General features: G+C 63.9%; 191 protein-coding genes, 5 tRNA genes and 1 pseudogene (2 of these 197 only partly in view). 74 read left to right on the top strand and 123 right to left on the bottom strand.

All coding sequences use genetic code 11. The features are described 5' to 3' along the window. The 3 genes in view from glyS to recO are tightly spaced (each overlapping or abutting the next) and all read right to left on the bottom strand, a layout consistent with a single transcriptional unit that may run on beyond the window. Positions 1–524, bottom strand: the 5' portion of a protein-coding gene (gene glyS / locus LAN61_09000; protein MBZ5540640.1) for a glycine--tRNA ligase subunit beta. The gene continues 1,615 nt to the left of window position 1, outside the view; the window shows 524 of its 2,139 coding nt (coding positions 1–524); its start codon is at positions 522–524; the stop codon falls past the left edge of the window. After that, positions 521–1,471, bottom strand: coding sequence for a glycine--tRNA ligase subunit alpha (locus LAN61_08995; protein ID MBZ5540639.1), 951 nt, complete (start codon positions 1,469–1,471; stop codon positions 521–523). Before LAN61_08995 ends, glyS begins: the two co-directional genes overlap by 4 nt. Further along, positions 1,468–2,208, bottom strand: a complete 741-nt coding sequence (recO, locus tag LAN61_08990; GenBank protein MBZ5540638.1) for a DNA repair protein RecO — start codon at positions 2,206–2,208, stop codon at positions 1,468–1,470. Before recO ends, LAN61_08995 begins: the two co-directional genes overlap by 4 nt. Positions 2,209–2,523: 315 nt before the next feature. Here recO and LAN61_08985 point away from each other — a divergent pair, with 315 nt between their 5' ends. Then, complete coding sequence (locus tag LAN61_08985) at positions 2,524–3,180, top strand: rhomboid family intramembrane serine protease (protein MBZ5540637.1); 657 nt, start codon at positions 2,524–2,526, stop codon at positions 3,178–3,180. Positions 3,181–3,282: 102 nt separating this feature from the next. Here LAN61_08985 and LAN61_08980 read toward each other — a convergent pair whose 3' ends face one another. From LAN61_08980 to LAN61_08970, 3 genes are all read right to left on the bottom strand, one after another. Beyond that, positions 3,283–4,551, bottom strand: a complete 1,269-nt coding sequence (locus tag LAN61_08980; GenBank protein MBZ5540636.1) for an isocitrate/isopropylmalate dehydrogenase family protein — start codon at positions 4,549–4,551, stop codon at positions 3,283–3,285. A gap of 362 nt (positions 4,552–4,913) precedes the next feature. Continuing rightward, positions 4,914–5,522 (bottom strand): ankyrin repeat domain-containing protein, encoded by a 609-nt coding sequence (locus LAN61_08975; GenBank protein MBZ5540635.1) that lies wholly within the window; start codon positions 5,520–5,522, stop codon positions 4,914–4,916. A gap of 656 nt (positions 5,523–6,178) precedes the next feature. Continuing rightward, positions 6,179–8,161 carry a PAS domain S-box protein gene (locus LAN61_08970; GenBank protein ID MBZ5540634.1) on the bottom strand — a complete coding sequence of 661 codons (1,983 nt, stop codon included), beginning with the start codon at positions 8,159–8,161 and terminating at the stop codon, positions 6,179–6,181. A 328-nt stretch (positions 8,162–8,489) separates the two neighbouring features. Here LAN61_08970 and bfr point away from each other — a divergent pair, with 328 nt between their 5' ends. Then, positions 8,490–8,966: a bacterioferritin gene (gene bfr, locus LAN61_08965; protein ID MBZ5540633.1), complete on the top strand. Its 477-nt coding sequence runs from the start codon at positions 8,490–8,492 to the stop codon at positions 8,964–8,966. A 115-nt stretch (positions 8,967–9,081) separates the two neighbouring features. On the opposite strand, the pseudogene LAN61_08960 reads toward bfr, so the two are convergent. The 6 genes and pseudogenes from LAN61_08960 to mazG all read right to left on the bottom strand — a co-directional run bounded on the left by LAN61_08960 (position 9,082) and on the right by mazG (position 14,070). After that, positions 9,082–9,369 (bottom strand): annotated as a pseudogene (locus LAN61_08960) (deiodinase). A 123-nt stretch (positions 9,370–9,492) separates the two neighbouring features. Continuing rightward, on the bottom strand, positions 9,493–9,798 hold the full coding sequence (locus tag LAN61_08955) for a hypothetical protein (GenBank protein MBZ5540632.1): 306 nt from the start codon (positions 9,796–9,798) through the stop codon (positions 9,493–9,495). A gap of 406 nt (positions 9,799–10,204) precedes the next feature. Beyond that, positions 10,205–11,185 (bottom strand): DMT family transporter, encoded by a 981-nt coding sequence (locus tag LAN61_08950; protein MBZ5540631.1) that lies wholly within the window; start codon positions 11,183–11,185, stop codon positions 10,205–10,207. Positions 11,186–11,189: 4 nt separating this feature from the next. Beyond that, the gene (gene menC, locus LAN61_08945; GenBank protein MBZ5540630.1) at positions 11,190–12,296 is read right to left on the bottom strand and encodes an o-succinylbenzoate synthase; all 1,107 of its coding nucleotides are present in this window, start codon (positions 12,294–12,296) and stop codon (positions 11,190–11,192) included. 41 nt (positions 12,297–12,337) lie between these two features. Then, complete coding sequence (locus LAN61_08940; protein MBZ5540629.1) at positions 12,338–13,078, bottom strand: acetyltransferase; 741 nt, start codon at positions 13,076–13,078, stop codon at positions 12,338–12,340. Further along, on the bottom strand, positions 13,075–14,070 hold the full coding sequence (gene mazG / locus LAN61_08935) for a nucleoside triphosphate pyrophosphohydrolase (GenBank protein MBZ5540628.1): 996 nt from the start codon (positions 14,068–14,070) through the stop codon (positions 13,075–13,077). The genes LAN61_08940 and mazG overlap by 4 nt, the downstream gene beginning before the upstream one ends. 153 nt (positions 14,071–14,223) lie before the next feature. Here mazG and LAN61_08930 point away from each other — a divergent pair, with 153 nt between their 5' ends. The 3 genes from LAN61_08930 (at position 14,224) to LAN61_08920 (ending at position 16,557) form a co-directional block, all read left to right on the top strand. Next, on the top strand, positions 14,224–14,700 hold the full coding sequence (locus LAN61_08930; GenBank protein MBZ5540627.1) for a DUF1844 domain-containing protein: 477 nt from the start codon (positions 14,224–14,226) through the stop codon (positions 14,698–14,700). Positions 14,701–14,767: 67 nt separating this feature from the next. Continuing rightward, on the top strand, positions 14,768–15,562 hold the full coding sequence (locus LAN61_08925; protein ID MBZ5540626.1) for an MBL fold metallo-hydrolase: 795 nt from the start codon (positions 14,768–14,770) through the stop codon (positions 15,560–15,562). Beyond that, positions 15,559–16,557, top strand: coding sequence for a bifunctional riboflavin kinase/FAD synthetase (locus LAN61_08920; GenBank protein ID MBZ5540625.1), 999 nt, complete (start codon positions 15,559–15,561; stop codon positions 16,555–16,557). The genes LAN61_08925 and LAN61_08920 overlap by 4 nt, the downstream gene beginning before the upstream one ends. Before the next feature lie 78 nt (positions 16,558–16,635). Here the strand turns inward: LAN61_08920 and LAN61_08915 are convergent, their stop codons facing one another. The 8 genes from LAN61_08915 to LAN61_08880 form a co-directional block, all read right to left on the bottom strand. Next, positions 16,636–17,127, bottom strand: a complete 492-nt coding sequence (locus tag LAN61_08915; GenBank protein ID MBZ5540624.1) for a transcriptional repressor — start codon at positions 17,125–17,127, stop codon at positions 16,636–16,638. An 85-nt stretch (positions 17,128–17,212) separates the two neighbouring features. Then, positions 17,213–18,547, bottom strand: coding sequence for an RIP metalloprotease RseP (rseP, locus tag LAN61_08910; protein MBZ5540623.1), 1,335 nt, complete (start codon positions 18,545–18,547; stop codon positions 17,213–17,215). 60 nt (positions 18,548–18,607) lie between these two features. Beyond that, positions 18,608–19,792 carry a 1-deoxy-D-xylulose-5-phosphate reductoisomerase gene (locus tag LAN61_08905; protein ID MBZ5540622.1) on the bottom strand — a complete coding sequence of 395 codons (1,185 nt, stop codon included), beginning with the start codon at positions 19,790–19,792 and terminating at the stop codon, positions 18,608–18,610. 134 nt (positions 19,793–19,926) lie between these two features. Next, complete coding sequence (locus tag LAN61_08900) at positions 19,927–20,802, bottom strand: phosphatidate cytidylyltransferase (GenBank protein MBZ5540621.1); 876 nt, start codon at positions 20,800–20,802, stop codon at positions 19,927–19,929. Between the two features lie 104 nt (positions 20,803–20,906). Beyond that, positions 20,907–21,869, bottom strand: coding sequence for an isoprenyl transferase (locus LAN61_08895; GenBank protein ID MBZ5540620.1), 963 nt, complete (start codon positions 21,867–21,869; stop codon positions 20,907–20,909). A 39-nt stretch (positions 21,870–21,908) separates the two neighbouring features. Then, positions 21,909–23,228 (bottom strand): divalent metal cation transporter, encoded by a 1,320-nt coding sequence (locus tag LAN61_08890; GenBank protein ID MBZ5540619.1) that lies wholly within the window; start codon positions 23,226–23,228, stop codon positions 21,909–21,911. 58 nt (positions 23,229–23,286) lie between these two features. Continuing rightward, on the bottom strand, positions 23,287–24,525 hold the full coding sequence (locus LAN61_08885) for a CBS domain-containing protein (GenBank protein ID MBZ5540618.1): 1,239 nt from the start codon (positions 24,523–24,525) through the stop codon (positions 23,287–23,289). Positions 24,526–24,983: 458 nt separating this feature from the next. Next, complete coding sequence (locus LAN61_08880) at positions 24,984–25,625, bottom strand: class IV adenylate cyclase (protein ID MBZ5540617.1); 642 nt, start codon at positions 25,623–25,625, stop codon at positions 24,984–24,986. Between the two features lie 156 nt (positions 25,626–25,781). On the opposite strand from LAN61_08880, the gene LAN61_08875 reads away from it, so the two are divergent. From LAN61_08875 to LAN61_08860, 4 genes are all read left to right on the top strand, one after another. After that, positions 25,782–27,899, top strand: coding sequence for a S9 family peptidase (locus LAN61_08875; protein MBZ5540616.1), 2,118 nt, complete (start codon positions 25,782–25,784; stop codon positions 27,897–27,899). Positions 27,900–27,938: 39 nt separating this feature from the next. Next, the gene (mutS, locus tag LAN61_08870; protein MBZ5540615.1) at positions 27,939–30,611 is read left to right on the top strand and encodes a DNA mismatch repair protein MutS; all 2,673 of its coding nucleotides are present in this window, start codon (positions 27,939–27,941) and stop codon (positions 30,609–30,611) included. Further along, a complete protein-coding gene (locus LAN61_08865; protein MBZ5540614.1) occupies positions 30,608–31,789 on the top strand; it encodes an anhydro-N-acetylmuramic acid kinase in 1,182 nt (393 codons plus the stop codon). The genes mutS and LAN61_08865 overlap by 4 nt, the downstream gene beginning before the upstream one ends. A gap of 67 nt (positions 31,790–31,856) precedes the next feature. Continuing rightward, positions 31,857–33,416 carry an ABC transporter substrate-binding protein gene (locus LAN61_08860; GenBank protein ID MBZ5540613.1) on the top strand — a complete coding sequence of 520 codons (1,560 nt, stop codon included), beginning with the start codon at positions 31,857–31,859 and terminating at the stop codon, positions 33,414–33,416. Positions 33,417–33,493: 77 nt separating this feature from the next. Here LAN61_08860 and LAN61_08855 read toward each other — a convergent pair whose 3' ends face one another. Beyond that, complete coding sequence (locus LAN61_08855) at positions 33,494–34,129, bottom strand: threonylcarbamoyl-AMP synthase (protein ID MBZ5540612.1); 636 nt, start codon at positions 34,127–34,129, stop codon at positions 33,494–33,496. A 202-nt stretch (positions 34,130–34,331) separates the two neighbouring features. On the opposite strand from LAN61_08855, the gene LAN61_08850 reads away from it, so the two are divergent. The 5 genes from LAN61_08850 to mdh all read left to right on the top strand — a co-directional run bounded on the left by LAN61_08850 (position 34,332) and on the right by mdh (position 40,404). Then, entirely contained in the window at positions 34,332–35,258 is a 927-nt protein-coding gene (locus LAN61_08850; GenBank protein MBZ5540611.1) for an RNA methyltransferase, read from the top strand. Positions 35,259–35,342: 84 nt separating this feature from the next. Beyond that, positions 35,343–36,620, top strand: coding sequence for a replication-associated recombination protein A (locus LAN61_08845; GenBank protein ID MBZ5540610.1), 1,278 nt, complete (start codon positions 35,343–35,345; stop codon positions 36,618–36,620). Next, positions 36,617–37,777 (top strand): hypothetical protein, encoded by a 1,161-nt coding sequence (locus tag LAN61_08840; GenBank protein ID MBZ5540609.1) that lies wholly within the window; start codon positions 36,617–36,619, stop codon positions 37,775–37,777. The genes LAN61_08845 and LAN61_08840 overlap by 4 nt, the downstream gene beginning before the upstream one ends. 197 nt (positions 37,778–37,974) lie before the next feature. Then, positions 37,975–39,375, top strand: coding sequence for an NADP-dependent isocitrate dehydrogenase (locus LAN61_08835; GenBank protein ID MBZ5540608.1), 1,401 nt, complete (start codon positions 37,975–37,977; stop codon positions 39,373–39,375). A gap of 90 nt (positions 39,376–39,465) precedes the next feature. Next, positions 39,466–40,404, top strand: coding sequence for a malate dehydrogenase (mdh, locus tag LAN61_08830; GenBank protein MBZ5540607.1), 939 nt, complete (start codon positions 39,466–39,468; stop codon positions 40,402–40,404). Positions 40,405–40,474: 70 nt separating this feature from the next. Here mdh and LAN61_08825 read toward each other — a convergent pair whose 3' ends face one another. From LAN61_08825 to LAN61_08795, 7 genes are all read right to left on the bottom strand, one after another. Then, on the bottom strand, positions 40,475–42,052 hold the full coding sequence (locus LAN61_08825; protein ID MBZ5540606.1) for a glycosyltransferase family 39 protein: 1,578 nt from the start codon (positions 42,050–42,052) through the stop codon (positions 40,475–40,477). An 86-nt stretch (positions 42,053–42,138) separates the two neighbouring features. Beyond that, positions 42,139–42,921: a peptidylprolyl isomerase gene (locus LAN61_08820; GenBank protein MBZ5540605.1), complete on the bottom strand. Its 783-nt coding sequence runs from the start codon at positions 42,919–42,921 to the stop codon at positions 42,139–42,141. Positions 42,922–43,036: 115 nt separating this feature from the next. Further along, complete coding sequence (locus tag LAN61_08815) at positions 43,037–44,260, bottom strand: dipeptidase (protein ID MBZ5540604.1); 1,224 nt, start codon at positions 44,258–44,260, stop codon at positions 43,037–43,039. A gap of 26 nt (positions 44,261–44,286) precedes the next feature. After that, the gene (locus LAN61_08810) at positions 44,287–45,513 is read right to left on the bottom strand and encodes a dipeptidase (GenBank protein ID MBZ5540603.1); all 1,227 of its coding nucleotides are present in this window, start codon (positions 45,511–45,513) and stop codon (positions 44,287–44,289) included. A 39-nt stretch (positions 45,514–45,552) separates the two neighbouring features. Beyond that, positions 45,553–46,305 carry a succinate dehydrogenase iron-sulfur subunit gene (gene sdhB / locus LAN61_08805; GenBank protein MBZ5540602.1) on the bottom strand — a complete coding sequence of 251 codons (753 nt, stop codon included), beginning with the start codon at positions 46,303–46,305 and terminating at the stop codon, positions 45,553–45,555. Between the two features lie 57 nt (positions 46,306–46,362). After that, positions 46,363–48,147 carry a succinate dehydrogenase flavoprotein subunit gene (gene sdhA, locus LAN61_08800; protein ID MBZ5540601.1) on the bottom strand — a complete coding sequence of 595 codons (1,785 nt, stop codon included), beginning with the start codon at positions 48,145–48,147 and terminating at the stop codon, positions 46,363–46,365. Then, on the bottom strand, positions 48,144–48,794 hold the full coding sequence (locus tag LAN61_08795; GenBank protein ID MBZ5540600.1) for a succinate dehydrogenase: 651 nt from the start codon (positions 48,792–48,794) through the stop codon (positions 48,144–48,146). The genes sdhA and LAN61_08795 overlap by 4 nt, the downstream gene beginning before the upstream one ends. A 224-nt stretch (positions 48,795–49,018) precedes the next feature. On the opposite strand from LAN61_08795, the gene LAN61_08790 reads away from it, so the two are divergent. After that, positions 49,019–49,555: a GAF domain-containing protein gene (locus LAN61_08790; protein MBZ5540599.1), complete on the top strand. Its 537-nt coding sequence runs from the start codon at positions 49,019–49,021 to the stop codon at positions 49,553–49,555. 184 nt (positions 49,556–49,739) lie between these two features. After that, on the top strand, positions 49,740–50,297 hold the full coding sequence (locus LAN61_08785) for an arginine decarboxylase, pyruvoyl-dependent (protein MBZ5540598.1): 558 nt from the start codon (positions 49,740–49,742) through the stop codon (positions 50,295–50,297). Between the two features lie 84 nt (positions 50,298–50,381). Here the strand turns inward: LAN61_08785 and LAN61_08780 are convergent, their stop codons facing one another. Next, positions 50,382–51,452, bottom strand: a complete 1,071-nt coding sequence (locus LAN61_08780) for a deoxyhypusine synthase family protein (GenBank protein ID MBZ5540597.1) — start codon at positions 51,450–51,452, stop codon at positions 50,382–50,384. 202 nt (positions 51,453–51,654) lie between these two features. Between LAN61_08780 and LAN61_08775 the strand changes: the two genes are divergently transcribed. The 9 genes from LAN61_08775 (at position 51,655) to LAN61_08735 (ending at position 61,967) form a co-directional block, all read left to right on the top strand. Next, positions 51,655–52,536, top strand: a complete 882-nt coding sequence (locus LAN61_08775) for a carbon-nitrogen hydrolase (GenBank protein ID MBZ5540596.1) — start codon at positions 51,655–51,657, stop codon at positions 52,534–52,536. Then, positions 52,533–53,618, top strand: a complete 1,086-nt coding sequence (locus LAN61_08770; protein MBZ5540595.1) for an agmatine deiminase family protein — start codon at positions 52,533–52,535, stop codon at positions 53,616–53,618. The genes LAN61_08775 and LAN61_08770 overlap by 4 nt, the downstream gene beginning before the upstream one ends. A gap of 114 nt (positions 53,619–53,732) precedes the next feature. Continuing rightward, on the top strand, positions 53,733–54,002 hold the full coding sequence (locus LAN61_08765) for a GlsB/YeaQ/YmgE family stress response membrane protein (protein ID MBZ5540594.1): 270 nt from the start codon (positions 53,733–53,735) through the stop codon (positions 54,000–54,002). A gap of 67 nt (positions 54,003–54,069) precedes the next feature. After that, the gene (locus LAN61_08760) at positions 54,070–55,740 is read left to right on the top strand and encodes a ribonuclease J (GenBank protein MBZ5540593.1); all 1,671 of its coding nucleotides are present in this window, start codon (positions 54,070–54,072) and stop codon (positions 55,738–55,740) included. 235 nt (positions 55,741–55,975) lie between these two features. Further along, positions 55,976–57,448: an aldehyde dehydrogenase family protein gene (locus tag LAN61_08755; GenBank protein ID MBZ5540592.1), complete on the top strand. Its 1,473-nt coding sequence runs from the start codon at positions 55,976–55,978 to the stop codon at positions 57,446–57,448. A 139-nt stretch (positions 57,449–57,587) separates the two neighbouring features. Further along, the gene (locus LAN61_08750) at positions 57,588–58,091 is read left to right on the top strand and encodes a GNAT family N-acetyltransferase (GenBank protein MBZ5540591.1); all 504 of its coding nucleotides are present in this window, start codon (positions 57,588–57,590) and stop codon (positions 58,089–58,091) included. A gap of 203 nt (positions 58,092–58,294) precedes the next feature. Then, positions 58,295–59,188: an undecaprenyl-diphosphate phosphatase gene (locus LAN61_08745; GenBank protein ID MBZ5540590.1), complete on the top strand. Its 894-nt coding sequence runs from the start codon at positions 58,295–58,297 to the stop codon at positions 59,186–59,188. A gap of 187 nt (positions 59,189–59,375) precedes the next feature. Further along, positions 59,376–61,766, top strand: a complete 2,391-nt coding sequence (locus LAN61_08740) for a DNA translocase FtsK (GenBank protein MBZ5540589.1) — start codon at positions 59,376–59,378, stop codon at positions 61,764–61,766. Between the two features lie 126 nt (positions 61,767–61,892). Then, positions 61,893–61,967: transfer RNA gene (locus LAN61_08735), tRNA-Phe, on the top strand. Positions 61,968–62,143: 176 nt separating this feature from the next. Here the strand turns inward: LAN61_08735 and LAN61_08730 are convergent. The 6 genes from LAN61_08730 to LAN61_08705 form a co-directional block, all read right to left on the bottom strand. Then, positions 62,144–64,981: a hypothetical protein gene (locus LAN61_08730; protein ID MBZ5540588.1), complete on the bottom strand. Its 2,838-nt coding sequence runs from the start codon at positions 64,979–64,981 to the stop codon at positions 62,144–62,146. Positions 64,982–64,998: 17 nt separating this feature from the next. Beyond that, positions 64,999–65,625 carry a hypothetical protein gene (locus LAN61_08725; GenBank protein ID MBZ5540587.1) on the bottom strand — a complete coding sequence of 209 codons (627 nt, stop codon included), beginning with the start codon at positions 65,623–65,625 and terminating at the stop codon, positions 64,999–65,001. 170 nt (positions 65,626–65,795) lie between these two features. Beyond that, a complete protein-coding gene (locus tag LAN61_08720; protein MBZ5540586.1) occupies positions 65,796–67,268 on the bottom strand; it encodes a hypothetical protein in 1,473 nt (490 codons plus the stop codon). A gap of 32 nt (positions 67,269–67,300) precedes the next feature. Then, complete coding sequence (locus LAN61_08715) at positions 67,301–68,383, bottom strand: hypothetical protein (GenBank protein MBZ5540585.1); 1,083 nt, start codon at positions 68,381–68,383, stop codon at positions 67,301–67,303. Positions 68,384–68,443: 60 nt separating this feature from the next. Then, positions 68,444–70,432, bottom strand: coding sequence for a hypothetical protein (locus tag LAN61_08710; protein MBZ5540584.1), 1,989 nt, complete (start codon positions 70,430–70,432; stop codon positions 68,444–68,446). A gap of 68 nt (positions 70,433–70,500) precedes the next feature. Continuing rightward, positions 70,501–70,962 (bottom strand): hypothetical protein, encoded by a 462-nt coding sequence (locus LAN61_08705; GenBank protein ID MBZ5540583.1) that lies wholly within the window; start codon positions 70,960–70,962, stop codon positions 70,501–70,503. Positions 70,963–71,141: 179 nt separating this feature from the next. Here LAN61_08705 and LAN61_08700 point away from each other — a divergent pair, with 179 nt between their 5' ends. Together LAN61_08700 and LAN61_08695 are read left to right on the top strand one after the other, a co-directional pair. Then, on the top strand, positions 71,142–73,040 hold the full coding sequence (locus LAN61_08700) for a winged helix-turn-helix domain-containing protein (GenBank protein MBZ5540582.1): 1,899 nt from the start codon (positions 71,142–71,144) through the stop codon (positions 73,038–73,040). A gap of 424 nt (positions 73,041–73,464) precedes the next feature. Then, positions 73,465–77,775, top strand: coding sequence for an Ig-like domain repeat protein (locus tag LAN61_08695; GenBank protein MBZ5540581.1), 4,311 nt, complete (start codon positions 73,465–73,467; stop codon positions 77,773–77,775). Positions 77,776–77,909: 134 nt separating this feature from the next. Here the strand turns inward: LAN61_08695 and LAN61_08690 are convergent, their stop codons facing one another. The 5 genes from LAN61_08690 to LAN61_08670 form a co-directional block, all read right to left on the bottom strand. Next, positions 77,910–80,873: a protein kinase gene (locus LAN61_08690; protein ID MBZ5540580.1), complete on the bottom strand. Its 2,964-nt coding sequence runs from the start codon at positions 80,871–80,873 to the stop codon at positions 77,910–77,912. A 165-nt stretch (positions 80,874–81,038) separates the two neighbouring features. Continuing rightward, positions 81,039–82,178: a DegT/DnrJ/EryC1/StrS family aminotransferase gene (locus LAN61_08685; protein MBZ5540579.1), complete on the bottom strand. Its 1,140-nt coding sequence runs from the start codon at positions 82,176–82,178 to the stop codon at positions 81,039–81,041. Beyond that, positions 82,175–83,365: a UDP-N-acetylglucosamine 2-epimerase gene (neuC, locus tag LAN61_08680; protein MBZ5540578.1), complete on the bottom strand. Its 1,191-nt coding sequence runs from the start codon at positions 83,363–83,365 to the stop codon at positions 82,175–82,177. Before neuC ends, LAN61_08685 begins: the two co-directional genes overlap by 4 nt. 7 nt (positions 83,366–83,372) lie before the next feature. Further along, the gene (locus tag LAN61_08675) at positions 83,373–84,518 is read right to left on the bottom strand and encodes a polysaccharide biosynthesis protein (GenBank protein ID MBZ5540577.1); all 1,146 of its coding nucleotides are present in this window, start codon (positions 84,516–84,518) and stop codon (positions 83,373–83,375) included. A gap of 77 nt (positions 84,519–84,595) precedes the next feature. Then, positions 84,596–85,975 carry an amidase gene (locus tag LAN61_08670; protein ID MBZ5540576.1) on the bottom strand — a complete coding sequence of 460 codons (1,380 nt, stop codon included), beginning with the start codon at positions 85,973–85,975 and terminating at the stop codon, positions 84,596–84,598. A 223-nt stretch (positions 85,976–86,198) separates the two neighbouring features. Between LAN61_08670 and LAN61_08665 the strand changes: the two genes are divergently transcribed. From LAN61_08665 to LAN61_08645, 5 genes are all read left to right on the top strand, one after another. Next, positions 86,199–88,889 carry a beta galactosidase jelly roll domain-containing protein gene (locus LAN61_08665; GenBank protein ID MBZ5540575.1) on the top strand — a complete coding sequence of 897 codons (2,691 nt, stop codon included), beginning with the start codon at positions 86,199–86,201 and terminating at the stop codon, positions 88,887–88,889. Positions 88,890–88,937: 48 nt separating this feature from the next. Next, positions 88,938–90,785: a Na+:solute symporter gene (locus LAN61_08660; GenBank protein MBZ5540574.1), complete on the top strand. Its 1,848-nt coding sequence runs from the start codon at positions 88,938–88,940 to the stop codon at positions 90,783–90,785. 157 nt (positions 90,786–90,942) lie between these two features. Next, a complete protein-coding gene (locus LAN61_08655; GenBank protein ID MBZ5540573.1) occupies positions 90,943–93,006 on the top strand; it encodes a dipeptidyl peptidase 3 in 2,064 nt (687 codons plus the stop codon). Positions 93,007–93,137: 131 nt separating this feature from the next. Then, entirely contained in the window at positions 93,138–93,794 is a 657-nt protein-coding gene (locus LAN61_08650; protein MBZ5540572.1) for a YceH family protein, read from the top strand. 32 nt (positions 93,795–93,826) lie between these two features. Continuing rightward, a complete protein-coding gene (locus LAN61_08645) occupies positions 93,827–94,723 on the top strand; it encodes a homocysteine S-methyltransferase family protein (GenBank protein ID MBZ5540571.1) in 897 nt (298 codons plus the stop codon). Between the two features lie 43 nt (positions 94,724–94,766). Here the strand turns inward: LAN61_08645 and LAN61_08640 are convergent, their stop codons facing one another. From LAN61_08640 to LAN61_08515, 26 genes are all read right to left on the bottom strand, one after another. After that, positions 94,767–95,534: a hypothetical protein gene (locus LAN61_08640; GenBank protein ID MBZ5540570.1), complete on the bottom strand. Its 768-nt coding sequence runs from the start codon at positions 95,532–95,534 to the stop codon at positions 94,767–94,769. 5 nt (positions 95,535–95,539) lie between these two features. Further along, positions 95,540–96,994 carry a trimethylamine methyltransferase family protein gene (locus LAN61_08635; protein ID MBZ5540569.1) on the bottom strand — a complete coding sequence of 485 codons (1,455 nt, stop codon included), beginning with the start codon at positions 96,992–96,994 and terminating at the stop codon, positions 95,540–95,542. A 39-nt stretch (positions 96,995–97,033) separates the two neighbouring features. Next, entirely contained in the window at positions 97,034–97,681 is a 648-nt protein-coding gene (locus tag LAN61_08630) for a corrinoid protein (GenBank protein ID MBZ5540568.1), read from the bottom strand. A gap of 121 nt (positions 97,682–97,802) precedes the next feature. Continuing rightward, a complete protein-coding gene (locus tag LAN61_08625; GenBank protein MBZ5540567.1) occupies positions 97,803–99,317 on the bottom strand; it encodes an NAD(P)-binding domain-containing protein in 1,515 nt (504 codons plus the stop codon). 39 nt (positions 99,318–99,356) lie between these two features. After that, positions 99,357–100,304 (bottom strand): hypothetical protein, encoded by a 948-nt coding sequence (locus LAN61_08620; protein MBZ5540566.1) that lies wholly within the window; start codon positions 100,302–100,304, stop codon positions 99,357–99,359. Beyond that, on the bottom strand, positions 100,301–101,131 hold the full coding sequence (locus tag LAN61_08615) for a hypothetical protein (GenBank protein MBZ5540565.1): 831 nt from the start codon (positions 101,129–101,131) through the stop codon (positions 100,301–100,303). The genes LAN61_08620 and LAN61_08615 overlap by 4 nt, the downstream gene beginning before the upstream one ends. Beyond that, positions 101,132–102,835: a hypothetical protein gene (locus LAN61_08610; protein ID MBZ5540564.1), complete on the bottom strand. Its 1,704-nt coding sequence runs from the start codon at positions 102,833–102,835 to the stop codon at positions 101,132–101,134. It abuts the gene before it with no gap. Positions 102,836–102,845: 10 nt separating this feature from the next. Next, positions 102,846–104,999, bottom strand: a complete 2,154-nt coding sequence (locus LAN61_08605) for a hypothetical protein (GenBank protein MBZ5540563.1) — start codon at positions 104,997–104,999, stop codon at positions 102,846–102,848. 393 nt (positions 105,000–105,392) lie between these two features. Further along, positions 105,393–107,315, bottom strand: a complete 1,923-nt coding sequence (locus LAN61_08600; protein ID MBZ5540562.1) for a cytochrome C — start codon at positions 107,313–107,315, stop codon at positions 105,393–105,395. Positions 107,316–107,455: 140 nt separating this feature from the next. Further along, the gene (locus tag LAN61_08595; GenBank protein ID MBZ5540561.1) at positions 107,456–109,411 is read right to left on the bottom strand and encodes an NAD(P)-binding protein; all 1,956 of its coding nucleotides are present in this window, start codon (positions 109,409–109,411) and stop codon (positions 107,456–107,458) included. A gap of 96 nt (positions 109,412–109,507) precedes the next feature. Beyond that, entirely contained in the window at positions 109,508–110,857 is a 1,350-nt protein-coding gene (locus LAN61_08590) for an NAD(P)/FAD-dependent oxidoreductase (protein MBZ5540560.1), read from the bottom strand. 59 nt (positions 110,858–110,916) lie between these two features. Next, positions 110,917–112,038: an AmmeMemoRadiSam system radical SAM enzyme gene (gene amrS / locus LAN61_08585; protein ID MBZ5540559.1), complete on the bottom strand. Its 1,122-nt coding sequence runs from the start codon at positions 112,036–112,038 to the stop codon at positions 110,917–110,919. Between the two features lie 326 nt (positions 112,039–112,364). Next, on the bottom strand, positions 112,365–112,643 hold the full coding sequence (locus LAN61_08580) for a type II toxin-antitoxin system RelE/ParE family toxin (GenBank protein MBZ5540558.1): 279 nt from the start codon (positions 112,641–112,643) through the stop codon (positions 112,365–112,367). Continuing rightward, a complete protein-coding gene (locus LAN61_08575; GenBank protein ID MBZ5540557.1) occupies positions 112,633–112,881 on the bottom strand; it encodes a CopG family transcriptional regulator in 249 nt (82 codons plus the stop codon). The genes LAN61_08580 and LAN61_08575 overlap by 11 nt, the downstream gene beginning before the upstream one ends. A 566-nt stretch (positions 112,882–113,447) precedes the next feature. After that, complete coding sequence (locus LAN61_08570) at positions 113,448–115,076, bottom strand: lactate permease LctP family transporter (GenBank protein ID MBZ5540556.1); 1,629 nt, start codon at positions 115,074–115,076, stop codon at positions 113,448–113,450. A gap of 103 nt (positions 115,077–115,179) precedes the next feature. Next, the gene (locus tag LAN61_08565) at positions 115,180–115,410 is read right to left on the bottom strand and encodes a hypothetical protein (GenBank protein ID MBZ5540555.1); all 231 of its coding nucleotides are present in this window, start codon (positions 115,408–115,410) and stop codon (positions 115,180–115,182) included. Between the two features lie 24 nt (positions 115,411–115,434). Beyond that, entirely contained in the window at positions 115,435–115,947 is a 513-nt protein-coding gene (locus LAN61_08560; protein MBZ5540554.1) for a nuclear transport factor 2 family protein, read from the bottom strand. A 124-nt stretch (positions 115,948–116,071) separates the two neighbouring features. Beyond that, positions 116,072–116,740 carry a metal-dependent transcriptional regulator gene (locus tag LAN61_08555; protein ID MBZ5540553.1) on the bottom strand — a complete coding sequence of 223 codons (669 nt, stop codon included), beginning with the start codon at positions 116,738–116,740 and terminating at the stop codon, positions 116,072–116,074. A gap of 24 nt (positions 116,741–116,764) precedes the next feature. Continuing rightward, a complete protein-coding gene (locus LAN61_08550) occupies positions 116,765–117,202 on the bottom strand; it encodes a low molecular weight phosphatase family protein (GenBank protein MBZ5540552.1) in 438 nt (145 codons plus the stop codon). A gap of 110 nt (positions 117,203–117,312) precedes the next feature. Next, positions 117,313–117,912 carry a pyridoxal 5'-phosphate synthase glutaminase subunit PdxT gene (pdxT, locus tag LAN61_08545; protein ID MBZ5540551.1) on the bottom strand — a complete coding sequence of 200 codons (600 nt, stop codon included), beginning with the start codon at positions 117,910–117,912 and terminating at the stop codon, positions 117,313–117,315. Between the two features lie 133 nt (positions 117,913–118,045). Next, positions 118,046–118,948: a pyridoxal 5'-phosphate synthase lyase subunit PdxS gene (gene pdxS, locus LAN61_08540; GenBank protein ID MBZ5540550.1), complete on the bottom strand. Its 903-nt coding sequence runs from the start codon at positions 118,946–118,948 to the stop codon at positions 118,046–118,048. Further along, positions 118,945–119,451, bottom strand: a complete 507-nt coding sequence (locus LAN61_08535; GenBank protein MBZ5540549.1) for a PaaI family thioesterase — start codon at positions 119,449–119,451, stop codon at positions 118,945–118,947. The genes pdxS and LAN61_08535 overlap by 4 nt, the downstream gene beginning before the upstream one ends. A 55-nt stretch (positions 119,452–119,506) precedes the next feature. Next, on the bottom strand, positions 119,507–121,051 hold the full coding sequence (locus LAN61_08530) for a PLP-dependent aminotransferase family protein (protein MBZ5540548.1): 1,545 nt from the start codon (positions 121,049–121,051) through the stop codon (positions 119,507–119,509). A gap of 75 nt (positions 121,052–121,126) precedes the next feature. Further along, the gene (locus tag LAN61_08525; GenBank protein ID MBZ5540547.1) at positions 121,127–122,743 is read right to left on the bottom strand and encodes a benzoate-CoA ligase family protein; all 1,617 of its coding nucleotides are present in this window, start codon (positions 122,741–122,743) and stop codon (positions 121,127–121,129) included. A 150-nt stretch (positions 122,744–122,893) separates the two neighbouring features. Further along, positions 122,894–123,460: a hypothetical protein gene (locus LAN61_08520; GenBank protein MBZ5540546.1), complete on the bottom strand. Its 567-nt coding sequence runs from the start codon at positions 123,458–123,460 to the stop codon at positions 122,894–122,896. A 261-nt stretch (positions 123,461–123,721) separates the two neighbouring features. Next, positions 123,722–124,390 carry an MBL fold metallo-hydrolase gene (locus LAN61_08515; GenBank protein ID MBZ5540545.1) on the bottom strand — a complete coding sequence of 223 codons (669 nt, stop codon included), beginning with the start codon at positions 124,388–124,390 and terminating at the stop codon, positions 123,722–123,724. Between the two features lie 141 nt (positions 124,391–124,531). Between LAN61_08515 and LAN61_08510 the strand changes: the two genes are divergently transcribed. The 3 genes from LAN61_08510 to LAN61_08500 all read left to right on the top strand — a co-directional run bounded on the left by LAN61_08510 (position 124,532) and on the right by LAN61_08500 (position 126,537). Further along, positions 124,532–125,644, top strand: a complete 1,113-nt coding sequence (locus LAN61_08510; GenBank protein MBZ5540544.1) for a hypothetical protein — start codon at positions 124,532–124,534, stop codon at positions 125,642–125,644. Positions 125,645–125,863: 219 nt separating this feature from the next. Continuing rightward, positions 125,864–126,244 carry an RNA-binding protein gene (locus LAN61_08505; protein ID MBZ5540543.1) on the top strand — a complete coding sequence of 127 codons (381 nt, stop codon included), beginning with the start codon at positions 125,864–125,866 and terminating at the stop codon, positions 126,242–126,244. A gap of 65 nt (positions 126,245–126,309) precedes the next feature. Further along, positions 126,310–126,537 (top strand): hypothetical protein, encoded by a 228-nt coding sequence (locus LAN61_08500; protein ID MBZ5540542.1) that lies wholly within the window; start codon positions 126,310–126,312, stop codon positions 126,535–126,537. Between the two features lie 115 nt (positions 126,538–126,652). Here the strand turns inward: LAN61_08500 and LAN61_08495 are convergent, their stop codons facing one another. The 3 genes from LAN61_08495 to LAN61_08485 form a co-directional block, all read right to left on the bottom strand. After that, the gene (locus LAN61_08495) at positions 126,653–127,141 is read right to left on the bottom strand and encodes a hypothetical protein (protein ID MBZ5540541.1); all 489 of its coding nucleotides are present in this window, start codon (positions 127,139–127,141) and stop codon (positions 126,653–126,655) included. An 88-nt stretch (positions 127,142–127,229) separates the two neighbouring features. Then, the gene (locus LAN61_08490; protein MBZ5540540.1) at positions 127,230–127,769 is read right to left on the bottom strand and encodes an NADH-quinone oxidoreductase subunit B; all 540 of its coding nucleotides are present in this window, start codon (positions 127,767–127,769) and stop codon (positions 127,230–127,232) included. A gap of 118 nt (positions 127,770–127,887) precedes the next feature. Beyond that, positions 127,888–128,916, bottom strand: coding sequence for a zinc-binding dehydrogenase (locus LAN61_08485; protein ID MBZ5540539.1), 1,029 nt, complete (start codon positions 128,914–128,916; stop codon positions 127,888–127,890). Between the two features lie 113 nt (positions 128,917–129,029). On the opposite strand from LAN61_08485, the gene LAN61_08480 reads away from it, so the two are divergent. Both LAN61_08480 and LAN61_08475 read left to right on the top strand, forming a co-directional pair. Then, entirely contained in the window at positions 129,030–129,854 is an 825-nt protein-coding gene (locus LAN61_08480; protein ID MBZ5540538.1) for an XdhC/CoxI family protein, read from the top strand. A gap of 9 nt (positions 129,855–129,863) precedes the next feature. Beyond that, positions 129,864–130,451, top strand: a complete 588-nt coding sequence (locus LAN61_08475) for a nucleotidyltransferase family protein (GenBank protein ID MBZ5540537.1) — start codon at positions 129,864–129,866, stop codon at positions 130,449–130,451. Positions 130,452–130,500: 49 nt separating this feature from the next. Here LAN61_08475 and LAN61_08470 read toward each other — a convergent pair whose 3' ends face one another. Together LAN61_08470 and LAN61_08465 are read right to left on the bottom strand one after the other, a co-directional pair. After that, the gene (locus LAN61_08470; protein MBZ5540536.1) at positions 130,501–130,857 is read right to left on the bottom strand and encodes an iron-sulfur cluster assembly scaffold protein; all 357 of its coding nucleotides are present in this window, start codon (positions 130,855–130,857) and stop codon (positions 130,501–130,503) included. A 63-nt stretch (positions 130,858–130,920) separates the two neighbouring features. Further along, positions 130,921–131,961 carry an acetamidase/formamidase family protein gene (locus LAN61_08465; protein MBZ5540535.1) on the bottom strand — a complete coding sequence of 347 codons (1,041 nt, stop codon included), beginning with the start codon at positions 131,959–131,961 and terminating at the stop codon, positions 130,921–130,923. A gap of 76 nt (positions 131,962–132,037) precedes the next feature. On the opposite strand from LAN61_08465, the gene LAN61_08460 reads away from it, so the two are divergent. Together LAN61_08460 and LAN61_08455 are read left to right on the top strand one after the other, a co-directional pair. Further along, positions 132,038–132,826: an ABC transporter substrate-binding protein gene (locus LAN61_08460; protein MBZ5540534.1), complete on the top strand. Its 789-nt coding sequence runs from the start codon at positions 132,038–132,040 to the stop codon at positions 132,824–132,826. Further along, a complete protein-coding gene (locus LAN61_08455; GenBank protein ID MBZ5540533.1) occupies positions 132,823–133,248 on the top strand; it encodes a (deoxy)nucleoside triphosphate pyrophosphohydrolase in 426 nt (141 codons plus the stop codon). Before LAN61_08460 ends, LAN61_08455 begins: the two co-directional genes overlap by 4 nt. A gap of 42 nt (positions 133,249–133,290) precedes the next feature. On the opposite strand, the gene aceE is transcribed toward LAN61_08455, so the two are convergent. Continuing rightward, a complete protein-coding gene (gene aceE, locus LAN61_08450; protein ID MBZ5540532.1) occupies positions 133,291–135,969 on the bottom strand; it encodes a pyruvate dehydrogenase (acetyl-transferring), homodimeric type in 2,679 nt (892 codons plus the stop codon). A 350-nt stretch (positions 135,970–136,319) separates the two neighbouring features. Continuing rightward, the gene (locus tag LAN61_08445) at positions 136,320–137,069 is read right to left on the bottom strand and encodes an SDR family oxidoreductase (GenBank protein ID MBZ5540531.1); all 750 of its coding nucleotides are present in this window, start codon (positions 137,067–137,069) and stop codon (positions 136,320–136,322) included. 163 nt (positions 137,070–137,232) lie between these two features. Between LAN61_08445 and bshB1 the strand changes: the two genes are divergently transcribed. Beyond that, positions 137,233–137,949, top strand: coding sequence for a bacillithiol biosynthesis deacetylase BshB1 (bshB1, locus tag LAN61_08440; protein ID MBZ5540530.1), 717 nt, complete (start codon positions 137,233–137,235; stop codon positions 137,947–137,949). A gap of 11 nt (positions 137,950–137,960) precedes the next feature. On the opposite strand, the gene LAN61_08435 is transcribed toward bshB1, so the two are convergent. Further along, positions 137,961–138,182: a hypothetical protein gene (locus LAN61_08435; protein ID MBZ5540529.1), complete on the bottom strand. Its 222-nt coding sequence runs from the start codon at positions 138,180–138,182 to the stop codon at positions 137,961–137,963. Positions 138,183–138,360: 178 nt separating this feature from the next. Between LAN61_08435 and LAN61_08430 the strand changes: the two genes are divergently transcribed. Next, positions 138,361–139,485: a M48 family metalloprotease gene (locus tag LAN61_08430; protein ID MBZ5540528.1), complete on the top strand. Its 1,125-nt coding sequence runs from the start codon at positions 138,361–138,363 to the stop codon at positions 139,483–139,485. Between the two features lie 132 nt (positions 139,486–139,617). On the opposite strand, the gene LAN61_08425 is transcribed toward LAN61_08430, so the two are convergent. The 3 genes from LAN61_08425 to LAN61_08415 all read right to left on the bottom strand — a co-directional run bounded on the left by LAN61_08425 (position 139,618) and on the right by LAN61_08415 (position 140,857). Next, positions 139,618–140,004 (bottom strand): hypothetical protein, encoded by a 387-nt coding sequence (locus tag LAN61_08425; protein MBZ5540527.1) that lies wholly within the window; start codon positions 140,002–140,004, stop codon positions 139,618–139,620. 193 nt (positions 140,005–140,197) lie between these two features. After that, entirely contained in the window at positions 140,198–140,500 is a 303-nt protein-coding gene (locus tag LAN61_08420; GenBank protein ID MBZ5540526.1) for a DUF507 family protein, read from the bottom strand. 75 nt (positions 140,501–140,575) lie between these two features. Further along, a complete protein-coding gene (locus tag LAN61_08415; GenBank protein MBZ5540525.1) occupies positions 140,576–140,857 on the bottom strand; it encodes a DUF507 family protein in 282 nt (93 codons plus the stop codon). A 143-nt stretch (positions 140,858–141,000) separates the two neighbouring features. Between LAN61_08415 and LAN61_08410 the strand changes: the two genes are divergently transcribed. From LAN61_08410 to LAN61_08400, 3 genes are all read left to right on the top strand, one after another. After that, positions 141,001–141,076: transfer RNA gene (locus tag LAN61_08410), tRNA-Val, on the top strand. Positions 141,077–141,097: 21 nt separating this feature from the next. Beyond that, positions 141,098–141,174 (top strand) — tRNA-Asp (locus LAN61_08405). Between the two features lie 485 nt (positions 141,175–141,659). After that, a complete protein-coding gene (locus tag LAN61_08400) occupies positions 141,660–143,354 on the top strand; it encodes a glycosyltransferase family 39 protein (GenBank protein ID MBZ5540524.1) in 1,695 nt (564 codons plus the stop codon). 243 nt (positions 143,355–143,597) lie between these two features. On the opposite strand, the gene LAN61_08395 is transcribed toward LAN61_08400, so the two are convergent. Beyond that, positions 143,598–144,731, bottom strand: a complete 1,134-nt coding sequence (locus tag LAN61_08395) for a carbon-nitrogen hydrolase family protein (GenBank protein MBZ5540523.1) — start codon at positions 144,729–144,731, stop codon at positions 143,598–143,600. 254 nt (positions 144,732–144,985) lie between these two features. Between LAN61_08395 and LAN61_08390 the strand changes: the two genes are divergently transcribed. Further along, the gene (locus tag LAN61_08390) at positions 144,986–145,435 is read left to right on the top strand and encodes a RidA family protein (GenBank protein MBZ5540522.1); all 450 of its coding nucleotides are present in this window, start codon (positions 144,986–144,988) and stop codon (positions 145,433–145,435) included. 75 nt (positions 145,436–145,510) lie between these two features. Here LAN61_08390 and LAN61_08385 read toward each other — a convergent pair whose 3' ends face one another. Continuing rightward, on the bottom strand, positions 145,511–145,999 hold the full coding sequence (locus LAN61_08385; protein ID MBZ5540521.1) for a pyridoxamine 5'-phosphate oxidase family protein: 489 nt from the start codon (positions 145,997–145,999) through the stop codon (positions 145,511–145,513). A 235-nt stretch (positions 146,000–146,234) separates the two neighbouring features. After that, on the bottom strand, positions 146,235–146,594 hold the full coding sequence (locus LAN61_08380; GenBank protein MBZ5540520.1) for a PilZ domain-containing protein: 360 nt from the start codon (positions 146,592–146,594) through the stop codon (positions 146,235–146,237). 160 nt (positions 146,595–146,754) lie between these two features. On the opposite strand from LAN61_08380, the gene LAN61_08375 reads away from it, so the two are divergent. Then, positions 146,755–147,585 (top strand): PilZ domain-containing protein, encoded by an 831-nt coding sequence (locus LAN61_08375; GenBank protein MBZ5540519.1) that lies wholly within the window; start codon positions 146,755–146,757, stop codon positions 147,583–147,585. Positions 147,586–147,606: 21 nt separating this feature from the next. Here LAN61_08375 and LAN61_08370 read toward each other — a convergent pair whose 3' ends face one another. The 8 genes from LAN61_08370 to LAN61_08335 form a co-directional block, all read right to left on the bottom strand. Next, positions 147,607–148,110, bottom strand: coding sequence for a chemotaxis protein CheX (locus LAN61_08370; protein ID MBZ5540518.1), 504 nt, complete (start codon positions 148,108–148,110; stop codon positions 147,607–147,609). Further along, complete coding sequence (locus LAN61_08365; GenBank protein ID MBZ5540517.1) at positions 148,107–148,562, bottom strand: response regulator; 456 nt, start codon at positions 148,560–148,562, stop codon at positions 148,107–148,109. Before LAN61_08365 ends, LAN61_08370 begins: the two co-directional genes overlap by 4 nt. Positions 148,563–148,591: 29 nt before the next feature. After that, entirely contained in the window at positions 148,592–149,734 is a 1,143-nt protein-coding gene (locus LAN61_08360; GenBank protein ID MBZ5540516.1) for a chemotaxis response regulator protein-glutamate methylesterase, read from the bottom strand. After that, on the bottom strand, positions 149,731–151,815 hold the full coding sequence (locus tag LAN61_08355; GenBank protein ID MBZ5540515.1) for a chemotaxis protein CheA: 2,085 nt from the start codon (positions 151,813–151,815) through the stop codon (positions 149,731–149,733). Before LAN61_08355 ends, LAN61_08360 begins: the two co-directional genes overlap by 4 nt. Then, positions 151,812–152,717 carry a hypothetical protein gene (locus tag LAN61_08350; protein MBZ5540514.1) on the bottom strand — a complete coding sequence of 302 codons (906 nt, stop codon included), beginning with the start codon at positions 152,715–152,717 and terminating at the stop codon, positions 151,812–151,814. The genes LAN61_08355 and LAN61_08350 overlap by 4 nt, the downstream gene beginning before the upstream one ends. Before the next feature lie 57 nt (positions 152,718–152,774). Then, positions 152,775–153,251 (bottom strand): chemotaxis protein CheW, encoded by a 477-nt coding sequence (locus LAN61_08345; protein MBZ5540513.1) that lies wholly within the window; start codon positions 153,249–153,251, stop codon positions 152,775–152,777. Between the two features lie 19 nt (positions 153,252–153,270). Then, entirely contained in the window at positions 153,271–155,277 is a 2,007-nt protein-coding gene (locus LAN61_08340) for a HAMP domain-containing protein (protein MBZ5540512.1), read from the bottom strand. A gap of 77 nt (positions 155,278–155,354) precedes the next feature. Next, positions 155,355–155,699, bottom strand: coding sequence for an energy transducer TonB (locus LAN61_08335; protein ID MBZ5540511.1), 345 nt, complete (start codon positions 155,697–155,699; stop codon positions 155,355–155,357). A gap of 458 nt (positions 155,700–156,157) precedes the next feature. Here LAN61_08335 and LAN61_08330 point away from each other — a divergent pair, with 458 nt between their 5' ends. The 16 genes from LAN61_08330 (at position 156,158) to LAN61_08255 (ending at position 173,458) form a co-directional block, all read left to right on the top strand. Then, complete coding sequence (locus LAN61_08330) at positions 156,158–158,428, top strand: PAS domain S-box protein (GenBank protein MBZ5540510.1); 2,271 nt, start codon at positions 156,158–156,160, stop codon at positions 158,426–158,428. After that, the gene (locus LAN61_08325) at positions 158,425–158,823 is read left to right on the top strand and encodes a response regulator (protein MBZ5540509.1); all 399 of its coding nucleotides are present in this window, start codon (positions 158,425–158,427) and stop codon (positions 158,821–158,823) included. Before LAN61_08330 ends, LAN61_08325 begins: the two co-directional genes overlap by 4 nt. Continuing rightward, positions 158,820–160,235 (top strand): sigma-54 dependent transcriptional regulator, encoded by a 1,416-nt coding sequence (locus LAN61_08320; GenBank protein ID MBZ5540508.1) that lies wholly within the window; start codon positions 158,820–158,822, stop codon positions 160,233–160,235. Before LAN61_08325 ends, LAN61_08320 begins: the two co-directional genes overlap by 4 nt. Positions 160,236–160,512: 277 nt before the next feature. Beyond that, positions 160,513–160,863, top strand: coding sequence for a hypothetical protein (locus LAN61_08315; GenBank protein ID MBZ5540507.1), 351 nt, complete (start codon positions 160,513–160,515; stop codon positions 160,861–160,863). Beyond that, on the top strand, positions 160,860–162,380 hold the full coding sequence (locus tag LAN61_08310) for a hypothetical protein (protein ID MBZ5540506.1): 1,521 nt from the start codon (positions 160,860–160,862) through the stop codon (positions 162,378–162,380). The genes LAN61_08315 and LAN61_08310 overlap by 4 nt, the downstream gene beginning before the upstream one ends. A gap of 53 nt (positions 162,381–162,433) precedes the next feature. Further along, positions 162,434–163,117 carry a hypothetical protein gene (locus tag LAN61_08305; GenBank protein ID MBZ5540505.1) on the top strand — a complete coding sequence of 228 codons (684 nt, stop codon included), beginning with the start codon at positions 162,434–162,436 and terminating at the stop codon, positions 163,115–163,117. 132 nt (positions 163,118–163,249) lie between these two features. Beyond that, complete coding sequence (locus tag LAN61_08300) at positions 163,250–163,612, top strand: response regulator (protein ID MBZ5540504.1); 363 nt, start codon at positions 163,250–163,252, stop codon at positions 163,610–163,612. After that, a complete protein-coding gene (locus LAN61_08295) occupies positions 163,609–164,166 on the top strand; it encodes a chemotaxis protein CheW (protein MBZ5540503.1) in 558 nt (185 codons plus the stop codon). The genes LAN61_08300 and LAN61_08295 overlap by 4 nt, the downstream gene beginning before the upstream one ends. Before the next feature lie 68 nt (positions 164,167–164,234). Then, a complete protein-coding gene (locus tag LAN61_08290; GenBank protein MBZ5540502.1) occupies positions 164,235–165,674 on the top strand; it encodes a methyl-accepting chemotaxis protein in 1,440 nt (479 codons plus the stop codon). 51 nt (positions 165,675–165,725) lie between these two features. After that, positions 165,726–166,610, top strand: coding sequence for a protein-glutamate O-methyltransferase CheR (locus tag LAN61_08285; GenBank protein ID MBZ5540501.1), 885 nt, complete (start codon positions 165,726–165,728; stop codon positions 166,608–166,610). Next, entirely contained in the window at positions 166,607–169,600 is a 2,994-nt protein-coding gene (locus LAN61_08280; protein ID MBZ5540500.1) for a response regulator, read from the top strand. The genes LAN61_08285 and LAN61_08280 overlap by 4 nt, the downstream gene beginning before the upstream one ends. Before the next feature lie 7 nt (positions 169,601–169,607). Next, positions 169,608–170,735 (top strand): chemotaxis response regulator protein-glutamate methylesterase, encoded by a 1,128-nt coding sequence (locus LAN61_08275; protein ID MBZ5540499.1) that lies wholly within the window; start codon positions 169,608–169,610, stop codon positions 170,733–170,735. Beyond that, positions 170,735–171,415: a chemotaxis protein CheW gene (locus LAN61_08270; protein ID MBZ5540498.1), complete on the top strand. Its 681-nt coding sequence runs from the start codon at positions 170,735–170,737 to the stop codon at positions 171,413–171,415. The genes LAN61_08275 and LAN61_08270 overlap by 1 nt, the downstream gene beginning before the upstream one ends. After that, positions 171,412–171,891 carry a chemotaxis protein CheW gene (locus LAN61_08265; GenBank protein MBZ5540497.1) on the top strand — a complete coding sequence of 160 codons (480 nt, stop codon included), beginning with the start codon at positions 171,412–171,414 and terminating at the stop codon, positions 171,889–171,891. The genes LAN61_08270 and LAN61_08265 overlap by 4 nt, the downstream gene beginning before the upstream one ends. Continuing rightward, entirely contained in the window at positions 171,888–172,661 is a 774-nt protein-coding gene (locus LAN61_08260; protein MBZ5540496.1) for a DUF4388 domain-containing protein, read from the top strand. Before LAN61_08265 ends, LAN61_08260 begins: the two co-directional genes overlap by 4 nt. After that, the gene (locus tag LAN61_08255) at positions 172,658–173,458 is read left to right on the top strand and encodes a response regulator (GenBank protein ID MBZ5540495.1); all 801 of its coding nucleotides are present in this window, start codon (positions 172,658–172,660) and stop codon (positions 173,456–173,458) included. Before LAN61_08260 ends, LAN61_08255 begins: the two co-directional genes overlap by 4 nt. A gap of 558 nt (positions 173,459–174,016) precedes the next feature. On the opposite strand, the gene LAN61_08250 is transcribed toward LAN61_08255, so the two are convergent. Together LAN61_08250 and LAN61_08245 are read right to left on the bottom strand one after the other, a co-directional pair. After that, entirely contained in the window at positions 174,017–176,824 is a 2,808-nt protein-coding gene (locus tag LAN61_08250; protein MBZ5540494.1) for a DEAD/DEAH box helicase family protein, read from the bottom strand. 175 nt (positions 176,825–176,999) lie between these two features. Then, positions 177,000–179,645, bottom strand: coding sequence for a site-specific DNA-methyltransferase (locus LAN61_08245; GenBank protein ID MBZ5540493.1), 2,646 nt, complete (start codon positions 179,643–179,645; stop codon positions 177,000–177,002). Positions 179,646–179,965: 320 nt separating this feature from the next. On the opposite strand from LAN61_08245, the gene LAN61_08240 reads away from it, so the two are divergent. Together LAN61_08240 and LAN61_08235 are read left to right on the top strand one after the other, a co-directional pair. Next, positions 179,966–180,418 (top strand): hypothetical protein, encoded by a 453-nt coding sequence (locus LAN61_08240; GenBank protein ID MBZ5540492.1) that lies wholly within the window; start codon positions 179,966–179,968, stop codon positions 180,416–180,418. A 1-nt stretch (position 180,419) separates the two neighbouring features. Next, on the top strand, positions 180,420–181,829 hold the full coding sequence (locus tag LAN61_08235) for an amidase (GenBank protein MBZ5540491.1): 1,410 nt from the start codon (positions 180,420–180,422) through the stop codon (positions 181,827–181,829). Between the two features lie 70 nt (positions 181,830–181,899). On the opposite strand, the gene LAN61_08230 is transcribed toward LAN61_08235, so the two are convergent. Beyond that, on the bottom strand, positions 181,900–184,317 hold the full coding sequence (locus tag LAN61_08230; protein ID MBZ5540490.1) for a PAS domain S-box protein: 2,418 nt from the start codon (positions 184,315–184,317) through the stop codon (positions 181,900–181,902). A gap of 374 nt (positions 184,318–184,691) precedes the next feature. Here LAN61_08230 and LAN61_08225 point away from each other — a divergent pair, with 374 nt between their 5' ends. Beyond that, a complete protein-coding gene (locus tag LAN61_08225; GenBank protein ID MBZ5540489.1) occupies positions 184,692–185,270 on the top strand; it encodes a DUF421 domain-containing protein in 579 nt (192 codons plus the stop codon). Positions 185,271–185,306: 36 nt separating this feature from the next. On the opposite strand, the gene hemL is transcribed toward LAN61_08225, so the two are convergent. Genes hemL through LAN61_08195 form a run of 6 tightly spaced genes read right to left on the bottom strand, consistent with a single transcriptional unit; the run spans position 185,307 to position 191,442 of the window. Continuing rightward, on the bottom strand, positions 185,307–186,623 hold the full coding sequence (gene hemL, locus LAN61_08220; protein MBZ5540488.1) for a glutamate-1-semialdehyde 2,1-aminomutase: 1,317 nt from the start codon (positions 186,621–186,623) through the stop codon (positions 185,307–185,309). Positions 186,624–186,636: 13 nt separating this feature from the next. Beyond that, entirely contained in the window at positions 186,637–187,614 is a 978-nt protein-coding gene (hemB, locus tag LAN61_08215) for a porphobilinogen synthase (protein MBZ5540487.1), read from the bottom strand. Next, on the bottom strand, positions 187,611–188,420 hold the full coding sequence (locus LAN61_08210; GenBank protein ID MBZ5540486.1) for a uroporphyrinogen-III synthase: 810 nt from the start codon (positions 188,418–188,420) through the stop codon (positions 187,611–187,613). The genes hemB and LAN61_08210 overlap by 4 nt, the downstream gene beginning before the upstream one ends. Next, positions 188,413–189,339, bottom strand: coding sequence for a hydroxymethylbilane synthase (gene hemC, locus LAN61_08205; GenBank protein MBZ5540485.1), 927 nt, complete (start codon positions 189,337–189,339; stop codon positions 188,413–188,415). Before hemC ends, LAN61_08210 begins: the two co-directional genes overlap by 8 nt. Beyond that, the gene (gene hemA / locus LAN61_08200) at positions 189,336–190,610 is read right to left on the bottom strand and encodes a glutamyl-tRNA reductase (protein MBZ5540484.1); all 1,275 of its coding nucleotides are present in this window, start codon (positions 190,608–190,610) and stop codon (positions 189,336–189,338) included. Before hemA ends, hemC begins: the two co-directional genes overlap by 4 nt. A gap of 16 nt (positions 190,611–190,626) precedes the next feature. Further along, entirely contained in the window at positions 190,627–191,442 is an 816-nt protein-coding gene (locus LAN61_08195; GenBank protein ID MBZ5540483.1) for a cytochrome c biogenesis protein, read from the bottom strand. Between the two features lie 170 nt (positions 191,443–191,612). Here LAN61_08195 and hemE point away from each other — a divergent pair, with 170 nt between their 5' ends. Genes hemE through LAN61_08175 form a run of 4 tightly spaced genes read left to right on the top strand, consistent with a single transcriptional unit; the run spans position 191,613 to position 196,120 of the window. Next, complete coding sequence (gene hemE, locus LAN61_08190) at positions 191,613–192,704, top strand: uroporphyrinogen decarboxylase (GenBank protein MBZ5540482.1); 1,092 nt, start codon at positions 191,613–191,615, stop codon at positions 192,702–192,704. Between the two features lie 5 nt (positions 192,705–192,709). After that, on the top strand, positions 192,710–194,122 hold the full coding sequence (gene hemN / locus LAN61_08185; protein ID MBZ5540481.1) for an oxygen-independent coproporphyrinogen III oxidase: 1,413 nt from the start codon (positions 192,710–192,712) through the stop codon (positions 194,120–194,122). Between the two features lie 25 nt (positions 194,123–194,147). Further along, the gene (gene hemG / locus LAN61_08180; GenBank protein MBZ5540480.1) at positions 194,148–195,545 is read left to right on the top strand and encodes a protoporphyrinogen oxidase; all 1,398 of its coding nucleotides are present in this window, start codon (positions 194,148–194,150) and stop codon (positions 195,543–195,545) included. Further along, positions 195,545–196,120, top strand: a complete 576-nt coding sequence (locus tag LAN61_08175; protein ID MBZ5540479.1) for an anti-sigma factor — start codon at positions 195,545–195,547, stop codon at positions 196,118–196,120. Before hemG ends, LAN61_08175 begins: the two co-directional genes overlap by 1 nt. Before the next feature lie 18 nt (positions 196,121–196,138). Here the strand turns inward: LAN61_08175 and LAN61_08170 are convergent, their stop codons facing one another. Beyond that, positions 196,139–196,675 carry an acyl-CoA thioesterase gene (locus tag LAN61_08170; protein ID MBZ5540478.1) on the bottom strand — a complete coding sequence of 179 codons (537 nt, stop codon included), beginning with the start codon at positions 196,673–196,675 and terminating at the stop codon, positions 196,139–196,141. 63 nt (positions 196,676–196,738) lie between these two features. Here LAN61_08170 and LAN61_08165 point away from each other — a divergent pair, with 63 nt between their 5' ends. The 4 genes from LAN61_08165 (at position 196,739) to LAN61_08150 (ending at position 200,579) form a co-directional block, all read left to right on the top strand. Continuing rightward, complete coding sequence (locus tag LAN61_08165) at positions 196,739–197,068, top strand: tetratricopeptide repeat protein (protein MBZ5540477.1); 330 nt, start codon at positions 196,739–196,741, stop codon at positions 197,066–197,068. Between the two features lie 107 nt (positions 197,069–197,175). Continuing rightward, complete coding sequence (locus LAN61_08160; GenBank protein MBZ5540476.1) at positions 197,176–198,684, top strand: magnesium chelatase; 1,509 nt, start codon at positions 197,176–197,178, stop codon at positions 198,682–198,684. Between the two features lie 24 nt (positions 198,685–198,708). Beyond that, positions 198,709–199,986, top strand: coding sequence for a VWA domain-containing protein (locus LAN61_08155; protein MBZ5540475.1), 1,278 nt, complete (start codon positions 198,709–198,711; stop codon positions 199,984–199,986). Between the two features lie 98 nt (positions 199,987–200,084). Next, a complete protein-coding gene (locus tag LAN61_08150) occupies positions 200,085–200,579 on the top strand; it encodes a TlpA family protein disulfide reductase (GenBank protein MBZ5540474.1) in 495 nt (164 codons plus the stop codon). A gap of 69 nt (positions 200,580–200,648) precedes the next feature. On the opposite strand, the gene LAN61_08145 is transcribed toward LAN61_08150, so the two are convergent. From LAN61_08145 to LAN61_08110, 8 genes are all read right to left on the bottom strand, one after another. Further along, positions 200,649–200,807 carry a hypothetical protein gene (locus LAN61_08145; GenBank protein MBZ5540473.1) on the bottom strand — a complete coding sequence of 53 codons (159 nt, stop codon included), beginning with the start codon at positions 200,805–200,807 and terminating at the stop codon, positions 200,649–200,651. A gap of 58 nt (positions 200,808–200,865) precedes the next feature. Further along, positions 200,866–201,663 (bottom strand): SDR family oxidoreductase, encoded by a 798-nt coding sequence (locus LAN61_08140; GenBank protein MBZ5540472.1) that lies wholly within the window; start codon positions 201,661–201,663, stop codon positions 200,866–200,868. A 23-nt stretch (positions 201,664–201,686) separates the two neighbouring features. Then, positions 201,687–202,895 (bottom strand): acyl-CoA dehydrogenase family protein, encoded by a 1,209-nt coding sequence (locus LAN61_08135; protein MBZ5540471.1) that lies wholly within the window; start codon positions 202,893–202,895, stop codon positions 201,687–201,689. Next, positions 202,895–203,713, bottom strand: a complete 819-nt coding sequence (locus tag LAN61_08130; GenBank protein MBZ5540470.1) for an enoyl-CoA hydratase family protein — start codon at positions 203,711–203,713, stop codon at positions 202,895–202,897. The genes LAN61_08135 and LAN61_08130 overlap by 1 nt, the downstream gene beginning before the upstream one ends. A gap of 31 nt (positions 203,714–203,744) precedes the next feature. After that, complete coding sequence (locus tag LAN61_08125; GenBank protein MBZ5540469.1) at positions 203,745–204,491, bottom strand: SDR family oxidoreductase; 747 nt, start codon at positions 204,489–204,491, stop codon at positions 203,745–203,747. A gap of 55 nt (positions 204,492–204,546) precedes the next feature. Next, entirely contained in the window at positions 204,547–205,308 is a 762-nt protein-coding gene (locus LAN61_08120; GenBank protein ID MBZ5540468.1) for an enoyl-CoA hydratase/isomerase family protein, read from the bottom strand. Between the two features lie 17 nt (positions 205,309–205,325). Further along, positions 205,326–206,912, bottom strand: coding sequence for a benzoate-CoA ligase family protein (locus LAN61_08115; protein ID MBZ5540467.1), 1,587 nt, complete (start codon positions 206,910–206,912; stop codon positions 205,326–205,328). 340 nt (positions 206,913–207,252) lie between these two features. Further along, positions 207,253–207,351 (bottom strand) — tRNA-Sec (locus tag LAN61_08110). 526 nt (positions 207,352–207,877) lie between these two features. Between LAN61_08110 and LAN61_08105 the strand changes: the two genes are divergently transcribed. Next, positions 207,878–210,565 (top strand): hypothetical protein, encoded by a 2,688-nt coding sequence (locus LAN61_08105; GenBank protein MBZ5540466.1) that lies wholly within the window; start codon positions 207,878–207,880, stop codon positions 210,563–210,565. A gap of 336 nt (positions 210,566–210,901) precedes the next feature. Here the strand turns inward: LAN61_08105 and LAN61_08100 are convergent. The 17 genes from LAN61_08100 to LAN61_08020 form a co-directional block, all read right to left on the bottom strand. Beyond that, positions 210,902–211,000, bottom strand: a tRNA-Sec gene (locus LAN61_08100). Positions 211,001–211,017: 17 nt separating this feature from the next. Beyond that, positions 211,018–213,501, bottom strand: coding sequence for a hypothetical protein (locus LAN61_08095; GenBank protein MBZ5540465.1), 2,484 nt, complete (start codon positions 213,499–213,501; stop codon positions 211,018–211,020). Between the two features lie 107 nt (positions 213,502–213,608). Next, positions 213,609–214,124, bottom strand: coding sequence for a tRNA (adenosine(37)-N6)-threonylcarbamoyltransferase complex ATPase subunit type 1 TsaE (gene tsaE / locus LAN61_08090; protein MBZ5540464.1), 516 nt, complete (start codon positions 214,122–214,124; stop codon positions 213,609–213,611). Next, positions 214,036–215,646 (bottom strand): NAD(P)H-hydrate dehydratase, encoded by a 1,611-nt coding sequence (locus LAN61_08085; protein ID MBZ5540463.1) that lies wholly within the window; start codon positions 215,644–215,646, stop codon positions 214,036–214,038. The genes tsaE and LAN61_08085 overlap by 89 nt, the downstream gene beginning before the upstream one ends. Before the next feature lie 62 nt (positions 215,647–215,708). Continuing rightward, the gene (locus LAN61_08080; GenBank protein ID MBZ5540462.1) at positions 215,709–216,452 is read right to left on the bottom strand and encodes an SDR family oxidoreductase; all 744 of its coding nucleotides are present in this window, start codon (positions 216,450–216,452) and stop codon (positions 215,709–215,711) included. A gap of 100 nt (positions 216,453–216,552) precedes the next feature. Further along, positions 216,553–218,544 (bottom strand): SpoIIE family protein phosphatase, encoded by a 1,992-nt coding sequence (locus LAN61_08075; protein ID MBZ5540461.1) that lies wholly within the window; start codon positions 218,542–218,544, stop codon positions 216,553–216,555. Positions 218,545–218,942: 398 nt separating this feature from the next. Then, positions 218,943–220,511, bottom strand: a complete 1,569-nt coding sequence (locus LAN61_08070; GenBank protein MBZ5540460.1) for an amino acid permease — start codon at positions 220,509–220,511, stop codon at positions 218,943–218,945. Between the two features lie 82 nt (positions 220,512–220,593). Then, positions 220,594–222,141: an amino acid permease gene (locus LAN61_08065; GenBank protein ID MBZ5540459.1), complete on the bottom strand. Its 1,548-nt coding sequence runs from the start codon at positions 222,139–222,141 to the stop codon at positions 220,594–220,596. A gap of 26 nt (positions 222,142–222,167) precedes the next feature. Continuing rightward, positions 222,168–222,794, bottom strand: a complete 627-nt coding sequence (thiE, locus tag LAN61_08060; protein MBZ5540458.1) for a thiamine phosphate synthase — start codon at positions 222,792–222,794, stop codon at positions 222,168–222,170. A 6-nt stretch (positions 222,795–222,800) separates the two neighbouring features. Next, positions 222,801–224,150, bottom strand: coding sequence for an acetyl-CoA carboxylase biotin carboxylase subunit (gene accC, locus LAN61_08055; protein MBZ5540457.1), 1,350 nt, complete (start codon positions 224,148–224,150; stop codon positions 222,801–222,803). Positions 224,151–224,163: 13 nt separating this feature from the next. Beyond that, complete coding sequence (accB, locus tag LAN61_08050; GenBank protein MBZ5540456.1) at positions 224,164–224,643, bottom strand: acetyl-CoA carboxylase biotin carboxyl carrier protein; 480 nt, start codon at positions 224,641–224,643, stop codon at positions 224,164–224,166. Positions 224,644–224,650: 7 nt separating this feature from the next. Further along, complete coding sequence (locus tag LAN61_08045) at positions 224,651–225,733, bottom strand: Xaa-Pro peptidase family protein (protein MBZ5540455.1); 1,083 nt, start codon at positions 225,731–225,733, stop codon at positions 224,651–224,653. 60 nt (positions 225,734–225,793) lie between these two features. Further along, positions 225,794–227,734 (bottom strand): type IV pilus secretin PilQ, encoded by a 1,941-nt coding sequence (gene pilQ, locus LAN61_08040; protein MBZ5540454.1) that lies wholly within the window; start codon positions 227,732–227,734, stop codon positions 225,794–225,796. Continuing rightward, the gene (locus LAN61_08035) at positions 227,731–228,159 is read right to left on the bottom strand and encodes a hypothetical protein (protein MBZ5540453.1); all 429 of its coding nucleotides are present in this window, start codon (positions 228,157–228,159) and stop codon (positions 227,731–227,733) included. Before LAN61_08035 ends, pilQ begins: the two co-directional genes overlap by 4 nt. A gap of 377 nt (positions 228,160–228,536) precedes the next feature. Next, positions 228,537–229,184: a type 4a pilus biogenesis protein PilO gene (locus tag LAN61_08030; GenBank protein MBZ5540452.1), complete on the bottom strand. Its 648-nt coding sequence runs from the start codon at positions 229,182–229,184 to the stop codon at positions 228,537–228,539. Between the two features lie 11 nt (positions 229,185–229,195). Further along, complete coding sequence (locus LAN61_08025; protein MBZ5540451.1) at positions 229,196–229,840, bottom strand: PilN domain-containing protein; 645 nt, start codon at positions 229,838–229,840, stop codon at positions 229,196–229,198. A 2-nt stretch (positions 229,841–229,842) separates the two neighbouring features. Continuing rightward, a protein-coding gene (locus LAN61_08020) for a pilus assembly protein PilM (GenBank protein MBZ5540450.1) crosses the window boundary here: on the bottom strand, positions 229,843–230,686 show its 3' portion. The gene runs 209 nt beyond the window's last position; the window shows 844 of its 1,053 coding nt (coding positions 210–1,053); its start codon lies beyond the right edge, outside the window; it ends in the stop codon at positions 229,843–229,845.

The following is a 230,686-nucleotide window of genomic DNA, read 5'->3' as shown; positions in this document are numbered from 1 at the left end:
AAGACGGCCACGATCCAGCGGATGGGCCGGATGAAGCGCACCCCGGAAAGCCCCGTCCAGGTCATGGAGCGCGGCCAGGAGAGATCGTGAATCACGCGCGGCAGGAACTCGGCGAGGATCTTCTCCGCCGAGCGTCCGGGGATGACCTGCCTTGCGGCAAGATATTCGCCCTTGGGCGTGGAGACGAACTGAATCTTGTGCAGGGGGATGCCCTGCTTTTCGGCGAAGCTGACCGCGGCGCGTGTCGGCGCGCCGACAGAGTCGTAGGCCACCGATTTCGGCGGGCCGGTCACCTCTTTCACGGCATCGGCTTGCTTTACGCGCAAGCCATACACCAAGCCCGTCAGGCGCCGCGGCGCCGCATACGCCGCGACGCTCGCTCCCTCCAGGAGGTTTTCCGCCTCCAGTGTCTTCTCCAGGAGGGCGCGCAACTCCACTTCCGCCCGCGGCAGCATTCCCGCGGGAATCTCTTCGCACCCGATTTCAAACAGCAACTCCGCGCGCCGGTCCAGGGCCTTTTTCATGCGCGCACCTCGGCCGCGGGGATGCTTTCTTCCCCGTTCCTCTGCTGTACGAAATACTCTGCGGTGCGGCAGGCCAGCGTGCGCACCCGGGCCATCAGTGCGGCCCGCTCGGTCGTGGAAATTACCCCGCGCGCATCGAGCTGGTTGAACAGGTGCGAACACTTCAGGCAGAGATCGTAGGCGGCCACCAGCGGATAGCGCTCCCGCGCCGGCCCCTTGGTCCGCTCAAACCCATCCAGGAGTCCCTTGGCCTCCTTCTCGTGGATCTCGAATTCGGAGCGAATGGCCTGCGCGTCGCTGCGTTCGAAGCTATACACGGAAAGCTGCTGCTCTTCCCGCAATCGAATCTCCCCGTAGCTGCGGTCCTCGGACCAGCGCAGATCGTAGACGCTCTCCACCCCTTGCAGGAAGGATGCGATGCGCTCGAGCCCATAGGTCAGTTCCACGGAGATGGGATCCAGATCCACTCCCCCGCACTGCTGGAAATAAGTGAACTGCGTGATCTCCAGGCCATCGAGCAGCACCTGCCAGCCGATGCCCCAGGCCCCCAGCGTGGGCGACTCCCAGTTGTCTTCTTCAAAGCGAATGTCGTGCTCGGCCAGGCGAATGCCGATGGCCTCCAGACTCTTTAGATACACGTCCTGTACGTCCGCCGGCGAAGGCTTCAGGACAATTTGAAACTGCAGATGCTTGTAGAGGCGGTTGGGATTTTCGCCGTAGCGACCGTCGGCGGGCCGACGGCTCGGCTGCACGTAGGCCACGCGATAAGGGGCCGCTCCGAGAACGCGCAGAAAAGTTTCCGGATGCATGGTGCCGGCGCCCACTTCCACGTCGTACGGCTGCTGCAGCACGCAGCCGCGCTTCACCCAGAATTGGGAGAGCGTGAGAATCAGATCCTGAACGGTGAGTCCCTGTTTTTTCTTCTCAAGTTTTACTTTAGTTTTCACGCCGTCTCCAAGAGTCCCCGGGTAATCAATTTTCGTTCCGTGTGATGCTCGATCCAATCGAGAGCGGCTTCGCGCAATTCCTCCGCCAGCGCAACCGGGACCGTGGTGTCTTCGATCTTGTCTAAACGCTCACTCTTCAAAATCTCGGCAATCTTGCGCGCCGCGGGCGAGAGCGAACGCATCCCGGGCCGCCGGCAATCCTCGCACAACAGCCCTGGGCTCCAGGAAGCATGATACCCCTGGCGCGAGCCGAGTACGCCGCCGCACTTCCCGCAGCGATCGAGAGGCGGAAGCCAGCCGCCCAGCTTCACCGTCCAGAAAGCGAAATAGCAGACGGGAAGCCGCCAATCCTTGCGCCGTTCAATTTCTCCCGCCGCCAGGAGAATCAGCCGGAACATGGCCTCCGCCGGCTCGCGCTCCGGCAAGACCATCTCGGTGATCTCGCTGATCATCGCCAGCCCGGTCGCCAGCGAGTACTCGCTCTGCGCCGCGTGAAACGACTCCAGCAGGTCGCATTGCTGGATGCGCACCAGATCGCGCGTCTCGCGCTCGATGTAATCCATCTGCACGTGCGCCAGCAGCTCCAGCGTCGAGCCATAGCGGTTCTTGAGCCGCCGCGCACCGGAAGCCACGCCGCGCATCCGGCCACTGGACCGGGAGAGAAAACTCACCAAGCGGTCGGCCTCGCCCAGAGGAAATGTCTTGAGGATGATCGCTTCCGTTTCCAGAGCAGGCATATCGCTGTCGGCGCGCCGACTCGCGCTTGCACGGAGCAGAAGAGCCGGCAAAGCATCGTCGAAGCGGGCTCTTGTTTACTTACCATACCCGCCACGCAGGCGCAATGTTTGCTTCAACCGGAAACACAAAAAAATCGGCCACTTGCGCGTTTCCCTTCGCCGCAACCACTTCCCGCGCAGCGCCATCGAGCGGCTCCGGCGTTCTGTTAACCGCCAAGTTTCCGCAAAATAATTATCGGACACGGCCGTCCCTTCCCGGAGGGCTTCCCAAACAGAGCCGCTTCCGCTACATTCCTCGAGTCCCGGACATACGGCATGTTCATCCCACTCAAAGACCTGAATCCACGCCGCGGCGTGCCGTTCGTGACGGTGCTGCTGATCCTTTGCAATGTGGCGGTATTTGCCTACCAAGCCTCACTCACGGAGCATGCTCAGAAAGTCCTGGCTTTTGCCTACGGCACGGTTCCGAACCGCTTCCCTGCTTTGCTGGCCGGGCACGGAGAGTGGACAACGGCGCTGCTGCCGCTGGTGACCAGCATGTTTCTGCACGGAAGTGTGCTGCACCTCGCGGGGAATATGCTTTTTTTGTGGGTCTTCGGCGATAACGTCGAGGACTACTTCGGGCACTTCGCGTATCTGCTGTTTTATTTTGTCTGCGGAATCGCGGCGGGTCTCCTGCATGTGGTCACGAACCTGCATTCCGTGCTTCCCGCGCTGGGGGCCAGCGGGGCGATCTCCGGGGTGATGGGGGCATACCTGGTGCTGTACCCGAGGTCGCGGATACTGACGCTGGTGTTCATTTTCCTGGTGCCGATTCCGGCGGTGATCATTCTGGGATGGTGGTTCGTGCTGCAGTTTCTGAGCGGGATGAGCACGCTGGGGATGCGCACGGCGGGAGGAGTGGCCTGGTGGGCGCACGTGGGCGGCTTCCTGATGGGCATGGCGCTGACGATCGGTGCGCGGCGGAGATAAGCGGAAGAAGAAAAAGAATTAACGCAGAGACGCAGAGGGCGCAGAGAAGAAAGCCGAAGATTTCGCACGCTGGAATTCAGCTTAAACAAACACTTTAACTCTCTACGACGCATTTTTTGCCACATATTCCGCCAGCCAGTCGCCAACGGCGGCGGTCTGAAGCTCGCCGCCAAGATCCGGAGTCACCCGGTTCACCTGCAGGGCGGCGCGGACGGCATCCTTCAGAAGCGCAGCTTCCTTTTCCCAGCCGAGGAAATCGAGCATCATGCCGGAGGTGAGGACGGAGCCGAGGGGGTTGGCGATGCCCTTCCCGGCGATGTTGGGGGCAGAGCCGTGGACGGGTTCGAAGAGTGAAGTGGCGCCGGGGTGGATATTGCCGGAGGGGGCCAGGCCCAGGCCGCCGGCGAGCTGCGCGCCGAGGTCGCTGACAATGTCGCCGAAAAGGTTGCAGGTGACGATGACATCGAACTGGCTGGGGTCGCGGACAATCTCCATGGCCAGGGTATCTATGTACAGGTGGCGGGATTCGATCTCCGGGTACTCCTGGCGGATGAGCTTGAAGACGCGCTGCCAGAGGCCGTGGGCGAAGGTCATGGCGTTGGATTTGTCGCTCATGCACAGACGCTTGAGGTGGTGCTGGCGGGCGTACTCGAAGGCGTAGCGGATGATGCGTTCGACGCCCTTGCGGGTGTTCATGTCCTCCTGGACGGCGACCTCGTCGGGGGTGCCCTTCTTGAAGATGCCGCCGACGCCGACGTAGAGGCCCTCGGTGTTTTCGCGGAAGACGATGAGGCGGATGTCGCGCGCGGTGCGGTTGCGGAGCGGGGTGAGGCGGTCGTGGAGGAGTTCGACGGGGCGGGCGTTGACGTAGAGATCGAGCTGGAAGCGCAGGCCGAGGAGGATGTCGGCGGCGTGCTGATTGGAGGGCACGCGGGGATCGCCGAGGGCGCCGAAGAGGATGGCATCGAATTCGTCGCGGAGCATCTCGATGGCGCCTGGGGGCAGGGTGACGCCTTCGCGGAGAAACTTCTCGGCGCCCCAGTCGAGGTCCACGAACTCCATGGGGCGCTTGACGGCGGCGTGCAGGACCTTGACCGATTCGGGGGTCACTTCCCTGCCGATGCCGTCGCCGGGGAGGACCGCGATGCGGGCTGCCGGACCGCCTTTGCGCAGAGGGATGTTGGCCAAGGGGAGAGCCTCCTGAGGTGCGGGAAGTAAACCAGGGCGCACGCTAACATGCGCTCCGGCGGGCGTCAATCGGGGGAAGGAGGGACAGACACCCTCGTTGGGTTGGAGGAAAAAGAGAGGTCCCTCGACTCCCGATGGTCGCTCTCCGACAAGGTGGGAGCAGGCGGGACAGATATCCTTCATCGGATATCTGGCTCCGACAGGGCCGGAGCAAGTAAACAGAATGACCCCCACCCCCTGGTGTTTTTTGTAACTGCAGATTCCAAAGGGTTTTAAGTTCTGTGTTTTGGAACTGCAGATTCTACAAGGGATAGGGGCAGATTTTTTGGAACTGCAGATTACAAAGGAGTTGCTGAGATTCGAGGTTAGGGTGAAGGGTGGAGCGGAACTTGGCGGTGAGTTTCGAACAGTGGATTGGCGTAACACGCACAAAGATAGCAGATGGGTTACGTTATTTCAAGTGATTACTGAGTGGTATTCGAATGGGCTGTGGAAAAGCGCGCGAATGTCGGCTCCACTCTTATCGAGAGCCACCCAAATCCGTCTTAGGGCTTTACGTCTGCGCTACCCGCCTGCTTGAGTGTTTGAGCGATTTGAAAGCGGTTTATTCGCATGGCGAGCGACAACGCTGTTTCTCCTTGCGAGTCCTTAGCTCCCAGATCCGCTCCAGCCGCGATTAAGAGCTCGACAGCTTCCCCGGCGGCGACTTCATCTGCGCCACTCGAAACCGCATCTAATAGAACTGGATTTCCCAGATTGTCTCTTACGTTGACGTCCGCTCCGGCGGATACCAGTTCCTTCACAATTCCGATTTGGATTCCGTTCCACATCGCCCATGCCAAAGCGCTCTGCCCAGACTTATCTCTGGCATTCAGATCTGCCCCGGCAGAGAGGAGTATTCTAACCACATCGGCACGGTCGTGAAGGCCCATGCTAGCGTGCATGAGTGCGGTGTAACCGCGCTGATCGCGGGCATTGACGTCGGCCCCACCAGCAAGAAGTTGCTTCACGCGCGCAATATCACCGCTTTTCGCGGCATCCATCAAGGGAGTTACTTTGGGATCGACGATACGCCAATCAGTGGCTCGATTAAGGCCGGTAACAACCGGCAGAAAAGGGATCTTGTTCTCGAAGAGGTAGCCTTTAGCCTCCACCCATCCAGCCTTCCGGAATTCCCTCTCGACGAGGGGCCTGGCCTGTACCTCGATGAGAAGACAGTAAGGAGCCGTAATAACTCTTAGCAGACCGGATGCGTACGGACACGCGTCAATGCTACGAAATCCAACTGTGGCGTCCCAATCGAAAACGATACCCCCCTGCGACGCGAACTGCCCCAAGAACAACCAGACCAATAACAAAGGCGAGAGAGCGGCTGCAATCCATTTTCTTCTTCGCCCTGGCTTCCCGGCTGTTCTTTGCATGACTCCGTGGTTATTCCTTTCGCGTGGCCCGGACTGCCCGACCGCTGTCCGGGGCGTGGCCACAGCGAGAGGATAGCACTTCTGCACTTCATCGCGGAGTAGTGAGACGGGGTGGGCGTCGATAAGGGCGCAGGGGGATCAAGACGGGCACGGCCCCGGCTGCTGCCCGGGGCGTGCGTGCCGTGCCCCTACGGGATCGGAAGAGAATCCCGCCCTCTGAAGAAGGCGGCTACACAACACGCGCCGGGGCTAGTAGCCCGGAGCGTAGCGACGCACGGCGCACGGATGCCACTTCCGCAAATCATGGGGGAGCACGGGAACGGCGCGGCACGTGGTCCGGATTGGCCTTCACTATCAGAATGATTTTGCTTTCCCTACTTCCCTGGCGGTCAGTCCGCGCCTAGAGTGAAATAGAACGTGGCGCCTTGTTCCACTACTCCTTCGGCCCACACTTTTCCACCGTGCCGCTGAATGATCCGCTGCACGGTGGCCAGGCCCACGCCGGTCCCCGGAAACTCGGTCATCGCATGCAGGCGCTGGAAAGCGCCAAACAACTGGCCCGCGTGCGCGGCATCGAAGCCGGCGCCATCATCGCGCACAAAGTAAGCGGTACTGCCGTTGTGCGCGGCGGTTCCGAACTCGATGCGGGCACGCGGATGCCGGGAGGTGAACTTCCAGGCATTGGCGAGCAAGTTTTCCAACACCAGGCGCAAGAGGCGAGGGTCTCCCTGCGCCAGCAGCTGCGGGGCAATGGTAAACTCCACCGGGCGTTCCGGCTGGAGATTTTGCAGGTCCGCGGCGATGACGTGCGCCAAAGCGCTCAAATCAACAGCTTCGCGGCGAATCTCGCTGCGCGTCACCCGGGAGAGATTCAGGAGGTCGTCGATCAGCGTACCCATGCGCTGGGTTGCCGCCCGGACGCGCCGCAGATAGTCCTTCCCCTGGCTGTCGAGCCGGTCCGCGTACTCCTCCAGCAAAGCCTGGCTGAAACCGTCGATGCCGCGGAGCGGCGTGCGGAGATCGTGGGACACGGAATAGCAAAACGCTTCCAGCTCCCGGTTGGAGGCTTCGAGTTGCACGCTGCGCTGGATAATTTCCTGCTCCGCCTGCTTGCGGGCGGAAACGTCGCGCAACATGACGGTAAAGGTGGTCTGCCCGTCCTGGACGAGCTTGGAGATGGAGGCTTCCGCGGGAAATTCGCCGCCGTCTTTGCGACGCCCGAAAACCTCCGTGCGCTCGGCCATGCGCCGGGCTCTTTCGGGCGTGCCCGCAAAGTTGCGGACATGCCGGCGATGCCCCGGAACAAAGCGCTCCGGGAGGAGCAGGTCCAGCGGCTGGCCCAGCACTTCCGGGGCGGCATATCCGAAGACCTTTTCCGCTCCTTTATTGAACAAGCGAATGCGCTGGGAGTCATCCGCGGAAATAACGGCGTCTTCGGCAATGTCCAAAATCCCCGCGAAGCGGCGTTCCGATGCTTGCAGGGCTCCCTCCGCCTGCGCCCGGCCGAGGTCGGTCTGATGGAGCAAGCGAGCGTTGCGGTAGACGACAGTGCCGAAGACGACGATGTAAGTCACAACCGAGAGCGCAGTCCCGAACTCGGTACCGTAGAGGCCGGAGCGCTGCCCGATCAGCCGCAACCATCCCAGCAGGATCGGAAGCGCAATGGCAATGGGCAACAAGCGGCGGGCCACGATTCCGCCAGCCGTGCGGCTCGAAAACAGCGGCGCCAGGCCGGCGTCCGGGCGGGCAAAAAGAATTCCGACGCATAAGGCGAGGAAGGCCATCGCCGCGTTGAGGGGCAGCGGCATGAACGAGGCGAGGCCGTAGAACGACCGGACACCATAGGCATAGCCAACCACGGCCAGGAGCGTAATCATGCCCGCCACCAGCGCCAGAATCTGGGCTGGGCGGCGGCGGCGGAACTTCACATCCAGGAGCAGCAGCGCGCTTCCGATGAAGAAAAAACTTGCGGCGGCATTGGGCGGAATCCGATTGGGATAACCGGCGCCGGTGGAATCCAGTGTTTCGCGAAAAAGGATGCGGTCAAGGCCCAGGTGCCAGCCGAAAAGAATTTCCGCCAGCTTGAGCAAACCCACCAGGGCAACTGCCGACGCCAGAACCTGACCAACGCGCCGCGCCTTCCAACCGGGCTCTTCCGGCGCCTGGAGCCATAAAGACACACCGGCGAGGAGAAAGGCCAAGGCCCCCAAGGGATTCATCGCCACCAGGCCTGGTCTGAGGCTCCTGAATGCCGCGATGCCGAACACCCAGCCAACAAGGGCGAGAAAGCTGGCGAAAACGGCAGCGGCGGCCGCCAGGCGTGCTACGGTCCTGCCGGCGGGGGTGGTCTCCAGGTTCAGCGGAACGTTCATGCCGGACATCCTATGCCGCTGGCTGGCGCATCCTTTGCGCGCTGCATCGCGTTTCTTCCTGGCGGCGTGGCTCGGACAGCGTCCGGGGGGGAGGCCACGGCGAGAGGATACCACTTCTTCACTTCATTGCGGAGTAGGAAGATGGGGCGGCTCCGACTCCTGTCCGGGGCGAGCAAAGCGCGCCCTTACCAGAGGGCTGCAGCGAGGCTGGCGCGGAGCGAACTGCAGTGGTGCTATCCTGTGCTTGCGGCCCGCATCAAGGCACTCGCGATAAGCCGCGGGAAAGTCTTGTGAGTTGGGCCATCCGTGCGAAGGGAGGCAACTCAAGATGAAAGGAAAACCCGAAGTGCTGGCGGAGCTCTCCGCGAGACTCAAGGAGGAGCTCGGAGCCATCAACCAGTACATCCTGCACGCGGAAATGTGCGAGAACTGGGGCTACGAGCGGATCTCCAAGCAGACCAAACAGCAGGCCATCGGCGAAATGAAGCACGCCGAAAAACTCGTCGAGCGCATCCTGTTCCTCGAGGGGCTGCCGAAGATGGATGAATTGGCCAAAATCAGCATCGGCAAGAGCGTGAAGCAGCAACTGGAAAACGACCTGGCGCTGGAGAAGGGCGCAGTCTCCGCGTACAACAAATCCATCGAGATATGCCGCACGGCCGGCGACAACGCCAGCGCGGATTTCCTGAAAGAAATCCTGAAGGACGAAGAAGGGCACATCGACCACCTGGAGACCGAGCTGGGCTTGATCGAGCAGCTGGGCCTGGAGAACTACCTGGCCCAGCAACTCAAGGAAGAGGGATAGCCCGGCGGCGCAGGACGACACCCGAGTTTACAGGGTGGGTGGCGGATCGTTTGTGCGCTTGCTAGGCGAGTAGCGCGACGGGGTGGCGTTCGTTAAGAGCGAACGCCACCCCGTTCTAGCCTGGGCCGGGTGCGGCAGCGAGCGTCAATCTCTGCAAGGTTTCCGCGACGCCTTTGGAATGGAAACCGAATGGACCGGGCTTTGACTTGAAAGCAACCCGGCCATCGCGGTCAATCACATAGAGCCTGTCGGGCCAGCCTGTGTAGGCACGCTCGGTGGCGTTATCGAACGTGTCGACCACAGCGGGAAACTTAATTCCGAGTTTCACCACACAGATTTGACCGACCTGACTGCGCTCTTCGAAGCTCTTCGGCTTCACGAAGAGAACCTTGTCGTCCAGATTATCCGGGTCCTGCCAGACATCGCTCGTGTGCGCCTCCCGGATGTACACGACGTAAAAGGCTACCTGATCCTTGTACTGTTCGTAGAGCTTGTCTAAGGCGGGAACCTCCCGCCGGAAGGGTGGTCAAGTGTAGCTGCCAAAGACGAGCACGACGGGTTTCTGCCCGCGCAGAGAGGACAACTGGAAATGGCTCCTGTGGTCAGCACTCTCGAGGGAAAAATCCGGGGCCACATCGCCCACGCGCACATGGCCGTTTCGCGCTACGTTCCAGAGTGGGCTGAAAGGAAGAACTACAAAAGCCGGCCATGGCACATACTTCATCGTCTGGGCAAAATCATCCGGCGATTGCAGCATCGCCGCAAACAACAGGCCGGATAGGAGCGCATACAACGCAACTACCACGCCCAATATTTTCAGTAGTTTGCTCACGATCCACCGCTTCCCAGACCAAGAAATCCCGCAGTCCCCGGGAATGCCCGCCGCTCAGAAGGAACAGTTCAGTGCCAACTGCACGAGTTGTCCTGACCAGCCCGAGTTTTTGAACTCGTTGCAAAGAGAGAGTCTACATCACAGCGGCGGGCCATGACATTGGATTTGGAGGCACCAACGGGTCACAGGCCGCCGGCGGCCTGAAACCGGCAAGCATTCATCCCTAAACTTTCCGGCCCGCCTCCAGGCATATGCGCGCCTCGCCCGATCAGAACTCGAAACTGCCACCTTCCCGATTTGGCAATTCCAACACTTTTTGGGGTGTGAACGGGGTCCCTGGGTGGGGGTAACGACTGAAATTGAGAAAGAGAATCCCACTCACTGAAGAGGGTGGCTACAGCGCTACCTATTGGGGCGAGCTTTCCGGGACGCGGGCGGATTCGACGGTGTAGACGCCGAGAAGGACGACGGCGGCGCCGAGAAATTCGCCGAGAGTGCCCTGCTCGCCGAGCCAGAGGATGCCGAGGATGGTGGCGGAGACGGGGAGGAGATAGGTGAAGGCGCTGACCTGGGAGGCGGGCATGAAGCGCAGGAGCCAGTAGTAGAAGAGATAGGCCATGGCGGAAGCGAAGAGGGCCATATAGAGGGTGGCGGCCCAGGTCTGCCAGGGGATGGCCCGCCAAGCGGAGGCGGGGCCGATGCGGCGGGCTTCGTAGAGAGCCAGAGGGAGAACGCAGAGGGCGCCGGCGAAGTGGTTGTAGGCGGTCATGGTGAGAGCGTCGTAGCGGCGGGCGACGCGCTTGCCGAGGACCACGTAGATGGCGAAGCCGACGGAACCGCAGAGGGTGATGAAGTCGCCGTGGAGGGTCGGCGAGTGGGCGGACATGCCGCTCTTCCCGGCCATGAGGGTGACGCCGGCGAAGGCCAGGGCCATGCCGCCGGCTTTGCGCCAAGTCCAGCGCTCGAGGCGGAGGAGGACGGCGAGAACGAGGATGTAGAGGGGGCCCATGCCGACGATAACCGCAGAGTGGGTGACGGAGGTGTAGTGCAGGCCGGCCGTGAAGCACATCTGGTTGATGACCACGCCGAAGAAACCGAGGTAGGCGAAGATCGCGTAATCACGGGCGGAAAAGCCGCGGCGCTGGGCGGCGGCGGCTTCGGCGAAGACAGGCAGGCGGAGGCAGACGAAGTACGTCGGGAGCATGGCCAGACCGGCGAGGACGACGCGGAAAGAGCCCATGGTCAGCGGGGAGAGATGCCGCAGGCCGATCTTGGCAGCGATGAAGTTGACGGCCCAGATGGCGACGATCAGGGCGACGGAAGAGACGATGAAGAGGCGTCCCGGAGCGGGAGGCGCAGAGAACGAAGGGGCCGAGGAGGCGTTCACGGGACTAGGTCAGCCTCTCCATGCGCACGGTGAGTTTTTCGATGAGGTCGCGACGCGGCGCGAAGCCGATGCCCGGGGCGGTGGGCACGCGGATGGTGCCCTGCGGCGAGACGATGACTTCGGGCTCGATGATGTCCTCGTGCCAGTAGCGGCGGCTGGCGGTGACGTCGCCGGGGAGGGAGAAATTGGGAAGCGTGGAGAGGGCGATATTGTGAGCACGGCCGATGCCGGATTCGAGCATGCCGCCGCACCAGACGGGAATGCCGTGCTGCTGGCAGAGGTCGTGGATGCGCTTGGCGGGGGTGAAGCCGCCGACGCGGCCGAGCTTGATGTTGATGATTTTGCAGGCGCCAAGGGCGAGCGCAGCGCGGGCCTGCTCTTCGGTGTGAATGCACTCGTCGAGGCAGATGGGGGTCTGCAGTTTTTTCTGGAGCTCGACGTGGCTGTAGAGGTCGTCCCAGCCGAGGGGCTGCTCGATCATCATGAGGTAGAAGCCTTCGAGCTGCTGGAGGAGGGGTAAGTCGGAAAGGCGATAGGCGGAGTTGGCGTCGACCATGAGGCGGATCTTGGGAAACTCCTGGCGGAGGCGCTGGACGGGGGCGAGGTCCCAGCCGGGCTGGATCTTGATTTTAATGCGCTGGTAGCCGGCGGCGAGCTCTTTGCGAACGGCGGCGACGAGCTCGTCGCCGGTGGGCTTGATGCCGATGGAGACGCCGCAGGCGATTTCGCCGCGGGTGCCGCCGAGGAGTTTGGCCAGAGGCAGGCCCTTGCTTTTGGCTTCGGCGTCCCAGATGGCGGCTTCGACTGCGCCTTTGGCCATGTTGTTGCCGCGGGCCCGGGCGAGCAGATCCCAGACCTCAGAGGCGGAGGCGAACTCCCGGCCCTTGAGGAGCGGCCAGAGATGATCGCGGAGGATGTGCCAGGCGGTCTCCACGGTTTCCGGGCTGTAGAAGGGGTTTTCGCCGGCAACGCATTCGCCCCAGCCGGTGACGCCGTCGACGTCGGCTTCGAGAAGCATGATGCGGCGGACGTCGTTGACGCCCATGCTGGTTTGGAATGGGGCGACCAGCTTCATGGGGAGTTCGCGGAGAGTGATCGCGCGGAGTTTCATTGTTTCGTCTGTGTCCTTTCGTTATGGGCAGCAGCCATCGGTTAAAAATCGCTCCACGGCGCGAGCAGATAGGCGGAACCGGCAGGGGTAGTGCGCGTGGCGATGGCGGCATAGCCGCGCGCGAACCAGTCCTGGAACTCCCGGCGGGTGCGGGCCTGCACGCGCGCAACTTCCTCGGGATTGCTGCGTTTCCATTCGTCCAATTCGGAGGGAAAAGAGATCACTGCCGGGGCGTCCAGCGGCTCGGGAACTTTTCCCGAGAGGATGGCGATGACCCGCGGGGAATCGAGATGCCATTCGGCGAGCAGGCGGTCGGTGGGCAGGCCGCGGTGCAGGGGGCTGGAGGTGACGCCGTAGAGATTGGGGAGATAGGTGCGGGCGATGGCGCCGAGGCGGTTGAGATTGAAGTGCGCGTTGCGCAGCTCGAGGGGATCGAAGGTCCATTCGATGAGGCGGATACCGCGAGCGAGGGCTTCGTCACGCTGAAAAAGCTTGAGCTGGCGGCCGACACCGCGGTCGCGATAAGCGCCGAGGACGCCGGTCATGTGCGAGTGCAGGAAGGGCTGGCGCTCGCGGACGCCGGGCAGAGCCAGGGTGAAGCCAATCATGCGCGGGCCGTCGAAAGCGCCGAGGACCTGGCCGCCGACGTGAGCGGCGACGACGAAGACGGAACTGGGTGTGATTTCCAGGTCCGCCTCGCCCCAGATCTCGCGCTGCAACTCGACACAGCGATCGATCTCCGCGAGGGCGTCGCAGCCCCGGATGAGGATTTCTGCGCTCATGGTTTGCCCGGCCCGCCTTTCTGCGCGTGAGCGGGTTCGCCCTCGGAGTGCTTGGCGGTATCCCAAAGGCGCTCGAGCTCCGCGCGGGGAACGCCGGCCAGAGCCCTTCCCTGCTCCGCAGCGAGCTTTTCCATGGCGCGGAAGCGGGTGGAAAATTTGCGGTTGGCCTTTTTCAAGGCGATCTCCGGGTCCACGTGGAGGAAGCGGGCCAGGTTGACGGCGACGAAGAGCATGTCGCCGACCTCTTCCTCGATATGGGCGGTGTCTTTGGCCTGCAGGGCGTGCAGGAGCTCGGCGGATTCCTCGCGCCACTTGTCGAGGATGCCGGCGGGGTCGTCCCAGTCGAAGCCGATGCGGGCGGCGCGGCGGGTGAGTTGAAAGGCTTCGAGCGTGGCCGGGGCGGTCCTGGGGACGCCGTCGAGTAAGGAGGGCGACCCGGCGCCGTGCTCTTCCTCGGGGCCGCTGAAGCCGGCTGCGGCGCGCTTGGCTTTGCGCTCTTCGGCTTTGAGGCGTTCCCAGTTCCGGAGGACTTCGCCGGCGTTGCGGGCCTGCGCTTCCCCGAAGACGTGGGGGTGGCGGCGGACCATCTTGTCGTGAACCTCGCGGATGACGTCGGCAACGGTGAAGCGGCCTTCCTCGCTGGCGATTTGCGAATGAAAGACGATCTGGAGGAGAAGGTCGCCCATCTCCTCGGCAAACTTGGCGTCGTCGCCGCTCTCCAGGGCATCGAGGACTTCGTAGGCCTCCTCGAGGAGGTAGGTACGCAGGGTGGCGTGGGTCTGCTCGATGTCCCAGGGGCAGCCGCCGGGGGCGCGCAGGCGAGCTTGCAGGGCGACCAGCTTTTCGAACCAGGCGCCAGGGCTGAGCGACGGGACCCGCCTGGCAGCCTTTACTGGCTTGGCCAGCTTGGCGGAGCGTCCTGCGGCACGGGCAGTCTTGCCGGGGCGCCGGGGGCGTTTCCGCTTGGCAGATTTGGAGTGACGGGGGCGCATGCGCGATCCGGAAATGTGAAACAAGTGTTCCACTTTACGGTGCCGGCGCGAGTTTGACAAGCGGGTGGCAAGGCTGCAGGGGACCGGCGTGGCTACCCAAACAGGAGACCCGATGCTAAACTTAGTACGGTTATCAACAGTGAGGGATATTTCTTGCCTGACCAAAAACCTGAAGAGACATTTCGTGTCATAGACCGGCGGCCGTTCACGGCGGAAGGCGAGATCCGCAAGGAGATCGTGGAGCAGGAGGAGCGCGAAGCGGCCAAGGCGGCGCAGGCTCCGCCGCCAGCGCCCGCGGCGAGCGATGCGGGTAAACCCGCAGCGCCGCCGAAAGAAGCGCCGCGGCGCTCGGCGGCATTCGAAAACCTGGTGCGCATGCTGGGGAGCAACGCGGCCATGGTGCTGGGGGCGTATGCCGACCCGCGCACCGGGCAGCCGATGATCGATCCGGACGCGGCGCGGGAACTGATCGATATGCTGGACGCGCTGCACGAGAAGACACAGGGCAACCTGGCGCCAGACGAGGAAAACCTGCTGGCGGACCTGCTGGGCAAACTGAAGATGACCTATCTGGAGATCTCGCAGGCCACGGCGCAAGCCACCCAGCCACGGGCGAAAACGCGCGGTTGATGCCCGCGCGCGGTGCGGCGTTGGCGTAAGGCGCGACGTGCCCTCCATGCACAAGCGTAAATCCGCAATGAAGGCGACTCCTCTACGGCTCACGGTACTCGGCTCGGGCACCTCGATGGGGGTGCCATCGCTGGGGTGCGCGTGCCGGGTGTGCCGGTCCGCGGACCCGCGAGACAACCGGCTGCGGCCGTCGGTGCTGCTCTCGCGCGGGGAACAGAACGTGGTGGTGGACACCACGCCGGACTTCCGGCAGCAGGCGCTGCGCGTGAACCTGCAACGGCTGGACGCCATCCTGCTGACCCACGGGCACGCCGACCACATCCTGGGGTTCGACGACATCCGGCCGTTCAACATCCGGCAGAAGGAAGCGATGCCGGTGTACGGGTCAGAAGAGACGTTCACGGTGATCCGGCGGACGTTTGCCTATGTTTTCGATGACGGGCCGACGCTGAGCACGGTGCCGCAGGTGTCGCTGCGCGTGGTGGAGGGGCCGTTCAAACTGCTGGGGATGGCGATCACGCCGGTGCCGGTGCGGCACGGAGGGATGGAGGTGCTGGGCTACCGCTTCGGCGGGGCCGCGTACCTCACCGATTTCAGCGAGCTGCCGGCGGAGTCCATGCGGCTGCTGAGCGGGCTGGACGATCTGATCCTGGACGCGCTGCGCGACGTTCCGCATCCCATGCACCAGACGGTGGAGCAGGCGCTAGCGCTGGTGCGGGCCCTCGAGCCGCGGCGGGCGTGGTTTACGCATATCGCGCACGACCTGGCGCATGATGAAACCAACGAGCGCCTGCGCAAGATGGGTTTCCCGCACGTACAACTGGCCTACGACGGGCTGAGCTTCGAGGTGCAGACGGCATGAACCTGACGGTATTTTCCTCGGCGGCGGAGTGGGCCGCGCGCTACGGGGCCGTGGGGCGTGGCAGCATTCTGGCCATCGGGAATTTCGACGGTATCCACCTGGGGCACCAGGCGATCCTGCGCGGGGTGGTGGCGCGCGCGCGGGAGACCGGCGACGTGGCCACGGTGCTGACGTTCGAACCGCCGCCGCTGAAGATTCTGCGGCCGGAGAAAGCGCCCTTGCGACTTTCGACCAACGAGCAGCGGCTGACGTGGTTCGCCGCCGGGGGGCTGGAAGCGGTGGTGGTCCTGCCGTTTACGATGGAGCTGGCGCAGGTGGGGCCGGAAACGTTTGTGGAAGAAATTCTGTTGCGAGGGTTGAGCTTGCGCGCGGTGCTGGTGGGGGACAATTTCTGCTTTGGGCACCGGCAGGCGGGTAACGTGCGGCTGCTGCGCGAGCTGGGGATGCGGCTGGGCTTCGAAGTGACGATTGTGCCGCCGGTGGAGTTCCGGGGAGAGATCGTCTCGAGCACGGTGATCCGGCGGGAGATTGCGGCCGGAAACGTGAGCCATGCGGCGCGGCTGCTGGGGCGGCCGTTTGTGCTGACCGGGCCGGTGGTGCCGGGGACGGGGACGGGAAGAAAGTTTACCTTCCCGACGCTGAATCTTGTGGCGGAACAGGAATTGTTGCCGCGCGACGGCGTGTACATTACGCAGACGAAGATTGGGGATGTGAGCTACGACTCGGTGACCAACATCGGCAACCGGCCGACGTTTAACGGTGCGGCGCTGAGCGTGGAGACGCACCTGCTGGGAGTGTCCGGAGATGTGCATCCGGAGCGGCTGAAAATCCGCTTCTGGAAGCGGCTACGCGGGGAAAAGAAATTCAGCGGGGCGGACGAGCTGCGGGCGCAGATTGCGCGGGACATCGCGCATGCGGGGCGGTTTTTTGCGCGGCTGCGGCGATTCCGGGCGCTGCGGCGGCCGGCGGGATCGCGGCCAGCGAACCGATCGTAAGGCGGCCTTCCAACATTTCTACCCGGTGGGCATTGGCCGGGAAAATCAAAACCAAAAGAGCAAGAGGAGGCCTGGGCGTTATAGGCCGACGTGCTTGAGGCATTCGGCGCAGTAGCCACCGACTTCGGTGCGGGAGACGGTGACCTTCATGTGGAAGTCGCGCTCGATCTGCTGCTTGAGCTGCTCATAGAGGCGGGATTCGAACTCGCGAACCTTGCCGCAGCGGAGGCAGGCGACGTGGATGTGATCGCGGGGGCCGTGGGATTCGTAGTAGTGCTGGTCGCCGCGGAGGTGCAGGAGGTCCAGTTCGTCGATCAGGCCGTGCTTCTTGAGCAGGTCGAGGGTGCGGTAAACGGTGACGCGATGGACGCCGGGATCAATCTTCTGGGCGCGGTCGAGGATGCTGCCGGCGTCGAGGTGGCGCTCGGCGTTGTCCATGACCTGAAGGATGACGCGGCGCTGGCGGGTCAGGCGGATGCCGCGGGACTCCAGGGCCTTCTCGAGTTTTCCGCTGGCGTCCGGAGCGTTGATGCGCTCCCCGGTGGAAGCCCTGTGCGGGGACGTGGCCATGAGGCTCTACTCCAAGTACAGAGCACAGGCGCCCGACCGAGTCGGGCCAAGTTCCGCCTGTGCTCCGGGTGCTGCAAATCCTAATTCAGCGGACGGGCAGAATCCGCATGACATCGTTATACATCACGATGACGAAGAGCAGCAAAAGGAAGACGAAACCCACCTGAACAAAACGCTCCTTGAAAGCCAGGCTGAGGTCGCGGCGGCGCAGACCCTCGACGGCCAACAGGAGAATGTGCCCGCCATCGAGAATGGGGATGGGGAGCAGATTCAGGACGCCGAGATTGAGGCTGATGAAGGCCATGAGCTGCAGGACCGAGGAAGGCCCCTTGCGGACAGCCTGCCCGGACTCGCGGGCGATGCCGACAACGCCCTGCAACTGCTTGACGGAGACGCGGCCGGAGAAGAGCTTGCCGACGACGCCGAGAAGCTGATCAATGCCGGCGGCGGTGGTCATGACGGCGTATTTGCTGCCGCCGATGAAACCGACGCGGCGGTAGGCGATTTCTTCGCGCGGCTGGATGCCCACCTGCCAGACGGGTTCGCCGCGCTCGCTGGTGCCTTGATAGGGAGTCACGTCGAGGCGCACTTCCTGGCCGTTGCGGGCGATGCGCAGCGCCAGCTTCTGACCGTCGGAATGGCGGACGCTGTCCACGAACTGCGCCCAGGTCTCCACGGGGCGGCCGTTGATGGCCAGAACCTGATCCCCGGGCCGCATGCCGGCGCGGTAGGCCGGGCTGCCGGAGAGGACTTCGTCCACGACGGGAATGACCGGGGGGTAGCCAAAAAGGCGCTGGAGCTGGCCCGCGTCTTTCACGGGAACGGAGACGGAGCGGCGCGCGCCGCTGTTTTCGACTTCGATCTGCAGGGTGCTGCCGGGCGCGGCCTGGGCGACAAGATCCAGAGCCTTCTCCCAAGTGGGATTCTGCGTGCCATCGAGGGAGAGGACGCGATCACCGACCTGGAAGGGACCGGCAGCGGCACCCGCAGCGGCGGGAGGCAGAGCGGTCACCTGCACGGGGCGATCCAGAAAAGCCGGATAGGGCACACCCACGCCGATGAAAAAAACGCCCAACAAAATGACCGGGAGAACGAGATTGACCAGCGGGCCGCCGAAGGAGATGAGGGCGCGCTGCCAGCGCGGCTTGCTCATGAGCTCGTCGGAAGCGCCGGTGGGAGCTTGCTCGCCGGCGTCCACTTCGCTGAGATCCTGGCCGGCCATGCGCACATAGCCGCCCAGGGGCAGAGCGCTGATGCGGTAATCGGTGTCGCCGCGCTTCCAGCCCCAGATGCGCGGGCCGAAGCCAATGGAGAAGACGTCGACGCGCACGCCGAAGAGGCGAGCCATCACGAAATGTCCCCACTCGTGCACCAGGATCATGATGCCGAGAACCAGAACTACGCCAAGCAGAACTTGCATCGGGTCTTGCTTCCCTTCTCCGTTAGTCTTCGCCCGTTTCCGTCCACCGGCAACGGGGGTCTATGGCGCCGCGGAGGCCGCCGTCAAACGCTCCACTTCTTCGCGGGCCATGCGGCGCGCTTCCGCGTCCGCGGCCAGCACATCAGCCATCGTAGCAAATCGTGTGCGCGGGGTGCGGCTGAGTACCCGCTCGATCAACTCGGGAATGCCCAGGAACGGCAGCCGCCTTTCCAAAAACGCCGCCACGGCGATCTCATCCGCGGCGTTCAAAGCGCAGGGTAAAGCGCCGCCCTTGCGCATCGCTTCCCGGGCCAGACGCAGGCAGGGAAAGCGCCGAGTGGAAGCCGGCTCGAAATCCAGGCGCCGCAGACGCGCCCAGTCCAACTCCACTTGATTGGATGCCACACGCTCTGGATAGGTTAGCGCATATTGGATGGGCATGCGCATGTCCGTTGGGCCGAGCTGTGCGAGAACTGAACCATCAACGAATTCGACAAGGGAGTGCACGGTGGACTGGGGATGAATGACGACGTCGATCTGATCGGGGCGCATGCCGAAAAGCCAGCGCGCCTCGATGATTTCGAAACCCTTGTTGACCATGGTGGCGGAATCGATGGTGATGCGGTCGCCCATCTTCCAGTTGGGATGGGCGAGGGCCTGTTCGGGAGTGACGGAGGCGAGATTTTTCAGGGGCGTTTTGCGGAAGGGGCCGCCGGAGGCGGTGAGGACGAGGCGGCGGACCTCCTTGGGCGTGCCGCCGCGGAGGCACTGGTGAATGGCGTTGTGCTCGCTATCCACGGGCAGGAGTTCGCGGCCGGCTTTGTGGGCCGCGGCCATGACCAGTTCGCCGGCGGCGACGAGGACTTCCTTGTTGGAAAGGGCGACCTGCTTGCCAAGGCGCACAGCTTCGTAGGTGGCCTCGAGGCCGACGACGCCAACGGCGGCGGAAACGACGATATCGGCCTGGGGATGAGTGCCTACAGCGCGCATGCCTTCACGGCCGTAGTGAATTTCCGGCGCGCGGAGGCCCTTCTCGCGGAGGAGGCCAGTGAGCTGGGCGGCGCGGGCGGCATCGCCGACGGAAACGAGATCGGGGGCGTGGCGCTGGATCTGAGCAAGGAGTTCTTCAAGGTTGGAGCCCGCAGCCAGCGCGGCAACGCGGAAGCGCTCGGGCAGGGCCTCGACGACGGCGAGGCATTGCCGGCCGATGGAGCCTGTGGAGCCGAGAATGGCGAGCTGTTTCACAGGGTGGTCTTCTTTGCCAAGAACAGCGGTCTAGTCATGGACCAAATCGAAAAGAAAATCCTTTCCGGCTCGGCCGGAATCTGCGATCCGGTCAGGCTGGCACCGTTCTCGGAAAACTCCAAAGCTTCCGGGCCTTACTTTCCGGGGGAAATGAACAATCTCCAATAATACCAGACAACGGGGATGGCCAGGATGAGCGCGTCGATGCGGTCGAGGATGCCGCCGTGGCCGGGGAGGAGCGAGCCGGAGTCCTTCACCCCGGCGCTGCGCTTATAGGCGGATTCCAGGAGATCCCCGGTTTGTCCGGCGACATTGCCAACCGCGGCCATGGCGTAAAGGTGCACGGGTGCGATGTTGATCCAGCGGGTGAAGACCAGGGCTACGAGGAGCGAACCGGCGATGCTGGCCACGGCGCCTTCCCAGGTTTTCTTGGGGCTGAGGTGCGGAGCCAGGGCATGGCGGCCGATGGCGCGGCCGACGAAATAGGCGGCGGTATCGCCCACCCAGGTGATAACCAGGGCGAAGAGCAGCAGCCAGGGGCCGACGGAGGGAAGGGTCTGCAAGCGCACGGTGAAGCTGAGGGGAAAGGCGACGAGAAGCAGGGCGCTGGCGCTGATGCCGGCGGCGGGCAGGCCTTCGACGAGGGGACGGCGGGTGAAAAGAGTGATAACGGCGACGCCGGCGACGAAGAGGAAAAAGCCATCGTGGACGGCGAGCAAGCCGAAGAAGAAGCGGCCGAGGGTGCGCTGCAGGGTGAGGCCGCCGGCAAGTTCGTAGGACGGGGTGACGGCGGCGAGCCACTGCAGGTAGAGGAGGACGAGGGCACAGGTGGCGGTCCAGAAGCGGTAGGCGCGGTGGCCGATGGCCTCGCCGAGGGCGAAATATTCGAAGAGGGCCAGGAGGATGACCAGGGCGATGGCCAGAGTGACGGCGGCGGTGGAGCCGCGCAGGACGAGGGCCACGACCAGGGGGATGAGGACGGCGGCAGTGAGGAAGCGTTTCCAGGTCATGTGGCAAAAATCCCCTGCGCGGGTTTGCGCGTTAGTGAATCGAAGGAAGAAAGCACGGGAGGAGTTTACGCCGGAGGAGGCGGAACAATCCAGAGGAGCGGCGGTCAGCGGGCGGAGGCGCGGACGGGAGCGGCGGAGGGCGGCTGTTCGCTCTCGCGAAGGGCGCCGTAGCGGCGCTCGCGCTTTTGAAACTCGAGGAGGGCTTCGATGAGGCAGGGGCGACTGAAATCGGGCCACAGGGTTTCCGTGAAGTAGATTTCGGCATAGGCGATCTGCCAGAGGAGGAAGTTGCTGACGCGCATTTCGCCGCTGGTGCGGATGAGGAGATCGGGCTCGGGCATGCCGGCGGTGTAGAGATGGCGGGCGAGTTGAGATTCCTGCACCTGCTCGGGGGCCCGGGCGGCGCGCTGTTCGGCGAGGAGCGAATTGACGGCGTCGACGATTTCGCCGCGGCCGCCGTAGTTGAGGGCCAGGGCCAGAATCATGCCGGTGTTGCGCGCGGTGACCTCGACGGCTTCGCGGACCTCGCTCTGAACGCTGGCGGGCAGCTCGTCAATGCGGCCGAGGACGCGGAAGCGGATATTGTTCTTGTGAATGAGGGGCAGCTCGGTGCGGAGATATTCGCGGAGGAGCTGCATGAGGAAATCGATTTCGGATTTGGGGCGGCGCCAGTTTTCGACGGAGAAAGCGTAGAGGGTGAGGGCCTCGAGTTTGAGGCGGGCGCAGGTTTCGATGGCCATGCGCGCGGATTGCACGCCGGCGCGGTGACCGGCGATGCGGGGGAAATGGCGGCGCTGGGCCCAGCGGCCGTTGCCATCCATGATAATGGCGACGTGGCGGGGCAGGCGCTGGAGATCGAGCGCGGCGAGCAGGCGCGCTTCCTCGGCGGAAACGGTGCCGAGAAGCTCGGAGGCAGCGACCTGCAAGGTGCGATGGCGTTTGGTGTGTGGCACGGGTCGACGGGACCGGTCTTCCTCAGCAATCCTCTCTAGCGGGACCGCGAAGCGGTCAGCATAAGTGTGACCGGACAGCAGCCGCACTGCAACTTTATGCGGCAAAGTTAACATACCGCTCCGCGCGGGCGCAATCCTGCTGTGCGCGCGGAGTTACGTAGGTGCGACTCCGAGGGTTGTGTGATGAAAGATCGTGGCGTAGAGGAGGACGAAGGTAAGGATGATCATGGCGATGGCCGTGGTCCAGGCCACCAGATTATCGCCGAATTTGTTCGTATGTTCGCCCAGCAGGTCCTTGCGGTTGATGAGCAGGAGCATGAAGACCAGGACAATGGGCAGCCAGATGCCATTGCCGACTTGCGAAAAGATGAGGATCTTAAAGAGCGGGGCCCGCGGGAGGAGGATGAAGCCCGCGCCCACGACGATGAGCACGGTGTAGAGCCAGTAGAAGATGGGGGCATCCTTAAACTTGTGATCAATGCCGGCTTCGAAGCCCAGGCCTTCGCAGACCACGTGGGCGGTGGAGAGGGGGAGGATGGAAGCGGCGAAGAGCGAGGCGTTGAGCAGGCCAAAGGCAAAGAGATAGCTGGCCCAGCGTCCGGCGAGGGGCACAAGGGCCTTCGCGGCGTCCGCGGCGTCGGTAATGTTGCGGTTGCCGGAAGCGTACAGGGTGGCGGCGGTGCACACGATGATGAAGAAAACGATGACCATGCAGGTGATACTGCCGGCGATGACGTCAGCGCGGGCCTGCTTGTACTGGCGGGGGCCGATGCGCTTTTCGACGAAGCCGGCCTGGAGATAAAAGAACTGCCAGGGGGCGATGGTGGTGCCGACCAGCGCGGTGAGCGTGAGCAAGTAGCCGGAATCGAACTGGATGCTGGGAACGGCCACGTACTTGGCGGCCACCAGCCACTGGGGCTTGGCGAGAACGGCGGAAAAGAAATAGGTCAAGTAGAAGGTACAGGCGATGAGAAAGATTTTTTCCACCTGCTTGTAAGTGCCGCGGACAACGAGAACCCAGACGAGCAGGGCGGCGATGGGCACGGAAACATATTTGCTGACACCGAAGATCTGCATGGCCGCGGCCACGCCGGCAAATTCGGCGACAACGTTGAAAAGATCGACGAAAAAGCCGCCAGCCATCATGAAGAAGGTGGAGCGGAAGCCGAACTCCTCGCGGATCAGGTCGGAAAGGCCCTTGCCGGTGACCACCGCCATGCGCGCGCACATCTCCTCGGTGACGTAGAGGGCGATGGCCATAGGAATGAGCGACCAGAGCAGAGCGTAGCCGTAGTGGGCGCCGGCGAGGGAGTAGGTGGAGATGCCGCCGGCATCGTTGTCCACGTTGGAGGTGATCAGACCGGGTCCCAGGACGGCCAGGTAGAGGGCCAGGCGGCGGCGCCAGCTGCGGCCGCGCTTGCGCAGCTCTCCGCCGCGGTCGCGCCAGGCCTGCACCCGAGAAGTAAGCTGCATCCAATCCATCATCCGGCCCCGGCCTTCCTAAAAAAGTCGCCTATCCATGAAACTGCCGCTACGCACGGACGAGCCGCGAGACCACGTCGTCCACGGTGATGGTGCCGATGGGCAGATTGTTTTCATCGACCACCGTGAGCATGCGCAGGTTGTACTTGTCGAACAGCTCGAAAACTTCTTTTTCCTCGGCGTCGGGCTTCACACTGACAAGCGGCTCCGGCCGGAGATCTTTCATGGACTGGCCAGATGCGGCGAGGAGCAGGCGCGCCACGGGTACGATGCCGGAAAACTGCGCGGTGCCGTCAATGAGCACGACGGTATCCAATTGGTCCAGGTTGAGGTCCTGGCCGCGCATCCAGGCGAGGACTTCGTCGCGCGTGGCGCTTTCGCCGACGAAGGCAAATTCCGGGTTCATCATGCCGCCGGCGGTGGCAGGGTCGAACTGCAAAAGCTCGCGCACTTCCGCGGCTTCCTGGCCGGGCATCTCTTCCAGGAGCTCGTCGGAGGTTTCCTGGGACAGGTCGGCGAGAACGTCGGCAGCAGCGTCGGGAGCCATCTCTTCAAGAATGTCGGCGGCTTTCTCGGGGTCGAGCTTTTCGACGATTTGAGTGGTGAGGCGGGCATCGAGCTCGGCGAGGACGCCGGCGGCAGTCTCCTCATCGAGGGAGGAAATGATGGACTGGCGCTCGGAGGCGGACAGGTCTTCCATGATGTCGGCGAGGTCGGCGGGATGGATATCCTCGAGTTTTTCGTGAGTGATGCGCAGCTTGACGCGGCGCAGGGGGTCGGGCTCGATGAGATTGACAAATTCCCAGAGAATGACGCGGGTGGGCAGCTTGTTCTGGAGCTTGCGAATGAGAGCGGGCGAGGCGATGCCCTGGAGCAGGCGGCGGACAGCGCCCGGCAGGCCCACGTCCACCTGCAGGAGGCGGAGCTCGACGTTGCCGTTGACGCGCTGCTCAGCCAGGTCCACATCGTTAACGCGGACGACTTTGCGGCCGCTGGTGTCGATGATCTGCTGGTCGAGCAGGTCCTTGCGAACGGCGAGCCAGGCCTCGTTGGGTTCGTAGAGCTCCAGGGCGCGCTCGCTGCAGTTGAGACGCAGGTTGCCAGGAGAGATGGAGGCCACCTGATTGTGGCGGGCGACGAGGGGCTGAAAGCGGCCCCGCGAAAGAAGAAAATAGGCAACGCGGTTGGGAGCCTCGGCGGGCTCAATAAACAGCTCGCGCACGCGGCCAACGAAGTTGCCATGCGTGTCGTAGGTTTCCGCGCCCATGAGTTCGGTAGCGTGCAGCATGAAACGAGTCCTCAATCAAAGTGACCGCAAAGCGGTCAACAATCTCTGCGACGGCAGAGCGGTCAACATATTCTGCGACCGCGAAGCCGAGGCGGTCTCTGGCGCGGCGCCCGGTGGCGCGAAAAACAAAAAGCCCGCGAACCGCAGCAGGGCGGCGCGGGCAAGTCCTTATGCTGCTGGAACTTACCTCTGGCCGCGGGCGACCCCTCCTCGAACGACCAGCTGGCAGGCCTTGCGCCGTCCTTCCACAATCACCATCGGCCTGAGCATGCGAACCCTTACTATGCAGCGCTCCGCAAGGAAGCTACTAGGGGCAGGGTCGTATTCGCTGGGTGCGCTCATTGTGCAATATCCACCTCTGTATGAGTGACCGCGAAGCGGTCAACACTTCTAGAAATAAGCTGCGTGCGCAACAAAGTCAAGACTAGAGTGACTGGAAAGTGCACTTTTTTAGGGGGTTATGGCGTTTTAGCAAAGAGCATGTCGCGCGGAGGCTGGCCCCGGCGGCGGCAATCGGCGAGGTAGAGCTGCAGATAGTTGGTGAGGACGTAGTCGCGGCGGGAATAGCCCAGGAGCGCGGCGGCGCGGTCGATGGCCGCGGCAGGCCCCTCGAGTTCGACAAAGGTGCCGATGGGGGTCTCGTCCAGCTCGATCAGGAGGCCGCGGGCCCAGCGCTGGGCTGCCGGCAGGAGATAGGTGGTGCGGTATTTCTCGTAGCGGAACCAGCCGCGCAGGCCGAGGCCCTCCAGAATCCTGGTGAGCAGCTCCGCGCTAACCACTTCGACTTCCGTCTCTTCGCGGACCTTATGCGAGCCCGCGGCGTCCATCACGGCGGCGACGGGGCTCTTGAAGGTGAAGATGACGCGGGCAGCCGGCGCGCCGCGCCTTTTACGGCTTCCCTGCTGCGGAGTTTCGGTGCGAATGCGCAGGAGTTGGCCGTGTTTGGCGAGGCCGCCGTCGGGAGTGTCGAAGATGACGTTGAATTCGTGGACGCGGACGGGGGCGCTGCCTCGTGCGGCACGAGCGCCGAGTTTGCGCAGGGCACGCAGGAAGATCTTGCGGTCAGGAATGCGCAGCTTGATTTCGGTTTCGCGAGCCATGGTTCGCTTGTGCGCGGCGGGCAATGTCTGGCTACCGCCGCGGACTTTCGTTAGTATAACGGGCGCTAGTATAACGGGTGCGCGACGCTTTTGCTGGTGCGGAGGGGGAGTTCCCTGCCGCGCGCAGCCAGCCGATCCTTACCCCAAATGAGGCCAATGAGCAGCCAGACGAATCCTACGAGACCCGAAGCGGTACAACACGCGGCCGGCGCGGGGGCGCCGCAGCCGCCGGTGGCCAAGCGCCACCCGGTGGAGCACGTGATCCACGGCGAGAGGCGGACGGACGACTACGCGTGGCTGCGCGAGAAAAAGAATCCGGAGGTGATCGCCTACCTGGAAGCGGAGAACTCCTACACCGACGCGGTGATGAAGGGGACAGAGGCGTTTCAGGAAACGCTGTACCAGGAGATGCTGGGGCGGATCCAGCAGACGGACCTGTCGGTGCCCTACCGGCTGCGGGGGTATCTGTACTTCACGCGCACGGAGGAGGGCAAGCAGTACCCGATCTATTGCCGGCGGCGGGACGCGGAAGGCAGCGCAGAAGAGATTCTGCTGGACCTGAATGATCTGGCGCGGGGACATACCTTCATGGCGCTGGGAACGCTAGAGGTGAGCGACGACAACCGCTGGCTGGCTTATACCACGGATACGACGGGGTTTCGGCAGTACACGCTGCAGGTGAAGGATCTAGTGAGAGGCACGCTGCTGAGCGAGCGGATGGAGCGGGTGACTTCTGCGGCGTGGGCGGCGGACAATCGGACGTTGTACTACACGATGGAAGATGAGGAGACGAAGCGCTCCTACCGGTTGTACCGGCACACGCTGGGGGCGCGCGGCGGGGATGAACTGATTTTCGAGGAAAAGGACGAGCGCTTCCGCGTGGGGATCGAGCGGACGCGCAGCCGGGCGTTTCTGCTGCTGACGACGCAGAGCCACACGGCGAGCGAGGTGCGGTATCTGGCTGCCGATCAGCCAGGCGGGGCGTTCCGGCGGATCGCGGAACGCGAGGAAGAGCACGAATACTACGTGGAGCACCGCGAAAATTTCTTTTACATCCGGACGAATTCCGGGGGCCGGAATTTCCGGCTGGCAACGGCGCCGGTGGCGGATCCGCGGCGGGAGAACTGGCGGGAGGTGCTGGCGCACCGTGGCGAGGTGATGCTGGCGGGGGTGGATGCGTTCGCGACGCACCTGCTGCTGTTCGAGCGCGAGGACGGACTGCCGTACCTGCGCGTGGCGGACTTGCAGGGCGGCGCGGGGGATTTGCTGGGGGCTTCGAAGCGGATTGCGTTCGACGAGCCGGCGTACAACGCGGCACCGGGAGCGAATCCGGAGTTTGCGGCGGAGTTCGTGAGGTTTCAGTACGAATCGTTCGTGACCCCGCGGTCGGTCTACGACTACCACGTGGGAACGGGCGAGCGGGTGCTGCGGAAGCGGCAGCCGGTGCTGGGGGGCTACGACAGTGCGCGCTATGCCAGCGAGCGCATGCATGCTATGGCGGCGGACGGAACGAAGATCCCGGTATCGCTGGTCTACCGGCGGGACACGCCGCGGGACGGCTCGGCGCCATTGCTGCTGTATGGCTACGGCTCGTACGAAATTTCCGTGCCGGTGACGTTCAGCTCGAACCGGTTGAGCCTGCTGAACCGCGGGATGATCTATGCGGTGGCGCACGTGCGGGGCGGCGGCGAACTGGGCAAGCCGTGGCACGACGGCGGGCGGATGAGGAAGAAGCGGAACACGTTCACGGACTTCATCGCCGCGGCGGAGGATTTGATTGCGCGGCGGTACACGGCGGCGAAGCGGCTGGTCATCGAAGGGGGCAGCGCGGGCGGGCTGCTGATGGGCGCGGTAACGAACCTGCGGCCGGAGCTCTTTCGCATCGTGATCAGCCACGTGCCGTTCGTGGACGTGCTGAACACGATGCTGGACGCTTCCCTGCCGCTGACCATAGGGGAATACGAGGAGTGGGGCAACCCCCACATTCCGGAAGAATACGAGTACATGAAAAGCTACTGCCCGTACACGAACCTGGAGCGCAAGGCGTATCCGACAATGCTGGTGAAAACGTCGCTGCAGGACAGCCAGGTGATGTACTGGGAGCCGGCGAAGTACGTGGCCAAGCTGCGCACGCTCAAGACGGACACGAACCCGTTGCTGCTGAAGACGAACATGAAAGCGGGGCACGGGGGGGCGTCCGGGCGGTACGACTATCTGCGGGAGATTGCGTTCGACTATGCGTTTCTACTGACGCAGCTGGGGATTCGCGGGTGACCGACCGGGACATGCGATGACACGAGCGATGGCGAAGCGATGAGCGAAGCGACGACACCCCTGATGCGGCAGTATCACGCGATCAAGGCGCGGTATCCCCACGCCCTGCTGCTGTTCCGGCTGGGGGATTTCTATGAGTTGTTCTTCGAGGACGCCATTTCCGCGGCGCGGGAACTGCAGATCACGCTGACGTCGCGCAACCGGGAGAGCGGCCAGGCCGTGCCGATGTGCGGGGTGCCCTATCACGCCGCGGACAACTACATCGCGCGGCTGATCCGCGCGGGGTACAAAGTGGCCATCTGCGAGCAGATGGAGCAACCCGGGCCGGGCAAGAAACTGGTGCGGCGGGAAGTGGTGCGGGTGATTACGCCGGGAACGGCGACGGACGCGGCGATTCTGGACGCGCGGGAGAACAGCTTTCTCGCGGCCGTGGCGCGGCATGCCTCGGGGTCGCCGGTGGGCGTAGCCTACGTGGATATTTCCACGGGGGAGTTTCAGGCCACGGAATTTGCCGGGGAGCGCGCGGAAGAGGCGGCGCGCGAGGAGCTGATGATTTTGCGGCCGCGGGAGACGCTGCTGGCGCGCCCGAGCGGACTTTTCGACACAACGCGGACGTCGTTCCTGGAAGGCACGGGCGGGGTGGAGACGCGGCTGGATGACTGGATCTTTCAGCGCGACTACGCGGAGCGGCTTTTGCGGGAACAGTTCGGGGTCGCGGAACTGACCGGGTTCGGGCTGGACCCGCACGGACAGGCGGCCGCGGCGGCCGGGGCAATCGTGCATTACCTGCGGGAAAACGCGGCGCACGGGGAGGACGGCGCGGGGCGGGAGACGCTGGGGCACCTCGACCGGGTGCGCTACTACGAGCAGCAGGACGCGCTGGTGCTGGATCCGGTATCGGTGCGCAATCTGGAGCTGGTGACGCCGATTTTTTCGGAGGATGGGGCGCGCGGCGGGCCGGCAACGCTGCTGGCGGCGCTGGACGAAACGGTGACGGGGATGGGGGCGCGGCTGCTGCGCGCGTGGATCCTGCGGCCGCGGCTAGGGCGCGAGGAGATCGAACCACGGCTGAACGCGGTGGCGCGGCTGAAGCAGCAGACGGTGGTGCGCGACGAGGTACGCCGCGAATTGCAGGGGATCCTGGACCTGGAACGGCTGACCAGCCGCATCTCCATGGGCCTCGCGTCGCCGCGGGAGCTGGTGGCGCTGCGCAAGTCGCTGACGCATCTGCCGATGCTGCGGAAATTCCTGGAGCCGCACGTGACGGGCGGGACGGGGCGCCTGGGAGATCTGCAGCGGGAGATCGATGATCTGGCGGACGTGCGCGAGCGGCTGGAACGGGCGATTGCCGACGAGCCTCCGGCGCAGGCGGCCGATCCGGGGATTATCCGCGCGGGCTACCACGCGGAGCTGGACGAATTCCGCAGCCTCAGCCAGCACAGCAAGCAGATCATCGCGGCGATGGAAGAGCGCGAGAGGAAGCGCACGGGAATCGGCTCGCTGAAGATCCGCTTCAACCAGGTGTTCGGGTATTACATCGAGATCTCCAAGCCGAACCTGCATCTGGCGCCGGCGGATTTCGAGCGCAAGCAGACGCTGGTGAACGCGGAGCGGTTTACTTCGCCGGAGCTGAAGGAGTACGAACGGAAGATTCTGGCGGCGGACGAGCGGATTTTGGAGATCGAGCGGCAGCTGTTTGGCGAAGTGCGCGCGGCGGTGGCGGCGGAGGCGGGGCGGCTGCGGCGCACGGCGCTGGCGGTGGCGGAGCTGGACGTGCTGGCGGCGTTCGCGAAGCTGGCGGCGGAGCGGGGGTACACGCGGCCGGAGTTCAACGAGCGGGGCGAGCTGCTGATCGCGGGCGGGCGGCATCCGGTGATCGAGGAGCTGCTGCGGCAGCGCGGCGAACGGTTTGTGCCTAACGATCTGTGCTTCGAGCCGGGGCAGCAGCAGATCCTGCTGATCACCGGGCCGAATATGGGCGGGAAGTCCACGTATCTGCGGCAGGCGGCGCTGATCGTGCTGATGGCGCAGATGGGCTCGTTTGTCCCCGCGCGGGAGGCCAAGCTGCCGCTGACGGACCGCATTTTTACGCGCATCGGGGCGTCGGATAATTTGGCGCGCGGGCGCTCCACGTTTCTGGTGGAGATGAGCGAGGTGGCGGCGATTCTGAACGATGCCACGCCGGCGAGCCTGGTGCTGCTGGACGAAGTGGGCCGCGGGACGGCGACGTTCGACGGGCTGTCGATCGCCTGGGCAGTGGTGGAGCACCTGCACAAGAAGACCAAGGCGCGGACGCTCTTTGCCACGCACTACCACGAGCTGACGGAGCTGGCCGAGCTCTTGCCGGGCGTGCAGAACGTGCACGTGTCGGTGAAGGAGACGCCGAACGAGATTATTTTCCTGCGGCGCGTGGAACCGGGGAGCGCGGACAAGAGTTACGGGATCGAAGTGGCGCGTCTGGCGGGATTGCCGCGCAGCGTGATCGAACGGGCGCGCGAGGTGCTGACGAAGCACGAGCAGAGCGAGCACCAGCTTACGGAGACGCTGTCGCCGGGCGGGGCGGAGGCGGCAGGGGCCAACGGGCACCAGGAGGTGCTGTTCACGGCGCTGGACCGCGCGGTGCTGGAGGCCCTGCGCACGGCGGACCTCGATCAGCTGAAGCCGCTCGAAGCGCTGAATCTTCTGGCGGAGCTGAAGAAGCAGATCTTATGAGCGAGCGGCCCATGCTGGTACTGGGGATCATGTCCGGCACTTCGGCGGACGGCGTGGACGTGGCCCTGGCGCGGATCGCCGGGACTCCGCCGCGGCTAAAGGCGAAACTGCTGCGGCACACGAACGTGGGATTTCCGGTGGCGCTGCGCGGAGAGATTTTGCGCGTGGCGGAAGGCGGGCGGGTGACGGCGGGCGAACTCAGCCAGTTGCATTTCCGGCTGGGGGAATGCTTTGCGGAAGCGGCGCGGACGGCTTGCCGGAGATTTCGGGTGGCGGCCTCGCGGGTGGCGCTGATCGGCAGCCACGGGCAGACGGTGTATCACCAGGGGCGGCGCACGGCGTGTTTCGGGCGGGCGACGGCTTCCACGCTGCAGATCGGCGATGCGTCGGTGATTGCGGCGCGGACGGGGATTACGACGGTGGGGGATTTTCGTCCGGCGGACATGGCGCTGGGCGGGCAGGGGGCGCCACTAGTGCCCTACGCGGACTTTCTGCTGTACCGGGATGCGAAGCGCGGACGAGTGTCGCTGAATCTGGGCGGGATCGGCAATGTGACGGTGCTGCCACGCGCGGCGCGGGCGGAGCAGGTGCTGGCGTTCGACACCGGGCCGGGCAACATGTTGATTGACGCCCTGGTGCAGCGCTTCACGCGGGGGCGGCAGCGTTACGACAAGGATGCGCGCATGGCGAGGAGCGGGCGAAGCATTCCGGCGCTGGTGGATGAGCTGCTGCGCGACCCGTATCTGCGGCTGGCGCCACCGAAGAGCACCGGGCGGGAGTACTACGGGCGGGCGTACGTGGAGAAGGTGCTGGCGGCGGGGCGCAGGCATGGCGCGAGACCCGCGGACCTGGTGCGCGCGGCGACGATCTTCACGGCGCTGTCGGTGGGGGATGCCCTGCACCGGTTTGTTCTGCCGAAGACGAAGATTGACGAGTTGATCGTTTCGGGCGGCGGCGCGTGCAATCCGCTGGTGCTGGGGCAGATTGCGGCGGCGCTGCCGGGGATCGCGGTGTTCCCTTCCTCGCGCCTGGGAATTCCGGTGGACGCGAAGGAGGCGTACGCGTTTGCGCTGCTGGCCTATGAGACCTGGCACCGGCGTCCGGGGAACCTGCCGTCGGCGACTGGTGCGCGGGGGCCGGCGATTCTCGGGAAAGTCTGCTATGCGCCCGGGCGATGAGATGGGACTGGCCCGCGGCGCACATCGAAGAGAAATTCCTCGCTGCGCTCGGAATGACGCGGTTTTTTTGTTTGGACAGCAAATTGACAGCTTTCGGCCATTCCTGACATCCCTCCTTTCTTGCGTCCTTACTTCCCTACTGCTGATAGGCTGCGCGCGGCCGGCTGCGTTCGACCCGACTTCGCTGACGTTTCTGATTGAGGCCAACCCGGCGAACCTGGATCCGCGGTTCGCAACGGATGCGCAATCGCAACGGATCGACGGGCTGCTGTTTTCGAGCCTGGTGGAGCGGGACGGGCAGATGAATCTGCGCGGCGACCTGGCGGCGAACTGGGAGACTCCGGATGCACTGACGTACGTGTTTCATCTGCGGCGCGACGCGGAGTTTCACGACGGGCAGCGGGTGACGGCAGCGGACGTGAAGGCCACGTTCGACTTTCTGCTGGATGCGGCAAACCGGTCGCCGAAGCGCGGGGCGTTCCGCATGGTGGAATCGGTGGAGGCGCGGGACGCGGCGACCGTGGTGTTTCACTTGAAGGAGCCGTACGCCTCGTTTTTGTGGAACGTGTCGCGGCCCGCGGTGGGGATTGTACCGGCGGGCGCGGGAGCGGATTTTGCGCGGCATCCGGTGGGATCGGGGCCGTTCCAGTTCGTGAGCCAGGCGCAGGACGACGAGGTGGTGCTGCAGCGGAACCCTGGCTATTTCCGCGGGGCGCCGGCGATTGCGCGGGTGCGCTTCCGGGTGGTGCCGGATGCGGTGGTGCGCGCGTTGGAGTTGCGCAAGGGTACGGCAGATATCGAGATCAGCTCGCTCTCGCCGGACAGCATACCGGTGCTGGCGCGGCAGGCGCACCTGGAGGTGACGGAGCGGCCGGGAACGAACTTCACCTACCTGGGATTCAACCTGGAGGACGGGGTGCTGGCGCGCCGCGAGGTGCGGCAGGCGCTGGCGCTGGCCACGGATCGCGAAGCGCTGATCCGCTATTTGCTGCACGGGCAGGCGCGCATCGCCACGGGAATTCTGCCGCCGAATCACTGGGCGTACACGGGAGACGTGGCGACGTATCCGACGGATGTGGCGCGCGCGGAGAGGCTGCTGGATGGCGCAGGTTTCCCGCGCCAGGCGAATGGCGTGCGGCTGCACCTGACGCTGAAGACGTCCACGGACGAGCAGGCGCGGCTGATCGGCGCGGCGCTGCAGGAGCAATGGCGGCGCGCGGGAATTGAGCTGGAGCTGCGGCCGCTGGAGTTTGCGACGCTGCTTTCGGACGCGACGCGGGGGAATTTTCAGATCACGCTGCTGCGCTGGGTGGGAGCGAACAACGACCCGGATGTGTTGGAATTTGTGTTTTCCTCGAAGCGATTTCCGCCGGAGGGGGCCAACCGCGGGCATTACCGCAATGCGCAGTTCGACGCGCTGGCAGAGCGGATCCGCGTGGAGATGAACCGGGAGAAGCGGAAGGCCCTGTGCGCGGAGGCCCAGAAGATCCTGGCGGAGGATCTGCCGTATCTGCCGCTGTGGTTCACGGACGTGGTGAGCGTGCACCGGCGGGAGCTGGGGAAGATCGAGCTGTCGCCGACGGGCGATTACGATTTTCTGGCAACGCTGCGCCCGGTGGGGCGGTAGAAAAATGAAATTCGAAACACGAAATTCGAAATTGGCCGGCGGTAAAGATCAATGTAAGAAACTTCCGGAATCGCAGACTAGCTGAGGGCGCGCTGGATGTCGGCGACGGGGATGGCGCCTTCGCGCAGGATTTTCCAGGTGTCACCGCGAAGCTCGACGATGGTGGAGGGGAGAGCCGCGCCGGTATCGCCGGCGTCGAGGATGAGGGGCAGGCGCTCGCCGAGCTGCTTCATGACCTGGGCGGCGCTGGAGCACGGGGGAAAGCCGGAGATGTTGGCGCTGGTGCCGGTGATGGGGCCGTCGAACTCCTCGATGAGGCGGACGACGACTTCGCTGCGCGGCCAGCGCAGGGCAATGCGCCCGGTGTTGGCAGTGACTTTGAGGGGGAGACGGTGCGAGGCGTCCACGATAAGGGTGAGGGCGCCGGGCCAGAACTCCTCGGCGAGGCGGACGAAGCTGGGCGGGGTTGCACGGGCGAGGATCATAGCTTGCTCGACGGAATTAATGAGGATGGGGAGGGCGCGGGTTTCCGGGCGGCCTTTCACACGGTAGATTTCGTCGACGGCGGCCAGGTTGAAGGGATCGGCGGCGAGGCCGTAGAGGGTGTCCGTGGGAATGCCGACGACACAGCCGCGGGTGAGGAAATCCGCGGCATAGCGCAGGAGCTCCACTTCAGGAGACTGCGCATTTATGCGCAAGAGTTCGGCAGGCAACTGTTTGGCCTTTGGGGCTGACGTATGTGCATTCCTGCAGCGCAGTTGGCGCTGGCCGTATCCCGCGCGCGACGCTATCACAGGCTCTGGCGTGGACGCAACGGGCAGCTGGGATTAGGCGGCCAAGGTAGCCGAAGATCGCAGGCGGAAGGCAGTGCTACTAGGCTTTGCCGTGCGGAGCGGGCTTTGCTACGCTCGCTGCATGGCGCCGCCGAACCCACCACCCAATCCCGCGCGGCCACGCGGACGTACGCGCGGCGAAGAGGCCCTGCTGACCAGCCGGGACAATCGCTGGCTCAAGGAGTTCCGGCTGGCGCTGCGCGGGGGCGTGCCCACGGCGTCGGGCTGCGCCGGGGTGGAAGGCGCGCGGCTGGTGGAGGAGGCGCTGCGTTCGGGCTGCCGGATCGAGGCGGTGCTGTTCAGCGAATCGGGGGAGCGCCACCGCCCGCGCCTGGCGCCGTACGTGGACCGGCCGGAGATGGCTTTCCCGGTGCTGCGCACGACAGACCGACTTTTCGAAGGCATCGCCGACACCGAGCATCCGCAAGGCGTGGCGGCTCTGGTAGAGCCGCGCGCGGCCACGCTGGAGGATCTGCTGCGTCCCTCAGCTGAAGGGGCCGCGGGCGCGCCGCTGCTGGCGGTGCTGGTGGGCGTGCAGGACCCGGGCAACGTGGGAACGATCTTGCGCACGGCGGCGGCGTTCGGAGCGACGGGCGCGGTCACCTGCGCATCGGGACAGAGCGGGACGGCGAATCCGTATTCGCCGAAGGCGCTGCGGGCTTCGGCGGGAGCGGCGCTGCACTTGCCGCTGCTCGCAGGGATGTCGCTGGCGATCCTGCTGACACAATTGCGGCTGGCAGGAGTGCACACCCTGGCGTCGAGCGTGCGCGAGGAGCGCGAAGGCGAGGGCAGCAAGCTGCTGCGGCCCTGGGAAGTGGACTGGCGCGAGCCGGTGGCGCTGCTGGTGGGCAACGAAGGCGCGGGGCTGCCGGAAGAGGTGGAACGCAGCGCCGATGCGCGGGTGGGCATCCCAATAGCCAGCGCCGTGGAATCGCTGAATGCAGCGGCGGCGGCGGCAGTGCTGTTCTACGAAGCCGCGCGGCAGAGGAAACTTCTTCCCCGGGAGTGAGACGACCCAGTGAGCCTGTTTTCGAAATTGCCGGATGATGGCGGAGCGCAGACACCCGCGGCGTTGCAGCCGCTGGCGGAGCGCATGCGCCCGCGCACGCTGGACGAATTCCTGGGCCAGGAGAAGCTGCTGGGGCCGGGCAAGGCGCTGCGCGTGCAGATCGAGAACGACGACCTGGGATCGATGATTCTGTGGGGGCCGCCGGGGTGCGGGAAGACGACGCTGGCGCGGCTGATCGCGCGGCTGACGCGGGCGGAGTTTATTTCGTTCAGCGCGGTGCTGGCGGGGATCAAGGAGATCAAGGAAGTGATGGCCGCGGCGGAGCGCCAGGCGCGCTCCGGACACCGCACGATCGTCTTCGTGGACGAGGTGCACCGCTTCAACAAGGCGCAGCAGGACGCGTTTCTGCCGCACGTGGAAGCGGGGCACATTCTGTTTATCGGGGCGACGACGGAGAACCCGTCGTTCGAGGTGATCGCGCCGCTGCTTTCGCGGACCAAGGTGTACGTGCTGGAGCCGCTGACGACGCCGCAGATCGCGGAGCTGCTGCGGCGGGCGCTGGCGGACACGGAGCGCGGGCTGGGCAAGGAAAATGTGCAGGCCAGCGACGAGGTGCTCTTCCGCATGGCGTCGTTCGCCAACGGGGATGCGCGCGCCGGCTACAACACGCTGGAGCTGGCGGTGCGCAGCGCTCGAGCGGACGCCGCGGGGCGGCGGGTGCTGACGAAGGAGCTGCTGGAGGACGTGCTGCAGCGCAAGCTGCTGCGTTACGACAAGACCGGCGAGGAACACTACAACCTGATCTCGGCGCTGCATAAGTCCGTGCGCAACTCGGACCCGGACGCGGCGCTGTACTGGCTGGCGCGCATGATCGAATCCGGGGAGGATGCCCTGTTCCTGGCGCGGCGCATGGTGCGCATGGCCAGCGAGGATATCGGGCTGGCGGAGCCGGGGGCGCTGGCGGTGACGCTGGCGGCGAAGGAAGCGTTCGATTTTCTCGGGGCGCCGGAGGGCCATCTGGCCCTGGCGCAGGCGGCGGTGTATCTCTCGCTGGCGCCGAAGTCCAACGCGCTGTACACGGGCTACGGAGCGGTGATGGAGGATGTGCGCCAGACGGAAGCCGACCCCGTGCCGCTGCAGCTGCGCAATGCCCCGACGGGGCTGATGAAGAACCTGGGTTACGGCGAGGGCTACAAGTACGCGCACAATTTCGAGGAGAAGGTCACGGACATGACCTGTTTGCCAGACAATCTGCGGGGCAAGAGCTATTACAAACCTACCGATCAAGGCTTCGAGCAGCGGCTGCGGGCGCGGCTGGAAGAGATCCGCAAGATCCGGGCACGGGGGAAGGCGAGCTCGTGAGCGGACCGTTTGGGGAAGGGCGTTTGCGGTGGCTGCTGCGGCTCGCAGCGCTCGTGCTGCTGGCGGCGGGGGCCGCTTCCCTGCCGCGGGCGCGAGCGCAGGAAGCACCGGTTCGGACGATCGACGAGGAGATCACGGCGTTCGCCTACGCGCCGGACGGGCGGATCGCCTATGCGGTGCGGCGGCTGTTCAAGACCAAGCAGTACGACCTGCAGCGCGACGACATCTGGATCGAGGGGGCGGACGGCAAGCGGCGGCGGGTGGTGCAGGGCGAAAAATTCATGCGCGGGAGCGCGCCCGTCAGCTATACGGTGAACAGATTCCGGTGGTCAGCGGATGGGCGGCGCATCGTGGCCGAGCTGTTCACGACGGCTGTGGTGGACGCCGAAGGCAACACGCGGGACCTAAAACAGGCGCTGCTGCTCGATGATGCGGGAAAAGAGATTCGCATCAACGACAGGGAGAGCATGATCCCCGACGCCAACAACGCCGCGTGGCTCGCCGACGGGGCTACGGTCGTCTATCTCACGGAGGCGGTAAAACCGCACCTGCTTTACTCCATCCAGACGATGCGCCCGGCGGCCGGGCGCGGCGGGCCGCTGTTTGCCGGGCGGACTTTTCTGGACGCGGATTGGATTGCGAAGACGGACATGGGAATCGTCATCGAGCGCGACCGCGCACTTAGCGGGCCGCCGCGCATCCAGCGCCTGGATCTGGGGAAGGAAGTGGACACGGAACTGGCCACGCTGGATGGTTACGCCGGGGGCCTGGAGGTTTCTCCGAGCGGGACGAAGGTGGCGTACTACATCGACCACGAAGTGCTGGAGATCCGCGACCTCACGGCGCCCAACCGCATCGCGCGGCTGCGCGTGGGCTTCGGCGTGTTCCAGTGGGCGCCAGACGAAAAGCGCATCCTGCTGAAGCGCGCGCCAGAGCGGAAAGCGGGCGAACTGGTGTGGATTGCTGTGCCGCCGCTCCTGGGAGAGAGCGTGAAGAAGAAGGAGCCGGATGGAGGTGTGGTGCAGCCGGCGCTGGAGCCAATCTTCCACGGTCTGTCGATTCACGATTTTCAGATCTCGCCGGACGGGCGCTATCTGGCGGTGGTGGCGCCGGGCAAGGGCAGCCTGGTGATCTATCCGCTGGCGGCCGCGCGGTGAGAGGTTTGCGCCGGATGCGCGCATTGCCGCCGTTTTCCCCGCCGACATGCTCTTTGGAACGAGTTTCGTGCGCTTCGAATTTCTCTTCTCCTCACCCGATATGGTAACTTAGCTGTTTCGCGCGGGGCTGCTACAAACGTCCGTTTGGCGCTGCGCGGGCAGCACTTCATCTTCTAAATCTCCAAGAGGGGCCATCCATGAAATCGTCTTACAACGGCCAGGCGGTTCCCGCCGACGGCAAAGCAATCGGATACAGCGGGGACCAGCTGCAAGTGCCCGACACGCCGATCATTCCCTACATCGAGGGGGACGGGACGGGGCGGGACATCTGGAAAGCGTCGCGGCGGGTGTTCGACGCGGCGGTGGCCAAGGCTTACGGGGGGAAGCGGCGGGTGGCGTGGTTCGAAGTGTTCGCCGGGGAGAAGGCCTTCAACCAGTTCCAGCAATGGCTGCCGGACGAGACGGTGGAAGCGATCCGCGATTTCCGGATCGCCCTGAAGGGCCCGCTGACGACACCGGTGGGCGGGGGCATCCGCTCGCTAAACGTGGCGCTGCGGCAGCTCCTGGACCTGTACTCCTGCGAGCGGCCCGTGCGCTATTTCGAGGGGGTGCCGTCGCCGGTGAAGCATCCCGAAAAGATGGACGTGTTCATCTTCCGGGAGAACACCGAGGACGTGTATATCGGGATCGAGTGGAAGTCCGGGACGCCGGAAGCGAAGAAAGTGCTGGAATTCCTGAACAACGAAATGCTGAAGGACGCCAAGAAGCAGATCCGCTGGGATTCCGGCGTGGGCATCAAGCCGATTTCGCCGACGGGAACAAAGCGGCTGGTGCGGCGGGCGATCAAGTACGCGCTGGCCAACAACCGCAAGAGCGTGACGCTGGTGCACAAGGGCAACATCCAGAAGTTCACCGAGGGGGCGTTCCGCGACTGGGGCTACGACCTGGCGCGGGAAGAGTTCCGGGCGCAGACGGTGACGGAGCGCGAGAGCTGGATCCTGGACAATCTGGACAAGAACCCGCAGCTGACCGTGGAGCAGAATGCGGCGATGGTGGAGCCGGGTCTGGAACGGGCCACGGAGACGTTCAAGAAGGCCATCTACGACGAAGTGAAAAGGACGCTGGACGCGATCGGGGCGACGCACGGCAAGGGACAGTGGAAGAAAAAACTGATGATCAACGACCGGATCGCGGATTCGGTGTTCCAGCAGGTGCTGCTGCGCGCGGATGAGTATAGCGTGCTGGCGACGTCGAACCTGAACGGGGACTATTTGTCGGACGCCTGCGCGGCGCAGGTGGGCGGGCTGGGGATGGCGCCGGGAGCGAACATCGGTGACGGCTACGGGGTATTCGAAGCGACGCACGGGACCGCGCCGAAATACGCGGACAAGGACGTCATCAACCCGAGCTCGGTGATGCTCAGCGGGGGGATGATGTTCGAGTTCCTGGGCTGGAAGGAAGCGGCGAAGCTGATCGAAAACGGAATCGCCAAGACCATTCGGCAGAAACGTGTGACATACGACCTGGAGCGGCTGATGAGCGGGGCGACCAAGCTGGGAACGTCGGCGTTCGCCTCGGCCATCATCGAGAATATGTAAATGGGAGCGATGACGCGCCGCATTGTCCAACATTAGAAAGTCAAAAATCGGAAGGCGGAATTCGATTTTCCATCTGACAGGAGAACTTTCATGCGGAAGAAAGTAACGGTAGTGGGTTCGGGGTTTGTGGGTTCGACGACGGCGCAGCGGATCGTGGACATGGAACTGGCCGACGTGGTGATTACGGACATTCTGGAGGGCGTGCCGGCCGGGAAGGCGCTGGACATGTGCGAGTCCGGGCCCATCACGCGGACCGATTCGCGGGCCACGGGCCTCTCCACGAACACCGGAGACTACAGCGGGACGGCCGGCAGCGATATCGTAGTGATCACCGCGGGCTTCCCGCGCAAGCCGGGGATGAGCCGGGACGACCTGCTGAAGGCCAACTACAACGTGGTGAAGGCCGTAGTGGAGCAGATTGTGCGGCATTCGCCGGAGTGCATCATCATCATCGTAACCAACCCGCTGGACGCCATGGCCCAGGCGGCGTTCAAGGTGAGCGGCTTCCCGAAGCAGCGGGTGATCGGAATGGCCGGGGTGCTGGACTCGGCGCGCATGAGCACGTTTGTGGCGACGGAGTGCAACGTGAGCGTGGAGAACGTGCATTCGTTCGTGCTGGGCGGACACGGCGACGACATGGTGCCGCTGCCGCGCTATTCGACCGTGGCGGGCATTCCCCTGCCCGATCTGCTCCCCAAGGAGCGCATTGACGCGATCGTGGACCGCACGCGCAAAGGCGGGGCGGAGATCGTGAACCTGCTGAAGACCGGCTCCGCGTACTACGCGCCGTCGGCCGCGGCGGTGGAGATGGTCGAAGCGATTCTGAAGGACAAGAAGAAGATTCTGCCCTGTGCGGCGTATCTGACCGGGGAGTACGGGATCAACGGGCTGTTCGTGGGCGTGCCGGTGAAGCTGGGCGCCAAGGGCGTGGAAGAGATCATCCAGATCAAGCTGACGGCGGAGGAAAATGCGGCGCTGCAGAAGTCCTCGGCGTCGGTGCGGGAACTGGTGACTGTCCTGGGAATATAGGCACCGAACAATCCGCGCGGTTTTCCCTTCAACCGTCGAACTGATCAACAGTTCGACGGTTGACCTGTTTTCAGCCGAGCCAGCGCAGACTGGGCCACATCGCGGCGAGGGGTTTCCGGGGCTGGCGGCAGAGGTAGATGGGCAGGTTGCTCTCTTCGGGGATGGCGTAGCGGGGTGAGATGCGCGCGGCAAGGTGGATATCGCCGAAGTAGGGCTGCAACTGTTCCGCGGTATAGCCGATGGCGACGACGACCTCGCCGCTGTAGGCGCGCGGGCCCCACAGGCCGTACTGGTTCTGGGCGCAGATGGACTTGGGCAGGCCGTAGCGCGGGCCGAAGTAATCGATGGCGCCAGCTTCCCCGTAGTTGTAAGCCAGCAGAGCGGCCTTGGCGCGCTCGCCGGGCGGGAGGGCGGTGTAGACGCGGGCTACGGCCTGGACCTGCTCCGGCCAGCCAAACATGTCCCCGAAAAGCTGCGGCAGGTCGCTCAAGGGCACGTTTTCCACGCGTACCGCATCGACGTCCCAGAAGCGGCAGTATTTGACGGCGGCGGTGACCGGCAGAATGGGCATAGCCAGCGGTGCGGCGATGAGGCCGCCGAGGAGCAGCGGGGCGACGATGGCCGGCTTGAGCCAGGCGCCGGTGCGCGGCAGGACCCGCAATTCCGTCCAGACGGCTCCGGCGGCGAGGAGCATGGGATAGGCCGGAGCGAGATAGTAGATCTTGCCGTGCAGGACCAGCATCTCCGCCAGGACCACGAGATAGGCCCAGGCGAGGGCCGCGTAGTTGCGGCCAGCAGAATCGCGGAAGAGAAACCACAGGCCGGCAAGCCAGAGGGGCGCGGCGAGCGGGTGCGTAAGGAGCGCCTGCTCGGCGACGAAGGTCCAGGGTGAGACGAGGGTGTACTTCGTCCCGATCACGGCATGGAGAAGCGCAATGGTCGGGAAACCGTTGTGAATTTCCCAGAGAAGATTGGGAAGGAAGAGCAAGAGCACGAGCGCGGCGCCGAGCCAAATCCATTTGGCGGCGAAGGCGCGGCGCGCGGAGGTGAGCAGGAAGCCCGCGAACAGCCCGGAGCCGAAGAAGAGCATGGAATGCTTGTTGAGCAGGCCGAGGCCGGCGACAGCGCCGAAGAGGAGCCACAACTGCGGCCGGCCGCCATTGCGGATGCGCAGGAAGAGGGCGGCGCAGGCCATCCAGAAAACCGGCTCGAAAGAGTTCATGGAAAGGAAATTGTCAAAGGTGAGATAGATGGGGGCGAGGAACACGGCGAGCGCAGCGAGAAACTGGGCGAAGCGGCCGCCGCCCATCTCGCGGGCCATCCAGCCGGCGAGGTAGACCTTGGCCGCGGCGGCCAACGCGGGAAAAAAGCGCAGGGCGAAGAGCGAATTGCCGAGAAGGCGGCGGCTGAACCAGGCCACGGCGGGGGCCAGCGGGGCATGGTCGAGGTAGCCCCAGGCGAGATGTTCGCCACAGGCGGCGTAGTAAAGCTCATCGCGGAAGTAGCCGTAGCGGCCGTTAAAAGCGAAATGCAGGAGGGTGGCAAAGACGGCCAGCGCGGGAACCCAGAGCGTCAGCGGAAACGCAGATGGCAGCGGGCCGGGAGGGAGTCCTGGCGCGCGGCCGGGAGAAGACAGAACAGGCGGCACCTGAACGCCTACAGACAAATTACCCTCTCACAACTCCGAGGATGCCAACGGAAGAGGCCAGCGTCTATCGGGAAATGGAAAGCCGCCTATTGCGGCTTCTTCGTGGCCGGCGCCGCAGCGTGACCGGCCCCTGCGTCCGGGGTCACGATGGCCGCCGTCTTGATGCTGTCTAGCTTGGGCCAGCCTTTGTCCAAATAGGGCTTGCCGAGCTTTTCGACCTTCTCCTGGTCGGGGCCGTTGCCGTCGGGAGCGCCCTCGCCGTAACCGCCGTAAAGCTTTACGACGGTGAGCATGCCCTCGGTGACCTGGCCGAAGGGAGAAAAGCCGTTACGGTCGAGACGAGAGTTGTCACCGAGATTGATGAAGACCTGCGTGGTGCGGGTGTTGGGCCCGCCGGTGGCAAAGGTGATGGTGCCGCGCTTGTTGCTCTGCTTGACGGGATCATCCTTGAAGGCTGTGTTCCTCCAGGCCGCGCTGACCTGGGGATAGGGGCTGACGCCGAACTGCGCGACGAAATCGTCAAGGACGCGGAAGAAACTGGCGCCATCATAGAAGTGATGCTTGACGAGGTTGTAGAAACGGTCGGCGCCGAGGGGAGCCCAGGCACGGGTGACGTGCAGGGTGAAGTCGCCCTTGGTGGTGGTGAACTTCACGTCATACGCGTCGGGCGCCTTGGCCTTGAGCAGCGCGGGCCTCAGCAAGGTGCGGTCGAAGGCCGGGCGCGCGGCCAGGGGGCGCTTCGCGCGCGTTCCAGGCTTCGCTGCCGTCTTTGGGGCCGCGGGCTTTTGCGCTGCGGCCGGCGTCTGCGCGGCCACCGCCGCCGACAAGAAGAGCGCCCCCGCCACGAACAACAAGCTTCTCAGTTTCATCGGATTATCCTCTGCCATGCGATCGTTGAATCGTTGAACAGCTCGCCTTCAGTGTAACCGCAAAACGGTCAATTCCAGTGTGACCGCGAAGCGGTCAACGCGATCCTCTTCCCGGCTACGGCTTTGGCGCGTTCAGCTCGCGGCTGACGCGCTCGGCCTCGGCCAGAACGCGCAGGGTATTTTCGCCGAGAATCTTGCGAATGTCAGCCTCGGAATAGCCCCTGCGCAGAAGGGCCTCGGTGATCTGCGGGAGGTGCGTGGCATCCTCCATGCCGTAGGGCATGTTGGCGCCGTCAAAATCGGAGCCCAGGCCGACATGCTCCACGCCGGCAACTTTCACGGCGTGATCGATGTGTTCGATGATCTTCTCCCAGCCGACGCGCGGGAGCTTGCCCTGCGCGACCATCTCCCGGGTGAGGCGGTCACCTTCGAGGAGCTGGCAGGCTTCGTTTTCGCCGCAACGCTTGTCGAGCTCCGCAGCGATCTGCTTGTTGATTTCCGGATGAGCGCGCTCGGCGTCGCGGAACTCCTGGCTGAGAAAGCCGACATGATAGTTGATGTGCACGACGCCGCCATTGGCGGCCAGGGCCTTCATCATCTCGTCGGTCATGTTGCGCGGATGGTCGCACAGGGCGCGGCAGGAGGAGTGGGAGGCGAAGACCGGGGCCTTGCTGGTGGCGAGAACATCATAGAAGGTCTTGTCGGAAACGTGGGAGATATCCACGACAACGCCGAGGCGGTTCATTTCGCGCACGACGTCCTTGCCGAAATCGCTGAGGCCGTTGTGGACGGGCTTGTCGGTGGAGGAATCGGCCCACTCGTTGTTGCCGCTGTGGGTGAGGGTCATGTAGCGGGCGCCGAGCGCGGCGAAGGTGCGCAGAACGCCGAGGTCGCCGGCGATCATGTGGCCGCCTTCGATGCCGAGGAGAGCGGCGATTTTGCCCTGCTGGTGCGCTTCGCGAACTTGGGCGGCGGTGGTGGCGAGGACGAGGTCCTTGGGGTGCCGGCGCACCTGCCGGCGAACGGCGTCGATCTGGTCGAGGGCGCGCTTCACGGCCTCCGGGCCGGTCACCTTGCTGGGGATCCAGATGGAAAAGAAGATACCGCCCAGGCCGCCTTCGCGCATGCGCGGAATATCGATGCTGCCGGAGGGATCGCGCTGGCCGAGATCAAAGGAGGGGTCGAGCAGGCGCTGGGTGGTGTCGTCGTGGGTGTCGACGATGAGCGAGGAGAAGTGCAGCTTCCTGGCCCGGACAGCGAAGTCGTCGGCGGTCACTGTGCCCGCCAGAGAAAAACCGGCAAGAAGACAAACGCAGGCGGTAAACAGCGGTCGTGACATGGCACCTCGGCTCTCCCTCAGGCCGTTTACGGCTGGGCCTGCAGTTCCCTGCTGACACGCTCGGCCTGCTCCATCACGCGGAGCATATTGCCGCCGAGAATTTTGCGGATGTCGGCCTCCGAGTAGCCCTTGCGCAGGAGCGCCTCGGTAATCCTGGGCAGCTTGGAAGCGTCTTCCATGCCGTCGGGCATGCTCGCGCCGTCGAAGTCGGAGCCCAGGCCGACATGGTCGGGCCCGACGAGCTTTACGACGTGGTCGATGTGCTCGACGATCTTTTCCCAGCTCACGTGAGGGAGCTTGCCCTCGTCCGTCAACTGCTTGGTAAAGCGGGCTTCTGCTCGGATCTGGCACTCCCCGTCGTCGCCGCATTCCTTCTGGAACTGCGCTTCCATGCGGCTGAGGTCGCCTGCCACGGCCTTGTAGGCGTCGTTGTACTCCTGGCTCAGGAAGCTGCGCTCGTAGTTGATCTGGATGACGCCGCCCTTGACGGCGAGGGCTTTGATCATGTCGTCGGACATGTTGCGCGGATGATTGGAGATGGCACGGACGGAGGAGTGCGAAGCCATCAGCGGGGCCTTGCTGACTTCCAGGGCGTCGTAAAAGGTCTTGTCGGAGACGTGGGAAACGTCAATGAGGATGCCCTGGCGGTTCATCTCGCGGACGACGTCCTTACCGAAAGGGGTAAGGCCGTTGTGCGCGGGCTTGTCGGTAGAAGAGTCGGCCCACTCGTCATTGTAGAAGTGGGTCAGGGTGATGTAGCGAACGCCCAGGGCGGCGTAAATGCGCAGCACGCCGAGGTCGTCGCCGAGCATGTGGCCGCCCTCCAGCCCCATGAGGACGGCGATCTTGCCCTGTGCGCGGGCGCGGCGGACGTCTCCGGCGGTGGTAGCCAGGAGCATGTCCGTGCTGTGCTGGCGGACCATGGTGCGGATGGCGTCGATCTGATCGAGCGCTTTCTGCACGGCGGCGGGGCCGAGGATCTTTCCGGAAATCCAGATGGAGAAAAACTGGGCATTGAGGCCGCCCTCGCGCATGCGGGGGATGTCGATGTGGCCTTCGGCGTCGCGTTTGCCGATGTCAAATTTGCCGGAGAGGAGGCGCTGGGTCGTGTCGGCGTGGGTGTCGAGGACAATGGAGGAAAAGTGGATCTGGCGGGCACGGGCAGCGACGTCGTCGGCAGACGCAGCGCCGGCCAAGAGAAACCCGGCAGCGAGGCAGACACCGAAAACGATAAGCAATGCGAAACGGCGCATACCTGCCTCCGGGCGGAAGATTCTGGCGCGCGGCCTGCGCTAACCCATCAGCCAGCCAAAAAGCGCCTGCTTCCAGACCTGGCGGTTCACCTCGGCGATGGATTCGGTGAGGGGGATGCCCTTTGGGCAGGTCTTCACGCAGTTCTGCGCGTTGGCGCAGTCGGCGATGCCGCCCGGGTCCATCAGGGCTTCCAGGCGTTCGCGGGCGTGCATGGCGCCCGTGGGATGCATGTTGAAGAGGCGCACCTGGCTGATGATGGCGGCACCAATGAAAGGGTTCTTGGCATTGACCTGGGGGCAGACTTCCAGGCAGTTCCCGCAGGTGATGCAGTGCGAGAGTGGATAGCCCTTCTCCTGAGTCTCGGAGGACATCCGGGGGCCCGCGCCGAGGTCGTAGGTGCCGTCGATGGGAACCCAGGCATGGACCCGCTTGAGGCTTTCGAACATGAACTGGCGGTCCACGGCGAGGTCGCGGACGACGGGAAACTTGGTGAGCGGCTCAATGCGGATGGGCTGCTCGAGACTGTCGATGAGCGCGGAGCAGGCCATGCGGGCTTTGCCGTTGATGAGCATGGCGCAGGAGCCGCAGATTTCCTCGAGGCAGTTGGAGTCGTAGCTGACCGGGGTGGTTTTCTTGCCGTCGCGGGTGACCGGATTTTCGGCGATATCGCGCAGGGCGATGATGACATTCATGGAGGGGCGCCAGTCCAGAGCGAACTCCTCCCAGCGCGTCTCTTGCTTAGGCCCGGCCTGACGCTTGATGCGAACGATGACTTTCTTTTTGTCTGCCATGGCGCCCTCTCTGGCGCAAATCATGCCCGTGAAGTGCGGCCGCGAAGCGGCCAAGCGCTACTGTGCCACGTCGTACCGCCGCGGCCGCGGCGGGAGGTGCGACGTATCCACCGCTTCGTAGGTCAGCTTGATTTCACCGTGGACCCATTTCGCGCGAGTGGTCTTGAGGAAATTGGCGTCGTCGCGGTCCGGGAAGTCCGGCTTGTAATGCGCGCCGCGCGATTCATTGCGGGCCAGCGCCCCCAGGGTGATGACGCGCGCCAGAACGAGCATATTGCCGAGCTCGCGCGTGAAATTGAGCGTCTGATTCGACCACTGCGTGCGGTCGGACAGGTTAACCTTCTTGAAACGGGCCAGGAGCGCCTGCAGCTTGCCGTCGGCGAGTTCCAGGTTCTTGTTGTAACGCGTGACGGTGACGTGTTCGGACATGACGTCGCCCATCTCTTTCCAGATGGTGATGGGGTTTTCCGAGCCGTCCTGCTTGATGAGCGCGTCGTTCATGGCCGCCTGGCGCTTTCTTTCGCGCTCGAAGATGGCGGGATCGGCGCTCTCGGCGCCCTTTTCCAGGCTCTGGGCATATTTGGCGGCAGCGGGCCCGGCGATGCCTCCGCCGAAGATGCAGGAAACGAGGGAATTCGCGCCCAAACGGTTGGCCCCGTGATACTGATACTCGCATTCGCCGGCGGCGAAGACGCCGGCAACGTTGGTGGCCTGATCTTCGTTGTTCACCCAGATGCCGCCCATGGTGTAGTGCACGGCCGGGAAGACTTTCATGGGCTCCTCGCGAGGATCCACGCCGAGGAACTTCTCGTAGATTTCGAGAATGCCCTCGAGCTTGCGGTCGAGGGTCTCGCGCGGGATGTGCGTGAGGTCCAGATAGACGGCCTGCTGTCCGGCGAGGCCGAGCTTTTCCTGGAAGACGACGCGGTGAATGGCGCGGGTGGCGATATCGCGCGGCACGAGGTTGCCGTACTTGGGATACCACTCCTCGAGAAAGTAAAAGCGCTCGGCATCGGGAATGCTCTTGGCCGGGCGGGTCTCTCCGGGGTTGCGGGGCACCCAGACGCGGCCGCCCTCGCCGCGCGCCGATTCGCTCATCAGGCGCAGCTTATCCTCGCCGGGGATGGCCGTGGGGTGCACCTGGATGAATTCGCCGTTGGCGTAGTCCACGCCCTGCTGGAAGAGCGCGGCCTGAGCGGAGCCGGTACAGACCACGGAGTTGGTAGAACGGCCGAAAATCGCGCCGACGCCGCCGGTGCAGAAGATCACCGCATCGGCGGGGAAAACTTTCACTTCCATGGACTTGAGGTCCATGCCGCAGATGCCGCGACAGACGCCGGCGTCATCGAGGACCGCGGAGAGAAAGGTCCAGCCCTCGTACTTGCGGACCTTGCCTTCGGCTTCGTGGCGGCGCACCTGCTCGTCGAGAGCGTAGAGCAGCTGCTGGCCCGTGGTGGCGCCGGCAAAAGCGGTGCGGTTATAGAGGGTGCCGCCGAAGCGGCGATAGTCGAGCAGGCCCTCGGGCGTGCGGTTAAACATGACGCCCATGCGGTCGAGCAGGTCGATGATGCCCGGCGCGGCCTCGCACATGCGCTTGACGAGCGTCTGGTTGGCGAGGAAGTCGCCGCCGTAGATGGAGTCGTCGAAGTGCTTCCAGGTAGAGTCGCCTTCGCCCTTGGTGTTCTTGGCGGCGTTGATGCCGCCCTGCGCGCAGACGGAGTGCGAGCGCTTGACGGGAACGATCGAAAACAGGTCCACGGGGACGCCGGCTTCGGCCACACGAATCGTAGCCATCAGGCCTGCCAGTCCACCGCCCACGATGATGATCTTTGGCTGTCTCATTTTATATAGAACTCGAAGGGGTGCCAGTTGAGGCGGAAGCTCACCAGAATCAGAATACCCACGAGGCTGAACGTAAGGCCGACCAGCACGCCCAACCGCCCTGCGGCGCGCTGAGCCTGCACGGTCGCTGCCAGCCCCCATTTGCAGAGAAAGTTCCAGATGCCGATGCCGAAGTGAAAGGACGAGGCCACGATCCCCACGGCCATGAAGGCCAGCGCATACGGGTTGTGCAGTGTACGCTCCATGTCCACATAGGTGGATTTCCCCTGCGTCAGAAAGCGTTCGGCGTAGACGTGCCAGCCGATATAGACGAAGGCGATGAGTCCGGTCACGCGTTGCAGGGTGTAGAGCCAGTTGCCCACCCAGGGATAATCGGAAACGTTGGACTTGCCGCGCAGCCAAATGTGGATGCCGTAGCAGCCGTGGTACAGGAGGGGCAGCCAGATCAGCAGGGCTTCGGCAAAAATACGGAAGGGAATGGTCTGCAGCTCGCGCGAGGTTTCGTTGTATTTAGTAATGCTGACGAGGACCGTGCTGTTGGACCAGAAATGCTCGGCGAGGAATGCGCCGACAGGCACGATGCCGGACAAAGAATGAAGTTTTCGCAGGAGATAACTGCGGTCAGGCCGGGATACCTTTGCGGACATGCCCTCTCCGCCGCGCAGCGCACCGAAACAGCGCAAACTTTCACGGCGCCGACAGTATAGGCACTTGTGCGATTTCTTGCAAGCCGCCGGCGTTATCATTCCTTGCACATGCCCGGGAAAATCCACGCCGAGGAAAATCTCCGGCCGAGTAAACTATTTGGGATGCGCCAGCCTTCGAGGATCTGTATCCCCGGGCAAACCGCTGGTGCAGGCGAGCGGAACCGATGAGCGCGACACTGGTCACCGAGCTGGAACGCCTCGCAGAGGCCTTAGGAGGGGAGGCGGGGGCCGAGTGCCCCATTTCCCTGGCTACGGTCGCGGAGCGCGTGGCCAACGCCATGGGCGTACGGCCGGATGAAGTAGCCATCCTGTCGATTTCGGGACGGTCGCGGCAACTGCAGTTTCTGAGTCCGGAAAAGCTGCGGAATGTGGGGTCCATTCCGGTAAGCAGCACCAGTTCGCTTGCGGCGCGCACGGCGCGCGAAAACCGCCCGGAGATCGTGAATAATTTCCCGAACACGCGGCACGCCAGCGTTTTCGAAGGCGTGCTGCTGGAAGGCCGCGATACGGCATACGCCATCCAGAAAATCATCAGCGCCCCGATTCTGGCCGAAGGCAAAGTCATCGGCGTACTGCAGATCAGCCGCAAGGGAACGAGTCTGCGGGCGGCCGGACCGGACTTCACGCCGGAAGAACTGGGCAGAGCGCTCGCGTTGTGCCGCCCGCTCGGCAAACTGCTGCCACATTTCGCCGCGGCGTAGAATTCTGCGGGGCGTTCCGCGTTTCGTGGACGGCGCAGGGCCCAGATCCAGCGCGGCCCGGCGCACTCTTCCCGCCTCCAAGCCGCGAATTGCATTGACACTCCCGGTCCTTCTTGTTATTTTTTCACGGCCGTAAATATTTTGTGCACTTCACGCAGGGAGGAACCGCAACCCGGAATTATCCATGGCGTTCGTCGCAAAAAAGATCTTCCTCACCAAAGGCGTTGGCAAACATCGCGAAAGACTTTCGAGCTTCGAGCTCGCACTTCGCAACGCGGGGATTGCGGCATGCAACATCGTGCGCGTCTCCTCCATCTTTCCTCCCAACTGCAAGCTGATCTCGCGCAGCGAGGGGCTGAAGCACATCAAGCCGGGCCAGGTCGCCTTCACGGTCATCAGCGAGAATTCGACCAAGGAGCCGCACCGGCTGATCGCCGCCAGCATCGGCCTGGCGCTGCCCGCCGACAAGTCCATGTACGGCTATCTTTCCGAGCACCATTCCTTCGGGGAGACCGAAGAAGTCGCCGGGGAGTACGCCGAGGAGCTCGCGGCGGAAATGCTGGCGACCACGCTGAACGTGGAGTTCGATCCGGATCTGTCGTGGGACGAGAAAAAAGAGGTCTACCGGATTTCCAACAAGATCGTGCGCACGCTGAACGTCACGCAGTCGGCGGTGGGCGACAAGCGCGGGCTGTGGACCACCGTGCTCGGCGCGGCCATCCTCATCGGCGAAGACGACTGAGCGCAGGCCCGTAAAAAGTCGAGGCCGCCCTCCTGCGAGGGCGGCCTTTTTGTTTGCTGCGGCTTCCCTGCTCCCGCGAACGGGTCACTTCTTCTTTTTGAAGTAGCCGATGCGCTCCAAGACCGCGCCGACGACCAGCGGGAGGGCCACTGTAGCGTCGTCAAAGACCTCGGCGAAGCGGCCTCCCTCTTCCGGCGGGACAAACTTGCCCCAGGAGACGGCTTCCGTGTAGGTGCTGCCACTGAGACCGCCCCAGAAGTCCGGCTCGGGGCAGATGCGCAGACCGTAGTTGTAGCGCTTGAGCGGCATCTTCTTGTAGCCGCGGCGGGCGAGCAGCTCCGCGTAAACGCCGAACTGTTGCGTCCAATTGCGCGGGACGCCGCCGCCGATGGTGAAAATGCCCATGCGCTTGGTGGCCAGCATGGTGTCGGCAAACATCTCAAAATCCGCGAAGGGATCGAAACGCAGCAGCGGCCGCTTCTGCTTCTGCCGGACAAACTTGTGCAGGGCGAAATCGATGCCCAGCTCGGAATCGGTGAATGCCGGAACGAAGACCGGGACGTTGTGCTGGCAGGCGGACTTGAGGATGCCGCGGCCCTTGGAATGCATCACGAGGAACTCGCCGATCTTACGGTGGAGCTTATGACTGCTCACCACCTCATTCGCATCCCAGCGGTCGAGGATGTGGTCCATGACCTCTTCCACGTGGTCGAGGTTGACTTCCGGCTCGAGGGAGTCATAGACGCGGTTGTAGCCGGCGTGGAAGAGCGCCTTGTCGTCCATGTTCTTGTTGTAGCGGAAGTGCGAGTGGCCGGTGGCCTCGACGAGGCCATGGGCCATGAGCGCGCCGGTGGAGACGATGGCGTTGACGACCCCGGATTCGATCAGGTCGCAGAAGATCAGGCCCATCTTGCCGACGGTGAGCGCGCCGGAAAGGGTCAGGACGACGAAACAGTCCTTGTCGCGAGCCATGGCCTCGAGAACGTCGGCGGCGTCGCCGACCTGGCGCCCGGTAAAGGCCGTGTCACCCATGGCGCGGACCAGCGCGTCGATGGTGCGGCACTTGGACAGGTCGAGCGGAAAGATGGGCCGCAGCTTGTCTTTCACCGGGTCATGCAGGACCCGCCCCGTCACTGTCTTTTTGGATTTCGCCATTCCGTCTCCTCAGGTATCCAGGGTGATTGCCGCTTGCGGATTCCCTGCCGGACAGGCGGAAATCCGCAGAACACCAAGAGCGTGTAACGATTGATAGTACAAACGCGCCCGCAAAGGAAGAGGGAAAGTCATTCCCAGCCAATTTCGGCGAACTTTCCGAAGAAAGCTTTTCCCGCGGAAAAGATGTTGTATGATTCCCCGCATGCCGGAAAAATTCAATATCGGGCTGATCCAAATGACCTGCGGCCACGACCCGGCCGCCAATCTCGTGAAGGCCCTCGGTAAGATCCGGGAAGCCGCGCAGAAGGGCGCGCAGATCGTGTGTCTACAGGAGCTGTTCCGCTCGCAGTATTTCTGCCAGGAGGAGAACGCGGAGATGTTTGCGCTGGCGGAGCCGATTCCCGGCCCTTCGAGCGCCGCCCTGGGAAAAATCGCGAAGGAGCTGGGCGTAGTGGTGATCGGGTCGCTGTTCGAGCGGCGCGCCGCCGGCGTCTACCACAACACCGCGGTGGTGATGAACAGCGACGGGACGCTGCTTGGCAAATACCGCAAGATGCACATCCCGGACGATCCGCTGTACCACGAGAAGTTTTATTTTACGCCGGGCGACCTGGGCTTCGTGAATTTCGACACGGCGCGCGGGCGCCTCGGCGTGCTGATCTGCTGGGACCAGTGGTATCCGGAAGCGGCGCGCCTGGCGAGCCTCGCCGGCGCAAGTGTCCTCTTCTATCCCACCGCCATCGGCTGGCACCCGGCGGAGAAGGCGCAGCACGGCGCGGCGCAAGTGGACGCCTGGCGCACCATCCAGCGCGCGCACGCCATCGCCAACGGGGTGTACGTCGCCGCGGTGAACCGCACGGGCTACGAGGGCACGCCGGAAAGCGGGCTGGAGTTCTGGGGTAATTCGTTCGTGGCCGATCCCTTCGGACAGGTGCTGGCGCAGGCTTCCAGCGACAAGGAAGAGATTCTCGTGGTGGAATGCGATCCGCAGCGCTGTGAGGAGACCCGGCGCCACTGGCCGTTTCTGCGCGACCGGCGCATCGACGCCTACCAGCCGATCCTGCAGCGGTGGCTGGGCGAATGAGCGCCCGGAGCGCGCCGGGCCCTGCGCCCGGAACTCCGTTTTTCCTGGGCTTCCGCATGCCTGCGGAATGGGAGCGGCACGAGGCCACCTGGCTGGCCTGGCCGCATGAGCTGAGCGACTGGCCGGGAAAATTTGCGCCGGTGCCGTGGGTGTATGCCGATATCGTGCGGCATCTTTCGCGAGTCGAGCGCGTCTATCTGCTGGTGGAGAACCGCGCGGCGGAAGCGCGGGTGCGTTCGATCCTGAAGAAGTCCGGGGCCAATCTCGACGCCGTGGATTTCTTCCGCGTTCCGACCGACCGCGGCTGGATGCGCGATTCCGGACCCATCTGCGTGAAAAACGCCGCGGGACAGGTGGCCGGCACGCACTGGGCCTTCAACGCCTGGGCCAAGTACGACAATTACAAGAAGGATGCCGTGTCCGCGGCGCGCGTCAACGTGCGGCTGAAGCACCGCGTCTGGCAGCCGGTGCACCAGGGCCGCCGCGTGGTGCTGGAGGGCGGGAGCATCGACGTGAACGGGCGCGGCACGCTGCTGACGACGGAAGAGTGCCTGCTGAGCCCGGTGCAGGCGAGGAATCCCGGAGTGACGCGCGGGGAACTGGAGGAGATCCTGCGCGAGTACCTGGGCGCGACGAACGTGCTGTGGCTGAAGAACGGCATCGCCGGGGACGACACGCACGGCCACGTGGACGACCTGACGCGCTTCGTCAATCCCACGATGGTAGTCACCGTCGTGGAAGAGGACCCCTCGGACGTCAACTATGCGGCACTGCAGGAGAATCTGGCTCTGCTCAAGACCATGAAGGATCAGGACGGGCGTGCGCTGCGCGTGGAGACGCTGCCCATGCCCGCGCCGGTGTTCTTCAACGGGCAGCGGCTGCCGGCGAGCTATGCGAATTTCTACATCGCAAACAAGCTGGTGATCGTGCCGACGTTCAGTGACGCCAACGACCGCGTGGCACTGAACACGCTGACGGCGCTCTTTCCCGGGCGCGAAGTAGTGGGAATTCCCTGCCGCGACCTGGTATTGGGGCTGGGCACGCTGCACTGCATGACGCAGCAGCAGCCGGCGGCGGGATAGATGCATCTACGGCACGGGAGCACGCTACAATCGGCGAAGAGCGCAGGCTGAGGCCTGCACTGCTTTTGCCGCTCAGGAGGTCCGATGTTTTCCGCACTGCTGCTTGAAGAACGCATGTTTCTCGTGGAATTTCACCACGGACTTCTCGGCTGGCTGCTGATCGGGTTGCTGGCGGGGTGGCTGGCCGGCAAACTTTCGCACGGGCGCGGCTACGGGTGCCTCACCAACGTGGCGCTGGGGCTGATCGGCGCGGTGCTGGGCGGCTGGATCTTCTGGAAGCTGGGCATCTTCGGCGGCGGATTCATCTATTCGCTGGCCTCGGCGACGGTGGGCGCGGTGCTGCTGGTGGCCATCGCGCGCTTGTTCTCGGGATCCAGCACCTAGGCGCCGACCCCTCACGTGTCCCTCTCTGTGATACGATGAACTGTCATACCATGGAGATGACTTTCCCTTGAGCAATAGTAAAGCCTCCCTCACTGCTATCCCCCTCGGCGGCCTAGGCGAATTCGGCATGAACATGATGGCGCTCCGCTACGGAGACGACATCATCGTAATCGATTCCGGAATGATGTTTCCGGAGTCCGAACTGCTGGGCGTAGACCTGGTCATACCGGACATCACCTACCTGAAGCAGAACCGCGCGCACGTCCGCGCCATCCTGCTGACGCACGGGCACGAAGACCACATCGGCGGGCTGTCCTACATCCTCCGCGACCTGAACGTGCCGGTGTATGGCACGCGGTTCACGCTGGCGCTGGCCAAAAAGCGGCTGGAAGAAGCGGGGCTGCTGCAATCCACCAAGATGCGCGAAGTGCTGCCCGGGCGCAAGGTGGAGATCGGACCCTTCGAAATCGAGTTCATCGCCGTGACGCACAGCACGATCGACTGCGTGGCGCTGGCGGTGCGCACGCCGGTCGGGGTGATCATCCACACCGGAGATTTCAAGATCGACCAGACGCCGGTGGACGGAGCGCCGTTCGACCTGCACGCGTTTGCCCGCTACGGAAACGAAGGCGTGCTGGCGCTGTTCAGCGACAGCACCAATGTGGAGCGCCCGGGGTTCACGCCGTCGGAGCGGGTGGTAGTGCCGCGGCTGGAAGAGCTGTGCCGGATGGCGCCGCGCAAGGTGGTGCTTTCCTGCTTCGCCTCGTCGATTCACCGCATCCAGCAGGTGATCGAGATCGCGCAGCGGGTGGGGCGCAAGATCGCGTTCGTCGGCCGCAGCATGGTGGACAACGTGGAAATCGCACACTCTATGGACTGCCTGCGCATCCCCGACGGGATCGTGGTGCGTCCGCAGGACATCCGCGCATTCGACCAGAAGCGGCTGCTGGTGCTCGCGAGCGGGAGCCAGGCCGAACCGATGTCTTCGCTCTCGCGCATTGCGGTGGACAATCACCGCTTCGTGACCGTGGATGAGAACGACACGGTCATCCTTTCGGCGCGCATCATTCCCGGCAACGACAAGGCCATCTTCCGCATGCTGGACCACATGTTCCGGCGGCGCGCGCTGGTCTATTACGACAACAGCGGAGGCACGATCCACGTCTCCGGCCATGGCAGCCAGGAAGAGCAGAAGCTCGTCCTGCAGCTCGTGCGGCCGCGCTACTTCATTCCCATCCACGGCGAGTACCGGCAGCTCTTCCGGCACGCGGCACTGGCGCACCAGCTGGGCGTGGTCTCCGGAGAGATTCTGCTGATTGAAGACGGGCAGCCCATCGAGTTCACCGCGGACGGGGCGCGGCGCATCGAGCCGGTAACGGCCGGGCGGGTTTGCGTGGATTCCGGGTCGCTCGAAGAGATCGAAGAGGTGGTGATCCGCGACCGCAAGCACCTTTCCGAGGACGGTGTCGTCGTACCGATCATCGCCATCGACAAGCACACCGGCAAGCTGGAATCGCAGCCGGAAATCGTGACCCGCGGCTTCCTGCCGAGCGACAACGGGCAGGAGATAGTCTCCGGAGCGCGCGAAGTGATCCTGCGCACGGTGGAACAGTCCAACGCCGAGGAAAAAAGCGATTGGGGCGTCATCAAGGAAAAGATCCGCGTGGATCTGAAGAAATACATCAGCAAGCAGACCTCCAAGCGGCCGCTGATTCTGCCGGTGATTCTGGAGATTTAGGCCCCCTTCCACAGCGAGGCCCGGCGCGTTCGCGGGCCGGCCGGCATGAAAATTCGGTACTTTGCATCCAGCCAACTAAGTTGGAAATGCCAGCCGGACGGCGGACTGCTTGCGGACACAAGAGTCTTGCCTGTCCCCCCTGCGGGGTATAGTATGGCCCCGTTTCCCACAGCATGCCGCGCCCGTCGGCCTGTTCCCCCAGCACCCGGGCGCGAACCCCACGAAGGAGGCATTTATGGCGACAGCAGCTACGTTGAAACCCGGCGTCGAAGTCCGGGCCAGAAAGCTATTAATCAATAACGAATGGACCGACAGCGTCTCCGGGAAGACCTTTCCTACGATCAACCCGGCGACCGGCGAAGAGATCTGCCGGGTGGCGGAAGCGGACGCGGCGGACGTGGACAAGGCGGTGCGCGCGGCGCGGGCCGCGTTTGAAAAAGGGGCGTGGCGGAAGATGAGCGCCTCACAGCGCGGCCTGCTGATCTACCGGCTTGCGGACCTCCTCGAAAAGCACGCCGACGAACTGGCCCGTCTGGAAGCCCTGGACAATGGAAAGCCGTACTTCATCGCTTCGGTCGCCGATCTGCCGCTGACCATCGCCTGCTACCGGTACTACGCCGGCTGGGCGGATAAGACCGAGGGCAAGACGATCCCGGTCAATGGGAATTACTTCAGTTACACCAAGCACGAGCCGGTGGGAGTTTGCGCGCAGATTATCCCGTGGAACTTTCCGCTGCTGATGCAGGCGTGGAAGCTGGCTCCGGCGCTGGCCGCCGGGTGCACGGTGATACTGAAGCCCGCGGAGCAGACGCCGCTGACGGCCCTGCGGGTGGGCGAGCTGATTCTGGAGGCGGGATTCCCGCCGGGGGTCGTCAACCTGCTGCCGGGGTACGGGCCGACGGCGGGCGGGGCCCTCGCGCGGCACATGGACGTGGATAAGGTGGCGTTCACGGGCTCGACCGAAGTGGGGCACCTGATCATGAAGGCTTCCGCGGAATCCAACCTGAAGCGGGTGACGCTGGAGCTGGGAGGAAAGAGCCCGAACATCGTCTTCGCGGATGCGGACATGGATGAAGCTATCGAAGGATCGCACCAGGCGCTGTTCTTCAACCAGGGGCAGTGCTGCTGCGCGGGATCGCGGCTCTTCGTGGAGGAGAAGTGCTACGACGAGTTCGTGGAGAAGAGCGTGGCCCGAGCCAAGAAGCGGACCGTGGGCGATCCGTTCGACCAGACCACCGAACAGGGCCCGCAGGTGGACAGCGATCAGTTCAACAAGGTCATGGGTTACATCGAGGCCGGGAAGCAGGAGAAAGCCACGCTGCGGACCGGCGGAAAACGCGTCGGCGACAAGGGGTACTTCATCGAGCCCACGATCTTCGCCGACGTGAAGGACGACATGAAGATCGCCCGGGAAGAGATCTTCGGGCCGGTCATGTCCATTCTGAAGTTCAAGGACATGGACGAAGTGGTCGAGCGCGCGAATAAGACGATGTACGGGCTAGCGGCAGCCGTGTGGACCAGGGACATCACCAAGGCTCACGCCATTGCCGACAGCGTCCGCGCGGGAACGGTGTGGGTGAATTGCTTCGACGTGTTCGACGCGGGAGCTCCCTTCGGCGGGTTCAAGCAGTCGGGGCTGGGCCGCGAACTCGGCGAATACGGCCTGGCCAACTACACGGAAGTCAAGACCGTGACCGTAAAACTCTAAACTGCGTCGCGCGGGCTTCGGCCCCGGTTGACGCAAGAACAGGCCCGGCTCCTCACGCGCCGGGCCTGTTGCGTTTCCGGGGTGCCCGCCCCGGCCGCCGCGCTTGCTTCGGACCCTTGGCTCTGCCATACAATCCTGCATGCCCTGGCATATCCGGCCCTACCAGCCCGGCGACTTCGCGGCTCTCTACCGCCTCGACCAGACCTGCTTCCCGCCGGGGATCGCTTACACGAAGACCGGACTGCGCTATTTCCTGAAGCTGGACGGGGCACAGTGCCTGGTGGCGGAAGAGGGCAAGAAAATCGCGGGCTTCCTGCTGGCGGAAGAGAACCATCCCCTGGCGCACATCATCACCCTGGACGTTGAGGAATCGCACCGGCGGCGCGGGGTGGGCTCGGCGCTCGTGAAAGAGATGGAAACAAATCTGGCGGCCCGCGACGTGCGCGCCATCCTGCTGGAGACCGCGGTGAACAACGCAGCGGCGGTGGCCTTCTGGCAGCGGCACGGTTATCGCATCGAGGCCGTCTTGAAACGCTACTATCTCGGCCGCCTGGACGCTTACGAAATGCGCAAACTCTTGCCTGCTCCACCAAAGGCGAGCCCGGCGCAAGTGCATTCGAAGCCGCCGCAGGAGGAGACGTAGATTCCCTGCGCGTGAGCTTTCCGCAAGAGTTCCCGTAACGCCGGCCCCCGACCTGCGGTGCTTGCTGGACCAAGGAGCAAGAAGAATTTACCGGCGGGACGGCCACGCTGCCAAATCCGTCTTCTTCTTTGGGATTTCACCGGAGTCTGGTAGGTTCTACAATCACCTTCCCGCCTGCAATCGGGATGCGTCCTGGAGGAAGATTGAACGATTATCTGCTGTCCCTGCTCTTGGGAATTATCGAAGGACTGACCGAATTCCTACCCGTCAGCTCGACCGCACACCTGCGCATTACCGAGGCTCTGCTGAAGATCAGCCTGCAGAGCGGTTATTGGAAGATGTACACGATTGTGATTCAACTGGGCGCCATTCTTTGCCTTCCGGTCTATTTCCGGGAGCGCATAGCGAAGTTTCTCTCTACTTTTCCGAAGGGCGAGCGTGGCGACCGCACGCTTTTGACGCATCCTCTGGGCCTCACCATCGTGGCATTTGTGGTTACCGCGATCCCGGCGTTTTTGTTGACCAAGGTGATCGGCAAGCATCTGGAAAGTTTGCACATCATGGGGAGTTCCCTGCTGCTCGGCGGGATCGTCATGTGGATCATTGACGCGATCAACGCCAGGTCCGAAGCGGCCGGGCCGCACGGTTCGGGAAGCCGCATTCACACCTGGCACATGGAAGACATGAGCTTGCGCCAGAGCATCTGGATCGGCGCATGCCAGATTTTGTCGGCGGTGTTTCCAGGGACATCGCGATCGATGTCGACCATCGGGGCCGGACAATTGGCCGGAATGTCACGCGCCTCCGCGCTGGAATTCTCGTTTTTCTTGTCGATGCCTACCATGGCTGCGGCAACCTGCTACGACCTGCTGAAATCGCTCGCCGGGAAAGCGGAGAATCCCATCGGCGTAGCGCAGATTGACGCGCATGGGTGGATTGTCCTGGCGATCGGGTTCGTGGTTTCGTTTGTCGTGGCCTACGGCAGCGTCGCCTGGTTCATGGCCTGGGTGAGAAAGCACGGATTTGCGCCCTTCGCGGTGTACCGCATCATCGTGGGCGCCGCCGTTTTGGTTTGGGCATCGAGATTGGCGGGGTAAGGCGCGGGCATTTCGTTCGTGCATCTGTGCACTATTTGCAAGCACGCACCCTGAAAGTATTTGTTGTCTGCCGCCTGCTGTTTGGTATAGTCGTGTTGGTTTGGTGGTTCCGCCAGACTGGCTTCGCGCGATAGCGCCCGCGCAGGCTGCTCGTGACTCGGCCTTCCCCAAAGCTGAGGAGAGACCAGTGCGCTTTCTGACACCCACGGAAAATAAGCGGCTCAATGAGTTGATCGGCTTTTTGTGCATAACGCTGGGCGTGTTGCTGGCCCTGGCGTTAATTTCCTATTCCCCGCGCGACGCTTCATTCAACGTGTCTGCGTCCGCGCCGGGAGAAAGCCCGGCGCGCAATTGGATCGGGTTGGCGGGCTCCTATAGCGCGGACCTACTCTTCCAGTTATTGGGGTTCGCGGCGTTTCTGCTGCCGGTGGCGCTGGGCACGCTGGGCTGGCGGTGGTTCCGCAGCCACGAGGTGAATTCGCAGACGGCCAAGCTGCTGGGCTACGGCCTGCTGCTGCTTTCCCTGCCCTCGCTGCTGGCGCTCTGGCATCTGCCGGGAGTGCGCGGTGCGGTGCCCGCAGGGGGGCTGACGGGCACGCTGGTGGCCAACGGTCTGCGCGCCGGGTTCAACGCCGTAGGCGCCCATCTGGTGGCGCTGGCGCTGTTCCTCACGGCGCTGTTCATGACTACGCGCTTTTCTTTTTCCGGAGCCCACGCCTGGGTGAACGGCCCCACGGGCCCCGTGGGCGCCGTCGAGCGGCTCGGCGTGATTCAGAAGGCCCAGGCGAAGTGGCGGAGCTGGCGCGAGGCGCGCCAACAGGAATTCATGCGCCGGCGCGTGGAGGCGATGCGGTCCGCGGGGCGGCCGCCGGTTACGCAGCCTGGCGGGAGCGTGGCCGCACTGCTCAAGGACGCGCACAAAACGATCCATTTGGCCGACGAAGAGGAAGAGACCGAAGAAGCCGACGAGGAATCGGCGGCCGCGGAGAAAGAAGAGCGGCTCGCGCCGATCCTGTTCCTGCATGACGAGAAGCCCAAACCAGCGGCGGCGCGCAAGGGCGGCGCCGAACCCAAGATCGCCCGCGGCAGTGCCACCTACAAGCTGCCCTCGCCCACGCTGCTGCAGCCGGGCGAGCGCAACGAGTTGCTGGACGAAGCCGAGCTGAAGGAACGTGCACGGGCCATCGAACTGAAGTGCGAAGAGTTCGACATCAAGGGCCACGTGACGCAGATCAACCCCGGGCCCGTCGTCACCACGTTCGAATTCAAGCCCGAGGCGGGCATCAAGGTGAGCCGCATCACCGGCCTCGCGGATGACCTGTGCCTGGCGCTGCAGGCGGAATCGATCCTGATCGAGCGCATTCCCGGCAAGTCCACGATCGGTATCGAAGTGCCCAACGTCAACCGCCAGACGATCGCCCTGCGCGAGGTTATCGAGTCGCCGGAGTTCGTCAATTCGCCGAGCCGGCTGACGCTGGCCATGGGCCGCGACCTGCACGGGCGCATTCGCGTGAGCGACCTGGCGCAGATGCCGCATCTGCTGATCGCGGGGTCGACCGGCACGGGCAAGAGCGTGTTCATCAACTCGCTGTTGATGTCCATTCTCTACAAGTCCACCCCGGACGAGGTAAAGCTGGTCCTGGTAGATCCCAAGCGGCTGGAACTGAGTCTCTACGAGAAGATCCCGCACCTGCTGGCGCCGGTGGTGACCGACCCGAAGGTCGCTTCGAATGTGCTGCGCAACGCCACGAAAGAGATGGAAAAGCGGCTGACACTTTTGGCCGAGCGCGGCGTGCGCAACATCGACCAGTACAACCGCCAGTTCCAGAAGGGGCAGTCGCTCTCCCTCTTCGACACCAACGAGGAGAGCCAGCACAAGCCGCTGCCCTACATCCTGATCGTGATCGACGAGCTGGCCGACCTGATGATGGTGGACACCAACAACGTGGAAGAGTCCATCACGCGCCTGGCGCAGATGGCCCGCGCCGTGGGCATCCACCTGTTGCTGGCGACGCAGCGGCCATCGGTGGACGTTATCACCGGCCTGATCAAAGCCAACTTCCCTGCCCGCATCTCCTTCCGGGTGGCCAGCAAGGTGGACTCGCGGACGATCCTGGATGCCAACGGCTCGGAATCGCTGCTGGGCCGCGGCGATATGCTCTACCTGCCGGCGGGCTCCTCGCGGCTGCACCGCATCCACGGACCCTACGTCCGGGAGGAAGAGATCGCGGCGGTGTGCGATTTCTGGCGCACCCAGGCGGAAGCCAAATACAACGAACAGCTCCTCGAAGCGCCGAAGGAAGAGGGCGAGGCCTCCGGCGAAGCGGGAGAGGACGGCGATGGCGGCGAGGCCGTGGACGACGCGCTGTACCAGGATGCCGTGCGGGTGGTCTGCGAGATGGGCCGCGCCTCGACCTCCACGCTGCAGCGGCGGCTGCGCATCGGCTACGGCCGCGCGGCGCGCCTGATCGACCTGATGGAGAAGGATGGCATCGTGGGCCCGCCGGACGGCACGCGGCCGCGGGAAGTGCTCAAGAGCCGCGGCTGGATGAAAGAGTTCGACGATTCCATGCAGTAGCCGGCCGGCAAATCCTATCGCCAGGGTTCAGAGGGTTGCGCTCCTGAGCCCGGCCGTATTGTTTTCTGGCGTGCTGGCCCGATTTGACACACCCCACACTCACCCCTACAATTTATAGACCCCAGTGCCGGGGTAGCTCACCGGTAGAGCGCCGCCCTGAAAAGGCGGGCGTAGCCAGTTCGATTCTGGCCCCCGGCACCATCCCTTCGCCCCATTCTTCTTCCTTATGGTGTAAGAGTCGTTGAGTTTTTCCAAGCCGTGCAGCAAGGGACTTGCGCTTGCAACGGCTGCCCCATTCCTAGAGACAGAGTTATGCACCCGATCACCGGCAGGAACAAGCGCTTCCTGCCCTTGTCTCCCTGTGCAACTTTTCAGTGCTACGGCTGCACGGTGATGTCCAGTTTCGTGCCCGTCTCCTCCGTAAATTGCCGGCCATGCTTGTCGCGCACCGGGACGACGCTCAGGGTGTACGGGCCGGCCTGGGGCCAGACCAGGTCCAAGGAAACGTCCTTCAGCGGATCGCTCCAGCAATCCCCCTGTCCGGCTTGCAACGTGCATGCCGAGGGCGCGCTGCTCGAAGCCGGTTGCGCTTTACTCCCCGAAAGCATCGTGAGTGCGTCACTCCGAACTTTGCTATTGGTGGCGGCAGTGCTGGTGGAAGCGCTGGTGGCAGTAGCGCCACCAGTCCAGTTGACCTGGTACTCCACAGGGTCGGAGTAAGGATAACAGGCCGGCATCTTTGTCTTGTAGGACGCGGAGCGACCGGCCGAAGGCTGCAAGTTGCCATCCAGAAGCGGAAGCAGGGCGGTGGAGGCAGCGAGATCCTTGAAGTAAAGGTGTTTCTTATTGGCCGGCACAAGCTGAATCCTCGGCGCCTCGGCCACAATCTTGTTGGCCACCAAAGCCTCGGACCGCAGCTCAATGCCCCAATCCAGATCGGCGGTGAATGCATAGAACTCCTGCGCGGTGGACGGGCCGCCCTGCGTTTGCGTCCCCGAGGCAGCGCCGCACCCATAGAGTTCGCCCAGCAGGTAGGGTTGCGGTCCCGCGCGGGCGCTCAGGAGATCCACGTCGAAATCAAGCTGGAGCGCCGCATAAACCGCGGGCTTTACGTGGACTCGCCCTTGGACTTTGACGGCCTCCGATGCTGTCTTGGGCAGGGGGGCCGTATGGGAACGCAAGCCACAGCCTTTGCCGCTGCAGTTAAAATCGAAATTGGTTTTCTGACTGGCCTCGAGCGTGAAATTGCTGTCCAACCTCCCGTCTCCGTCAATGTCCAGCGTGCCGTCCACATAGACGCTGACGTCCAGTTCCGCCACGGGCACGCCCGCAATCACGATGGGGATGACCTCGATCGGAAAATGCGGGCCGCCGCTGGGGGGAATCATGAAATGCTGTTTGAAGTTACCGGTTGCGGTGAGGGTTGCGCCGAGCCTGCTGCCTGAAACCAGGGACCCATTCGCACCCAGGCTTCTCGGGCGGACGGCGAAGGGCAGGCAGGGAATATAGAAAAGATCCAGCTGCGCCTGGAAATCGGCGTCGAGGGGAATACCGAAGCTCACGGTTCCTTTCACGTTCCCGGAAGCCGAGCCGTATTTGTTGCTGGTCGAGCCGCTCTTCTCCGCGTCCAGGCTGATTTGCGGAGTAATGGAAAACTGCACGGGGATGTTCGGCACCGTAAGGGTGTGGTCGGCAAAGCATCCTTCCGTCATATGCCAGTCGTGCGTGGCTTCATCGGTCACGTGCTTCCATTCCTCGCGAGCCTGTTTCAGGTACTTTTCGCTTTGCCGGGAGGCTTCGTCCACCGCGTGCTGGCCGGCCTCCTCCGCGCAATGGATGGAGATGGCCTTGCATCCGGTGTGTTTATCGCCGCTGGTCGCGGCTTTTGCCGAAGCCGGAGCGGGATGCGTCTTCATCCACTCTTCGGCGAGTTGCGTGTTCACGATGTAATCATCCAACTCACCCGCTCCCAGGGTTCGCGCATGCATCAGCAGAAGTTCGCGCGCTCCTTCCGGCAGACTGGTAGCCTGCTGGATACCGGCCAGCCCGCGAACCCGCAGAACATGGCTGTTCACCCCGCTACTCCGCGCCAGGAGGTTGCCGGGCGTGCCCTTCTGCGGCCCCATGCTATCCACGCGCTGGGGCGCCCCGGCGGTGACCACGGGCAAGGTAAATCCTTGCAGCGCTTGCGTGCCATGAATTCCTCCGGCGAGAGGCTTGGAGGGTTGAGCGCCTGTCGCACCGTTCGGCGGCGCCAATCCGGTGCCCTCCTGTCGCGCGGCGCCTGCTGTTGGCGCAGCGGGCGCTGCTCCTGTCGCTCCCTTCAGCGCTTCCAAGGGCGTCCCGTTTGGCCGCATCCCTTGCTGAACTGCCGCAGGATTTGTCGCCGCTCCCGCCGCGTCAATGACCCCCCGGCCGGCCCCTGGCGAGGATTCCACCAAGATTTTGCAGCACGCCGTCTTTCCGTCGAGCGAGGCCTGGTTTGTCTTGAAATTCGCATAGACGCCCTGGCCGGGGTGGATCTGGGCCATCAGGCCCTGATCGTCGGGCTTCACTTCGAATGTTCTCCCTCTCGATTCTTCTCGAGCGGTCACGATTCCTGCCCGCACATCCACGGAGATTACTGTGCAGCAAGGTGCCGGCCCGCCGGCCGGCGGCGCAGCGGTAGCCCCGCGGATCGCCATGGCCGTGTCATTAGGCTCCGATGCGGTGATTTGCGAGGCGTCGGTAATGGGCTTGTCCGTGTTGCTGCCCGAGGAGGACTGTTGGGTCGTGGGCTTCTGCTGGCCCGCCTTGGCGCCCTGCGCCGAGCCGCTCGATGGATTTGCGGATGCTGGCGGGGGCGCAGCCGTGCCCGGAGCAGGCGCTGGTCCTGCAGTGGGAGCCGCCGGTGCGGCCGGCGAAGCCGGCCCGGCGCCCACGCCGCCCCGCGGAGGAGCTGCGTTGATCTTCGTGATCGCACAGCAGGCGGTCTTGCCGTCCAGAGAAACCTGCTTGGCGCTGAAATTAGCGTAAACAGGCATGCCCGGCCGAAGTTTGGCCAGCAGCGCTGCATTTGTGACGCGGAACTCAAACGTGCGGCCGGTCGCGTTCTCCTGAGCGGTAACCATTCCCGTGCGCACATTCACCGCAGTCACTTTGCAGCACGGAGCCCCCGCGCGCAGCGGCTGGCTAAGTCCGATCAACACGACAATGAGAAAGAGCAAGCGTTTCATGTTTGTTTTCTCCTGCTTCAACGGATAGTTTCGCGAGCCGCACCGGGCTCGAATTTTTCAAGCGTCACCGTGATGTAGGTCACCAGGCGCGTTCCGATCCGCGTGCGGGTCTCCTGCTTCACCCAGCCGATGCCGGGAACGAACCAGCGAGTCTGTTCGGCGCGGGCCATGCCCCCCGGAGTGGGCATGGTCAGCACATAGGCGATCTCCGTGGTCGTGTACGTTCCCGCGGGAACCGTGACTGCGGATGTGCCCTTGACATTCACGCGGATTTTGACGGGCGCATCGCTCGCTTGCCAGGTCCAGGCTTCCCCCGCCCGGAGCGTCCTGGTCAGAACTTTTTGCGGCGGAATCATCCGCGTTACGTTGCCAGTTTCCGATTCAATTGTTTTGCCGAGGAAGAGACTTTCCTCTGCCGCGCGATACCACTCGGTGAGCCAGAGCCCCCGGGAACGGCGGTTCTCGACACGTACATAAGACAGGTTCCCGATGCGATCTTTCCCGGCGACTTCGGAAACTACCGTGTCTTCAAGCACATTGCCCTTCGCAAGCCCTGCGTATTCGTCATCAAAGTGCACGCCCGGGCCGACCTCATGCCGCAAGTGATAGGTCCAGCGCGTGTGCAGCGCCAGCGGATAGTTCACCACAGCAGCCGGGCGCGGGCTTGCCGCGCGCGGAGCGCCTGCGGGATACGCGGCAATACCGGATGCAGCGGACAGTGCAAGGAGAACCATCGCCAGGAATTCGGCCCATTTCGCCCTCTGGGTGCTTCGCATCCGCCGGCTTGCAGCGGCACGACTTCCTGCGTTTGTGTTCATCGCATATCTCCCGGTTTTCCTGCATGGATTGGTTGCAACGCGCCGGACAGAATCCGCGCCACCTTTTCCTGCAGCGGGCGATCCCAAAGCACTTCTGCGTGGTTGAGCTGGTCGGTTTCGTGGATGGAGTACGGCAACCGCGCACTGGCATCCGTGACTAAGGTGTCTCCCTGCCCCGCTTTGATTTCCGGCACGACCGCATTGACACCGTCGAGCAGCGGCGACACCAGTCCCACCTCCGCCGGCTTGGCCTTCCAGTGAAAATATTGCTCCAGACCCTTGTACTGCGGCACCGCACTCTCCGGCGTGAACAGCCAGGTATAGAGGCGCACAATCATGGGGTTCGTCCCGCCGAAGGTGTAGTACTGCACGCCCGGCACCGGGGCGTCTCCGTTGAGCAGGCCGGTAATCACGGGGCTGTCCGGGGCCAATTCCTTCGATCCGTCGTCGATCAGTTGGTGCATCGGGCTGACGATCTTAATGGCGGCTTCGCGCAGCGGGCCTTTTACCGCCGAAGGTAGATTGGCTCCGTCGAAAACTTTTTCGGCATCGTTGACGAGCACCTCGGGAGTCTTGGCCACGAGGCTGCCGTGATGTGGCGAGTGGATGGTAATCATCCAGCGGATGCGCCCGCCAAGGCTGCCCTGTTCGCGCAGGAGTTTGTGGATCAGCAGGCCGCCGCGGCTGTGGCCAACCAGCGCAATCGGCGGCGGCGCTGCGGGGTACATAACCCCGACGTCGCCGGCAAATTGCGCCAGAGCACGCTTGGCGGAATCGTAGGCCTTCTCGAAGTTGCAGCAGGGCTGGCTCCAGGTGGCCACGGTGAAACCTTGCGCCACCAGGTAGCCCAGCCAGTTCAGCGGGTCCACATTGAGAAGCTCGGAAGGACCTGCCTTGTAGAGACCGGCGTTCGGCGCGGAATGCTCTCCCAAGTCCTTTTCCGGCGGCGGATGGCGAAAATCGTACGTATAGCCCGTGCTGGAGGGCTTCGTCCAGGTCTCGGCGCTCTGGTGCAGTCCGTGGACCAGCAGAATGGCCGGGCGCGAGGCATCCTTGCCCCGGCAGAGAACCCCGCCGTCCGCCGGCAACCACGCGTGCGTGCACTTGCCGGGCTGGAGGCTTTGCACGCTCGTGCCAGCGACGGTTCCCTTGCCTGCCAGGAGACCCGGGGAAGAAATCTGCTCCTCCGGCGAAAGATTGATGATCTCGCAGCACGCGGTTCGCCCGTCGAGCGACACCTGTTTCGCTTTGAAATTTGCGTAAATGCCCTGGCCGGGGTGCAGCCCGGCCAAGAGTTTTGCGTTGGGCACGCGAAACTCGAACGATTGCCCGGTGGAGTTGACCTTTGCGGAAACCGTCGCGGCGCGGGAGTTGATGGCCGTGATCGTGCAGCACGGCGCCGGCTGGGCGTGCGCCGCAGGTCCGCTGAAGAACATCGCCAGCAACAACATAAGGAGCGCTTTCTTCACGCTATTTCTCCCGAAACAGTGTTCCCCTGTGGTCAATGCGGACCGAGCGTCTTGTGCGCGATGTTGTTCTCTTCGTTCGCTTCCATGAGCTGCTTGAAAAAGTCCACGAAAATGTCGATCTCCGTGGTGCTTGTCGCCAGATGCTTTCCTTGAGGGTGGAAGATGAACGATTGCCCCGGAGCCAGCGGGGGAATTTCCTGATTTTCCTGCTGCGGGATGGAGACACCGCTCGCAAAAACCACCACCCGCGCGTAGACCGGAACCTGCGACGGCCCGTTCCCCGTGTTTCCGACCTTGATCTGCACGAGATAGCGGGTATTTGCGTCTTCCCAGTCCTGCTTGATCTCCTGCACCACCAGGTCGGGACACGGCGGCACGATGTCGAGGGTGCGCTCGTTGTTGTTCTCATTCGCTTCCGAGACAATGTGCTGAGGGTCGGCCACGGCCCGCAGTTGGACCCGGTCGCAGCCCCGGTATTGCGCCAGTTGCGAGGTCACCGTTTGCTGTGACCTTGCCGGCAAGGGCTGGTGCTCTACCGTATCGCCACGGTCCGCCTTGAGATACAAATCCACGATGAATGGCTGCTGCGTAGTCGCCTGTCCGCAGTTGGCCACCGTGTACGTCACATGTCTCGCCGGATCGAAGCCCAGCGCGGTAATCATCAGGTCAGGAGCCGCTGGCCCCGCCGGGCATCCCAGCGCGGGAACGATGGGTCCCATTTGGGCGGGCGCAGACGGCAGTTTTCCCGGCCGCCCCCCGGCAAGTGAATTGGGACCTCCCCAGCCGGCTACGGGTGCGGTGCCGGCTACCGGCCCAGCCGTTGGTCCCGCGGTAATAGCGCAGCAGGCCGTCTTGCCGTCGAGCGACACCTGCTTCGCTTTGAAGTTGGCGTAGACACTCTGGCCGGGACGCAGCCCGCGAAGAAGGAGCGGATTGGTCACCCGGAATTCGAAGGTCGCCCCGCTGGGGTTGATCTTTGCGGTCACCGTCGCGGTACGGGCGTCTATGGCCGTGATCATGCAGCACGGCCCCAGCTGGGCGTGTGCCGCCGGAGCCAGAGCCGTGAACAAAATCGCCAGCGCCGCAAACGTGAAAGCCTTGTTCCGCAGTGCCATTCTCCGCCTCCGATGGAATGCAAGGTCCCGTCCCGAATGCACGAACTATGTTCGGCGTCGCTAAAAGGGAAATTTTCGCTTCAGCTTCTTTAACTTCTCCATCGTGTCGCTCTTCTTCTTCTCCTCCTTCTTTTGCTGCTCTGCGTCCTGGCTTGCGGTTTGTGCCCCCGGCCCGGCATTTGGATCTCCCGCGGGCTCACCGGAGACCGCGTTGCCGATCATGTTGCTCACTGCGCCGCCGGCCCCCTGCGAGAAACCGCCTGCATTGAGATCCTGGAAACCCGTCGAGATTGATTGGGAGGTGTTGTCCAGCTTGCCGGCCAAATCCTGAAGAGCGGCGGCGGCCACCGGGAGGTTGGGGGCTTTCTTTAGCGCGAGAAAAGCGTCGCGCATGCCACGGGCCTTCCCGATCAGATCGTTAATCATGTTCAGGCCCACGAACAGAAGGTTCAGGTTGCGGTACTTTCCGGTGAAGGCTGGCACCTGTTGCGAAAACGAGTTCAAGTCCGTCTGCAGACCCTGTATCTGCTCTCCGCAACAGTCCTGGAGGGGTTGGCTCGGTGGAGCGCTCAAGGCATCTTGCGAAAAGCCGCTATCCTGCGAAAATGCAGCGTCCCCCCCGGCACTCTGGCTATCGGCTCCCGCCGGGGCGTTTGCAGCGTCTTGGGAGAATCCGGTCTCCGCCGCGCCGGGGTCCTGCCCGGCGGATGCAGCATCGGCTGCGGGAGCGGTTTGATCTTGCGAGGTATTGGTCTGATTTTGTGGCTGACCAGCCGGCCCCCTCGCAGACTGTGACGTAATTCCTGTTCGTGAAGCCGGGCTTGCGGACCCGCCGGCAGCGCCGATTTTGGTCTGGAGTTGCTGAACCTCGGCTCTTAAGCGGCCGAGTTGCGCAGGGACGGCACCTCCGTAAGGGGACAGCAGCGGGGCATCGAGAATTCCCTGCGCCAGGTAGTCGGCCGGAACGATGCGATACCGGTACACCATGCCGTGTTCCCCGACGACGTAGATCCGGTCGCGCCGCGGGATGCTGAAGGATTCGACGGATGCTGGGAACCGGAGATCCCGGGAAATCCAGTGCTGGCCGCCATCCGTGGTGAAGCTGCAGCTCCGTTCGCGGCATGAGCCGCCCGCTTCCGGATCCCCGAATTTAATCAAGCCGTTTGCAGAAGCCGGTACCCCGCGCCACGATTGGCCGCCATCCGCGGTGAGGAAAATCTTCCGGTCTTTAAGCCGAATGACGCCGTTCTTCTCGTCGGTGAAGAAGACCGCCTCGGCCGTCTCCATGTCGGTGCTGGCGAAAATCACTTTCCAGGATGCCCCGCCGTCCTCCGTTTTCGCGATCACGGCATACCCGCCATTGAAGCCTCCACCCACGCCGTAGCCCACGCGCAGAGACGGAAAATGCAAATCCTCCACGTAACAACCTACGTGCTTCGTCAGACCTTCCACTCGCAGGGTAGTGGCGCATTGAAATACCGGCTTCCAACTGCGTCCGCCATCTGCGGTGACATTGATTCGGGAATCGTTGAAAAATCCGCCCGTCTCGACGCCATTCCGCGGAGTAAGGAACTGATAATCCTTCATTTGGCCGGGAAGCGAGCCCGCTTCCTCCCAGTTCTTGCCGTCCGCGGTGCGCACCAGCTTGCCGCCTCTTTGCACCGCCCAGCCGTGCGTCTGGTCCAGGAAACGGAGATCATCGAAACTTTCTTCGTTGGAATTCGGATCACCGAGTTGGATGTCCCAGTGCTCGCCGCCGTCCGCAGTGTGCAGGATGATTCCTCCCTGACCTTTCCCGGCGACCCATCCCACCTTGTCGTTGACGAAGTAAACATCCTTCAACTGGACGTCGTCCGGATAGTTCACGGGCTCCCAGATGCCCTTGTACTTCGGCTCCGGCGCGGAAGAAGCGGCCGTGGCGGCCGCACGCGGAGGTAATTTCTTCACAGTTCTCTGCTGTGCCTGGCCCGTGGCCACCGCAAGCAGCATCCACGCGGTCGCAATTACGGCGCTGATCCACATAGCGCTGAATGTTTTTTTCGGATTCATGTGCTTCACCCTTTCCATTGCCTAAGTCCTCTGCGACTGCAGAAACCTTTGCGTGCGCCTCCGGAACCTCACGATTTCACTGGCACGCATATGTAGCGGCAGACTCCCCTGGGTCCGGCGAAGAGATAGCACCTGTAACCGGGAACATCGTCCCGCACCGCACAAGCGGGAGGGGCTGAAGGATTGCCTGGAACTGCGGCCTTGGCCCGCCGCATGTGCTCCTCGAGGTGCTGGTCATATTTCTTTGCGAAGCCGCGCAGATCGTTCTCGAGGGCCGTCCATCTCGCTTTATCGTCGCTCTGGCGATTTGAGAGGAGGGCATTCCAGCGCTTCTCGAACAGCCTGAGATCCTGCTGCCAGCCCTCTGAGTAGGTGGCTGCCGACACTGCCTTTTTTTGCGGATAAGGCTGGGCAGGAACCCGCTGGCCAGCCGAAAATAAGAGAAGCAGTGCCGTACCGGCAATCAACCCCGGCATCCCCGCGCCTGTCTTGCGCTCGATGGGATAAATTTTCCCGGTTTGCATGGACAATTTGACTCCCGCAGAAGTCTTCGTTTGCCCGGACGCCCAGCAAAACTTAGAAAGGCGATCCCGGCGCTCTTTATCCGGCGGCGAGTTTTAGCGTGTGGCTTCCGAGAAGTCTTGAAAGGGGGCTCAAATTCTGTTCAAATCGGCGTGAAATTTACAGGATTTGGCCGGTAGAAAGGCCTGTGACCTCAGAAACTCCAACGCGCGTCGCCTACACTTTCGGCCCTTATCATCTGGATGCAAAAGACCGCGTATTAAAGAAAGCCGGAGACAGAATTCCGTTAACGCCCAAAGCTGCGGAAACTCTCCTCGTCCTCGTGGAGAACGCCGGCCATGTCGTGGTTAAAGAAACTCTGCTCCAGCGCGTGTGGCCGGATACTTTTGTCGAGGAGTCCACGCTGGCGCAGAATATCCTGACGCTGCGCAAAGCGCTGGGCAAACAGGCCACGGGGCAGGACTACATCGGAACGGTTCCAAAGCGCGGCTACCGGTTTGATGCCCCGGTCGTGCACGAGCCACTGGCTCCCTCTCCCCACATTCCGGTGCAGGCCACGCCGGCCATGCCACGCTCCGTCCCGAGACGATTCTCCTGGGTGGCTGCTGCCGCCGTCGTGGTGCTTCTTGCGGGATCGCTGGCCGTAAGCCTGCGCCGCAGGAGCCCACCCCCTGCGCCAGTGACAGCCATGCCCTCCGCAGAGAAGCGCGCCCGGCTGGCCGTACTTCCCTTCGTGAACCTCAGCGGAGATCCCGCGCAGGACTATCTCAGCGACGGTTTCAGCGAGGAGATGATCACGCAGATCGGACAGCTCAACCCGGAGCGGCTCACAGTTATTGCCCGCACCTCCGCAATGCTCTATCGCGGCACGAAGAAGGACAGTCACCAGATCGGGGAAGAGCTCGGCGTGGATTACCTGCTGGACGGAAGTGTGCGCCGCGAGGGCAAGCGCATCCGCGTATCGGCGCAGCTGATCCGTGTGAGCGATCAGAGCACTCTTTGGGCCGCGAATTACGACCGGGATTTGCGCAACATCTTGGAGTTGCAGAGTCAGGTGGCGCGGTCCATTGCCGGAGAAATCGCGGTGAAGATTGCGCCGGAAAAAGCAGTTCGGCTGGAAAGCGTTGGCTCCGTGGATCCGGAGGCCTATGAACTCTATCTCGAAGGGCGACACTTCTGGAGCCGGAGGACGCCCGAAGGGATAGAGAAGGCAATCCATCTCCTGCGGCAGGCCATTGCGCGCGACCCTGGCTGGGCGCGGGCCCATGCGGCCTTGGCGGACTGCTTCGCCGTGCAATTCATTTATAGTTCCGTTTCCGCGCGGGAGCTGCTCGGCCAGGCGCGCGCGGAGGCGCAGCACGCGCTGGACCTGGACCCGACGCTGGCCGAAGCCCATGCCACGCTGGCTTATACGTATTTCTATGGTTGGGACTTCCCCGCCGCGGAAAAGGAGTTCCAGAAGAGTTTCGAGGACAATCCCAGATATGCGACGGCGCATCAATGGTACGGGGAATTCCTCCGGCAAATGGGACGCCAGGACGAAGCAATTCAGGAGTCGAAGCGTGCACTCGAGCTGGACCCGCTCTCCCCAATTATCAATGTAGAGGCGGCACTCCCCTATTATTACCGCGGAGAGTACGAAAAAGCCGCCGAACAGCTCCGGCACACTGTGGAGCTGGATCCCTACTTTGCGTCAGCGCATGGCCATCTGGCCATGGTCTACGAACAGCAGGGCCGCTTCGCGGAGGCCCTTCAGGAAGTGCAAGCCGCCCAAACTCTGGGAGACGCGCCGTGGATTGACGTCGAGCAGGGCATCATCCTTGCCCGCATGGGCCGGAAGGCGGAAGCGCAGAACATTCTGAAAAAGATGCTCCAATCGCCGCGGCAATTCGCTTTTGACAGCGCCAGCATCGCCGTGCTCCAAATTGCGCTCGGCCAGCGCGAGAAGGCTGTGGTGACCCTGGAGCGCGCCTACCGGGAACACATGTGGCAACTGACCGGACTGAAGGTGGACCCGCGACTCCGGGCAGTGCTAGGCGACCCCCGGATTCAGCAGATTCTGCGCGGGATCGGCTTTCCTTCCTGAAGCCAGGTCTGCCCCATGATTCATTGGCGAACTACCCGTACCGCCCGTGCGATGCAGAACTGCCTCCCAGGCGCCGTGCGCTCCACCCCCGGCATCATCCATTGACTTCCGTCTGCTTCTTTTCGCTTAGGAAAGTTACTTATTACCAGACAAAAGACTCTTCTTTCCGTGTTTTGGCGCGATTCTCGGTACCATAAGTACTGATTTCCAATTCTAATGGTTCTGTGCTTGACTGCATTCTTCATTCCACATAGGCTCTTCCGGCTATCAGGGAAAGCAAGCTCTGTCACACGCACGCCTTCGTCGCTTTCCCCGCAGAATGGCGCGTGTGCCTGGAATTCAGTTCCGCGCCATTCGTCTGCGGTAAACTGACTCACTTGCCCCCTTCGCAAGACTTCTGAAGTGTCCTCTTGGAGGATTCGCCATGCGCACTACCCAACGAGCCTCGAAAATGGGCATCCTTCCCCTCTTGCTGCTCGCCGCAGCATCCACGCTGTGGAGCCAAACGCCCGGGCAGAACGTGAACATGGTTTCCGGAACGAAGTGGCCCGGGGGTGATCCTTTCCTGCAGCGGCAGAATGAGCCCTCACTGGCAGTTTCCACGCGCAATCCGATCCATCTCCTGGCCGGCGCAAATGATTATCGCTCGGTGGACATTCCCAACCCCAACTCATCGGATGAGCGGGGCGATGCCTGGCTGGGTGTATTTAAATCATTGGATGGCGGAGCGACATGGGGGAGCACCCTTCTTCCCGGCTATCCGCAAGACCAGTCGGCCATTGGGCTCGCTTCGCCTCTGCATGGCTATTCGACCGCCGCGGATCCCGTTGTCCGCGCCGGAACCAACGGGCTCTTCTATTACAGCGGAATCGCTTTCAATCGCGGCACCAACCTGGGACAAATCTTTGTCGCTCGCTTCATGGACCTCAACAACCTGGAAGGTGGAGACGCAAGCCAGAGCTTGGATCCTATCCGCTATATCGGTGTGGTGCCCATTGATACAGGCACGTCGGGACAGTTCCTGGATAAGCCGTGGATCGCCGTGGACGTCCCGCGCGGAACTGCCACTTGCACCGTTCAGGTCCCACAGGGCGGCACGACCGTAACGCAGAAGATTCCGGCTGGAAATATCTACGTCGTCTGGAGCCGTTTCACCGGCAGCACCAGCACAAAGATCATGTTTTCGAAGTCCGTGGATTGCGGAGCGACATGGAGCACGCCATCTAAATTGAGCGAGAGCAATTCTGTTAATCAGGGAACCACGATGGCCATTGACCCTGGCACAGGGAACATCTATGTCGCCTGGCGCCGGTTCTTAACCAGCAGCCAGCCCGACGCCATCGTCGGGGTCGTCTCCACGAATTTCGGAAAGTCCTTCTCCAAATCTCTGGATATCGCCAGCCTTCCTGCCTTTGACCCCAACAATCTCACCGCTCCCTCCTTTTTCGATCAGGAATCTTCGGGCGCCTCCTTTCGCACCCATTCCTTTCCCACCATCGGGGTGGATGGTTTCGGCACGGTTTATCTGGCCTGGTCGCAACGCGGATTCGGTCTTTCCGCGAATCTGACCCCCACCGCAGACGCGCGCATCGTCATGACCACCTCTCCGAACGGCTCGAATTGGTCCAAGCCATTCCCCATAGATAATGGCCCGTTAATGGAAGGCGGCCTGCCCCTCCTCAGCGACTCCGGACAAACGCTCAACCGCGGGCACCAGGTGATGCCCCAAATCACGCTCGCAGGCGGAAAACTGTTCGTTCTTTACTACGACCTTCGCGAGGATCACACCATCAGCCGCTATTCCCCTAATTCTCCCTTCTCTCCCGCCCCCGGCACAGGCAATTTCTATCAGGAGGACCGGGTCGCCAAGGGTGAACTGCCCTCCAGCCCGGATCAGGTCTTCACTCCATTCCTCTCCGACCAGGGATTGACCGCCCGAAGGCATACCATCGATCTGGTGATCGCCCAGGCCGTGACTGGCGCATCTCCCCTCGTTTTCTCCACCGCCCGGGTCTCCCGCTACGATTTCGGGCTGCGCAATGATTCCAACGATATCCCCGGGTATTTGCAGCAATTGCAGGTGGATCCTCCCAACTTCAAATTGTTCGCGCAGGGCACGCTCGCCTTCCTGGGTGACTATATTGACCTCGCGGGACTGCCTTTCCTCCCTTCCAGCACGGCGCCGGGCGGCTGGAGGTTCAACACCCTGCCCTCGGATCCGAATGTCGTCTATGCAAGTTGGACCAGCAACCAGGATGTCCGTCCCCCGGCCGATGGGGACTGGACACACTACACTCCCGTGGGCGGAGGAGGTCCCAGTGTCACTGGCTCCGGGACGACACCTTCCTGCATCTCCGGTCAGGAGGGCATGCGCAATCAGAATATCTATAGCAGCCGCATCACCCAGGGCCTGCTCGTGAGCGTTCCGCAAAACTCCAAGCCTCTCAGCACTACGCTGCAACGCTCCTTCATCCTTCTCGCGCAAAACTCCACGAATCTCGACAAGACGTTCCGCCTCACAATCACCAATCAGCCCCCGGGAGGACGCGCCTCGTTCAACCCTGTCCCCAATCAGCCGATTCCTTCTCCGCTGCCTGCGCTGACCTCGAGCGATACTGGCTTCGACGTCAAAATCGCTGCGCATGCGGGAATCGCCCGTCCCATTTTTGCGCTCTCAAGCAGCCCCACCGCCTCCATCACCGTCACTGTGGCGGAAATCACCGGCCTCGGTGGCACCCTGGTGAGCAATGGACTCACCGGCTATGCGGTCCTGAATGCGGACCCTCTTGCGCCCGCGCTCATCAATCCCGACGGAAACACGGCGGGCGATATCTCAAAGATTGAAATCTATAATCCCAACATCTCCAATCCCAATATCTCGAACCCGAATATCTCGAACCCGAACATTTCCAATCCCAACATTTCTAATCCCAACATTTCCAATCCGAACATCTCCAATCCCAATATCTCCAATCCGGACATCGCGAACCTCAACGTCTCCGATCCCAACATCTCCAATCCCAACATCTCCAATCCCAACATTTCCAACCCCAATATCTCCAATCCCAACATCTCCAACAGTCCGATTTCCGACGCCACCTATACCGTGAGCAATTCCGGAAATACGACCGCCTCCTACGGCGTGAAACTGGTCGGCAATAGCCCGGCTGGCACCAATTTGCAGTTGGTGGTCACGAAGGGCTACCAGACCCCCGTCGGTCTCGGCTGCCAGTTGATGCAGCAGACTCAAATCATTCCGGTGGCCAATGTGGACACTGCCGTCACCAACGATCTCGCCACAACCAATCTGGCTGACCCAACGCTCACTAATCCGGAAATTGGCAATGCAACCCTCACCCTGGCCCCCGGCGAATCCGCCTTGGTCACGGTGCGCAGCCCGGTGGACACCACCACCATGCAGACCATCCCCACGATTCTCGCCCCCGTGGTTACCGCCCAAGCGGCCAACACCGATTCCAACACGCCGAAATTTGCCATGCCGCCCCTCATCACACTGGGAACGCTTCCCAACGGTATCGTAGGGGTTCCCTACCAGGCGACCCTGCAGGCTACAGGAGGAACCGCACCCTATACTTGGTCGATTCAATTGGGCTCCCTGCCGCTGGGACTGGCGCTCGACTCCACGACCGGAGCCGTCAGCGGCACGCCTACCTCCGCCGGCGTAGCGACGTTCACTGTGCAAGCGGTTGACGCCAGCTCTCCACCCCGCTCTGCCACCCGCGCGGTGACCCTGACTGTAAACAAGGGCGGCACAGTGACGACGATCACCTCCGTCACGCCCAACCCATCCCTGATCGGCCAGGCTGTTACTGTCTCCTTCAGCGTCACTGTGCTGCCGCCCGGCAGCGGCACGCCAACCCCGGGCGGTACCGTAACCATCAGCGATGGCGCAGGCGCCTCCTGCACCGCTACCCTGCCTCTGACGAGCTGCTCGCTGAACCCCACCGTCATCGGCGCGGGAAACATGACGGCAACCTACTCCGGTGACGGAAACTATACCGGCAGTTCGGGACTCGCTGCCTTTAAAGTGAAGGCCAACACGACAACCATGATTGTCTCGATTTCGCCCAATCCCGTAGTGGTCGGCCAGCCCACCACGGTCACGTTCAGCGTCACCGTGGTCGCACCTGGCACGGGCACCCCCACCGGGACCGTTACGGCCAGCGATGGCGCGGGTGCCTCCTGTACCGCCACTCTGCCGGCAACCAGCTGCTCCCTGACCTCAACAGCGATCGGCTCGCATACGCTCACGGCCACCTATTCCGGCGATTCCAATTTCGCCGGGAGTTCTGGAACTTCGACGGTCCAGCTGACCGTGACCTATGCTTTCACCGGATTCCTCAGTCCGCTCTCCGTGGCTGGGACTTTCTCTTCACCAACCTATTCCGGCACGGCCAACCTCGGCAGTGCCGTCCCCATCAAATGGCAACTGCGCGACGGCAACGGAAACTATGTCAGCAGCCTCAGCTCGCTGAATTCCATGCAGGCGATCTTCAACACCGCGTGCGCGGGCGTGCCCACTGGGCAGATCTATGTGCTCTATGCGCCCACATTGGGCGCCACCGGCAACAGCACGTTCCGCTACGATACGACCAACAACCAGTTTATTTTTAACTGGGATACGTCGAACGTCACACCGGCTGGCTGTTACACCATCGTGGTGCAACTCAGCGATCAGAGTCCGCTGAAGGCCACCACCATCCAGCTTCACTGAGGACCGCAAGAGGAGGCCGCTGCACGGGCGCGGCCTCCAAAAACCTCGCCGCCAGGGCGCGCAACCGCCGGACAACCCGCTCTTCTTTCAGTTGTGGATTTCCCGGTGGCCGCCGTTTTTCCGGCGCCCTCAGCTCACTGGCCAGCCAGGCGCCGCCGGGCATCGGTCAGCAGCGAATCTGCGGCGCCGTTCCCGCGAATCGCCACAAACGTCCTGTACGATTCACTGGCGGCGGGACTCTTCAATCCTTCCTGCGCCCGCCCAAAGTAGTACAACAGCGGCGGATAGATTCGATAGGTGGGCTCCTCATCCAGGAAAGCCGCGGCCGCCTCGCCCTTTCTCTTCTTGCACAATTCAAACTCCGAATACGCCTCGGTGAACGCTCCCGCCGCAAGGTAGGCCAAGCCCAGGTCATAATGTCCCACCCAGGTGTCGGCAAGTTTTCCGGCCTGCTGGAAAAGGTCCAGCGCTTCGCGTGACTTTTGGCGCTTCAGCAACGCCTCGCCCTCGATCAACTTTGCATAAGCCTGCGGATCCGCCTGAAGCTGCGCTCCCAGCTGCTTGGCCAGCGCGAGCGCCCGGGCCTCCTGCCCCAGAGCCAGGTCGACGCGCGCCGCCCAGAACATCACCGCCATATCCTGAGGACTTGTCGTCACCGCTTTCTCCGCTGCGGCCCCGGCGGCAGGCGCCTGTCCGGCCAGGAGATGCGCTTCCGCCAGCATGGCCAGCTTCTTGCCTGCGGCCTCCTGGTTTTTCTCCTTCCGGTCCGCCTCAATCCCTTGCTCTAGAATTTTTATCGCATCCGCCGCGCGCCCCTCGTAGAGGGCCAGATCAGCCAGGCCGCTCGCCGCCATCGAAGCGCCCTGTGCGTCCAGCTTGGCCATCTTTTCGTAGGTCGCCTTCGCTTCGGTCACTTGTCCGTTTCCCAGCTGCGACATGGCCATCCCCACATGCGCAAGAACAAATCTGGGATTCGTCTGCAGCACGGCCTGCTGCTCGCGGAGGCCCGCCGCAAAATTGCCGTTGTAGGTTTCCAGAAGCCCCAGATTGTTTCTCTGCGGCACATTCTGCGGAGAGATTTCCACCGCCCGGCGCGCCTGCTCGACTGCATGCGGCATGTCGTGGCTCAAGACGTATGCATAGGCCAGGTTCGCCACCCCCGCCGAATCCGCCGGAAACTGCTTCACCAGCGCGCTGAACTCCTCGGTCGCCTTGCGCGCATCCCGCATCAGCAGATAGTATCCGCCGCGAGTTCGGTATTTTTCGCGCTCACTCATCCTGTCGAGATGCGCCATCGCCAGCGTGTAGTATTTCACTGCTTCCCGCACCTGTCCCATGTTGCTGTCGACCGCCGCAATCCCCGAATAGGCCCGGCCGAAATTGGGATCGAGCTGCACCGCCTGCAGGTAATGCCGGATGGCCTCTTCCCATTTTCCCTGCCATTGCAGATTTTGCGCCTCGGCGTATTCGTGCGCGGCCTCCAGCGAATCGGCGGTAAAGGTTTCCGCGGCCGCGATCTGCACCGATTCGGGGATTGTGTCGCCGAGCGCCTTGCGGATTTGCGCTGCCAGTTTATTCACCGCATTGAGCACTCCTTGTTTGTCGCTGGCCTTCACCCTCGCGTCCACCAGAACTTTGCCCGTCGAGGGATCCAGGGTCGTCGCGGTAATCAGATACTCCGCGCCTTGCTTGGCAATCGTGCCGGAAACCAGCGCCCCGATGCCTTCGCGAACCGCCACCATGCGCGCCACCGAAGCGTCCAGCGAACTCACTCCGGGCTGCACCTGCTCGGCGATCTTGCGCGCCTGCGCTCGGTTGAAGGAGCTGATGAAGGAGGCGCCCTCGATCGCCACGTTCAGTGTGGGCTCGATAGTTCCGTCAAAAACGCTGTCGCCCGTGGCATTTGTGAAGTCGGCAACGAGTACACTGACCGGAGCATGTGCCGCGGGCGGTTTCGAAGGACCCTTCAGGCGAAACGTGACAAGCGCCGCTACCAGCAGGACGGAGAGCCCCATGGCCGCCCATTTCCAGTAGCCGGGCGCCGCCCCCGCAGCCGCCGCAATCTTCCCCGTGGATTGCCAGGCTTCCAGATCCCGCGCTATCTCCTGGGCGCTCGCGTACCGGTTCTGCGGGTCGATCTGCAAACACTTCTGAACCACGTCGTTGAGCGCCTTGGGGATCGCCGGCTCGAGTTCCATGGGCGGGCGCGCCGGCTCCTGCGTGCGCTTCAAGAGCGTGGCCATCGCCGTGTCCGCTTGGTAGGGAGAGATGCCGGTCAGCAGCTCGTAGAAAATGATGCCCACGGAAAACAGGTCCGAGCGCGCATCCACCTTCATGCCCTTGGCTTGTTCCGGCGACATGTACTCCGGCGTGCCCAGGAGCACACCGGTTTGCGTCATCCCGGGGGTTTCCAGCGAATGGGCGATGCCGAAGTCCATCACGTAGACGCGGTCCTTCGGGTCCAGCAGGATGTTTTGCGGCTTCAAATCGCGGTGCACGACGCCCGCTTCATGCGCGGCTTCGAGCGCGCGGCAGATCTGGGTCATGACTGGCACCGCTTCGGCGGGCGCGAACTTCCCCTTTTCCTTCAGAAGAACGCGCAGATCGCGCCCTTCGACATACTCCATGGTGATGAACTTGATGCCCTCGGTCTGGCCTAGATCGAAGATCCGCACCACGTTGCGGTGGGTCACATCGCGGGCCAGGATCAATTCCTGCTTGAAGCGCCGCAGAATTTCCGGGTGACTGGCGAGGTCCGGGCGAATCAGTTTGACGGCCACCAGGCGCTCCAACTCCAGATCGCGCGCCTTGTACACGGCCCCCATTCCACCCTCGCCGAGCAGTTGCAGAATTTCGTAGCGCCCCGCCAGGAGGGTGCCCGGCGGGATGGGCCCGCGCTCGATGATACGATTGACGGTTGTCGCGCCAACGGGCGCCGTCCACGCTTCCGTCACGCCGGCGTTGGTGCCCGCCAGGGTGGCTTCTGAAACGGGAAATGGCGTGTTGCAGCTCCCGCAGCGAACGGCGCTCGGTGGATTATCCGTCTGGCAAAGCGGGCATTGCATCTGCTGGAGGGCCCCCTCTGTAATGCGGCCCAATTATGTGTCTTCTCCCCGCGGAATCCAAGAACCACTTCGCCGGATAACACTGGCCACCGCCAGCAATTACAAGGTCTTTTCCTCTGCTATACGGTGCGGCCCCGATGCCCTTTGGCATCCTGCACTTCCGTCCGATGCCTTTTTGGCGCTATCCCACCCCAGCGCCTACTTTCCGGCTCTCTCGCCAGCGGCGCGGCGCACCAGGTCTTTCAGCGTCTCGCAGACCTCCTCGATCTGCTCCTCCTCAATCCGGTTGAAGAACGGCAACGCCAAGGTGCGCTCTGCATGCCACTCCGTGACCGGAAGGCCGGCCCTCGCGCAGGGCGCAGACCGGTAGGCGGGCTGCAGATGAATCGGGGCAAAATACCTGCCGCAGCCGATTCCCCTCGCATTCATCTCGCGCGCAATCCAATCCCGCTGCATCCGCCCGAACTCCGCACTCAGCCGCACCACATATACAAACCAGCTGATCCTCCGCCGCGGCACGCGCAATCCCGGCAGTTTCAGGTCCCCCTGACTGCCCAGACTCTGCTCATACGCTCGCGCAATCGCCTCTCGCCGCTCCAGGATGCTCTCGATCCGTTTCAGCTGTTCCACCCCCAGCGCGCAATGCATCTCCGAAAGCCGGTAGTTGTATCCCAGCTCCGTGTGCATATACCCATCCTCGGAATCGCTTCGCCCCTGATTGCGCAGTTTTCGCGCCAGCTCCGCAATCTCCGGGTTTTGCGTGACGATCACTCCCCCCTCGCCGGTGGTGATCTGCTTGTTCGGGTAAAACGCGAAAACTCCCGCGTCTCCCAGCGGCCCCACCTTCCGTCCGTCGTACTCCGCCCCAATGGCCTCGCAGGCGTCTTCGATCACAAACAGACCGCGGCGCCGCGCGATTTCCAGAATCTCGGAAAGCTCCACCGGACATCCAAAGGTGTGCACGGCAACAATTCCCCGCGTCCGGTCCGTGATGGCGGCCTCGATTCGTCCGGGATCCAGATTCAGCGTTTCCGGTTCCACGTCCACGAAAACCGGAATGCCTTTCTCGTAGCGGATCGCGTTGGCCGCGGCGATGAACGCAAACGACGGAACGATCACTTCATCGCCCGCGCCGATCCCCAGCCCCCGCATGCACAAATGCAGCCCGCTGGTCCCGGAGTTCACCGCCACGGCATGGGTAGCCCCCGCGTACTGCGCCATCGCGCTTTCAAACTCTTCCAGCTTCGGTCCCAGGCTCAGCCGCGATGTGCGCAGCACCCCGCTTACCGCCAGGATGTCCGCTTCGCAAATGTCGGGCGCCGCGAGAGGGATTCTCATTCCCGCCGCGCACCTGCATAGCCTTCGGCGAACCGGGAAGCCGGCGATTGCCGCTTGCGCAACAGCTCTTCCGAAAGCGGCACCGTCGTCAGGACCTGCACGATGCGTTCCGCCGCATCTCCCTCCCCATACGGATTGCTCATGCCCTGCAGCGACGCGCGAAACTCCGCACTCTGCGCCTTTTCCACGGCTTCGATGATCGAACCCGCATCTGCGGCGGCCTCGATTACGTTCCGCGCGCGCTCCCGGCCTTGCTGCCGCATCCCCACGTTGACCGTCGGCAGTCCAAACGAAGCGGTTTCCATGATCCCGCTGCTCGAATTGCCCAGCAACAGGCTCACTTGCCGCAACAGGCTCCAGTACATCAGCGCATCCAGATTAACGAACACCTGCCCGCTTTTCCGCGCCGCCAGAAACGCCTTCGTGCGCCCCATCAGGTCCCGGCTTCCCGCGTCTGCATTCGGATAGCAGAATAAGATCTGCTCTGGAAGTTTTTCCAGCGCCGCAAACAGCGCATCGGCTTCCCCGACCGTGTCCCGCGCAATCGTCACCGGATGGTACGCCACCAGGATCGTCCCCTGCTGCAGGCTGATTCCCAGCCGCGACTCCACTTCTTCCCGGCTGTACAGCTTTTGCCGCCGCAGATGGTCCAAGGAGGGCGCCCCTGCCCGGTGCACCCGCCACTCTTCTTCCCCCATGGCGATCACCCGCCGCCGCGCTTCATGCGTGGACGTAAAATGAATATGGCTCATCTTCGTTAGGGCGTTCCGCACGGCATCGTCAATCGCCCCTTCGCTGATCTCCCCTCCTTCGATGTGCGCGATCGGAATCCGCAACGCCAGCGCCACCGCGGCGGGCGCCAGCATCTCGTAGCGGTCCGCAATCAATAGCAGCAGGTCCGGCCGCATCTCTCCAAACAGGTCCGCCAGGCTCAGCATGGCCACCCCGATCGTCTTGGCCATTCCCACGTCGCTGTCGGAACTCAGCAAACACTCGATCCGCGCGGCGATCCGGAAGCCATCCTTCTCTATCTCCTGCACGGTGCTTCCAAACTCGGGGGATAGATGCGCCCCCAGCACCACAATGCTCAGGTCCACTTGCGCTTGCTGCGAGAGATCGCGCAGCGGCCAATAGAGATGTCCGTAGTCGGCGCGCGAAGTCGTGATCACGGCAATTTTGCGATTCATGGCTCTTTCACACCGCCGAACGATGCACGGCTCCCAGCAGCGTTTCACTGGGCCGGTATTCTGGCACGATCCGGCAAAGCGCTTCCAGAAGCAGGACCGTGTCGCGCCGCTCCACGCTCTCGCCAAGTTCCGCAATCGCGCCGTCGAACCGCTCGGCCGAAATCCCCGCGCTGCTCACCCGCCGGAGTCGGCGATCCGTGCTCGGCTCGGAGCTCTCTCCGGCCGAAACGAGCTCTTCCGTCATCTTGTCCCCCGGACGCAGCCCCGTAAACACGATGGGCAGCTCCGTTTCCGGCTCGAAGCCCGCCGTCCGGATCATGTGCCTTGCCAGGTCCAGAATCTTGACGGGCGCCCCCAATTCCGGAACAAAGATGCTCCCCTCCGCTTCCAGCGACGCCGCTGCCAGAATCAACTCCACTGCCTCCCGCAGCGTCAGTAGATAGCGCTCCACGTCAGGGTGCGTTACCGTCACCGGTCCGCCCCGCGCGATCTGTCGCCGGAATAGCGGCACCACGCTCCCCTGCGAGCCCAGAACATTCCCCAGCCGCACAATTTTCATCTGCGTTCGCGCTCCGCTCCACCGCAGCAATCCCAGCTCGGCAACCCGTTTGGATGCTCCCATCACGCTTTGCGGATTCACCGCTTTGTCCGTGGAAATCAACACCAGCCGGGCGGCCTGGTGTTCCACGCAAGCCTCGGCCAGCCGGCACGTCCCCAGGGCGTTGTTGCGCACCGCCGCCAGTGGACTCGCTTCCAGCAGCGGCACCTGCTTGAAGGCCGCCGCATGGTACACGATCTCCGGACGATGCCTTTCGAAGATTTCCCTCACCAGCGCGCCATCGCTGATGCTTCCAAGAACGGCGATCTGCGGCGACACAACCTCCCGGACAGCCAATTCCATCTGCAGCTGGTGCAGGTTTTGTTCGGAGTGATCCACAAGGATCAGGAGCCGCGGGGCGCAGGTGACCAGGGCTTTTGCCAGGGCCGAGCCGATCCAGCCCCCCGCCCCGGTCAGCAGAATGGTTCTGCCGGAATTCGCTTCCGCTCGCGCGAACTCGCTGGTCGCCAAGGGCGGTCGGCGAAGCAGGCTCTCCCACTGGTCCCCACGCAATTCCCGGTGCATCGCTTTCCTCCCGCAGATGAGGGCTGTCATTCCAGCATCCCCTGTTCCGGGGGAGGGCCGGTCGCAGCAAGCCGGACAGCCATGAAAAGTTTCTCTGCCAGCCGCCGTCAGAATTCGGGCGGGCGGCGCGGGCCGCCCACGGCACGTTCGATGCACTCGGCGACGCCCAGAATCCGCTCTTCTTCGAACGGGCGGCCGATCACCTGCACGCCGATGGGCAAACCTTCCGCAGATGCCCCGGCGGGCACGGCCACTCCCGGCAGCCCCGCCAGATTCAGCCATTGCGAATGGCGCATGGTCTCGCGATAAGGGGCGCCCGCCCCGGTGCGCCAGGTGCCTTCGCCGTGGCGAAACGCCGGCCCCGAGGAGACCGGCGCGAGCAGCACCGGAAAGTCCTCCATCTGCCGAAGGATCTCCGCGCGCACGTTGTCGCGCTCGGTGCATGCCGCGAGGAAGGCGTCGATCGTAACGGCTGGCTCCCCGGCAGCGACTTCCAGGTATTCGCGCAACATCGGACTCAACTCCGCTTCCTGCCCCGCAACGCTCCCGCGCACCAGATGCCCAATCACCGACCCAAAAAAATACCACCACAGGGCAATCGCCCGGTCGAGCCCGGCGAGCCGCACCGGTTCCACGGCCATGCCCTGGTCTTCCAGCGCCCGCGCCGCGTGCTCCACGGCGGCGCTGGTCTCCGCACTCACCGCGCCGAGGGCGTCACTCTCCAGGATTCCGACGCGCCCACCGCGCCGCGTGGCATCTTCGGCGCGTTGCAGGGGCGCGGCCACGGAGCAGGAATCCCCCGCATCCGGTCCGGCGATCGCTTCCAGCAGCAGGCGCAGATCGCCGACCGTGCGCGCCATCGGCCCCACCACCCCCAGCCATGGAAACGCTCCGGCTCCATCGGGAAAATGGCCTGTCGCGGCGATCCGCCCCGGAGTCGGCTTCAGCCCGCAGATGCCGCAAAAATGCGCCGGCACGCGCACCGAACCGCCGCCGTCGCTGCCTATGCCGCCTGCCGAACACCCGGAAGCGATGGCCGCCGCTTCCCCGCCGCTCGAGCCGCCAGCGCTGCGGGAGAGATCCCACGGGTTGCTGGTTTTGCCCTGCACGGAGTTATTCGTCTCATAGGCCAGGAGAAATTCCGGCGTGTTCGTGTTGCCGATGAGGATTGCTCCACCCGCTTTGAGACGCGCGACGCCCACGGCGTCCTGAACGGGAACGTAGTCCTTCCGCAGCGCCGACCCCGCGGGACACCGCCAGCCCCCCACGTCGATGCAGCTCTTCACCGTTATCGGAACCCCGTGCAGCGGCCCCAGCGGCTCTCCACAAAGCACTGCGGCTTCCGCCCGGCGCGCCTGCGCCCGCGCCTCCTCTTGCGCGAGATGCACAAAAGCGTTCAGCTTCGGCTGCAGCGCTGTCGCGCGCTGCAGATGCGCGTCCACGAGTTCGACGGGGGAAATTTCCCGCCGCCGAATCCTCTCTGCCATCTCCCTCGCGGATAGAAAGTGCAAGATGCCCCACCTCAAAGATTTCTGCTGCTGCTGGACCGCTCACAAACGGCTGAGTTTACCACGCGGTTCCCTCCCGCAGAGACGCGCGTATTTACCCCTCCAAATCCGATTGCGGAACCCCTGGCTGTATCGTAGACTCCCGATGCGTTTGCCGGAAATCATCGCTCAGACCAGGCCAATCTTTCCCTAGGAACTTTTCTTGCACATACCCATGGCCCTAAGCGTGCCCCGAAAAGAGACCATCTGGCGGGGGATCCTGCTTCCCATTGCGCTCCTCATCTCCCTGACGCTCCTGCCTCCGTCCGCGCGGGCTAACGATGAAATCGTTTTGCGGGGCGCCTGGGCAATTCAATCTTCGGCCAAGGTCGAGGCCAGCGCCGAACAGATCTCCCGCGCCGGATTCGATGCCTCCGGCTGGTACAAGACTTCCCTGCCGAAGACGGTGTTCGCCGCGCTGGTCGAGAATGGCGTCTATCCCGATCCCTACTTCGCCAGGAATCTGCGCTCCCTGCCCGGCGTTACGTATGAGACCGGGTCGCAATTCTCCAAGCAGGAGATGCCTGAGGACAGCCCTTACGCCAGGCCGTGGTGGTATCGGACGGAATTCGACCTGCCCGCGAGCTACGCTGGCAAGATCGTGCGGATCGCTTTCCGCGGAATCAACTACCGCGCGGAAATCTGGATCAACGGGCAGAAGGTGGCGGGCGCGGACCAGATCGTCGGCGCATTCCGCCGCTATGACCTGAACGTGACGCCTTACGTGCGCGCGGGCCAAAAGAACGCGCTCGCCGTGAAAGTCTCCGCGCCACAAGCCGCCGAGCTTGGCATCACCTGGGTGGACTGGAACCCCGCCCCTCCGGACAAGGACATGGGGCTGTGGCAGGAGGTGGTGCTTTCGGCGAGCGGGCCGGTTTCCGTGCGCCATCCGTTTGTGGAGACTACGCTCGATCTGCCCGCCGCGGACACCGCGCGGCTCACCGTGCGCGCCGAAGTGCGCAACGACAGCGCGGCCGCGGTCCGCGGCACGCTGCGCGGAAAAATCCTCGGCGAAAAGAAACCCATCGAGTTCAGCCAGGCCGTGTCCCTCGCAGCGGGGGAAACCCGCACGATCACCCTTTCGCCGGAGACGCTTGCGGCGCTCGTCGTGGCCCACCCCATGCTGTGGTGGCCCTACACCATGGGCCAGCCGTATCTGCATACCCTGGCGCTGGATTTTGTCGCCGCGGACGGCGCCCTCTCCGACACCCAGCGCATCGCGTTCGGCATCGTGCAGCACGATTCGCAGCTGACTCCCGAGGGCCACCGCCTTTTCCGCGTGAATGGCAAGCCCGTGCTGATCCGCGGCGCAGGCTGGGCCCCGGACATGATGCTGCGCGTGAACGCCAGGCGCCGCGAGGCGCAATTTCGTTATGTCAAGGAGATGCGCCTTAACACCATCCGCCTGGAAGGCAAGCTCGAGGACGAAGATTTCTTCGCCCTCGCCGACCGCGAAGGCATCCTGATCATGGCCGGATGGTGTTGCTGCGACGCCTGGGAAAAATGGGGCCAGTGGAACGAGGAGACCCGCCGCGTCTCCCTCGAGTCGCTGCGCGACCAGGCGCTCCGCCTGCGCCGCCATTCCAGCGTCTTCGTCTGGCTGAACGGCAGCGACAACCCGCCGCCGCCGGACCGCGAGCGCGCCTATCTCGACGTGCTGCAGCAGACGAACTGGCCCTACTCGGTGGTCTCCTCCGCTACGGCCAAACCTTCTGACGTCACCGGCCCGTCCGGAATGAACATGCCCGGGCCGTACGACTACGTTCCGCCCAACTACTGGCTGCTGGACACCAAGAGCGGCGGTGCGCACGGTTTCAACACGGAGACCAGTCCCGGGCCGGCCGTGCCCCCGCTCGAATCGCTGCAGCAGATGATGCCCGCGGACCAACTGTGGCCCATCAACGACACCTGGAACTTCCATGCCGGCGGCGGCGCCTTCAAGAACATCCTGAAATACACGAACGCGCTGGAACAGCGCTACGGCAAGACCCGCGACGCCTCCGACTTCGCCTGGAAGTCGCAGGCCGCGGCCTACGAGGGCCAGCGCGCCATGTTCGAGGCCTTTGCCCGCAACAAGTACCGCTCCACCGGCGTCATTCAGTGGATGCTCAACAACGCCTGGCCCGGCCTCATCTGGCATCTCTATGACTATTACCTGCGTCCGGGCGGCGGCTACTTTGGCGCGAAGAAGGCGCTGGAGCCCGTGCACGTGCAGTTCTCCTACGACGACCGCTCAGTAACCATCGTCAGCGATCGCCAGGCGCCGCTTACCGGCCTGCGCGTGGAAGCCAAGCTCTACGACCTGGAGATGAAGGAGCGCTTTGCCTCCCAAGCCGTGGTGGACGTTCCGGCGGATGGCGTGATCCGCGCCTTTGCCCTCCCCGAGCCGGCGGGAATCTCCACCACGTATTTCCTCTCTCTGCGGCTGCTCACCCCGGCTGGCAAGCTCCTCAGCCGCAACTTCTATTGGCTCTCGACCAAACCGGACATTCTCGATTGGCCCAAGCGTGAATGGTATTACACGCCGCAGACCGCCTACGCGGATTTCACGGCTCTGCAAAACCTGCCCAAGGTGCCCGTGAAGGCTTCGCTCGCGATGCACGCATCCGCAACGGAGAGCCTGGCGGAGGTCACCCTGCAAAACACCGGCAAGTCGCTGGCTTATCTGGTGCGCTTGCGGCTGCTGCAGGGGCCTGCCGGAGAAGAAGTGCTCCCCGTATTCTGGGAGGACAACTACTTTTCACTGTTGCCTGGCGAGAAGCGCATCATTGCGGTGCGCTACCGCGCCAGCGATGCGCGTGGCGTACGGCCCGTTCTGGCTATGGACGGCTGGAACGTTATCGCTGCGCACTGACCCGCGCTCCGCACTTCTTTCTCGGAGGGGGGTTCAAAGGGGAAAATTGTGAAGCTCGCACTAATCGACTGGGCGGTCATCGCCGGTTATCTGCTGATCACGCTCCTGCTGGGCCTCTATTTCCGCCGGCGCTCCGGGCGCAGCACGACAGACTACTTCGTCTCCGGCCGCGACGTCTCCTGGTGGCTGGCGGGAACCTCCATGGTAGCCACGACCTTTGCCGCGGACACCCCGCTGGCCGTTTCCGGCCTGGTCTACACGCAGGGCATCGCCGGCAACTGGCTGTGGTGGAGCTTTCTGCCCTCCGGCATGATGACTGTCTTCCTCTTCGCGCGGCTGTGGCGCCGCTCGGGACTCCTCACCGACGTGCAGTTCGCCGAAATGCGCTACGCGGGAAAGCCCGCGGCGTTTCTGCGCGGCTTCCGCGCCGTCTATCTCGGCCTGCTGATGAACTGCCTGATCCTCGGCTGGGTGACCAAGGCCATGGTCAGCATCGTCAGCACCGTCCTCGGCCTCCCCGATTCCACCAGCCTGGCCATCTGCATCTTCTTCCTGATGCCCTTCACCGGATTTTACGTTTCGCTCGGCGGCCTGTGGGGCGTGCTGTGGACCGACCTGTTCCAGTTCATCCTGAAGATGGGCATCGTCATCGGCGTGGCCTGGTACGGCGTTCGCGCCGCGGGCGGCATGTCGGCGCTGCTCGCCAAGCTCGCCGCCATGCGCACCGCAGCCGGCCCGGGCGCCAGCGACGTCACTTCCCTGCTCCCGGATTTCTCGCGCGGCTGGACCTCGGAAGCGCTCTGGACGCTGCCCGTGCTCACCTTCCTCGTGCACCTGTGCGTGCAGTGGTGGGCCTTCTGGTATCCCGGCGCAGAGCCGGGCGGCGGCGGATACATCGCGCAGCGTATTTTCAGCGCCCGCGACGAGCGCCACGGCCTGCTCTCCGTGCTGTGGTTCAACGTCGCTCACTACGCCCTGCGTCCCTGGCCGTGGATCCTCACCGCGCTCGCCGCCGTGGTCCTCTATCCCGGACTGAAGCAGCCCGAACGCGGCTACATGCTGGTGGCCACCAACCATGTGCCCCACGCCCTGCTGGGAATCCTCCTCGCGGGCTTCATGGCCGCCTTCATGTCCACCATCGCGACGCAGCTCAACTGGGGCAGCTCCTATCTGGTGGAAGATTTCTACCGCCGTTTCCTGCGGCGCAAAAAGAGCGAAGCGCACTACGTCATGACCTCGCGCGTCGTGACGCTGCTGCTGGTCGTCGCCACGGCCTGGGTTTCCGCGCAACTGGTCACCATCACCGAAGGCTGGAAGATCGTTCTCGAAGTGGGCGCCGGAACCGGCGGCGTCTATCTGCTCCGCTGGTACTGGTGGCGCATCAACGCCTGGAGCGAGATCTCCGCCATGTCCGCGGCGCTGGCCACCACCCTGCTCCTGCACATGCAGACCATCTGGCTGGCGTTGCTCGGCCGGACCCAGGTCTTCACCGGCTCGGATCCGGTAGTCTTCGCCAAGATGACTCTTACCACCACGGGGGTTACCACGCTGGTGTGGGTGCTCGTAACGCTGCTCACGCGACCCGAGCCGGACGACGTTCTGCTGGCCTTCTATCGCAAAGTGCGTCCTCACGCCGCGGGATGGCAGCGCGTGGCGGCCCTGGCGCCGGACGTGCCCGCGACGCGCGATCTCGGGCGCAACCTCCTGTCCTGGGTGCTCGGCTGCACGATGGTCTATGCCGCGCTATTCGGAATCGGCGAGTTGTGCTTCAAACGCTGGGCTCTCGGAATCGCGCTTCTTGCTGCTTCAGCAGCCGCCGCCTTCCTGGTCCACGCCGCCATTCAGCGCACCGCGCGGGAACTGGGTCCACAGCCCAGCGCGGGCCCCGCGCGGTAACCTGCTTCCCGCGGCCTGCGGGCGCTTGGCCGGGTTTCCCGCTTGGTCCGCATTGCACCTTTCGCGGCAACGTGCATGCCGGGTTCCAGCGCCACCCGGCCTGTCACCTGCTTGCGGTCATCCCCGTAGTTTCAGTAACGTATAAGCGGAGGACACCTTGAAACTCAAATTCGCGATTCTCCTCTCTCTCGCCCTGCTTCCGGTTGCGTCCTTTTGCCAGAGTGCGCAACCCGCTCCCTCCAGCACCCTGGTCGCCCGTGTTGGCGACACTGGCTTCGTGCAGCTCGATGCCGACAGCTTCCACGCGCTCTCCCCCCGCCAGCAGACATTGGCTTACTGGCTCACGCAGGCCTCCATCGCCATCGATCCCATCATCTACGACCAGCTATCGCGCTACGGCCTGCGCCAGAAGCGCCTTCTCGAGGAAATCGTTGCGCATCCCGCGGGAATCGATCCCCAGCTCATGGTGCGCATCGTCGATTTCACCGAACTGTTCTGGGCCAACCGTGGCAACCACAACGAGATGACCGCGCAAAAGTTCCTGCCGGCGTTCCGCTTCGAGGAACTGCAGCAGGCGGCTCTCACCGCCCAGCGCCACGGCGCTATGAAGACGCCGTGCGCCGGCCTGCCCCCGCTCACCACCCCGGCGCAGCTCAAAAAGGAATTGCAGGGCCTGAGGGCCTCACTCTTCGACCCGGACTTCGAGCCTATGATCACCGCCAAGAGCCCCAAAGGCGGCAAAGATATCCTGCAGGCCAGCTCCAACACCTTCTATGAAGGCGTTTCCTTGGCCGACCTCAAGGATTTTCACGAGCAGCACCCGCTGAACTCCCGCCTCGTCAAAGGCCGCGACGGCAAGCTGCGGGAAGAGGTCTACCGCGCCGGCACCCCCGACGGCACAATTCCCCCGGGCCTCTACGCCGCTTTCCTGCACAAGGCCATCACCTGCCTGGAAAAAGCGCGCGGCTTCGCCGGCCCGCAGCAGGCGCAGGTAATCGGCGATCTGATCCGCTACTACCAGACCGGCGATTTTGCGGATTGGCTGAAGTTCGGCGCCGCTTGGGTGCAGGACAACGCCACCGTGGACTTCGCCAACGGATTCATCGAGGTCTACCGCGACGCCCGCGGCGCCAAGGGCAGTTCGCAGAGCTTCGTCTCCATCACCGACAAGCCCGTTTCCGATTTGATGGCCAAGCTGGCGGACAACGCCGAGTATTTCGAGCAGAAGGCCCCCTGGGAACCCCAATACAAGAAGCAGTCATTCACCCCGCCGGTGGTCAAGGCCGTGGAGACCCTGATTGAGGCCGGCGACTTCTCGGTCAGCACGATCGGCGACAACCTGCCCAATGAAAACGAGATCCACGAGAAATACGGCACCAAGAACTTCCTCTTCACCGGCAGCAGCCGCGCGTTCGATCAGGCCGTGGGCACCTCGGCGCTCGAGGAATTCGCTGCTTCGCCGGAAGAGCTCGCCCGCGGCAAAAAGTACGGCGTCGAAGCGGAGAACCTCCTGACCGCCCTGCACGAAGTCATCGGTCACGGCTCCGGCAAGCTCAGCGAGCGGCTCTCCGGCGGCTCCGCGTCCTACCTGAAAGAGTATTTTTCCACGCTGGAAGAAGCCCGGGCGGACCTGATGGCCCTGTGGAATGTCTGGGACCCCAAGCTGAAGGAGCTCGGACTCCTGACGGATCAGGACGATGTCGCAAAAACCATGTACGACGCTTCGGCCCGTGTGGCCCTCACGCAATTGCGCCGCATTCCCAGGGGCGACACGATCGAGGAAGACCATCAGCGCAATCGCCAGCTGATCGTCTTTTTCATCATGGACAAGGAGCCCGGCGCCATCGAACAGTTCGAACGCGGCGGCAAAACCTACATCCGCGTGCAGGATTACCAGAAGATGCGCGAGGGCGTGGGCCTGCTGCTGGCCGAACTGATGCGCATCAAGGCCGAGGGTGACTACCCCGCCATCAAGGCCCTCGTGGACCGCTACGCCGTTCATTTCGACACCGCCTTGCGCGACCAGATCGTAGCCCGCTACCGCAAGCTCAACCTCCCTACCTATTGGGCCGGCCTTAACGCCGAGCTGACCGCCCGGTGGGGCAAGAATGCGCGGATCGAAAAGGTGGAGATCCGCTACCCGCGCGACCCCGTCCGCCAATACTTGCATTACGCCGCAATGTACAACCCGGGCCTGCGCTCCACCACGCCGGCGCACTAGCGCCCTCCGTTTTCCCCGGAACGCGGTCCCCCCGGCCGATTCCGGGAAACGGGATATTCGCGGACTCCGGAGCCGCCTGGCCTCTGCCCGCGCCTGGCAAACCGCTCCATCTTTCGGTATTCTTTGCTCCCGTGAACATTCTCCTGACTGACGTGGAAACCAGGGTGCTCGGCTCGCTCGTCGAAAAAGAGATCACCACCCCGGAGTACTACCCCCTCTCCCTGAACGCCCTCCTCCATGCCTGCAACCAGAAATCCAACCGCGATCCCCTCCTGAATCTGGATGAACCGGCCGTGCGCCAGGCATTGAGCAGCCTGAAGGAGAAAGGCCTGGCCGGACTCGGCACCACCGCCGACAGCCGCGTGGCCAAATACGAGCACCGCCTTCAGGAAGTCTTCAACTTCAACCGCCAGGAGACCGCCATTTTCTGCGAACTCCTCTTGCGCGGCCCGCAGACGCCCGGCGAATTGCGCAGCCGCGCCGAGCGCATGCAGCACTTCGACGACCTGAGCGTCGTGCACACCACCCTGCAGCGCCTGATGCAGCGCGAGCCTCCCTTGGTCAAGGTTCTGCCCAAGCAGCCCGGCACCAAGGAGGCGCGCTACGCTCATCTTCTCGCGGGCGATGTCGCGGCCTGGGAGCCACCCGCGGAATCGGGAGCGGCCGTCGCCGGAGCCTCGACCGATGCCGATCGGATTGCCCAGTTGGAAGAGAGTGTCACAGGTCTGCAGCGCGACGTCGCCGGCCTGCAACAGCAGTTCGCCGACTTTCGAAAGCAGTTTGAGTAGCGGCATTCCCGCAGATGCAGGCCACTACCTCCATGCCCTTTGCCCAATGGATTTGCGGCGCTCCCATCCTGGCCGACGGTGCCTGGGGCACCGAACTGCAGAAGCGCGGCCTGCCTCCGGGCGCCGATCCCGACGAGTGGAACCTCACGCAGCCGGCGCTGGTGCGCGAAGTCGCCGAAGCCTACGTGCAGGCCGGCAGCCGCGTGATCCTCACCAACACCTTCCGCGCCAATCCCGTCAGCCTCGCTCTGCATGGTCTGGAAGCACAGGTGGAAGCCATCAATCGCGCCGGGGTACGCATCTCCCGGGAGGCCGCGCAGGACGCGGCGCTGGTCTTCGCCTCGCTCGGCCCCACTGGAAAAATGCTGGTCACCAAGGAGATCACCGCGCCGCAGATGAAGGACGCCTTCACGGCGCAGGCCCGCGCCCTGGCCGCGGAAGGTCCGGATGCCCTGCTGCTCGAGACCCTAAGCGACCTCACCGAGGCGCGCATCGCGGCAGAAGCCGCTCTGGAGACGGGTTTCCCGGTGATCGTCTCCTTCGTCTTCGATTCCGGCAAGAATCGCGACCGCACCATCATGGGCGTTACGCCGGAGCAGGCGGCTACCGCGCTGGCCGCGGCCGGCGTTCAGGCCATCGGCGCGAACTGTGGAAACGGCATCCGCGAATACATCCCCATCTGCCGCCGCCTCGTGGCGGCTTCCCCGCTGCCCGTGTGGATGAAACCGAATGCGGGCCTTCCCGAAGTCGTGAACGGCAAACTGGCCTATCGCACGACGCCTGCGGAGTTCGCCGCGGCGGCGCGAGAGCTCGTCTCGGCCGGAGCGGCCTTCGTCGGCGGCTGCTGCGGCACCAGCCCCGACTTCATCCGCGCCATGGCTGCGGCGCGCTCCTGGGGCCATCCCCTTGCCCCGCGCGGCGAATCCTAGAACAGCAAGGCGAATCGGTCATGCGCGGGAAGGCATCCGCGCTTCAACTTGACGAACTATTTTCCGGCGCGGCCTGGGCCAGCGCTTCGAACTGCTTCCTGTGACGGCAGGTCTCGCGCAGATTGCAGAAGTCGCAGACCTGCCCGCCCAGGCGGACCTCTTTGCCGAGCCCCACAACCATGGACAGCGATTTTCGCGGCGTCATCAAGCAGTACGGGCTGAGCTGCACGCCGGCGGCGCCGGCACCGAGCAGGCCGAAGATCTCTTTTTGCCCCGCCTCGATCTTCCAGCCGCTCATGCCCGGACTGAGAGGAGTCGTACTGCGCAGTTCCTCGTGCAAGGCTACCTCATCGATATGCCCGCAGACGGCGGCCGCCAGCGCTTCCACCGCCGCCGTCCCGAAGCCATCCAGCGCCAGGCCCAGCGCCACGCCCAGCGGTCGATCGTCCCTCATCGCTTCGGAGATCCGCGCCTCTAGCCTTTCTCCGATGGTGGCCACTGCGACCAGCACCTGCTGCGCACCGGCCAGGTGCTGCGCCACCAACGGTCCGCTCAGCGCCCCGCCGCCTTCCAGAAGCACGCGCTCATGCCGCAGCGCATGCACCGCCAGCCGGCGATAAGCCACGCGCGGATCGAGATAAGCCATCCCTTCGCGCAAAGCCTTTTCCGCAACGGCCACCGCCCGCGCATTTCGCGCGCGCAACTTTCCGGCGTCGGCGCCCTGCCCGCGCAACACCATGTCCACGTCGATTTGCAGCCGCCAGTCCTGCAAGAGCTGCACCGAACCCGCCGCGATCTTTTCCCGCTGCATTCCGCTCACACTCCCAGCCCGGGCAGTTGCTCCATCCCCGCCCGCCTGCCCTGCTCCCCAACAATGGCTTTCAATTCCCTCTCGACCTCCGCCGCAAGCGCCGGCCGCCGGTACGCCGCCAGCAGTTCCGTCACCCGTTCCCGCGCCCGCGCGAACATATCTTTCGCTCCGTTCTGCTCCCACGCGTGCAGCGACCCGCGGTCGATCACGCTGGAAGGCAAATGCTGCTCGCTGCGAAAAAGCCTGCGCGTCTCCGGAAGCTTCAGAAATTCCCCGCGCAAGCCGGCCTGCGCGAACATGGCCAGCGCCAGCGACTCCCCGCGCGGCTGGATCCCGGCGCGCACACGCTGCGCCATGGCGATGGTTTCCGCGTCCAGCACCAGTTTTTCCGGGCTGTGGCACGCCAGCGAGTCCAGCATCCCCGCCCCCGATATCATGTTGATCCCGCCCAGCGCGCCCATCAGCGCCGCCACTCCGCTTTCCAGGCCCGCCTGCGCATCCATCACCTTGGCGTCACTGCCGGTGAGATACCCGTGCGTCGGCAGCCCCAGATGTTTGCCCACCTGTGCGCAGGCCACATTCAGCATCGCCGTTTCCACCGCCCCCATCGCCGTAATCCCGCTGCGCATGTCAAAAATAGCCGGCGCCCCGCCCCACACCACCGGCGCTCCGGGCTGCGCCAGTTGGTGGATCACGATTCCGCTAATGCACTCCGCCGCGTGCTGCACCACCGTGCCCGCCAGCGTCACCGGAGCCGCCGCGCCCGCCAGCGGCACGGACACCACCTCCGCCGGCACACCCGCGCGCGCCAGGTCCGCTAGATTCTGCCCCGCGAAATCCGACCAGTTCAGCGGCGGCGAGGGGCATACGTCGAACACCGCGCGTGGCCTGCCCCGCAGCGCTTCGCGCCCCCCGCTGTCCGCCGCCAGCAGGTCGATCATCAGCGGCACCGTGTGCGCCGCAAATGCCCCGGTGACGATCGGCTTGTTCGAATGCAGCAGCACCAGGAAAAGCCGGTACAGATCGCCGATCTCCTTGGGCACGTCATTGCATACGACCGCGGTGGACTGCGCCGCATACTGCGGCAGCATCTCCGCCACTTGCACCAGCCGCACCAAGTCGGCCGCCTGCGTCATGCGGTGCTGGAGCGTCGCGGGATCCAGGATGTGCACGCACGACGACCCCGGATCGAACTGCACCGCGTCGCCCCCGTAGCGCACCACCGGCTCCCCGCCGCGGTTGTGCAGGAAGAACTCGCGCGGCGCTGAAGCCAGCGCCTGCCGCGCCAGCGCTTCCGGAATGTGTGCAATGCCCTCCTCGACGCGCGCCCCCGCCCCGGCCAGTAACTCCACCGCGGCCTGCGCCTGCACTTTGACGCCGGGCTCGGCAATGAGCGCTAAAGCTTCGCCCAGTATTCGTTCGATCAGCTCGCGTTCCAGAATTTCCAGTTTTGGCTGCATCGCTCGTCCACCGTTACACCTTCACACACGCCCGCCGGATCACTTCCCGGCCAGCGCCTTCGCCAGCGCCACCGCCGCCAGCGCATCTTCCCCGTAGCCGTCCGCGCCGATCTCCTCCGCCCAGCCCCGCGTGACCGGCGCGCCGCCCACGATGATCTTCACCCGCGGGCGCAGCCCGTTCCGCTCCAGCGCCTCCGCCACGTTCTTCTGCCCGGTCATCGTGGTGGTGAGCAGTGCGGAAACTCCCACGATGTCGGCGTTCAGTTCCCTTGCCTTCACGGCGAACGTATCGAAGGGCACGTCCACGCCGAGGTCGTGCACCTCGAAACCGCTGGCGGAGAGCATCGTGCCTACCAGCGTCTTCCCGATTTCATGGATGTCGCCCTGGACCGTGCCCAGCACGACTTTCCCCAGCGTTTCGCGGCGCGCGCCCGCCTTCTGCATGGCCGGTTCCAGAATCGCCGTCGCCGCCTTCATCGCTTCCCCGGCCATCACCAGGTCCGGCAGAAACATCTCCCCCTGCGCGAACTGCTCGCCCACGTGGTTCAGTCCCGGCACCAGCCCTTCGTTGATGGCGTCCAGCGGGGCCATGCCCGCGGCCAGCGCACGCTGGCAGATCTCTTTTGCCTGCTCGGGATCTCCGTCGATGATGCACTGCCGCAGCGCGGGGTAGAGGTCGTCGTGCATGGGGCCTCCGGTGGTCGGAGCCAAAAGAAACAGATGCTTCGATCAAAGAGTGTATATCAGAGCGCAAGGCAAGGAGAGAGATACCGCGCGGCGGAAAAGCGCTCGGGCGCCGTTCTTCCCGTCAGCTGAACGACCGGTCGGCGGCCACGGCCAGCGACTTTTCCACGATTTCAATCCCCGTTTTCTTGAGAAACTCCTCGGGGGAAACTCCGCCGATCAGGATGAAGACGTAGTCGTTGGCAATCTCCACGGTCTTCCCGGCCACTTCGAGCACCACGGACTTTTCGCGGATTTCGCGCAACTGGGAACTGCGCTGCACGTTCAGCTGCCCCTGCGCCTCGGCTTCGGCGATGAATTTCTGATTGCGCTCGCGGGCGCGCTGAAAGTTTTCGCCGCGATAGGAGAGCGTCACGCGATTCCGCTTGTGCTTGCTGAGACCCACCGCCGACTCCACCGCCGAATCGCCGCCCCCCACGATCAGGATGTCCTTGTTCTCGTAGCTCTCGGCCTCGATCAGCGCATAGGCCACCTTGGCCAGATCCTCCCCCGGCACACCCAGGCTGCGCGGCGTCCCGCGGCGGCCCAGGGCCAGGATCACGTTCTTCGCATGATACTGGCCCTTAGAGGTCTCCACGACGAAGCCGCCCGTGTTGCGCGCCACGCGCTCCACGCGCTCGTTGGTCTGCACGCGCACCCCGGTATTCGCCACAATCGTCTCCCATACCGAGAGCAGCGCCTCCTTCGTGCCGTCGCTTACATACAGCGGCCCGTAGAGCGGAATCTCCAGCGGCTCCGCCATCAGGAATTTCTGCCGGGGATAGTGGCGAATCGTGGAAGCGATCTCCCCCTGCTCGATGGCCAGGTAATTCAATCCGTACTGGTGCGCGGTCAGGGCCGCGCTCAGACCCGCGGGGCCCGCGCCGACGATCAAAACGTCGCGGACTTCGTCCGGCCTCGCGGCTTCGGCGGGCGCCTCTTCGTGCCCATGCGCAGCCGGCTTGGCGGTTTTTCCCACGCGCTTATGCACGTGATCCATCACCAGCTTGCCTTCGTTCACCGCCGTCTTGATGAGCCCCATGCCTCCCAGCTCGCCCACGATGAAGACTCCCGGCACGTTGGTCTCGAAGTTTTCCTTCACCAGCGGCACGCGCACGGTCTGCAGCGCGCCGTCGTAGGAGTAGAGGATGCCCTGCGTGGGGCAGACTTCCGCGCACTTGGCGTGGCCGGTGCAGCGGTCCGGGTGAGCAAGGATGGCTTTGCCACCGACGAGTTCCAGGGCCCCCGTCTCCGGGCAGGCTTCAATACACGAACCGCAGCCGATGCACAGCGAAGCGTTGATCACCGGCTTCGGCTTGCCCTTGGCTCCTCCGCTGGGGGCGTTCACCGCGGCGCGGTGCACGCTCCACATGGCCAGCGCCGCCCCGCAGTGCGAGCAAAACGCGGAAGATTCCCCGATGGCCTTGCCGCAGCGCGGGCAGGCAATCGTTTTCGCGGCAACCGCGCCTGGCGCGCCCGCCGCCGCATGGGCCGTGCCCGCCGGACGCGCCGGTTTCTTCGCCGTCAGCTTCTTCAGATAGCCGCGGACGAAAAACAGCGTCACCAGCGAGGCGACCAGCACCGTGAGGAACGTATCCATTGTATGCGTGACCGCAGAGCGGTCAACACTAACGCCCGCTCAAAAATAACCCAGGAGCAGGACCACGGCAATGTGAATAGACGCGAGGACGACGAAGGAATAACTAAACGGCCGGTGCACGACGTGCCACAGCTGGAACAGCTCCTGGGCCTTGGACAGGAACAGCGCTTTCTTGTTCAAATAGGCCTCTTCGTTCAGGCAGTCGATTACGCTCTCCACCTGGGGATGGTGCGAACGGATCATGCCCCACAGGACCGCGTTCCCGCCGAACGAACGCAGCGCTTTTCGGCGCAGTTCGGCGATGCCCCAGCGCCGCGCCACGTCGAAGCGCAGCATCAGCCACAGCACCTCCTGCGAGGACATGGACTGCACCTCGGCCGGCGACGGCAGCCGCAGCAGCGCAGCGAAATCCTCGGGTGCCAGCACTTCCTGCGCCTTGAGCCTCTCCGCCAGGCGCGCACTCTCCTCGCGCAGCTCCTTCATGGACACCTCGGCCGCACCCAGGCTGCGCGGGATCTGCGCATAAATGTAGCGTCCGATAAATCCGCTGATCGCTACCGCGATCATGATCCAGTAGGCGATCCCCGCCAGTCCCCGGAACTTGAACGAGGAATGAAACGTGATGACCACCGGCGCCAGAACGCCCAGAACCACGTGGAAGTTCAGCCAGTGCCGCGAATTCCCCACCTTCGAAAGCCATTTCCAGCTTTTGCGGATGGCGTAGAGGAAAAGACACAAGAAGAGACCCACCCCCAGAAGCCCCAGACGGATACCGATCATTCCGCTCGGCTTCAGATACGCATGCTTGGGAGACAACGCGCGATGCGCCTGGTCCAGCGTGTAGTAGTTCGCTCCGTAGATCATCAGCCCCAGCGTCAGCGCGGCGCCGGCGATCACCAACACGTACAGTAGAAAATTGTGCAGCGCCACACCTGGGCGCCGCATCTGGGCGGCGCTGGCGGCTGGGCTTGTGGCAATCGAGCTCATGGCGTTCCTCCTGGTCCCACGTGCACGTCCACGGAATATCGCCGGTAGCCGGAAAAAACGTGCACATTGCGCCAGTGTTGGCGCGGTGTTTCCAGGTCCACCGTGGCCGAAACCGGCAGCCACAGTTTCTCCGGCGTTTTCTGCAGCTCGACGGAGGCATACCGCACGTCGCAGCTCAGGCTGTGCAGCCCGATATCGTCCAGCGGCTCCGCCAGCTCCCCGGTGATGCGCGCCACCGCCCCGCTCTGGGCGTCGAGCCACACCGTCCCGGAAAGCCCGATGGGATAATCGCGATTGCGCAGGCGCAGAACCGTGGGGGAGTCCGCGCCCTTCACGTGCTCGAAATGCAGGCGCAGGAAGCGCTGCCCTTCCACCACTTCCTCCGCCAGCGGAGTAAAGCGGAAGCTCGGCTCGTAGTAGGGATGCAGGATCAGAGCCAGTGTTGAAAAGCCGCTGGTGGTAAGCAGCGGGCGCTGCTCAAAACGCACCGCTGGCTTCTCTGCCTGCAGCGATTCCTCGGCGCTCATGCGCCCGTCTTTCACGTGTACCAGCATCAGCGAATCGAAGAAAGCCTCCTGCTGATACTCCGGCTTCCCGTTGCTGCGCAGCTTGTACTGCGATACGTGCTCGATGTACCGGACCATACTCAGGTTCGTGATGAGCTCTTCCGCGGCGGACCCGGCGCGCCGCAGAAGAGCGCCGTCGGCCGCGCTTGCCGGCGGCTCCTGCGCGCTCAGACGCAGCGGAAGCGACCAGAGCCCGGCCAAAAGAGCCGCGACAGCCAGCGCCTGCCATCCCCGCGCTTCGCGCTTCCACGCTCCGCCCATCTAAAACCTCTCTCCCACCACGAATAAGAGCTGGTCGTAGTTCACCAGCCCGCCGCGCTGCCAGGTGAATCCTCCCTGCAGGAAGAGATGCCGCCCGGGCGACCAGTCCATCTGCGTAGTGGCGAAATGCGAAGTGGCGCTCGTGGCATTCAGCGAATTCAGCCGCTGAAAGCCGGCCTGCGCTTCCCAGCGCAGATCTTCCCGCAATTGCCGGGAGAGCGAGAGCGACTCGTAACTTCCCTGCCCGATCACGCTGTCGAAGCGCGAATAGCGCAGATCGGCGCGCCACGCCGTGTTCAGGACCCTGCCGAGGGTGATCCCGTACATCTGATTCCAGGAAGGCTTGGTATCCCCCGTCCGGTTGCTGCGCCCGATGCTGGTGTACAGCGTGACGTGCCGCACCACTTCCGCGCGCACCCCCCCGCTCAAACCCTGGAACAGATATTTGTCCAGCAGCCCGGTGCCGATCAGCACCGGGTCGAACGTCGGCATGCCCCGGAAATAGCTGTGATTCAAATCGAAGGCCAGGCGCGGGTGCGGCTGAAAGCGCAGCGTCAGGTAGCTGCGGTTGATTCCCCCATACGTGGTGGCGATCGGGGTCGCCGGGTTGGCGGGATTGGCGGCCGTGTAGGTATGCGGCAGATCCACCTGCATCGAGTGGTACAGCGTTACCCAGCGTTTATAGCTCAGCGTGTTTTCCGCAAACCCGAACTGCCTTTCCGCGCGCCAGCCGATCGTCGAAATGGCCACGCCCCCCGTGCTGATCAGGTGCAGGCCCTCAAACCGCCCGCGCTCGAGGTTCACGAAAAGTCCCCCGATCCGCCGGTCCGGCTGGTAGTCCCAGGAGGCGGGGTCGGGCGTGGAGCCCGCGAACACTCCCGCGATCATCCCATTGAAGGTGCGCAGTCCGGCGTAGCCCCCGTCTATCGCGTCCAGGCTGCTGGCCCACGGCAAGTACAGGCGGCCCGCTCCCGCCACCAGCGAGGAATACGGGTTGTTGTAAACAAAGTTGAGCTGGTACGTGCGATTGATGAGATCGTTGATCGTCTGCGGCTGCGAGCCGGAATGGTGATTCAGCCGCCCGCGCCAGTAGCCGCTGAAATTCCAGTAACTGCCCCCGAGCCGCGTCATGTCCGCGCGCAGCACCAGCCCCAGTTCGGAGTTGCTCGAAGCGGTGCTTCCGCGCCCGTACACCGAGCTGTATTCCACCCCAATTCGTCCGCGCGCGCGGTTGATCTCCGGCAGCGGCCGTTGCCGCGGCAACGCTTCGCGCACCTCTTCGTCCAGAGGATCCCCGGTTGTGAAGGAAAGCACCTGCAGGTACGGTCGCGCTACTCCCGCCGAAGCCGGTGCCGCCGCGGCCTCCGTCCCCGGGGGAAGGATGGCCACGTCGCCGGCGCGCAGCGGGCGCGTGGACGTCACAATCTCGCAAACCGCCGAGGCATCCGCCAGCGCGCTGACCTCGATCGTCGCGATTTCCTCGGCTTGCAGTTGCTCGCCGCGGCTGGCCCCTGCGCCCGCCGCCGGCGGCACAATCTTTAGCACCTGATGCTCGGCCAGCCCCGCGTTGCGCCCGGCGTCGAGATAAACGATGCCCTCGGCCACGTATTTCACATGGAACACCGGAGAGGTCTCGCTCTTTTGCTGCGCGGCGCCCGCCCCCGCCAGGAAAAGCAGCGCCACCATAACCGCGCCGGATCTCATGCGCTGCTCATCAATTCCCCGCGACTCCCTGCGGGTGGCAGGAGTAACAGCTTGTCGCGCTGTACGCGTACCCGCTCACGCCGGAATGCTGCGGATCCACATTCGACTGGGCATGGGTGTGGCAGGTGATGCAGGAAAACGCCGCGTAGTTCGCGGAATTGACGTGGCAGTCGGCGCACGTCGTCCACTTCCCCTGGTGCGTCCCCGAATAGATCGGGAACCAGGTGTGATTGAACGTCGCCCCCAGCCAGCTCGACGTCGTGTGGCAGGTCTGGCAGGTCGTCGGAAACGCCGCGGCCACGTGGTTGGGGTCGGTGGTGCTCTGATATTCCTTCTTGTGGCAGGAATAGCAGTCCGTCGGCGTCCCGGCATAGACCCCGGCGATGTGACAGCTCGCGCACGGCACGCTCACGTGCGCCCCGGTCAGCGGAAACGCCGTCTTGCTGTGATCGAACGTCGCCGGTTGCCACGCCGTGGTGTTGTGGCAAATGTTGCACTGCTGCGGGTAACCTGCCGCCACGTGGTTGGGATTCGTGGTGCTGTTGTAGTTCTGCAGGTGGCACGAGACGCAGTCCGTGCTCAGCCCCTTGTACACTCCGCTGCTGTGGCACTGCGAACAGGCCGCGTTGACGTGCGCCCCCGTCAGCGGAAACTGCGTCTGGTTGTGATTGAACGTCGCCCCCGCCCACGACGCCGTGGAATGGCACAGCGAACAATCTGTCGGGAACCCGGCCGCCGCGTGATTCGGGTTGGTCGTCTTCTGGTAGTCGGTCAGATGGCATGCGGCGCAGTTCGTCGGCGTGCCCGCGTACTTCCCATTGATATGGCACTGCGTGCAGGCCACATTGACGTGCGCCCCCGTCAGCGGAAACACCGTCTTGCTGTGGTCGAAGATCGCCGGCTGCCACGCCGCGGTGTTGTGGCAGACGGCGCACGTCTGCGGGAATCCCGCCGCCGCGTGATTGGGGTTCGTCGTCTTCTGGTAATCAGGCAAGTGGCACGCCGCGCAGTCCGTCGGTGTTCCCGCATACTTGCCGTTGATATGGCACTGCGCGCACGGCACGTTGACGTGCGCCCCCGTCAGCGGAAACGCGGTCTTGTTGTGATCGTAACTCGCCGGCTGCCACGCCGTCGTGTTATGGCAGACGTCGCACGTCTGCGGAAATCCGCCCTGCACGTGATTCGGGTTCGTCGTTTTCTGGTAATCCGGCAGGTGGCACGCCGCGCAGTCCGTTGGCGTCCCCGCGTATTTCCCGTTGACGTGGCATTGCGAGCATGGCACGTTGACGTGCGCACCCGTCAGCGGAAATTTCGTGAACGTGTTGTGGTCAAATTTGGCCCCGGCCCAGCTCGCCGTGGTGTGGCAGGTGCCGCAATCCGTCGGAAACCCGGCCTGCGCGTGATTGGGGTCTTGCGTCGCGTTATAGTCCTTGGCGTGGCACGCGTAACAATTCGCCGGCGTGCCCTTGAACTGGCCCCCGACGTGGCAGGCCAGGCAATCCAGCCTGGCATGGGCCCCCGTGAGCGCGTATCCCGTGAAGCCCAAATGGTCAAACGACGCCCCGAACCAGCTGCTCATGGAATGGCAAACCTGACAGGTGGTGGGAAAACCCAGCACCTGATGGTCCGGCCCCTTGGCGCCCTGGTAGTCCTTGCTGTGGCAGGACACGCAGTCGGTGGGCAGTCCGCTAAACTGCCCGGTCGCTCCTCCGCGGTGGCAGCTTTCGCAATCGACCACCGCATGGGCCCCGACCAGCGGGAAGCGGTTCTGATGGTTCTGCACCGCTTTGACCGCCACGCTCCAGCCCTTCACCGTGTGGCACTGCTCGCAGCGCGCCCCGAACTGCCCGCGATGCAGGTCCGCATGGCAATCCGAGCAGCGCGACCCGATATTGCTGAATACTTCGAGGACGTGGCACTGCCGGCAGCGCACCCCTTCGTGCATGCCGCGCAGCGGAAAGCGCGTGTGGCTATGATCGAACTCTGGAACGCTGCGGATGGGCTTCCAGCTCGTGAACGTGTGGCAGTTCTCGCAAGGAATCGTCAGCGGCCCGTGCGGATTGCGCGCGGAGACTTGCGGCACTTCCGGGCGCGCCTGTGCCATACCGGGCTGACCCAGCAGAAACAACAACAGCTGCAGCAGGAGTGGCAGACCTGTCGCCAAAGAGACGCACCTCGCACACAGACCGGAAGTGGCTTCCACCGAACTTCAAATTATGTTACGAGGCTTGGGCGCGCCGCGTAACTGACCGCAGGGACAGTATCCGTCCAACGTCCTCAAGCTATTCCGGAGCCGGCCTGTCCGAGCCCTTACCGACCTGTTATCTAGAGACTTCTGTTGCATTCCATCGGCCATTGGTTGTTCTCGGTTTATGAATTTGCTGTAACAGGCAAAATTGCCCCCAGACAGGCTCTCAGCAAGCTCGGAAATTCCGGACAAGCGAGGCGCTTTTCCCTGCAAACCTGTTGTACGGAAACAAGTTGCGGGAAGGTTTTCCACACTCTGTGTAGATTTTTCGCGAAGGCTCTTTAGGGATCCGCGGGTACTCGCCCTCGTCTAATTGGGGAACTCTCGGTCCCCGTGGCATTCCACGCAAGCCTTCGGGGTCGGCTTGTACAGGAGCACGTTTTTCCCGTCTCTCTCTTCCACAAGTTTGTGACAGGAACCGCAGGAAACGCGCTCGTGCGCCCCCTTCAGCGGGAATACCGTATTCCGCTCGTGATCGAAACGCGAGGGAACCCATTTCGCCGTGCTGTGGCAGCCGGTGCAATCCGTAGCCTTGCCACCGCGCGCAAATTGCCCGCCGTGCGGATCCGCGTGACACTCGCTGCACACCGTCGGCGCCGTGCGGAAGGCCAGTTCGCGCGCCGCGGCTTCCGCCCCGCTGGGCTTGTGGCACCCGGAGCAGGCCACTCCGCGGTGCGCTCCGGTCAGCGCAAACTTCGTCGTCGAGTGGTCAAATCCCGCGGCGTCCCTCCAGGACTGCAGCGAATGGCAGGCCCGGCATCCCGCGCGCGTGCCGTCGCTGCGCACGCGCTCCATCCAGGAGCGGAATTTCCCTTCGTGCGGATCTTTGTGGCAGGCCGTGCAGGTGCGGTCCTCGAAGCGATAGCGCGCCGTGCGTTCCCCGTTGATCGACTCTTCGCGATGGCAATCCTTGCAGACCACCGCCGGGTGCGCGCCTTCCAGCGGAAAGCGCGTCTTCGCATGCTGCGCCAGGGTGAACTTCGCCGGGTGGAATCCCTCGACGGTATGGCAGCTTTCGCACTTCCCCAGATACGGCGCCGCCGCGAACTGCCCGCGATGCACATCACTGTGGCAATCCAGGCAGCGCTCGAACTTGATCTTGTAGAGCGTCGCCGCGCCCGCCGGCAGATGGCATTTCGCGCAGGCCACCTCGGCGTGCTTGCCCGCCAGCGGATACTGCGAGGTGCCGTGTTCCTTCACGCCGAACGTGGAAGGCTTGAAGCCATTGACCGTGTGGCACCCCGCGCAGTCGCCGCCTCCCGCGCGCTCCCGGAACTGCCCCTGGTGTGGATCGGGCTTGTGGCAATCGGCGCACAGGGTATGCGCGAGCGGCTTGTGAAAATCCGCTCCCCCGTGGCACTTTACGCAGCCCACTTCCTGATGCTTGCCGAGCAGCGGATACGCCGTCTTGGCGTGATCGAAGGTCTGTCCCAGGCGCACCTGCCGCCAGCCCTCCGTGCTGTGGCATGCCTCGCAGGCCTGCCGAAAGGCCCCGCGATGCGGATCTTTGTGGCAGTCCGCGCAAGCCGCAAACGCCAGCCCGCTGTACTGCGCCTTTCCCTCCGGCCCCCCGGAAACGTGGCATTTGGCGCAGGCCACCCGCACGTGCAGCCCGGTCAGCGGAAAACGCGTCTTGGAATGATCGAATTGCGCTCCCGCTTTCCAGTCCGTGAAGTTGTGGCACTGCGTGCAGTTGTTGCCCAGATGCCCGCTGTGCGGGTCCTTGTGGCAGCTTACGCAATCGCGCGTCAGCCCCAGCCAGCTGCGCCCCAGGTCCTTCATGCGGATCTGGCTGCGCTCTTCCGCCGTGATGTGTTCCGCGGTGTGGCAGCGCTTGCAATCCAGCGCGGCGTGCTTCCCTTCCAGCGCGTACCCGGTCTTGCGATGGTCAAACGACGCCAGCGGGGTCTCCCAGTGAATGAGCTGGAAATCCTCTCCGTTATGCTCGGAATGGCAACGCGCGCACTCCTTGCCCGGCGCCGCATCCTGGACCACCGCGGCGTGCAGCCCGCGATGCTCGCGCAGCCGCCGCGCAATCTCCGTATGGCAGTCCAGGCACTTTAGCTCCGCCGAGCCCATGCGCAGCACATGGCAACTGGTGCACTGCGTCGCCCCGCTCAGTGACTGGTGCGCTTTCGAAAGCGGCCCGGGAGAGATCTGCGCCGGCGCCGCCGGAGCGCCCAGCAGCTGCCCCGCCGCAATCACCGGCAGGCACGCGAGCAGGAAACGCATTCGCGGAAGTTTTGATCGGCGCAAAAGCTCACCTGGCATTTGTCGTACAAGAGGGTGGGTACGCTGAGGCTAGCATGGGAGTCCGCCGGTTGGATGACAATCCCCGCGGAATTGTTGCCAAGAATGCACGCCCGGAAAAATTACGCGCGGGCGCGCAGCTCCTCTACTGCGCGGTACGCCTGGTCTATCGCGCAGTCGGTGTAGGCGTAGGCATCGGCGTCGGCATTGGCGATGGTGATGCGCCCGTAGGGTTTCCGGGCCGCTTCGCAGGGCAGCTCCCCGCCCTCCAGCCAGAAGCGGTCGTAGATCGAGTTGTACTGGTAGGCGTAGCCGTGCGGCCAGCGATTGACGGTAATGGCCGCGATGTCCCGCGCCGGGTCGAAGCCCCCGCCGCTCAGCGTGCGCCCAAGCTGTTCGCGGATGTTGCGCTCAAACGTTTCAAACGTCGTGCGGAACAGCTCCGCGCGCCCCGCCAGGTGCTGTTCCCGCCCCGAGCGCCCCGGCCGGCACGGCGTGCGCATCATGTGCACCACGATGGGCTCCTCCGGTGACTTCGCGCACTCGTAACCTCCCATGCTCACCGGCATGTCCAGCTGGAAGCTGCTGAAGTAACTCCCCGGCGCGTTCACCGCGGAGAGGCCGAGTTTCTCGAACGCTTTCCAGTCCCGCAGCAGCACGTTGGTGTAGACGATGGGCACCTTGGCCGAATCGGCCAGCGCTGCTTTTTGCGCCGCCGGCAGCTCCTCGCAGATGTACGGGATCACCACGTGCCAGCAGGCCAGTACGCAGTTGGCCCCGCGCACGGTGTGCGCCTTGCCTTCGCGCGCGTAAACCACCTCCACTTCCTTCGCCGATTTCGCCTCTCCCACATGCTTCACCCGCACCGCCGTGCTGTTCAGCCGGATGCGCGCCGCCGAGGAAGCTTCGTCCAGCCGCGCGTAATTCGCGCGCGCCAGAATTACGTCGTCCACCGTCTTTCCCGGAATCGCCGCGGGGATCAGGCCGCGCACCAGCAGCCGCGCGATCGTCGCGTTGCCGTCCGGAAAGTGAAAGAAATACTTCTCCGCCTCTTCATTGGGAATGGAATCGCGGTTCATGCCTTTGCCCGGCGCCGGGTCCAGATTCATCCCCGCAAACCCGGGGAAGCTGAAGCCCCAGGCGTCTTGCGCCGGCACCGCGTCCATGCCGTAGCCGTACAGCCCGTGCAGCATGGTCTGAAACACTTTCACCACGCTCGGGTCCACGCCCGCGATCTTCGTCAGGAAATCCGCGTAGCTGATCCGCGCCAGCTTGGCCTTCTTCTCCGCGGAACTAAGCCCGGGCAGATAGTCCTTATTTTCGCTGATCAGCCGCGCCAGGTCCTTTTTCGCCGCAGCGGAAAGCGGCGCCTGCGCCAGAAACTCTTCCGACGCCATCGCCCCGAACTTCGCCTGGGAATCCATCCCTCCGGCCGTGGGCAGAGACGCCAGACGGTCCGCGCCAAAGGTTTCCTTGTCGAAGAACATCCCCTGGCTCATCCCCCGGGTGGAATAGATCTTCGGATCATAAACTTTTGAAAAGCCCGGAACATCGATGCCCAACTCGGCGATCAACCCCTTGGCCACCGCGCTGTACGGCGCCGGGCTTTCAATCGAAAAGGTGCCGCCAAAACCGAGGCGGAATGCTTTTCCCGCCTGGAATTCGTTGCGCTTGGCATGCCCGCCAAAATCGTCGTGATTCTCGATGATCAGGATCTTGGCATCGGCGCCGGCGGCTTTGCGATAGTAATGCGCCGCGGCCAGCCCGCTCAGGCCCCCGCCAACGATCACCAGGTCGTAGTGCTCGCCCGTATCCTCGGGCTTTCCGGCCTTCTCCCAAAACGTGCCGTCGCGCATGCTGTGCGCGACCTCGAACGAACCGGGATGGCTGCCGCGCATTCCGGTCAGCGCCGGCGGGTAATACGATGCACCGCCCTCCGCCGCGCCCACGGGATCGAACGCCCCGAAAATGGCCCCCGGCACAAGCGCCGCGCCCGCGGCCAGCGCAAATCCATTCAGAAGATCACGCCGCGTGATATTGCGGTCCATCCCCAGCATGCGGTCTTTGTCCGTGGTCATGGCAGCCCTCGGCGCGGATTTTAACACACGGCCACCTTCATCCTCCGCCCGCCGGGGATTCCGCATGTCCTTCCTTCACTACCTTCCGAGTCCGGCTTAACCGTCTGTTTGCTTCCTTTCAACGCAGTCGCCGCTGCCCGCCGCGGCGGTCTCCTGCTCCACGCTATCGGCGGCAGTGCCGCCGGTGATCAGGCGCGCCCCGCGGTTGAACGTCAAATATTCGAAGCCCCACTGAATAAAGACCAGCACGCGATTCTGGAATTCGACGATGTACATCAGATGGATAAAGAGCCAGACCAGCCAGGCCGGCCATCCGGAGAGATGAATCCCCAAAATATTCGCCACCGCCGCGGCCCGCCCGATGACCGCCAGATGTCCCTTGTCGGCATAGCGGAAGGCGGGCAGAGGCGGGGCGGCGGCCAGCCGCCTCTGAATGGCGCGCGCGACGTAACTGCCCTCCTGCATGGCCACCGGCGCCACGCCGGGCAGCGCCTGGCCGTCCTCGCGGTGCACCAGAGCTAGATCACCGATGACGAAGATCTGGGGAAAATTGCGCAGCGACAAGTCGGGAAGCACTTTCATGCGGCCGCTGCGGTCGGTTTCCGCGCCGGTGCGCGCGGCGAGCCTCTTGCCGAACTCCGTCGCCTGAATTCCCCCGGCCCACAGGACGGTCCTCGCCTGGATGCGCCCCGTTTCCTGCCCGCTCCGGTAAACCACGCCATCACGCTCGATCGCCGTGACCTGCACGTTCTTCAGTACCCGCACGCCCAACCGCGTGAGCAGACTCTCCGCCTTCGCGGCAAGATCTTCAGGGAAAGCGGCCAGCACGCGCGGCCCGCCTTCCAGCAGAATAATCTGCGCTTCCTGCGGGCGGATGCGCCGGAAATCATTCTTAAGCGTCTGCCGGGCAATTTCCGCCAGCGCCCCGGCCAGCTCCAGACCCGTCGCCCCGGCTCCGACAATCACGAACGTAAGACACGCGCGAACCTCTTCCTCGCTCGCGGCGCGTTCGGCCCGCTCGAAGGCGTACAGGATCTTGTGCCGGATCGCCGTGGCGTCTTCGACCGTCTTGAGGCTGGGCGCCCATTCGCTCCAGGCCTCGTTGCCATAGAAAGAGGCTTCCGAGCCGGTCGCGACAATCAGCGTGTCGTATTCGAGGGCCGCTCCGTCGCGCAGCAGGACGCGGCGCGCCTGCGGATCCACATCCTGCGCCTCGCCCAGCAGCACGCGCGCGTTCTTCTGCCGGCTCAAGACGCTGCGCAACGGCGCGGCGATCTCCCCCGGCGAGAGCGAGCCGGTGGCCACCTGATAGAGCAGCGGCTGGAAAAGATGAAAATTGCGGCGGTCCAGCAGGGTCACGTCCACCGGCGCGCGCTTCAGCGCCTGCGCCGCATGGAGCCCGCCGAACCCGCCTCCCAGAATCACCACGCGATGCCGGTCGGCCATCCCGCGCCCCCCTGCCGTGCACTGGAAGCATACCTGCCGGCGAACTACGGATTCCGCCCTTACAGGTTCAAGTGGCCGTACTTCTCCGCGATCTCTGCGTCTCTGGGCCGGCCTTTTCTTTCCGTCTTCCCGTGCGGATTTTCCCAGCGGCCGGCGATGGCCAACCCGCACTTCCCGCACGCGCCGTCGCGCAGATTGTTTTCCAGGACGTCGTGCCAGGAGCGCCGGATCAGCAGCGCCGCGCATTTCGGGCAGTAGGTGTGCGCGCCCTCGCTGTAGATGTTTCCTTCGTAAACGTAGTGCACCCCCGCCTCGCGCGCGATCTTCCGCGCGCGGTGCAGCGTCTCCGGCGGCGTCGGCGGCTTATCCTGCAGCTTGAAAGCAGGGTGGAAGGCGGTGAAATGCAGCGGCACGTCCGGCCCCAGATGCTCCACCACCCACTCCGCCAGCTGGCGCGTCTCCGCCGGATCGTCGTTGAGCGTGGGAATGATCAGGTTGGTGATCTCGAACCAGAGGTTGGTCTCGTTCTTCAGAAACTGCAGCGTCTCCAGCACCGGCTTGAGGTGCGTGAGCGTGACCTTGCCGTAGAACTTCTCGGTGAAAGCTTTCAGGTCCACGTTGGCGGCGTCCACGTGATCGAAAATATCGTGGAAGGCTTCGTAGGTTACATACCCGTTGGTAACCATCACCGTGTTCACCCCGTGCTCCTTCGCCGCAGCGCAGATGTCCACCACGTACTCGCCCCAGATGGTCGGCTCGTTGTAGGTGAAGGCGATCGAGGGGCAGCCATGGCGCAGCGCCAGCAGTACCACGTCCTCCGGCGGCAGCAGTTGCGCGCGCGACTGGTCGCTGCGCGACTTCGAGATGCTCCAGTTCTGGCAGAAGAAGCAGCCCATGTTGCAGCCCGCCGTGCCCATCGAGAAGATCCGCGTCCCGGGCAGAAAATGATTCAACGGCTTCTTTTCGATGGGATCGATTTGCAGCGCCGCGGGCGCGCCGTAGCCCAGGCTGTAGAGCTTGCCGCCTTCGTTGACGCGGATGAAGCAGAAGCCCGCCTGCCCGGGATGAATGTGGCAGTGCCGCGGGCAGAGGTAGCAGTGGACGCGCCCTTCGGGCTCGGGTTCCCACCAGCGCGCTTCGTGGAGTGCGGGGGACTTCTGGAGGACCTTGAGTTCTTCCATAGACCCTCCTCTTTTTGAAGTATACATCCGCTGGAGGACGGGGGTATGGGGGCGTTGCGGAATGACTGGCGGTTGCGTTGGTCATGACGGGATGCTCGGGGTGGAAAAGTACTTGGGATGGTCCAAGAGGAGCATCCGGCAGCTCCATGTAAGGGCCGGGCGGAATTTATCCCGACCTTGTCGGGAGTCCGGCGTTTTCGCGTTTCAGGTTCCTGGCAATTGATTCAAATTCCTACTGCGATTCAATCGAGAGAAAGTCAAAGTCAAAATCCCCACATGCAAAATCGAGGGGGCACCCGACCTATTACGCCATGACTCTTCCCTCTTCAAACTTTCCCAGGCCACTTCCGGGCCGCGTGAAAGACCCGCAGGATTTCCACCGCGTCCCCGCGAACCCGGTACGGAATAATGTACGGCGTATCGGCGACCACCAACTCTCGCGTCCCCGCAACTCGCCCCGCCCGGCCCATCGCTGGATTCTCCTTGAGAAGATCCACGGCGCGCAAAATCCTCTGCACCACACGCCCCGCTGCGGCAGGATTATCTTCCGCAATGTATTCCGCTTCCAGATTGGCCAGTGCTGTCCGCAGCCATCTAACGCGCACGCCGAGCCCACTTCTTCGCTACGCGCTTTACTTCGCTCTCGCTTGCAAACTCCCCGCGCTCCGCTTCCGCCAACCCCTTGTGAATCTCCTCAATCTGCCAGCTGTTGAGGGCCACATAGTCGCGGATCGCTTCCGCCGCCAGAAACGACCGCGATCGCCGCATCGCCACCGCGAGCTTGTCCAGCTTGCCCCGCAACCCCCCGTCCAGCCGCAGCGTAAGGATTTTCTCTCCCGCCATCGAACCCTCCTGACTACATCTGCATACATTGTATTCATTTTGGCGGCGCTTGGGAATCCCTCCCCTATCTTTTTCCGGGAGGTCCCTCCTTCGACGAAGTACGCCCCCGCGCCTCGGTCGCTCATTTTCCACAGGCCATTCGAATTCTAACTCATTATGCAATTGACATCCAAGTTATGCATCTGTTAACATGCGTCGTGAGTCTCACCCCCTGCTCCCGCCCTGCCCCTACAGGCGTCGCGCGACATCTCGCTCTGCTATCCTCGCCACAGCCTCTCCGCCCCCTTTCCCTTCAAGCTTCTAACTCGAAGCAGATCTATCTCCTTTCTTTTCATGCTATTCCGCACTCTTTGCAACAACGGCGCACACCTATACCTTTTCTTTTCAATACTTTCCGCACTCTTTTCATCACAACGGGGGGTGTAGGGGTAGGAGGGGATCAAAATTCCTCTTCCGTACTAAAACCATTAGCGCCCCAAGTCTGTCCCGGCGCACTAGGCGTATGCCATCGGCCACACACTTGTTTACCGCCTACTGCCTGCTGTTTACTGTCCCCTGCTTACTGCCTAGCGCGTCCAGGCGCCGCCCCAATGGGCGTAGGCGGCCACGATCGCGCCGATCACCGCGGCCAGGAAGATGCTGTGGCGCAGGACGAAGCGGAAGAGGCGCGCTTCGTCCTCATGCCGCAAGCGCGTCGCGGCCGCGGCCACCGCGATGCTCTGCAGGCTGATCATCTTGCCCATCACCCCGCCGCTGGAATTCGAGGCGGCCATCAGCACCGGCCCGAGCCCCAGTTGATGCGCGGTCACCACCTGCAGGTTCCCGAAGAGCGCGTTTGCGGAAGTGTCCGAACCGGTGAGAAACACGCCCAGCCAGCCGAGCAGCGCGCTGAAAAACGGAAAGAGCCGCCCGGTGGCCACGAACGCCAGCCCCAGCGTAGCCGTGGCGCCCGCATAATTCATCACGAAGGCCAGCGCCAGCACCGCCGCGATGGTCAGCTCCGCGAAGAACAGGCTCCTGGCCGTCCCGGTGAAGACTTCCGCAATCTGCCCGGGCCGCAGCCGCAGAAAGAGCAGCGCGGCCAGCACCGCCGCCAGAAGACACGCGGTCCCCGGCGCCGCGAGCCACTGCCAGGCATAGATGGCCGCGTACGGCGAAGGATGGGCCGCGACCGGGGGCATGCGCAGCACGCGATTGTGCAGCCCCGGCCAGGCGAAGACGATGCTCCAGGCGTTGAGCTTCGTTTTCACCGCATCCAGCCCCCACAGCAGGACGAAGACGACCAGCAGCGCATAGGGCGCCCAGGCCCGCGCGACCTCCCGCGCCGCGCGGCGCGGCGGAGCGGCCTCCGCCGCCGCATCGCCCTCCAGGCGGAACGTGTCCGCCGGATGCCAGACGCGCAGCAGCACCACCAGCGCCGCCATCGCCGCCAGCGAGCTGAGAATGTCGGTCAGTTGCGCGCCCACGTAATTGGAAACCGCAAACTGCGTCGCGGCAAAGGTCACCCCGCAGACCGCCGCCGCCGGCCACACCCCGCGCAGCGCCTTCCGCCCGCCCATCACCAGAATCAGGTAGGCCGGGAGAATCAGCGAAACCGGCGCGCATATGCGGCCCACGGCCGCGCTCAGGCGGTCCAGCGGCAAACCCGTGGTGGCCGCCAGCGTCAGCACCGGCGTGCCGATCGAGCCGAAAGCCACCGGCGCGGTATTGGCCAACAGGCACAGCGCCGCCGCGTAAAACGGCGAGAAACCCAGGCCCACCAGCATGGCCCCCGCCACCGCCACCGGGGTCCCGAACCCCGCCGCGCCCTCGATAAAGGCCCCGAAGGCAAAGGCGATCAGCAGCGCCTGCAAGCGGCGGTCGCGCGCCAGCCCGCCCACGGAATCTTTCAGGAATTCGAACTGTCCCGCGGCATCCGTCAGGCGGAAAAGCAGAATCGCGGTGAACACCACCCAGCCAATCGGGAAAAGGCCGAAGGCCGCGCCATACGCCGTGGCGCTGAGCATCGCGCCCGGCGGCATGTGATAGACGCCCACCGCAAGCGCCGCGGCGCTCGCCAGGCCCGCCAGCGCGGCGATCCACGCCGGCTTGCGCCGCAGCCCGAGGAGATAGAGCACAACGAAGATGGGAATGGCCGCAACCAGCGCGGAAAGCCAAAGACTGTGCGCAACGGGGGTGTAGTTCTGCTCCCACATAGGCGACGCGACCTCCCCACTCCGGTCTTCCGGCCCAACTGCCACGCCGGCGCGCTGTTCGATCGCGCGGCCTTTGTATGCGCGACCGCGAAGCGGTCAACTATTATGCCGGGCGCTGGCGCCGCTGCGCGCGCTGCCGCTCCGCCGCCCAGTCCAGGAAACTCCCCAGCTGCACCCGGTAGCGCCACAGGATGCGGAAGAATTTCCGCGCATCCAGGTCCGCTGCTTCCGGCCCCAGAAACGTTTCCAGCCGCCAGCGCAGGTACGGGCTCCGCCACGGCCGCAGCCGGTAGCCGCGCGCCGCCGTCCAGTAGAATCGCAGCCCTTTCAGCATGCTCCGCTCAGCTCCACCGCCGCTTCAGGAGGCCGCCGCCGAGATGTGCTCATGTACAATCAGCCATTTCCCGCCGTGCAGTTCCCAGATCAGCGTGTCGCGGAAATCCGATTCCGTTTTCTTGCCGTCTTTCGCGATTTCGGTGTAGTGCATCGAGACGGTGGTCCAGGCCACGCCGCCGCGCCGCGTCACCCGCAAGTCCCTCCCGGCCGTCAGGGTGCCGCTCGCGAGCTTGTCGAAGAATTCCTTCTTCACGCCGTCGTGATATTCCTGCCAGCCGCGATACTGGAACGGGGTGACGTCGTAAAAGACCAGTTTCGGATCCTTGGCGTAGAAGACGCCCGGCTTGTCGGCGTCGCCCGTGCTCCACGCCGCGCACAGATCGTCCACCAGCTTGCGGAAGGTGGCTTGGTTCGTGGCCTTCTGCTGTGCCTGCGCCAGAGCAATCGTCAGCGAGCCCGCGAGAACGGCGCCGAGAATGATCAGAATCCAGTGATAGCGCGGCGGACGTGCGGTCAAAGTCGTGTTTGCCTGCATGGGTCTTCTCCCGGCGATTTGCAACCGCCGCTTGTGGCTGCCGCGCGGCAAAACGCGACTTCCGGTGCCGCTACCCTAGTGGCATTCGCACCGATTTGCAAGGCGCCGGGCGGCGCAGGCCTTCTCACGCCGCGGAGCGCCGCACCCAGATGCGCGTGGTGGCGGGTTTGCCCAGGTGGATGGTGTGGCCGGCGGCGCGCAGGGTCATGGTTTCGTCATATTCGCGCTTGCGCACCACGACGCGCGTCGCGGGCCGCAACTGCAGCCCTTCGAGAAACTCCAGAAACCTGGCGTCCTTCTCATACACGCAGAGAATCTCCGCCTGCTCCCCGGCCTGCAGATCGGCCAGCAGCACGGCGCCCTGTTTCCGCAGTTTGGCCACGCCGCCCCGCAGCGGGACCCCGTGCGGGCAGGCGCTGCGCTTGCCGTAGCGCTTCAGCAGCAGCGCTTCCACTTCCGGCGAGATGGCGTGCTCGAGGCGCTCGGCTTCGTCATGCGCGCGCGCCCAGGAAAGTCCGATCACGTCGGTCAGCAGCATCTCCGCAAGCTGGTGACGCAGCGCCAGCCGCCCGGCCACTTGCCGCCCCTTGCGCGTCAGATCGATGCGCCCGCTGCGCTCGACGCGCAGGTAACCGTCGCGGGTCATGCGCTTGAGCGCCGCGGTCACCGCCGGCGGCGTCACGCGCAGCTCTTCCGCCAGCCGCGCGCTGATCGGCGTCTGGTCTTCCTCGAGCATCTCCCAGATCGCCTTCAGATAATCTTCCTGCGATACGCTGGTTTTTTCGCGGCGCAATCCGTGCCTCTGCCGTGCAGGGTGTCAGCCCTGCGGCGTTTCCCGCTCGCGTCTCAATTTTTCCGCGAGCTCCGCAATTCGGCGCTCGATCTCGCCGAAGATTCTCTGATACTGGGCAGCATCCGCGCCATAGGGATCTTCCACCCGCCAGTCCTCAACCTTTTCCCAGGAAAGAAACGCCTTCTCCCGCGCTCGCCCGCTCATGTTGATCACCAGGTCGGCGGCGTCCCACAGCGCCGGAGCGATCACCTTGGAGTCCAGCCCCTGCGTGGAGTAGCCATTCGCCTCCAGCGTGCTCTTGGTCATCCAGCCCACGGCCCCGAACGGCGAGAGCCCCGCGCTCGTGGCCTCGATAATGTCGGCGGCGTCCTGCCGGGCGATGGCCTCAGCCATCGGACTGCGGCAGGAGTTGCCGATGCAGATGAACAGCACTTTCACCCGGGAGTTTGCGCCAGCGGCCATGGAAAGTCCCTGCGCATCCGACTATAGCGAATTTGACGTTTCTTGGGTATGCGCGGCAAGAGGACTGTTGAGCGCTGCGCATGCCGCGGGTACGGCAAGCGGGCCCTTGCTTACTGGTTTGCGGCGGTGGTTTCGGCCGGTTCGCGCGACGCGGCCAGCTGCAGGAAAAGTTCGTGCACGGCGGTGTCGGCGGTGAGTTCGGGATGGAAGGTAGCGGCCAGGATGCGCCCCTGCCGCACGAGCACGGGTTTCCCCGCATATTCGGCGAGTACCTCGACCCGCGGGCCGGCGCGCTCGATGACCGGGCCGCGGATGAAGACCATTTCCAGCGGCCCGCTCTTGCCCTTGCACGTGCCGCGGACTACGGCGCTGGCGATCTGCCGCCCGTAAGCATTGCGCAACACCGTGGCGTCCAGCAGGCCCAGCGAACCCTGCGCAGGATTCTTCACCTCGCGCGCCAGCAGGATGGTCCCCGCGCAAGTGCCGAACAGCGCGCCGCCCTCCGCCGCAAAGCGCCGAATGCGTTCCGCGAGCCCCTCTTCTTCCAGGAACTGCAGCTGCGTGGTGCTCTCCCCGCCCGGCAGGATCAGGCCGTCGCAGCCAGAGAGATCCGTCGGCGTGCGCACCAGCACGGTGGCCACGCCCAGGCGCCGGAGCACCGCTGCGTGCGCCTCGAAGTCTCCCTGCACCGCCAGAATCCCAATCTTCATGGTCGGAAAACTCTCCCGGTTCTCTCTTTCGTACGGAAGGTGTAAAAGTCCAAGAGTGCAAAAGTCAGAAAAAGGCCAGCAACTCTGGACGACCCTGCCCACACTTGCACTCTTGCACTTTTTAACTTCTTTACTACCAACCCCGCGTCTGCAGCAGGTCTTTCTCGTCGATCTGCCGGATGTCCAGCCCCGGCATGGCCTCGCCCAGCTCCTCGTGCGCTTCCAGGATGGCCTTCGCATCCTCGAAGTGCGTCGTGGCCTTGACTACAGCCTTGGCGCGCACTTCCGGATCGCTGGACTTGAAAATGCCCGAGCCGACGAAGACGGCCTCCGCGCCGAGCCGCCGCACCAGCGCCGCATCCGCGGGCGTGGCAATGCCGCCGGCCGAGAAATTGGGCACCGGCAGCTTGCCGGTTTTGGCCACCTGGCGGATCAGATCGAGCGGCGCGCCGAGTTCCTTCGCTTCCTTCATCAGTTCGTCGTCGCGCAGCGTCGTGAGCTTGCGCATCTGGCTGACGATGGTGCGCATGTGCCGCACCGCCTCGACCACGTTGCCCGAGCCCGCTTCGCCCTTGGTGCGGATCATGGCCGCGCCTTCCGCGATGCGCCGCAGCGCCTCGCCCAGGTTGCGCGCCCCGCACACGAACGGAATCCGGAAATCGTGCTTCCAGATGTGGTTCTCTTCGTCCGCGGGCGTCAGCACTTCGCTCTCGTCGATGAAATCCACTTCCAGCGCCTGCAGCACTTCCGCTTCGGCCAGATGCCCGATGCGCACCTTGGCCATCACCGGAATCGTCACCGTGGCCATGATCTCACGGATCACCTTCACCGAGGCCATGCGCGCCACGCCGCCTTCCTTGCGGATATCCGAAGGCACGCGTTCCAGCGCCATCACCGCGCAGGCCCCGGCCTTTTCCGCGATCTCCGCCTGTTTGGCGTTGGTGACGTCCATGATCACCCCGCCCTTGAGCATCTCGGCCAGGCCCACCTTCACCCGCCAGTCGTTTCCATTTCCGCTTGCACCCTGTGCCGTCATGACTGCGCTCCTCTCTTCTTGTCAAATCCAAATTCGCCCATCTTCACTTCGCTGCTGCATCCCAGCTCCGCCAGCGCGGCATCCCGCGGCGCGATGGCCACGAAGCGCCCCCGCCCCCGCGCCAGCACCCCGCCGGCGGCGTTGCGGATCTCCCCGCGGTGATGCAGGTTTCTTCCCTTGGTTTCGTCCTGCCAGCCTTCCACCACAATCTCCTCGTTCACCGGCACCGGCTTCAGAAACTCGATCTGCAGCTCCGCCGTCACCGCCCGCGCGTTGCTGAACTTGCAGACCTTGCCCATGACCTCGTCCAGCAGCAGCGCGATAATTCCGCCGTGGGCCATCCCTCCCCCGCCCTGGTAGCGCGGGCCCAGCGTGAACCGCCCCTGAATTCTGCGCCGCTCGCCATCCTCTTCGAACGTCAGCTGCATGCCGGCTTCGTTTCCCCCGCCGCAGCCAAAGCAGTGATTCGTCGCTTTCGGTTCCAGCCGCACCAAATCGCCCACGTGTTCCTCGCTTCCCGTTGCTTCTCTTGCCGGCGCCCGCGCGCGCCTCAACGCCTCACACCAGCGCTACGCGGCTGCGCTCCGCCCGGCGCACCCCGCGCTGCCGCTTGCGCATTTCGATGCGCAGCATCTCCGCCAGCGTCTGCACGCCGCGCACGATGCGCTTTTCGTCCAGCCCGGCAAAGCCCAGGCGCAGCGTATTCGGCTGCGGCGCCTGCACATAGAAATAGCGCCCCGGCGCGAAGAGCACTCCGCGCTCCTTCACGTGGATGAGCAGTTCGCTGGCGTCGAACCCCGGCGGCAGCTCCAGCCAGAAGCACATCCCGCCTTCCGGACGCGCCCAGCGCACCCCCTCCGGCATCTGCTTGCGCAGCGCCTCATCCAGCGCCGCCAGCCGCGAGGCGTACACTTTGCGCATGCGCGAAAGGTGTTTGGCAAACAGCCCGCGCCGCAGAAACTCCGCCAGGGTGGCCTGCGCCAGCTGGTCGGTGTGCAGGTCGGTAGTCTGCTTCACCAGCCGCAGCCGCTCGATGGCCGCCGCCGGCGCCACCATCCACCCCACCCGCAACCCCGGAAAAGCCACCTTGGCAAAGCTGTCAATGTGCAGCACCAGGTTGCCGCGGTCCAGCTGCTTCAGCGAGGGAATGCGCTCTTCGTGGGCATGCAGCCGGGCATAGACGTGATCTTCGACGATGGGCACCTGATGCCGCGCCGCCAGCTCCAGCACCTTGCGCCGCGAAGCCAGCGGCATGGACGTCCCCGTGGGGTTCTGGAAGTCCGGCGTCAGCACCATGAGCTTCACGCGGTTGGCCGCCAGCGTGGCCTCCAGCGCTTCCACGTCCAGGCCCAGCGCGCTGCCCGGCTCCGCCTGCGTGCGCACCGGCACGCTCAGGCAGCGCGTCCGCGCCCCATTGAAAATTGCCAGCGCCCCAGGATACGTCGGATTTTCGAGAATCACCGTATCGCCCGGGCGCACGAAGGCTTTGCAGATCAGATCCAGCGACTGCTGGCAGCCGTCGGTGATCAGCAGGTTTTCATCCTTGGCCGCCAGTCCTTCTTCCCGCAGCAGCTCCAACAGCTGCTCTTTGAGCGGCGGGTAGCCGTCCGACGGGCCCAGGTTCAAAATGTCGGTGGCCTCGCGGCGCAGCACCGTGTTGACGCAGGTCTGCAGCTCCTCGACCGGGAAATACTCCTCCGCAGGACGCGCCATCACAAACGAAATTGAATTTTCCGGAGCGGCCGCCGTCAGCCGCGCCAGGGCCTCTTCCCCGCGCTCGTCCGCGAAGAGCAGTTCCCAGCGAATGCCCCCCGCGCCATTGAGCACCGGAGGCGCCGGGGGAGTGATCTTCAGCCCCGTTCCCTTGCCGCGGATGAACGTGCCGCGGCCGACGTGCCCCTGGATCAGCCCTTCGGCCTCCAGTTCGGCATAGGCGTTGGCGACCGTGGTGCGGTGCACGCCGAGTTGGATAGCCAGTTCGCGGCTGGCCGGGATGCGATCGCCGGGGCGCAGGTCCCCGGCATGCACCAGCGCGCGCAGCTGGTCGCGCAGTTGCACATAGAGGGGGACGTGACTTTCGGGTTGCAGTTGTAGCGGCAGCATTGTCTCTCCCTTGCTGCCAATTCTACACGATATTGGCGGGCGGCAAGAGCCAATTTGTCTCTGCCCCGGCAGCCCTCAGCGCCCGCCGTTATTTCGCAGTTTGAAGCGCTGGATCTTGCCCGTGGGCGTTTTCGGAAGCTCGCGGACGAAGCGCACCTCGCGCGGCACCTTGTACGGCACCAGGCGGGCCTTCACGTGCTCGCGGATCTCCGCGGCCAGATCGCCCCGCTCCGGCGCTCCCCCGCGCAACACCACGTAAGCCAGCGCATAGGTCAGCCCCTGCGCGCTCGCCGCGGCCACCACCGCGGCCTCGGCGACCTGCGGGTGCCCCAGCAGCGCGTTCTCCACCTCCATCGGCGAAACCCACATCCCCGCGACCTTCAGCATGTCGTCGGCGCGCCCGCAGTAGTGGTAGTACCCATCGCTGTCGCGCAGGAACTTGTCTCCCGTAACCACCCACTTCTCTTGCGCCGCTCCGCTCTGGAGCCGCGCATGCCCCGCGGGAACAAACGCCGCGTCGCGCTTGGTCCGCGCCGTCAGCTCGGGAATCCGCCAGTACTCCGCGAACGCGCTGTCTCCGCGGACCCACAGGTTCCCAAGCTCCCCGTCGGGCACCGCCTCGCCCGCATCGTCCACGATGCGCGCTTCGCAGCCCGGCACCGGAACCCCGCAGCTCCCGGCCCTGGCCTGCCCCGGCCGGCTGGAGAGGAACACGTGCAGCATCTCCGTCGAGCCGATGCCGTCGAGGATTTCCAGCTGGAAGCGCCGCCGAAAACGCTCGAAGATTTCCGCCGGGAGGGTCTCCCCCGCGGAAACCGCCAGGCGCACGGAAGAAAAATCAATCTTGCTGCGCCCACCCTCGGCCTCCCGCAGGATGGCCGCGTACAACGTGGGCACGGCAAAAAACACCGTGGGGCGGCGCCGCCGCACCAGTTCCAGCACCGTCCCCACCTGCGTGCGTTCCGGATTCAGCAGCGTTTGCGCCCCCGCGGATAGGGGGAAATACATGCCATTGCCCAGGCCGTAAGCGAAAAACAGCTTGGAGACCGAGAACAGGATGTCCTCCTCGCGCAGCCCGAGCACGCCCTGACCGTAGTTGCGGCTGGTGGCCAGCATGTCCTTATGTTGATGGACGGCAGCCTTGGGGGTACCGCCGCTCCCCGAGGTGTACAGGAAAAACGCGGTATCGAATGGCGTGGTCTCCGCCGGCGCCAGGCGCTCGCTCGCTCCGTGCAGCCACTCCCGCCACTGCAGGCAGCGTACCCCGCCCGTCTCTGCGCGCTCGGCCCCCACAAGTACGATGGGCATCTGCGGGCGCTCGGCGGAAGCCGGCAGGAACTCCGCCACCGCGCATCCGTGCACCAGGGCCACGCGCGGCTCGGCATCACAGACGTAATGTGCATAATCGGCCGGCCGCGCGAAAGAATTCACCGGCACCGGCACCGCCCCGATCTTGGCCGCGCCGAAAAAGGCGGCGATGAATTCCGCGGAATCGGGAAGAACCAGCAGGACGCGGTCCCCGCGCTGCACCCCCAGCTCCAGCAGCGCATTGCCCACGCGGTTGGCCAGCGCCGCCAGCTCGCCGTAGGTCACCTGGCGCGGCTCGCCCACAATCGCGACGCGATGCGCATGCCGCGCCGCCGGCACATCCAGAAAATGCTCGGCCACATTAAACCGCTCGGGAAAGTCCATGAACTGCGCGCCTCTGACGAGCCCCTCGCGGGGGGCCTCACCAGGGGGCATTGTACTCTTCTCCCCGAAAGTCGCGCGCGGAGCAAAACTTCGACTTTTGCCGGCGCGAAGCGGGCAAACTCTTCGCGTGTCCCGAGAACTTGCGGAGCGTTATCTGGAAGGGTGCGATTCGCCGAGGCGCTTCAGACGGTCGCGCAACCGCCGCTGCAATTGCAGCGGCGTATTGGGATTGAAGGCCACCAGGTACCACAGCGGCTGGCTGGGATCCTTGCTCAGCCGGGTCAGCGTCTGGCCGTCGGCGTTGGGGTGCCGCGCCACGTTTTCGCGGATGGCTCCGTAGGGATGCCGCGCCAGCTTGCCCAGCGTCTTGGCATTGGCCCGCGGGTGCTCGCTGATCAGGCGCAGCAGGTAGTAATCGGTCTTCGGCGCCTGCTTGACCAGCTTCTCGAGCATCTCCGGCTTGGCCTCCGCGCTGAGCACCAGCGCGATCTTTTCATCCCAGGCGGTGTTGATGGCGTTCAGCTCGCGCGTCCGCGCATGAATCAATTCTTCCAGATTGCGGCGCTCGGCCTGCTGCCGCGCGATGGGCACGTCGCTGGCTTCGATGGAATCGAGAACGCGCAACAGATGCTGGCGCTCGCCGAATACGATCTGCGAGGTGCGCGGAATCGGCCCCCGCTCTTTTTCCGTGTGTTGGACCAAGTCGGAACGTCTCATGATTTGGCTGCTCCCGCAGCCAGCTGTGCGGCCGAGCTGGCGAATGCCTGCGTTTGAATTTCCATGCTGACCGGTGAACATTCTGCCCGCCCCCGGGGTGTCACACGTGGGCTCCGCGATGTATGTGACACTGCGAATTATGTTCCGCGCGCGCGGGGCGGTAAAGTTGCCTGCGGTTGCGGTGTGCTCAGAGGGGTACTTCCCTAGGGCGCGTCGCGAGAGGCGCTTCGGCCCCCTGCGGGCCCGGGAGTGCAGCGCGTTTCAGTCCCGCGGCGCTCGCTCCTGCAGGAAGGGATTCGATTCGCGCTCCGCACCGATGCTCGTCGCCATGCCGTGGCCGGGATACACCAGCGTCTCTTCGGGCAGAGCCAGCAGCTTGCCGCGCAGCGAGCGCATGATCGCTTCGAACGAGCCGCCCCACAGGTCCGTGCGCCCGATGCTCCCGGCAAACAGCGTGTCCCCGGCGAAAAGATGCGGCACGCGCAGCGGGGCCTTCCCCGCTCCGCGCGGCACATACAGGCACACGCTGCCCTGCGTGTGCCCCGGCGTATGCAGCACCTGCGCTTCGAACGGCCCCCAGCGCAGCGCGTCGCCTTCCTTCAGCAACTGGTGCACTTCGCTCAGCTCCGGCGGGCGCACCCCGATCCACGCGGCCTGCATGTCCATCGCGTGGTACAGCTCCAGGTCATCGCGGTGCATCATCACCGGCGCCCCGGTTACCTCGTGCAGCTTCTTCAGCCCGCCGACATGGTCGATGTGCGCGTGGGTGCTGACGATGGCTTTCACCCGCAGCTTGTGGCACTGGAGGATCTCCAGCACCTTCTCGACCTCGTCCCCGGGGTCCAGCACCAGGGCCTCGCGCGTCACCGGATCCCCGATGATCGAGCAGTTGCACTGCAGCCAGCCCACGGGCAGAACCTCGTGGATCAGCGCCCCGCCCGCTGCGTGTACCGTCGAAGGAGTTTCGCTCATCGCAAAAAGTATAACATCGGCCCCGCCGCGGCCACGCCCGCCGGGCCCCGGCGCGCAGAAGCCGTGCCCCTCTGCTAAGATGCCCCTGCGCGTTGCACCATGGATTCGCCCGCCACCAACCCGTTGATCGAGACCCCGCTCACCGCTTTGCACCGCGCTGCCGGCGCGGCCCTGGGCGTCTGGTTCGGCTGCGCTTTGCCCGACCACTTCGGCGACTGGCAGGCGGAATACCGCTTCGCCCGCGGCAGCGTCGCGCTGCTCGACAAGAACTACCGCGCGTATCTCTCCTTCACCGGCGCCGACCGCGTGCGCTTCCTGAACGCCGTGCTCACCAACAACATCCGCGACTTGCAGACCGGCCAGGGCAACGTCTCCCTGCTCCTCAATCCCCAGGGCCACATCCTCGCGGAGATCGAAATCTACGCCCTGCCCGAGCGCCTCCTGGCTCTCTCCTACGCCATGATCCGCGAACGCCTCCTGGCCACTTTCGAAAAATTCATCATCATGGACGACGTCACCCTCACCGATGACACCCAGGCCTACGGCACGCTGGCTCTGGAAGGACCCCTGGCCGCAGCCGTGGTAAAGGAATTGACGGCCGTGGACATCACCACGCTCCCCGAATTGGGACACCTGGAAATCCCATCCGGCAAGCCCGGCTTGCCCGGCCGCCTGCTGCGCCGCTCCCCGGGCGGGGTACCCGGCGCGGAATTTCTGGTGCCGCGCGCGCAGCTCCCCGAGTGGTGGCGCGTTCTGCAGCAGGCCGCCCGGGCGGCGGGCGGCGGCCCCGCCGGCTTTACCGCGCTGAACGCCCTGCGCCTCGAGCAAGGCGTCCCCTGGTTCGGTTACGACTTCGGCGAAAAACAGATTCCCCACGAAGCCGGCTTGCAGGAGAGCCACATCAGCTACGTCAAGGGCTGCTACACCGGCCAGGAGATCGTCGAACGCGTGCGCTCGCGCGGCCAGGTCCACCGCGTGCGCGCCGGATTGCGCTTTGCCGCAACAGCGCCGCCCGCCCCCGGCACCCCCTTGCTCGCCGGCGGCCAGGAAGCGGGCTTTGTCACCCGCGCCGCCTTTTCCCCCGCCGCGGGCGCCGTTATCGGCATGGGCTATCTGCGCCGCGAACAAGCCACGCCGGGAAACCAACTGGACTGCGCCGGGCAGCCAGCCCAGGTGATCGCCCTGCCCCTGGCCACCCTGCCGCGGCCCTGAACCCTGCTGCCGCAAAAACCACGCCGGGGCTTTTTCCCGGAACTGTGTTATTCTTCTTGGGCAGTCGCAAGAAGTCGGATGACCTCATTACCCAGGCTGCTGTTAAGGCCTGCCTCACCTGACTTTATCCGCTACTTCACTGGGGACGCGAAGCCATCAAGACCCGGGTCAGTGTTACGGCACCCGCCACCGGCGCTGCTGAGAAACAAGGAGATCGGAATGAAGAATCTGTTTGTAGGCAATATGAGTTTTCAGACCACGGAAAGCGAATTGCGCGCGCTGTTTGAGCCCTTCGGCCAGATCACTCGCGTGCACATCGCCATGGACCGCGAGACCGGGCGCGCCCGCGGCTTTGCCTTCGTGGAAATGAACAACGACGAGGAAGCGGCCAAGGCCATTGCCGCTCTCGACGGAAAAGAAGTCGGCGGGCGCAACCTGAAGGTCAACGAAGCGCGGCCCAAGGGCGAAGGCGGAGGACGCGGCCCGGGCGGCCCGCGGGGCGGCTTCGGCGGGGGCAAGGGCGGCGGCCGCGGCAACAACCGCTTCTCCAACGAAGACTATCGCGAATCGGCACGGCAGCCGCGCGAACCGCGCTGGTAACGCCCGTCTCTGGTTTGCCCTGCTGCGGCGCGTTCCGCAGACACTAGCGCATTCAAGGAGATGGAATGGCAACGAAATCGAAATCCTCGTTTCAGAAGCGCCAGAAGGAAATGAAGCGCCAGGAAAAGCAGCGTATGAAGGCGGAGCGCCGCGCGCAGAAGAAACTCAGCAATCGCGCGGAACGCGAAGGCACGCTGCAACCCGCCAGGGTGGACGTATCCGCCGAAGGCATCGAACTGGCCGAAGGGGAAGAACCCGCCGGCGAGAACGAGCCCCTCGAACCGCAAGCCTGAGCGCGCTGGCCTTTCTTTCCTCGTAGCAGTTGGACTCGACGGAACTTCCCTTCCCGCACGCGGCGCCTCCTCTGCCTGCTCCTTCGGGAGCATCCAGAGCCGGGCCGGGGTGTGTTCAGTCGAATTCGCGGCGGGCCGCCGCCTGCTGCGCGCCCACGCGCCCGGAGACAATCTCGGCCTGGAAGTAATTCTCCCCGCGAATGGCGCAGCCGGCCAGCCGCCGCAGTATGGCGATCTGCCCGACGTGCGTGAGGGCATCGGCCACCGGCCCCTGGAAGAGCTTTTCCGCGGGGGCCTGCAAGGGCGCATCCGAAGCGAGGTAGTCGTCGAAGGCCTGCAACGTCGCGTGAAACCTCGCGACATCCGCGTTCCACGCCCCCGCCGGCGCTTCCTTCCACTCCTGCTGGCCTCGCGCCATCGAAAGCGCCCACGCAAAAAGATCCCCAAGATGCCCCAAAATCTGTGCCGGCGTCCGCGCCGTAGCTCCGGCGGTAAAGCCCGCGAACGATTCCGGCGCGCCGCGCAACACCTTGCCGCCGCGGTAAGCCACGGTCGCCACCGTATGGCGTAACATTTGACGTGCGGCATCGGGCGAAGTGCTCATGGGGGATCACTCCTTGTGGAATTTCGGGAACCTGCGGGGTTAATAATGGCAGAAAAAGATGCCGGGCCAAAGTCCGGCCCTGCACAGTCTAGGCGATGTTCAGCGCGCGCCGGAAGGACCCGCGCTCGCTATCGATCTTCTTCTGCAGCTGGAGAATGGCGTACAGCAGCGCTTCCGGGCGCGGCGGGCAGCCCGGCACGTACACATCGATGGGAATCACCTGGTTGCAGCCCTGCACGATGGCGTAGTTATTGAATACCCCGCCGGAGGTCGCGCAGGCCCCCATGGAAATCACCCACTTGGGCTCGGGCATCTGATCGTAGAGCTGCTTCACCACCGGGGCCATCTTCTGCGACAGCCGTCCGGCCACGATCATCAGATCGGCCTGGCGCGGTGAAGGACGGAAAACCTCGGCTCCGAAGCGGGCCACGTCGTAGCGCGCCGCGGCCATGGACATCATCTCGATGGCGCAGCACGCCAAACCAAATCCCAGCGGCCACACCGAACTCTTGCGCGCCCAGTTCACCACCTTGTCGAGCTGCGTGAAGAGGATGCCTTCCTCCTGCAGCAGCTTGCCGAAATCGTCCGGCTTGGTCAGGGTGACGTGCTTGCCCAGGGATACGCTCATGGTCTCCTCGTCCTTGCAATTCTCGCATACGCCTGTGCCGGAGACAAATTCTGAAATATCTTTTGTGACTCCCGGTCCCGCGCTGCCATCTCCGCATCACCTCACAAAACCGCCGCCACTAAACCGCCAGGACCACCTTGCCGAACTGCTTCCCCGCTTCCAGATACGCATGCGCTTCGGCACAGGCCGCCAGCGGAAACACCCGGTCCACCACCGGCTTCAGGCGGCCCTCGGCCACCAGCTTGATCACCGTGTGCAGCTCGCTCTTGCGCCCCATGTACGAACCCAGGAGCGAAAGCTGCCGGCTGAAGAGAAAGCGCAGGTCAATCTTGGCGTCGTAGCCGGTGGTATTCCCGCAGGTCACCAGCCGCCCCCCGGTAGCGAGACTGGCCACGCTGTCGTCCCAGGTCGCCGTGCCCACGTGCTCGAAGACCACGTCCACGCCGCGCCGGTTCGTCAGCCGCTTCACTTCGTCGCGGATCTTCTGCTTCTTGTGGTTGATCACCTCATCCGCGCCCAGCGCCCGCGCCTTGGCCAGCTTCTCCTCGCTCCCTGCCGTGGCGATCACCCGCGCCCCGAAAAATTTGGCGATCTGGATGGCCGCGCTGCCCACTCCGCTCCCCCCGCCCAGCACCAGCACCTCTTCGCCCGGCTGGAGCTCCGCGCGGGCCACCAGCATGTGCCACGCCGTCTGAAACACCAGCGGGACCGCGGCCGCCTGCTCGAACGTCAGATTTTCCGGATACGCCAGGCAATTCACTTCCGGGCAGCGCACATACTCCGCGCAGCCTCCGTCGATCAAGTAGCCGAGATTCGTGAATTCCCGGCATTTATTGTCGTTTCCGGAAAGGCAAGCCAAACACTTTCCGCAGGTCACTCCCGGAGCGAGGACGACCTTCTGTCCCGCCTTCACCCGCGTCACTCCCGCGCCCACCTGCGCGATCTCTCCGGCAATGTCGCTCCCGGGAATGTGCGGCAGCGGAATGGGCACGCCGGGCAAGCCGCCCCGCACCCAGAGATCCAAATGGTTGAGCGCGCAGGCCCGCACGCGCACCAGCACTTCCCCCGCGCGCGGCGCCGGCTCCGGCGCATCGCCGTACTGCAGGACTTCCGGACCGCCATGCTGCTGAAAAACGACCGCTTTCATGGGCACTCCTGGCGTAAAATGGAATTTACGGTAGCACCGCGAAGCAGGCGTGTCCAGAAACCCGCGCGTTGACACCCGCCAGCGTGCGCCGTAGGCTGAAGATTGGAATACCCATGGACCTGTTCGAAGAAGTCATAAAGCTGCGGCGCGAGGGCAAGCGCGGGGCGCTGGCCACCATCGTGCACACCAACGGCTCTATCCCCAGCTACGAGAGCTCGCGCATGCTGGTGCGCGAGGACGGTTCCATCGCCGGCACCATCGGCGGCGGCTGCGTGGAGGCCGACGTGTGGGCCGCGGCGCGCGAGGTCATGCAGAAAGAAACGCCGCGCAAGATGGTCTTTAACCTCAACCACGACGCCAACTACGACAACGGCCTGATCTGCGGCGGCACCCTGGAGGTTTTTGTGGAGCCCATTCTGCCGCAACCTGCCGTCTATCTTTTCGGCGGCGGCCACGTCTCCATGGCCCTGGCCCAGGCGGTGCAGGCCGCGGGTTTTGCCGTGGGCGTCATCGACGACCGCGAGCAGTTCGCCAACGCCCAGCGCTTCCCCATGGCCGGCGAGATCTACACCAGCTACGACGATGCTTTTGCCAAGCTCCAGCCCAACGCCTCCAGCTACCTGGTCATCGTCACCCGCGGCCACAAAGAAGACATGCGCTGCCTGGCCTGGGCCGTGCGCACCGAAGCCCGCTACATCGGCATGATCGGCAGCAAGCGCAAGGTGCTTTCCGTCTACCAGGCGCTCGAAAAAGAGGGCTTCCGCCCGCAGGAGTTCGAGCGCGTTTTCGCCCCCATGGGCCTGGAGATCGGCGCGCTCTCCCCGGAGGAGATCGCCATCAGCATCACTGCGGAGCTGATCGCCGTCCGGCGCAACGCCGCCGGCCTGAAGCACAAAAAAGTTTCTCTGGATACGGGCAAGACCGCACTCGCCGGCTGAAAGGCAATTATGCTCGCCGCCGTCATCCTCTCCGGCGGAGAATCCCGCCGCATGGGCTCCCCCAAGGCCCTGCTTCCCTATCAAGGGCGCCCGTTCCTGCAGCACCTCCTCGACATCACCCGCCATCCCAAGATCGGAATCCGCCGCGTCGTCCTCGGAGCGCATTCGGCGGCCATCACGCGGAGCGTGGCCCTCGATCCCGCCGAAGTCGTCATCAATGAGAACTGGCGCAAGGGTCAGTTGTCTTCCATCCAGGAGGCCCTGCGCAGCCTCCCCGCGGGAGCCACCGAGGGCATGCTCCTGTGCCTGGTGGATCACCCGCTGATCACCGCGGATCTCATCGCCGACCTGATCAAGAGCTTCTACACCACGCGCGCCGCCATCGTTCTGCCCACCTACCTGGGCCGCCGCGGACACCCCGTGATTTTTTCCGCCGCGCTGTACCCCGAACTGCTCGCCGCGCCCCTCGACCAGGGCGCCCGCTCCGTGGTCTGGGCCCATAAAACGGAGATCGCCGAAGTCCCCACCAACGAAGAGGGCATCCTCCTCAACCTCAACGATCCCGAAGCGCTGAAAAAGCTGAGCGGCGATCTCTAGAACATAGTTTCGAAGAATTTTGGCGGCAAGGATTTGCGCGCGGCCGGGCTCAGCGCATCTGCGCAAACAGCGCCGCCAGCGCCTCCGCAGCAAGCTGCGCGGCGTGAAACGTCGCGCTCGGCAAACCGCCCAACGCCTCGGAAATCTCTTCCGCGGTGATCCCGCGGCACTCGGCAAGCTCTCTCCCCGCCAGCCGCTCCGTCAGGAAGGAACCGCAGGCGATGGCCGTGGTGCAACCGCGGCACAAAAAACGCACCTCCGCGAACCGCCCCTGTTCGACGCGCACCGCCAGCCGCAGGACATCCCCGCACACGGGATTGCTCATTTCGGCGGTGGCCGTCGCGCCGGGCAATTCCCCCGCGTTGCGCGGGTTCTTGAAATGGTCGAGAACGGCGTGGCTGTACATCGCGCAAAGTATGGCAACGCCCGCGGAAAACCGCAATGCGCCGCGGTGGCCGGCTCATGGCTTTTAGGGGGCTGTGGTTTTCTTCGCCGGCAGGTATTTCTTCTCGATGGACGCCACGATCACGTAGTTGGGATCCACCATCTCCGCCAGCCGGACCTTCGCCGTTTTCGAAAGCAGCTCGTAGGCGTCTTGCTCGGAGAGCCCGTAGTCCGCGTGCATCCAGCCGACCAGTTCGGTAAATGCAATGCGCACCGCATCGTCCAACGGACGGTAGATCCCCGTGGTCATGATCTCCCGCTCGTTCTCGAAGCGCGGCCAGTTGATGCTCTTCCCTTTGCGCAGCTCCACCTGCAAGCGCACGCGGAGAGGCACTTCGATGGCCGTCCCGGCAATCTCCCCATCGCCCATGGCCGCGTGCCCGTCCCCGAAATAGAGCAGCGCGCCGGAAACGTTCACCGGCAGATACAACGTATTGCCCGCGGAAGCTTCGGGAGCGTCCATGTTCCCGCCGAACTCCGCCGGAACGATCGAACTGCGCGCCTCTCCGCCGGCCGGCGCCACTCCGATACAGCCCAGAAACGGATGCAGCGCAATCTTCGCCGTGAATTTGGAATCCAACGCCTGAAACGTCGCCGTGTTGGTGGCCGGGTCCAGCGGATAGAACCAGACGCGTTCCGGCAGCGGGGGATGCAGCATGGCCGTATAACTGGTGGCGTTCAGCGCGCCAAAAAGGGGAACCGTCGCGCCGATTCCCTGCCGGCTCGTGAGCAGCACGTCGAGGATGTGCACCACCAGCGTGTCCCCCGGCTCCGCCCCTTCGATGTAGAAGGGGCCAGTGAGCGGGTTGTCGCCCTTCACCAGCGCCAGAGTGTCGCCCGGCTTCTGGATGGCGTTGCCAAACGCATCCAGCGTCGTGGCGTCGATCGTGTCGCCGGGGCGCACGTGCGCCACCGGCGGCGCCACGCCGTACACGTATTTCACGTTCTCGAGCCTGCCCTCATAGTAAACGGTTTGCGGTGCAGGCGGCGCCTGCTGGGCGGCTGCGGTGAATGCTCCACACGTGAGCACTGCGGCAAGCAGCGCGAACGACAGGATTCTACGCATGGGAAAGACCTCCACAAGATGCCGGGACCATGATTGCTCCCTGGCCGGGGGCAGTCTACTATGAACTTCGGGAACAATGAAAATTCCTCAGCGCAAGAAGATGCGGATCATCTCCCTGGCGCCCAGCGCCACTTCCATTCTGTGCGCCATCGGCGCGAAGATACTCCTCGTCGGCGTTACCCCGTGGTGCAAGGAGGTCGCGGCCGTCGGCCACTTGCCGCAGGTCGGCGACTGCTGGTCGGGCGATCCCGCAGAGCTTCTCGCGCTCCACCCGACGCTGGTGATCGGCTCGGTGCCCTACAAACAGGAGACCGTGGCCAGGCTGCTGGAGCACCCCCTCACCTTTCTAGCCATGAATCCGCGCTCGCTCGCCGGCATAGAGAGCGACATCCGCCTGCTCGGGCGCATCGTGGACCGCGCGGCCGCTGCTGATAAACTTGCCGCGCAAATGCGCCGCGAATTCGCCACCCTGGCGAAGAAATCCCAGCGCGTCAAGCACCGCCCGCGGGTCTATTGCGAGTCCTGGCCCAATCCGCGCATCAGTTCCCCGCCCTGGGTGGCCGAGATGGTGAAAATCGCCGGCGGCGCGATGGCCGTCCCCGCGGGACAGCGCGTCACCGACGCGCAGGTAGCCGAAGCGCAACCCGAGGTAATAGTTTTGGCCTGGGCCGCTACCGGCGCAAAGGCCAAGCCGGAAAAGGCTTATGCCGTGGCGGCCTGGAAAGACCTCCCCGCGATCCGCGACAAACGCGTCTATGTCATTTCCGACGAGCTGCTGAACACGCCGGGGCCGCCGCTGCTCGCTGGCGCGCGCGAACTCTCCCGCATCCTGCAGCAGCTTCCGGCGCGGCAGGCGCGCGCATGATCCTCGTCGTTGCGGCGGTGATCGAGCGCGAGGACCGGCGACTGCTCATCGGGCAGCGGCGCAAGACGGACAGCTCTCCGCTCAAGTGGGAATTCCCCGGCGGCAAGGTGCGCCCGGGGGAAGAGCCGGAGGCGGCGCTGGCGCGCGAGCTGCGCGAGGAGCTGGGCGTCACCCTGCGCAAGAGCCGGGAGATCGCCCGCGTGCAACACACCTACGCGGCGCAGTCGGAACCGCTGGAGATACGGTTTTTTGCGGTGGCGATTGAAGAGCGGGAGATCGCTCCCCGGGTATTCGAGCAGATTGCCTGGGCCCTGCCGAAGGAACTGGGCAGCTACGATTTCCTGGCGGCGAACCGAGCGCTCATCGCCAATCTTGCCACCGGGCGCATCAAGCCGGCCGAAATCCTCGCCCAGGAAGCATGAATTCCTTCCTCACTACCTGCCCCGGTCATTCCGAAGAGCCCGCTACGTGGTCATCGGGTCGCGCTTGCCGGGGTTGATGCCCAGGTCCCGCGCCGCTTTTTCGAGCAGCCCGCGCTCGATCTGCCCTTCGCGGAACAGCTCGACCAGCGTGGCGTAGGCCACGTGCTTGGCGTCCACTTCGAAGAAGTCGCGCAGCGACGCGCGGCCTTCGCTGCGGCCGAAGCCGTCGGTGCCCAGCGAGGCCAGGCGCCGCGGCATCCATTTGCTTACCAGATTGGGCAGAGCCTTCAGGTAGTCGGTAGCCGCCACCAGCACGCCCGGCGCACTGGCCAGATTTGCCGTGACATACGGCACCCGCGGCTTCTCAGCCGGATGCAGCATGTTCCAGCGCTCGGCCTCCAGGCCGTCCATGTACAGCGCCTTGTAGCTGGTTACGCTCCAGACGTCGGCGGCCACGCCGAATTTTTCTTCGAGCAGCTCCTGCGCCTGCAGGACCTCGCGCAGGATCGCGCCGCTGCCGAAGAGCTGCGCGCGCAGCTTGGCGTTCTTCTTCTCCGACGCGCGGAAGCGGTACATGCCCTTGAGGATGCCCTCGCGCACGTCGCCGGGCATCGCGGGCATGGCATAGGGCTCGTTCATCACCGTGATGTAGTAGAAGCAGCTCTCGCCGTCCTTGTACATGCGGCGAATGCCATCCTGCAAAATGACCGCGATCTCGTAGGCAAACGCCGGATCGTAGGCGCGCAGCGTGGGAATGGGCAGCGCGAGGACGTGGCTGTTGCCGTCCTGGTGCTGCAACCCCTCGCCCGCCAGGGTGGTGCGCCCGGAGGTGCCGCCGAGCAGGAAGCCGCGGCAGCGCATGTCCGCCGCCGCCCAGATCAGGTCGCTGATGCGCTGCAAGCCGAACATGGAATAGAAAATGAAGAACGGAATGGCGTTGATGCCGTGCGTGGCGTAGGCGCTGCCCGCGGCCATGAACGACGCCATCGAGCCCGCTTCGGTGATGCCCTCTTCGAGAATCTGCCCGTCTTTGGCTTCCTTGTAATAAAGCAGCGTGTGCACGTCCACCGGCTCGTAGAGCTGCCCCACGCTCGAGTAGATGCCCACCTGGCGGAACAGCGACTCCATGCCGAAAGTGCGCGCCTCGTCCGGCACGATGGGCACCACCAGCTTGCCGATCTCCGGGTCGCGCAGCATCTTGTTGAGCATGCGCACGAAGGCCATGGTCGTGGAAACTTCCCGGCCCTCGCTGCCCTCGTAGAATTCCTTCCACAGCTCGTCCTGCTGCGCCGCGATGGGCTTGGCCCGCACGCTGCGCTTGGGCACGTAGCCGCCCAGGGCCGCGCGCCGCGCGCGCAGGTACTGGATTTCGGCGCTGTCCTCCGGCGGGCGGTAGAACGGCGCCTCGGCGACGTCGTCATCGCTCAGGGGAATCCCGAAGCGCGAACGGAATTCGCGCAGTTCCTCTTCGTTGAGTTTCTTCTGCTGGTGCGAGATGTTCTTGCCCTCGCCGCTCTCCCCCAGCCCGTAGCCCTTGATGGTGCGCGCCAGGATCACCGTGGGCATGCCCTTGCGCTCCACCGCCGCCTTGTACGCGGCGTACACCTTGCGCGGATCATGCCCGCCCAGACGCAGACGGCGCAGCGTGTCATCCGAGAGCGGCTCCACCAGCTTGAGCAGGCGCGGGTCGGAGCCGAAGAAACTCTGACGCACATACGCGCCGGTGGCCACCACCAGCTTCTGATATTCCCCGTCCACCGTCTCGCCCATGCGCTGGATGAGCAGGCCGTCGGTGTCCAGCTCGAAGATGGGGTCCCAGTCGCTTCCCCACAGCACCTTGATGACGTTCCACCCCGCGCCGCGGAAGGCCGCTTCCAGCTCCTGAATGATCTGACCGTTGCCGCGCACCGGGCCGTCCAGGCGCTGCAGGTTGCAGTTCACCACGAAGATCAGGTTGTCCAGCTTCTCGCGCGAGGCCAGCGTGATGGCCCCCAGCGTTTCCGGCTCGTCCGTTTCCCCATCGCCCAGGAAGGCCCAGACCTTGGCGTCGGTCGCCGGCTTCAGCCCGCGGTTCTCCAGGTAGCGGTTAAAGCGCGCCTGGTAGATGGCCATGATCGGGCTGAGGCCCATGGAAACGGTGGGAAACTCCCAGAAATCCGGCATCAGCCAGGGATGGGGGTAGGAAGAAAGCCCGCCGCCCGGCTTCATCTCGCGCCGGAAATTTTCCATTTGCTGCACGGAGAGGCGCCCTTCGAGAAACGCCCGGGCGTAAATGCCCGGCGCGGCGTGGCCCTGCAGATAGACGGTGTCGCCCTCGAATTCGTCGCTGCGCGCCCGGAAAAAGTGATTGAAGCCGACTTCGAACAGCGTGGCCGCGGAGGCGAAGGTGGAGATGTGCCCGCCGATGTTGTGCTCCACGCGGTTGGCGCGCACCACCATGGCCAGCGCGTTCCAGCGGATCAGGCTCTTGATGCGCCGCTCGATGGCCTGGTCCCCGGGAAAGAGCGGCTGGTTGCGCGGGGGGATGGTATTGGCGTACGCGGTGCGCGCGGTGAAGGGGATCTCCACCCCGGCCAGGTGCGCATGGGTGCGCAGGCGCTCCAATATCTGCCGCGCGACCTCCGGCCCGCTGGCCTTCAGGACCGAGTCCAGCGACTCGAGCCACTCGCGGATCTCTACGTCGTCCGGGGAAAGCGGGTGCTTTGTGGCGCTATCGTTCATGTCCTGGTCTGACCCCTTTAGTTTGGGCTACACAAAGCCCAATTTCGAAAGCCAGCGAGTGTTCAATACGCTGAACACATACAATACACCCCAAATGCCATTCGTGCACCCCCTTCTGCCCCCAAATATTCTGCTAATTCGCCGCTGCCCTGCTCCGCCAGCCCGTTCTCGCTTGCCATGCCGCCTCCTTTGCTCTCGGAGGCCCCGAATCATACCGAAACTACCTGTCCAGTCTTAGAGGGGTGTGCTACAAACGCTTCGCCGTCACACGTACAGAAGGTGCCGGGATCATTCTTTGACTCCCCTCAGGGCAAGAGCCCGGCGCTTCCGATGGCAGGGTAAACCAGCCGCTACAGGGAGCGGCCGCCGTCCACGGCCAGGACCTGGCCGGTCATGAAGGTGGCGTGGACCAGGAAGAGCACGCCCGCGACGATGTCCTCGGGGGTTCCGGTGCGCCCCAGCGGGGCCTGGCGGATGTAGTCGGCTTCCCACTCCGGGGGATCGCCGGGCATGGAGATGGTGCCGGGGGCGATGGCGTTGACGCGGACTTCCGGAGCCAGGGCGCGGGCCAGGCAGCGCGTGAGCATGATCACCCCGGCTTTCGAGACGCTGTAGGGGATGTAATTCGGCCAGGGCAGCAGGCCGCCCACGGAGGCAAAATTGACGATCACCCCGCGGCGCGCTTTCAGCAGCGGGGCGGCGGCCTGCGCGCAGAAGAACTGCGCCTTCAGGTTGGTGTCCAGCGCGGTGTCCCAATGCTCTTCGGTGACGGTCTCGATGCTGGCGGGAAAGAAGACGGCGGCATTGTTGACCAGGATGTCCAGGCCGCCGAAGTGCCGCGCGGCTAGCTCGAAGAGCCCGCGGATTTCCGTAGGGTGGCGCAGGTCCGCGGAGAGAGGCAGCGCGCGGCGGCCCAGGGCCTCGATATCCGCGGCGGCTTCGCGCGCGGCGGCGTCCGCGCCGCGGTAGTGCAGGACGACGTCGGCGCCTTCGCGAGCCAGGCGCAGGGCGATGGCGCGGCCCAGGCGGCGGCCCGCTCCGGTGACCAGAGCCACGCGGCCCGCGAGCGATTCTTCCGTCTTGGGGAGATCGGCCGGCATATGGTTTTACAGCAAAGAACGTTACCACACAGGCCAGAAAGACGGGCACGACATGTCGTGCCCCCCACGGGCGGCTTATTGACCGCTTAGCGGTCATGCATACAGTTGACCGCTTCGCGGTCACGCGTACAGTTGTTAGAATCGGGCCTGCGAGGGAGAAACAATGAAACTCGACCTGCTGGCGATTGCCGCGCATCCCGACGACGTGGAGCTGACCTGCGGCGGGACGCTGCTGAAGATGGCGCGGCGCGGCTACAAGACCGGAATCCTGGACCTGACCGCAGGGGAGATGGGCACGCGGGGCACGCCGGAGACCCGCGCCCGGGAGGCGGCCAAAGCGGGCAAGTTGCTCGGCGCGAAGTGGCGGGGCACGCTGGGCGTGGCGGATTCCGACGTGCAGCCCAGCCGGGAGAACAAGCTGCGCCTGGCGCAGCAGATCCGCGCGCTGCGGCCGCATACCGTGATCCTTCCCTACTGGGAGGCCCGGCACCCCGACCACTACCATGCCTCCACGCTGGGTTACGAGGCCTGTTTTCTGGCGGGGCTGAAGCAACTGCCGCTGGAGGGCGAACCCTTCCGCCCGTTCAAGATTCTCTATGCCACGGCCTACGCCGGCGTGCGGCCCACGTTTGTCGTGGACATCACCGCGGAGTACCAACAGCGGCGGCGGGCGATCCTGGCGTTCGCCTCGCAGTTTCGTCCCGGGAAGCGCGCGGCGAAGAGCAGCGTGCACCTGGCGATCGACCGCCTGGAAGAGCAGATGAATCAGCTGGCGCGGCACTATGGGCAGATCATTGGGGTGAAATACGGCGAGGCCTTTCTGACCAAGGAGTTGCTGCAGGTGGAGGACGTGGTGAGGATGGCAGTGCGTTCGATCTGAGCCGCGGGGGGTTAGGAGTCTTCGTCTTCCTGGGCGGGGGTAAAACCGTGCAGCGTCTGGCCGTCGCCCTTGCGCTCGACCTTCATGCGGATGAGCGCCTCCTGCTCGGCGCCACTCTTGCGCAGCACGGCGACGGTGCTGAGGGCCTCGGAATAGACGCGGGTGACGAGGTAGATTTCGCCCGTTCCATCCTGCTTCCACAACTGGCCAATTTGAATCTTGCGAACGCTCATAGCGTGGATAGCTACTCTAGATGCAGGGCCTTAGGCGCGTCAACCTAAACCGAATCCTTCTTGGACACCGGGGGGAGGCGGGAAACCTTCCGGGCCGCGCTTACATCTTACGCAGCGGAGGGCCAAACCGGCCCGGGTCCACCCCATAGGGGGGTGTATACTTCCGTCAGAGGGCGCCATGAAACAACTACTGCGGCATATCTCGGGCTTGCTGCTGGCCACCGCGCTATTCGCCGGACCGGCGCTCGCGGTTCCCCAGAGCCAGCCGCCCCAGGACCAGGGCCAAGCGCCGGCGCAGCCACAACAGCCGGCAGCGCCGCCGAAAGCGCCCCAAGAACAGCCCGTGCCCCAGCAAGCACAGGTCTCCCCGAAGAACTCGAAAGAGGACGTGGAGGCGATCGGGAACCGCAACGTAGGCAAGGGCGTAAATTTCTATTCCCTGGAGAAAGAGATCGCCCTGGGCAAGCAGCTGGCCCAGGAGGTCGAGCGCAGTTCCAAGATGATCGACGACCCGGTGGTCACGGAGTACGTGAACCGCGTGGGGCAGAACCTGGTGCGCAATTCGGACGCACGCGTGCCTTTCACCATCAAGGTCATCGATTCCGACGAAGTCAACGCCTTCGCATTGCCTGGCGGCTTTTTCTACGTCAACAGCGGCCTGATCCTGCGCGCGCAGGAAGAGTCCGAACTGGCGGGCGTGATGGCCCACGAAATTTCGCACGTGACCGCGCGTCACGGCACCAAGCAGGCCACCAAGGGCGAAATCCTGCAGCTGGCCTCGATCCCGCTGATCCTGCTGGGTCCCGGGGGCTGGGCGGGCTACGGAATCTACCAGGGGCTGAATCTGGCCATCCCGCTGACCTACTTGAAATTTTCGCGGGATGCGGAGCGCGAAGCCGACTTTCTCGGGCTGCAGTACATGTACAAGGCGGGCTACGACCCCAACGCCTACGTGACCTTCTTCGAGCGCATCCAGGCCGATGAGCGGCGCCGTCCGGGCACCATCCCCAAGGTTTTTTCCTCGCACCCGCCGACGCCGGAGCGCATCGCCAGAGCGCAAAAAGAAATCGCGCGCATTCTGCCGGCGCGCGACGAATACATCGTCACCACCTCCGAATTCGACCAGGTGAAGGCGCGCCTGCGCAATATCATGTTCAGCCGCAAAACCAAGGATAACGGGCCGGGCAAGCCCACCCTGCGCACCCGCACCGAGCAGGAAAAAAACAAAGCCCCGCAGACCACCGGCACGGATCCGGCCGATGACGGGCGGCCAACACTCAAGCGCCGTCCGGATACGCCCTAACCCTCCCGGCAGGACAGCTTATTAGCAAAAGAAAAGGGCGGCCGCCAAGGCCGCCCTTTTTTTTCGCCGCGGGGGCACAGAATGTTTCTCCCGCTCCGGCTTCTGCCGGGAAGGGATTTTGCGGGAAACGTTTCAGCGCAGGGGGCGCTGGCCGTAAGTGACGTTATTCTCGGATAGGAAGAGGCGCGGCTCTTCCGTGCTTCCTGTAGTGGGCACCAGGTCTGTCAATACCCGGTCAATGGTGGCCACCGCATCGTCGTACCGGCGGAGGCGCTCCTCGCGGTCTTCCAGCATCACGCAATACCCCAGCGCCGTCAGCGCGCTGCGAATATGGTGATTGAGCTCGACCACGAGAATGGCTCTTTCCTTGGCCCGCGCGTGGCACTGGCTTTCATAGAGCGCCGACAGATAGACCAAGAGGAGCAGAGCTCCGAGGAGGCCCATCGCCAGATCATCGAGGAGGGTCGCCGCCCCGGTAATACCGAGCCGCGATAAGGCCAGATTCAGGATATAGCTCACAGAACAAAGGATCACACCGGCAGTCAGGGCAGGCTTGATTTGTGCGAAGGCCAACCAGGGAGGCAAACTTTTGGTGGGCATGGATTCTTCCCGAGGAGACAGTGCCAGTATATAACGAAATGGAAACGAAAGCGCACGGCATGTCCCGGAAAAAACGGCGGGAATTCAAGCTCCCGCGTGGCTGGGTTGCGAACTACGTGCGGCGCTCTTCGGCCTGGTGCGGAACACCTATGCGGCGCATCTCGTCGGCGTAATACTTGCGGTAGAGAACGTCCCACTCTTCGCTGCCTTCGAGGATCTCTTTTTTCTGCGAGGTGATCTTCTTACGCACCTCGGCATCCACCTTTTCCTCTTCGTGGAGCAGGGCCTGCAGGATGAGCACCACCTGATTGCGGATGGTATCGCGGTCTTCGATGAATTCCACATCGTTGCTGGCCACCAGTACGTCGTTGATCTGGTGCGAAAGGCGGATGATTTTTTCGCGGCTGAGTCGCATGCCCATCCCTCAACTGGAGATCACTCTTACGTTATGGCCCGTTTACCCGCCAAACCGTGCGTACCGTTCCGGCGCTCAGCGCAGGACCAGCTTGCGGTCGCGGGCCAACTGGGCCTTGGCCTTCTTGAACATCTCCTGATAGGAGACGCCCGTGCGGCGCATCTCGTCCTGGTGCTGGATCAGGATTTCGCGGACTTCGTCGTTGAGGCGGTCCTCGATGCTCAGTTCTTCCTGCATCTTCTGGCGGACGCGCAGGGCTACGGCCTCCACGGCCTTGGTTTCAATCTGCTCGCTTTCCACCAGGCGCTTGACCACTTCCGTGGCCATATACGCGACGAAGTCTCGAGAGAGGAGCATGCCACCCGCTTCCTGTGCACCGAAGCAAAGAAGAAAGTTTACTGGCTCATGAGGGAAAGTGCAAGGAAGGCGGCGGGGCGGTTCCGGCGCGAATTTGCGGCGCGTTGACGGTCTGCGCCGGTTGCTGTACGATGTTGATGCAGGGGCGGTTAGCTCAGCGGTTAGAGCATTCGGTTTACACCCGAAAGGTCGTCCGTTCGAATCGGACACTGCCCACCATTCGCGCATCGCAATTTCCGCGGGGACGTAGTTCAGTTGGTTAGAACGCTGCCCTGTCACGGCAGAGGTCGCGGGTTCGAGTCCCGTCGTCCCCGCCATATTCTCAAACACGTACGGGGAATATGGCGTCTCTCCGCGGGAGCAGAAAAAAACACCAGGTTTCTGCACCTCCCTGCCTCACGGACCTCGTAACCTTATTATCCTTCCGACACTGAAGACTTAGAATGCCACTTTGTGTTCGCAGCAGCGGGTGGCTTCTTGCTTGCTCGCCGCAAAAGCTTGCACCCCTGCCGGGAGCACTACGTAACGGCCGATAGCAGTTCGGACAACGCAAATTACCTGCCGATGGACACGCCAGGACAGCAGCGAGTCTAATGGATATTCGCGCCGGGAGATGGCATTGCACGGAGGAGAATGGAACAGGCCCAGAATCATCGTGCTACGGCCTGCGTATCACGCGCAGGAAACGCTCCAGTTCACTTGCGGGGCTATCTCACGGCAAACCATGGCGGGGAACCCGCTACAACCGGGTCCCTCTTGCTTCCGACGCTGAAATCTTGACGGAGAGGATGCTGACAAACACGTGAACCCCAGAGTGGTGGTCCACACGGAACCGGATTCGCGGCCGGACATTGCGCCCGGAATAGGCGAACGCGATGTAATCAGCCGGGACGCCGTCGTCGAGAACTGGCTTGACGAGCATCTGACTGCTGTCGCACTCACGGTGGTTGCCGCCGGTTTTGGGCTCCGGGTGTTCGTTGCCAGCCGAAGCTATTTGAACCCGGACGAGGCGCTTCACTACCTGTTGATCAATCAGCCTTCGGCTTTTCTTGCGTACAAGGCCAGCCTGACCAACGCGCATCCTCCGCTGCTTTATCTCCTGCTCTACTATTGGCATTTCCTGGGCCGCTCGGAACTGATGCTGCGCCTGCCTTCGGTGTTTGCTGGAACAGCCCTTTGTTGGGTTGCTTTCAAATGGATCGGGATGGTTTTCGGCAAAACGGCGAGCTTGATCGGCCTCATCCTCGTCGCGTTTTCCCCGGCCCTGATCACCCTCTCGGCTGAGGTGCGGGAGTACGCTCTGTTGCTGTTCTGTATGGCGACCGCCCTGTACATTCTGGAGCGGGCCTTTCAGGAAAAGTCCGTTCGCGGAATGTGGCATTTCTCCGTCTTTCTCTACCTGGCAATTCTTTCCCATTACTCGGCGCTTTTCTTTGCACTGGCCATCGGTCTTTATTCGCTGGCACGAATCAGCGATGCACGGCTTTCGCGAAAAGTTGTTGTCGCCTGGGCCAGCGGCCAAGCGGGAGCGCTGGCGATTTATGGGTTCCTGTACGTGACGCACGTGTCGAAGCTTAAGAATTACATAGCACTTTGGGGAATGCCGTTCGGTCAGTACTATTTTCATCTGGGCAGCGGGGATCTTGTCACTTTTACGCGAGAACAGACTTCGAATATCTTCCTATTCCTGTTCGGAGAACATTACGTCTCGCAAGCCATGCTTCTGCTCTTCGTCGCCGGCGTTGGGTTTCTCGTTGTCCGGGAATTGCTATCCCGTCGGGGCCACCCGCCTTCTGGCCATTCTGGAATTCTCCTTTTGCTCCCTTTTATCGCGGTCTGGGGCGCAGCCATGGCGGGGATCTATCCCTATGTCGGCAGCCGCCACACGGTGTTTCTTGCGCCTTTTGCGATAGCGGCTGCGAGCTTTCTGCTGGCAGCCGTTTGCGGTCAGAAACTCTGGGCGGGCCTACTGATCGCGACCGTCTTAGCGGGAGCGTCGAATGCCACCGGGAAGACATTCGAGGAAGGCATCACAGAAGAGAATCAGAGCCGGACGTTGATGATCGCCGCTGTGAATCATATCCAGCAGTCAATTCCGCGGGGAGACATAATCCTGGTGGACTACCAGAGCAGCCTCCCGATCGCGTATTATCTCTGCGGCCCGAGAAATATCCCCGCTGGCGTGTTCCACGGAGACCTCGCTGAGTTTAGTTGTAACGGGTATTCCATCGTCTCCCTCCATATATGGAAGCTGATAAGCGGGAATTTCTCGCCGCAGTTCGAACAAATGGCACATACCTACGGCTTAAAACCCGGGGATCGAGTTTGGGTCTTTCAAGCTGGTTGGGGAGACACTGTCGGCAAGGAACTGCCGAGGCATTTCCCGGAGTTACGCTGTCTAAAACCAGAAGACTTTGGACGGAATATCACTGTTATTCCTTTTGTAGTGGGCCCAGATTTGTTGCCCGCTGCGCCGCTGACAAACTGCGGAAGCTGAATACGGAGCGGAGCCATATTCTGGCCGCCGAACGGCGGGCGATAGGCATCCCGCAGCCGCGCGCGAAGCGGATCAGCCGCTCCAGACGGGGAAGCATCTCCCGCGCCCCGGGGGATCTCCAGCGGAACCCCCTCAGCCAGGAAGGCGTTCCGCATACGAATGACGATCCGCGGGCAACGCCGCGAATCTATTATTCCGCCGATCCGCCGGAAAACGATACTGCGGGCTATTCGTGGATGATTCTTACGATGGGCTGCCGCTCCCGGTTTTCCTGGCAAGTTGCTCCACGGCCGCATCCATCTGCGCACGGGCCACTTCATGCTTCTCCGCGATTCGCTCCAGTTCCCCGGGCGCAGTCTTCTCGACCGCCCGGACCGCCAGGTCCGCCAAGCCCATCTGCTCCCCTCCCAGGTACTGCAAGCGGACGATGTCCGGCCGGGAATAATGCCCCACGGTGTCAATGATGGCCTTCCAGACCTTGATCATGTCCGCTTGGCATTCGGCGTAAAGGATCGTGTCGCCGGAGGTCGGTGGAACCAGCGGAACGCCGAGGGGCCCCACAATCTGGCTGCCGCCGTGCGCGTAGTCCACGTTCACTGTTTCCACCAGCGGAAAATCCGCCGGGAGGTCCCGCCGCGTCATGTAGCCCGCCGCTGACAGCACAAACGCTCCGGCCTCCAGCGCATGTGCGCGCGTCAAGGTGTGCCCCCAGAAGTATCGGCCCTCGGAGTCGGCCTCTTCCAGCTTTGGCCCGCTATGCAGGGCAAACGCGCCCGGGAACGCAGCAATGTGGAAATCCTCTCCCTGCTCGATCATGCGCGCGCGGATCAGGGGCATCAGATGCTCCCCACAGATGAGCCCGCCGATCCGGCCGATATCGGTTTCGTAACTGACCAGATCGCTGCCATCGCCATTGCCCCACACCGCGCGCTCGACGAACGTGGGCATAGTTTTGCGGTGCCGGCCCAGGATTCTTCCGGAGCGGCCGATAAACAGCTGGGTATTGTAAATGGTGTGGACGCCGGGCCGGGAGTCCATCTCGTTGCAGCCGATCACCACGTGGGTATTGGCCCGGGCGGCCGCCTGGCAAAGGCGCTCGGTATCCTCGCCCGGAATGAGCAAGGCGTTGTCGTAAAAGCGGACCCGCACGGGAATCCAGTTCTGCAGCTTCGATTCCCAGCCCTCACCCCAATACGGATACCCGGCCAGCCAGGTTTCCGTAAAGGCCACGAGTTCCGCGCCGTTGCCGGCGGCCTCGGCGATCTTCTGGCAGGCGCGGTCGATGCTCTTGTCCAGGTCCAGGAACACCGGCGGCGTCTGCACAACAGCCACCTTCACGCTGGCCCGCCCTCCCAACACTTTCTGCCTCGGCTTCATGGCAGCCTCCCTGCTCCGGACACTTGCCGGCAGAAACAGGCCCAGCGGCACTCCCGCGATTCTGCCGAATGCAGGAGATTCAATACTGGAAGCCGGGACCTGTCAAGGAGTCTGGCCAAACTTCTCCATGCTCCCTGGATCCGCCGGTACAGTGCGTGCACGATTGCCCGGTCTGCCCCAGAAATTCATTACGCCGGTTTTCGGGACCCGGCTATAATCGCGGCCACGCGGGAGAGCGCAACGGGAGGCGGGCAATGAAGAGAGCAACGTGGCTGTTCGCGGGATTGCTGGTTTGCGGCTTGGTAACGCTGGCGGGCACGGAGCAGAAGACGGAGCGGCGCTATATCAAGCTGAATGCCGAATCCAAGCTGCCGTTCAGCAACGGCGTGCTGGTGGGCAACACCCTGTATGTGGCCGGGAGCATCGGCCTGGACCCGAAGACCGGCCGCCCGGCCGGCGAAGTGGAGCAGGAAGCGCGGCTGGCTCTCGACACCATCCGCGACACGCTGGCCAAGGCGGACATGACCATGGACGACCTGGTTGCCGTGGAGGTGCACTGTCCGGATGTGGCCAACTACGACAAGTTCAATGCCGTCTACCGCACGTACTTCACGCACGACTTCCCGGCGCGCGCCTTCCTCGGCTCCGGCCCGCTGCTGTTCGGCGCGCGGTTTGAGGTCAAGGGCATCGCCATAAAACGATAAGCAGCGCGTTCTGACGGGATAAATTCCGCGCGGAGCTACAAAGCCATCTTTGCAGCGAAGCGCCGGACAAACTCTTCAGCCGATTGTCTCCGCGCGGAACATCTCTGCGCCGTCGAAGCTGCGCAGCTTTTCCGCGCGCACGACGATCATGACGCGGTCAGGGCTCAGGAAGCGCTGGGTTTCGGCGGCGCGCTGCTGTGGGGTAAGCGGGCGGTCCCAGGTATCGAGATGCGCGGAGACCCAGCGGGCGACGAACTGGGGATCGGAGGAAACTTCGGCGCGGCCACGCAGAGTCACTTGGCGCAAACCGCGGTGAAAGCAGAGGCACACGGCGGGATTTCGGAGGATGGCCTTGACCTTGTCGCGGTTGGCAGTGGAGGTGAGCATCACGCAGCCGTCGAGCACCACGTAGGCCATGGCGCAGGCCACCGGCGCAGGCTCCCGCGTGACCCAGGCGAAAACGCAATAGAAGGGCGGGCTCTCGATGAGCTTCCAGGCCTCCGCGTCGCTCAGGCGGTACGGCTCGATGTACTGGCGGTTCCACCAGGCTGGCCGCTCGCTCAACGATTCCCTCCCTGCCCTTCCGGCATCACGGCACCGGTCGTGCGGGTACCCTAGCACACCCCGCAGAATAATCGTACGCCGGCGCACATCCCTGGAAGAATTCTTGCGTGTGACGGGGCAGTTCGGGCCGAGAGGAAGCACGGCGTGCGGGAAACGCGCGTCGTGGTGAGGCCCCGTGGGGTCGCGGGCGACGGCTGCGAACTGCGGCTGGCGTGGAGGGTGGAAAGGCTTGCGGTCAGCGAGAGCGCCGGAGCTCTTCAATCCAGCGCACAAGGGTGGTGTAGGAGTTTCCTTCGACGTCCAGGAATTCGATGCCCATGCCTACGCGCGGCTTGACTGCGCGAACCGTGGCCAGGATGTCCGCCTGTTCGCCCTTGAAGGTCAGCGTCAAGCGCACGCGCATGCGCACGGTAAGAGGCCGGTTGGTGCACACGAAGCATCCGCCCAGGGAAATGTCCGAGGTGATGCCGGTGGAGCGGGAACCCGATTCGAGGTCCAGCAGCTCGGCATTCGCAGTAAAGGCATAGCGAATGGTATAGCGGCGGTCGCGAATCGCGGTTTCGGCCGAGAGGCGGTCCTCAGTTGGCTTGCCCATGCGAAACATCCTGGTCTGCCGGCACCCCTGGCAGAAGCGTATCGGCGAAATCCCGCGGGGGATTTGTGAGATGGGCAAACGCCCCATCGTCAGCGGCGGGTCGTGCAGGGAAATGTGCTAGTCTCTCGGTGTTGCTTCTCTCTGGGCACGAAGACAAACCATGAGCACCGATAAAATCCGTCAAAGCGATCGCGTGGCCCTGCGCGTACCGGTCGAAGCCTCCTGGTACAACAGCAGCGGCCAGCCCGTGGCCCAGACCGTGGAAACGCTGCTGATCAGCCGCGGGGGAGCCGTGCTGCGGCTCGCCGAACAGCTGGCCACCGGGCAGGAAGTGCTCCTGCAGCGGCATATGAGCGACACCGTCTGCAAAACGGCGCACGCCACGGTGGTCACGGAAATTGACCGCGATCCCCGGGGCTTCATCTATGCCGTGGCCATCCGCGATCCCCAGCCGGATTTCTGGGACATCGACTTTCCGACGCCGGCCCAGGCCGCTGACGCCCTGGCGCGCATGCTCATGGAGTGCAGCTTTTGCCGGCGGCGCGAAATCGTGTACCTGAACGAGCTGGAGCTGAAGTCGTTCGAAGTGCGCAAGTGCGTCGCGCGCATCTGTAAGCACTGCAACGCCCCTTCCATCTGGACCGAGGCGCGCTCGGACGAGCGCAGCAGCCCGGAACAGGCCGATTCCGCCGATCTTTTTCTCCCTGCAGAGCAAGTGCAACCCTCCCGCAATCGGGCGCGCATCAAGGCCCGCGTTTTGGCCTGCATTCGCCGCCGCGGCTTCCAGGAAGAGATCGCCGTATGCGAGGATCTCTCGCGGGGCGGCCTGGCGTTCCGCAGCCGGAATCAATACGCGGAAGGCACGCGGCTGGAAATTGCCGTGCCGTTCACGCCGGGCAACAGCGCCATCTTTGTGCCCATTCGCATCGTGTCCTCCCGGCTGATTCCCGCCGCCGGGCTTTACCGTCACGGTGCGGCCTACCTCAAATAGTTCGGGGAGTGCCACTGCCGTTTATTCCACCGCCGGCAGGACAGCGCGTTCCACGCGCCGCCGGCGCAGGTAATGCATGGCGATGTTGAGATAGACCTCGCCGCAGGGCGTCTCAATGCACAGAACCATGGCTTCGGTATCCGCGTTGCCCTCCAGACCCACCTCCTTGCCGTGAATCTCCGGGGGATAGATCTTGAAGCGGAATCCCTGGTCATTCAGGAGGGTTACGGAATTGCCGATGATCATGTTGGCGAGCTCGCAGACCGTCTCGCGGACCACCTGCTCGCTTTCCGGCAGATCGCTTCCCGCGAGATGACTGGCCACTTTCATGGCCACGTCCGGCGCCAGATCGAGAATCACCCGGCCCTCGATCTCGCCCTTAATCAGAATGAGAGCCGCGACGCCCTTGCGGCGATAGGTCTCCTCATCCATGGACAGGTCGAGGATGTTGGTGGGCGCCTGCAGGGCTTCGGCGAAGACGGCGTCCGCGGCGTCAATGAAGGGCTGGATCAGCTCCATTTTCATTGGTCGAACTCCTCCCCCGCGGCGACCGGAGCGGCGGACGTGCTGCCGGCCTCATCGCTCAGGACGTAGCGCAAGATTTCGTACAAGCCGTCGGGTTTGACGGGCTTCTGCACGAAGTGCTTGGCCCCCTTCTGCAGCGCCGCCAGAATGTTTTCCTGGTAACCGACCGAGGAGACCATGATGATGCGGGCCTCGGCGTGCTGGCGCACGATGCGCTCCACCGCCTCGATGCCTTCCATCTGCGGCATGGTGATGTCCATGAGGACGACGTCGGGCCTGACGCGGTTGTATTCCGCGATGGCCGTCAGGCCGTCACCCGCTTCACCGGCCACCTCGCCGCCGAACAGCTCAATCATCTTGATGAGGTTCTTACGCGCGAAGACCGAATCGTCCACCACAAGGTAGCGGACCGGCTGGCTATCTTTTCGAAGCAGAGCGGCAAATTGCGGCATGGCCTTCTCCTTATTCCCCAGGCACCGATTCAGGTGCGCGAGGATGAAACCGGTATCCTTCTTCGCGTTTCGTTCTTTTCCGTCTTTTCAACCTCGTCCGTTTTTTCGGAGTTCCGGCGAGTGCCCCCGTAGTGGCTGACGAGATACGCGCCGATTTTTTCCAACGGAACGATGGTCCCCACAAAGCCCTTTTCCATGGCGGCGCGGGGCATCCCGCTTACCACGCAACTTTCCTCACTCTGGGCGATCGTCGGTCCACCGGCGTTCTTGATGGCGCCCAGTCCGTCGGCGCCGTCCTCGCCCATCCCGGTCATCAGCAGCCCCACGGCGCTGGGGCCAAACTCCTGAGCCACGGAATGAAACAGCACGTCCACCGAGGGGCGATGTCCGTTCACCGGCGGACTATCCGAAAGCACCGCCATATCCCCGCGGGGCATGTGGCGCGCCAGCAGATGGCGGTTGCCGGGACAGATCAGCACCCGCCCGGCCAGCAGCAAATCACCGGAACGCGCCTCGGAAATCTCCAACGCACAGCACTCGTTCAGGCGCTTGGCGAACATTTCCGTAAAGCCTTCGGGCATGTGCTGGACCACCAGAATGCAGGCGGGAAAATCCGGTGGAATCTGTTGCAGGACATACTGCAGAGCATTCGGCCCGCCCGTGGAAATGCCGATGGCGATGATGCGGTTCGGCGCGGTGGCGGCGCGCACGCGGTTTTTCGCCACCGGCGGCGGCTCCGCAGACACTTGCGCCGCGCTTCGCCGGGCCTTGACGCGGCTGGCCACCTTGATCTTCTGGATCAAGTCACCGGCGATGGTTTCCAGGCGGCCGGCGGCGGCGTCTTTGGGCTTGGCGACGAAGTCGATGGCGCCGAAGGCCAGGGCTTTGAACGTAGAATAAGCGCCCTCCCGGGAATGCGTGCTGCAGACGATCACCGGAACCTGGTGTTCCTTGGTGATCATGCGCAGCGCTTCCAGCCCGTCCATCCGCGGCATCTCCAGATCCAGCGTGATCACATCCGGGCGCAGCTCCTCGATCTTCCTCAGGGCAAACGCACCGTCCATGGCCGTCCCCACCACCTCGATGGAGGAATCCGCTTCGAGGATGCGCGGGATCAACTTGCGCATCAGCGCGGAGTCGTCCACCACCAGGACTCGAATGCGCTCGCTCATGCGATGGCTCCCAGGGCCGGGGCGCGCGACAGGCGCGCCAGCACCGCGGACACGTTGAGAATCAGCACCACCGTTCCATCACCCAGAATGGATGCCCCGCTCACCAGATCGCTGGTGACGATTTCTTCCGGAAGCGCCTTGATCACCAGTTCTTCTTCTCCCACCAGACTGTCCACCAGCAGGCCGAAGCGGCGTTCCCCCGTTCCAATGACAACCACGAAGGAACGCTTGCGCGCCTCCACGGTGTGAATGCGCTCAAGGCTGCTGAGGCGCACCAGGGACAGGATGTGGTCGCGCAGCTGCAGAACCTCCCGCTGATCCACGCGGTGGATTTCGGCCTCGGAAACCCGCGTGATCTCCATGACCGAAGAGAGCGGCACGGCAAAAAGACGGTTATTCACGCGGAACATGAGGGCCTGGATGCTCGCCAGGGTCAGCGGCACGCGGAGCTGAAACAGGGTCCCCTGGCCGAGCTGCGAGGAGAGCTGCACGGTGCCTTTCAGGCGATCGAGCACGCTGCGCACGATGTCCATGCCCACGCCGCGGCCGGAGATTTCGGTCACTTCCGCAGCGGTGCTGAGGCCGGGCTCAAAGATCAAATTGAGGGCATCGGCGTCGCTGAGACGCTCCGCATCCTTTGCCGAAAGGAGGCCGCGCGCGACAGCCTTGGCGCGGAGACGCGCGACGTCAATGCCGCGCCCGTCATCGCGCACCTCGGTGACGACCTGCGCACCCTGGTGGTAGGCGTTGAGATAGACCGTGCCACGGGCGGGTTTGCCGGCGGCCAGCCGCGCCTCGGGCGGCTCAATGCCGTGATCCACGGCGTTGCGCACCAGGTGCGTGATGGGCTCGGCCAGGGCGTCGAGGATGCCTTTGTCGAGATCCGTATTCTGCCCGGCCAGCTCGAGGGCCACATCCTTGTTGCACTGCTTGGCGACGTCGCGCACGACGCGCGGGAAGCGGCGGAAAAGCTGCTCCACGGGAACCATGCGGATCTTCAGAACCGACTTGTGCAGCTCGTCCAGCACGCGAGCCTGAAAAGCGAGAGCGTCCAGGAGCTTGGCGTGCAGGGGGTCGTGGGCGTGGCGCCGGTCAAATTCGACGATGGCGCGGTTCAGCATGGACTTGCCAATGATGAGCTCGCCGACCAGGTTCATCACGGAATCGATGCGCGCGGTCTCGACGCGGAGCGTGCTCTCCACCACGGCATTGACCGCGGAGGCGCTGCCGCCGGGGCGCTGCGGTGACGCGCCTTCCGCTGGAGCCGCTGCGCCCCCGGCTACGGTGGCCTGGGCCTCGAGGAGCTCGCTGAGCAGGTCGTGCTCGGGGGTTTCGGCCGGGGTCGCGCGCGTAATCACCAGGTCCGCGATAATCGCAGGAATCTTACAGCGGCGAGCGATGGTCTCTTCCGTCTGGGTACAGGCGAGCGCGGCCTCGATGACTTCCACGGTCGCGGCCGTGCTGTTGTCTTCGGGATGCAGAGCGATCACCGTACCCAGGCCGTGGAGCACGTTGCGCACCAGTTGAAAGGCCGCGGCCCGCATGGCGCTCAGGGGGTCGATGCGCAGCGCAAGGTTGTAAACGTTCTCCCCGCGGTGCAGGGCCTCGGAAATCATCAGCTGCTCGTATTCGCTCCAGACGAACCGCGCCGCCGGCCGGTTTTCGACCGGCGCGGAAGCGGGCGTGTCCGTGGCGGTCTTCAGGAACAAACGGATTTGATCCCGCAGCGGCTCCGTGGACGGAGGCTCCGCATTCTGACGATAGGCGCTGAGCAGCGAATCAATCCCGTCGGCAGCCGCCAGCACGACTTCCGCAAGCTGCGGACCCCGGCTCTCGCCGATCTCCGGCAACAGCACGTTCTCCAACTCGTGCGCCAGGTCGCTCAAGCCCAGATAGCCGCAGGCGGCGGAATCGCCCTTCAGGGTGTGCACGACGCGGCGCACGCGGCGAATCACTTCGGGATCGGCCGAATGCGCTTCCAGCTCGAGCCCTGCATCGTTCAATGTCTGCAGCAGTTCGTAAGCGCTCTCGAAGAAGAGCGCGCGCAGATCCCCGCCGCGATCATCGAGCGGATGACTCACGTGGCCGCCTCCAGACGCTGGTAGGCCGTGCCGTTGTTCTCGTGGATCATGCGGAATTTCGTACTCAACCCGAACAGGCTCTCCGCGTGCCCCACGAACAGGTAGCCTCCCGGATTGAGGCAGTGCCAGAACTTCTCGATGAGCCGCTTCTGCTCCGCTTCATCGAAATAGATCATGACGTTGCGGCACAGGATGATGTCGTTGCGGCGCGGCAGAAATTCCGTTTTCAGGTTATGAAAGTCGAACTGTACGAGTTCCTTCAGGGCGTGCTTCACGGCGTACTTGTCGCCGGCTTTTTCGAAATAGCGCAGCCGCGTGGTGTAGTCCACCGGCTCCATGTGCGTTTCCGAATAGGCGCCTTCCTGCGCCGAGCGCAGCGCCGCGTAGCTCATGTCCGAGGCCAGCACCTCGAGCTTCCACGGCGGGGGGATGAGCGGCTTGGGCGAGGGCACTTCGAAGGGCAGCGGATTGCGCAGGTAATAGTAGGCCAGCGCGTCGCAGAAGAGGATGGCCACCGAATACGGCTCCTGCCCCGTCGAGCAGCCCGCGCTCCAGACGCGCATCGTCCAGTCGCGACGTTCCTGCTTGCGGTGCAGCAGATCTTCCAGAACCGTTTTCTGCAGCAGATCCAGCTGCGGCTTGTTGCGGAAAAAACTGGTCTCGTTGACGGTAAGATTTTCGAGCAGCAAAGCCAGTTCCTGCTTGCCTTCCCGGCTCGTAAGCAGCCGATAGTAGGCGTAGAAGGAGTCCAGTTGGCAGACCTTCAGGCGGCGCTGCAGCCGGTCTTTCAGGAAATGGGCGCGGCGTTCATCGAAGTACATTCCGCATTCCTGGTAAATGAGGGTTTGCAGCAGTTTCAATTCCGCGTCGGTCAGGGGAACCTGTGCGATGGCGGTTTCCATAGGGGATTCCTGGGGCGGCTCCGGCCGTCGGCCACAACACGGGGCAACTGCCCCGCGTCAGCGCATGCTGGCAACGGGTTCCGCGGCCTCCTCGATGCGCCCGAATTCCGGGCGGTGCAGCAGTTTTGCGATATCCAGCAGAATGATCAGCCGCCCGTTCAGTTTGCCCACACCCGTCACATATCCCGATTCCCCGTCGGAGAACATATTCCCCGGCGCTTCGATCTCCGATGGCGGAAGCTTCAGCACTTCCGACGCGGAATTGACAATCAGCCCCAGGAGCCGGTCATTGAGTTCGACCACCAGAATGCGGTTTTTCTTATCCGCGCGAATCTCGGCCTGCCGGAACCGTTTGCGCAGGTCCATCACGGGGATGATTTTTCCGCGAAGATTGATCACCCCTTCGATCATCTCCGGGGCGTTGGGGACGATGGTGATGTCCGGAACGCGCACGATCTCGCGCACGGCGGAGATGCGCACGCCGTACGTCTCGTCCCCGATGCGAAAGCCCACAACCTGGAGATCTTTTTCCATCACACAAGCTCCGGATACATCAGGAACGCGAGACTTCCGCGTATTCCCTGCTGCGCACACGCATCGCTTCGGAATTCTGCCGCGCCTTGGCGTATTCCTGGTGGGCCCGCGGGGCCACCCGATCGATGGCGAAGCGGTCCATGGAGCTGAGCAGATGCCCGGAAAGCTTGAGCATCTGGTCGGCAGCCGCCGAAAGCTCGGTCGAGCTGGAGGCCGACTGCTGCACGAGTTCGCGCATTTTATCCATGGCGCGCACCACCGCCTGCGCCCCCGAAGCCTGCTCCTCGACCGCGGAGTTGATTTCCTGGGTGATTTCCGTGAGGCGGCTGGTGGCCTTGGCGATCTGCGAGGATCCGACGGACTGCTCGTTGGTGGCCGCGCCGATCTCCTGCGAAAATTTATAGACTTCGGTGACCACGTTGGAGATCTTGTGCAACGCCGAGTTCAAGTCATTGCCGAGCGACAGCCCTTCCTCGACAATGCGCGTGCTGCGTTCCATATTTTCCACGGCCTGCCGGGCCTCGCGCTGGATGCTTTGAATGAGGTCGGCGATTTCCTTGGTGGACTGCGTGGACTTCTCCGCCAGTTTGCGCACTTCGTCCGCGACCACCGCGAAGCCCAAGCCGTGCTCCCCGGCGCGGGCCGCTTCGATGGCGGCGTTCAGGGCCAGCAGGTTGGTTTGTTCCGCGAGGTCGTCGATCACTTCAATGATCTTGCCGATGTCGTCGGCGCGATGCCCGAGGACGTTGATGATCTCCGCCGAGGTCTGGATGGCCATATTGGTGCGGTTCAGGCCGTCCGTGGCCTTTTCCATGGTGGCGATGCCGGTGCCGACTTCCTCGCGCGAGCGGTTGGCAATGTCCAGCAGCACCTTGGCGGTATCCGCCACGCGCTGGATTGAGGTGACCATTTCGTCGATGGACGCCGAAGTTTCCGCGACGCTGGAGGCCTGCACCTGCGTGTTTTTCACCACGTTCTGCACGTTGATGCTCATCTCATGCATGGTGCTGGTAACTTCCTCGATGGCCGTAGAGGCCTGCACGCTGACCCGCGCCGATTCACTGGAAGCACCGGCAACCTGGCTCGAGCCCGAGGCAACCTGCGAGGCGCTTTCCCGGACCTGGCGCACCAACTGCTGCAAGCCCTCAGACATCTGCACGAAGGCGTTGCCCAGGGTGTCGCGCTTGGAGCGCGGCTCCACTTCCACAGTGAGATCCCCTGCAGCCACGGCCATGGAGATGGCCGCGATCTCCTTGAGGTAGGAGACCAGGTTATTGAAGGTCGTGGCCAGGGCCCCGATCTCGTCGTCGCGGTGAATGTCGATGTTCTGGTCCAGGTCACCGGAGTCCCCGATCTCCCGCGCCACCGTGATCAGGTGCTTGAGCGGTTCGGAGATGGACTTGGCCGTGTAGTAGGCGATGCCGATGCCCAGGAGCAGGGCAATCAAGGTGCCGGCAGTGCTCAAAATGGTTGTGACCGTGGTGGCGCGGGAAGCAGCCTTGGTTATCTCCTGCAGGTTGTCGCTGATATCGCGCGTCGTCTGGTCCAGCACGCTCGAAGACTTCGTCAGCCAGCCGCTGGGGTCCTTCTGCAGGTAGAAGACCTGCAGATCGGAAACGGACGCGTCTCCGGAGTCCACCTGATGGCGCTTGGCCAGAAGCGGTTTGGCAAAAGTTTCGCTCCAGTTCTGTTCGGTGCCTTCGACCTGGATCAGGGCGGTGTGCACCAAGTCGCCAACGGCTTGCGTTTCGCTGCGCTTGATCAGCTCGCCGAGCTCGGCGATCCCGCGCGTGACTTTCTCCTCATCGCGGGGATCCCCGCTGAGCAGGAAATTGTCGAGGTTCACGCGGTTGGTCATGATCTGGAAGCGCACGGCCTCGATGGCGCGCACGTTTTCCAGCGCGTTAGCGGCATCGGCGCGGACCGAGCGTTCTTTCAGCACGGCCACCGAGTTCAAGATGAAAAGCACGGCCAGAAAGGCCAGAATGGCCCCGAAGCCCAGATAGAGTCTCTTGCCAATCGTCATTGCCGGAACCCTCCACTCCTGTGAAACCGCGTTTCCCCCTGCTACTCTGCCGTTACCCTTCGGGGATTGTCTCTCGATTACCTGGCCGGACTATTGAACTCGAATACCACTATCACCGTCGTTTCTTCCGCGGCCGGAACGAACTTCCATTCCTTGACGGCATCCTGCGCTGCCTTGACCAGCAAGGGGTGGCCGCCAATCACTCGCGAGGTCCGCACTTCCCCATCCGGTGCGACCACGATTTCCAGCTTGACCTTGCCGGAGATGTTCATGCGCTGAGCAAGCTCGGGATACGAAGGAGCAACTCTGAGACGAACCTTGCGTTTCGTTTCTTCGACAGTCCCGTGCTGCGCAAAACCAGCCGACGCCGCAAGGCCTAAGACCAGAACTGCCATCAGGATACCTGCCCACTTATTTCTCATTGCCGTCATATCTCCTTAGGAACGAAACGCACCCGTGGATGGAAAGGCACGTCGAGGGCCAGGCCGCGAAAGGCGCGGTAAACCCCGCGGCATTTCCGTAAATCGCAAACAAGCTGTTTTCGGACTGCAAGTTAGGAGAGGGAGCCGATCCAGAACTCGCACCGAAGAAACCCCGCGAGCGTCTCAAGGGGTCGAGGAAAGACGGCAATTGGTCTCAGCGTGAGACGTTGGCGGTGATTCCTGCGAGTGGTTGATTCAACACCAGGCGTCTCAACTTTGATTGACTCAGTTTGAGATTGACAGATAACGTGGGTATGCTCTGGCATAACCATTGAGACGCACGCAGAGCCCCCTGATCCCCGATGCGTGGCGCTAAAGCCCTCTCGTCTCGCCGTACTCCCTCCGGCCGGGGAGGAGTTTCGGGTGTCCGCGCCGCCTCGCGCCGCGCCGAAGAACTCATGGACCTGGCGCTCGACGCCGTGCAGTCCGGCAATCTTCCGGAATTCCTGCAAAAATTTGCCGTGCGCGCCGCGCGCCTGCTGCAGGCCCACTGGTGCGCCGTGGCCGTTTTCCAGGGCGAGGATGCGGAGCTCTATTCCAACGAGCCCCCGCGCCGCGAGGCGGATCCGCGCCAGAAACTTCTCGCCAAGGCCATTCTCCAGACGGCCGACGCGGCAGCGGAAGAGATCGCCGTGCTGCCCTTCGACCGGGTGCTATTTTCCGCGGTGCAGGCTCCGCGAAAGAATCTGGAGACCATTCTCCTGCAGATCGTTTCCGGGGATGGCGAACGGTTCGGCTGCGTCTGCGTGGTGCGCGCGGCGCAGCACCTGGATGAATCCGAGCGGAGGCTGCTCCGGGCCCTGGCCTCCCATGCCTCCCTCTCGCTGGTGAATTTCCGGCGCTTTTCGCAATTGGAGCGCTCCAAGCGCCAGTGGGTCGAAGACATCGATGCCATCACCGATTACATCGTGGTCCATGACCAATCCTGGAGGATCGTGCGGACCAATCGCTCGCTGGCTTCGGAACTGGGTGCGCCGCCAGTGGCCCTGGTCGGCGAGCCCATGAGCCGCCTGCGGCAGATTGCCGAGGAAGGCAGCGGGCTGCCCTGCCCGCTGTGCCGGGATCCGCAGCGCGCCCGCGAGGAATACATGCTGGCAGGGCAGGAGCGGACCTACCTGGTCTCCACCTCGCGAACTCCCGGCGCCGCCGGCCAGGACGTGCGCACGATTCACGTTCTCCGGGACATCACCGACCGCCTGGAAGCCGAGCGGCGCTACCGCGATCTCTTCAACAGCATCCAGGAAGGATTGTTCTTTGCCACACCGGGCGGGCAATTCCTGGATGTGAATGACGCCATGGTGCGCATGCTGGGGTACAGCTCGCGCGACGAGTTGCTGCGAGCCGACGTCAGCCGCCACCTGTATCCTGATCCGGCCTCGCGGGAACGCGTCCTGCTGACCCTGCGCCAGCACGGCGTGCTGCGCAATTACGAAGAGACGTTGCGGCGCAAGGACGCCTCCCTGCTGCATACCCTGCAAAACATCACCGCCGTGCGCAATGCCCAGGGAGAGATCGCACAAATCCGCGGGCTGATGCTGGACGTGACCGAGCAGCGCATTTTCCAGGCGCAACTGCAACGCGAGCGGGATTTCAACCAGAAGATCCTGAATGCCACGCAGAGCATGATTCTGGTGCTGGATACGGCGGGGCTCATCACCTACGCCAACCGCCGCTGCTACGACGCCGGCTACCGCGAGAACGAATTGATCGGCCGCCGCCTGGTGGACTGGGTGGAGCCCGCACAGCGCCGGGAATTCGACGCCGCCCTGGGGACCACCGCGCACGGGCAGCAGATGGAAAACCTCGAGCTGCGCATGCGCCGCGGGGACGCCACTCTGGGCCATTTTTCCGTCAGCCTCAGTCCCATGCGCGATGAGCAGGGCGTGGTAAACAACATTGTCGTGGTTATGACGGACATCACCGACGCGGCGATTCTGCAGGCCAAGCTGGCGCACTCCGAGAAAATGGCCACTCTGGGCCGGCTGGTTTCCGGAGTGGCCCACGAGGTCAACAATCCCCTGGCGGCGATCCTCGGCTTCACCGACCTGCTGCTGGAAAATACCGATCTCCCGGCCGTGGTCAGACAGGACCTGGAGATCATTCTGCAGGAGACCCAGCGCACCAAGGAAATCGTACAGGACCTGCTCAGCTTCGCCCGGCAACGCACGGCGCGCCGCGAACCCGTGCACCTCAATGCCGTGCTGCGGCAGACCCTCAAGCTGCGCAGCTACGATTTCGCCAGCCACGGCGTCGAAGTCCGGGAGTCCCTGCAGGAGAATCTCGATCCGGTGCTGGGCGATGCGCAGCAGCTCCAGCAAGTCTTCCTGAACATCCTGAACAATGCTTACGACGCCGTGCAGGAGGCGCAGCGTCCGGGGAAGATCGAAATCCGCACCTCCCGGGTGGGCCCGGACATCGAGGTGGCCATCAGCGACAACGGCACGGGCATCTCCGATCCGGACCGCATTTTCGACCCCTTCTTCACCACCAAGCAGGTTGGCAAAGGCACCGGCCTGGGCCTAAGCATCTGCTACGGGATTGTGCGCGCCCACAGCGGCGAGATTCAGTGCTGGAATAACGCCGGGGGCCAGGGCAGCACCTTTGCCGTGCGCATCCCCGCCGCCGGGGCGGCGTCTCTCTCCGCAACTGCGATGGAGGCTGGGCGATGAGCGTAAGCGCCGCGGCGCGCACTTCCCTGCCCATTCTGCTGATCGAGGACGAGGCTGCGGTGATCGCGTTCGTCCGCGCCGCGCTGGAACGCCGGGGCTACTCCGTCGTTCCCGTCTGCTCGGGCGTGGAAGGATTGCAGCAGCTTGTGAACGGCCACTACAGGGGCGTCATTTCGGACATTCGCATGCCCGGCAGCGTCAACGGCGCCGAAGTGCACGCCTGGATCCGCCAGAACCGCCCGGACCTGGCGGCGCGCATCATTCTGATCAGCGGGGATACGGCCAACAGCGAAACCCAAGAACTGCTCGAGAACAGCGACACGCCCTGCATCGAAAAGCCTTTTCGAGTCCAGCACTTACTTTCTGTCGTGGAGAAGACCTTCGGAAAACCATGAGCGACGATCTGAAAATCCGTTTGTTGATTGTGGACGACGAACAGAGCATCCGCCGTCTGTGCATGACCATTGGCCAAACCCTCGGTTTTACCTGCTCCGAGGCGGAGAGCGCGGAGGCAGCCCTCGCCAGGCTGGACACGGCCACCCCCGACCTGATTCTCACCGACCTCAAGCTGCCCAGTCTCTCCGGCGTGGAACTGCTGCGCCAAGCCCGCGCCATACTGCCGCGCACCGAGGTGGCCATCATGACCGGGCACGGCTCGATTGAATCGGCCGTGGACGCCATGAAGATCGGGGCCTACGATTACATCGAGAAGCCCTTCCGCGTGGAGAAGCTGCGCCTGCTGCTGCAGCGCATGGCCGAGAAGGTGCGCCTGGTCGCGGAAAACCAGTTCTTGCGCGAGCGTGTAAACGCCGAAGAAAGCCTGGGCGGAATCGTGGGCACTTCGGCCAAGATCCAGGACGTGCTGCGCATGATCTCCCGCCTGCAGGACACGCGCACACCGGTGCTGATATTCGGCGAGAGCGGCACGGGAAAAGAACTGGTGGCCCGGGCCATTCATTTCCGCGGTTCGCTGGCTCAGACCCCTTTCGTCGCCGTGGACTGCGGCTCCCTGGTGCCCACGCTGATGGAAAGCGAGCTGTTCGGCTATGAGAAGGGCGCCTTTACCGGCGCCATCAAGTCCAAGGCCGGCCTTTTCCAGGCGGCCAACGGCGGCACCATTTTCCTCGACGAGATCGGCGAGCTGCCTCTGGAAATGCAGGCCAAACTCCTGCGCGTTCTCCAGGAAAAGGAAGTGCGGCCCGTCGGCAGCAACGACCGCGTGTCCACCGACGTCCGGGTCATTGCCGCGACCAACCGCGACCTCGAAGCCGCCTATCGCGACGGCACCTTCCGGAAGGATCTCTATTTCCGCTTGAATGTCGTGACCGTGCACATCCCTTCCCTGCGCGAGCGCCGCTCGGATATTCCCATGCTCGTGCACCATTTTCTGGACCGCTTCGCCCCCGGCGAGAACATCCAGGTGACTGCCGCGGCGATGAAGAGCCTGCTGCAGTACGATTGGCCGGGGAACGTTCGCGAGCTCGAAAACTGTGTCGCCCGCGCCGTGACCCTGGGCGACCGCCGCACGATCGACAGCGGCGACCTTCCGCCGGCGATCCGCTCCGAGCAGGCCTCCGCCGACGGCAGCAGCGCCGCGCCGGCCGATGCCGCCCTGTCCACCATGGCCCTGGCCGAAATGGAGCGCATGACCATCGTGCGCGTTTTCGAACAGGCGCACGGTGATAAAGCCCTGGCCGGCAAGATGCTCGGCATCAGCCGGGCCACGCTCTATCGCAAGCTGAAACGTTACAATATCGGGGTAAAGTCCGCCGCCGGTGTGACCTCCGCCGCCGACCCGGCCTCTTGAGCGGTCCCGCATTGACCCTCTCCAGCCTGCGAGAATGCGTGAGGGCTGAGGCGAGACCTGAGACGCCGCTGTGTCATCCTGAGACGCGTGAGCCACAGTCCTGCCAAAGCTCTTCTCTAAGCCTTGCCCTTTCAGCCAGTTAATGAATTTTTCCGGATCTGGAACTTTGGCGCGCAGCGTGCACGCTTCTCTGCGGTGCTTCTCTGCCCAAGCCGGGTTCGTGTGTTTCGAACGCGGCCGGGCGGCGAGCGGCACGATACGTAAAGCGAGAGACCACGTGAAACGCATGGGTGGAATACTGGCCGCGGAGACCGCACGCAGTTGTGCGGAGCAGCTGGCGCGCTTTTTTCCACGCGCCCTGCCGGTTCGCATTGCGGTGCAGATTACCGCGTTGCGGCCGGGCCAGGCACGTCTCCGGGAACGGATCGTCGTGGAGTATAGCGCCAGCGAACACGCCATCTTCTGCTGCACTCTGCCGCTCGAGTTCGACGAGCGCATCCGCGTCGAACAGAACGGCACCGGAAAAACGGCAGAGGCTGCGGTGATCGCAGTGCAATACCACGAGGGTTCGAAGGCTGTGGCCGTGCGCTTTCTGAAAGGCTCTTGCGATTGGATGGTTCAGCCGTGACCACTGTTTCCAGAACCCTGCCCTCGCCGGCCGGCAAGCCTGCCCCCCGCGTCAATCCGGGGCGCGACCGGCAGTGGGCGGAAGCCCGCTCGCTCTTCCCGATCTACATGGCCATCGCCAAGCAGGTGGGGATAAAGCCGCTGTTCGGTCCGGACAAGACCGCTCTTCCGGAAACCGTCAGCCTCGAGATCTTCGACCAGGTCACCGTCTGGCTCAATACCGTGGATACCCAGGTGCAGGTCCACCAGCTTCGCCACCTGCTGCAGATGACCTCGCTGAATGCCAATGAAGGCGGCCTGCGGGCGATGATCCTGCGGCACCTGCGCAAGGCCATCAAGTCCGACACCGACCGCCACAAGATCGATTTTCTGCTGGTGCAGTATTTCGCGCTGTGCGCGCCGCCCAAGACCTATCACGCAAAAATCGAACTCGAGGACGTGGCCCAGGTGATGAAACCGGTCCTGGGCGAGGTCGACTCCGCTCCCCTGGAATGGTGCGCGCCGCTCGAAACCATCATCGAGACCCTGGGCACGCTGCGCAGCCTCGGCGCGATGCTGAAAACCAATTTCATCGAGCAGGGCCGCCGCGTGAAGGATTCCGCCGGCAACATGTTCTACGATCCCTCCGCCCTGCTAGCCTTCATCCGTTTCAATTTCATGCTGCGGAGGACCCTGATCGAGCTGATGCATGCCGACCTGACCGCCATTCGCTGCGGGCTGACCCAGCTAGAAGCGGCCCATGAGCGCACGGTGGATTGCACGAAGTTCGGCCTCAGCGCGTCCGAGCCGCTGGCCAGGATCCGGCAGATCGCCGACGAATGGAAGCAGCCTTTTCAGAAGGACTACACCGAGCGCACCGTCAACCAGGCCTTTGAAAAACTGCTGGCCCTGCGCAGCGACGTGGAGCGCGCCATGGCTCGCGTGAGCGGCAAGCCCGCCCCCGCAGCCGCCGCACCGGCTGCGAAAACAGTTCCGCCGGCCGCCCATCCCGCGGCGGCGAAGAAAGGTTCGCCACCGGCTGCACCGGCCGCCAAGCCGGACAGTGCGAAGCCCGCGGCACAGAAAAGCGACCTGCCGGCCGCGCGCAGGGAAAAGCCTGCAGCAGCACTCATCCCCGAGCTGGATTTCGAAACCTGCATGGAGAAGATCTGGGAGCAACTCATCGCAGCGCCACCCACCCGCGGCCGCTCGATGACGACCATCTCCCTGGGGACCGCCCGGGTACTGCTGCCCTCCTGGGAAGTCACCGCGTTCGTCAGCGAAGATGGCCCCTCCGCCGAAGATCTGCGCCGGGCGGTGGTGGCCCGCGCGCTGGTCACCACGGCATTGGAAGCAGCCAAGGAAACCGGGAATGCCTCCAGCCTCGAGCGAGCCATCAGCATTGCGCGCGTCGAGGCTTCCCGCCTGCAGGAACGCGTGGACATCGCCAAGCAGGCGAAAGACACGGAAGTGGCGGTCAACTTGAGCATGAGCACGAAGCGGTTGATCTCCGCGCTGGATGAAGCGGAGAAGCTGTAGCCGCCGGCACTCCCGGCATTGCGCCGGACACTCGATGGGGAGCGGGTTCTTCGTTGCGAGACACAAACGTCGTCATTCTTACCGATGAAAATGATTTCGCGCGGCTCCTGACAGCGTGCTGGCAGGGCGAGCGGCAGGTGCCAGCCCTGACCATTCTAAGTAGCGAACTGTGGAAGCGCCAGCAACGGCCCTCCTGGGACCTGGTGGTGATCGGGCCGCTGCGCGACGCAAACCTCACGGGCATCCTGCACACTCTGGACTCCGTCGCGGCGGTGATTCTCTGCGTGCGGGGCGACCCGCGGGAACTCGCCGAACTCCGCGCGCGCTATCCGCGCCTGGTACACATTCCCCTGCGCGAAGACTGGGCGCAGACGCTGCTGCTCGTCGCCGGGGAATCCCTGCGGCGCACGGAAGCACTGCGCAGAGCGCGGCAGTCGCAGCGCGAGGCTTCCGAGAACGCCTATCACGCCACTCTGGGCCGCTACATGCTGGAGATGCGCCACAGCCTCAACAATGCCCTAACCAGCGTGCTGGGCAATGCGGAATTGCTGCTGCTCGAGCCCGGGCAGCTTTCCACGCAATCCCTCGACCAGATCAAGACCATGCACAGCATGGCCTTGCGCATCAACGAGATCATGCAGCGATTCTCATCGCTGGCAAGCGAGATTCGGGAGGCTGAGAAAGTATCTCAAGGTGAGACGGAAGTGAGCCCAGCGGGGAGCTCGAGGCGGGGTTGAGGGCCAGCGCTTTCCCGTATCTCTTTGAATGTACACTACTTCCACAAGAGAGCACGGATGGTCGAAAGAGTGCCCTGGCTGGTCGCCGACGTGCTTCTCTAAGGTGCGGATTACTCTCAGGAGTTTGTGCGCGTGGACAAGAAAATTCTGATCGTGGACGACTCGCCGTCGCAGGTGCGACTCATGCAGGATCTGCTCGTGCATGAAGGTTACCGCCCCGTCGGTCTGAGCGACCCGCACAAGGTCGAGGAGACCATCACCAGCGAGCGTCCCTGCGTCATCCTGCTGGACGTGGTCATGCCGGACCGCAACGGCTTTCAACTCTGCCGCGAACTGAAGAACAACGCAGAGTTCCGCGGCATCCCGGTGATTCTGGTGACCTCCAAGGGCACGGCCAGCGACAAGTTCTGGGGCCAGCAGCAAGGCGCGGACGATTACATCACCAAGCCTTTTACGCGGGAAGAGTTGTTGCGCGCGGTTCGGCGGTTTGCATGAGCGACCTGACAAACCAATTCGAAACGATGGAAGACGGCTACCAGCTCACACCGGTATCGGGCGACGTGGACACCGGCGACCTGCTGGAAGCCGCCGGGCCGATCGAGCACAGCCCGCCGGAGCAGCAGCACTGCGTGTTTCGCAGCGGACGCGAGCGTTTCTGCCTGCCCGTGCTGGACGTGGAAGAGGTCGTGGAATTTCCGCTGGTGACTCGGCTGCCGCTGGGGCCGGCGTACCTGATGGGTATTTTCAATCTGCGCGGCGCGATTGTGCCGCTGATTGATATCGCCATGACCGAAGGCCGCCGTTCGGGTCTTCTGCCGAAACACGTGGTCGTGGCCTCGCTGCGCGGCGACGCGCATCACGAGGATGTGCGTATCGGGATTGCCGCCGACGAAGTCGTGGGCACCTATTCCGCGGCTTCCGAGGACATGCTGGAGCACGCGCCGGAAAACGTGCCGCACTGTATCGGCATGCTCCGGCACGACGACCGCCTGGCGCTGATGATCGATTTGCGGCGCCTGCTGGAAGTTTTTCCGGGGCCTGCAATCTGAACGAATTTGCATCGGTCATGGATGCCGGCCCGGGGGGCCGGGCGTCCACAGGGAAACGGGAGGAAGTTATGAAAGGTCGTTTGAGTTCCACAATCTGGATGCTGATCCTGTGGACCGGAGTGGCGCTGTTCGGCGTCCTGCTGCTGGCCTATCACGCGGGCCGCACGGCCGGCGGGGCGGCTATCTTCGAGTTCGCCGCCATGTCCGGTGGCGCGGGCGGAATGGTGCTGATCGCCGTGCTGCTGGCCCTGGGCACGACACTGGCGCTGGCTATGACGCTGGGCAAGCGGATTGTCACCCCAGTGCAGGATCTCGCGGAATTTTCCGAGCGCCTGGCTGTCGGCGATCCGCGCGCGCGCGTGGAAGTCTCCGGGAATGACGACCTCGGCTATATCGCGGAGAATCTCAACCGCGCCGTCCTGCGCGTATCCAAAGCCACCTCCAATCAGGAAGCCAGTGAGCTGCTGCAACGCAGCATCACCGACCTGCTCGCGGTCATCAACCAGGTGGCGCGCGGCGACCTGACGCTGCGCGGCAAGGTCACCAACGACGCCCTCGGCAACGTGGTGGACTCCATCAACTACATGCTCGACAACTTCTCCAAGGTGCTCGAGCGCGTGCGCAAGGCCGCCATGGAAGTCAGCGGCAGCGCCCACAACATTCTCACGGCTGCCGATGAGATGCAGGCCGGAGCGACCCAGCAGGACCAGGAAATCACCAACACCTCCTCGGCCGTGGAAGAGCTGACGGTCTCCATGAAGCAGGTGTCCAACAACGCCGAAGCCAGCGCCGAAGCCGCGCGCCGCGCCCTGGACGCCGCCGAACAGGGCAACCGGGCCGTGCGCGACACCCTCGAAGGCATGCAGCGCATCCGCGCCTCCGTGCAGGCCACCGCCAAGAAGATCAAGTCTCTCGGTGACCGTTCTCTGGAGATTTCGGAAATCATCAACGTGATTAACGACATCACCGAGCAGACCAACCTGCTGGCCCTCAACGCGGCCATCGAAGCAGCGCGCGCCGGGGAAGCGGGCCGCGGATTCGCGGTGGTCGCCGACGAAGTCCGCAAGCTGGCCGAGCACTCGCGCAGCGCCACCAAGGACATCGCCGCGCTCATCAAGGCCATTCAGGCCGAGACGAACGAAGCCGTGGTGGTCATGGAAGAAGGCACCAAGGAAGTGGAGGGCGGGGCGCAACTCGCCGATCAGGCGGGACGCGCTCTGGACGCGATTTCCAGCGTGGTCCGCCAGTCGGCGGAACTCGTCCAGGAAATTTCCCTGGCTTCCAAACAGCAGGTGCGCGGCACGGAAGGCGTGGCCCACGCCATGCAGATCATCTCCGGAATTACGCGCCAGACTTCGCAGGGCGTCCGGCAGACGGTCAGCACGGTCAGCCAGCTGGTGAAACTCAACGACCAGCTCAATGAAGCGCTGGCGCAGTTTCGCGCACCGGGCAAACCCGCCGCCGGGGAGGCGCCCGAGCCGGCGGTCCCGGCGGGCGCGCTTCGGTAAGACAACGACTTCCTGCCCTGGTGAGAAAGCCAGCGCGGAAACGTGCCGACGATGACCGAACGCCACAATCCGAAGCCGGAATTGACGGACCACGAGCTCTCCGAGATCCGCTTGCTGATCGAGGAACGCACGGGAATCCATTTCGACAAATCGCGCCTGCGCTTCGTCTCCACCCGGGTGCTCGAACAGATGCAGCAGAAGGGCTTTGCCCGCGGTTCGGACCTGCTGCGGGCCGCGCGGCGCTCCAACGTCGAATACGAAGGGCTGCTGGAGCGGCTGCTCACGCAGGAAACCTCCTACTTCCGCTACCCCGCGGTGTATGACGCGCTGCGCAAGCGCGTCCTGCCGGAGCTGCACGTCAAGAAATTCTGGAACAGTCCGCGGACTTTGCGGGTGTGGAGCGCGGGGTGTTCCACCGGTGAAGAGCCCTACTCCATCGCCATCACCATCGCCGAGACCCTCAATTCCGCGGAGGCCTGGAACGTCGAGATCATGGCCACGGATGTGGGGCGCCAGGCGCTGAAGATCGCCGAGACCGGCGTGTACAGCGGGCAGAGAATTGCCAGCGTCACTGCGGACCAGCTCGCGGCACACTTCACCAAGACCGGCGCGGGCTACCAGGTAAAGCCCCGCATCCGCAAGCTGGTCACCTTCGCGCAGATGAATCTGGCCTCGGCCGTCTATATGGGCCGCATGGACATGATCTTCTGCATGAACGTCATGATCTATTTCACCGAAGAGCGCCGCCGCGCCCTGATCCAGCGCTTCTACGACACGCTGGAGCCCGGCGGATACCTGCTCCTCGGCCACTCGGAATCGTTGTCCAAGATTCCCGTCAAGTTTCAGGCCATCGTGCTGAACGAATGCATCCTGTACCGCAAGCCGGCGGCGGGCGACCTGCCGCAGCCGGAGCTTGTGACGGAGGGCCACGCGTGAGCACTCCCGAACGCGAAGCCGTGGATCTCTTTCTCCAGGAAGCCTCGGAGCACCTCCAGTATCTGCGGGAGTACTCGAGCATTCTCGGAGAGACCGGCGTGCAGCGCGAGGACATCGAGCGCCTGTACATCGCTGCGCACACGCTCGCCGGCACGTCGGCCAGCTACGGCTTTCCGCGCTTCTCGGAAGTCGCCGGGAAGCTGGCGCACATTTTCCAGTACGCGCTCAACGCCCCGCTGGGCTCGGATCTCTACGGGCCGCTGACCGAATTCCTCTCCGATGCCATCTCCCTGCTGGAAAGCAACCTGCTGGAGATCAGCGACACGGGCAACGAGGTCTCCGAGGATATCGCCGCGTTCAAAGAGCGCTATCGCTTTGCTTTTCCCAGCGAGCCGCCGCCGCTCAACTTGCAGGCCGAGGCGCAACACGAGCCGGTTCCCTCCCTCGCGCAGGCCTGCGAAATGGAAGAGCGCGCCGCGACGGGCTCCTATTTCGACCGTTTGCCGGCCGATGACGAAATCCCCCCTGAAATTCTCGAATTCTTCCAGCCGGAAGCGGAAGAGCATCTGCAGATCATCAGCGATTGCCTGCTGGCGCTCGAAGGCTCGCGCAATCCGGAAGAGATCAACCGCCTGTTCCGCGCCATTCACACGGTGAAGGGTTCCGCGGCGCAGGTCGGCCTGCGCCGCCTGGGCGCCATCGCGCACCGCATCGAGGATCTGGTCGGGCGCCTGCGCGACGGCCTGCTGGAAGCTTCTCCCAGCGTCGTGGACGTTTGCCTGGAATCCGTGGACGTCCTGAACAAGACCCTGCACCAGCAGTGGGCAGGCGAAGCCGACATGCGCGCCGGCGTGGACGCCCTGCTCGCGCGCGTTGCCGAATTTGCTCCCGAAGAGGCCGAAGAAGAGGAGGCCGCGCCGGACGCCGCAAGCCCCGCGCAGGCGGTGGAAACCGCGTCCGCCGAGCCGCTTGGGAAGCCGGCGCCGCGGCAGAAGAAAAACCCCTCCCCGCAGGGCTCGCCCACGGCAAAGTCCGTGCGCATTTCGCTGGGGCGCCTCGACCGACTGATGAACAACGTCGGCGAGTTGGTGATCAACCGCACGCGCATGGTGGGCCGCGTCGGAGAGCTGCAGAAGCTCGTGGACACGCTGGGTTTCTCGAAAGAGCGGCTGCACGGCAAAGTCACGGAGTTCCAGGAAAAATACGAATTCAACCGGGTCAGCTCCGCTCGCCTGGGCACGTCCTTCCCCAGCGGCCGCGGCGGCCCGCCGGACGCGAATCCAATTTCCGGCTTTGCAGCGGGCGACAAGTCCTCGTTCCTCTCGGACTTCAGCGAGCTGGAAATGGACCGCTACGACGACGTCAACATCCTGTCGCGCTCCATGACGGAGATTTCCGCCGACGTAAACGAAGTCCTCTCGCAGCTCGAAGGCTTCATTGGCCGCGTCGAAGGAGATATCGACGAATTCACCAAACTGGCGCACCGCCTGCAGGATGAAATTACCGCGGCGCGCATGGTGCCCATCGAGACGCTCTTCTCCATGCTCACCCGCGTGGTGCGGGACGCCGGAAAATCCGCCCGGAAACTCGTGGAAATGGAGATGACCGGCGGAGATACGGAGCTGGACAACAACATTATTCAGCAGATTGCCGACCCGCTGGTGCACCTGGTGCGCAACGCCGTGGCGCACGGCATCGAATCCGTGGAGGACCGCGCTGCCGCCGGGAAGCCGGAAACCGGAAAGGTTTTCCTGCGCGCGTATCATCGCGGCAATCACATCTACATCGAGGTCGGGGATGACGGAAGCGGGATCAATTACGAGCGCGTGAAGCAAAGCGCGATCGACCGCGGGCTGGTCTCGCCGGAAACCGCTGGGCGGCTGACGGAGCGCGACCTGCGGGAGATGCTCTTCCACCCGGGCTTTTCGACGGCCTCGGCCAAAACCGAGCTGGCCGGGCGCGGGGTGGGCCTGGACGTGGTGCGCGCCAATCTCACCACGCTCAATGGCGAAATCGAAATTTACAGCAAGCAGGGCGAAGGCACACGCTTCACGCTCAAGGTGCCTCTGACCCTGATCATCTCCCCGGCGCTTTTTGTGCGTTGCGGCACAACCATCTTCGCTCTGCCGCTGGCCGTGGTCGAAGAGATCCGCCGCCTGCGCGCGGACGAGATCGATGATGTCGGGGGCAAACTGCTGACCAAGGTGCGCGACGTGGTCACCGAAGTCGTGCGCCTCGATTCCTATCTGGGTCTGCCGCCGCTCGAGCCTGTGAACGGCTATTTCCGCATGGTCGTCGCCAATGCCGGCGACCGCCAGATCGGGCTGGTTATCGAAGAAGTTCTGGGCAAGGACGAAATCGTCATCAAGAACCTGGGCGAGTATCTGCGCCGGGTGAAACTCTTCTCCGGCACCACCATCGCTCCGGATGGCAGCCTCATTCTGCTCATCGACCTCAACCGCATGATCGCCAGCGATCCGAGCGAACGCCGCTCCGTGCAGGTCAGTGCCAGCGCCGCGCGGGTCTTCGCGCCGGGTTCCGCGGCCATCGCCCGCGGCTCCATCCCTTCCGACGCCATCGACCGGGTGCAACAGGAGCGTGTGGTGGTCATCGTGGACGATTCCATCAGCGTGCGCAAATTCGTCGGACGCATGCTCGAGAAGGCCGGCTATCGCGTGAAACTTGCCTCCGACGGTCTGGAGGCCGCCGAGCTCATCGCCCAGCAAGGATGCCATCTGGTCATCACCGATCTGGAAATGCCGCGCATGACCGGCTACGAGCTGATGGCGCAATTGCGCCAGAGTCCTTCCACGCGGCGCATCCCCGTGATGGTCGTGACTTCGCGCGCGGGCGCCAAACACCGCGAACGCGCCATCAAGGAAGGCGCCGTGGCCTTTCTGACCAAGCCCGTGCAGGAAGATCAATTGATCCATGCGGTCGAGCAGCTGATTGGCACCGAAGCGCAGCAACATACGGTGCCGGTGGCGTGAGCGGACAATGAGCGCAGAAGCGGACAAAAAGATTCGCCTCCTGATCGTGGACGATTCCACCTTCATGCGTAAGGTGCTGGAGACCATTTTCTGCAGCGAACCGAACTTCCAGGTGATCGGTCAGTGCAAGGACGGCCGGGAGGCTGTCGCTCTGGCGGAGTCGCTGCAGCCTGATGTCATCACCATGGACATCAACATGCCGCACATGAACGGATTGCAAGCCACGGAAAAGATCATGTCCTCTAACCCGCGGCCGATCGTGATCGTCACGTCGGAGTCGAAGGAAGGCACTGGCGGAACGCTGCGCGCGCTCGAACTCGGCGCGATCGAGTTCGTCTCCAAGCCCTCGAGCGGCATCGACCTGGACATGCACAGCGTCAAGGAAGACCTGCTGCGCAAGGTGCGCATGGCCGCCAAGGTGCGCGTGGTGCGCACGGTGGCCCGCGCGAAACGCGTTCCGGTGCCAGCCAGCGGCGGGGAGGACACCGCAAAACCCGGGGCGGGCGAGCATCCGGTTCTGGCGGCTTCCGCCGATCAGCGCTTTCCGGTCGTGGTCATCGGCGCGTCCACCGGCGGCCCCGCCACCGTGATGCGCCTGGCGCCCGGCTTTACGCGCGACTTCCCTGCCGCGATCGTGCTCGTTTTGCACATGCCGCAGGCTTTTACGACCCAGTTCGCAGTGCAGCTCGCGGAATTCACCGGCATCCGCGTCAAGGAGGCCGAACACAACGAGGCGCTGCAGACCGGCACGCTGTACGTCTGCCCCGGCTCGAAGCACCTGCGCGTCACGCCGAGGGGCCGCGTCCAGCTCGACGACATCAGCGGGCGCATCAACGGCTATCTGCCGTGCATCGACGTTTCCATGGAAAGCATCGCGGCGTACGCCGGGGCCATGACCATCGGCGCGGTGCTGACCGGAATGGGCGCCGACGGCGCACAGGGCGCCAAAGCCATCCGGACGGCCCGCGGGCTGGTTCTGGCCCAGGACGAGGCCACTTCCGTGATCTTTGGCATGCCGGCAGAAGCGATCAAGCTAAACGTCGTGGACCAGGTTCTGCCGATTGACGAAATTTACGGGGCGATCGAGAAGCGCGTCATCGCACTGACCCGCCCCATGCCGGTCGGAGCGCGCTGATGAATTTTGCGTCACAGCCTGCCGCCAAGGGCCGGGCGATCCGCCCCGAACAGATGATCCTGTTCCGCATCGGCAGCCAGCTGTTTGCCATTTCCGCCAGCGTGGTGCAGGAAATTCGCAGCGCGGACAGCGTCGCCAGCGCGGCGGCGGACATTCAGCAGCCCGGATTGCGCAAGGTACGCTCGCACGTGCGCCGCGGGCAGCGCACGCTGTATCTCGTGCATGGCGGGACGCTTTTCGGACTGCCGCCTTCGCAGGCGACGCTGGTTTTCCTGTTCCGCAATCGCCGTGCAGCGTTGCTGGTGGATGCCATCGATCGCATGGCGGCGATCACGCGGCTGCAAGCGGTGCCGCAGGCTTTTTGCAACGAGGAACGCAACTGGTATCGCGGCTTCGTGACCATGGAAAACGCCGTAATCCCGGTGGTGAATCCCGACGGCCTGCTGCTCGCGCAGGAAATTGCCCAGTTGGACGCCGGCGTCGAACCAGCCGCGGCGGAAAGCGCGGCGGCGGAGCTTGCAGCGGTCCCGGAAAGCGCAGCGGCAGAAGAGGCCGCCGCGGAAGGCGACGGCGCAGCGGAGCTGCTCGACGGGGAAAGCGAATCCTCGGAGAGCGGCGTTCTGCAAGAAGCCGCCATGGAATACCCCGCGGAGGACGCGGACGGGCAGGATCCGGCATGAACGCGACACTCGAAACCGGCGCACAGTCGTTCGTGCTCCTGCGGCTCGGCGACCGGCAGTTTGCGCTGCCGGCCGAACGCATCGGGGAGCTGGTGCCGGCGAGCCGCGTCTTTCACTTCCCGCACCGCACCCCGCAACTCGAAGGCGTGATCCTGCGCCGCGGGCGCATCGTGCCGGTCTGCGACGTCTCGGAAATGCTCACCGGCCGGCGCATGACCAGCCGGCGCCTCTATCTTCTGGCCTTGCGCCACTACGCCGCAGGCGTGGAAACCGTGGCCATCCCGGTGACGGGAGAGTGCGAACTGATTACCACGGAGATGACCGCCGCGGAAGGGGAGCATCCGCCGCATGTGCAGGGCTGGCTTTCCAACGCCGGCAATGTCATCGAGGTGTTGCAGTTGGACCATCTCCTCCCGGGGCCCGAGTTGTTTGCAACTCCGGAAGGCGTTGCGCCCGCGCCGGAGGCCCGGCCATGAGCCTGCCCGGACGCCCGCCCAAAATTCTTTTGATCGACACGAATGTCTATTTCGCGAAGCGCCTGGGGGACGCGCTGAAACAGGAAGGCTTTGATGTGGTGAGCTCCACGCAGCCGGCCTACGCCCTCACCATGCTCGAGTACGACACGCCCGCGGCGATTCTCTGCGCCACGAACCTGCGCGAGATGGGCGCTCTGGAAATCGCGCAGATCGTCCATGCCGATCCGAAGAACGCCACCCTGCCGGTCATCGCTCTGGGCGACGGCAACCAGCGCGCCCTGATGGAGGCTTTCCAGGCGGGCTGCGAGGACTATATCGACCGCAAGCGCAGCCCCGCGGTCATCGCCGCGCACATCAAGAGCCTCCTGGTCAGCAAGATCGAGGGCTTCCAGCCCACGCAGATGCTGCCGCAGGCCGATACCAGCCTGAGCGGCAGCCTCACGCACCACGATCTTCCCGGCGTCATCCAGCTCCTGGTGCAGGCCCGCCAGACGGGGGCGCTGCACATCAACGCCACCGGGCTCGACGGGGTAATTTTTTTCGATGCCGGGGAGATCTGCCACGCGGAGTGCGGCGCGTTGTTCGGCGACGAAGCCGTCATCCACATACTGAAGAGCTGCGTGCAGAACGGAGAGGGCGTGTACAAGTTCCTGTACGGCTCCAGCTCCGGGCAACGCACGGTTCTGCGTTCCTCGACCGACTTGATGCTCGACGCCATGCGCGAGTTCGACGAGAGCCAGCGCGACATGGCAGACAAGGAAGCGCCATGAGCGAAACGTTTACCTTGCCGCCCGCCGGAGATCCCGGCGTGAAGCGCGCGCCGACCGTCTATTTCATCGACGACAGCGCCACCATGCGCGAAGTGATCAAGATCGCTTTCCGCAAGGAGAACATCCACGTCATCACCTGCGCGGATGCGGCTTCGGCCCTGGCGCAATTCGAGGCCACGCCTCCCGACGCGGTCATCACCGACGTCATCATGCCCGATCAGGACGGCTATTCCGTGTGCAGTCAGATCAAGGAGAATCCACTCTACAGCGCGACGCCCGTGCTGCTGATGTCGGGCGTGGTCAATAAGAGCGTGGCCGACAGGGCCGTGGCCGTGAAGGCCGACGAATTGATCCGCAAGCCCTTTCAGCCGCAGGAGCTCATCGCCCGGGTAAAGGCGTTTCTGTTCCCAGGGGAAGCCCCGGCCGCGCCGCCCGCGCACGCATCCGCGCAAGCGCCACACGCGCTGAGCAATCTTTTCGCTCCGCCGCCCGCTTATGCTCCTCCGCCTCCGCCCACGCACGCGAGCGAGTCGGCCTGGCCCCGCGCCCTCGCGGACGCTTTCTCGCACGCTCCGGCGGCCGCGCCGCCGGTGCATTCTGCTCCCTCGCAGCGCCCTGCGAGCTTCCCCATGCCGCAGCGCCCGACCGCGCCTGCCGGCCATGAGGTCCAGCGGCTGCGCTCGGAGATCATGCGCCTGGAGATGCTGGTGAAAAAGCTGCAGACCGAGCTGCAAATCGAGCGCGAATATTGTCAGGCACTCGAACAGCACATCCACACGTTGCAGGAATCCGAGTAGTCCTCGCTCCCGGGGGGCTGGTGTCGCCGTGGCGCGTGCGGCGCCGATTTCCATTTGGAGAGCCGGAGCCGCGGCGGCGAAGGCGCGCCGATCCGCAGGGCCAACCCCGAAGTGGTCTCCCCGCTGCAGACCGCCGAAACGCAGGCGGAACGCCCCGAGCATCCCTGAAAAGAAACGAGTTGAAGGGGTTTCGGCAGAGAGACCTTTTCCAAGAAAAAGATTTTGGGTAGAGGGAGCAAGACTACCCCCACCCCCCGTGTTTTTAGCAAAGAGTGCGCAAAAGATTGATTTATTGGGAGTTGTGTTGCGCTGTGTGCGAATCAGTGCAAAAGAGTGCGCAAGAGTATGAAACGAAAGAATTTTAAGTCGTGTAGATTTCCGTTGATACGAAAGAGTGCGGAAGTGCTGATTTGAAAGGGGTTGTGGGAGGGGGAAGGAGTGTTGCGGGGCGGGCGGTGGCACGGACAAGGGGCGAGGTCCGATCTCCTCCGCGCCAAAACCAGAATCACTATAACGCAGAATGTACTCAGAGTCTATATAGATTAGTGGTATTTCGACCTAGTTGTGGCGCTGCAGGATGCCAGCGAGATCGGCTGGGGACCTGGATACATCGTGATCCCAAACGCCGAAGCCACCGTGGGCATTCACGGCTTGAACCCATTCCCGCAGGAAATCCCGTTTGGTCCCGTCTTGCTGACCTTCCTGGCCTTTGACTTCGAGGACCAACATCTTGCCGTTCGAGAGGCGGATGAGGTAGTCGGGGCGGTACTTGAGGACGACACCTTTGAAAACATAAAGGACCTCAAAGCCCAGATGGTCGTTTTTGACCCACGCCGCGACATTGGAATTGCGGTCAAGCTCAAATGCTTCGCTGGCTTCCCAGCGGGAATCGAATACGCAGAGATTGATGTGAGAACGGACAGCGGGCTCGCAGGGGCGGCGAGTAAACCAGGGCTGCATGTCGCCGGTGGAGCGGATGGGGCGTTCCTTGTCGAAGACAGGAACAACGGCGAGCGCGTTTTCAAAACGGATGGCTTCCCAGAGATGCTGGACGATCCTGGTCATGTTTAAGGTGTAGAGGATGCGGCGACGGACTTCGTCCTGGCTGAAGAGCGGCGGGGAGACGACAATCTGGCCGCTAGTAAGATATTTTTCCGTGAGGCGAATGACCTGAGCGAGAAGGTATTCGCGATTGGCTTTCCAATTGGGCTTCATCAGGTCGTAGACTTCGGCGGCGGACTGGAAAATGACACGCTGCATGCGCTGTTCTCTGCCTAGTTTTTCGACATCAATACTGGTGAGTTTCGTGACGTCCGGTTTACCGTCGATGACGGGAGCAAGGTCGGCAATCGTTGGAGTTTCGTACGCGTCGAGAGTCAGAGGTTTGGTCTTTGAAAGATCGAGGGTCAGTTCCGGGCGGTACTCGTGATCGATGCGAATGATGTTCGGCCATGAGATTTCGAGGCCCTTGCGCTCGGGGAGAGGCTGAATTTTTGAAGTGGGCTGCGGTGGAGGCGGGGGAAGAGCGTCCTCATCTCCTTCGTGAGGCATGAAGGTGAAAGGCACGCCGAAAATGTTGACGTATTCGGCGGTGAAAAGGCCTGTTTTCGCATCCACGTCATAAGAGGTGCGGCGGAGGCCCCGGCCTACGACCTGCTCGCAGAGAAGCTGTGAGGTGAATGCGCGAAGACCCATGATGTGCGTAACCGTCTTGGCGTCCCAACCTTCCGAAAGCATGCCGACGGAAATGACGGCATGGATTTGTTCGCCGGGCTGGCCTACCTGGCCAACCGTGTCGACGATCCGGCGAAGTGTTTCAGCGCGCTGCTGTTTCGTCTGCTTTTTGGCGGGTATTTCCGTTTCTTCCTCAGAACTCTCTTCGGCGGCAGCGTTCGTTTCGATTTCCGGAGCTTCTTCCTGGGCTTCGGCTTCGCCAAGGACTTTGGAATCGATGTGAAGGATCCCTTCCAGTTCGCCGAGTTTTTCAATGGGGATTTTCTTGTGGGACAGCGCGTACCCGACGCGTGCGGCGGTGTGCGTGAGATTGGCGACAGTAATCATGACGGGAGGCGTGGGAGCACCTTCGCTTTCCCAGCGCTTGCGAGTCTCGTCCCAGTCATTTCCCAGGATGGTATAGGCGGTATTTACGAGATCCGGAAGAGGCACATGAGGTTCGACTTTCTGATTGATGTCCTCCTTGACGCTCTGGTCTGCGTAGATATGGTAGAGGCGGGATTTGAAGTCTTTCCCGAGCTTGGCGTCATCCCGAATGACGACGCGAGGTGTTTTGACGAGGCCGGATTCGATGGCGTCATTGAGGCCAAAGTCGCTGACGATCCACTGGAACAGAGTTTCCTCGCCGCTGCGTTTGCCGGTGGGCGCAAAGGGCGTGGCTGTAAAGTCGAAGCAGGAGAGAATTCCCCGCGTGCGGTTAATGCGGTCGAGGCCGCCGACCCACTTGGTGGCCTCTTCAATGTCCTCCTTGGCCACGCCCTTGATGGTGGACTTGGGCGCGATGCGCCAAGCGTGGTGGGCTTCGTCGTTGATGACGACGATATTTTGGGCCGTAGCCATGTCTTCGAGGACTTCGCGGACGTAGGCTTCGTCGCTTAGCGCGCCGCGTTTATCGACGGATTTCCGTTTGGCGATACGTTCTTCAGATTCCCAATCAAGTTTGTGCCAATTGACAATTTTGAATTTGCCCTGGCGAAGAGGGTCCTCAAGGCCAGACGGAATGAGGCTGAATTCCCTGTAATAATCGTTCGGGCCGGGACTGAGGACTTGAAGGCGGCTTTTGACAGTCAATCCCGGTGCGACAATGAAAATGTTCTTGGAGAAGCGTTTGTCCTGGGGGTAGGTGACTTTGTTTAAGACCTGCCAGGCGATGAGCATGGCCATGACGATGGTCTTGCCGGAACCGGTGGCCATTTTGGAGCAGAGGCGGGGGAAGTCGCCGCCGTCGGAGGGGATGATAATGCCTACGCGTTCTGAGGCGGGGGCCTCGGTGAGCCAGATTAAGGTTTCGATGGCTTCGAGCTGGCAGAAGAAGAGGCGGCGGTTTTCGCGTTGTTCAGGATCGCGCCAATGTTTGAGGAGACGTTTGGTGATGCCGGAGACGCCGGGGTAGTCGGCTTCGCGCCAGGCGTTCACGCGAGGACGAATTTTGTTGGGGAGAGGGAGTTCGATAAAAATTCCGGGGTCATCGATGGCCTTTGAGGATTCCGTTGCGCGTATGTAGCCCGCGGGGCGGCGGCCGGGGATTCGGGAAAAGAGTTTGGATGCAGCGTCGCGTTTCCAGTATTCGCGCGGCTCTTCGTATGGGGAGTTGATGATGAGCTGGTCGATGGTTCTGGATGGTGCAGACATCGAAGAGAGATTCCTCGCTCCGCTCGGAATGACGGCAACAGCAAAAGACCAACCAAGAGCCGGGCTTCCCGGCTAAAAGCGCCGGGACGCAGAAAACGCGAAAGCCCGGCATCTACATAAGGCAAAAACAAAAACCAAAGAGCGGGCACGGCAGTGCCGTGCCCCTACAAGAACATCACAACTGCAAAACCTTCAGGCTTTCGATGCCGCGGTCGTCGATCACTTTTACGGCGATGCGTTTGTGTTCGCCCGGGGCAAACGGTAAAGAGACGGTGCCGCGATAGGCTTCGATCAGTTCGGGATCGATTTCGGCTTTCAGATTTCTGGCCAGCTTGGCCCAGCCTTCGTCTTCGTCGGCCAGGGGAAAGAAGACCTGACGGGGATAGAGGCTGCGGCCATCGTAGTCAGTATCGAGGAGCCACATGGCGATCTTCGCGGTGTCGCCGGATTCGATGGCGCCGGTGCGGGTGTTGTAGTAGTCGAAGCCGCGGACCTCGGCCTGGTATTTGCCTTTGCCGTCCCCGGATTTGATTTGGCGGAGATCCACGTCGGGGCGGCCGACGAGCCAGAAGGATTGGTTGCTGGAGCGTTTTTTCTTGAGGTCGTCGGTGAGGAGATCGGCGTTCATCTGGGCGGTGAGGAAGGTCATGCCGCTTTTTTCCCTGGTGAGGTCGTCGATGTCCTTGGCGGCTTCGGGGTCGAACTGGAAGGCGGCGAAGACGAGGATTTCCGGTTTGGGATGGAGGGTGCGGGCTTCTTCCCAGGCCAATTCGACCTGGCGCTGTTCGAGCGGGGCGTAGTCGGGGCCGAAGGAGATGACGACGCGTTCGGGGTTTGTTCCCTTGGTTTCGGCATCGGCGTGGAGCCAGCGGGTGCCGCCGAGAGGCTCGACGCGGGAGAAGTTGATCATCTGGCCGCCTTTGCCGCGGAGGCCGGTTTTGAGTAGTTCGTCGCGCCAGTCGGATTGGCGGAGAGTGGAGCCGGAACGGGCGATGGAGGCGTCGGCGGGCTGCGGCGGGGTGGCGGAGGAATGGGATGAGGAAAAAGCAGATCCCTCGCTGCGCTCGGGATGACAAACCACAGGGAGGTCGTCAATGGATTTGACGTTGGGGGCGGGGACGGCTTCAACGGTGAAGGGGCCGGAGATACGGGCGCGGGAGTTGTCGACGAGCGGCTGGTCGTATAGGGTTTCCTCGCCGGGAGGTTCGTTGTTGGCGATGGATTTGAGGGTGACGTGGGGGACTTTCTTGTATTCGAAGCCACTGCCGACGCCTTCGTCTGGATGCGCGAGTTTGTAGTAGTCGAAGGTGGCGCCCATGAAGCGTTGTTTGGCGAGAGTGGTGGCGACGCGGGAAGTGTCGCAGGTGATCCAGCGGCGGCCCCATTGTTCCGCGACAAAGGCGGTTGTGCCGGAGCCGCAGGTTGGATCGAAGACCAGGTCGCCGGGGTCGGTGGTCATGAGGATGCAGCGCTCTATTACCTTCGGGTTCGTCTCAACTACGAATTGTTTTTTTCTGGCGAATCCGCTTGTCCCGGTGTCTTCCCAGACGTTGTCTAGCTCCGATACGGGATAATCTTCGAGGTACCGCTTATAGCGGAGCGTTTCACTGAGCACCAGTATTCGGTTTGCCCTCGCAAGACGATCCATGCCTCCGTTCTTGACACTCGTCTTCCAATGAGTGTTCGGCGGACATTGGTATTTCTTGCCACGAAATTCAAAAATGCGATCGGCAGGATCGGAAGGTGCGCCCTGCGAATAGAGTGTGTCGTGTGCCAAGATTCGTAGTGTCGGCGAAATGGATTCTGGATCCCGGAGCTCTACCTTCGTCATCTGACGAGGCTCGCCGCTACCGTCACGCGGTTCGACGAGGGTGTACTGTCCGGTTCCACCGAAGCCGCCCTCCTTCGTCTGCGTCGGCTGACGAAAGCGGCGTGCGGCGAGTTCCCGGTCCTTTGCGAACCACACAAGGTAGTCTGTCGATGAGGCGAGCAGCAGCGAGCTTTGGCCACCGGTAGTTCTGAAAGCGATTAGGCCGCAGAAATTCTTTTTGTCAAAAACTTCATTCATCAATGCTCGGACATAGTGCACGTTTTCATCGGAGATTTGGACGAAGCAGGAGCCGGATTCGTGGAGGAGTTCGCGGGCGAGGAGGAGGCGGTCGCGGAGGTAGGTGAGATAGGAGTGGATGCCGAGCTCCCAGGTGTCGCGAAAGGCGCGGACCATTTCAGGTTCCTGGGTGAGGTCTTCGTCCTTGCCGTCTTTGACGTCGCGGCGATTGACGAAGGGCTGGAAATTGGAGCCGTAGCGGATGCCGTAGGGCGGGTCGATATAGACCATTTGGACCTGGCCGGCCATGCCTTCTTTTTCGAGGAGGGAGTTCATGACGAGGAGAGAGTCACCGGCGATGAGGCGGTTGGTCCAGCCGTGGGGATGGCGGTAGAAGTCCACGGCTTCGCGGAGGGGCGGGTTTTCTTCGCGGGTTTCGAAGAGGTAGCCCTGGGCGGGCTTGAGCGGGACGCCGTTGCGCTTGCGGACGGCTTCGATGATCGTGCGGGGGTCAATGCGCTCGTGGACGTGAAGGGAGACGGTGGGGATTTCGAAGGAGGTGTGCTCTTTCTTGCCGGCCCAGACGAGCTGCGGGTCGAGGTGGGGGTCGTATTCGTAGGTCTTGCGCGAGGTGACGGGCGGATCGGTCTGCGGAGTGACCAGGCCGACGGGGGGATTGTTGACGCGGGTTTTGTCCTTGTGGTCGTACTGTTCGATGGGGCGTTTCCTGGATTTTACGTCGGTCTGTGCTTTTGGTCGTTTCTGTTTGGCCACGAAGCGCTCCCGCGAAAGGACGGAAGTTCCGCCCGGCGAGATTCTACCCGAGCGTTATCTCTAATGCCAGTTGACACTTGCTAAAGGGCGTCTCACAGAGAGGAGTGGCCGGGCGGCGAAGGTGACAGCGTCCCGGCCGGGGCGGGATAAATGGCGCCGCCGCTAGCAGAGCAGCTACTTGCGCGAATGCGCGGGCGAATGTCTGCAAGCGGAGTGCAAGTGCATGTGCAAGTGCGTGTCAACTTCCCCGGTTGACCGTTTTGCGATGATTCAGTAGCCTCGCAGTGGCAATTTTATGCGCCTTCGGGGAGGGACACTTTATGTCTGACGAAAAACAAATCCCGGAGCCGGCCTCCGGGCGGGGGCAGGCCATCTCGCGCCGCGAATTCGCGGTGCGCGCGGCTCTGGCCTCGGCGGCCAGCACGCTGGTTCCGGGCGCGCTGCTGGCCACACCCGGCGCACAAGAGGTGGCCGTGGCCAGCCCGCAAGAGCCCGCCAGCACGCCCAAGCTCGCTCCCGCGAGCCAGGCCGAAGCCGAAACGCGGACCCAAGCGATCCTGTCGCGCTACGGAGAACGTCTCTCCGAGGCCCAGAAGGCGGATGTCCGCCGCCTTTCGCTGGTGCTGCAGACCCCGCTCGACGCGCTGCGCGCCTATCCCCTGGACAACGGAGATTCACCGGCCCTTTATCTCAAGCCGCTGGTCGAACGGGAAAAGCGCCCGGCGCCGCCCGCGGCGCGGGCCAAGACGCGCAAGTCCGGAAGGGGCAACTGACATGCTCGGCGAGGAAATTCTCTACCTGTCCCTGACGGAACTGGCCAAGCGCATCGAAGCCAAGCAACTGTCCCCGGTCGAGCTGACCGAAAGCTATCTGGCGCGCAGTGAAAAGCTGGGGCCGCGTTTCAATGCCTACGCCCGGCTCACGCCGGATCTGGCGCTGGAACAGGCCCACAAAGCGGAAAAGGAAATCCGCGGGGGCCACTATCGCGGGCCCTTGCACGGCATGCCCTACGCGGCAAAGGATCTCCTGGCGGTGAAGGGCTATCCCACTACCTGGGGCGCAAAACCCTATGCCGAGCAGACCTTTGCCTACAACGCCACGGTCATCGAACACCTGAACCGCGCCGGAGCCGTCCTGCTGGGGAAATCCGCCATGATCGAGCTGGCTGGAGGAATGGGCTACCGCTTTGCCTCCGCCTCGCTGACCGGCGCGGCCAAGAATCCCTGGAACACCGAATGCTGGACGTGCGGGTCCTCTTCCGGCTCGGGGGCCATCATGGCCGCCGGGCTGGCGGCCTTCGCGCTCGGCACGGAAACCTGGGGCTCCATCGTTTGCCCGGCGTCCTATTGCGGGGTCAGCGGGCTGCGCCCCACGTACGGCCGGGTGAGCCGTTACGGGGCCATGGCGCTCTCCTACTCGATGGACAAGATCGGCCCCCTCGGGCGCAGCGCCGAGGATTGCGCGCGGGTCTTTGCGGTCCTGGCCGGACACGATAGCAACGACCGCAGCACGCTGGCCGTGGACCGCGCCGCCTTCACCTATTCCCCGGCCACCGAGCGTCTCCGCGGCCCGTTGCGCATCGGCTGGCTGACCAACGCCTGGAAGGAGATGGAACTGGGGGTGGCCAAGGTAATGAACGAGACCGAGCACGTAATCCGCAAGCTTTTCCCGGGAACGAAGGACGCGGAGCTGCCTGAAGGGCCGTTCGAAGCGGCCGGCAGCGTGATCATCGGAGTCGAAGGGGCTTCGGCGTTTCGCGATCTTCTGCACTCCGGGCGCGTCGCGGAGCTGACCGACCCGCTGGGACAGATCGCGGGCTACGTCAACGAATTCATTCCGGCGAGCGACTACGTCACGGCGCTGCGCGTGCGCGACGTCCTCCAGCACAAGATGGACGACCTCTTCCAGTCCTACGACGTCCTGGCCACCGCGGCCGAGCCCGTCGCCGCCAACAAGCTGGACCTCAACCTCGAGACCGGCCTGACCTTTGCCGACCCTCTCGGGGGCATTGGCAATCTCTGCGGCCTGCCCGCGCTTTCCGTACCCTGCGGATTCACCGCGGACAATCTGCCCGTAGGGTTGCAACTGGTGGGCCGCGCCGGAGACGACCTGGCGGTCATTCAAGCGGCGCGCACCTTCCAGCAGAGAACGAACTGGCACCGCAAGCATCCGCGGATCGCCTAAGCGGGACAGACAGGAATACCCTTCCTGGCAAAGCATCTGCCGAAGAAGCACAGGCTGGCCGAATCTAAAATTAGGAGGGAAGGGACCGGGAGAGCAGTTCGCGTACGGCGCGGAGCATGGTCGCGCGGCCGAACGGCTTGGTGAGCAGTTTCGAACAGTCGCCTTGCAACTGAGACTGCGCCGCTGCCTGCTCCGTATAACCGGACATGAAGATCACGCGGCCCACGGCACGCAGCGCCTGCATGCGCTCCGCCAGTTCCCGTCCGGTCATTCCCGGCATGACCATGTCCGTCACCAGCAAGTCGATCGCGCCGGCGTGTCGCTCCGCGAGGCGCAGGGCTTCTTCGCCGTCGCCGGCCTCCAGCACCACGTAGCCGCCGGACTCCAGGAACTCGCGAGCTACCTCGCGCACGTCCTGCTCGTCTTCAGCCAGCAGGATGGTCTCGGTGCCGCGGGGAATCTCCGCGACTTTCACCGAGGCGCCGGTCTGCTCCACCGGCTGATCCACGCGCGGCAGATAGATCTTGAAAGTGGTGCCCTTGCCCAGTTCGCTGTACACCCAGATCCAGCCGCCGCTCTGCTTGACCACGCCATAGACGGTCGCCAGCCCCAGGCCAGTTCCCTTTCCCTGCTCCTTGGTGGTGAAAAAGGGCTCGAAGATGTGCGCCTGCGTTTCCGCATCCATGCCCGTGCCGGTATCCGAGACGGCCAGCAGGACGTAGCGTCCCGGCTGCACCATCGGATGGGTCGCATTGTAATGTCCGTCCAGATCCACGTTGCCCGTCTCGATCAGCAGCCGGCCGCCGGAGGGCATGGCGTCCCGCGCGTTGACCGCCAGATTCATGATGATCTGTTCCATCTGGCTGGCGTCCGCGCGAATCGAGCCGAGATCCGCCTGCTCGTGGACCACCAGCTCGATATCTTCCCCGATCAGCCGCGGCAAAAGCTTGCCCATCTCCACAACGATCTGGTTGAGGTTCAAGACCCGCGGCTGCAGCACCTGCATGCGGCTGAAAGCCAGGAGTTGCCGCGTGAGGGACACGGCGCGGTCCGCCGCGCGGTCGATCTGCTCGATCTTGCGGGAGGCCTGCGGCGTCGCCGCCAGCGAGCTGAGCAGGAGTTCCGTATGCCCCTTGATGACCATCAGCAAGTTGTTGAAATCGTGCGCCACGCCGCCTGCCAGCCGCCCCACCGCTTCCATCTTCTGCGCCTGGCGCAACTGCTGTTCCAGAAGCTGGCGCTCGGTGATATCCCGTGCCACGACCAGACACACGTGACGTCCCCCGTATTCCAGTTCGTGCGCGATCACTTCGGTTTCAATCACCTTCCCGTCTTTCCTGCGGTGCTTGAAGTTGCCTGCGAAACGCCCGCCGCCCATGGCTAGCGATTCCGCCATCCGCCGCAACACCAGCTGGGGGTTTTCCTCTGCGCAGATTCCCATTACGGTCATCTGGCGGAACTCATCCGCCGTAAATCCGTACTGCTTCTCCGCGGATTCGTTCACTTCGATGAAGAGCAGGGTATCGAAATCGAAAACCCAGGTAGGGATCGGGTTATGCGCGAACAGGAGACGGAACGTCAATTCGCTTTTGCGCAGCGCGTCTTCCGCGCGGCGCCGCTCAATGGCCAGCGCGATGGTGCCGCCCACGGAATCGAGAAATTCCAGATCGCGCTTGTCGTAAACGTCTTCCTGCTCGTAATGCTGCACCACCAGCACGCCGATCGTAGCCGTCGGCGTCTTCAGCGGCACGCCCAGCCAGGCCGGCGACGGCGAGCCCACCAGCTCCACTTCGCCGGACTCCACCAGGCGGTCAAACTTCGCCTGGGGGATAAGCTCCGCGCGCCCGGTGCGAAACACATAAGCCGTACAGCTCCGCCCGATCTTCTGCGGCGGCGGCGCGGTATCGAAACGGTCCACAAAGAAAGGAAACTGAAAGGTGCCGGTTTCCGGATCATGCAGGGCGATAAAACAGTTCTCCGCGTAGAGCACCTTTTTCAAAGCCTGGTGAATGCGCGCGAGCAGCTCATCGAGGTTGCTGGTCTGGTTCAGCGCGTGGATGACTTCCGCGATGACCCGCCGCTCGGACTCCATGCGAAGGCGCTCGGTGACATCCCGATAGTTGGCGACGATGGCCCCGATGGCGGGCTCGTGCAGATAGCTTTGTCCGACGGCTTCGAACTGCCGCCACGACCCGTCCTTGCAGAGCAATCGGCAGCGCCCATTCATCTCCGCACCAGCCTGATTGGCCAGGGACTGAAAGCTCAGGCGTGCCGCGGCCAGCTCCTTGGGGTGGAGTAAAGAGAGGATGCTGGTTCCCAGGATCTCTTCCGGGGAATATCCTAAAATCGTTGTAAACGCAGGGTTTATGTAGAGGAGCGTTCCATCCGCGCCAAGCAGCACGAACAGATTGCGTGAACTCTTGACCAGGGCAAAGAGCTGTTCGGCCCGGGGCTGGATTCCAGAGTCTTGGGAGACGCGATGTGCCATAGAGTCGCGAAAACCTCTGTCCGACGCGCACAGCCAACGGCGGACAAGGCTTTTGCGCAGTATCCTCTTTAGCCACTTACCTTAACGTCGAAATTGGCCCGTGTGAAGCTCGGATGACCCACTAGCCTACAGCACTACGTGATAATCGATACTTTTATCTTAAACCTTTTTCCCACTTTGGAACTGCCACGGGAACAAATGTTTCCAAAGCATAATGCCACAACATGCCCTTCCGGCCATGGCTTTTTTCCCATCTCCTTCACCCCGCCCGGGCCTCATGCTAGGCTTGCGGCACCCGCGGCGGCAGGCGGCGCGTTTTTTACCGTGCTGACCAGCCGTCTCTTTTTCGAGGAGGTTTCGAAGCGATGCACCTCATCCTGAGCCACATGTTTGTCCTGGGGCTACCCGTGCTGGAGAAGGTCTTGCGCCCGGTAATCGTCTACGCCTTTCTGGTGATCAGTCTGCGCCTCGCCGGAAAGCGGGAGCTCGCCCAGCTCAATCCCTTCGACCTGGTCGTCCTGCTGACGCTTTCCAATACCGTGCAGAATGCCATCATCGGCGACGACAACAGCGTGACCGGAGGGATTATCGGCGCTTCGGCGCTGCTCCTGATCAACGCCCTGGTCGTCCGCTTTCTCTATAATCACCGCAAGCTCGATGAATTCGTCGAAGGTTCCCCGGACATCCTGATCGAAGACGGCAAGGTGCGCACCCGCAACCTCCGCCGCGAGCTCATCACCATCGCCGAACTTGAAGCCGCCGCACACAGACAGGGATTCGAATCCCTCTCCGATGTTCAGCAGTGCGTCCTGGAACCCGGCGGGACCCTGGTATTCATCGGGAAGAAGCCGCAGCCCGACGAGAAGCGGCACCTCGAACTGCTGGCGCGGCTGGACCAATTGACGGCGGAGTTGACGCGCAAGCGCGGGGGAGAGCCCGCGGCATCCCACTGATTACAGATTGCTTGAATTTAAAGGAAAACGGAAAGGTTAGGCGCTCGCGGCCTGCAGGCTTTCCCGCACGGCAGCGATGGTGGCGGCCAGATCGGCCGGCGTGTGCGCCATGGAGACGAACAGCGCTTCGAACTGCGCCGGCGAGAGGAAGACTCCGCGGTTGAGCATCTCCCGGAAGAACCGTGCGTAGCGCGCGGTGTCCGAGCGCTTCGCGTCGTCGTAGTTGCGGACCGGCCCGGCACAGAAGAACAGGGTGGCCAGCGAGCCGCGGGCATTGATGTGCCCCTGGACGCCGCTTTCCGCGAGCGCTCGCTTCAGGTCCGCAACGAATTTTTCGGCCAGCGCGTTCAGCGCTTCATACTTCCCCGGCGCGCTCAATTCCTGCAACGTGGCGATTCCCGCGCGCATGGCCAGCGGATTTCCGGCCAGCGTTCCGGCCTGGTAGACCGCTCCGAGCGGGGCCACGTGATTCATGATCTCCGCGCGGCCGCCGTAAGCCGCGGCGGGCAAGCCCCCGCCGATGATTTTTCCCAGCGTGGTGAGGTCGCCTTCAACCCCCAGCAGGGTCTGCGCCGCGCCATGGTGCAGGCGGAAGCCGGTGATGACTTCGTCCACGATAAGCAGCGCGCCGTGCTTGCGCGTCAGCTCCCGCAGCCCGGCGAGGAAGCCCGGCTCCGGCAGGACCACGCCCATATTCGCGGCGATGGGCTCGACGATGACCGCGGCAATCTTCCCGGCATGTTGCGCGAACAAGCGCTCGACCGCGTTCAGATCGTTGTACGGCACGTTGAGCGTAAGCTCCGCCAGCCCCTGCGGCACGCCCGGACACGCCGCGATTCCCAGCGTGGCCAGTCCGGAACCCGCCTGCGAGAGAAAGCTGTCGGCATGCCCGTGGTAGCAGCCTTCGAACTTCACCAGCAGGTCGCGCTTGGTGAAGGCCCGCGCCAGCCGCAGCGCGCTCATCGTGGCTTCCGTGCCGCTGGAGACGAAGCGGATCTTCTCGAGGAACGGAACAGCCCGGGTAATCCGCGTGGCCAGCTCGATCTCCAGCTCGGTCGTCGCGCCGAAGCTGGTGCCGCGCTGCGCCTGCTCGGCAATCGCCGCGGTTACCGCCGGATGCGCGTGCCCCAGCAGCATCGCTCCCCACGAGCCGATGTAATCCAGATATTCGTTGCCGTCCGCGTCAAAAATGCGCGCGCCGCGGCCCCGCTCGATGATCAGCGGGTCGCCGCCCACCGAGCGGAAGGCCCGTACCGGACTGTTCACGCCGCCGACCAGCACCTTCTCCCCGCGCTGGAAAATCTCGCGCGAACGCCGCCGCTCCGGATTCAACGTCGCCTTGGTTGCACTCATGGCCTCTTGCTCCTCACGATTGCTTCAGCCAGCGCGCGGCATCCTTCGCGTGGTAGGTCAGGATAATGCTGGCCCCGGCGCGCTGAATCCCCGTGAGCAGCTCCAGCACCACGCGCTTCTCGTCCAGCCAGCCCTTCTGCGCCGCGGCCTTGACCATGGAGTATTCCCCGCTGACGTTGTACGCCGCCACCGGCACATGCACCTGTTCGCGCACGCGCCGGATAATATCCAGATAGGGCAGCGCCGGCTTGACCATGACCATGTCCGCGCCCTCGGCCAGGTCTTGCTCCACTTCCTTGAGCGCCTCGCAGGCGTTGGCAGGATCCATCTGGTAGCTTCGGCGGTCTCCGAACTGCGGTGTGGAATCCGCCGCCTCGCGGAACGGCCCGTAGAAGCCGGAGCAGTACTTGGCCGCATAGGACAGAATCGCGACGTCGGCAAAGCCGTTGCCGTCGAGCGCGCCACGGATCGCCGCCACGCGCCCGTCCATCATGTCCGAGGGCGCCACAATGTCCGCGCCGGCCCGCGCGTGCGAGAGCGCCTGCTCCGCCAGAATCGGCAGCGTGGCGTCGTTGGCCACTTCCCCGTTTTCAATCACGCCGCAGTGCCCGTGATCGGTGTACTCGCACAGGCAGACGTCCGTCATCACCAGCAAGCGCATCTTGGCCTTGCGGATGGCCTCGATCGCGCGCTGCACTACCCCCGTGGCCGCCAGCGAGGAACTGCCCCGCGCGTCCTTCGTTTCCGGCAACCCGAAGAGAATCACCGCCGGAATCCCCAGCGCTTCCACTTGCCGGCACTCTTCCACGATCTGGTCCACCGACAACTGGAAGACGCCCGGCATCGAGCCGACTTCCTGCCGCACCTTCGCGCCCGGGCACACGAACAGCGGATAGACCAGCCCGGCGGCGGTCAGCCGCGTTTCACGGACCAGGCCGCGCAGCGTTTCGCTGCGCCGCAGCCGCCGCGGCCGTTGCGTTGGAAAGCTCATCCTTGCCTCACTCCCGCGTGCGCCTGCCAGTGCACCGCCAACGCCGCCAGAATTCCCGCCACGCTGGCATCCGGGGCGACCACCACGTGCTCGACACCCGCTTTTCGCAGCGCCGCCGCCGTCACCGGGCCGATCGCCGCAAACACCATCTGTTTCTGCAGCGCGCGCATGCGCTCCGCTCCCAGAAGGTCCGCCAGGTGCTGCACCGCCGAAGGGCTGAAACAGAGCACGGCTTCCGCTTCGCCCCGCTCCATCTGCCGCCGGACCTCCACTTCCGCGGGAGAAGCCGCCAGCGTGCGGTAAGCGACCACTTCCGTAACCCGCGCCCCGAGCCGTACCAGCGCTTCCGGCAGCGCCGGGTTGGCGCGGTCGCTGCGCGGAAGAAAGATGCGGCACCCGCGCACTTGCCCACCCAGATCCTCCGCCAGGGCCACGCCGTGATGCGTCGCGGCCACATGGACAACCTTCAACCCCGCCTTCTCGGCGGCCTCGGCCGTAGCGGGTCCCACAGCCGCGATGCGCAGAGAGCCCGCTGCAGCGGCCAGGGAAATGCCCAGCGTCTCGCAGCGCGCGGCCAGCGCCGGCACCGCGTTCTGGCTGGTCAGCAGCATCCAGTCGAATTCCGCCAGCTCGCGCAGCGCCGCATCGAGCGGCGCAGTATTCTCCGGCGCAGCGAAGGCCACCAGCGGCAGCATCAGGGGTGTCGCGCCGAGCGCTTTCAATTCCAGGCACAGCGCCTCGCACTGCTCCGCGGCGCGCGTCACCACCACGCGCTTTCCGGCCAGCGCTGACGTGCCGTTATCCACGCTGACGCCCCACCTGCTCCAGAATGCGTCCGGCTCCCGCTTCCAGCAGCCGCTTGCCCACTTCTTTGCCCAGCTCCGCGGCCTGCTCCGGCTCCGCGCTGGCCCGCTCCCGGAAATATTCCGTGCCGTCCACCGACACCACGCAAGCCTCCAGCACCAGATCCTCCCGCTCCATGCGCGCCCAGGCGCCCAGCGGCACCTGGCAGCCGCCCTGCAACGTGCGCAGCAGAGAGCGCTCGGCAATCACCGCATTGCGCGATTCCAGATCATCGAGCTGGCCGAGCACCTCGGCGATCTCCGCATCGGCGCTCCGCGATTGGATGGTGATGGCGCCCTGTCCCACCGCGGGCAGGCACACCTCGGGAGAGAGCGCTTCGCTGATGCGCTGGCTCCAGCCCAGGCGGTCCAGCCCGGCTTTGGAGAGCACCACGGCCTCGTACTCGCCGCTCTCCGCCTTGCGCAGCCGCGTATCCACGTTGCCGCGCAGTTCGCGCACATCCAGATCCGGGCGCAGGCGGCGCAATTGCGCCTGGCGCCGCAAACTCCCCGTGCCGATGCGCGCGCCCTGGCGCAGCGTAGCCAGCGTCGCGCCATTGCCGGCCACCAGGCAATCGCGCACATCCTCGCGGCGCAGCACCGCGGGGAAAAACAGCTGCGGCGGCGTCTCCGTGGGCACGTCCTTGACGCTGTGCACGGCCAGGTCGATCGTTCCGCCGATCAGCGCCTCTTCCAGCTCCTTGATGAAGATGCCCTTCCCGCCGATCTGAGAGAGGGGCGACTGCAACATCTTGTCCCCGGAGGTCTTGATGATGATGAGTTCGGCTTCCACCCCGGCGGACTGGAAAAGCTGTTTGCGCACATGCTCCGCCTGCCATTTGGCGAGCAGGCTGCCGCGCGTGCCAATGCGCAGCGGCCTCACGGCTTCTCCCGGCCGGGCAGGAAGAGGTCGCGCAAGGCTTCGACGTTCTGAATTTTCCGGCGCAGGTCGCGCTCGCCGCGCAGCCGTTCGGCGGGATGCAGCAGCAGTTTTTCCAGCAGGCCGTCCATCAGGGCTTCGATGCGTTCCCGCTCGGCGCCGCTCAGGTGCGTCATGCCCTGCAGATGCCCCTGCAGAAACGCCGCGCGCTCCTCGTGCAGGCGCGAGCGCAGCGATTCCAGCACTCCGACCAGCTCGACGCTGCTCTGCCAGGAAAGAAATTTTCCGACGTGCTCTTCGACGATGGACTCCGCGCGCGGCACTTCGGTTTCGCGCGCGCGCCGGTTCTGCTCCACGATGTCCGTCAGCTCGTCAATGTTGTAGAGATAGACGTTGTAAAGGCTGGCGGCCGCCGGATCGATGTTGCGGGGCACGCCCAGGTCCATGAGCAGGAGGGCGCGATTGCCGCGCGCGGCCATGGCCTGGCGCACCGCTTCGCGGCTCAGCACCGCCTCCGCGGACACGGAAGACACGACGATATCCGGCGTGGCCAGCGCCGTCTGCCAATCCGCCCAATCCAGGACCCGCCCGCCAAAGCGCTGGGCCATCTCTTCCGCGCGGTCCCGCGAACGGTTCATCACCAGCAGCCGCCCGATGCCCCGGTCGCGCAACTGGTTGACGACCTGCTCGCTGATCGTTCCCGCGCCGAGCACCAGAGCCGTACGCTCCGCCAGTTTTCCGAAGATGCGCTCGGCCAGCTTCATGCCGGCGGAGGCCACCGACATCGGCCGCGTCCCCAATTCCGTCTCCGTGCGCACCCGCTTGCCGACTTCCAGCGCGCCCTGAAACAGCCGGTTGAGCACCGGCCCGGTGGCTCCAAATTCGTGCGCCGCGCGGTAGGCCTCGCGCACCTGCCCCAGGATTTCCGCTTCGCCGAGCAGCATGGAGTCCAGACCCGCGGCCACCCGGAACAGGTGGCGGATCGCGTCGCGGTCGTGATGGTGATAGAGGGAGCGGTGCAAATCATCCGGGCGTACCGCATGGAAGGTGCTCAGGTAGGCGTAGAGCGCGCCCGCGGTTTCCTGCACGCTCTCCGGGGGGACGCCGTAGAGTTCGCTGCGATTACAGGTGGAAAGCACCAGCGTCTCTTCCAGAATTCCGCGCGTGCGCAGCTCTTCCGCGGCGCGCTTGGCCTGTTCCACGGTAAACGACACCCGTTCGCGCACCTCGACGGGCGCCGTGCGGTGATTCAATCCGACGAGAACGATCTCCATCCGGTTCCCCGCACTCCTAGAAGAAGCGGTGCCACCGCGATAAAAACAGATTCACCACCGTAACGCTCAACAGAATAACCACGAAATTGAAGATGCACAGCTTGGACGCCCGCGCCCCGCGCCATTTCGTCGTCCGCCCCAGGTACAGATACGCCGCATACAGCGCCACCACCAGCAGCGTCACCAGGTATTTCGGGTCGTAGCGCCATACCCGGCCCGTCAGCCGGTCCACCGAAACAAAGCCCAGCGACATCCCGACGCAGATCGCCACCAGACCCACCAGCACGCTGCTCCGCGCCATGCGCTCCAGAAGCTCCAGCGCGGGAAAGCGCCACACGATGGAGCCCAGCTTGTGCCGGCGCAGCAGCGTCTCTTCGGCGATGAACATCAGGCTCAGCACGAAGGAGAGTCCGAATGCGGCATAGGCGAGAATGCTGAGGGTCACGTGCAGGGCAAACACCGCGCCGTGCACGGGTGGCGGCCCCGGCGGCACGGCCGGACGCGTCAGCGTCGCTGCCAGGAGAAGCAGCAGGACGATCGGCAGCAGGAAGGCTCCCAGCGTACGCTGCCGGTGAAACAGCTCCAGGGCCAGATAGGTCAGGGCCAAAAGCCAGGCGAACAGGGACATCGCGCCGTACAAATCCTGATAGGGCACCGAGTGCAGCATCCGCGAGCGCTCCAACAGCAGCAGATAGTGCAGCCCCAGCCCGCACGCCAGCAGCAGCGTCGCGGCGCGCCCCACGAGCGCCTGGCTGGTGTAAAGCAGCCGGAAATACAGCACGAGACTCGCGGCGTAGGCCAGAATGGTGAGGATGGCAAGGGGTGTGGTCATCAAGTCCGTTTGAACCAGGAGCCGGATGTCCGGACGATCCAGGGTCGCAATGCCCTGCCTGGCATTCCTGCTCTCCCCGCATTATAGCCCACTGCGGGAGGCCAAAACATCTGCAGCGTATCTCTCTGCATATGCTTGTGACTAATGATATTCTTTTAGTGCGTACCGATATGCCTCTCCCTCACGAAGATGCCAAACCGCCCGCGGAATTGAGCCGGGCCGAGCTTTTCCGCCGCGCCTGCCGCTGCCAGGAGGTGCCGCGCGTGCCTGTCTGGATGATGCGCCAGGCCGGCCGCTATCTCCCGGAATACCGCGAACTGCGCGCCAAGCATGCCTTTTTGGAAGTGTGCAAGAATCCCGACTTGGCCGTCGAGGTTTCCCTGCAGCCCTACCGCCGCCTGGCCATGGACGCCGTCATCGTCTTTTCCGACATCCTCATCCCCGCCGAAGCAATGGGCCTGAAGCTCGAACTGGGCGACGCGGGACCCAATCTTCCCGAGCCGGTACGCAGCGCGGCGGACGTCGCCAAGCTGCGCATCTTCGATCCCGAGCGGGAGACCGGCTTCCTCCCCGAAGCGATTCGCCGCCTGCACCGCGCGCTGGGGCCCGGCGTGCCCGTGCTCGGCTTCGCCGCCGCGCCCTGGACGCTGGCTTGCTACATGGTGGAGGGCCGCACGCGCGAAGGTTTCGCGACGGTGAAAAACTTTCTTTACGAAGACCCGCGCACCTTCCGCGTCCTGCTCAGCAAGATCGCCCAGGCCACCGTGCCGTACCTGAAGGCGCAGATCGCCGCCGGCGCCGCCGCTGTGCAACTCTTCGACACCTGGTGCGGCGAGCTGAACCTCCGCGACTACCAGGAGTTCGCCCTGCCCGCTACGCAGGAAGTGATCCGCGCCGTGAAATCGGACGCCACACCGGTCATCCTCTACACCAAGGCCTCGCACCACCTGCTGCCGGCCGTGGCCCGCTCCGGCGCCGACGTCCTGAGCGTGGACTGGCGCGTATCGCTGCGCGAACTGCGCGAATTGGCCGGGCCACGCATCGCTATCCAGGGGAACGTCGATCCCGCCGTGCTCTTCGCCCCCGCGGAAAAGATCCGCAGCGCCGTCGCCGAGGCCATCGGCGAATTGCAGGGCGCCGGCCACATTTTGAACCTGGGCCACGGCATTCTCCCGGCCACACCGGTAGAGAACGCGCAGCTTTTCATCCGCACCGGACAGACCACTCCGATTCGCCTAGAGCAGCCGGTGAAGCAGAGGTGAACCCCATGTCCGCGAGCTATCCCACACTCGAACAACTGCGGCGCGACTTTCATGTCACACCGGAGTTTCTCGCGCGCTACAACCGTCCCGGGCCGCGCTACACCAGCTATCCCACCGCGCCCGTCTGGAACGACCATTTTGGCCCGGCCGACCTGGAAGCGGCGCACGCCGACGCCGAACGCGCCGCCTCTCCCGTTTCGCTGTACCTGCACATTCCCTTCTGCACCAGCCTGTGCCTGTTCTGCGCCTGCAACGTGGTGATCCAGAAGGACAAGAGCGTGGCCCTTCCCTATCTCGACACGCTGAAGCACGAGATGGCGCGCATCAGCGGCAACGTTTCGCGCAGCCGCCCGGTCGTGCAGTTTCACTGGGGCGGCGGTACGCCAACCTACCTCACCCCGGAACAGCTCGACGATCTCTTCGGCTTCACCCGCGAGCATTTCACCTTCGCTCCGGACGCCGAAATCGGCATCGAAGTGGACCCGCGCGTCACCTCCTTCCAACACCTGGAGACCCTGCGCAAGCTGGGCTTCAATCGCCTCAGCATGGGCATCCAGGACTTCCATCCCGAAGTGCAGAAGACCATTCACCGCGTCCAGCCCTATGAGATGACCCGCGACTTGCTCTTCGAGGCGCGCCGCCTGGGCTTCGAAAGCATCAACGTGGACCTGATCTACGGCCTGCCCTATCAGACTCCCGAGCGCTTCGCCCATACCGTGGACCAGATCTTCACCCTGGCCCCGGACCGCATCGCGCTCTTCAGCTACGCGCACGTGCCCTGGCTCAAAAAGCAGCAGGGTTCCTTTGCGGCGCACTTGCCGCAGGGCGCGGAGAAATTCGAAATCTTCCGCACCGGCCTGGAGAAGTTCATCGAAGGCGGCTACCTGTATATCGGCATGGACCATTTTGCCAAACCCGGCGACGAGCTGGCCGTGGCGCAGCAGCAGCGCACGCTGCACCGCAATTTCCAGGGCTACACGACGAAGGCCGGCGCCGACCTCTACGGCCTGGGCGTCAGCGCCATCAGTTCCGTGCAGTCGCGCTACGCGCAGAATCCCCGCGAGGTACCGGAGTATTCGAAGGCCGTGGCCGAACGCGGCATCGCCACCATGCGCGGCTACACCCTGACCGCGGAAGACCGCCTGCGCGGCGCGGTCATCAGCCGCCTGCTCTGTCACACGGTCATCCCCAAGGCCGAGGTCAACCAGGAATTCGGCATCAACTTTGACGAGTACTTCGCCGCGGAGCTGCGCCGCCTCGCTCCTATGCAGGACGACGGCCTGGTGGTTCTCGGCAAGGACGAGATCGAAACCACGTGGCTCGGCCGCATCTTCATCCGCAACCTGGCCATGATCTTCGACCCGTATCTCGAGCAGCAGCACCTGGCCGAGCGGCCTCTTTTTTCGAAAACGTTGTGAACGCCTGGCGCGGGTGCATCCGGCGATGACCGCATCTCACTCTGTCGTGGTGGTCGGTGGCGGGATTTCCGGCCTGGTCTGCGCCTATGCCTTGCGCCGCGCGGGCCTCGACGCGGTGCTCCTCGAATCTTCGGACCGCCCGGGCGGGGTCATTCGCTCCGAACGCCGCGACGCCTGGCTCTTCGAACACGGCCCGCAGAGCTTCACGGCCACGGGGCCGCTGCTCGGCCTGATCCGCGAGATCGGCCTGGAAGAGCAGATCGTGCGCGGCGACCCCCGCGCCCCGCGCTTTGTCCTGGTCCATGGCGCGTTGGAGCGTGCTCCGCTCAACCCTGCAGCCTTCTTCGGCAGTTCCCTCTTCGGCTGGGGCACCAAGCTCAGCATCCTGCGCGACCTCTTCGGCCGCAGTTATCCGCCCGCCGAGGACGAATCCATCGCCCAGTTTATCCGCCGTAAATTTTCCGCCGAGCTGCTGGAAAAACTCGTCGGGCCGTTTGTCTCCGGTGTATACGCCGGCGATCCCGAGCGCCTGAGCCTGCGCAGCGCGTTTCCGCAACTGCACGCCGCGGAAGTCGCCAAAGGCAGCCTCATTCGCGGCATGCTGGCCACCGCGAAAAAAACGCAAGGCCCCCGCGAGCGCCCCACTCTGCTTAGTTTCCGCGAAGGCAACGAAATGCTCCCCCAGGCCCTGGCGGAACGTCTCGGCGATGCCCTGTGGCTCAAGACCGAAGTGGCCCGCATCGAGAAGAACAATTCCTCCGCCACGCGGCGCTTTTCTCTCGAGGTGACGCGCAACGGCCACAGCGAAACCCTTTCCTGCGAGCGGCTGGTGGTCGCCACCCCGCCGGATACTGCCGGACGCTTGCTCGCAGGCCTCGATCCGGCGTTCGAGACGCATCTCGGCGGGATCGAGTTTGCCGCCGTGGCCGTGGTTTCCCTCGGCTACGAGAAACAGCACATCGCCCGGGACGTAAACGGCTTCGGCTTTCTCGTGCCGCGCTCCGCAGGGCTGCGCATTCTCGGCACCGTCTGGAATTCCTCGCTTTTTCCCGGCCGCGCGCCGGAGGGGCAAGTTCTGATGACCAGCTTCCTCGGCGGGGCCACCGATCCGGGCATCGCCTCGCTTTCCTCCGCGGCTCTTGCCGATCTGGCGCACCGCGAACTCGCGCCGCTTCTGCAGATCCAGCAGCAGCCGGTCTTTTCCCATGTGCGCGTCTATCCCCGCGCGCTGCCGCAGTACAACCTGGGCCACTCTGCGCGCCTCGCCCGGCTGGAGAAATTGCGCGCAACCTTTCCCGGCCTGTGGTTTGCCGGCAACTACTGGAATGGTCCGGCGGTCGGCGCGTGCACTGAATTCGGCCTGGAGACAGCCGCGGCAATCCTGGCCGGTTCCACGGCGCCGGCGGCGGGCCCGCACTCCTGATGCAGCCCCCACGCAAGCAACCGCAAGCGCCGCCCCCATACCGTCTGCCCTTCTGGCTGTGGACGGGCGTGGCCGTGCTCGGCGTTCTCAGCCTGTACATGGGCTGGCAGGCGCAGCGCCTCCGCCGGGATCTCGCGCAATTTCAGAGGCAGTCCGCGGCAGTCCTGCGGGAGCGCGCGGAACTCGCGAAGGAATTTGCCGATGCCCGGCAATCCGCCGCGATCCTCAACGATCCGGCCTCACGGCAGGTTTCGCTGTGGCCGCAGCAGCAGAAAGACGCTCCTGCGCTGCGTGCCTACTGGCACCCCCGCCTCGGCCTCGTTGTGGCCGGCGCGCGCGTCCCGCCTCTTGCGCCGGGCCATACGCTGCAAGTGTGGCTCCTGCCACAAGCCCCGGGCCAGCGGCCTCTTTCCGCGGGCCTCCTGCGTCCTCAATTGGATGGGAAATTCGTTCTGCTGCTGGCCAGTCCGCCCGGCTCTCTCGCCGGCACCAGGGCCCTGGCCATTACCGAAGAGCCCGCCGGCGGCAGCCCCCAGCCGACCAGCCCGCCCCGCTGGGCCGGCCCCCTCGGCTAGCCGCTGTCTCCCTCTCCGTCAGAACGTGTACTTCTTCTTGCCGTAGCGGTGCGCGAGGCGGATCTTTCGCCGCTCCCCGGCCTCGCGAAAGCGCCGCCGCTCCTCCGCCGTCTTCAGGATCAGCGGCGGAATAGCCTTGGGCTGCCTGGTGTGTTCATCCATGGCCACAAATGTGACGTAGGCGGAAGTGGTGTGTTTGCGTTCCCCGGTCAGGAAATTCTCGGAATAGACTTCGACGCCCACCTCCATCGAGGTGTGAAACGCCCGATTGACCTGCGACTTCAGATTGACAATCTCGCCCACGCTGACGGAATTCCGGAAATCCAGATAGTCCACCGAGACGGTCATGGCCACGCTGTTCGAATGGCGGTGCGCGGCCATCGCCCCGACCATATCCACGAGGTGCATCACGTGCCCGCCGAGCAATTTGCCGAGCGGATTGGTCTCGCTGGGCAGCACCATCTCGGTCATCTCCGAGCGCGACGCGCTGACCGGCTTTCCGGCAAGGCGCTCTCCCCTCTCCCGGTTCGCTGCAATTTTCTTCGGCCGCTTCATCGCTGCCTCGCTTCCTGCGCGAATTTTCCGCACACAACGGACCTGCCCCGTATAATACGGGAGATGACCAACCAGCCCCAGAGGAAAACACGCCGCCAGGTGCTCGAGGAATTCGTGGCCGCGCAGCCGGCCGACGCCTTTTCCCGCTACGGCCTGGCGCTGGAGTGCATGAATGCCGGGGAAACCCCCGCTGCCGACGCCCATTTCCGCAAGCTGCTGGAGATGAACCCCGAGTACGTGCCCGGCTATCTGATGTACGCGCAGCTTCTGGTCCGCGATGCCCGCCCGGACGAGGCTCGCCAGTTGCTGCACGCGGGCGTCGCCATGGCCGCGAAGAAGGGCGATGCGCACGCCCGCTCCGAGATGGAAGGCCTTCTCGGCGAATTGGGCTGATCCCCTGCCGGGCTCACGCCCTGCGGAGTAACCCTCCGCTCGCATCGCGCATCTCTTCGAAAGAGTTCTGGCGAGCCGCGGCAGACGGCGCGCCGATTGGGGCAACCATGACCGCAAGCGCTTCACTGCATCCCTCCGCGGGGCGCGGCCGGCCCGCGACGCTCGGCGAGCTGCGCCGCCTGCCGGGTTTCCAGCCCGGCGCGCCGGCGCGCTCCGTCAAGGAAGAGATGCGCGCGAATCTTCTGCGCATGCTGGAGGCCAACGAGCCGCTCTTTCCCGGAATTCACGGCTACGAAGAGACGGTCATCCCGCAGATCATCAATGCCCTGCTCTCCCGGCACAATTTCATCCTGCTGGGTCTGCGCGGACAGGCCAAGAGCCGCATCCTGCGCGGCCTGCTGCAGTTCCTTGACGACGCCATTCCCGTCGTCGCCGGCTGCGAGATCAACGATCACCCGCTGCGCCCCATCTGCCGCGCCTGCCGCGAACGCATCGCCGCCGAGGGAGACGCCACGCCCATCGCCTGGCTTTCGCGCGACCTGCGCTACGTCGAAAAACTGGCCACCCCCGACGTCACCATCGCCGACATCCTCGGCGACCTCGACCCCATCAAGGCCGCGCGCGGCGGCCGCGACCTCTCCGACGAGCTCACCATTCACTACGGCCTGCTGCCCCGCGCCAACCGCGGCATCTTCGCCATCAACGAGCTGCCCGATCTCGCCGGCAAGATCCAGGTCGGCCTGTTCAACATCATGCAGGAAGGCGACATCCAGATTAAGGGCTACCCGCTGCGCCTGCCGCTCGACGTGCTCCTCGTGTTCACCGCCAATCCCGAGGACTACACCGCGCGCGGGAAGATCGTCACCCCGCTGAAGGACCGCATCGGCGCGGAGATCCGCACGCACTACCCCTCGTCGGTCGAGGAAGGCATGCTCATCACCGGCCAGGAGGCCTGGCTGGAGCGCGATTCCGGCCGCCAGATCGAAGTGCCCGCCTACCTGCGCGAGGTCGTGGAAGAGATCGCCTTCCAGGCGCGCGAGGACAAGCGCGTGGATCGCCGCTCCGGCGTCAGCCAGCGTCTGCCCATCACCGCGCTGGAAAGCACGGTCAGCAGCGCCGAGCAGCGCGCCGCGCGCACCGGCGAGAAGCGCGGCGTCGCCCGCGTGGCCGACATCTATGCCGCGCTCCCGGCCATCACCGGAAAGCTCGAGCTGGAATACGAGGGCGAGCTGAAGGGGGCGGAGACCGTGGCCCGCGAACTGGTCCGCGCCGCCATCGGCCGCGTTTACAGCAAACATATGGGCGGCGCGGACGTGCAGTCCGTGGTGCAGTGGTTCGAGATGGGCGGCGAGCTGAAGCTGCCCGAGCTCTCCACCGCCGCCGAGCGCCAGCAGCAGCTTTCGCGCATTCAGGGGCTTTACGAGCACATCGCGCGGTTCGGCGTCTCCGACCGCAAGGACGCAGCCGCCGCGGCGGCCGCGGCGGAGATGATCCTCGAAGGCCTGTGGGCGCACCGCCGGATCGGGCGCAGCGAAGAGCGCGGCTTTTACGGCGAGAAGCCGCGTCCCGCGGAAACGCGCGAGGCGCCCAGCCGCCCGCGCCGCCAGTTCAATTGAGCGTGCCGTCTGGAGCAAGCGAAGATGAAACTCATCCGTTACGGAAAATACACCGGCGAGCCCGCCGACGCGGTGGACCTCGAAGAGCTGGTGCGTCGCCTCGGCGATTTCTTCCTGCAGAGCGGCTTCGATTCGCAGTTCTACGGCATCTCGGAGATGGACCCGGAGCGCTCGATGGAGGCGCTGCGCGAGGCCATTCTCCGCGCGTTGCAGGGAGGCGAGTTGCTCCCGGATAACGCCATGTCCGAGGAGCTGCGCCGCCTGCTCCAGGATCCCGCGGCGGCCAGCGACGCTTCCATCCAGGATCTCCTCGACAAGCTCGTCGAGCGCCTCGCACAGGAAGGCTACGTCAATCCGCAGCCGCCGCCGCAGGTCACTCCCCCGCCGCAGCAGACCCCCGGCGGGCAGCTCGGCCAGCCGCAGCCGCGCAACATCGAAGCGCGCTTCGACATCACCGACAAAACCATCGACTTCCTGGGCTTCAAGACCCTGCAGGACCTGCTCGGCTCGCTGGGGCGCAGCAGTTTCGGCCGCCACGACACCCGCGACCTGGCCACCGGCGTCGAATCCGGCGGCGTCTCCCGCCCCTACGAATTCGGCGACACGCTGAACCTCGACGTGAGCCAGACGCTCTGCAACGCCGTGCGCCGCGAGGGCCTCCGCGTCCCGCTGAATCTCGAGTATTCCGACCTCACCGTGCACCAGTGCGAATATCAGAGTTCCTGCGCCACCGTGCTGCTCCTCGATTGCAGCCACAGCATGATCCTCTACGGCGAGGACCGCTTCACCCCCGCCAAGCGCGTGGCCATGGCCCTTTCGCACCTGATCCGCACGCAATTCCCCGGGGACACCCTCAGCCTGGTGCTCTTCCACGACAGCGCCGAAGAGGTCCCGCTCGGCGGGCTGGCGCGCATCCAGGTGGGCCCCTACTACACCAACACCCGCGAGGGCCTGCGCCTCGCCCAGCGCATCCTGCTGCGCCAGAAAAAGGACATGCGCCAGATCGTCATGATCACCGACGGCAAGCCCTCCGCGCTGACCATGGAGGACGGGCGCATCTACAAGAACGCCTTCGGCCTCGACCCCTTCGTCGTCTCCCAAACGCTCGAGGAAGTGAACAAGTGCAAGCGCGCGGGCATCCTCATCAACACCTTCATGCTCGCCAGCGATTACAGCCTGGTGCAATTCGTCCAGAAGATCACCGCGATGTGCCGCGGCAAGGCCTACTTCACTACGCCCTATACGCTCGGCCAGTATCTGCTGATGGACTACATGAGCCGGAAGACACGGCAGATTCACTGAAGCGCGCGTTGCAGGTGGCCGAGTATCCCGCTCTGCGCTAAACTTTGCTTATGGGATTGTTGCGGCGAATCTCCCGCTGGATGGGGACGGTGGATCCGATGACTAAAATCGCAGTGGGGCAAACTGCACCCGATTTCCGGCTCAAAGCTCTCGATGGAAAGGACTATTTGCTCAGTGCCCTGCTGGAACGCGGACCCGTGGTGGCGGCGTTCTTCAAAATCTCCTGCCCCGTCTGCCAGTTCACCTTGCCTTTTCTGGAACGGATTCATAAGCGTTACGCCGGTGACGGCGTGACGATTCTCGGGATTTCCCAGGATAATCCCCGCGATACGAAGGACTTCTGCCAGGAGTTCGGCATCACCTTCCCCGTAGTGACGGACGAAAAGGATTATCCGGTTTCAAATGCCTACGGCCTGACGCATGTGCCGACCATCTTCTTGGTGGACACCGGGGGCAAAGTGAAGGTCAGTTGCATGGGTTTCGGCAAGAAGGACCTGGAAACCATCGCAGCCCAGCTCGCCGAGCGCCGCAAGATGTCGCGCACGCCGCTCTTCAAGCCCGACGAGGTTATTCCCGCAAACAAGCCCGGTTGAGGCTCGAAAAACTAGGTCCGGTCGGACCTTCGTCACCGAAACCAGCCGCGCTCCCACCGCGCCGCCACGCTACTCCAGCTCTTTTTCGATCCAGCCCTTTTTGTGTTTGGCCGGGCGCCGGCGCTTGTCTTCAATCACCTGGGTTGCGGCGGGCTTGGCGGCTGCCTTGCGCGCAAGGCGCCGCGCCTCCCGGCCGGCTTCCAGCGTCTTCTTGCGCCGTCTTCTCATGGACGTGCCCGTCTGGCGGAAACGTGCAGGAACAGTCTGGGCTGTGCAAGAACGCTTTTCATGGCATCAACTCGCCACCGGCAAGAACGATGCTCTGCCCGGTCACTGACGCGGCGCCTTTGCCGCACAGCCAGGCCACTGTATCCGCCACCTCCGCGGGCTGAATGAGACGCCCTTGCGGATTGCGCGCCAGCAGCGTGGCCATAACCTCCTCGCGACTCCGGCCGGTTTTCTGGGTGATCGTGGCGATACTGTTGGCGGTCATATCCGTGTCGGTGTATCCCGGACACACGGCATTGACCGTGACGCCCGTGCGCGCCATTTCGAGCGCCAGAGCCCGGGTCAGACCAATCATGCCGTGCTTGGCCGCGCAATAGGTGGTGACGTAAGCGCTCCCCGCCAGTCCGGCGATGGAAGCGATATTGATGATCCGGCCCCAGTTGGCTTCCAGCATGGCCGGCAGAACCGCCTGGGTGCAATAGACCGCGCCCATCAGGTCAACATCGAGCACCTTGCGCCAGAACGCCGCGTCCGACTTGAGGAACGGCGCCGATACGGCAATGCCCGCGTTGTTGACCAGAATCGTCGGGGAACCGAGCGCGCTGCGCAAACTGGCCAGGGCATTGTGCACCGCCGCTTCGTCCGTCACGTCAGCGGGTGCCGTGGCCACCGGGACGCCGTGTTCCGTGACGATGCGCTTCTTCGTGGCCTCCAGGACTGCGGCGTTCCGGCCAATGAGGGAGACGCAGGCGCCCAAGCGAGCCAGCGCCTCGGCGATGGCCGCGCCAATGCCCCGTCCTCCGCCGGTGATTACGGCGTGCTGGCCGGCGAGTGGAGCTTTGCTGTTTGCTGGCATAAGACCCCGGCGCCTTTCTTCAATCATGCACCGCCGGAACCCCCGGCGCCGCCTTCCGCCGTCTCCAGCACCTTGGAGGCGATGATCAACTTCAGCACCTCGCTGGTGCCTTCATAGATGCGCAGCGCCCGGATCTCGCGGTACAGCCGTTCCACCGTCATTCCCCGTACTACGCCCAGGCCGCCGAAAATCTGTACCGCCGCGTCGATCACTTGCTGGGCTGATTCGGTGGCGAACAGCTTGGCCATCGAGGCTTCCCGCGTGACCCGCCCGCCCACGACATCCTTGGTCCACGCGGCACGATAAATCATCAGCGCCGCGGCGTCTATCGAAACCGCCATGTCTGCGAGCTTGCCTTGCGTCAACTGGAACTCGGCCAGCGCTTTGCCGAAGATCCGCCGGTGGAGCGTCCGCGCGGCGGCTTCGTCCAGCGCCCGGCGGGCCAAGCCCAGGGCGGCGGCGCCGACCGAGGAGCGGAAGATGTCCAGCGTGGCCATGGCGATCCGGAATCCCTCGCCCGGCTTTCCCAGCAGGCGGTCGGCGGGAATGCGGCAGCCGGTCAGACGCAGCGTGCCCAGAGGGTGGGGTGCGATGACGTCGATGCGCTCCGAGGCGTCCAGGCCGGGTGTTCCGGCATCGATGATGAACGCGGACAGGCCCTTGGTTCCCGGCCCCTCGCCCGTGCGGGCAAAGACCACATAGAAGGCGGCGAGGCCGGCGTTGGAGATCCACGTCTTCGTTCCGTCCAGGCGCCAAAAGCCGCCGTCGCGGGTGGCCGTCGTGGCAATGGCCGCGACGTCCGAACCGGCGTCCGGTTCCGACAGCGCAAAAGCGGCAATCGCGGTGCCTGCAGCCACCTGCGGCAGGATGGCGCGTTTCTGTTCCTCGCGGCCGTAGAGCGTGATGGGAGCGCTGCCCAAACCCTGCATGGCCAGGGCGAAGTCGGCCAGCCCCGAAGCCCGCCCCAGGATCTCGCGCGCCAGGCACAGGCTGCGCACATCGAGGTTTTCGCGCAATCCTCCGTACAGGCTTGGGACGCAGGCACGCAGTAGCCCCGCCTTGCCGAGTTCGGGCACCAGCCGGCCCACGCACGCATAGACGGCATCCAAGCTTTCCTCGGCGCCTTCGAGCAGCGGCGGGAGGACAGCTCCCGCCCAGCGCTCCAATTCGCGGGCCAGTTCCCGATGGCCGTCGTCGAAAAACGGCCAGCTGAGGAAGCTCTTGTCAGCCATCAGTTGCCCTCGAAAACCGGCGTCTGCTTGGCCACAAAGCCGTTATAGGCGCGTTCGAAGTCCTTGGTCTGCATGCAGATGGCCTGCGCCTGGGCCTCGGCCTCGATACACTCGTCGAGGCCGTGGCTCCACTCCTGAAAGAGCATCGTCTTGGTCATGCCATGAGCGAAGGTGGGGCCATCGGCGAGCGTTTTGGCCAGCGCACTGGCTTCGTCCAGCAGCTTCTCCGGGTCCGCCAACCGGCTGTAGAAGCCGAAGCGGTCCGCTTCCTCGCCGCCCATCACCCGCCCCGTGAACAGCAATTCGGCGGCGCGGGACAGCCCAATCAGCCGCGGCAACAGCGTGCACGCGCCCATGTCGCACCCCGCCAGCCCCACGCGCACGAAAAGGAAGGCTACTTTGCTCCGCGCCGTGCCCAAACGCATATCGGAAGCGCACGCAATCATGGCACCCGCTCCGGCGCAAATTCCGTCAATCGCGGCCACGATGGGCTGCGGGCAGGCGCGCATAGCCTTGACCAAGTCGCCGGTCATGCGCGTGAACGCCATTAACTGCGTCATGTCCATCTTCACCAGCTTGCCGATGATGTCGTGGACGTCCCCGCCGGAGCAGAAATTTCCGCCCGCCCCGGTGAACACCACCGCCTTGATGTCGGTGGCGTACGCCAATTCGCGGAACAGGTCCCGCAGCTCGGCATAGGATTCCAGGGTCAGCGGATTCTTGCGGTCGGGGCGGTTGAGCGTAATCGTGGCCACCTTCCCGGAAACCGACCACCCGAAATGCGCGGCCTTGTAGCTTGCCATCTGAACTTGCTTCATATTCCCCTTTCTCGCAGCGGAAATGGAAAGATCAGCCAACCATCGTCAGGCCGCCGCTGACGCTCAAAACCTGGCCCGTGATGTAGTCCGAGCGCGAGCTGGCGAAAAAAAGTATAGCATCGGCGACTTCCTGGGGTTTCGCGAAGCGCCGGAAGGGAATGGCGCGCTTGAAGGCCTCCAGATGCTTCTCCGGCACCGCACTCAAGAGCGGCGTATCGGTGGGGCCCGGGCATATGCAGTTGACGTTGATGTTGTACTGCGCCGTTTCGCGGGCCAGCGACTTGGTAAAGGCCAGGAGGCCGCCCTTGGCGCCGGAATAGATGGTCTCACCCAGGCTGCCTACGCGCCCGGCATCGCTGCTGATGTTGACGATCTTGCCGCTCTTGCGCTCCATCATCTTGGGCAGAAACGCCTTCACCACCCTCATCGGGCCGACGAAGTTAAGTTCGATCACTTTGCTCCAGAACTCCGGCGTGGTTTCCCAGAACGGCGTCACCTTTCCCCAGCCGGCCCCGTTGACGATGATGTCCACCGCTCCGATCCGGCCTTGGACGGCCTCGGCGCAGGCGGCGATGGAAGCGTCATCGGTCACGTCCAGCGGAACATATTCCGCCCCCTGGCCCTTCGCGCGGATGGCCGCTGCGGCGGCCGCGCCCTTCTCCCGGGCGATGTCGGCCAGAAATACCCGCGCTCCCGCCTCGGCAAAGGCCTCGGCGGTTGCCAGGCCGATGCCCGAGGCGGCCCCGGTAACAATGGCAGTCTTGCCGTTGAACTTCATGCTTCCTCCCGAACTGCGGCGTAAAAGAAGTTACGAAAACTCGAAGCCCTGGACATCAGCTTCCCTTCCGGCTCAGGAAATCGGAAACCCTCCGGCGGGTTTCCGGATGGCCGTACAGGCGCCGCGTCCCGGCGAGTTCCTCGGCGTAACCGTCTTGCGCCGGATCGCCGGCCGCGGCGATGCACCGCTTGTTCGCCGCCAGCGCGGCCCTCGGCGCGCTGGCCACCTGCGCCGCCAGCTCGCCGGTCCAAGCAGCCAGTTGCTCGCGTGGCTGCGCCCATTGCACAACGCCCAGGCGTTCGGCCAGGGCTCCGTCGATCACCTCGCCGCCGAGGATCAGACGGCTGGCAACGCCGTGGCCGCACAGCCGCGTCAGCCGCTGCGTGCCGCCAGCGCCCGGCAGCAGGCCCAGCCGCACTTCCGATAGGCCCAGCTTGGCCTCCCGCGCCGCGACCCGCAGATCGCAAGCCAGCGCCAGCTCCAACCCGCCCCCGATCGCTGCTCCCCCGATCTCGGCGAGGGTCACCACGGATGCCGCCTCGATGCGCGCGAAGAGCCGCTGCATGCGGCGCACCACTTCCAGCATGGCATCCGGCCCCTCGGGAGTGGCAAAACAGGCGTGCATCAGGGCGAGGTCGGCGCCGGCGCAGAACGCTTTCTGGTCGCTGCGGATGTGCAGGACCGAGATGGCGTCGTCGCCGGCTACCTGCTCGAGCACGACTTCGAGGCGCGCGAGTAACTCGTCACTGAGCGCGTTGACGGGAGGACGGCAGAGCGTGGCCACCGCGACCCGGCCAATCCGTTCCACCGAAAGCATCTCTCCCAGCTTCCTGCTCACGCGTGTCCCACCTCTTCTTGCTGGGTGGCGCGCAGCTTATACCGCTGGATCTTTCCGGTTGCCGTCTTCGGCAAATGCTCCACGAAATGAATCCATGCGGGAGACTTGTAAGGGGAAAGCTTGCCCTTGCAGAACACCCGGACCTCCTGGGCGGTCAGCTCGCAAGCCTGCGCGGGGTCTTTCAGCACTACCCAGGCCTCGGTCTTCATCAGGCCGTTTTCGTCGGTCCGGCCGACCACCGCCGCTTCGAGCACCTTGGGATGCTCCACAAGGGCGGATTCGATTTCGAACGGCGAGATCCACCTGCCGCTGATCTTGAGCATATCGTCGCCCCGTCCGCAGAAGACATAGTAGCCTTCCTTGTCCCGGCGGAAGGTGTCCCCGGTATCAAACCAGCCGTTCACGATGGCCTTGGCTGTCCTCTCCGGTTCGTTCCAGTAGCGCCGCGTCACCGACTGGGCCTTGACCAGCAGGCGCCCGGGCATCTCTTCGCCGACATCGTTCCCGGCATCGTCCACGATGCGAACCTGGTAGCCGGGGACCGGCTTGCCGGACGTGCCCGGCCGGATATCGTCGCAGCGGTTGGAGATGTAAATGTGCCCCACCTCGGTCGAGCCGATGCCCTCCATGATCGGTACCCCGGTCACTTCCAGCCACAGGCGATGCAATTCAGGGGGCAGTGGCTCGGCAGCGGACATGCACCGGCGCAGCCGCGGAACGGCAGCCCTTGTCAGCACCTTGGCAGCCAGAATCCTGGCGAAGAACGTGGGCACGGCGGCGAACAGCGTGGGCGAGTAGCGCCGAAACACCTCCATCACCGTCTCCGGCGTCTGCCGCCGCTCGTCGAGGATGGTCGTGCCGCCGACCCACAAGGGAGCGCACATGGCCGCCCCCAGGCCATACGAAAAGAACAGCCGCGGCACGCAAAAAAAGACATCGCTCTCTTCGGCGCCGAGCACTCCCACGGTGTACAACTGACTGCAGACGGCGAGGTCCCCGTGGGTGTGGACCACCCCTTTCGGCCGTCCGGTGGTACCCGAGGAATAGAGCCAGTAACCATCGTCGTCGGCGCTTGTGGGAACTGCCTGGAGCTCCGGCGAAGCGTTCCGTGCCCGCTCCGTCAGCGCGTCCGCGCTACCCTTCAGGCGCAGCACGACGCGGGGCCGCCACGAAGAGGCTTCCAGGGCGGCTTCCACCTCCTCCGCGAACTCGGACGAGTACACCAGACCGGCGCACTGCGAATCCCGGATGATGAACGCAAATTCGTTGGCTCGGAGTAACGCGTTCAGCGGCACGGGAATCACGCCGATCTTCAGGGCGCCCCAGAAAAGGAAAAAGAATTCGGGACAATCATTGACCACCATCAGGACCCGCTCCCCGCGCTTCATCCCCAGGTCCGCAAGGGTGTTGCCGAAGCGGTTGACGCTCTCCACCAGCTCGCTGTAGCTCACTTCCCGGTCGAGTGTGCGCACCGCAATTTTATTGCCGCGTCCTTCCGCAAGATGACGGTCCACGAAGTGCTCGGCGGCATTGAACGGCTCGGGAAAGCGCAGCCGCGGGATACCCTCGGCGCTGACTTCCACGGTCACTGCCACCTTGCACCTCTCTTTGCGCTTACTGTCCGCCGGTAGATCACCGCGCCTGCGCTCTCCCTGGCGGCAAAACCATCTCGCGGGATGCGTTTGTCCTCGAATACGGCTTCAGAAAAGTGCTGCGGCCCGGCCAGACTGGCGATCGGGCGCACGCTGGCTCCGGTCTCTAACGAGCCGGGATGCTTCGCGGGCATGGGAACCAGCCTTCCGAACCTTGTGCGTCCACACCTCGCCTAGTAAAAGAAGTGCATTGTCCTGAAGTATTAACAGACTGTATGTGACCATCGTCACACGGCCCAAGTGATTTGCGACAACCAGCCGATTTCTACTTTGGCGGAGACGTGTGGGAGTCGAACCCACCATTCGGGCCGCGAAGGACCGAATCGCCGGCTTTGAAGGCCGGGAGAGTCACCGGACCCCTTTCGCCTCCATAGGGAGTATACGGGATTAGCGGCGTGGAGGCTCGATCACTGCGGCCTGCGCCGGCAGGGGGGTGTTTCCGCGCGCCTCCTTGCAGGATGCGATCGACAGGACCATGGCAACACAGCCAGCCCCACTCCGAACGACTTTCTGAGAGGTTGCATACGCCGCATTCTCCACTGTCTCGTATTTCCTGAAATCGCTCTCCATAGCGCGATCCTCACTGCAGGATCTTTTCGAACTGTTTGGTCACTGATTAGAAGTATCGGCTGCCGGATGATGTTTTAGAAAGGTTCGAGCCAACAGCTGGCCAATGAAGACTTTGCCGCATCAATCTGTTAAATTGCCCCCCTATGCGAACTTGGGAGAAAAATCTTTTGATGAGTTCCCGTGGAGCTCAAGCCAAGAGTCGCTTGCCTGGTCCAGCATTCCTGGGGTTAATTCTGTCTTGCGCGCTCTCCGGGTGCGCGGGTGGTCCGACCGCGACTCTGCAGCCGCAATTGGTGAATGTTTCCGTATCGCCCACAGCAGTGAGCGTGCAGGCCGGCATCGGAACCCAAGGCTTCAGCGCTACGCTGCAGAATGACACGCAGAACAAAGGCGTCACCTGGACGCTCTCCGGCTCCGGCTGCACGGGCTCCACTTGCGGGACACTCTCCAATGTCACCAGCACCGCGGTGACCTACAACGCACCCGCGGCGGTGCCCAGTCCCGCGACGGTAACGCTGACCGCGACCTCGGTGGCGGACAACACCAGGAGTTCTATGGCCACGATCACGGTGACCGCACCCGTTGCGCTGAGTGTGGCACCGGCGACCGCCAGCGTGCAGGCCGGCATCGGAACCCAAGGCTTCAGCGCTACGCTGCAGAATGACACGCAGAACAAAGGCGTCACCTGGACGCTCTCCGGCTCCGGCTGCACGGGCTCCACTTGCGGGACACTCTCCAATATCACCAGCACCGCGGTGACCTACAACGCACCTGCGGCGGTGCCCAGTCCCGCGACGGTAACGCTGACCGCGACTTCGGTGGCGGACAACACCAGGAGTTCTATGGCCACGATCACGGTGACCGCACCCGTTGCAGTGAGTGTAGGGCCGACGACCGCCAGCGTGCAGACCGGGCAGCCGCAGAACTTCACCGCCACCGTCACCAACGATGCCCAGAACAAGGGAGTTACCTGGACGCTGTCTGGCTCCGGCTGTAGCGGTACTGCCTGCGGGACGCTATCGGCCTCTTCCTCGGCATCCGGGGTAGCCATCACCTACACAGCCCCCGCAACTGCGCCCTCTCCGGCGACGCTCACACTGACCGCCACTTCCGTGGCCGACACAACACGCACAGCCTCCGCCACCATCACCATCCTGGCCGCAACCGGCAATATCGTTGTCTCCGTTACACCGAAACGTGGCGCTCTGACCATTACACAGAGCCTGGCATTTACTGCCACGGTTTCGAATGACGGCCTCAACCAAGGTGTCACGTGGAACATCACAGGCGGCTCTCTCTCTGCGACATCGAGCGCCTCCGGAGTTGCCGTCACTTTCACGGCTCCTTCCACGGCTGGCATATACTCCGTTACTGCGACCAGCGTGAGCGACGTTACGAAAAGTGCATCGGCCACCGTTGCTGTCACCGACCTTGCCGGCGTCTCTACCTATCACAACAATCTTTCCCGCGACGGGACCAACACCCAGGAATACGCTCTTACCACCGCCACGGTGAACACCTCCACCTTCGGGAAGCTTTTCTCCTGTGCGGCGGATGGGGCGATCTATGCGCAGCCTCTCTGGGTCTCGAATCTGATGATTGGAGGCCAAAAGCACAACGTGATCATCGTAGCCACACAGCACGGGAGTTTGTACGCATTCGACGCGGACGCAAGTCCCTGCCTAACGCTGTGGCATGTGAGTCTCATCGATTCAGCCCATGGTGGCGCCGCCGGCGAGACTTCAGTGCCCTCGGGTTCGACGGGGAATCTTGTCGGGTCGGGTTTCGGCGACATTACACCTGAAGTGGGGATTACCGGCACGCCCGTCATCGACCCCAACACAGATACGCTTTACGTTGTCTGCAAATCCGTTATCGCCTCGAGCCTTACCTTCTTCCAGCGGCTGCATGCGATCAACTTAACTTCGGGTGCAGAGAAGCTTGCGGGACCTGTAAATATTTCCGCCACCTACCCGGGCACGAATACCGGCGGCACGACTGTGACGTTTGACCCCAGAAACCAAAATCAGCGGCCAGGCTTGGTGCTCACCAATGGGACTGTTTATGTTGCCTGGGCCTCGCATGAAGATAAATCGGTGTACTACGGTTGGATGATGGGCTACAACGCAACCACACTGGCGCAAGTAAGCGTCTTCAACGCCACGCCCAATGTTGGCTTCGGCGGGATCTGGATGGGAGGCGGCGCGCCCGCCGCGGATTCCAGCAACAATTTGTATTTTATTACTGGAAATGGCAACTTCGACGCGAACAGCACGACGTCCCCGAATAACGACTACGGCGATTCCTTCATAAAACTGACCAGCAGTTTCAGCGTCGCGGACTGGTTTACCCCTTCGGATCAGAACACGGACAACTCAAACGATCTCGATTTCGGATCCGGAGGAGCGGCGATACTTGTCGATCAGACTTCCGGACCGGTCGCGCACCTGGTCATTGGAGGCGGCAAGGATGGCTTTCTGTACCTTCTGAATCGAGACAATATGGGTCACTTTGGGGATAGCAACGCGCGGCAACGTTTCGGCATTAGCAACTCCATATTTGCGACGGCTGCTTTCTGGAACAATACGTTGTATATCGGGGGAGTTGGCGGACACCTCAAAGCCTTCCCCTTCAACCCCTCCACAGGCCTATTTACAACTACCGCCTCATCGCAATCCTCAAGCAGTTATGGATTCCCCGGCACAACGCCGGCTGTTTCCTCGAGCGGCTCCACTAATGGGATCGCCTGGGCTCTCAATGACAGTCAATACTGCACGCCCCAGTCACCGGGTTGCGGCCCCGCGGTTCTTCATGCCTATGATGCGACCAATCTCGCCACCGAGTTGTGGAATAGCACGCAGGGAACAGGAAACACCGCAGGCTTTGCCGTAAAATTCACAGTCCCCACCGTCGCCAACGGCAAGGTCTACATCGGGACTCGTGGTAACGACACGGGGAGCGGAACCTCGAGCACACCGGGGGAGCTTGATGTCTACGGCCTGTTGCCCAATTAGCGTCCTTCCGATTGCGTCAAAACGAATGTGGCAGTCTTGCTTGAGTAGTCTTCGCCGGACCAAGAAGAATGGACTGACGGTGGCAGGACCCCGCCCTCAAATGGACTGTTACGCCCTGGAAGAATTGAGAGCAATGTCTTACGGGGCGTCCTAAACGTCCTTATATTTCCTGCTATTTCGGAAAACCCGCAACTTCGCCTGGAGACTCACGCGGGCAACATCTTCTCTGAAGAGACGTAGCCGAAGAAAGAGAACGTCTCCCTGGGGGTTAACCTAAAAAACGGATAAGTGGGAATCTAGTCACATCCCTCGCCTAAAGCGCGTGGCGCAATTCCATGGCGGAAGCGTATGGGAGTCGAACCCACCAGGCGGGCCGCGAAGGACCGCATCGCAGGCTTTGAAGGCCCGGAGATCCACCGGGCTCCTTTCGCCTCCATTGCGAGTATACGGGATTACCGGCGGGGTGGCCCGATCACTGCGGCCTGCGCCCGGCTCAGCGCCGCCACCAGATCGTACAGCGCCGGCGTGTTGCACACCTCATAGTAGGTGTGCGTCGTGGGCTTGCCAATCCGCCCGTCCGGCAGCAGTTCCCGCGCAAAGCCCTTGCGCAGCACCAGCAGCTCGATGGTCTCCCCCATGGGCACTTCGCCATAGTACAGCGTCACGTTGTCCCGGCCCCAGGGCATGTCCAGTTTGGTCTCGATCATTTCCAGCGCGATCTCTTCCGACAATTTCGTGAACCCCACCTCGTTCAGCTCGATCCCGTTCAGGTTGTAGCGCACCAGGAACTCGTCGGTTTCTTCCGCCGAAGCGCCCTCGACCACCGACAAAAACTGGTACAGCGAGAAATGTGACTTCTGTGCTCCCAGCAGCCGCCGCGCCAGCTTCGCGCATCCCGACAACCGGTCGGAAAGATTCAGCGCCTTGGAAATCATGATCCGCGAGTCTCCGTCGGTCCAGTACGTTGGCGCGTCCTCCTGAAATGCGATCCCCACTCCCAGCTCCAGCGCTGGCAGATCGCCGGAAACCGCGCGCCCGTTATAGCTCCCGCACACGTTGATGATCTGCCGCGCCAGCACGCACGCCTTGGCTACCGCCCGCTGGTAGGCCTGGTTGCTCTCGGTTTCGAAGATGGCCAGGATAATGGCGTCGCCCTCGATGAACACCTTTTTCGCGCCATACCGGTCGATGATCTTCTTTACCGGCTCGTGCAGGTGCATGCTGAAATGCGAAGCCGGATTCAAGCCCCGGCTCAGCAGGTCCTGCGTCATCTTGGTCGATCCGCGCACGTCCGTCTTGATGATCACGTGCGAGATGACCCGGTCGTCCTTCGGCGGCGCCTCTTCCGGCAACACGCACTCATACAGCCGGTTGTTCAGCCGCGAGAGCTCGCGCACCTGCTCCGTCGTGATCAGGCTGATGCGCTCCATGCACGCCGTCAGATGCTCGGCGTCCCGCAGATCCCGCCGCAAGCGCAGAAAATCCACGGCAAACTTCAGCACCAGCGGCTGCGTCTCCTCCCGCGAATACCTGCGGATCCGCCGCGCCAGCTCCTCCAGCGGCTTCAGCGACAATTTCCGCGCCGGCACCTGCTTCAGCACCTGCTCCACGCGCTGCAGCTCCTCCTTCGACACCAGCGCCTTGCGCAGTTGCTGCAAGTGCACCGGCGGGCAGTATTCGTGCCGGATCGGCCGGATCGCATAACTGGCCAGGATATGCAGCAGCACTTCCCGCTGCTCCAGCCTCTCGATCAGCCGGTTCAGCTGCCGCGTCCGCTGCTGCGCCTCCCCTTCCTTCGCCTCCGCCGCGTCGAACATCCTCCGCGCGTTCTCCGGCTCGTTCAGGTAGTCGCCGATCCGCCCGGCGTATTCCTTGTGAAAGAAATCCAGTTTCTGCTTGGCGGCTTCGATCTGCGGCCCCAGCTCATCGAGCTTCCCCGTCTGATGGCTCAGCCGCTTCTCCACGTCGTTCAGCGAAGCCCGTATGTCCGACGGTTCCGAACTGCTCATGAACCGCGAAAGCAGCCCGTCCCCGCGTTCCAGCTTCTTCTGCAGCGTGTCCCGCTGCTCTTCCAGCTGGGCGATCTCTCCGCCCAGGTGCTGCGCCGCCTCCAGCAGCGCCGTGTGCGCCTGTCTGGCCTCCGCATACGCCGGGTCATGCGTGATCTCCAATCCCGTTTCCTTCATGAATTCCTGGAACAGCGCATCCATGGCCTCGAAGCGGTCCGGATCGCGCACGTAATTCCCCAGCAGCACGTAGTGCTCCAGAAAAAATATTTCGTCCTTCCCGCCCTCCAGAAAAAGGATGCGGTTCTTCAGCATCTCGTAGATCGCCGCAAACTCGTCCCCGAACAACGCCCGCCGCGCCTTCGCCAGGATGTTCTCCTCGACGTCTGCGAGCAGTTGTTGAATCTGCTGCCCGATCCCCCGCAGCACATCGCGCTTCGCCGCCTGCAGCTCGGAGAGCCGCGCCTTGATGACGTGCGCCTCATGGCTGCGTTCGAAATACTCCCCGCGGTGCCGGATGCGCTCCTTCCCTTCCAGGATCAGATTCCCGAACTGGTTACTCAGCTCCTGCGTCAGGAATTTCAGCACCGCCAGCCGAAACAGGTAATCGACCTCGATGTTTTTCTGATGTTTCGCCAGCGTCAGCGCGTTCTGCAGCAGCTCCGTCAGCAGCTTGCGGTACGCCGAGGTGTCCAGCGCCTTTACCGTGCGCAGCTCCATCCCCGGAAAGTACGTCGCCGCCGTGCTCTGGCGCAGTAGGTCGTAGAGATAGTCGCGGGAGGCTTGCACGAACTTCGGGCTCAGGAACACATCGTGGTGGATGTTGTCCACACCTATGGCAATCGATCCCAGGGGGATCGTCTCGTGGTAGCTTTTTAGTTCGACCCGCACCGGTTCCGAATGGCCGGACGAGAACAGTTCAGTCGCCATGGTGTCCGCCTGAAGCGGCTGCTTTTACGGTAACAACTGCGGCAAATTGGGGCAACAACCCTGCTCCAGGACGGTTCGCGGTAGGCAACGGGGACCCCGCCCCTGTTTCACTCCTCTTCCCAGGACAACACCGTGATGCGCCGGGCATCCCCGCCCAGGTGTTCCAGCCGCAGCCGCACCTGCGGCCACTCCGTTCTCAGCGCAAAGCGCTCCGGCCATTCCAGGATGACCACCGCCGGCGCGGCAAAGAGCTCTTCCAGCCCCAGCGTTTCGAAGTCCGCCTGGCTCTCGATGCGGTACAGGTCCGCGTGATAGACCTTTGCCTTCCGCCCGTAGACGTGCACCAGCGTGAACGTCGGGCTGGTCACTTCCTCCTCCGCCGCCGCTCCCAGCCCGCTCACGATTCCCTTCGTCAGCGTGGTCTTGCCGCTGCCCAGTTCCCCGAACAACAGCACCAGCACCGGCGCCTTCAGCCGCGCCGCGAATTCCCGGCCCCACCGCGTCGTTTCTTCTGCCGAATGGGTGATGAACTCTTCAGCCACGCTGCTGCAGCTCCCGCAGGAGTCCCAGCCGCACCGCCGGCAGCGCCTCGGCCACCTCGCCCGCCAGCAGCCCCGAGGCATCCCCATCCCCCGTGGCCCGCTCCGCCGCCAGCCCGTGCAAATACACGCCTAGCGCCAGTACCCGCGCCCAATCTTCCGTCCCGAACTGCGCCGTCAGCCCCGCCAGAATTCCCGTCAGCACGTCCCCTGTCCCGCCCTTGGCCAGCCCCGCATTTCCGCTCGTGTTCACGTAGACGCTGCCCTCGGGCCCCGCAATCAGCGTATGAAACCCCTTCAGCACCACGCAGGCGTTCCAACGCCGCGCCGCTTCCTGTGCCGCCGGCAATCGCTCGCCCTGCACCGCCGCGCTCGTGCTCCCCAGCAGCCGCGCCATCTCCCCGGGATGCGGCGTTAGCGCAACCGGCCGCCCAGTGCGCCCGCGCAGTTCCCCGCCACGCCCGGCAAACGCATTCAACGCATCGGCATCGAGGATGACCGGCAACTCCGTATCGCGCACCACCACCCGGATCAGCTCCTGCGTTTCCGCATGCGTGCCCAGCCCCGGCCCCAGCGCCAGCACGCTCTTCCCTTCCAGAATCTGCGCAAACCTCCCGTATTCCAGACTGGCCAGCGACGCCATTCCCGTTTCGGTTGCGCGCAGCCCCTCGGTCATGTACTCCGGCTGCCCCGCGGCCACCACGCCCTGCACCACCTCCGGCGTCGCCACTGTCACCAGTCCCGCACCCGCGCGCAGCGCTCCGCGCCCCGCCAGAATCGCGGCTCCGCTCTTCCCCTGCGATCCGCATACCAGCAGCACATGCCCGTACGAGCCCTTGTGCGCCTCCGCCGCGCGCACCAGCGGCAGTCCCGCGAACTCCTGCGCCTCGCACCAGCGGATCCGCCCCTGCCCGGTCTGCTCCACCAGCGCCGCTGGCGTCCCGATCGCGCACACCCGCAGCGCTCCGCAGGCCCCCGCATCCCGCGAAACCAGCTGCCCGATCTTCGGCGCCGTGAAGGTCACGGTCAGATGCGCGCGCAACACCGGCCCGCCCGCGGCACCGCCATCCGCCGGCAGACCCGACGGCGTGTCCAGCGCCACGATCAGCCGCGGCGTGGCCGCCGTGGCATTCCCCGACAGCCGGTTCACGTCTTCGATCGCCTGCGCTAGCGGCCCTTCCGCCGCTCCGCGCAGCCCCGTGCCCAGCAGCGCATCCACAATCACATCGGCCCCGGCGACTTCCGCCCAGACCGCTTCCCACGACGCGCCATCGTCCACCACCGTCAGCGCGCCGCCCGTTTCCCGCCAGCGCCGCAGATTTTCCGCCGCGTCCCCGCGCAGTTCCTCCGCCCGGCCGAAGAGATACACGCGCGGATCGCACCGCGCGCCTTTCAGTTGCCGCGCCGCCACCAGCCCGTCGCCCCCGTTGTTGCCCTTCCCGCACAGCACGCACACGCGCGCCGGCAGCCCCGGCGCAAACTCGCGCAGCACGGCCTCGGCCACGTGTTCGCCGGCGGCTTCCATCAATTGCAGGCTGGGAACGCTGAAGCGCTCGCTGGTCAGGCGATCCACCTCGCGCATTTCGGCGGCGGTCAGTGCTTTCATGGATGGTTCACACTACGAAGCTGCTTGCCAACTGCGGAAGCGGGTCCGGGCGCCGGCGCGCCTCACAGCATCCAGCCGCCGCTCACGTTGATAATCTGCCCGGTGACGTACTCGGCCTCCTCGGAGGCGAAGAAAGCCACCGCCGCCGCCACGTCTTCTCCCGTCGGCGGCCGCCCGATCGGAAACCGCGCGTCGCGGATGCGCCGCGCTTCGCTGAGCGTCAATTCCTTCTCATCAATATTCGAGGGGTTCACCACGTTCACGGTGATTCCGTTCTTGGCCTCTTCCAGCGCCAGCGACCGCGACATCGCCACTACCGCCGCCTTCGCCGAGGCGTACGCCGAAATCTTGGCCTGCCCGAACGCCCGCTCCGCTCCCACCGCTCCCAGGTTGATGATCCTTCCCCAGCGGCCCCGCCGCATCTGCGGCAGCGCCGCGCGGCTCATGAACAGCACGCTCATCACGTTCGAGGAAAAAACTCCCTGCCACTCCTCCACCGACGACTCCCCCAGCAGCCCCCAGCGGAAATCCCCCACGTTGTTCACCAGCACGTCCAGCCGCCCGAAGCGCTCCGCCACCGTCTGCACCAACTGCTCGGCGCGCGCCGCCACGGTGATGTCCGTCTCTACCGCTACGCAGTCCACGCCCATCGACTGCAGTTGCCGCAGCGTCTGCTGCGCCGCGGCCTTGTTCGAGCGGTAGGCGATCGCCACGCGTGCGCCTTCCTGCCCCAGCCGCAGCGCAATGCCGCGCCCGATGCCGCGGCTCCCCCCCGTGATCAGCGCCACCCGATTTTGCAGTCCCATGTTCCCCGCCCTGAAGGCCGCCCTCGAATGCCGAAAGTATAGCCCAGCCTTGCTTCCCGCACTACCCGCCTGGCGCCTGCACGGCGCAGCACCTCGCGCCTCACCCCAGCCGCGCCACCACCACCGTCATGTCGTCGGCCTGCTCCGGAGTCCCCGCCCACTCGTCCGCCGCGCTCATCAGCGCTTCCGCGACGTCGTGCACCGGCGCCCCATGCCTGCGCTGCGCCGCCTCCTCCAGCCTGCGAGTCCCGAACTGCTCGCCATACACGTTTTCCGGTTCCACCAGTCCGTCGCTGTAGCCGATCAGCAACGTCCCGGGCGCCACCACCAGCGAGCCCTCCTCGTATTCGTACTCCTCCAGAACCCCCAGCACCATCCCCCCGGCGCCCAGGCGCTTCGCTGCCCCGTTTGCAAGACACAGCGGCGGCAGATGCCCGGCATTCGTATAGCGCAGCGTGTGCGTCGCGCAGTCATACACCGCCAGAAACAACGTCGCGAAGCGGTCGTCCGCCGTATTCCGCACCAGGTGCCGGTTCAGCCGCGAAACCAGCTCCGCCGTGCTCAACCGCTCGCTCCCCGGCACCAGCACCTGGCTGCGCAGCGCCGCCTGCAGGCTGGCCATCAGCAGCGCCGCCGAGATTCCCTTCCCCGAAATGTCCGCCACCGCAAAGAGCAGATGCGTCGGGCTGAGCTGGATGAAATCGTAGTAGTCCCCGCTCACCACCCGCGCCGCGCGGCAGATGGCACCCAGCTCCACCCCTGGCACCTCCGGCAGCTTCTGCGGAAACAGTTGCGCCTGCACTTCCCGCGCAATCGAAATTTCGTTTTCCAGCCGCTGCCTCTGCCGCTGCTCCTCGATCAGGCTGCTGATGGAGCCCGTCATCTGGTTGAACGATTCCCCCAGCACCCCCAGCTGGTCGCGCCGCGCGATGCGCACCCGGTGCGTCAGGTCCCCCGCCTGCACGTGCTGCGTGGCCCGGTAGAGATCCGCCACCGTGCTGGTGATCGCCCGCGTCAGCACGATCCCCGTGATCAGCGCCGCCAGCTCGATCAGCAGAAACGCCACCGCCACGATCTGGAAGTACATCACCTTTCCGCGGCTCAAATCCCCCAGCGAGGAAAAAATCCGCCGGTTGAGCTGCGACGGCCGCGCCGTGAAAAACGCAAACACCGGATGTCCGCGCTCCACTCCTTCCCCGTTTTCCAGATACGTCGCGTCCAGCTTCGAAAACCCTTCGACATCCGGATCGATCGCAAACCCCGCTTTCTGCAGCGTCCGCCGCCGCGTCACGATCCGACCCACCGCCCGGTACTCCGCCTCCCCGATGCGCACCGCGTCCCGCGCCCCGGCGCCCTTCACCCGCTGCGCCACCGTCACCTGGATCGGCCCCAGGTCCGGCGCCACGCTCTCCAGAAGCTCCGGCGTCACCGCCACGCTCAATTCCACAACCTGCGTCCCGCGCGCCGATGCCGCCTGCCTCAGGGCCACCAGCCGGATCTGGTTTCCCGACTGCACGATTCCCGCGAACGTCCGCGCACCCGCTCCCCCGAGACGCCGCAGCAATCCCGCATCCCCATGTAAATTAATTTCCAGCCCCGGCAGCTCCCGCCCGCCCCGCACGCGCGCCTGCCCCTCCAGCACCCCTGCGCGCAGCGCATCCGGAATCGAGGCCGGCAGCGCGGCATCCGCCGCCGCCACGTTCTCCGCGCCATCCGCCAGCAGCGCCACACGCCCCTGTACGTCCTCATAGAGCAGATACGCTCCGAGCTGGGAATAGAGAATCTGCCCCGCCAGCACCGCCAGCATCAGCAGCAGCAACACCGGTACCACCGCGATGAACAGGTAGGCCACCACCAGCCGGTTGCGCAGGCTCCACAACAGCCGCCCGCGCCACCACCCGATCAGCCGCACCAGCAGATAGCACGCCGCGAGCAGCGCCAGAAACTTGAAGAAACCCGCCGGTCCGCCGGGACGCACGAATCGCCCGGCCAGCAGCAGAATCGCGCCGGCCATTGCGCAGACGAGCGCCACCGCGTCCAGCCGCGACACCCGCCGCCCGTACCGCCGCAGACCTGTCCAAGCCGTTTTCATGGAAAAACCGCGCGAAGTCTTACTTTACCCGAAGAGAGGAAGCCAGCAGAAGCAAAACCGCAGACAAACCCAAACCCGCGCCCAGCTGTTCTGTCATTTCGGCAGGAGTCCCGGAGCCCTTTGCCGGGACCGAGTGGATGAATCCTGGTTACCGGTCAACCGGCCTTCCACCGATGCCATTCTCTCGAATCTAACAGGCTGCCGAAAAACTCACTTAAAGGTCTCATCCTCCGGCCCCGATGCTTTTCATCGGGGCCGATCGAAGATTCCGACCCGGTCGGAAAGGATCTCAGCGGTTACTCTCGGCAACCCAGGAGGTTGCAATTCTTCGCGCATCCTCATCGGATGAGCTCAGAACGACAGACGCTACTTTCCCCGCAACCGGCCAGCCCACTGCCTTACTTCGCCCCGCGCACCCGGCTGTGCTTCACGCCGTAGGTGAAGTAAATCACCATGCCGATGACGAGCCACACCACCAGCCGAATCCAGGTATCCCGCGGCAGACTGGCCATCAGCAATCCCGACACGATAATGCCCAGGATCGGCACCACCGGCACCCACGGCGTCCGGAAAGGCCGCGTAAGCTCCGGGCGCCGCTTCCGCAGAATCCACACGCCCGCGCACACAATCACGAAGGCCAGCAGCGTCCCGATGCTCACCAGTTCGCCCAGAATGCCGATGGGAATGAGCGACGCAAAAATGGCGACGAAGATGCCCACGGTAATCGACGAGATATACGGGGTGCGGAAACGCGCATGCACCCTTCCCGCCCACTCCGGCAGCAAGCCGTCGCAGGACATCGAATAAAAAACCCGCGATTGCCCCAGCAGCATGACCAGCATGACGCTGCCGAGCCCCGCGATGGCCCCCAGCTTGACCAGAAAGCTGCTCAGTTTGATCGCGTGCGCACCCGCATGGAAGACCATCCCGCCCCGCGCCGCATCCACTCCCACCGCGACTGGATCCGGTACGTTCAGCGCCGTGTAATTCACCACGCCGGTCAGCAGCCCGGACACCGCGATATACAGAACGGTGCAGATGACTAGCGAGCCGAGAATCCCGATGGGCATGTCCCGCTGCGGATTCTTGACCTCCTGCGCCGCCGTGGACACCGCGTCAAATCCGATGTACGCGAAAAAAATGACCGCCGCTCCGCGCGCCACGCCCGACCAGCCATAATGCCCGAATTCACCCGTATTCGGCGGTATGAAGGGATGCCAGTTGCCGCGGGCCACTTCCGGATTCTTCAGCACGAACGCTGCGGCGACCCCGATGAAAACCAGCACGATCGATACCTTAATGACCACGATCACGTTGTTCAGGTTGGCCGACTCCCGGATTCCAATCACCAGAACCGTCGTAACCAGACAGATGGCCAGAAAGGCCACCACGTTGAACGTTCCCGCAGCATGCTGCAACCCAGCCGGATCCACCCCGTGCGCCCGCAACGTCGGCAGAATCGTGGCCAGCCGCTCCCATCGGTTGTTGTAAAAAACCAGATCCGTTCCGGGTGTAGCCGTGAGGCTCGGCGGAATGTGAATTCCAAAATCCTGCAGAAAACTGTTCAGGTAGCCGCTCCAGCCGGAAGCTACCGTCGCCGCCCCGAAGGCATACTCGAGGATCAGATCCCACCCGATGATCCAGGCGAAGAGCTCGCCCAGCGTCGCGTACCCGTAGGTATAGGCGCTCCCCGCCAGTGGAATCATCGATGCGAATTCCGCATAGCACAAGCCGGCAAAGACGCAACCCACACCCGCCAGGATGAACGACAACACGATCGCCGGACCCGCATATTGCGCGGCCGCCGCTCCGGTCAGCACGAATATCCCCGCCCCGATGATCGCCCCCACGCCCAGCGACATCAGGGACATCGGCCCCAGCGTCCGCTTCAGGCTGTGCTCACCCGTCTCCCCAGCCTCGCTCAGCAGCCGGTCCATCGACTTGGTTGCAAAGAGTGGATTGCCCATCCGTCTCCCCCTCTCTACCGCTTCTCTCTGAGATTTTGCGCTTCTCCACCGCTGCTGCGCGGTTTCAAACTCTTTTTGCTGCTCAAGCCGCCCGCCCTGCTCCTCGCCGCGACCACAACAGGTACACCGGTACTCCCAACAGCACGATCACCAGCCCCGGCCACGCCGTCTGCGTCCGGTACAGCAGCAGGACGAACATAATGGCCGCGGCCGCCACTATATACAACAACGGCACCGCCGGATACCCAAATGCCCGGTACGGCCGCTCCGCCTCCGGCCGTTTCCGCCGCAGCACGAAGATCCCCGCAATCGTCAGCACGTAGAACAGCAGCACCGCGAACACCACATAGTCCAGCAGGTCGCTGTATAGGTTGCCATAAGTCACCGCGCCGGCCCCGTTTACGTGCCGCGTGCGCAGCAGGATCAGCACCGCAATCCACAGGCCCTGAAAGAGCAGCGCATTCCCCGGCACCCGCTTGGCATTCAGCTTCCCCGTCGCGCGGAAGAACAGGCCATCCTTGGCCATCGCGTAATACACCCTCGCTCCCGCCAGGATCAGCCCGTTATTGCAGCCGAAGGTCGAGATGATGATGGCCACCGCCATGATCGCCGCGCCCGCCGGCCCGAAGATCGCGTTCAGCGCCGCCGTGGCCACCCGGTCGTCCGGCGCGCTCTGAATCTGCGTGATGGGCAGCGCCAGCAGGTAGGCAAGATTGGCCAGCACGTACAGCGTGATCACGATCAGCGTGCCGAAGGCCATCGACAGCGCCACGTCGCGCTTCGGATTCTTCACTTCCCCCGCCGTGAACCCGATGTTGTTCCAGGCATCGGCGGAAAACAGCGAACCCACCTGCGCCACCGCGAACGCCACGAACAGCCCGAACGCCCCGCTGCCCGCCGCTACCACCGGCACCAGCCCGCGCAGAAAATTCGCACCCGGCTCGATCGGCTGCGCCCCGTGCACCGCCCACAGATGCGCGAAATTCTCCGCGATCGCCCCGGCGTTGCGCCCCACGAACACCCCGAGCAGGATCAGCCCCACCAGCGACAGCGTCTTCGCGCTCGTAAAAATATTCTGGATCAGCTTCCCCAGCCGCACCCCCAGCGTATTCAGAAACGTCAGGAAGACGATCATCAGCACGGCCACCAGCTGCTGCACCGACAGGCTCACCGCATATTTCGAAGAGATCACCACCGGCGTCACGATCCACGTCTCCGCCGAGATCCCCGGAAACAGCACCCCCAGATAGCGCGCGAATCCGATGGCTACCGCCGCGATCGTCCCCGTCTGGATCACCAGAAACAGCGTCCACCCGTACAGAAAGCCCCACAACGGCGAATACGCCTCGCGCAGGTACACGTACTGTCCCCCGGCATGCGGATACAGCGCCGCCAGCTCCCCGTACGACAACGCCGCGGCTACCGTCAGCAGCCCCGTAAAAATCCAGGTGAAGAGCAGCCCCCCGGCCGACCCCGTCTGCCGCGAAATATCCGCAGCCACGATGAAGATCCCCGACCCGATCATCGACCCCACGACGATCATCGTGCCGTCGAACAACCCGATCGCCCGGACAAATCCGTGCTCTTCCCCGGCCACTGCTGGACTGATTGTTTGCCCGGTATCTGTCATTCCTTTACCTCACGCCGCCGCCCCGCTCAGATCGCGGCCAGCAGTTCCTGGTATTGCCGGATGCGCGCCCGCGGATCGGCCGCGCGCCAGATGTCCCCGATCACCACCAGCGAGTCCGCCCCCGCCGCCAGCACTTCCCGCGCGCGCTCCAGGGTGATCCCGCCAATCGCCACCAGCGGCTTCTCCGTCAGCGCTCGCGCCTCCCGGATCAACTTCGTCCCCACCACCGGATCGGGGTTTTCCTTGGTGGTCGTCGCGTAAATCGGCCCCACCGCGATGTAGTCCGCGGAACTCTCCGCGGCGCGCCGCACCTGGTCGGCGTTGTGCGTGGACACCCCGATCCACTTCTCCCGGCCCACAATCCGCCGCGCATCCTCCACGCCCAGGTCCTCCTGCCCCACGTGCACCCCGGACGCTCCCGCCAGCACGGCCACATCCGGCCGGTCATTCACAAAAAACATCACCCCCTGGGGAAGAAAGAGTTTGGCAAGCCGGGCGGAATCGCGCATCTGTTCGCGCGCGGAAACATTCTTACTGCGGTATTGGATCAGGCGCACGCCGGACTCGATGAGCATTTGAGCGCTGTCTGTTTCTCCGGAAGAGAGCTGCGCTGCGTCCAATATCACATACAGCCGGGGGAGCACAAGCCGCATGCGCGCCTATTTCCCTCCGGAGCCCAGCATCCGTTCGATGAAGTGCGTGTCCAGACGCCCCGCCACGAACTCCGGATCGGCCAGGATCCGCCGCTGCAGCGGGATGGAGGTCTTGATGCCCTCGATCACGAACATCTCCAGCGCCCGGCGCATCCGCGCAATCGCTTCCGCGCGGTCCCGCCCGTGCGTGATCAGCTTGGCGATCAGCGAGTCGTAGTACGGCGGAATGTAGGCCCCCGCATAGGCCGCTGAATCCACGCGTACGCCCGTGCCCCCGGGCGGCTGGTACGCCGTGATCCGCCCCGCGCACGGCACAAACGTCTCCGGATCCTCCGCGTTGATGCGGCATTCGATGGCGTGCCCCACGAAGCTCACTTTTCCCACCGCCGCCTCCAGCGTCTCCCCCGCGGCGATGCGGATTTGCGCCTTGATCAGGTCCACCCCGGTGACCCGCTCGGTGACCGGGTGCTCCACCTGGATGCGCGTATTCATCTCGATGAAATAGAACGACCCATCCTCATCCATCAGAAATTCCACGGTCCCGGCGTTGGTGTAGCCGATCTTTTCCAGCGCGCGCACCACCTGGCCCCCCAGCTCTTCCCGCCGCTTCGCGGTGATCGCCGGCGAGGGCGACTCCTCCACCAGCTTCTGGTGCCGCCGCTGGATGCTGCATTCCCGCTCGCCCAGATGGATCACTTTCCCGTGCTGGTCCCCCAGCACCTGAAATTCGATGTGCCGCGGCTTCTCGATGAACCGTTCCGCGTAGACGTCCGGCGTGCCAAAGGCCTGCTGCGCTTCGCTGCGCGCCGTCTGGTAGGCCGCCAGCAGCTCTTCCTGCTTGCGCACGACGCGCATCCCCCGCCCGCCGCCCCCCGCCGTGGCCTTCAGGATCAGCGGATAGCCGATCTTCGCCGCCTCTCCCGCCAGTTGCGCCTCGCCTTCGATCACTCCTTCGCTGCCCGGCACCGTCGCCACTCCCGCCGCCTTCATCTCCCGCCGCGCGCGGTCCTTTTCCCCCATCAGCTCCAGGATTTCCGGCCGCGGGCCGATGAACGTGATCTCCGAAGCTTCGCACACCTTCGCAAAATTGGCGTTTTCGGAAAGAAAGCCGTAACCCGGATGGATGGCGTCCACGTTGGTGATTTCCGCGGCGCTGATCACGTGCGGGATGTTCAGGTAGCTTTCGCTGCTCCGCGCCGGCCCGATGCACACCGCTTCGTCGGCGAAGCGCACGTGCAGCGCGTTGCGGTCCGCCTCGGAATACACCGCGACCGTGGATATTCCCAGCTCTTTGCAGGCACAGATTACCCGCAGGGCGATTTCTCCGCGGTTGGCGACGAGGATTTTCCGGAACATGGTCAGGCGCGGGCTACTTCTTCCGGCTGGGACTTTCCACGAAGATGCGCATCACTTCCCCGCTGGCGTCCGATTCGATTTCATTCATCAGCTTCATGGCTTCCACGATGCACAGCGTTTGTCCCGCCTCTACGGACGACCCGACCTTGACGAAGGCGTTCGCGCCGGGGCTCGGAGCGGAATAGAACGTCCCCACGATGGGAGATTTCACCAGGTGCAGGTCTTCGGTGGCCCGCACCTCCGCCGCTGCTCCCGGCGCCTGTCCGGGACTCGGCTCCCCCGCCACGATGATCTCCGGCACGGAAGCCCGCATTGGTACCAGAGTGGCCCCCGCCGACGGCTTCCGCAACCGGATGCGCAAGTCGCCCCGCGAGTACTCGAACTCCTCCAGGTTGTGCTCGCTCATGAAATCGAGGAGCTGTTCAATCTGCTGGATTTCCGGCGCGGCAAACGACGCACCGCCTGCTGCTTTCTTCGCCTTTTTCGGTTTCATGCCTGTTTTAGAGCTCGATGAGATCCCGCGGAATGCGGGTCAGCACTTCTGTTGATTGCAGATGTACGGCCACGTCGTCTTCGATGCGAATCCCCCCCACACCAGCGACGTATACCCCAGGTTCGATGGTTACCACATTCCCCGGCGCCAGCCGCTGCTTCTGACCCCGCGCTACCCGGGGTTCCTCATGCACCTCCAGGCCTAGTCCATGGCCCGTACTATGCACGAACCGGCGGTCCAGCCCGTACCCGGCCAGCACCCGCCTGGCGGCGGCATCCACCTCCCCGCATTCCACCCCGGCTTGCGCCGTGGCTATGGCTGCTTGCTGGGCTTCCAGAACCCCTTGGTACCAGCCCCGAATCCGCTTGGGCGCCCGTCCCACGTACACGGTGCGGGTTATGTCGCTGCAATAGTGGGCGAGTATAGCACCCAGGTCCAGGACCACCAATTCATTTTTCCCCAGCTTCCGGGGGCTCGGCCGGGCATGCGGCAGGGCCGTGCGTTCCCCAAAAGCCACAATGCTTTCAAAAGCCGCTCCCGAAGCGCCCTCCCGCCGCATCTGATATTCGATTTCCCCCGCGATCTCCAGTTCGCGCACACCGGGCTTCAGCAGCCCCAGAACACCCTCCAGAACTTTCCCCGCAAGCAAGGCCGCCTGGCGCATACGCGCCAGCTCACCGGCCTCTTTGCACGCCCGGAGGCCCTCTACGAGGCCCCTGCGTCCCAGCCAGGTTCGCGCCTTGCCGGCCGCCCGGCGCAGTCCCCGGAATTGCTCTACGCTCAGCGCTCCCGGGTCGTATCCGATTCGCTTATCCCTGCTCCCTCGCAGCCATTGCCCCACGGATTCGTACAACGACCCTTTCTGTTGGACGACGCGCACACCGCGTGTCTCCTCGCGGGCCTGGGTCGTAAATCGCCCATCCGTGATTAGCGCCGTGCCCTTCCGGGAGATCACCAGCGCCCCTGCTTCCCCCGTAAACCCCGTCAAGTAATACCAGTTGGCTGCCTGGGGCACGACCAGCGCGTCCACCCCGGCAGCGGCCAGCCGGGTGCGCAGTGCGCGTTGTCTATTTGAAAAAGGTTCGTTCATAAACACAACGGAGGAGACCGAAGTCTCCTCCCTTATGCCCTCAGTTGGAAACCCGCCGAACTACCCGGGGATAATCCGCGGCGTCAGGAAGAAAAGCAGTTCCTGCGACTGCACCACGACGTTGGTGCGCTTGAAAAGGTGCCCGATGACCGGCAGGCTTCCCACCAGCGGCACCTGCGTGATGTCCGTGCGCTGCTGCGTGATGATGATTCCGCCGATAACCACCGTGCCCCCGTCCGCCACGAGCACTTTGGTCTCCGCCGACTGCGTATTCAACGCCGGCGTGCCCTGCACACGCGGAATCCCCGCGTCAATCTGCGTATTTTCCACGACCACGTCCATGAACACCGTGCCTTCGGCCGTAACCAGCGGCGTCACTTCCAGCTTCAGCACCGCGTCAATGTACTGAATCGAAACCGTGTTATTGATGGTGGTCTGAATGGGGATCTTCGTGCCTTGTTTGATGACCGCTTTTTCGTTGTTCTGCGTAATGATCTTGGGCTTCGAGAGCAGTTTGCCCACGCCCTTGGCTTCTGCCGCGCTGATGAAAAAGTCCACGGCGAAGTTCGGAGAACGGTGCCCGAAGAACATCCCGCTCGTCGGACCCACAGCTCCCAGGTTCACGTTGAAGGGCATCCCGCCCCCGGTGGACACCAGCGGCGGTGGGATCGGACTGCTCGTGATCGAACTGACACCGACGGCCTGGTTTCCGCCGAACAGCGTCCGGCCGCTCGTCGTCGTCCCCGCAAAGCCCAGCTGCACGCCGATGTCCTGCGCAAACGAGCGCGAAGCGGAAACTACCCGCGCCTCAATTTCCACCTGCTGCGACTTCCGGTCCAGCTGGCGGATCAGATTGTCGATCACCGGAATCGTCGACGGGATGTCGCGAATGATCAGCTGGTTGGAGCGCTCATCGGCCAGGATATCGCCGCGCGGGCTGAGGAATTTCTTCAACGTCCCCGTCAGCTTTTCGGCCTTCGCATAGCTCAGCACCCGCGTCACCGTCACCGGCTCCACGGCTTCCTGCTGCGCCTTCTGCAGGTCGCGCGAGACCTCCGCTTCTCTCTTCAAAGCGTCCCGCGTCGCGATGCGCAGCACATTGCCGGTAATCTGCTTGTCCAAACTATTATTCTGTAGCACCAGGTCTAGCGCCTGGTCCCACGGCACTTCATCCAGTACGATCGTCAGCGATCCCTTTACCCCGGGATCCAGAATCACATTCAGCCCGCTGATTTCGTGAATCAGCCGGAAGAAGTCCTTCAGATCCACATCCTTCAGGTTCACCGAGATCGGTTCGCCCGTGTAGCGCGAGGCGGCCACCGCGGCTCCGGTCGTTTGTGCCGGCCGCTCCGGAAGAGCCGTTTTCCCGCTCCACGATGCCAGCACCTGCGCGGGTTGCGTCAGTTCCCGTGGCAGCCGGAATTTCGGCGCGGCCACCTGCATCGTGCGCGCAGCCGCCCTCGAGCGAGGTGCCGGTGGCACAAACTGGAAGCTGCTGCGCCGCAGTGCAGGCTGCACCGCCGCTGCTGTCGTCGTCAAATTGACCGCATTGTCCGCGGGCGCTGGCGAAATGTCCTGAAAGGAAATCACCAGGGCCGACCCGTCATGGGTAATCTGATAGGGCGTCGCGACGCTCAAATCGATAACCACCCGGGCCACGTCCCGCTTGTATTGCCCCAGACGCACCCCACGGACCGGGGCCGACACTCCCGGAACGTCCGTCCGGTGTACGGCCAGCCGCGTGTCGCTGAAATCCAGCACCAGCCGCGGCGGATTCTCCATGCGTGTCGCACGGGCTTCGAGCAGGCCTTCGCCTTCGACCCGCACGCTCGCCCTTTCCGCCGTCTGCGTGACCGCCACGCTTGAGATCACCGCGGCCGCCGCGCTCCCCTGCGCAGCGCCGGCGGGCTTCTGGGCCTGCGCCGCCACAGAACTCATCAGCAACGCCGTGGTTGCCAATAGCAGGCAGCCGCACCGAATGGCCGGCCAAGTCGTCTTCATTGCTGTTCTCCTGGACTGGGGTACAGTCTCTTATTGACCTGACGCTCCACGGGTTTTCCGAAGGCGTCTCTCCCCACTTCGTGGAATGACACGCTATCCATCAAGATCTTTTCCACACGCCCGTCATAGAGCTGATCACCTTCGCGCAGAAAGTACGTCCGCTGCTGCGGGTTGGATACCACGGCAATCATTCCATTCGGTGCGCGTACGATCCCATCAAGCTTCAGGGTGTTTACCAGCAGCCCTGCTTTGCCCGGCGGCAGACTCTTGCTGGCATCGGCCTGCGACTTCTGCCGGCCGATCAGGGATTCAAACGGGTCCCGCCGAACCACCTTCTCTTCCGCAAATCCTGGCGCAGTACCGGGGGCCGCAGCTCTCTTTTCGACCGCAACTTTCTTGCCCGCCTTGGCCGTTTTCTTCACCACAGATTCGGCCTTCTTCTGGACCTGGGCCGGAGCCGCTTTCGCCGCCGGTTTTGCTGCCGGCTTCGCCGCGCGCCTTGCCGCTTTTGGTGCCTGGCTCGCCGTCTTGGACGCGCCCGCCGCCGGCTTGCCCGCCTGGGCCGCGGACCTTGTCGCTGTCTTCGGCGCGGCTTTTGCAGCTGGCTTCGCCGCCGCCTTGATGGCTGGCGCCGCGGCCTTCCCCGCCGGTGCGCTCTTCGCCGCAGGCTTCGCGGTCGCCTTCGAGGTGTCCGGCTTTTGCCCGGACGCGGTGCCCTGCGCGCGCACGCTGGGTGCGGCCAGTGCTAACAATATCCCTAGTACGAGTGCATGTGCAGAACGCATAGTTCGCTCAACCCCGCTTAGGGTCTCCCTGCCGGCTTAGCCGCTGCCTTGCCTGTCTGCGCAGAGGCAGCCGTTTCCGCCGGTTTCGTAAAAAACGTTGTCGCTGTAAAGGTTCCCGTGACCGTCGTGCCCGGCCGCAGCGGATACTTTTGAGTCCCGCCGCTTTCCGTTTCATGAAAGTTCAGATCACTGACGTTGATGATCCGCGACAGATGGCTAAGCCGGCTGAAAAAGTCCAGGATATTGAAATACGGGCCGTCCACCTGAATATCGAACGGCGCCTCGTAGTGATACTCCTTGGCCACCAGCGGCAGCGTCGTCAACCGGCGCACCTGCACGTTCGAAGCCCCCGCTGCGCCTTGCATCAGGCGGATAAACTCATCCACTTCCTTCTCTTCCGGAACGATCGTCTTCAGCGTCTCCAGCTGCTTGGAGAGCGCATCCATCTGCTGCCGCAATTCCCCGTACCTCTGCCGGTACACCTGCAACTGCTGCACTTCCTGATTGAGCCGCGTCTTCTCCTGGACCGCCTTGTCCACCGCGTCCCGCGTCCCCTGCACCGGCGAGAACGGGAGATACAACCCCAGTACCACCAGCACTACCGCGATGGCCACTGCCACCAGAACCTGCATGAAGACCGACATGTCTCGGAACGGATTCGGCATGACGGTTCCCCCTACCCTTTCTTAGCCGGAGCCGCGGGTTTCCCCATCGGCTGCGCCCCGGCGCTGGCCGGCTTGGCCGCCTGCCCCTGCTGCGGCGGCGCGATTTCCGCCGAAATCTGGAAGGTGAACGTCTGCACGGTCACATTCCTTTCGTCCTGGTGCGATTCCTTGATCTCGATCTTCTGGAAGTACCCCGAGCGCTTCATCTGCGTGATGAAGTTCGCCACCGAACTGATCGATGCCGCCGCGCCCTCGATCGCCAGCGTGTTCCCCTTCCGCGTCATCGAAGTCAGCCACAGATTTTCCGTGCGCGACACCGTATTCGCGATCATGTCCAGCAAATCCTGACCGCCCGTGCGGTCCCGCTGCAATTGCTCGATAATCGACACCCGCTGCTGCAGGATCTGCTTCTGTCTCTCGAACGATTCCACTTGCTGCTTGACCTGCTCCAGTTCCGTCTTCTGCGCCTGCAACTGCTTGATGCGTTCCTGTTCCTGCTTCAGGTCCTTCTGCAGCGTCATGTAGTAGAAGCTCAATACCAGAAGTCCGAACACCACGCCGGCGCCGATCAGCGCCGTCGGTAGCGCGGCGCCCAGCGGCACCGCCTTCCGCGCGGCCTTGGGACGGGCTTGACCGAGAAGATTTATGCGAATCATGGCTAGTCAAAGCTCCTCAGCGCGAGTCCCACGGCTATCGCCAGCCGCGGGGACAGCTCCCGAATTTGTTCATCCGCGTGTTTGGCCGGATTCACCAGCACCTTGCGGAAGGGATTCAGTTCCTCGACCGGCATGGCGAACTCTTCCCGCAGCAGGTCCACCAGACCCGGCACGCGCGCCGTTCCGCCCGCCACATAGATGCGCTGGATATTTTCCCCGCTGGCCGTGGCCCGGAAAAAGTCGAAGGTTTTCTGGATTTCCAGCGTCAGGATGTCCGAAACGCTGCGCAGAATCTGCTGTTTTTGTTCGTCCGAAACGCTGGCGATCTGCTCGCCTTTCTTCAGCCGTTCGGCATCCTCGAAGCTCAGGTCCAGTTCTTTCTGCAGCGCGTCGGTGTACTGGTTCCCGCCCACGGAAACGTCGCGCGTGAACAGCGGGATGCCCCCGCGCACGATGTTGATGTTCATCACGCTGGCCCCGATGTTCAGCAGCGCTACCGTCTGCCCGGGCTCCGGGTCGTAGTTCACTTCAAAGCAGTTCTGCAGCGCGAACGCGTCAATGTCCACCACCACCGGCGCTTTGCCCGCCTGCGCCAGCACGTTCGTGTGATTCAGAATCTTGTCTTTTTTCACCGCCACCAGCAGCACGTCCATCTGCGAATCCATCGTTTCCAGCAGCTGGTAACTCAGGTTCACGTCCGCAATGTCGAAGGGGATGTGCTGGCTGGCTTCCGCCGGGATCCGGTCGTACAGCTCTTCTTCGCTCATCAGCGGCAGCGGCACCCTCTTCACGATCACCGAGTGCCCCGACACTGACGTGGCCACGCTCTTGGTCTTGATCTTCTGG

This window comes from Terriglobia bacterium (assembly GCA_020072785.1).
Classification (GTDB): domain Bacteria; phylum Acidobacteriota; class Terriglobia; order Acidiferrales; family UBA7541; genus Acidiferrum.
The sequence above is the reverse complement of the archived record's forward strand: the minus strand, read 5'-3'. Positions and strand labels throughout refer to the sequence as shown.

What these genes read in the sequence shown, in the direction of transcription:
- LAN61_08295 (MBZ5540503.1), top strand. Translation starts at nt 163,609, where the DNA reads ATGAGCGACCTGACAAACCAATTCGAAACGATGGAAGACGGCTACCAG.
- LAN61_08625 (MBZ5540567.1), bottom strand. Translation starts at nt 99,317, where the DNA reads ATGGATACGTTCCTCACGGTGCTGGTCGCCTCGCTGGTGACGCTGTTT.
- LAN61_08470 (MBZ5540536.1), bottom strand. Translation starts at nt 130,857, where the DNA reads ATGTACAGCCACGCCGTTCTCGACCATTTCAAGAACCCGCGCAACGCG.
- LAN61_08125 (MBZ5540469.1), bottom strand. Translation starts at nt 204,491, where the DNA reads ATGAAGTTCAACGGCAAGACTGCCATTGTTACCGGGGCCGCCTCGGGC.
- amrS (MBZ5540559.1), bottom strand. Translation starts at nt 112,038, where the DNA reads ATGGAAGAACTCAAGGTCCTCCAGAAGTCCCCCGCACTCCACGAAGCG.
- LAN61_08230 (MBZ5540490.1), bottom strand. Translation starts at nt 184,317, where the DNA reads ATGGCACATCGCGTCTCCCAAGACTCTGGAATCCAGCCCCGGGCCGAA.
- bfr (MBZ5540633.1), top strand. Translation starts at nt 8,490, where the DNA reads ATGAAAGGAAAACCCGAAGTGCTGGCGGAGCTCTCCGCGAGACTCAAG.
- LAN61_08610 (MBZ5540564.1), bottom strand. Translation starts at nt 102,835, where the DNA reads ATGAGATCCGGCGCGGTTATGGTGGCGCTGCTTTTCCTGGCGGGGGCG.
- LAN61_08045 (MBZ5540455.1), bottom strand. Translation starts at nt 225,733, where the DNA reads ATGAACGAACCTTTTTCAAATAGACAACGCGCACTGCGCACCCGGCTG.
- hemL (MBZ5540488.1), bottom strand. Translation starts at nt 186,623, where the DNA reads ATGAGTGCAACCAAGGCGACGTTGAATCCGGAGCGGCGGCGTTCGCGC.
- LAN61_08480 (MBZ5540538.1), top strand. Translation starts at nt 129,030, where the DNA reads ATGGACCTGTTCGAAGAAGTCATAAAGCTGCGGCGCGAGGGCAAGCGC.
- LAN61_08345 (MBZ5540513.1), bottom strand. Translation starts at nt 153,251, where the DNA reads ATGGAAAAAGATCTCCAGGTTGTGGGCTTTCGCATCGGGGACGAGACG.
- LAN61_08465 (MBZ5540535.1), bottom strand. Translation starts at nt 131,961, where the DNA reads ATGCGTAGAATCCTGTCGTTCGCGCTGCTTGCCGCAGTGCTCACGTGT.
- LAN61_08615 (MBZ5540565.1), bottom strand. Translation starts at nt 101,131, where the DNA reads ATGGGCGGAGCGTGGAAGCGCGAAGCGCGGGGATGGCAGGCGCTGGCT.
- LAN61_08140 (MBZ5540472.1), bottom strand. Translation starts at nt 201,663, where the DNA reads ATGCCAGCAAACAGCAAAGCTCCACTCGCCGGCCAGCACGCCGTAATC.
- LAN61_08900 (MBZ5540621.1), bottom strand. Translation starts at nt 20,802, where the DNA reads ATGACCTGGAAACGCTTCCTCACTGCCGCCGTCCTCATCCCCCTGGTC.
- sdhB (MBZ5540602.1), bottom strand. Translation starts at nt 46,305, where the DNA reads ATGGCAGACAAAAAGAAAGTCATCGTTCGCATCAAGCGTCAGGCCGGG.
- LAN61_08065 (MBZ5540459.1), bottom strand. Translation starts at nt 222,141, where the DNA reads ATGACAGATACCGGGCAAACAATCAGTCCAGCAGTGGCCGGGGAAGAG.
- LAN61_08270 (MBZ5540498.1), top strand. Translation starts at nt 170,735, where the DNA reads ATGAATTTTGCGTCACAGCCTGCCGCCAAGGGCCGGGCGATCCGCCCC.
- LAN61_08360 (MBZ5540516.1), bottom strand. Translation starts at nt 149,734, where the DNA reads ATGAGCGAGCGCATTCGAGTCCTGGTGGTGGACGACTCCGCGCTGATG.
- LAN61_08250 (MBZ5540494.1), bottom strand. Translation starts at nt 176,824, where the DNA reads ATGTCTGCACCATCCAGAACCATCGACCAGCTCATCATCAACTCCCCA.
- neuC (MBZ5540578.1), bottom strand. Translation starts at nt 83,365, where the DNA reads ATGAATCGCAAAATTGCCGTGATCACGACTTCGCGCGCCGACTACGGA.
- LAN61_08970 (MBZ5540634.1), bottom strand. Translation starts at nt 8,161, where the DNA reads ATGAACGTTCCGCTGAACCTGGAGACCACCCCCGCCGGCAGGACCGTA.
- LAN61_08790 (MBZ5540599.1), top strand. Translation starts at nt 49,019, where the DNA reads ATGAGCGCGACACTGGTCACCGAGCTGGAACGCCTCGCAGAGGCCTTA.
- LAN61_08290 (MBZ5540502.1), top strand. Translation starts at nt 164,235, where the DNA reads ATGAAAGGTCGTTTGAGTTCCACAATCTGGATGCTGATCCTGTGGACC.
- LAN61_08875 (MBZ5540616.1), top strand. Translation starts at nt 25,782, where the DNA reads ATGAGCAGCCAGACGAATCCTACGAGACCCGAAGCGGTACAACACGCG.
- LAN61_08155 (MBZ5540475.1), top strand. Translation starts at nt 198,709, where the DNA reads ATGAAACTCATCCGTTACGGAAAATACACCGGCGAGCCCGCCGACGCG.
- LAN61_08675 (MBZ5540577.1), bottom strand. Translation starts at nt 84,518, where the DNA reads ATGACAGCCCTCATCTGCGGGAGGAAAGCGATGCACCGGGAATTGCGT.
- LAN61_08620 (MBZ5540566.1), bottom strand. Translation starts at nt 100,304, where the DNA reads ATGAGCTCGATTGCCACAAGCCCAGCCGCCAGCGCCGCCCAGATGCGG.
- LAN61_08780 (MBZ5540597.1), bottom strand. Translation starts at nt 51,452, where the DNA reads ATGGCGAAATCCAAAAAGACAGTGACGGGGCGGGTCCTGCATGACCCG.
- pdxT (MBZ5540551.1), bottom strand. Translation starts at nt 117,912, where the DNA reads ATGAAGATTGGGATTCTGGCGGTGCAGGGAGACTTCGAGGCGCACGCA.
- LAN61_08755 (MBZ5540592.1), top strand. Translation starts at nt 55,976, where the DNA reads ATGGCGACAGCAGCTACGTTGAAACCCGGCGTCGAAGTCCGGGCCAGA.
- LAN61_08285 (MBZ5540501.1), top strand. Translation starts at nt 165,726, where the DNA reads ATGACCGAACGCCACAATCCGAAGCCGGAATTGACGGACCACGAGCTC.
- LAN61_08765 (MBZ5540594.1), top strand. Translation starts at nt 53,733, where the DNA reads ATGTTTCTCGTGGAATTTCACCACGGACTTCTCGGCTGGCTGCTGATC.
- LAN61_08150 (MBZ5540474.1), top strand. Translation starts at nt 200,085, where the DNA reads ATGACTAAAATCGCAGTGGGGCAAACTGCACCCGATTTCCGGCTCAAA.
- LAN61_08235 (MBZ5540491.1), top strand. Translation starts at nt 180,420, where the DNA reads ATGCTCGGCGAGGAAATTCTCTACCTGTCCCTGACGGAACTGGCCAAG.
- recO (MBZ5540638.1), bottom strand. Translation starts at nt 2,208, where the DNA reads ATGCCTGCTCTGGAAACGGAAGCGATCATCCTCAAGACATTTCCTCTG.
- LAN61_08915 (MBZ5540624.1), bottom strand. Translation starts at nt 17,127, where the DNA reads ATGGCCACGTCCCCGCACAGGGCTTCCACCGGGGAGCGCATCAACGCT.
- pilQ (MBZ5540454.1), bottom strand. Translation starts at nt 227,734, where the DNA reads ATGAAGACGACTTGGCCGGCCATTCGGTGCGGCTGCCTGCTATTGGCA.
- LAN61_08590 (MBZ5540560.1), bottom strand. Translation starts at nt 110,857, where the DNA reads ATGGCCGACCGGCATCGCGTGGTGATTCTGGGAGGCGGGTTCGGCGGG.
- LAN61_08920 (MBZ5540625.1), top strand. Translation starts at nt 15,559, where the DNA reads ATGAACCTGACGGTATTTTCCTCGGCGGCGGAGTGGGCCGCGCGCTAC.
- LAN61_08380 (MBZ5540520.1), bottom strand. Translation starts at nt 146,594, where the DNA reads ATGGGCAAGCCAACTGAGGACCGCCTCTCGGCCGAAACCGCGATTCGC.
- LAN61_08070 (MBZ5540460.1), bottom strand. Translation starts at nt 220,511, where the DNA reads ATGGGCAATCCACTCTTTGCAACCAAGTCGATGGACCGGCTGCTGAGC.
- LAN61_08505 (MBZ5540543.1), top strand. Translation starts at nt 125,864, where the DNA reads ATGAAGAATCTGTTTGTAGGCAATATGAGTTTTCAGACCACGGAAAGC.
- LAN61_08430 (MBZ5540528.1), top strand. Translation starts at nt 138,361, where the DNA reads ATGAAACAACTACTGCGGCATATCTCGGGCTTGCTGCTGGCCACCGCG.
- LAN61_08145 (MBZ5540473.1), bottom strand. Translation starts at nt 200,807, where the DNA reads ATGAGAAGACGGCGCAAGAAGACGCTGGAAGCCGGCCGGGAGGCGCGG.
- LAN61_08175 (MBZ5540479.1), top strand. Translation starts at nt 195,545, where the DNA reads ATGCAGCCCCCACGCAAGCAACCGCAAGCGCCGCCCCCATACCGTCTG.
- LAN61_08885 (MBZ5540618.1), bottom strand. Translation starts at nt 24,525, where the DNA reads ATGCTGCACGCTACCGAACTCATGGGCGCGGAAACCTACGACACGCAT.
- LAN61_08835 (MBZ5540608.1), top strand. Translation starts at nt 37,975, where the DNA reads ATGAAATCGTCTTACAACGGCCAGGCGGTTCCCGCCGACGGCAAAGCA.
- LAN61_08335 (MBZ5540511.1), bottom strand. Translation starts at nt 155,699, where the DNA reads ATGAGAAATAAGTGGGCAGGTATCCTGATGGCAGTTCTGGTCTTAGGC.
- LAN61_08845 (MBZ5540610.1), top strand. Translation starts at nt 35,343, where the DNA reads ATGCGCCCGCGCACGCTGGACGAATTCCTGGGCCAGGAGAAGCTGCTG.
- LAN61_08340 (MBZ5540512.1), bottom strand. Translation starts at nt 155,277, where the DNA reads ATGACGATTGGCAAGAGACTCTATCTGGGCTTCGGGGCCATTCTGGCC.
- LAN61_08895 (MBZ5540620.1), bottom strand. Translation starts at nt 21,869, where the DNA reads ATGTTAACTTTGCCGCATAAAGTTGCAGTGCGGCTGCTGTCCGGTCAC.
- LAN61_08730 (MBZ5540588.1), bottom strand. Translation starts at nt 64,981, where the DNA reads ATGAAACGCTTGCTCTTTCTCATTGTCGTGTTGATCGGACTTAGCCAG.
- LAN61_08560 (MBZ5540554.1), bottom strand. Translation starts at nt 115,947, where the DNA reads ATGCAGGCAAACACGACTTTGACCGCACGTCCGCCGCGCTATCACTGG.
- LAN61_08525 (MBZ5540547.1), bottom strand. Translation starts at nt 122,743, where the DNA reads ATGGACTTTCCCGAGCGGTTTAATGTGGCCGAGCATTTTCTGGATGTG.
- tsaE (MBZ5540464.1), bottom strand. Translation starts at nt 214,124, where the DNA reads ATGCCTCGGGGCTGCTGGCGGGCGAGGTGGCCGAGGCGCTGCCGGCGG.
- LAN61_08495 (MBZ5540541.1), bottom strand. Translation starts at nt 127,141, where the DNA reads ATGAGCACTTCGCCCGATGCCGCACGTCAAATGTTACGCCATACGGTG.
- LAN61_08630 (MBZ5540568.1), bottom strand. Translation starts at nt 97,681, where the DNA reads ATGCACGACGACCTCTACCCCGCGCTGCGGCAGTGCATCATCGACGGA.
- mazG (MBZ5540628.1), bottom strand. Translation starts at nt 14,070, where the DNA reads ATGCGCCCCCGTCACTCCAAATCTGCCAAGCGGAAACGCCCCCGGCGC.
- LAN61_08880 (MBZ5540617.1), bottom strand. Translation starts at nt 25,625, where the DNA reads ATGGCTCGCGAAACCGAAATCAAGCTGCGCATTCCTGACCGCAAGATC.
- LAN61_08485 (MBZ5540539.1), bottom strand. Translation starts at nt 128,916, where the DNA reads ATGAAAGCGGTCGTTTTTCAGCAGCATGGCGGTCCGGAAGTCCTGCAG.
- hemB (MBZ5540487.1), bottom strand. Translation starts at nt 187,614, where the DNA reads ATGAGCTTTCCAACGCAACGGCCGCGGCGGCTGCGGCGCAGCGAAACG.
- LAN61_08160 (MBZ5540476.1), top strand. Translation starts at nt 197,176, where the DNA reads ATGACCGCAAGCGCTTCACTGCATCCCTCCGCGGGGCGCGGCCGGCCC.
- LAN61_08085 (MBZ5540463.1), bottom strand. Translation starts at nt 215,646, where the DNA reads ATGAAAGCACTGACCGCCGCCGAAATGCGCGAGGTGGATCGCCTGACC.
- LAN61_08275 (MBZ5540499.1), top strand. Translation starts at nt 169,608, where the DNA reads ATGAGCGCAGAAGCGGACAAAAAGATTCGCCTCCTGATCGTGGACGAT.
- LAN61_08325 (MBZ5540509.1), top strand. Translation starts at nt 158,425, where the DNA reads ATGAGCGTAAGCGCCGCGGCGCGCACTTCCCTGCCCATTCTGCTGATC.
- LAN61_08695 (MBZ5540581.1), top strand. Translation starts at nt 73,465, where the DNA reads ATGCGCACTACCCAACGAGCCTCGAAAATGGGCATCCTTCCCCTCTTG.
- aceE (MBZ5540532.1), bottom strand. Translation starts at nt 135,969, where the DNA reads ATGAACGATAGCGCCACAAAGCACCCGCTTTCCCCGGACGACGTAGAG.
- LAN61_08365 (MBZ5540517.1), bottom strand. Translation starts at nt 148,562, where the DNA reads ATGCCGCAATTTGCCGCTCTGCTTCGAAAAGATAGCCAGCCGGTCCGC.
- LAN61_08635 (MBZ5540569.1), bottom strand. Translation starts at nt 96,994, where the DNA reads ATGCAGCCAAAACTGGAAATTCTGGAACGCGAGCTGATCGAACGAATA.
- LAN61_08260 (MBZ5540496.1), top strand. Translation starts at nt 171,888, where the DNA reads ATGAGCCTGCCCGGACGCCCGCCCAAAATTCTTTTGATCGACACGAAT.
- LAN61_08195 (MBZ5540483.1), bottom strand. Translation starts at nt 191,442, where the DNA reads ATGACCACACCCCTTGCCATCCTCACCATTCTGGCCTACGCCGCGAGT.
- LAN61_08320 (MBZ5540508.1), top strand. Translation starts at nt 158,820, where the DNA reads ATGAGCGACGATCTGAAAATCCGTTTGTTGATTGTGGACGACGAACAG.
- LAN61_08080 (MBZ5540462.1), bottom strand. Translation starts at nt 216,452, where the DNA reads ATGGGACTGCAAAATCGGGTGGCGCTGATCACGGGGGGGAGCCGCGGC.
- LAN61_08455 (MBZ5540533.1), top strand. Translation starts at nt 132,823, where the DNA reads ATGATCCTCGTCGTTGCGGCGGTGATCGAGCGCGAGGACCGGCGACTG.
- LAN61_08575 (MBZ5540557.1), bottom strand. Translation starts at nt 112,881, where the DNA reads ATGGCGGGAGAGAAAATCCTTACGCTGCGGCTGGACGGGGGGTTGCGG.
- LAN61_08025 (MBZ5540451.1), bottom strand. Translation starts at nt 229,840, where the DNA reads ATGATTCGCATAAATCTTCTCGGTCAAGCCCGTCCCAAGGCCGCGCGG.
- accB (MBZ5540456.1), bottom strand. Translation starts at nt 224,643, where the DNA reads ATGAAACCGAAAAAGGCGAAGAAAGCAGCAGGCGGTGCGTCGTTTGCC.
- LAN61_08600 (MBZ5540562.1), bottom strand. Translation starts at nt 107,315, where the DNA reads ATGCGTTTCCTGCTCGCGTGCCTGCCGGTGATTGCGGCGGGGCAGCTG.
- LAN61_08170 (MBZ5540478.1), bottom strand. Translation starts at nt 196,675, where the DNA reads ATGAAGCGGCCGAAGAAAATTGCAGCGAACCGGGAGAGGGGAGAGCGC.
- accC (MBZ5540457.1), bottom strand. Translation starts at nt 224,150, where the DNA reads ATGTTCCGGAAAATCCTCGTCGCCAACCGCGGAGAAATCGCCCTGCGG.
- thiE (MBZ5540458.1), bottom strand. Translation starts at nt 222,794, where the DNA reads ATGCGGCTTGTGCTCCCCCGGCTGTATGTGATATTGGACGCAGCGCAG.
- LAN61_08770 (MBZ5540595.1), top strand. Translation starts at nt 52,533, where the DNA reads ATGAGCGCCCGGAGCGCGCCGGGCCCTGCGCCCGGAACTCCGTTTTTC.
- hemG (MBZ5540480.1), top strand. Translation starts at nt 194,148, where the DNA reads ATGACCGCATCTCACTCTGTCGTGGTGGTCGGTGGCGGGATTTCCGGC.
- LAN61_08550 (MBZ5540552.1), bottom strand. Translation starts at nt 117,202, where the DNA reads ATGGCCGCTGGCGCAAACTCCCGGGTGAAAGTGCTGTTCATCTGCATC.
- LAN61_08640 (MBZ5540570.1), bottom strand. Translation starts at nt 95,534, where the DNA reads ATGCAGCGGGAAAAGATCGCGGCGGGTTCGGTGCAGCTCTTGCAGGAC.
- LAN61_08350 (MBZ5540514.1), bottom strand. Translation starts at nt 152,717, where the DNA reads ATGGAAACCGCCATCGCACAGGTTCCCCTGACCGACGCGGAATTGAAA.
- LAN61_08940 (MBZ5540629.1), bottom strand. Translation starts at nt 13,078, where the DNA reads ATGAGCGCAGAAATCCTCATCCGGGGCTGCGACGCCCTCGCGGAGATC.
- LAN61_08530 (MBZ5540548.1), bottom strand. Translation starts at nt 121,051, where the DNA reads ATGCTGCCGCTACAACTGCAACCCGAAAGTCACGTCCCCCTCTATGTG.
- LAN61_08980 (MBZ5540636.1), bottom strand. Translation starts at nt 4,551, where the DNA reads ATGAAGGATATCTGTCCCGCCTGCTCCCACCTTGTCGGAGAGCGACCA.
- LAN61_08075 (MBZ5540461.1), bottom strand. Translation starts at nt 218,544, where the DNA reads ATGAAAACGGCTTGGACAGGTCTGCGGCGGTACGGGCGGCGGGTGTCG.
- LAN61_08415 (MBZ5540525.1), bottom strand. Translation starts at nt 140,857, where the DNA reads ATGCTCCTCTCTCGAGACTTCGTCGCGTATATGGCCACGGAAGTGGTC.
- LAN61_08255 (MBZ5540495.1), top strand. Translation starts at nt 172,658, where the DNA reads ATGAGCGAAACGTTTACCTTGCCGCCCGCCGGAGATCCCGGCGTGAAG.
- LAN61_08710 (MBZ5540584.1), bottom strand. Translation starts at nt 70,432, where the DNA reads ATGAATCCGAAAAAAACATTCAGCGCTATGTGGATCAGCGCCGTAATT.
- LAN61_08645 (MBZ5540571.1), top strand. Translation starts at nt 93,827, where the DNA reads ATGCCCTTTGCCCAATGGATTTGCGGCGCTCCCATCCTGGCCGACGGT.
- LAN61_08490 (MBZ5540540.1), bottom strand. Translation starts at nt 127,769, where the DNA reads ATGAGCGTATCCCTGGGCAAGCACGTCACCCTGACCAAGCCGGACGAT.
- LAN61_08985 (MBZ5540637.1), top strand. Translation starts at nt 2,524, where the DNA reads ATGTTCATCCCACTCAAAGACCTGAATCCACGCCGCGGCGTGCCGTTC.
- rseP (MBZ5540623.1), bottom strand. Translation starts at nt 18,547, where the DNA reads ATGCAAGTTCTGCTTGGCGTAGTTCTGGTTCTCGGCATCATGATCCTG.
- LAN61_08750 (MBZ5540591.1), top strand. Translation starts at nt 57,588, where the DNA reads ATGCCCTGGCATATCCGGCCCTACCAGCCCGGCGACTTCGCGGCTCTC.
- mdh (MBZ5540607.1), top strand. Translation starts at nt 39,466, where the DNA reads ATGCGGAAGAAAGTAACGGTAGTGGGTTCGGGGTTTGTGGGTTCGACG.
- LAN61_08715 (MBZ5540585.1), bottom strand. Translation starts at nt 68,383, where the DNA reads ATGGCACTGCGGAACAAGGCTTTCACGTTTGCGGCGCTGGCGATTTTG.
- LAN61_08420 (MBZ5540526.1), bottom strand. Translation starts at nt 140,500, where the DNA reads ATGCGACTCAGCCGCGAAAAAATCATCCGCCTTTCGCACCAGATCAAC.
- LAN61_08165 (MBZ5540477.1), top strand. Translation starts at nt 196,739, where the DNA reads ATGACCAACCAGCCCCAGAGGAAAACACGCCGCCAGGTGCTCGAGGAA.
- LAN61_08095 (MBZ5540465.1), bottom strand. Translation starts at nt 213,501, where the DNA reads ATGGCGACTGAACTGTTCTCGTCCGGCCATTCGGAACCGGTGCGGGTC.
- LAN61_08460 (MBZ5540534.1), top strand. Translation starts at nt 132,038, where the DNA reads ATGAAAATTCCTCAGCGCAAGAAGATGCGGATCATCTCCCTGGCGCCC.
- LAN61_08795 (MBZ5540600.1), bottom strand. Translation starts at nt 48,794, where the DNA reads ATGTCCGCAAAGGTATCCCGGCCTGACCGCAGTTATCTCCTGCGAAAA.
- LAN61_08925 (MBZ5540626.1), top strand. Translation starts at nt 14,768, where the DNA reads ATGAAGGCGACTCCTCTACGGCTCACGGTACTCGGCTCGGGCACCTCG.
- menC (MBZ5540630.1), bottom strand. Translation starts at nt 12,296, where the DNA reads ATGAAACTCCGCGCGATCACTCTCCGCGAACTCCCCATGAAGCTGGTC.
- LAN61_08865 (MBZ5540614.1), top strand. Translation starts at nt 30,608, where the DNA reads ATGAGCGAGCGGCCCATGCTGGTACTGGGGATCATGTCCGGCACTTCG.
- LAN61_08435 (MBZ5540529.1), bottom strand. Translation starts at nt 138,182, where the DNA reads ATGAGCGTTCGCAAGATTCAAATTGGCCAGTTGTGGAAGCAGGATGGA.
- LAN61_08130 (MBZ5540470.1), bottom strand. Translation starts at nt 203,713, where the DNA reads ATGAAGCAAGTTCAGATGGCAAGCTACAAGGCCGCGCATTTCGGGTGG.
- hemN (MBZ5540481.1), top strand. Translation starts at nt 192,710, where the DNA reads ATGTCCGCGAGCTATCCCACACTCGAACAACTGCGGCGCGACTTTCAT.
- LAN61_08330 (MBZ5540510.1), top strand. Translation starts at nt 156,158, where the DNA reads ATGGACCTGGCGCTCGACGCCGTGCAGTCCGGCAATCTTCCGGAATTC.
- LAN61_08510 (MBZ5540544.1), top strand. Translation starts at nt 124,532, where the DNA reads ATGGATTCGCCCGCCACCAACCCGTTGATCGAGACCCCGCTCACCGCT.
- LAN61_08390 (MBZ5540522.1), top strand. Translation starts at nt 144,986, where the DNA reads ATGAAGAGAGCAACGTGGCTGTTCGCGGGATTGCTGGTTTGCGGCTTG.
- LAN61_08785 (MBZ5540598.1), top strand. Translation starts at nt 49,740, where the DNA reads ATGGCGTTCGTCGCAAAAAAGATCTTCCTCACCAAAGGCGTTGGCAAA.
- LAN61_08520 (MBZ5540546.1), bottom strand. Translation starts at nt 123,460, where the DNA reads ATGAGACGTTCCGACTTGGTCCAACACACGGAAAAAGAGCGGGGGCCG.
- LAN61_08820 (MBZ5540605.1), bottom strand. Translation starts at nt 42,921, where the DNA reads ATGAAACTGAGAAGCTTGTTGTTCGTGGCGGGGGCGCTCTTCTTGTCG.
- LAN61_08570 (MBZ5540556.1), bottom strand. Translation starts at nt 115,076, where the DNA reads ATGTGGGAGCAGAACTACACCCCCGTTGCGCACAGTCTTTGGCTTTCC.
- LAN61_08815 (MBZ5540604.1), bottom strand. Translation starts at nt 44,260, where the DNA reads ATGTCACGACCGCTGTTTACCGCCTGCGTTTGTCTTCTTGCCGGTTTT.
- mutS (MBZ5540615.1), top strand. Translation starts at nt 27,939, where the DNA reads ATGAGCGAAGCGACGACACCCCTGATGCGGCAGTATCACGCGATCAAG.
- LAN61_08120 (MBZ5540468.1), bottom strand. Translation starts at nt 205,308, where the DNA reads ATGCTTTCGGTGGAACGGATTGGCCGGGTCGCGGTGGCCACGCTCTGC.
- LAN61_08810 (MBZ5540603.1), bottom strand. Translation starts at nt 45,513, where the DNA reads ATGCGCCGTTTCGCATTGCTTATCGTTTTCGGTGTCTGCCTCGCTGCC.
- LAN61_08030 (MBZ5540452.1), bottom strand. Translation starts at nt 229,184, where the DNA reads ATGCCGAATCCGTTCCGAGACATGTCGGTCTTCATGCAGGTTCTGGTG.
- LAN61_08685 (MBZ5540579.1), bottom strand. Translation starts at nt 82,178, where the DNA reads ATGAGAATCCCTCTCGCGGCGCCCGACATTTGCGAAGCGGACATCCTG.
- LAN61_08395 (MBZ5540523.1), bottom strand. Translation starts at nt 144,731, where the DNA reads ATGAAGCCGAGGCAGAAAGTGTTGGGAGGGCGGGCCAGCGTGAAGGTG.
- LAN61_08445 (MBZ5540531.1), bottom strand. Translation starts at nt 137,069, where the DNA reads ATGCCGGCCGATCTCCCCAAGACGGAAGAATCGCTCGCGGGCCGCGTG.
- sdhA (MBZ5540601.1), bottom strand. Translation starts at nt 48,147, where the DNA reads ATGAGACAGCCAAAGATCATCATCGTGGGCGGTGGACTGGCAGGCCTG.
- hemE (MBZ5540482.1), top strand. Translation starts at nt 191,613, where the DNA reads ATGCCTCTCCCTCACGAAGATGCCAAACCGCCCGCGGAATTGAGCCGG.
- hemA (MBZ5540484.1), bottom strand. Translation starts at nt 190,610, where the DNA reads ATGGAGATCGTTCTCGTCGGATTGAATCACCGCACGGCGCCCGTCGAG.
- bshB1 (MBZ5540530.1), top strand. Translation starts at nt 137,233, where the DNA reads ATGAAACTCGACCTGCTGGCGATTGCCGCGCATCCCGACGACGTGGAG.
- LAN61_08565 (MBZ5540555.1), bottom strand. Translation starts at nt 115,410, where the DNA reads ATGCTGAAAGGGCTGCGATTCTACTGGACGGCGGCGCGCGGCTACCGG.
- LAN61_08850 (MBZ5540611.1), top strand. Translation starts at nt 34,332, where the DNA reads ATGGCGCCGCCGAACCCACCACCCAATCCCGCGCGGCCACGCGGACGT.
- LAN61_08775 (MBZ5540596.1), top strand. Translation starts at nt 51,655, where the DNA reads ATGCCGGAAAAATTCAATATCGGGCTGATCCAAATGACCTGCGGCCAC.
- LAN61_08890 (MBZ5540619.1), bottom strand. Translation starts at nt 23,228, where the DNA reads ATGCAGCTTACTTCTCGGGTGCAGGCCTGGCGCGACCGCGGCGGAGAG.
- LAN61_08670 (MBZ5540576.1), bottom strand. Translation starts at nt 85,975, where the DNA reads ATGGCAGAGAGGATTCGGCGGCGGGAAATTTCCCCCGTCGAACTCGTG.
- LAN61_08135 (MBZ5540471.1), bottom strand. Translation starts at nt 202,895, where the DNA reads ATGGCTGACAAGAGCTTCCTCAGCTGGCCGTTTTTCGACGACGGCCAT.
- LAN61_08375 (MBZ5540519.1), top strand. Translation starts at nt 146,755, where the DNA reads ATGAGCACCGATAAAATCCGTCAAAGCGATCGCGTGGCCCTGCGCGTA.
- pdxS (MBZ5540550.1), bottom strand. Translation starts at nt 118,948, where the DNA reads ATGACGGCACAGGGTGCAAGCGGAAATGGAAACGACTGGCGGGTGAAG.
- LAN61_08500 (MBZ5540542.1), top strand. Translation starts at nt 126,310, where the DNA reads ATGGCAACGAAATCGAAATCCTCGTTTCAGAAGCGCCAGAAGGAAATG.
- LAN61_08240 (MBZ5540492.1), top strand. Translation starts at nt 179,966, where the DNA reads ATGTCTGACGAAAAACAAATCCCGGAGCCGGCCTCCGGGCGGGGGCAG.
- LAN61_08265 (MBZ5540497.1), top strand. Translation starts at nt 171,412, where the DNA reads ATGAACGCGACACTCGAAACCGGCGCACAGTCGTTCGTGCTCCTGCGG.
- LAN61_08370 (MBZ5540518.1), bottom strand. Translation starts at nt 148,110, where the DNA reads ATGAAAATGGAGCTGATCCAGCCCTTCATTGACGCCGCGGACGCCGTC.
- LAN61_08475 (MBZ5540537.1), top strand. Translation starts at nt 129,864, where the DNA reads ATGCTCGCCGCCGTCATCCTCTCCGGCGGAGAATCCCGCCGCATGGGC.
- LAN61_08595 (MBZ5540561.1), bottom strand. Translation starts at nt 109,411, where the DNA reads ATGACCACGGACAAAGACCGCATGCTGGGGATGGACCGCAATATCACG.